This window comes from Dietzia sp. NCCP-2495 (assembly GCF_026011735.1).
In the GTDB taxonomy this organism is placed as follows: domain Bacteria; phylum Actinomycetota; class Actinomycetes; order Mycobacteriales; family Mycobacteriaceae; genus Dietzia.
The window spans coordinates 169,001-399,686 of sequence record NZ_BRVN01000002.1 but is presented as its reverse complement, the minus strand read 5'-3'; the positions used below and the strand labels follow the sequence as shown (position 1 = coordinate 399,686).

The following is a 230,686-nucleotide window of genomic DNA, read 5'->3' as shown; positions in this document are numbered from 1 at the left end:
TTGATCGGGGAGATCGACACCGCACTCGACACGGTCACGTGGGCAGACGACCACGGAGCCCGCGTCCGCGACCAGGGTCATGTCTTCCATGTCGAAGCGTTCCTCGTCCCTTCCGGCGGGCAGCAGGTATCGGTCGACATGCTCGATCAGGTACGCGAGATGCTCACGGCACTGAGTTGGAAACTCGATGACGTGGTCGTGACGGTGGTATCGACCGTCCACGACGAACACCGGCCGTCGTGAGATCCGTCAACGGCAGTGCCGGCACCGACGCTCTCTCGCGTCGATGCCGGCAGGTGAGGGCTGGCGCGTGATCGTCGGTGCGCGCTGCGTCGCCCGCGGGACGCCGGTCAGCGCAGCGTGAACCCGGCGTCCACCTTGAGCTGGGCTCCGGTGAAATACCGGGCTTCGTCGGAGGCCAGGGACATCAGCGCGTTGGTCACATCCTCGGACTCGACGCCCGCGACCGGGATCGGGCGCATCTGGACGAACAGGTCGTCGAACTGCTCGATGGTCGGGTTCTCCACGTCGGGAAGGAACAGCTTGTAGGGCGCGTCGTTGAGGATCATCTTGGTGCGCACGCTGGTGGGATGGAGCGTGTTGACGCGGATGTGGTGGCGCCCCAGCTCGAGTGCCGCCGTCTTCATCAGGCCGACGATCGCGTGCTTCGCCGAGGTGTATGCCCCGACGTTCTGGGTGCCCTTGATCCCGGCCGCCGAGCTGGTGATGATGACCGACCCACCGTTACCGGCCTCGATCATGAGCTTTCCTGCGGTCTTGACCGTGTGGAACACGCCCTTGAGATCTGTGTCGACGACCTCGTCCCATTCCGTGTCCGTGATGTCGACGAGTTCGGCGCCGAATGCGAAAATCCCGGCGTTGGCTGAGACGACGTCCAGACGACCACCGAACTTCTCGAGGCCTTCCCTGAGCGCCTTCTCTACACCTGCATAGTCGCGGACGTCGACCTTGGTGGCGACGATCTGTCCACCGGCCGGCTCGACCTGGGCGATGGCCTCCTGCAGATCCGCCTCGGTGGCGGGGCCCGGGTCTCGGACTCCAATAGTAGACACATCAATAAGCAACGTCGAGGGTTTTCTCATGAACGAGCGTCCAGCCAAAGGTCTTGGTCAGATGGCCAGCGTCGACTCCGGGTGGTCGGTCTCCTTGAGCGGCTTCATGGCACCGCCGGACAGCGCCACTCCCTCGACGCGGGCATCACGGTAGCGCTCGGCCTGAGCGTGGGTGATGGCGTCACGGGACCCGTCCTTGGCATAGCAGACCGGTAGCCACGAACCGTCGGCGTCGAGACGCGCCACGATGCGCTGACGGAGTCGGAACTGCTGGATCGAATCGGACCACGCCACGAGGAGATCGAGATTCTTCCCGCTCGCGTCGGGCAGAGAGTCGCTCTGGCAGAAGTGCTGGACACTACGCCACACCGCGAACTGCGCATCGGCCACGGCAGCCGGATCGACCGCCGCCGCCCCGGCGGTGCGGGTCGTCCGCGTGCGGGTGGTGGCGGACCGGGAGGCAGCCGGGGCCTTGGGCGGTGGCGGCGGGGTGTTCTCTCCCGCCTCGACCCTGCGACGGGCCTCCTCTATGCGGCGCTGGCGCCGCTCCGCTGCCGATCCTCCGTGCGAATCCCACATGCCCGTCATGGGCGACGATGTTACGCCGCCGGCGACCGCCGACGCCGCATCGGCGAGACCGGCTGGGGTGCACATCACACGCCCCCGTCACCCCCGTCCGGCGACTCCCCGAAGCCGGGTCTGTGGCGGCATGACGCCGGGCCGGACGGGGGCGGTTCTCACATGTCCAGGCCGAGATCGAGCACGCCGACGGAATGCGTCAACCCACCCACCGCGAGGAAGTCGACACCGCAGCGCGCGTAGTCGCCGGCCACGTCGAGCGTGAGCCCGCCGCTGGACTCCAGACGCGTCCCGGGCGAGACCTTATCGCGCCGCTGGACGGCGATCTGCGTCTGCCACACCGGGAAGTTGTCGAGCAGAACCAGGTCGACCTTTTCGTCGAGCATCTGGTCGAGCTGCTCGAGCGAATCCACCTCGACCTCGTACGGCAGCTCCGGGAACCGCTCCCGCACCGCGGCGAGCGCGGGCACGACACCGCCGGCGGCCACCACGTGGTTGTCCTTGACCAGGACGGCGTCCCCGAGTCCCAGACGGTGGTTGACCCCACCACCACACCGCACGGCGTACTTCTGCAGGAGACGCAGGCCGGGCGTGGTCTTGCGGGTGTCGCGTACCGCGCAGTCGGTCCCGGCGAGCTCGTCGGCCCACGCCCGGGTCAGCGTCGCCACGCCGGACAGGTGACACACGAGGTTGAGCAACGTGCGCTCGGCGGTGAGCAGCCCCAAGGTGGGCGCGGAGATCTCGGCCACGACCTCGCCGGCCGAGACCCGATCACCGTCGGCGGCGTGCAGCGTCACCGTGTACCCGGCCGAATCGACCGAGCCAGGGCCGACTGAGTCCGAGTTGCCTGAACCAGCGCCGCCGGAGCCAGCGCCGCCGGAGCCCAGGACCTCGGAGAGCACCAACTCGATCAGGGGTAGACCGGCCACGACGCCGTCTCCACGCGAGGCGAGCCGGGCCGTCGCCCACGCGTCCGCCGGCACCGTGGCGAGCGAGGTGGCATCCGGGCCGTATCGCAGGTCCTCCTCGAGGGCGCGCCGGATCGCGATCAGGGCGTCGGCCCGGGTGTCGGGATCGAGCACCACGTCGTCGTCGCCCATTCCCCTCTCGCCGGACACGGTGGCGACCGGTACGCCGCCGCCCACCGCGCCGCCCGTCACTCCCCCGACCCCGGGTTGCCGATAGCGATCATGCGCTCGACCGACCCGCGCGCGGCCTCGGCCGTGACGGGATCCACGTCGACCTCGTCGGCACCCTCGACCAGGGCACGCAGCAGCGCGGCCGGGGTGATCATCTTCATGTACGGGCAGCTCGCGTCCTCGTTGACCGGCAGGAAGTCGATCTCCGGCGCGGCCTTGCGCAGCTGGTGGATCATCCCGATCTCGGTGGCCACCAGCACCTCGCGCGCACCGGAGGCACGGGCGGCGTCGACCATGCCACCGGTCGACAGGATCTTGACCTGATCGGCGGGCACCGCCCCCTCGGTCGCCAGGTGCAGCGCGCTCGTGGCGCAGCCGCACTCCGGGTGGACGAACAGCTCCGCGTCCGGGTGGGCCTCGGACTTGGCGGTGAGCTGCTTGCCGTTGATCGCCGCATGGACGTGGCACTCGCCGGCCCAGACGTAGATGTTGTCGCGGCCCGTCTTGCGGCGCACGTGCGCGCCGAGGAACTGGTCCGGGAGGAAAAGGACGTCGCGGTAGGGGTCGATCGACTCCACCACGTCGACGGCGTTGGAGCTCGTGCAGCAGATGTCGGTGAGCGCCTTCACCGCCGCGGTGGTGTTGACGTAGGAGACGACGACGGCGTCGGGGTGTTCCGACTTCCACTCGGCCAACTGCTCCGCGGTGATCGAATCCGCCAGCGAGCAGCCTGCCGCCTCGTCCGGGATGAGGACCGTCTTCTCCGGAGAGAGGATTTTGGCGGTCTCGGCCATGAAGTGGACACCGCAGAACACGATGGTCGACTGCTCGGAGCTCGCGGCGATCCGCGACAGCGCCAGGGAGTCACCGACGTGGTGGGCGATCTCCTGGATGGCCGGGATCTCGTAGTTGTGCGCCAGGATCACCGCGTCCCGCTCGGCGGCCAGGCGCCTGATCTCCGACGCCCACTCCTCGTCCGCCTCGACGCCGGTGTACACCGCGCCGTCGTGGACGATCTTCGCGGCCAGAGGCGAGTCGAGGCGCCCGGCCGCGGCGGGCAGCACGGTGGCGGTGTTCAGTTCAGTGGCAGAGCTCATCCCTGCCCCCTCTCGGGTAGTCACTCCGGGCCGATACCCCATCGGTCCGTGTTTTCGTCTTACAATCGAAAACGTGGACAAGTGTAACACCGGTCACGAGGTACTCGTCGTGGTGGGTCAGGTACGTTCCGTCTCCGACGACGAGACCCAGGCCCTGCACGTCCTGCTCTGGCAGCACTCGATGGGGCCCGCCGCAGGGTGCTGGGCCCTGCCCGGCGGCGAGGTCCGGGACGACGAGGACCTCCCCACCTCCGCCGCACGGCAGCTCGACGAGAAGGTCGATGTCCGCGAACTCAGCCACCTCGAGTCGGTCTCCGACTTCTCGGATCCCGCGCGCGTGCCCGGACGACGGATGTTCGCCTCCGGGTTCCTGGGGGTCCTGCCCAGCGACGCCGACCCGGACATCCCCACCGACACCGCGTGGTTCCGAGTCGACGCCCTCCCGGAGACGGTGTTCGACCACTCGGAGATCATCGCCCGCGCCCGGCTCCGCCTCGCGGCGAAGCTCTCCTATTCCACTCTGGGATTCGCGTTGGCACCCGAGGAGTTCACGCTCTCCCACCTCGCGCAGCTCTATGCCGCCGCACTCGGTCATCCTGTCGACCCGACCAATCTGCAGCGGATCCTCACCCGCCGGGGCGAGCTCGTCCGGTGCGGGCGCAGCGCGCCCCCGGGCCCGTCGGGTGGCAGGCCCGCAGCGCTCTACCGCTTCGCCGAGCGTCGACTGCGGATCACCGATCAGTTCGCGACCCTCCGTCCGCCAGGTCCGGCGAGTCGCTGAAATTGGCCAGAGCCGCAACCGTGAACAGTGCGACCATCGCGCCCCACACCAGCCAGCCCGCCGAGGCGGGCAGCAGGTCCCACGACGGGCCGGAGGTACCGAAGAACGCCCGGTCGAAGAACAGCGCGCCCACGGCCGGGGACTGCGCCACCACAGAGCCGTACGGGGCATCTGACGCCGGAGCCACCAACAGGTCCGCGACGCCGGTCGCGACCGCGGCGGAGACGGCGCACCACGCCCCCGGCACCAGGGCCAGGACCGCCACCCCCCGGGGTCGGCGCAGTCCCGGGAGTCGTGCCCAGAGCACGAGCACGCAGCACACCGCGGCGAACCCCGACAGGATCACGAACATCAGCATCTGCCCGGTCCCTGCCGCTCCGGAGTCCGTGAGTCGGATCCCCCGCCCGTCGCCCACGGCGACGAATTCCGAGCGCGGGGCCGCGACCATCCACACCAGGACCGCGATCACGAACGGGACGAAGGATCCCAGGAGCCCGGCCACGACACGGGAGACCGGCCGGGAGCGGCGTCCCTCGTCTGCCCCGACGCCGATCGGGTCGTCGCGATGGTCACCAGGGGCGGTGGACGTGCTGGTCATCTGCCGGACTGTACCAACGGTGGAAACATGCGAGACGGGATATCCGGTCCACCTGTGGTCTAATCGGACCCGGCTCCGCTAGCGCCCGCGAGCACCGGGCAGAGGGCGGGACCACACGTCAGCAGCCAGTCGAGACGTCAGGAAGTATCCGCCAGTGGCCACCACCACCGCCCCCGCGACCTCCGGTCGGCAACGCGGGAAGATGGCCTACCGGTACGACATCGACGGTCTCCGGGGACTGGCGATCGCCCTCGTGGTGGTCTTCCACGTGTGGATGGGCCGCGTCTCCGGCGGCGTGGACGTGTTCCTCACCCTGTCCGGCTTCTTCTTCGTGGGTTCGCTCCTGCGCGGCGCGGACAATCCCCGCACGTCCCTGAACCCGATCCCCCACCTCAAGCGCCTCGTGAGGCGCCTGTATCCCGCGCTCGTGGTGACCATCGCCGCGACGCTGCTGGGCACGATCCTCATCAAGCCGCCCACCCAGTGGTCGGCCATCTTCGACCAAGCGATCGCCTCGCTGCTGTACTACCAGAACTGGGAGCTCGCGCTCACCGCCGGCGACTACGCCGCGGCCGACGCCTCTATCTCCCCGCTACAGCACCTGTGGTCCATGTCCGTCCAGGGCCAGTTCTATGTGATCGTCCTGGCCGTGATCCTCGGACTGTCCGCGCTCTGGCGGCTTGTCATCCGCCGCGGCAGTCCCAAATGGTTCCTCGTGTTGGTGGTGGCCGCGGGTACCGCCTTCTCCGTCTGGTGGTCGGTCCTCGGCCAGGAGGCCAACCCGCCCTGGAACTACTACGACACCGCGGCCCGCATGTGGGAGCTGCTGGTCGGCGGCCTCGTGGCGATCGTCCTGGCCGGCATCGTCCTGCCCTGGCCCCTGCGCCTGCTCGCCACCGCGGCGGGACTGTTCCTCATCGTCAGCACCGGGTTCTACTTCGACGGCGCCGCCTACTTCCCCGGCCCCCTGGCGTGGTATCCGATCGGCGGAGCACTGCTCATCGTGCTCGGCGGGAACCTCCCTGCCGGCCAGACGCCCACACCGCTCAAGGACCCGATCACCTGGCTGTTGTCGGCGAAGGTCTTCCGTCGCCTGGGAGACATCGCGTACTCCCTCTACCTGTGGCACTGGCCCCTGCTCATCCTGTGGCTCTCCTCTGACATCGCAAACCGGATCACGCTCGGCTCCGGTACCGCGATCATCGCGATCTCCGTCGTCCTGGCCCTGCTCACCGAGAAGTACGTCGAGCGGCCGCTGCGCATGGCCAGCCGCGCCAAGGGCGGGAAGACCCCCGCCGCGGTCGCACGCGACCTCCTCCGGGGTGGTCCGGTACGGACCCCCGCGCAGAAGCGGCAGTTCGTGGGGGCGACCAGCCTCGTCGTCGTCGTCGCCGTGGCCACGCTCGGCACCATCGGCTGGTGGACCGCCACCGCGTCGTCCCGCTCGGCGGTCCCCTACGTCGACTCCCTCTCCGACCCGGACCACCCCGGCGCCCGCGCGTTCCTCGACGACATCGACGCGCCGGACGACGTGCCCTTCCTCCCCTCGATCCTCCAGGTCAGCCACGATCTCCCCGCCAGCACCATGGACGGCTGCATCTCGGACTTCGAGACCAGCGAGGTCACCATGTGCGTCTACGGAGACGAGACCTCGCCGCGGACCATCGCCCTGGTCGGCGGCTCCCACGCCGAGCACTGGATCAGCGGACTCGACGAGGTGGGCAAGCACTACGGGTTCCGCGTGATCACCGTGCTCAAGATGGGCTGCCCGCTCACCCTCGACTCGACCGTCTCCGACAGCGGCGAGCAACTGTACGAGAGCTGCGCGGAATGGACCCCCGAGGCGCTCGCGGCGCTCGTCGGACTGCAGCCGGACTTCGTGTTCACCAACGCCAGCCGACCGGTCGGCGTGATGGGCCCCGACGTCACGCCGCGACAGTACGCCGACCTGTGGAACGCACTCGGCGAACAGGGAATCAACGTGATCGCGATCCGCGACACCCCGTGGCTCAACAAGGGCCGCGGCCCGATCCGCGCGAGCGACTGCCTCGGCGACGGCGGCACGCCCGAGGAGTGCGGGATGCCCCGCGAGAGGTCGATCTCACCGATCAATCCCGCCTCCCTCGCCGCCGCCGGCCTCGACACGGTCCAGCTCCTCGACCTGACCGACGGCTTGTGCGATCCCGAGGACTGCCCGGCCGTCGTGGGCAACGTGATCGTCTACCACGACTCCCATCACCTGTCCGGTTCGTGGGTCCGGTCCGCCTCCGGCGAACTCGCACGCCAACTGGGGCCCGCCACCGGCTGGTGGTGACCCCCGCGGTCCCGACTTGCCGGGGTCCCGGCCTACCGAGGCTCGCGACCCAAGAGCCGGTCGGTCTCGCGACGTTCGCGTTTGGTCGGACGGCCGGCACCCCGGTCGCGCCTCGGCTGCGACGCCAGGATCTCCTTGGGCGGCGGCGGGGGCGAATGATCGATGTAGCAGGTCGCGGCCACCGGCGCCCCGACGCGCTTGCTGACCGTCTCGACCACCTCGAGAATCCGGAGACGACCGAGAGCGCCGGTGACCTGTACCCGGTCACCGGGCACCACATTCTTCGACGGCTGCACCGCCTCGCCGTTGACCTTGACGTGACCGCCCCGACAGGCCGCGGCCGCCTTGGTCCGCGACGGGAACAATCGCACCGACCACGTCCACGCATCGACTCGCACACCCATACACGAAGGGTATCGATCCCCCGGAGCCGACCGACAGCGGTCCGGCAGGCGTCGCCAGCCGTCCAGCAGCTGTCCTGCAGCCGTCCGGAGAACGCCAGCCGCGACCGACGTGCGAGACTGGGATCACATCACGTGAGTGCGACCGGAGGACCCATGACCAACGTTGAACTCGGCACAGACACTGCCGCCGCCCTCGAGAAGATCCTCGACGACCGGTTCAGCTGCCGCGGGTTCACCTCCGAGCCCGTCCCCGAGGAGACGATCGACCGGATCCTGCAGATGGCCCAACGCACGGCGTCCTGGTGCAATTCGCAGGCCTGGCAGGTCGAACTGGTGACCGGCGACGCCACGCCCGCGTTCGGCAAGGCGCTCACCGACTATGTGGCGTCCAACCCCATGAAGTCGGACCTACCGGCGCCGGAGCGCTACGACGGCGTCTACGGCGACCGCCGGCGAGCCAGCGGGTACGGCCTGTACTCGGCACTGGGGATCGAACGCTCGGACCATGACGCACGCATGCGTCAGATGCTCGAGAACTACCGCTTCTTCGGTGCCCCGCACGTCGCGATCATCACCTCGGACGCAGGCCTGGGCACCTATGGCGCCGTGGACTGCGGCGCGTACGTGTCGACCTTCCTCGCCGCGGCGTCGTCGCTGGGGGTGGACACGTGCGCGCAGGCAGCGCTGGCGTTGTACTCCGACGGCGTCCGCGAGCACCTGGGCATCCCGGAGGACCGCCTCATCGTGTGCGGAATCGCGTTCGGCTACGCCGATGACGACCATCCCGCCAACGGGTTCCGCACGGAGCGTGCCGACCTGTCCGACGTGGTCCGTCGCCACGGCTGAGTCCCCACCGGCGGGCTGTGCCTGCCGGGCCGGGCCGGGCGGGGGCGTGCCAGGCAGGGCAGCGCAGGGCTGGGGTCAGTGCAGCTGGCCCTGGTTCGGCTTGCCGGAGATGGCCTTGCGGACCTTGAGTCCGTAGTAGATCGTCGCGATGCCGGCGAGGATCGAGATGACGATGACCCCGCTCGCCGCCCAGAACGCGATCGGCAGCGACACGACCGTCACGCCCAGCGCGATCGCCGTATTTCGCGAATCCTTGCGAACCTGCTGCTTCTTCAGCTCGATCGAGTTCGTCTGGTAGGGCTGCATGCTCATGTCTTCAGGATTCCATATCGCTGCGAAGCGCCGCGTTCTCGGTGGTAGTGACCCCTGCCTCTGCCCATTCAGCGCCACCTGACGTGCGCGCAGCGAGGATCGGCGACAGCACGTCGTACTCCCCCGCCACCGTCAAACGCACCCGGCGCCCGTACTCGACATTCAGCACGTGGGCCCCGGCCGCGCGAACGGCGGATTCGAGCCCGCCGGCCACAACATGGTCGACCTCGGCGACCCACGCCGGCGTCCGGATCACCTCGACCACCCGACCAGTCCGCCAGGCCTCATCGACGGCGGCCGCGACCGCCGCGGAATACGCCCTCGCCAGGCCACCGGTCCCGAGTTTGGTGCCGCCGAACCAGCGGACGACCACCGCGCTCACCCCGGTCAGTCCGCTTCCCCGCAGCACGTCGAGCATCGGGGTGCCGGCCGTGCCGGAGGGTTCGCCGTCGTCATTCGACCGCTCGATCCTGCTGGCGCCCTCGACATCCACCAGGAAAGCACTGCAATGGTGGCGCGCGGTGGGATACGTCGAGCGGAGTTCGGCGATCAAGGCGCGCGCGGCGTCCTCGTCGTCGACCCGTCTCAGTACCGCGACGAACCTGGAGCGCTTCTCCTCGTACTCCCCCGTCACGTCCTGACCGGCGGTGAGCCGGAGCACGCGAGGTCGGGGCTGGTCCATTCCACCAGTATCGCGGTGCCGCAGGGGGCGCGCCGTACCTACCCTGGTCCGTGTGACCCCCACGCGACCGCCGACCGTCTCACCCACCGACCCCCTCTCCCCGATCCCCATAGACGTGTACTCCGTCTGGGCGCCCCGCGCCCGCACCGTCGGCCTGGTCCTCGATTCGGCCGACGCTCCGCCGATTCCGATGGACTGCGCCACCGGCGGCTGGTGGACCTCCGACCTCCGCCGGGAGGAGGGCCGTGACTACGGATTCCGCCTGACCGGCGACGACGACGAGGTCAGCCCGCCGCGGCCCGACCCGCGGTCGCTGGACCGATACGTCATGGACGGGGAGGCAGCTGGCCGGGTCGGTGATCTACGAGATGCACGTGGGCACGTTCTCCCGCGAGGGCACACTAACCGGCGCGATCGAGCACCTCGACGAGCTGGTCGAGCTGGGTGTGGACATGGTCGAGGTGATGCCGCTCAATGCGTTCAACGGCGAGTACGGCTGGGGCTTCGACGGGGTGTCGTGGTTCGCGGTGCACGAGCCGTACGGCGGGCCGGACGCGTTCCAGGCGTTCGTCGACGCCTGCCATGTTCGAGGGCTCGCGGTGTGTCTGGACGTGGTCTACAACCACCTGGGGCCGTCCGGGAACTACCTGCCGGAGTTCGGGCCGTACCTGTCGGCCGCGGACGGGCCGTGGGGGTCGGGGCTCAACCTGGACGGTGAGCACTCGGGCGAGGTGCGGCGCTACATTATCGACAACGCCCTGCGCTGGTTCGACGAGTTCCACGTCGACGCCCTCCGGCTGGATGCGGTGCACGCGCTCCCGACGCCTCGGCTGTGCACCTGCTGGAGCAGTTGGTGGTGGAGGTGGAGGCGCTGTCGACGCACCTCGGGCGGCCGTTGTCGCTGATCGCCGAGTCCGACCAGAACGATCCGCGGACCGTCACCGCGCGGGAGGCCGGTGGGCTCGGCCTGGACGGGCAGTGGGACGACGACGTGCACCACGCCGTCCACGCCGCCGTCTCCGGGGAGCGGCAGGGCTACTACGTGGACTACGGGTCGCTCGAGTCGTTGCGGCAGGTGCTCACGGGCGCGTTCCTGCACGCAGGCACGTACTCGACCTTCCGAGGTCGTGTGCACGGGCGGCCGCTGGACGTTGACCGGGTGCCGGGCAGTCGGCTCGTCGCCTACACGCTGACCCACTACCAGGTGGGTAATCGCGCGGCCGGTGATCGCCCGTCGATGAATCTCACGCCGCAGCAGCAGCTGGCCAAGGCCGCGATCGTGCTGTGTTCGCCGTTCACGCCGATGCTGTTCCAGGGCGAGGAGTGGGGCGCGCGGACGCCGTTCTGCTTCTTCACCTCGCATCCCGAGCCGGAGTTGGCCGAGGCGGTGCGCGAAGGTCGGACCCGCGAGTTCGCGGCGATGGGTTGGGATCCCGACACGGTGGCGGACCCGCAGGATCCGGAGACGTTCCGGCGGTCCGTGCTCGACCGCGCCGAGCTGGCCTGCGAACCGCACGCCGGGATCCTGCGGACCTACCGCGAGCTGATCGCCCTGCGGCGGGCCGAGCCCGCACTGTCCGACCCGTGGCTCGGAACCGTCCGGATGGAGGTGGGCTCGGAATCCCCGGACGACCGGTGGCTGGTGCTGCACCGGGGCCGCTGGCGCTGGTGGTGAACCTGGGCAGCGAGCCGTGCCGGGTCCCGGTGTCCGGCGAGGCGGTGCTCACCTCCGGCGCGGAGGTCGTCGCCGGCTCACAGGACGCCACGGACTCGGTGTCCTGCCGGCCGTTCGGCTTCGCGGTGGTGCGGACTCTACAGAGGTAGCGCCGGGCCGCTAGGACGCCCCGGTGACGAACGGCGACACACTCCCGATCGAACCGGCGCCGAACTCGAGCGATCCCTCGAGGCCACCCGGGACGAAGATCTCCGAGGAGTTCCAGGGGGCGTCCACGAACTCGAGGTCCTCGGGAACCGTCGGCGAGGTCCCCGTGATGATCACGCCGGTCGCGCCTGCGGTCTGACCACCGTGCTCGAACTCCCCGACCGTCAAGGGCAGCAACTTGACCTCGTAGTAGTAGGTGCGGGCCGCTTCGGCGCGGGGGAGGCTATCGGTGAATGTCATGGTCGAGGTCGCCGGACGCGGGGCCCCCACCGGCTGACCGTCGCGGTACAGCTGCGCCTGCAGACCGGTGGCAAATGCACCGCCACCGGGCCTCGAGATGGTGGTGGTGAGCTCGACCGGGACCGAGCCGCCGCTGTCCGGAAGTCGGCGTGCCTGGGTGATGTTGACGAGGTAGGCGATCCGATTGGGGTTGATCGTCACGCCCAGGGATCCGCTGGCGCTGCTGCCGGCGATGGACTGGACACCCCCGCGGACCACCCCGTCGTAGGTCGCCGTGACCTCGAATGAGTACCCGTCCATCGTCCCGGGGAACGAGCGGGTCAGGACCGCCTCTCCCGAGTCCCGGTTCGGCGTCGCGGTGCCGAGAACCTCACCGGTGTCCGTGCGGCGGAACGTGACCCGCCCTCGACTCATCTCCCGCCCCGACGCCCCGGAGACGGCGACCCGGGCGATCAGCGAGGTATTCTCGCCACCCGCCACCGCCCGATCCTCGCCGATCATTTCCGCGGACGACTGCGCCACGAGCGGTGCGTCGGACGTGATGGCCGTTGCGGTGAGCGAGTCCGATCCCGCCGGGTAGGTCCTGCCGCAGTAGTGATACCGCTGACCGAGGGACCAGGTACCCGTGTGCAGGTACTGGAGTGCGTTGTTCGTCCCGTTTGACTGACCTCCGGTACCACCGTGGAGCCCGATCTTGATGGGGGTCGGCGTGCGGTCCACCGGGGCGCGCAGGGTCACCTCTACCTTGGGGAGCCGGAAGTTCGTGTTCTCTCGCGAGTGGAGCCCGACACCCCACTGGTACGGGAGAGTCAGGTGGCTGGCGGTGTCGCCGCCGAAATTCGGTGTCATCCCCGCGGAGATACGGACGTGCGTGCCGTCGACATGAGGATCTCCGGAGGAGTCGACCAGCTCGACCGCCAGGCTCCTGCCACTGCTGGTCAGCAGTCCGTAGTCCCCGCCCCCGTTGGCCACGTTGATCACGTCGACATTCGGGGGCAGCGCCAGCGCGTAGGTGAACCTCCCGGTCTCGCTACCCGATCTCATCTCCCCCGGCCAGATGGTGGCGGTGTAGACCTCCCCCGGCCTCACCGATTCCGGGTAGGTCACCTGGATGTCATTGGGGGAGATCGTGGCCGCGGTGCCACCGGCCCCCCTCGTTACGCAGCTGTGCGTGACCCGGACGGTGCGGTCGATCTCGGTCGACTGGGCCAAAGCCGCGGGTACCGCCACCAGGGACACCACCATGGCGCCCGTGCCGATCACCGCACCGGCGGCCGAGAACCCTCGCATATCAATCCCCTTATCTGACGTACAGCGTGCGTCGAGTCCCGACCCAGAGGTCGACCTGCCCGAAGCTGACCTAGACTGTAGGCCAGTTGTAACATTCGCTTATTGTGTCGTAGATTACAGCCAGCACACAAACCCGTGGCCAGAGGGCCATCTTTCCATCGCGCCCCCGTTATCAATATCAGGAGTCACTTAGTGCGCTCGAAAAGCAGGACAACCGTCCGGACCGCCGTGTCCGCCGCGTGCGCCGGCCTTGCGATGATTTCCCTTCCAGGAGTAGCCAATTCTCAGGTTCCTGGTGTCCACGCCCCGACGGACCGGGCGTCCTACGTGGTCACCACCGGAGACCCGCGCGTGAGCGTCGCGGTGGCGCAGCCGGATGTCGCCGCCGGCCGGGTTCTCGTCACGGTTCAGAACAACACGGGTGGGCAGCTGACCTGCGGAGGCTTCGACGGCGGCGGATCGATCGAGGTCGCACCTGCGGAGGTGATCTCCCGGTCGGTGGACCACTATTCGCGCTACCCGGTGTATCCGGAGCCCAAGATCACCACGAACAACATCCAGATCGTCGGTGTCATCACCGTCCCGCTCGGGAGCGTCACCGACATGCTTCCCGCCGCGGCGGCCCGCCACATCTGGGCGGAACAGGGCTCCCGATCCGTGATCGCCTCGAAGTTCGACGACGCGAGGATGCAGGGACAGACGGGCCGACACACCGCGAATGTGTCGATTCCGGCGAACTCCAGCACGAGCGTCTCCGTCGCCCTGGCGCCGGTATCCCAGGGGAGTCGCCAGCCCTTCGACGCCGGCGCCCTGGTCGGCTGCACGTTCGGCGGAGTCAATTACGTGTACGCGGGCTTCTCTCCCGATACCCCGGCGCAGGGCGGGACCGGCTCACTGGACCTGTCCCGGTTCGGACGATTCGGCAGCTGACGCCCCCCGCCGATCGCCGCCGCCCACCCACCGCTCCTGAAAGCAGCTCCCACATGGCACCATCCCTCTCCGGACGGCTCACCGCCGCCACCCTCTCCGCTATCGCGCTCACTGCGACGGTCACCCCACACGCCGCGCAGGCCCGCATCCCCGGCGCCGACCAGAGTGGCGTCGTGGTGATCACGGACAGCACGCTCGCCAGCGTCAGCGTCGGCCAGGAGAGCGGCGGCCGCGTCTCCGGGTCGATCAGCAATCGGGCGACGTTCTCCCTGCGGTGTTCCCAACCCACGGCCACGGGCCGTGCCCCGAACCAGGTCACCGACGCACGCATCGTGGTAGCCGCCATGGACTATTACGCGAAGAACATCTTCGCCCCCGGCGGTATCGATGCGCCGGTGGTCGGCAACATCGGAGTGGGCAGCGTGTACGACCTCATCCCCACCGGCAGTCTCTCCGCCTCCCTCGGCAGCCCCACGTCGGCACTCGTCGATCTCCGCAACGCCCAGGACGGCGCGCACACGCGTGGCCACACCGGGTCGATCGTCACCGGATCCAACTCGATCGACTTCACCGTCGGCGCCGGTCAGACCACCAGTTGGTATGCCGACCTGACCTACCCGAGCACGGGCATCCGCACCGCCTTCCAGCCGGGCGCGCTGTTCTTCTGCGAAGGAGGGGGCAACTCGTACGTGTTCGCTGGTTACCACGGCAACGTCGTGCCCACCGATCCCCCGCCCGGCGTGGGACCGCGCTGACCCGCTCCACCTCGAACCGAAGGACGACCATGATCACCCGACGCCACACTCGTGCGCTCACCGGCCTGGGGTTGGCCGCCGCCGCTCTCCTGACCACCACCGCCACCGGAAATGCCCAGACCACGATCCCCGGGGATGTTCCGGACAGTGTCGTGGTCCGCGTGGTTCCCAGTGCCGGCACCGTGACGGTGAACGGCGCCGGGGCCGCCGCCACGTCAATCTCCGGGACCTTCACCAACCGTACCGGGGCCTCGCTGGACTGTCGCGGCTACCCCTCGACCGCCGACGTCGGGGGCACCGTGGCCCCGGCGGACGTCGTGCAGTCCTCCCTCGAGTACTACAAAAACTTCCCCCTCCGTCCCCGGCCGGGAACCACGGTCACCCCGTCCATCTCCGGTTCGATCAGCATCACGGTCGACATGAACATGGAGGAGGTCACCAACCTCCTACCGGGAGGGAGCGTCGCACCACTCTTCGGCCCCGCATACGGCACCAGCAAGGCCATCTCCGAGCGTTTCGCCGCCGCCAAGGTCAAGGGACAGACCGGGCAGATGGCCTCGTTCACGCTGGCCAACAATGCCACCCGTAACTGGAGCGCGAACCTCGGCAACCCGGCATCCGGGACACGTGAGGACTTCCAGGCCGGCGCCCTCTTCCTCTGCTCCAGCGGAAGCACGGTCTGGGCATTCGGTGGATACGAAGGCGGCAGCGAGCCCGAACGAGACCCCCGCGGAATCCTCAGGTCCGGATCTCTCGGTCGGTTCTGACCGTGGTTTCGAACACTCGCATTCATATAACGGTTCAGCATCTAGGAGGGTTCCGAGGCCTTCCAACCGGGAAGCAATTCAATAGCTATCATGTTTAACTAAGCTATTTCAGGCGACACCGGCTGGCGAGCCATCGGCGCGATCGGCTATCTCCGCATGTCACAAGCACGAAAATGGATCCCTCGGAGACACTCTGCGATGTGGTTGCAATCACACTAAGTTTTATGTCACACTTAGTTGTGCGTCCAGTTACCTGGGCACCTTGTTCTGTCGTCGTTCTGTCGTCGCAGGGGCGGCGGCACATTTTCTCACCTGAAGGGGAATTCAGATGGCTTCCATCTCCACCCGCATGTTCACCAAGTCGGCGGCCGTGGCCGGCGCCCTCGGGCTCGCCGTTGCACTCGGCGCTCCGGCGGCCGGAGCGCAAGAGGACGCAAGCGGCCCGGACTTCGGCTCCCTGTTCGGCATTCTCAATCTCGGTGCCGTCGAAGGTTCGGTGACCGGATCGCTCACGGCAGAGGGGGCCGACACCGGCAGCGCTGGCTCGCTCGGGGCATTCCTCAATCCGGGCTCTCTCACCGAAGGCGCTCAGACCGCCCAGGGCTCGACCTCCGGTTCCGCGGGCTCGATCGGCGAGGTGGCGGGGCTCCTCAATCCGCAGGGATTCGGCAACGTCGTCGGGGGCTCCATAGAGTCGATGTCCGCCGAGGACCAGGGAGCTACCGGTTCGCTGGGCGAGATCCCCGAGTCGTCCATCGGCAACTTCTTCGACACCCTCGAGAACGTTGCCGACAACTGACGCTGATCCGGCCGGTCACCCCGGCCACCTAGCCAGAAGAAGAACCCCTGCCGGACTATGATCCGGCAGGGGTTCTTCTTCTGGCTCCACCAGGCTACGTCAGGTACTCGTACGCCGCGGTGCCGGGTTCGAGGCGCTCGCAGTCGATGCGGGAGGCCTCCATCCGCTCGAGCAGCGAGTGCAGGCCCGTCGCCGAGCCCAGCTCGATACCGACGAGCGCGGCCCCGTACTCGCGGTTGTTGCGCTTGAGGTACTCGAACTGGGTGATGTCGTCCTCGGGGCCCAGGATTTCGTCGAGGAAGCGGCGCAGCTGGCCCGGCTCCTGCGGGAAGTTCACGAGGAAGTAATGCTTGAGCCCGCGGTGGACGAGCGAGCGCTCGATGATCTCGCTGTAGCGGGAGACGTCGTTGTTCCCGCCCGAGATGATGCACACGACGGTGGCGCCGGGCTCGATGTCGAGCTTCTCCAGCGCCGTCACGGACAGCGCGCCCGCGGGCTCGGCGATGATCCCCTCGTTCTGGTACAGCTCGAGCATCTCGGTGCACACGGCGCCCTCGTCGACCGTGAGGACCTGGATACGCTCACTCATCGAGGAGATGACGCCGAACGGGAACTCGCCGAGTCGCGCCACCGAGGCCCCGTCGACGAAGGTGTCCACGTCATCGAGGGTCGTCGGCTCCCCCACCTCGAGCGCGGCGGTCAGAGACGCCGCACCGGCCGGCTCCACCGCGATGACCTTGCAGTCCGGGGCGTATTCCGCCAGGTAGGTGGCGATGCCGCCGAGGAGCCCGCCGCCACCAACGGGGACCACCACGGCGTCTGGCGTCTCTTCGAGCTGGGCCAGGATCTCGGCCGCGATCGTGCCCTGTCCCGCCATCGTGTCGGGATGGTCGAACGGCGGGACCATGGTCGCGCCGGTGCGCTCGGCGTCAGCCCAGGCCGCGGACTGGGCCGCGTCGAAGTTCGAGCCGGTCACCACCAGCTCGACCCAGTTCCGGCCGTGCGCGAGGATGCGGTCGCGCTTCTGCTTGGGCGTGTTGCTCGGGACGTAGATCCGGCCGTTGATCCCGAGGGACCGGCAGGCGAACGCCACGCCCTGGGCGTGGTTTCCGGCGCTCGCGGTCACCACGCCGGCGCTGCGCTCGTCGGTGGTCAGCTGCGCCATGAGGTTGAACGCGCCACGGATTTTGTACGAGCGGACATCCTGTAGGTCCTCACGCTTGAGCAGGATCCGGGCCCCGGTGTGCTCGCTGAGTCGCTCGCTCGTGTCCAGGCTCGTGTACGTGATCACGTCGCCGATACGCCGGGCGGCGGCGTCGATATCGTCCGTGGTTACTACCTGGTCGGCGGCTGAGTCAGTGGAGGTCACGGTGTCCAGTGTTCCACCGTGCCCTCGCCAGCCGCCAACCGGTCAGTCACCTGGCGACCACGGGAACAGGTCAGCCGGTGAGGCAGCCCGGCCCGAGAAGGGCCTTGAGGTCACCCATGAGCGACGACGACGTCTCGACCCGCAGGTGATCGTCCAGGCGCAGCACCGTCGACGAATCCCCGCTGACCAGTCGCAGGTGCACATCGGAGGGCCCGGGGTGCCGGGTGAGCACCTGCTTGAGCGCGGTGACCGTCTCGATGGTGCACACGCGGGTGGGCAGCGTCAGGGCCAGTGGCGCACCGTTGCCGCCCACGACCAGGTCCGGCACCTCGAGTGTGTCCCCGAACACCGAGACGCGGTCCTCGCGGATGTTGATGCGTGCCTTGACCAACACCACCGCGTCCTCGGCGATGTCCATCGCGGCGATCCGGTAGGTCTTCGGGAAGAACAGCACTTCGACACTGCCGTTGAAGTCCTCGATCGTGACGATCGCCCACGGCTCACCGTTCTTGTTGACCCGGCGGTCGACGCCCGAGATGATCCCGCCGATCGTCACCGCCGTGCCGTGCGCGAGTTCGCCCTCGTGGATGGTCGCGATCGACGTGTCCGTCTTGGCTTCCAGTGACGCCTCGAGTCCATCAAGCGGGTGACCCGAGACGTAGAGGCCGAGCATCTCGCGTTCCAGCGCGAGCTTCTGCTTGGTGTCCCACTCCTCGTCGGGGACCTTCACCGCGAACACGTCGCCGAAGCCCGAGTCCTCGCCCGGGTCGTCTCCCCCGCCGAACAGGTCGAACTGACCCACCGCCTCGGCCTTCTTGGTGGACATCACCGACTCGACGGCGTCTGCGTGGATCAGGAACAGGCCCTTGCGCGGATGCTCGAGTGCGTCGAAGGCCCCGGCCTTGATGAGCGATTCGGTGACCTTCTTGGTGCACGCGGTCTGGTCGATCTTGGACAGGTAGTCGGAGAAGTCCGTGAAGGCGCCCTTCGCCTCCCGGGCTGCTACGACGGACTCCACCACGTGGGCTCCGACGTTGCGCACCGCGCCCATGCCGAAGCGGATGTCCTTGCCCACCGACGCGAAGTTGGTGAGCGAGTCGTTGACCGAGGGCGGCAGCACCTTGATGCCCATCTGCCGACAGTTGGACAGGTACAGCGCGGCCTTGTCCTTGTCGTCACCGACGGAGGTGAGCAGGGCGGCCATGTACTCGGCCGGGTAGTTGGCCTTGAGGTAGCCGGTCCAGAATGAGACCAGGCCGTAGCCGGCGGCGTGCGACTTGTTGAACGCGTACGAGGCAAACGGCTCGATGGTGCCCCACAGTGCGTCGACGGCGTCCTTGGAGAAGCCCCGCTCGAACATGCCGCCGGAGAACTTCTCATACTCGGCGGCCAGCACCTCGGCCTTCTTCTTACCCATGGCCTTACGGAAACCGTCAGCCTCACCGGCCGTATATCCCGCGAGCTCGCGGGAGATGGCCATGATCTGCTCCTGGTACACGATCAGGCCGTGCGTCTCGCCGAGAATGTCCTTAAGCGGTTCCTCGAGCTCGGGGTGGATCGGCACCAGTTCCTGCTTGCCGTTCTTACGGTCGGCGTAGTTCCAGTGCGTACCCATGCCCATTGGCCCGGGTCGGTAGAGTGCGAGGGCGGCCACGATGTCGTTGAAGCCGGTGGGCTTCATGCGCTTGAGCAGCTCGCGCATTCCGCCGGAGTCGAGCTGGAACACGCCGAGCGTGTCGCCACGGGCGAGCAGGTCGTAGGTGGCCTGATCGTCGGTCGACAGCGTGTCGAGGTCGATCTCCTCGCCGCGGTTGAGCTTGATGTTCTCCAGGCAGTCACCGATCACGGTGAGATTCCGCAGGCCCAGGAAGTCCATCTTGAGCAGGCCGATGTCCTCGCAGGAGGGGTAGTCCCAGCCGGTGATGAGGGCGCCGTCCTGTGCGCGCTTCCACATGGGGATCACGTCGAGCAGCGGCTCGGAGGACATGATCACCGCGCACGCGTGCACGCCCGCCTGGCGGACCATGCCCTCGAAGCCCCGGGCGGTCTCGTAGATCCGCTTGACGTCCGGATCGGTCTCGATGAGCGAGCGCACCTCGGCGGCCTCGCCGTACCGCTCGTGCGACGAGTCCGTGATCCCGGACAGCGGGATGTCCTTGGCCATGATCGCCGGTGGCAGCGCCTTGGTGATCCGGTCGGCGATCGCGTAACCGGGCTGACCGAAGTTCACGCGAGCCGAGTCCTTGATCGCGGCCTTGGTCTTGATGGTGCCGAAGGTGATCACCTGGGCGATCTTGTCCGAGCCCCATTTGTCGGAGGCGTAGCGGATCATCTCGCCACGGCGGCGGTCGTCGAAGTCGATATCGATATCCGGCGCGGACGGTCGCTCCGGGTTGAGGAACCTCTCGAAGAGCAGGCCGTGCTCGATCGGGTCGATGTTGGTGATCTTGAGCGCGTACGCCACCAGCGCGCCGGCCGCGGAGCCTCGGCCCGGGCCGACCTTGATGCCGATCGACCGGGCGTGGTCGATGAGGTCGCCGACCACGAGGAAGTAGCCGGGGTAGCCCTTGCCCTTGATCACCTCGAGCTCGAACTTCGCGCGGTCGAGGTACTCCTGCGGGACACCGTTCGGGAAACGCCACTCGAGGCCGCGCTGGACCTCCTCGGCGAGCCAGGAGTCCTGCGTGTGCCCCTCGGGAACGGGGAACACGGGCATCCGGTCCTGCGGCGTCCAGATCTCGTCGTACGGCTGGACTCGTTCGGCGACCCACAGCGTGTTGTCGCACCCGCCGGGGACCTCCGAGTCCCACTGGGCGCGCATCTCCTCGGCGGATTTGAGGAAGTACCCGTCGCCGTCGAACTTGAAGCGTCCCTCATCGGCCAGGGTCTTGCCGGTCTGCACGCAGAGCATGGCCTCGTGGGCGTGTGCCTGGTCGCGGGTGACGTAGTGGCAGTCGTTGGTGACCAGCGGCGGCATGCCCAGGTCCTTACCGAGCTTGAGCAGGTCCTCGCGGACCCGACGCTCGATGTCGATCCCGTGGTCCATCAGTTCGAGGAAGAAGTTGTCCTTGCCGAAGATGGACTGCCACTTCTCCGCGGCCTCGTAGGCCTCCTTGACGTGGCCCAGGCGCAGCCGGGTCTGGATCTCCCCGGACGGGCAGCCGGAGGTGGCGATGATGCCCTCCGAGTACTCGGCGAGGATCTCGGCGTCCATGCGCGCCCACTTGCCGAGCTGCCCCTCGTACGAGGCGAGGGAGGACAACCGGAACAGGTTGCGAAGACCGGTGGCGTTCTCGGCGACCATGGTCATGTGGGTGTAGGCACCCGAGCCCGCGACATCGTCGCTCTTCTGGTGCTTCTCGCCCCACAGGATGCGCTTCTTCTCGAAGCGGGACTCGGGCGCGACGTAGGCCTCGATGCCGATGATCGGCTTGAGTCCCGCCTTCTTGGCCTGCTTGTAGAAGTCCGAGGACCCGAACATGTTGCCGTGGTCCGTCATCCCCACCGCCGGCATCCCGAGTCGGGACGCCTCCGCGAAGAGGGGATCGATCTGCGCCATCCCGTCGAGCATCGAGAACTCGGTGTGATTGTGCAGATGCACGAACTGGGAACCGGCCACGCAGCATTCCTCCTACGACTAGTCCGGCCCAGTCTAGGTCGGATCTACGACAGGCCTCGACTCCCGGGCCACACCTCTGCGGGGCGAGCGCCCTGCCAGCGTGAACGCGATGACGGCCGCCCACATGAGGGCGAATCCGACCCACTGGACGGAGTCCAGCTGCTCCCCCACCACGACCAGTCCCCACGCCATCTGGAGCACCGGGACGATGTACTGGAGCATGCCGATGGTGGCCAGCGGGATCCGCTGCGCGGCGGTGGCGAACAGCAGCAGCGGCACCACGGTCACGAGGCCGGAGGCGACGAGCAGTACGGAATGTCCGGGCCCCTCGGTGGCGAACGTCCCCGCCCCGGTGGCCCCGAGCCACACCAGGAACGCGAGGGCGATCGGCGCGGTGACCGCCACCTCGCCGGTCATGCCGACGACCGGATCGACGCGGAGTTTCTTCTTGAAGACCCCGTACAGGCCGAAGCTCACCGCGAGGATGACGGAGAGGTACGGGAAGTGTCCGTACCCGACCGTGAGGACACCGACGGCGACGACGGCGAGGGCCACGGCGAACCACTGTGGGCGCGTGAGTCGTTCGCGGAAGATCAGGACGCCGAGGAGCACGCTCACCAACGGGTTGATCGTGTAGCCGAGTGCGGCTTCGGTCACCCTCCCGGCGTTGACCGTGTACACGTAGACGCCCCAGTTGGCGGAGACGAAGAGCGCAGCGCCGAAGATCCATCCCCACGAGGCGCGGTCCACGGTCGCCAGCTCCCGCCAGCGCCGCAGCACGGTGAGCACGATCGCCATGAAGACCAGTGACCAGATGATCCGGTGGGCGAGGATCTCGACCGCTCCGGCGGGTTCGAGGAGCGGGAAGAACGCGGGGAAGAACCCCCAGAGCGTGTACGCGGCGATTCCCGCGGCCATTCCGCCGGTCGCGGGCGTACCGACGCTCTGCCGTCGGGGGCCTTCGTCCACACTCTCGCCGCCGCCCACCTACGCCTCCTCGATCGACCGTCAACGGCGCCACCCTAGTCCCGGCTGGTCGGCCGCCCAGCCCCGCGCACCGCCCCCGCGGCGTCGGGCGTCCGGCGCCGGCGGGTCGCAGGGAAGCGGCGAGTCACCAGGCAGAGGGTCCGCGGCGTCAGGCGTCGGGCACCGGCGCGTCGTCGGGTAGCGGGTCCGCGGCCTCCGTCTGCTGCGGCAGGAGCGGGCGCACGGCGAACTGACCCCACACGGCGTCGGCGGGCAGCGCCTCGACCGCACGGACGCCGGGCGCGTCCGCCATCGCCCGGAGGTCGTCCGCGGGGCCACGCACGACGAGCCCGATGATCGCCGGCGTGCCGGCCCGGATGCGGCTCGCCGTGAGCGCGGCTTTCCGGCCTTCCCTGTCCCCGGCCGGAACCGTGGCCGCTGCGGACGCGGACCCCGCAGCGGTCCTCTCCAGTGCGCGGGTGAACGTCGCGACGCGGGAGTCCTCCCCCGCCACCGGCTCGGCGACGACCGACTCGGTGACGGGCATGGCCACCCCATCGACGGGAACCCGGACGATCAGGGCTGACGCTCTCGGCAGGTCCCGCACGACCCTCGCGGCCTCGGCCGGGCTCCACTCCGTGTCCGCGGAGACGAGCGCCCAGTGGTGGCCGCCGACCGCCCGGTCGTCGTTCGCCCGGTTGTCGTCGTCGCTTCTTCCACCGACGGTGAGCGTCGCGGCGGCGCGGTCCCGGTACGCGGCGATCGTCTCGCCGGACTCGGGGCCCACGGCGTCGGTCATCACGCCCGCGGAGCGCGGCAGTTCGGTCCGCAGGGCGGTGAGGATCACCACCAGCGCGAGCACGATCACCAGGCCCACACCGGCGACCTTCGCCACCCGTGCGGCGGCTGTCATGCGGAGCGCAGGAGGTCCAGTGCGTGCTGGAGGTCGTCGGGGTAGTCGCTGCTGAACTCGACGAACGATCCGGTCCCGGGGTGTTCGAAGCCGAGGCGGACGGCGTGGAGCCACTGCCGGTCGAGCCCGAGGCGCTTGGCGAGGACGGGGTCCCCACCGTAGGTCGGGTCGCCCGCGCACGGATGGTGCAGCGCCGAGAAGTGCACGCGGATCTGGTGCGTGCGACCGGTCTCGAGCTTGACCTCGACGAGGGTCGCGGCCTGGTGGGCCTCGAGGGTGTCGTAGTGGGTGATCGACGGTTTGCCGTCCGAGGTCACGGCGAACCGCCAGTCCGACGAGTTGTGCCGCCCGATCGGCGCATCGATGGTCCCAGACAGCGGATCCGGGTGGCCCTGGACCAGCGCGTGGTAGGTCTTGTCGACGGTCCGGTCGCGGAACGCCCGCTTGAGAAGTGTGTAGGCGCGCTCCGACGCGGCGACCACCATCAGTCCCGAGGTGCCCACGTCGAGGCGGTGGACGATCCCCTTGCGCTCCGGCGGGCCGGAGGTGGAGATCCGGTACCCGGCGGCGGCGAGGCCGCCGATCACCGTGGGCCCGGTCCAGCCGACCGAGGGGTGGGCGGCGACGCCGACGGGCTTGTCGACGACGACGATGTCGTTGTCCGCGTACACGACGGCCATGCCCTCCACCGGCTCCGCGACGATCGCGGGCTCGGCGCGGGGGGCAGGCATCTCGACCTCGATCCAGCTCATCCCCGTGAGCTTGTCCGACTTGCCGACACATCGGCCGTCGAGCAGGACCTTGCCCTCGGAGGCCAGGTCCGCCACCGCGGTACGGGAGATCCCCAGCAGTCGGGAGATCCCGGCGTCGACCCGCATACCGTCGAGGCCGTCGGGGACGGGGAACGTGCGGACCTCACTCATCGGCGACCTCGTCGGTCTTCGCGCCGGCGGTCTTCGGGGCCACTGACTTCGGGACCTCGGACTTCGGAACCTCGGTCTTCGCGCCCACGGACTTCGGTTCCTCGGCCAGCTCGCCCACCTTCGTGCCGTCGTAGTCGAGATTGCGCAGGACGGCGACGGCGATGACGATCACACCGGTGACCAGGGAGGCGTCGGCGATGTTGAACACCGGCCACCAGCCCACGGCCATGTAGTCCACGACGTGACCGTGGAGCGCGCCGGGATCCCGGAAGATCCGGTCCACGAGATTGCCGGCGGCACCACCGAGGATGAGGCCCAGGCCCCACGCCCACCAGCGGGAGTGGACACGGCGGGAGAACCACACCAGTCCGAGCACCACGAGCATCGCCACGACGGACAACACCGGCGTGAGGTCGGTGCCCAGGGAGAACGCCGCACCGGGATTGCGGATGAGGACCAGGCGGACGGACTCCCCGATCAGCTCGATGGGTCGGCCCGGCTCCATCCGTGCCACGGCGAGGATCTTGGCGGCCTGGTCCGCCACGACCACGATCACCGCGATCACGAGCATCACCACGGGCCCGGCCCTGAAGTACCCGGACGCCGTGGTGCTGCGCCCGGCGTCCCCTGGTGAACGCTCCGCCGCGTCCGACCGTGTGCCGCCCGTGTCTGTCATGGTGCCCAGTATCCCTGATGTGATCGCCGGGCCGCGTGACGCGGGTGGGCGACCCTCTAGGCTCGACGCCGTGGATCCCCGATCGAAGCGTCTCCCCGCCCGTCCGCTCGTCGCCGTCCGTGGCCGCCGGCTCGTCGGCGCCGTCCTGACGGCATCCCTGTTGGCCGGTGCCGCGGCCTGCGGTGACTCCGATTCCCCGGATCCCGCCGCCGGTGCCGGCGGCGAGTCCGCCGCCGCGGGCGAGACGTCCCTCGAGGCGGAGGTCGCGGTCGATCCCGGTCCCGCCCCCGAGGTGGAGCTGGTGGAGCCGGGTGCCGGTGAACGCCGGGTCCTCACCTACGCCCCGTCCCGCGAGCCGGCGACGGTCGAGGTGACCCAGTCGGGCACCGCGCGGACCGAGGTACCGGGCGCCCAGGCCCGCGTGGACGAGACCCCCGCGCAGACCCTCACCCTCGAGGGCCGGTCCGAACCCGACGTGGACGGGGCCCAGCGCGCCTCGGCGACCGTCCGCGAGTTCACGTCCGTGGACGAGCTCCGCGCCGCCCAGTTCTCCACGGCACCCGGGTTCACGGTGACGTGGACCCGGGGGCCCGACGGGATCGTGCGCGAGCTCGGCCTGGCCGCGCCCGCCGACGCGACCGACGTCGCCCGTGCGGCGGTGGAGATCGCCGCCAACGCCATCTCGGACGCGACCGTCGTCTTCCCGACCGAGGCGATCGGCGAGGGCGCCCGCTGGACCGTGACCCGACAGGTCGACGACGCGGTGGCCCCGACGCGGGTCACCACCTACGAGCTGCTCTCACTCGACGGTGACGTGGCGACCGTCCGCCTCGACCAGAGCGCTCCGGACCCCTCCGACACCCTGACCGCTCCGGCACCCGACGGCGGACCCGATGTGTCCCTGGACGTGGAGACCTACGAGATCACCGGGTCCGGCGAGCTGACGGTGGACCTCCGTGCGGCACTGCCCGCCGACGGAACGACCGAGTCCTCGACGCGGGCCGTGTACGTCGACCCCTCCACGGGGAAGCGCACGACCTACGACGAGGACTCGGTGCTCCGGTTCGCCGGAGCGGACTGATCAGGCAGCCGCGCAGGTGGCCGGCGGCTGCAGACCGGCGTTGGTGATCAGCGCGCAGGCGAAGGACTTCTGCAGCATCCAGTCGGTGCCCTGCTTGATGAACTGGGCCTGGACGTTGATGTCCTCCTGACCGGGCTGCTGGATCACCGCGTTGGCGATGAGGGTGCCCGGGATGTCGCCCTCCGCGACACCGGTGATGACCACGGTGGCGCCCTTCTCCGCCTTGAGCGCCGCGATCTGGTCGAAGATCTCGGGCGCCTCGGCGCCACCCTCGACCAGGTTGACCTTCTGCTCCACCGGGACCGCCGGGTCGGAGGCCTGCTCGAGCAGCAGCGAGAGATCCTCGGCGGTCGGGATCGCCGCTTCCTGAGCGCTCGTGGTGGGCGGAGGCGCGGTCTCCCGCCCATTCTCCTCCTCGCCACAGGCGGCGAGCCCGGCCAGGGCGAAAGCGGACAGGGAGACAGCGGCGATAGTCCGTCGAAGACTCACTCGTGGTCCTTTCGTCGAATGTGCGGTTCCGGTGTCGCGTACCGGGACCGGTGCGGCTCTCGGGCCGCGATTGCGTCATTGTTCCATCCCTGACGGCCCCGGTGGTTGACGACGGGCCGTGCGACCACCACTGTGGACCGGGTGAACAACGCAGAGACCAGCACAGACACCCCCCATGTCGTGATCTGCACCACCGGAGGCACGATCATGGCCTCCACGACCCCGGACGGGACCGTCCACGCGGGCGACTCCGAGGCGGCCGCGACCGCCATGATCGAGGGCTTGAAGTCCGTGATCCCGGACGAGATCCGCCTCAGCGTGCGGTCGGTGCTGGACGGCGATTCCTCCGCCTTCGGGCCTCGGGAATGGGACACCCTCCTCGATGCCGTGGCGGAAGTCCTCTCCGATGAGTCGGTGACCGGTGTGGTGATCGCCCACGGCACCGACTCGCTCGAGGAGACCGCGATGGCGCTGGACCTCCACCACCGCGATCCGCGCCCGATCGCCATCACCGGAGCCCAGCTCGCCGCCGACCACCCCGAGGCCGACGGCCCCGCGAACCTGCTAGACGCCGTCCTCCTGGCCGCGGACCCCGTCTCGCGGGAGCTGGGCGTGCTCGTGGTCCTCGGTCGCGCGATCCTGCAGGCCCGCGGGGTACGCAAGTGGCACACCACCGACCCCGTCGCCTTTGCCCGCAACTCCCCCGAACACCCCGTCGAGGGGCTGCCGCCCGAGCTGGAGCGTCCGCTGCTGGGCGGACGGGCCTCGTTCGCCGACGTCCGGGTCGACGTGGTGGCCTGCCCGCCGGGGTCCGACGCTGTGGCGCTGCGTGCCTGCGTCGAGGCCGGAGCCCGCGGACTCGTCCTCGAAGGCACGGGTTCCGGGAACCTGCCGCCGCTCGTCGCCGCGGCCGTGCGGGAGCTCGCCACCGAGCACCCCGATGTCGTGGTGGTGGCCGGTACCCGTGTCCCCCGCGGCGAGGCGGAACCGACGTACGGTGGCGCGGGCGGGGGCGCCGAACTCGCCAAGCTCGGCGTGCTCAGCTGCGGTTACCTCCGTTCCGGCCAGGCGCGCGTCCTGCTGGCCGCACTCCTGGGCACCACGGACGGCTCGGCCGACGAGGTCCGCCGCCGCTGGCAGCGCTTCCACCTCTACAGCTGACGAGGGCTACCACCCGAGGGAGTCCAGGGGGTCGGCCGGCTCGAGGTCCGGGTCGTCCTCAGCGAAGGTCCGCATCCGCCCCGGGCCGGTCGCGGCCGTCTCGAAACGGACCGACACCCTGCCGTGGCCGGCGCCCTGGACCCAGCCGTGTCCGAACTCGGGATGGGACACGTCGTCGCCGGTACCGAACCGCTCGCGTACTCCCTGCCGCCACGCTCCGATCGTCGGCACCGCGCCCGGTGTCTCCGACGCCCCCGCACCCGCGGCCTCCCTACCCGCGGCATCGGGCTCCCGCGGAGTATCGAGGTCGACCTGGTGGTCCGCGTCGACCGCGACGTGGGTGACGCCCATCCCGACGATATCGGGCAGGTCCTCGTCGTCGTCGACCCCGGGGTCACCACCGTGGCCACCACGGACACCAACGCCGAGACCACCACGGTGGTCCGGCACGAACTCCTGCTCGAACAACGCGTCCTGGTGGAACTCCGTCAGCCCCGACAGACTCACACCCAACAGTCGGATCGCCCCGAAATCCACCGGGTCCGGTGCCAACGAGCGCGCCACCGCGATGATCGTCTCCAGCGACGTGGTCCCCTCGTGGAGCGTGTACGAGCGTGTGATGGAGGTGAAGTCGCTGCGCCGCACCTTCACCGTCACGGTGCGGGCCGCCCTCCCGTCCGCGAGCAGCCGCCGGTGAGAACCCTCCGCGGACCGGCGGATCGCGGCGGCGACCTGCCCCGACGTGGTGAGGTCAGAGGCGAACGTGCTCTCCGCGCTGATCTGCTTGGCCTCGGCTCGAGGCTGGACCGGTCGGTCGTCATACCCCCGCGCGATCCGGGCGATCGCCGGGCCGACGGTCTTCCCGAGCGCCTGGGCGACGTCGTCGTCGTCCATCGCCGCCAGCTCCCCGATCGTCGTGATCCCGAACTGGGCGAGCCGCTCCCCCGCCACCGGTCCCACACCCCACAGGCTCCGTACCGGCAGCGGGTCCAGCTTCTCCGCGTGGTCCCGGCGCGAGACCACCGCGACCCCGTCCGGCTTGGCCAGTTCGGAGGCGATCTTCGCGTACTGCTTCCCCGCACCGGCCCCGACCGACGCCGGCAGACCCGTGGCCTGCCGGATCGCGGCCCGCAGCGCCTGCGCCCACTCGCGCGTGCGCTCGGCGGTCGCGCCGCGCAGCTCCGGCGGCTCGAGGAACGCCTCGTCCACCGACACCGCCTCGACCACCGGGGCGTGCTCGGCGAACACCTCGAACACCCGACGGCTCAACGCGCGGTACACGGCCATGCGCGGCGGCACGAAAACCGCCGACACGCCCACCAACCTGCGCGCCTGATGCGACGGCATGGCCGAGCGGGCACCGAACGCGCGCGCCTCGTACGACGCGCCCGCCACGACACCACGGCCCCCGGTCCCGCCGACCAACACCGGCCGACCCCGCAGGGTCGGCCGGGTCAGTTGTTCACACGATGCGAAGAACGCATCCATGTCCACGTGCAGGACCCACCGGTCCTGCCCGCTCCCCACGGCCGGGGTCCGATCAGACCCGAGCCAGCGTCACGCGTACGCCCTCGGCGAAGCCCAGCGCCTCACCGTCAGCGGGATCGAGCGCGTCCACCACGGCGAAATCGGTGGCCAGCACCTCACCCGCGATGAGCTCCGCGTGACGATCGGCCCACTCGCGACGTGCCGCGGGGACCTCCATGCGGACCCGGATCCGGTCGGAAATGTCGAAGCCGGACCGGCGACGCGCCTCCTGCAGCTCACGGATGCGATCCTTGGCCCAGCCCTCGGCCTCGAGCTCCTCGGTCACGACCAGGTCCAGCACCACCAGGCCTGCACCGCCGGGCAGCGCGGCCGTCGAGTCGGGGTCCGCAGCCACGAGACGGTGCTCGTACTCGCCCTCCTCGAGCGCGATGCCACCGGCGGTCACCACACCGTCCACCTCAGACCAGTCGCCGGACTTGGAGGCCTTGATACAGACCTGCACGTCCTTGCCCAGGCGCGGGCCGGCGGCGCGGGCGTTGACCGCCAGCTCCATCCGACCGTGCGCGGCGACATCGCTGGTGAGAACGACGTTTTTGACGTTGACCTCGTCCGCGATGATCCCGACGAACGGCTGGAGACGCTCCGCGTCCGGCATGGCGACGGTGAGCGAGGCGAGCGGCAGGCGCACGCGCAGCTGCTTGGCCTTACGCACCGAGGACACGGTCGAGCAGACGGTGCGGACGGCCTCCATAGCCTCCACGAGGGCCTCGTCGGAGGGGAGCTCGCCCTCGGCCGGCCAGTCGGTCAGGTGCACGGACTCCTCACCGGTGAGGCCGGTCCAGATCACCTCGGACATCAGCGGCAGCAGCGGGGCCGCCAGCCGCATGGTGGTCTCGAGCACGGTGTACAGGGTGTCGAACGCGTCGCGCGCGTCCCGGCCCGAGGCCTCGCCCGCCCAGAAGCGCGAGCGCGAGCGGCGCACGTACCAGTTGGTCAGGGCGTCCGCGAACAGGCGCAGTTCGTCGCACGCGGCGGCGATGTCGGTCGCGTCCAGCGCCACCGACATGGCATCGCGCGTCGAGGCCAGGCGCGCCAGGATGTAGCGGTCCAGCACGTGCTGCGAATCGGTGCGCCAGGTGGCGCGCTCGGCGGCGTACAGCTGGAAGAAGCTGTACGAGTTCCACAGCGGCAGCATGGCCTGACGCACGCCCTCGCGGATTCCCTGCTCGGTCACCACGAGGTTGCCGCCGCGCAGGATCGGCGAGCTCATGAGGAACCAGCGCATGGCGTCCGAGCCGTCGCGGGCGAACACCTCGTTGACGTCCGGGTAGTTGCCCTTGGACTTGCTCATCTTGAGCCCGTCGTTGCCCAGGACGATGCCGTGGGCGGCGACGTGCGTGAACGCCGGACGGTCGAACAGGGCCGTGGCCAGGACGTGCAGCGTGTAGAACCAGCCTCGAGTCTGGCCGTTGTACTCGACGATGAAGTCGCCCGGGAAGTGGGTCTCGAACCACTCCTTGTTCTCGAACGGGTAGTGGACCTGCGCGAACGGCATGGAGCCGGACTCGAACCAGCAGTCGAAGACGTCCGCCACGCGGCGCATGGTGGACTTGCCGGTCGGGTCGTCCGGGTTCGGGCGGGTCAGCTCGTCGATGTACGGACGGTGCAGGTCGGTGGGCCGCACGCCGAAGTCCCGCTCCAGCTCGTCCAGGGAGCCGTACACGTCCACGCGCGGGTAGGCCGGGTCGTCGGACTCCCACACGGGGATCGGCGCGCCCCAGTAGCGGTTGCGGTTGATGTTCCAGTCGCGGGCGCCCTCGAGCCACTTGCCGAACTGCCCGTCGCGGACGTGCTCGGGCATCCAGGTGATCTGCTCGCGGTTGAGCTCGACCATCCGGTCCCGGAACGCGGTGACCTTGACGAACCAGGCGGGCAGCGCCATGTAGATGAGCGGCTGCCCGGAGCGCCACGAGTGCGGGTAGGAGTGCTCGATGGTCTCGTGGCGGATCAGCTTCCCGGCGGCACGCAGGTCCCGCGAGATGGGCGTGTTGGCGTCAAAGACGAGCTGACCGGCGTACGGCGGCACCTCGGAGGTGAACTTGCCGTCCGGGCCGACCGGGATGACCAGCTCGATCCCCGCGGCGTCACAGGCGTCCTTGTCCTCCTCACCGAAGGCGGGCGCGAGGTGGACGATGCCGGTTCCGGATTCGGTCGAGACGTAGTCCGCGGACAGCACCACGTGCGCGCCCGGGTGTCCGGCGAAGAATTCGAACGGCGGGGTGTAGCGCAGGCCGACCAGGTCGGTGCCCTTGAGCGTGGCCACGACCTCGGCGTCGTCGCCGAACTCGGCGGCGTAGACCCCGCGGCGCGCCTCGGCCACGACGAAGGTCCGTCCGGCGAACTCACCGGAGTTGACCCGTACCACCACGTAGTCGATCTCGGGATGGACGGCGGCGGCGAGGTTGGACGGCAGGGTCCACGGCGTGGTGGTCCACACGAGCACCTCGGCCCCGTGGAGGGGACTGTCCTGCGGAGCTTCGAGCGGCAGTCCCACGGTGACGGCCGGGTCCTGCCGCATCTTGTAGGCGTCGTCCAGGCGGGTCTCCTGGTTGGACAGCGGCGTCTGCTCGTACCAGGAGTACGGGAGCACGCGGAACCCCTTGTAGACCAGGCCCTTGTCGTACAGCTGCTTGAACGCCCACAGGACCGATTCAGTGAAGTCGATGTCGAGCGTCTTGTAGTCGTTCTCGAAATCCACCCAGCGGGCCTGACGGTGGACGTAGGCCTCCCAGTCGTCGGTGTACTGCAGCACCGACTTCTTGCAGGCGGCGTTGAACTCGGCCAGGCCCATGTCGAGGATCTGGGACTTCTCGGTGATGCCCAACTGCTTCTCGGCCTCGAGCTCCGCCGGCAGTCCGTGGCAGTCCCAGCCGAAGCGGCGTTCGACCTTGTAGCCGCGCATGGTGCGGTAGCGCGGGATCACGTCCTTGACGTACCCGGTCAGCAGGTGTCCGTAGTGCGGGAGACCGTTGGCGAAGGGGGGTCCGTCGTAGAAGACGTACTCCTCGGCGTCGGCACGGCCGCGGATGGACTCGCGGAAGGTGTCCCGGTCATCCCAGCGGGCGAGGACGGTCTCCTCGAGCGCGGGGAACGACGGCGTCTGTGCCGTGGTGCCTCCGGTGAGGTCGACCATCGGGTACGCGCTTCCGGTGACGGCGGTGCCGCGGCTCTCGGTGCCCGGGGTCGCGGATTCGGTACTCATCTGGGCGGGACTCCTCGCGTACGGGGCCCGCACGAGTTCGCGTGTCGTGGGGCCGTCAGGCCTGCGCTCGGGGACGATCCGGGTGCGAGAAGCGCACCCGGCCGCGGTACCACCCCGTTTGACGACGACGACGTCGACGCCCACTCGTGGCTCGAGCTGTGACGGGCTCTCCCGTTCGGTTCTACTGGGCCGGCCCGAGATGAGGGCCGACTGTTCTTCCGAGCGCTCCCCGGTGATGGCCGGATCGATGCGCATCCGGCTCGGGGCCGGACGTCTGCAGATTCTACCCGTCGGTGCGGGCTTCGGTCTCGTCCGCCGCCACGGGGGCGTCGGACTCGCCTCTGCCGGGCCCGCGGATCAGGTCGATCAGGAGCAGGATCAGCCCCACGGCTCCGACTCCGATGCAGGCCCAGGCCCAGGCGATCTGTCCGGTGGCGACGGCGGCGACGAGAAAGGCGAAACCGAGGATCGTCAGGCCTAGTGCGGCGACGAGCATCGTTGCCTCCTGTGCGTCGCGTATCAGTTCGCTTCTCGAATATACGTCGACCCCCGCACCCTGGGCAGGGTCGGGGGTCGACGGGACATCTGCTCGGAAGACCTACTCTGCGGTATGGCCGCCGTCCTTCTTGTCGCTCTTGGCCGACACGGAGCCGACGTCGCCCGGGGCGGCAGGCGCCGAGGGGCCGTTCTTGCCGAGCTCAGAGAGCTGGTTCTCCAGGTAGCTGGTGAGCCGGCTGCGGTAGTCCTTCTCGAAGGTGCGCAGCTGGTCGATACGACCTTCGAGCACGCCACGCTGCTGGTTGATCGTGGCCATGATCTCGGTGTGCTTGCGCTCGGCGTCGGCCTGGAGGGCGTCAGCCTTGGTCTGCGCCTCCTTGATCTGCTGCTCGGACCGCGTCTGGGCGTCCTTGACGATGCCGTCGGATTTGGTCTTGGCCTCGCCGAGGATGCGGTCGGACTCCTTGCGGGCGTCGCTGACCATCTTCTCGGACTGGGTCTTGGCTTCGCCGACCAGACGGTCGGACTCGCCGCGGGCCTTGGACATGAGCCCGTCGGACTCCTTCTTGGCCTCGCCGGTGAGACGGTCGGCCATCTCCTGCGCCATGGCGAGCACGCGGGCGGCACGCATGTGCGTCTCGGGGTTCGCGGCGCCGGAGTCCTCCGACTTGGCGAGCGACGGGGTCGCGGCCGCGGCAGCGGGAGCTGCGGCGGGTGCGGCGGCACCGGCAGCCGGTGTGGCAGCGGCGGCCTTGCTCGCGCCCGAGTCGGACTCGCTCTTGTCGCCCTTGTCCGACGACTTGCGCGCCTTCTCGAGGTCCTTGCTCAACTCGTCCACCCGATGACGGAGATCCTCGTTCTCTCCGACGAGCTCGGCGAGCTCCTTCTCGACCAGGTCGAGGAACTGGTCGACCTCGTCCTCGTTGTAGCCGCGCTTACCGATCGGCGGCTTGGAGAACGCGACGTTGTGCACATCGGCTGGCGTCAACGGCATGGGATACCCCTCGTGGTCGTCTCGGGTGCCGGCTCGGCGTTTCCACGCCGTGCCCACGACATCATTACTACCTTAACGCGTGCCAATCTAGTCACAATCGGCTCGCGCGTCACCATGACCCCGCGAACGCGGGTCAGGCGACAGTGATCATCAGGTACCGCAGGATCATCTGGATCACGATGATGATCACGAACAGTACGAGTACGGACAGATCGAGTGAGACCTGCCCCAAACGGACCGGCTTGATCACTTTCCGGAGCGCCTTGACCGGCGGGTCCGTGATGGTGAACAGCCACTCCAGGATCACCGCGACGAAGCCCCGGGGGTTCCACCCCCGGGAGAAGGACGCGATCATCTCCACGACGATCCGGGCCAGCAGCAGGTACCAGAAGATCTGGGTGGCGATATAGAGGATTACGAGGAATTCACGCACGTCCCAACCCTACTGTGCCCCGGTCCGACCGGGTCGGCCGGTGGGGGTCAGCGACGGAACGCGCCGTTGACGGCGTCACGGACCTCGGCCTCGGTGAGATCCATGCCAGCGGGCTGCAGGAGGAAGGTGCGCTCGCGGTCGGCGACCTTCTCCATCCGTCCGTCGAGTCCGAACACCAGTCCGGCGGCGAAATCCACCATGCGGCGGGCATCGGGGCCGGCCATGGTCGACAGGTCCAGCACCACGGCGCGGCCGGCGCGGAAGTGCTCTCCGAGGCTCTTGCCGTCACCGAAGCCCCGAGGGCGCTCAACAACGGTCTCGGGAACGGTGACGAGTCCGTCCTCGACGAACTCCTCCTCGGGGGCGAGCGCGACGGCTCCGCGCGTGGTGGGCACACCGCGCAGCGAGGCACGGGCCCCGGCCTCGGCGGCGTGGTAGCGGCGGGGTCGCGGGGCCGCGTCGTCGGCCATGGCGCGACGCGGCGCCTCAGGGGCGTCCATCTCGTCCAGGCGGGGGCGCCCGACGGGCTCCTCGGCGTAGCGATCGGCGGCGTAGCCGTAGTCGTCCCGACGGTCCCGGCCGACCGGTCCCGGATCATCCATCTCGTGCAGGGACCGGGCCCCACGGACGTCGTGGTGCACGGGGCGGTCGTAGTCGTCCAGGTACTCGTCCTCGTACGCCGTGACGGGCGCCATTCCGAAGTACTCCTTGAACCGGGCGATTGCGCTCATCTTCCGGGACCTTCCTGGTAACGGGGTCGTCGCGGTCTGTTGTCGCGGAAGGACTCCCCCGCGAGGTCGGATATCAAATTACTGGTCGCGGGCCGAGGATCGCCGTTCCGACACGCACACAGGTGGAACCCGCGGCGATCGCGTCCTCGATGTCCCCGGACATCCCCGCCGAGAACTCTGTGGCGCCGGGATGCGCGGCCCGCAGACCTGCGGCGACCTCGGCGGCATCGGCGAAATGCACGGCCGGATCCCCCTCGAGCGGGGGGACCACCATGAGGCCGGCAAGGGTGAGGTGCTCCAGTTCCGCCACGTGGTCGGCCAGCGCGTGCAGGTTCTCACGCGCCACCCCGCCGCGGGAGGTGTCGCCGTCGAGGCTCAGCTGCAGGAGGACGGGCAGTGGAGCCAGTTCTCTGGTCGACGCCGTCTCCTCCGCCCGCCGGGCGCGCCCACGATCGAGCCCGTTGGCGACCTTGACCGAGTGCACGGAGTGGACGCGGTCGGCCCATCGCGCGATGGAGGCGGCCTTGTTGGACTGGATGGTGCCGATCATGTTCCAGCGGAGTGTCGCGGCGAGCCCGGCGTCGGTGGTCTCGAACTCGGCGGCCTTGGCGGCCGCCTCCTGGACACGGTTCTCCCCCACGTCGCGCACCCCGAGGCGCGCGAGGCGGATCACGTCGTCGAGGGGGTGGAACTTGGTAACGACGACGAGGTCGACCTCCTCTGTCCGGCCGGCGGCCGCCCGGGCCGCGTCCAGTCGTTCGCGGGTCGCGTGAAGGCGCTCCGCCAGTTCCTCTGTCCGGGGGTCAGTTGTCCGGGGGTCAGTCACGGTGACCTGCTGATTCGCCGACAGTGTGCTGCATGAGACGTAACCTATCGGGCAGGCGCTACTCGCGCCAGATCACCGACGCCAGGCGCCCGGTCCGGCCCTCGCGCCGGTACGAGAACAGGGACTCGTCGGCGATGGTGCACCGCGGGTCCGAGTCGACCTGCGTCACGCCCAGTCCGTGGAGTTGGCGGGTCAGTCCCCGGCGCAGGTCCACCCCGGCGGTCCCGCCGACTGTGCGGGCGCGACTGCCGGGAAGGGCATCCTCGACCTCGTCGACCATCTCGTCCGGGAGCTCGTAGTGCTCTCCGGCCGCGGCCGGTCCGAGGAGGATGGTGATCTGTTCGGGTCGGGCTCCGAGCGAGGTCATGGCCCCGATGAGGTTCGGGACGATCCCGCCCACCGCGCCGACCCGTCCTGCGTGCACGGCCCCGATCACCCCGGCCTCGGAGTCCGCTGCCAGCACGGGCACGCAGTCGGCCGTGAGGACGGCCAGCGCCAGGCCGGGCCTGTCCGTCACCAGGCCGTCGGTGGCGGGGACGGGCCCGCCCGTCGCCCGGCTCACGCGGGCGATGCGGGTTCCGTGGACCTGGTCCATCCACACGATGTCGGTGGCTGGCAGCCCCAACCGCCGCGCCAGGCGCGCCCGGTTCGCGGCGACCGCCGCGGGGGCGTCGCCGACGTGGTCGCCGAGGTTGAACGAGTCGAAATCACCGGAGGACGCGCCGCCGCGGCGGTCGGTGACCACCCGGCGGACGCGTCCTGTTCCGCGTGAGGGCATCCGTCAGTGCCGCATGAACGGCGGGACGTCGATGTCGTCGTCCTCGTCGCGACGGCGGGACGAGGACGAGCCGGAGCTCGCCGGGGCGTCGGTGTACGCCGGCTCCTCGCGACGACCCCCGCCGAGGGGCGTCGAGCCGAGCTCGGACGCTCCGCCGGTCTCCCCGGAAGCGCCGGGCACGGAGTCGTCGTCGAGGTGATGACGACCGCGGCGCGGCGCGGCACCACCGGCGGTGACCGGACGCGAACCGCCCTCGAAGCCCGCGGCGATGACGGTCACGCGGACCTCGTCGCCCAGCGAGTCGTCCACGACGGTGCCGAAGATGATGTTGGCGTCGGGGTGCGCTTCCTCCTGGACCAGCGAGGCGGCCTCGTTGATCTCGAACAGGCCCAGGTCGCTCCCGCCGGCGATGGACATGAGCACGCCCTTGGCGCCCTCCATCGTGGTCTCGAGCAGCGGCGAGTTGATCGCGGCCTCGGCGGCCTTGAACGCGCGGCCCTCGCCTCGGGAGGAACCGATGCCCATGAGCGCGCTGCCGGCGCCGGACATGACGCCCTTGACGTCGGCGAAGTCCACGTTGATCACGCCGGGGGTGGTGATGAGGTCGGTGATGCCCTGGACACCGTTGAGGAGGACCTCGTCGGCGGTCTTGAAGGCCTCCATCATCGACACGCCCGCGTCGCCGAGCTGCAACAGCCGGTCATTGGGGATGACGATGAGCGTGTCGCAGGCCTCGCGGAGCTGGTCGATGCCGGAGTCCGCCTGGCCGCCGCGGCGCTTGCCCTCGAACGAGAACGGGCGGGTGACCACGCCGACGGTCAGTGCGCCGAGCTTGCGGGCGATCGCCGCAACCACGGGTGCGCCGCCGGTGCCGGTGCCGCCGCCCTCGCCGGCGGTGACGAACACCATGTCGGCACCCTTGAGGACCTCTTCGATCTCGTCCTTGTGATCTTCGGCGGCCTTGCGACCGACCTCCGGATCCGCGCCGGCGCCGAGCCCGCGTGTGAGTTCGCGCCCGACGTCGAGCTTGACGTCCGCATCGGACATGAGCAGGGCCTGCGCGTCGGTGTTCACGGCGATGAACTCGACGCCCTTGAGTCCCTCGTCGATCATCCGGTTCACGGCGTTGACGCCGCCGCCCCCGATGCCGACGACCTTGATGACTGCGAGGTAGTTGTGCGGTGAGCTCATCGAGGCCCGGCCTTCCTTGTGGGTGTCGTGCTCGGTTGCATGCTGTCGTGACGAAAGTTCCGTGGACCTAAAGTCTCACCCTCTAGTTGAGGGTTAAACTTGCAGGTCAGAGGCCGTTTCCGCCTTCGGATCACACCGTAGGGGCAGCGACCCCGTGCGTCCATGAACCGCGCGGGCGTGTCGTGTCGTGACGCTTGCGGAAAGTGTGTGCCTCGGCCTTACCGGACGACGCCCCGTCGTGGCCTTCTCTTCACCGGGACAGGCGAGACGTGTACGCCACCGTGCCTAGCGGGAGGTGGGCAGCGCCGGGTTCGAGACGTTCCAGGTCTGCCCGGGCTGGGTGAGCACCATCTCCAGGGCGACCGCCTTCTCGTGGTCGCGGCCGGCCGCGCCCCACTCCACGACCCGTCCATCGCCGAGCGTCAACTCGATCGACGCCGGGGTCTCGACGTGCACTGACGCGATCTCCTGTCGGGCGGTGCCGCGCACCTCCTCGAAGACTCCGGCGAGTTCACGCACGATCGACGGCAGACTCGACCGGGCCTCTTCCCCGACCGTCAGTGTCGGGGTTCCCGGTGGGACTTCGCCGGGACCGAAGTCGACACCCGCGGCGTCGACGAGATGGGCCGCTCCGTCAACGTCCACCACCACGAGCGCGGTGCGCTCGACCAGCTCGATCCGCAGTGCGGACGGGTAGTCACGCTTGACCGTCACCTGGTCGACACGCGGGATCCCCGCCACGCGGCGCGCGACGGAGTGCGTGTCTACCTGCAGCAGCGGCGTGCCGGGAACCACCGCGGCCCGTTCGATGACGAGATCCGACGGGATGGTCTGCGGTCCGTTGACCTTGACCTCGCGCACCGCGAACACGGGCAGGAAGTACAGCGCGATGTAGCCGACGAGCATGACGACCAGTGCCACGCCGAGCCCGACGTAGATGCGGTTGGTGCGGCGGCGTCGCCGTCGGAGCCTGGCACGCACCGCCGGATCGGAGTGTCGAACGCGTGCGTCGGACTCCCGGACCGTCACCGCGTCGAGGCGGCGGTCCGGGTCGTCGGTCACCGGAGTCGACTGCTGCTCGTCGGTCCGGTCGTCGTCGCTGGTCAACGCCCGCTCCTGTCCACGATCAGTGTCCGCTCCCGGCCGTGTCTACGCCGGCGACTATGCGGGGGCCGAGCGTGGTGATGTCACCGGCACCCAGCGTGAACACCACGTCGCCCGGCTCGATCATCCCGGTCACCACCTCGAGCGCGGTGTCCAGGTCGCTCGCCCTGTCCACGGGCGAGGTGACGTGACGGGTGATGAGCCCCGCGTCGACCCCCGGCTCGGGCTGCTCGCGGGCACCGTAGACCTCGAGCACCACGACGCGGTCCGCCAGGGACAGCGCCGCGGCGAACTCCTCGGCGAAGATCCGGGTGCGCGAGTACAGGTGCGGCTGGAACACGGCGACCAGCCGGCCACCGTCGGCCTCCACGATCTCCCGCGCCGCACCGAGAACCGCGCTGACCTCGGTGGGATGGTGAGCGTAGTCGTCGAAGACGCGGACAGATCCCCCGTCGAGCGCGATCTCGCCCTTGGGCTCGAAGCGGCGGCCGACTCCCCCGAACCCGGACAGCCCGGCCAGGAACCCGTCGAGGTCGAATGCGTCGGTGCCGGCGACCTCCCGGGCCGCGAGCAGTGCGGCCACCGAGTTGAGCACCATGTGCTCACCCGGGGTACCGACGTGCATCGTCGTGCGGGTCCGGCCGTCGAGTGTGAGCTGCGCACGCGTGCCGTCGGCGTCGACGACCACGTCGGCGAGCTCGGCCACCACCGGCAGGTCGTTCTCCGGACCGGTCACGGTGCGGTATCCCACCACCCGCACACCCCGGGCGGCGGCCCGGCGGGCGCGCTCGGCGGATCCCTCGTCGTCGAGGCAGGCCACGAGGGCGCCGGTGGCGGGGATCCGCGCGAGGAACGTGTCGAACACCTCGAAGTAGGCTTCGGCGGTGCCGAAATGGTCAAGGTGATCGGGCTCGGCGTTGGTGAGGATCACCACGTCGGGCTCGTAGTGCACCAGGGATCCGTCGGACTCGTCGGCCTCTGCCACGAACACCGGATCCGCGCCGCCGCGCGCGTTGGTCCCGAACTGCAGCACCATCCCGCCCACGGCGAAGGACGGGTCGGAACCGGCGGCCGTCATGCCGGCGATGAGCATCGAGGTGGTGGACGTCTTTCCGTGGGTGCCGCAGACCATGATCGACCGACCGGCCCGCGCCAGGTGACCCAGGACCTGCGAGCGGGTGACAACGGGGATGCCGGAGTCACGGGCCGCGACCAGCTCGGGGTTATCGGCGGGGATCGCGGCCTTGGAGACCACGACGATCTCGGGCGCGGCCCCCGCGGCGTGCAGCGCATCGGCGTGGTGCCCCACCCGGACGACCGCGCCGTGTGCCTCGAGGGACCGCAACTCGTCGGAATCACGCGCGTCGCTGCCGGAGACCGCGGCGCCGTGGTCCAGCAGGATCCGTGCGACGGCGGACATGCCCGCGCCGCCGATCCCGATCATATGGACGCGGGTCAGCGTCTCGGGGACATCGGCCTGGGGTTCAGGGCGTGCGGTCACCGGGTGTCCTTTCCTGCGGCGTCGAGCGCGGCACGCGCCACGACCTCGGCCGCGTCCCGGGAGCCGCCGCTGACGGCGGCCGCGGACATCGTCTCCAACCGTCCGCGGTCGAGCGCGAGCGGGAGCACCTGCGTGCGCAGGTAGTCGGCGTTCAGGTCGGCGTCGTCGACCATCATCGCGGCGCCCCCGGCGACGAGGTCGCGGGCGTTGAGGGCCTGCTCCCCGTTGCCGTGCGGAAGCGGCACGAACACCGCGGGGAGCCCGACCGCGGAGACCTCCGCGACGGTGATCGCGCCGGACCGGCACACGATGAGATCCGCCGCGGCATAGGCCAGGTCCATGCGGTCCAGGTAGGGCACGGTGACGTATGGTGCGCCCCCGCCGGAGACGACCGGCGCGTCGTCGACGTTCTTGGGGCCCACGGCGTGGAGCACGGCGACGCCCGCACGGGAGAACTCCTCGGCGACCCCGCCCATCGCCGAGTTGAGCGAGCGGGCCCCCTGGGATCCACCGACCACCAGGATGGTCGGCGCCGCCGGGTCCAGGCCGAAGGTGCGGCGGGCCTCCTCACGCAGTGCGGGCCGGTCGAGGGCGGCCACCGCCCGCTTGACCGGATTGCCCACGACGCGCGCGTCGAGTCCGGAACCGGTGACCGCCGCGAGGGTCGCCACCGCGAAGCGCGCGCCGAGTTTGTTGGCGATCCCCGCACGGGCGTTGGCCTCGTGGACCACGACCGGGACCTTCCGGCCACGCCCGGCCAGCGGACCGGCGGCGAGGTAGACGGGGACACAGGCGTACCCGCCGAAGCCCACCACGACGTCGGCCTCGGTCCGGGCCAGCACGGCGCGGGCCCCACGGATCGCCCGCAGCAGGCGACCGGGGAGGCGGAACAGGTCCCCGTTGATCCGTCGCGGGAGCGGGACCGGGTCGACGAGTTCGAGCGGCACACCGCGCTTGGGCACGATCTCGGTCTCGAGGCCGCGCGGGGTCCCGACGGCGGTGACCCGGGCACGCGGGTCGAGCGCGGTGACGGCCTCCCCCACGGCGAGTGCGGGTTCGATGTGACCGGCCGTTCCGCCGCCCACCACCAGGACCGACGGTCCGTGGCTCTTCTCGGTCATCTCTGTCTACCTCGGTGGATCGGACGGGGTCGCGGCGTTCCCGGGTTCTGTCTGGTGCCGGGGTCGGGCGCGGTGCGGCGTGGCTGGCGCCGTTCGGCCTCGCGGCCCCGGACCGGACGCGCGGTGCGACCTGTCATGGCGGTGGCTCCCTGCCGCCGGTCGCGAGCGACATCGGCCGGGATCGGCATGGTCTCGTACGCCGGGGTCCGCGGGTCGGTGCGGTTCGGACGCGGCACCGGTGCCGGCTGGGCCGTGCGTCGGCCGCCCTTCTGCGGGCGGGACGGGGGAACGCCCTGGGATCCGCGTGTGACGGGCTCGCCGTAGCGACGGGTCCCCTCGCTGGAGCGGCCGGGTGCCGCCGAGGCCGGCACGGGCCGCTCGGGGGTGTAGGGCTTCGGGTCCGGGAGCGAGTACCAGCGACGACGACGCTGGGGCGAGCTGAGGATCGCCGAGATCGCCTCGGGCTCGTGCCGCGCGCAGTTGGCGAGCAGTCCCAGTGAGGTCAGCGTGACCACCGCGGACGTACCGCCGTTGGAGATGAGCGGCAGCTGCAGGCCCGTGACGGGCAGCAGACCCACCACGTAGCCGATGTTGATGAACGCCTGCAGGACGATCGTGGCGGTGATGGTGCCCGCGAGCAGCCGGCGGAACGGGTCGACGGACTGTGTCGCGATGCGCATTCCCACCCAGCCGAGGACCAAGTAGAGCAGTGCCACGACGGTGGCGCCGACCCACCCGAGCTCCTCGCCGATGATCGCGAAGATGAAGTCGTTCGTCGCCTCGGGCAGGTAGAACCACTTGGCGCTCGACTGCCCCAGTCCGACGCCGAAGAGTCCGCCGTCGGCGAGCGAGAGCATGCCCTGGTACGACTGGTACGCCGCGCCCTGGGGGTTGGAGAAGTCCCCTCGCACGGTGTCGATGTACGTGAGGATCCGCTCGGAGCGGTACGCGAACATCGAGGCGAAGACGCCGAACAGCACGATGCCGAACACGATCACCAGAAGGAAGTGCCGCGCCGGGTACCCGGCGAACCACAGGATGCACAGGAACGCGATGGTCACGGCCGTGGTCATGCCCATATCGGGGGCCACGAGGATGAGCCCGGCGACCACGGCCCAGCCGACGATGGCCGGGAAGAGCAGATCCAACCAGTACCCGGTCCGCATCCGCTTGGCGACCACGGACGACGCCCAGATCATGAAGGCCAGCTTGGCGATCTCCGCCGGCTGGATCGAGAAGAAGCCGAGGTTGATCCAGCCGCGCGAGCCGTTGACCGGGGCGGTGAACAGGACCACGACCAACAGGACGGTCGACACCCCGAGCAACGGCAGTGCCATCGAGCGCAGCAGCTCGAACCGCATCCGCAGGGCCAGTGCGAAGCCGACCCAACCGATGGTCACGAACATCGCCTGACGCAGGAAGATGTCGAACGGCGTACCACCGCCGGAGAAGGCAAGCACGTTGGAGCTGGAGAGCACCATGCCCAGACCGATGACGGTGAGCAGGGCGGTGATCACCATGACGACGTGGTACGAGGTCAGGGGTGCACGGTTGATCGCCACCAGGGGTGCGGCGATCCGCCCGAGCAGGTCGGGACGGGCGGGAGCGGCGTCGGACCGTGACGCGGTCGTCGCACCGGGGTCGGACGCGGGTCGCCCCGAACGGCGGGCCCGATCTTCGGATGCCATGTTCTACCTCCCGGCCAGGCGGGCCACGGCGAGGACGAAGCTGCGCCCTCGGTGGCCGTAGTCGGTGAACATGTCCATCGACGCGGCCGCGGGGGCTAGTAGCACGGTGTCGCCGCCGGTGGCCATCCGCGCGGCCTCGGCGACCGCACGGTCCATCGTCTGCTGCGGCTCGTCGGGACCCGCAGCAACGCCATCGTCCCCCGAGGCCAGCTCGACCACGGGCACGTCGGGGGCGTGTCGGGCCAATGCCTCGGCGATCCGACCGCGATCCCGTCCGACGAGCACCACGCCGCGCAGCACGTCGGCCACCTCGGCGACCAGCGGATCCACGTCGGCGCCCTTGAGCAGGCCTCCGGCGATCCAGACACGGCCGCCGCCCGCGAGCAACGAGGTCCTCGCCGCGTGGGGGTTGGTGGCCTTGGAGTCGTCCACGAAATGCACGCCGTCGACCGTGTCGACCGGCTCGGCGCGGTGCGCTCCGACGTTGAACGCACGCAGGGCGGAGGCGACATGGTCGGGACCGGCACCGACCGACATCGCGACGGCCGAGGCCGCCAGTGCGTCGAGCACGCCCGCGGGCCCTGCGGGGCGGACGTCGGCGGCCGGCATCAGCGGGACAGGGTTGTCGTCGTCGTTGTCGCCCGTGCTGGCCGGCCGCGCGGTGAGAACGCCGTCGGTGACCCCGAACTCACCGGGGGCCGGCTCGCCCAGGCGCACACCGATCCGCGTGGCGGCCGGGGCTGCGGTGAGCAGCCGCGTCGCGATCTCGTCGTCGACCCCCGCCACCGCCACGTCGCCGGAGAGAACCTGCGCCTTGGCCGCGGCGTAGGCCTCCATCGACCCGTGCCAGTCCAGATGGTCCTCGGCGACGTTGAGCACCACGCCCACGTCCGGTCGGCAACTCGGCGCCCAGTGGAGCTGGAAGCTCGACAACTCGGCGGCGAGCACGTCCACGCGCGGCTCGGCGAGCAGGACGTCCGTCACCGGCAGGCCGATATTCCCGCACGCGCGGGCGGACATCCCCGCCTCGAGACAGATGGCCTCGAGCATGGACGTGGTGGTGGTCTTGCCGTTGGTGCCCGTCACGGCGAGCCACGTCCGGCGCGGACCGAACAGCTCTGCGGTGTCGGCGCGCCACGCCAGCTCCACATCACCCCACACCGGCACACCCCGCTCGGCGGCGGCCACCAGCAGCGCCGAATCGGGACGCCAGCCGGGGCTCGTCACCACCAGGTCGACACCCGCACCGGCAGGATCGTCCCCCTCGCCCGACCCGCTCGGGTCACCTGCCGACGCGATCAGCTCCGCCGCACGGTCCAGGTCCGCCCCGGCACACGTCACGCCCTCGGGCAGCGCGTCGCGCAGCCGACTGATCGCCTCCGGCCGCGAATCGGCCACCACCGGTTCGGCACCCAGCGCAACGAGGATCCGCACGGCACCCGGACCGGACACGCCTGCGCCCAGCACGAGTACGCGCGCGCCGGCCAGCTCCCGCACGTCGAGATCGGTCACGGCGCTCCTCACGACGACGCCGCGAGCCAGTCGCCGTAGAACAGCGCGATCGCCAGACCACAGGAGATGGCGACGAGGAGCCAGAACCGGATCGTCACCGTGGTCTCGGCCCAGCCACCGTTCTCGAAGTGGTGGTGGATCGGCGTCATACGGAACGGACGACGGCCCGTGGTCTTGAACGCGCCGACCTGGATGATGACCGAGACGAACTCGATCACGAACACCGCGCCCACCACGACCATGAGCAGCTCGGTCCGGGAGACCACCGAGACGCCGGCGACGATGCCGCCGAGGAACATCGAGCCGGTGTCCCCCATGAAGATCTTGGCCGGGGCCGCGTTCCACCACAGGAAGCCCAGGCACGCGCCCAGGGCCGCGGAGCAGACCACGGCGATATCGAGCGGGTCACGGACCTGGTAGCACCCGGACAGGTTCACGCCCTCTGCCGGCGAGAAGCACGAGTAGCGGAACTGCCAGAAGCTGAACACCACGTACGTGCCCATCACCATCGCCATGGACCCGGCCGCGAGACCGTCCAGGCCGTCGGTGAAGTTGACCGCGTTGGACCAGCCCCACACCAGGACCACGATGAAGATCAGGAAGACCACGAACGGGAACGCCACCGCGACGAAATCGCGCACGTAGCTCAGCGACCGGCTGCCCGGGGTCAGGCCGTCCGCGTTGCGGAACTGCAGGACCAGGACGGCGAACACGATCGCCGCCACGACCTGACCGAGCGTCTTGGACAGGATGCCCAGGCCCTTGTTCTGCCGCTTGAACACCTTGAGGCCGTCATCGATCATGCCCACCACGGCCAACGCGGTGGCCAGACCGAGGATGAGCAGGCCGGAGGCGGTGAACCCCCCACCGCCCACGGTCACGTGCCCGACGATGCCCGCCACGACGTAGCCGAGCCACACCGCCGCCAGGATCGCGAGGCCACCCATGTTGGGCGTCCCCCGCTTGCTCATGTGGGACTTGGGCCCCTCGAGCCGGATCTCCTGGCCGTACCCGTGGCGACGGAAGTAGATGATGAGCATCGGGGTGAGGAAGATGCTCACGACGAACGCCACGATGCCGGCGATCATGATCTGGGTCACTGCTGGTTCTCCTCACCACGCGACGCGAGCAGGTGCTCGGCGACGCTCCACAAACCGACGGCCGACGAGGCCTTCACCAGGACGATGTCGCCCGGCTCCACACTCTCGGACAGGATCGCCATGGCCTCCTCGGCGGTCGCGACGTGCTCCGCCTCCGATCCCCACGATCCCTCCTGGACCGCGCCCTGGAACAGGGCGCGTTGGGGACGTCCCAGTCCGACGACGACGAGCTGGGACACGTCCAGCCGGACGAGGAAGCGTCCCACCAGGTCGTGCTCGATCACCGACTCGTCCCCGAGTTCGGCCATCTCCCCCAGGACCGCCCAGGTCCGGCGGTGTCCGCCCGAGGACCGGGCCATCACGGCAAGTGACTTGAGCGCGGCCCGGACCGAGTCCGGGTTGGCGTTGTACGAGTCGTTGATCACGGTGACGCCGTCCGCGGTGACGCGCACGTCCATGCGGCGTTCCGAGGCGGACTCCGCGGTCCCGAGGGCCGCCGCCACCTGCTCCACACCCATCCCGCAGGCCAGCCCCACGGCCGCTGCGGACAGGGCGTTGCCGATCTGGTGCTCACCGTGGACTTTCAGGGAGACATCGGCCTCACCCTGCGGCGTGATGAGCCGGAAGGAGGCGCGCACCTCCTCGTCCAAGGAGATCTTCTCCGCGCGGATGCCCGCCGAACCCGAGAGCCCGACACGCACCACCTCGGCGGATGTGCGCGTGTCCATCGCGGCGACCCGCTCGTCGTCGTCGTTCAACACCGCGACACCACCGTCGGCGGCCGACGGCAGTGCCTCGACCAGCTCCCCTTTGGTCGCGGCGATGACCTCCCGGGACCCGAACTCGCCCAAATGCGCGGTACCCACGTTGAGGACCACACCGATGCGCGGCGGAGCGATGGCCGCGAGCTCGGTGATGTTACCGGGGGCGCGGGCGCTGAGCTCGAGGACGAGGAAATCGGTCGACTCGTCCGCCCGTAGGGCGGTCCACGGGTGGCCGATCTCGTTGTTGAACGACCCGGGCGGGGCGACGACGGTGCCCGCCGCCGACAACACGGCACCGATGAGGTCCTTGGTGCTGGTCTTGCCAGACGAGCCGGTCACGCCGACGACAGTGAGTCCGTGGTCGGCGACGAGACGCTCGATGCTGGCGCGGGCGAGCAGGCCCAGGGCCGCGAGCACCGACGCACCGGACCCGTCGGCGTCCGCGGCGAGCGCCATGGCGTTCGTCTGGCGACGATCGAGGAGAGGCACGACGATCTGGGCGCCGTCCACGCCCTCGACCTCGCGGGCGACCAGGGCTCCCGCCGCACCCGCGTCGAGGGCACGGCCGACGAAATCGTGGCCGTCGACCCGCTCGCCGGGCAACGCGAGGAACAGTCCTCCCGGGGTGAGTCGACGGGAATCGAACTCGACGGACCCCGTGACCGCGGTGGACGACTCACCTCCGATCAACCGACCGCCGACGATCTCGGCGATCTCACCGAGAGTGAGGTCGATCATGAGTTGCTGTCCTCCGTCTCGCCCGCAGGGGCGGTGTTGGCCAATCGTCTGCTGAGTTCCTCGGCGGCACGGACCCGGTCGTCGAAGGGGTGCACGACGCCGTTGATCTCCTGGCCGGTCTCGTGGCCCTTGCCGGCGATCACCACGACGTCGCCCATCTGGGCCCAGTCGATCGCGGCGCCGATAGCCTCGCCACGATCACCGATCTCCAGGACCTGTGCGCGGTCTCCGGCCGCGTCCTCGGCACCCGCGCGCACGGCGGCTCGAATCGTGGCCGGATCCTCCGACCTCGGGTTGTCGTCCGTGACCACCACCAGGTCGGCGACCTCCGCCGCGGCCGCGCCCATGAGTGCGCGCTTGCCCGGGTCCCTGTCGCCTCCCGCGCCGAGCACCACGGCGATCCGGCCCGCCGCCTGGGCGCGGACCGACCGCAGGACCGCCTCGACGGCACCGGGCTTGTGGGCGTAGTCGACGAGCACCCGGAAGTCCTGGCCCCGGACGACGGGCTCGAGGCGACCCGGGACGCGGACATGCCGCAGGCCCTCGGCGGCGGCGTGGAGGTCGACTCCGAGAGCGCCCACCACAGCCAGGGCGACGAGGGCGTTCGACACGTTGAACCGGCCGAGGATCGGCAACTCCACGTCGACGGTGAACCCGTCCGGACCGTGGGCAGTGAAGGTCTGGGTATCGCGGTCGGTGGTGACGGACTCCCCCGCCGTCCAGTCGGCGGACGCGCCGGGCACGGATGAGACTGTGACGGCATCAGGACGCAGCTCGCGGAGTCGGCGGCCCCACTCGTCGTCGACCACCACGACGGCGGCGCCGGCCGGACGCACGGCCGAACCCGGGTCCGCCGCGGCGTCGAACAGCCGACACTTGGCACGGAAGTAGTCCTCCATGTCCGGATGGAAATCCAGATGGTCCTGGGAGAGGTTGAGGAACGCACCGACCGCGAACCGCGTGCCGTCGACCCGGCCCAGTCGGAGCGCATGGCTCGAGACCTCCGCCGCGACCGCGCGGGCCCCCTCGTCGCGCATGCGACCGAGGAGCACCTGGAACTCAGGCGCCTCGGGGGTGGTGAGGCGACTGCGCAGTGGCCGCCCGGCGATCCGACTGCCCGTGGTCCCGATCAGGCCCGCGATCGCGCCGCACCCCTCGAGCGCGGCCTCGACGAGGTACGACGTGGTGGTCTTGCCAGAGGTGCCGGTGATCCCCACCACGTCCAGCTCGGCGGACGGGTCCCCCGCGACGATCGCCGAGGCGGCACCCAGGATGGACCGGGGCGAGGGGTGCACGAGGACGGGGAGCCGATCGGCGATCTGGGCCATGAGCTCGACCCCGGCCGGATCGGTGAGGACCGCCGACGCACCGGCCTCCACGGCCTCCGCGGCGAACGAGGCACCGTGGACCTTCGCACCCGGGAGCGCCGCGAACAGCACTCCGGGACCCGCGTCCTGGGCCCGGATGGTGGCACCGGTGAGCTCGACACCGGCACCAGGACCACCGTCCCGACCGGCGTCGCCCGCGTCCGAGAGCAGCGTGGCATCCACCGCTCTGGCCAACTGTGCAGCTGTGATCATCGCCTGTTCCCGCCTCGCCTTCTCCGTTCGTGCCCTCCTGTGAACCCGCTACACGCTACCCTGCCGGGCGCAGGTCACCGCGCCTGCAGGACCACATCCTCGGCCGGGGCCGACGGCGGGATGTTGTCCCTGTTGATGAGCCAGCTCGCGATGTCGTGGAACAGCGGGGCGGCCGACGCGCCGAGGACGCCCCGCGACGGTGCGTCGAGCATGATCGCGATCACGTACCTGGGGTCATCGGCGGGCAGGATCCCGGAGAACGTGATCCAGTACCTGGAGTTCGAGTAGCACGAACACCCCGGGTCGATCTGCTGCGCGGTACCGGTCTTTCCGCTGATCTGGTACCCGGCCACGGCCGCCTGGGGTCCCGTGCCGCCGGACTGCGTGACCCCCCGGAACATGTCGCGGACCGTCCGTGCAGTCTGCTCGCTCACGACCCGCTCGCCTTCCGGTCGCTCCACCTTCGTGGACTGACCGTCGGGCCCGACGGTCTCGGCGACGATCCGGGGAGGGACACGCACGCCGTCGTTCGCGATGGTCTGGTAGATCCCCGCCATCTGCAGCGTGGTCATGGACAGGCCCTGACCGATGGGGAGGTTGGCGAAGGTGCCGCCCTGCCAGTTCTGCAGGTCCGGGACGAGGCCCTCGGACTCACCGGCCAGCGCGATGCCGGTGCGCTGTCCGAGTCCGAACTTGTCCAGGTACTCGGAGAATGCGGATTTCCCGACCCGCTGCGCGAGCATCAGAGTGCCGACGTTGGACGATTTCCCGAAGATGCCGGCCGTCGTGTAGGCCTCGGGACCGTGCTGCCAGGCGTCGGAGACGGTGACACCTTCCATACTGATACTGCCGTCGACCGAGTGCACCTCTTCCGGGTCCGTGAGTCCGGCCTCGATCGCCGCGGCGGCGGTGATGATCTTCTGCACTGATCCGGGCTCGAACGGGGTCGTCACGGCCGGGTTACCGAGGTCCGCCCCGCGCTCGAGTTCCTTGCCGATCCCGACGGCCGGGTTGAAGGTGTTGTCATTGGCCATCGCGCGGACCTCACCGGTCTTCGCGTCGAGCACCACAGCCGAGGCATTCTCCGCGCCGGAGGAGTCCTTGGCGGACTGGATGGCCTTCTGGACGTACCACTGGAGGTCGGCGTCCAACGTGAGTCGTACCGTGTCGCCGTCCCGGGGCTCGGTGACATTGCGCAACGTGCCGGGGATGACCGTGTTGTCCTGCGCGCGGTCGAAGGTCTGCTTGCCGTCCTCGCCGTCGAGCGCATCGTTGAAGAAGGCCTCGATGCCCTGGAGTCCGATGAGTTTGCCCTCGTCACTCTTGGTGGTGGCACCCACGACGTTGGCGGCGAGAGCGCCGCCGGGGTACTCGCGGATGTCGACCCGTTCGGCACCGATCATCGGGAACTTCTTGGTGATGGCGTTGGCCTGGGTAACGTCGACGTTGCGGACGAGATAGGTGAAGCCGGCGTCGGAGGTGAGCTTGGCCTCGATCTCCTCGCGGTCGACCGAGTCACCGAGAACCGTCTCGAACTCGTCGACGATGTCCTCGACCAACTCGTCCCACGTCGGCTTGGTGCTGTCCAGCTCACGCCTGGCCTTCGCGTTCTCCGCCTCGACATGGGGCTGGATGGACAGGTCCCGGGCCTCCCGCGTGAACGCGATCGGCTCCCCCGCCACGTCGATGATCGAGCCACGGGTGGCCGGGAGCACCTCCTGCACCTGCCGCTGACTCTCCGCTCGTGCCGCGAGTTCGGTTCCACCGACGGTCTGGACCCACAGCAGCTTGACGAGCGCGACCACGAGGATGAGGACCAACGCCGTCCTCATGAGGGTGAACCTACGGTCGGTGGACGCCGTGGTCCGGATTCGACCCGACCGGTTCGGCAGCCGCCCGCCTCCGGGCGCCGCCGGGCGAGCGACGCCCGGAGGGACCCGTCGACCCGTTCCCGGGTGTCGTCGGTCGGTCATCGAGTGGCCTTTCGCGGTCTGTCTTCTAGAAGGACTGCCCCGGCACCGGCGCCAGGGTGGCGACGTCTCCGCCGGGAGCCACCGGAGCCGGGGCCTGCGGCTCGGGTTCAGCCGACGGTTCGGGTTCGGCCGGCGAAGCGGGTGCCGACTGTCCGGGGCTGACCATCGGGGACTGTGGCGCTGGCGGGTACGGAACGGGAGCGACCCCTCTGGGCGCGCGGTCCTGGGGGGCCTGGGCGGGCGGGGCGTCGAATCCATCGCGGTCCGACGGCTTCGACGGATCGGACGCTACCGGAGCGGGCTGCAACGGCTTGATCGGCGCGCCGAGCGTCGCCTCCGGTTCACCCACGATCTCCAGGACCCCGTCCGAGCCACGGGTCAGGATCGGCGCGCTGGCCACTCCCAGCATCCCGAGCTTCTCGGCCCGCTGGGCGAGCACCTCTGCGGACCGTGCTCGCTCGTTGGAGGCCTCGAGCGACTCCATGCGCTCCACGAGTTCCACATTGGCGTCGCGCGCGTTCTTCAGGTCATAGGTGTCCTGGGTGGTCTGGGCCGAGAGCAACAGGGTGCCGCCGACGCCGGCACCGATGACGAACAGCAGGACGACGACGAAGGGCACACGTGATGCGAGCTCCGCCGGGGTGAGGCGTTCTGCCGGGACGACGACGGTTCGCCGTCCACGCACCGACCGGGTGACCGGCCTGCGCCGAAGGCCTATCCCTCGGCCCGACCGGCCCGTCCGTTCCGGCGTCCCGACATCCGGGGCGTTTGCCGTGTCGTCGTCGACCCCGTTTCCGGCGTCGACAGTGTCGATGGTGCTCGTCATGAGTTTCTCCCGTCGATACGTCGGACACAGCGCACACGGACCGAGGCCGAGCGCGGGTTGTGGTCTATCTCGTCTTGCGAGGCCTTCTCGGCGCCGCGGGTGACTGCCGCGAACTCCGGTCCGTGGCCTGGCAGCTCCACGGGCAGTCCCGCCGGCGTTCTGGATGCGGTCCTCTCGGACAGTTCGCGCTTGACGATCTTGTCCTCGAGCGAGTGGTACGACATGAAGACCGCCCGACCGTCCGTGCGGAGCAGGTCGAGGTAGCCCGTCACGGCGTTCTCCACGGCTTCGAGCTCGGAGTTGACCTCGATTCGCAGCGCCTGGAACACCCGCTTACCGGGATGTCCCCCGGTGCGGCGGGCACCCTGCGGGATGGTGTCGTAGAGCAACTCGACGAGCTGGGAACTCGTCGTGAGCGGCTCGGCCTCCCGGCGTCGGACGATCGCAGCGGCGATCTGACGGGCGAATCGCTCCTCGCCGTAGACGCGGAAGATCCGCGCGAGGTCTCCCCGCGAGTAGCCGGCCAGAATGTCCGCGGCAGTCGGCCCCGAGGTGGGGTCCATCCGCATGTCGAGTGGTGCGTCCACTGAGTAGGCGAAGCCGCGGTCAGCCACATCGAGCTGCATCGAGGAGACACCGAAGTCCAGGAGGATTCCGTCGATCGCGGGACCGGCCGCATCCACGGATTCCGCCGGCAGCGCCGACGTGATGGCGTCGAAGTCGTCGAACCGCGCGTGCACCGGGGTGAAGCGGTCGCGGAACGCGGTGAGACGCCGCGTCGCCATCTCCAGTGCGGCGGGGTCCCGGTCCACGCCGAGGACATGGAGAGAGTCGAACTCGGCAAGCAGGTGGGAGGTGTGGCCTCCGAGCCCGAGAGTGCCGTCGACGATGACCGGGATACGGCCTTCGGCCGCGTCGACGACTGGCCTGAAGAGTTCGATGGTCCGCTCGAGGAAGACCGGGACGTGTCCGGGGCGCGCAGCTTCGCGGTCGGCATCGGGCTGTCCCGCCATCTCGCCTCCTCGCGTCCGGATTGTCGTTCGTGCTCCGGTTGTGGTGAAGCCCCCTGGTCCCCGTCCGGGACCCACCTGGCGTTGGGGAAGTACGTCAGGGTGGTACCGGGCAGGGGCCTGGGGGCTCCGTCCGTGGTGCCGTGCCGTGCTCGTCGTTTCATTCCGCTCCGGATCAGAACTCGATCCCGAGCGAGGTGCCCTCCATCTCGGAGAACACGGGCAGGTTCTCCTCGCTGTAGCGATCCCACGCGTCGGCGTCCCAGACCTCGAGGCGCTCCCCGAGACCGTTGACGACGCAGTCCTTACCGAGACCTGCGTAGTTCCGCTGACTCACCGGGATGGATATCCGCCCCTGCGAGTCCAACTGCTGGACTTCCGCGCCGCTCACCAGGAGCCGGAAGAACGCCATGTGCCTCTCACTGAGGTTGGCGGTCGGCCGGACCTTTCTGACCAGCGCATCGAACTCGTCTTCCGGGAAGACCGAGAGCGTGTTGGTGAACCACCCACACACCACGACCCCGTCCGCCAGGCCAGGCCTGAACCGGGCGGGAATCGTCAGTCGACCCTTGTCGTCGAGCTTGGGACGGTGCGTCCCGTACCCGACAAAGGCTCGTTCGCGTCCTGAGTCGACGGGGTCGGTGTCGGTCACCCGCCACCTCCTGACGGTTCAGGCCCCTTCGAGCTCCTTGCACGCCCCACTGTACCCCACAACGCCCCACACACAAGGCTTGCACCCCACTTCTCCCCACCTACGCCAATAAATACAGGTCAGAGGGCACATCGCTGACTGAGAATTTCTCCGAAGCGGGTCAGGCGCCCCGCCAGGGCGGCATCTCGAATTGATGATTCTGAGGCTGAAGTGACTGTATGGCGCTTACGAGAGACAAGGAGTGATTTCCGTGGGAGAAAGTGGGGGCATGGGGAGAGTTCTGTAAATGACCAGGTCACAGCACCCCGACTCGTCGTGAGGTGCCTGGCTCAGCCACGGGAAGCTCACCGCCGGCACCTGGTATGGGGTCGACACACCGGACGTGGGGTGACGTGGGGCTGGTGCGGTGGAGATGAGGACTGGCGAGCGCTGCGGTCCGCCGGTGACGCGATCCGCCGTTGGGGCGCGGTGGGGACAGCGGGGCCCGGCGGTGTGCGCCGGCCGTTCGTGGGGCACGGTGGGGGCCTGTGGCGAAGCCCCTCGGCCGCAAGCATCAAGGGGTGAGCCAAAAAAAGAGGTGAGCGCGTATGCGCTCACCCCTTATTCGTTGGAGTACCTGTTCAGATCACGGATCCTGCTCGAAACGGCGACGGAAGCGGTCTTCCATCCGGGTCGAGTACGAACGACCATCGCTTCCGCCGGACGTCGCAGCACGGCCACCGCCCGAGGTGCGAGGACCGCTGGACTTCTTGGGCCCGGCGAGCTTCGCGCCGGACGAGGACCGCAACGCGAGGACACCGGCCGCGAACATCACCAGGAAGCCGACGAGGCTGAGCACCGGGAAACCACCCGGCTTGAAGTCGAGAGCCAGTCCACCGATGAGGAGTGCCACTCCGAGCACAGCGAGACCGATGACGATCCCCGTGGGACGACGGACGCCAGGAGCGCTGGACTTACGAACGGTCGACGCGAACTTGGGGTCGTCAGCGTAGAGCGCGCTCTCGATTTCCTTGAGCATGCGCTGCTCGTGCTCGGACAGGGGCACCGCGACCTCCTTCTTGTGCTCGTGAAGACGAGCGTGGCCGGCTGAGTCGGCTGACGCCGATCAGTCTGGGACAGCCGGTCATGGCTCACCCCATCATACGAGGGCAACGCGAGGGAGACCACCAAAGTTCCCCAGCTCAGATCCGGAGGGCCCGTGTCGGGACGGCCGTTCGGTCACGCAGCGGGTCCGAGCACGCCGAGTCGCTGGTCGACGAGGTCGAGAAATCTGCCCACGGCCCACAGGAAATCGTCTGCCATCCGAGGCGGCACCGTGCGGGGAAGGCCGACCTCGACCGCTGCCGCGAGATCCGAATACCCCCCGAAAGCGGTCGCCCACTCCCCCAGGTCGGGAACCTCGGCCGCCAGCCGGTGCCAGACATCCGAGGGCCCCCGCCGACGGGTGCCCGGAATGAGCAACGCACCTGCGGCAGCACGCGCCGCCCGATAGGCCTCCAGGAACCTCTCCTCCGCCGACGAGGCGGAAATGGCACGCCCACGGTAGGACTCCGCCCGCTCGGCCCGACTCAGTGGTGAGTGGGCGTCGCGTGATCCGACCGCCCGGAGTCCGTTGATCCTGTCCATGTCCGCACACCACCTGTCTCGCTGTTCCACTGCCGTCATCCGGCACGCTATCCCCGGGGTACGACACAACCTGAGGTGATGACCGGGCGGTCATGGTGTGATGGTGCGGATGGACACCGTGATCACCCGGCTCGACGCGGCCGACTTCAGAGACCGACTACCCGAGGCTCTCGGGGTGTACGTCGAGGCGATGGGATACCCCCCGCAGGTGATCCGCACGCGGGCTGCCGCATGGCTGGAGCACAGCAGGCGGGTCGGCTGGTCCGGGTACGCCGCGTTCGAGGCACCCCGCCGGCGACTGTTCGGCCCGACCACCGGGCCACTCGTCGCGATCTGTTACGGCTACCACGGGTCACGCGGCCAGTGGTGGTACGGGCAGGTCGCCGAGGGACTCCGTGCACGCGGCCTCGAGCTCCCCGGCGACTATGTCGAGCTGACGGAACTCCACGTCTCCCCTGCCCACCAGGGGAACGGGATCGGACGGGAGATGCTCCGCCGCTTCCTCGCGGAGCGTCCCGAAGGCACGGTGATGCTCTCCACGCCGGAGGTCGAGGACGAGGACAACGGCGCGTGGAAGCTGTACCGCTCCCTCGGATTCGGCGATGTCCTCCGGGACCACAGGTTCGACGGAGACGCCAGGCCGTTCGCCGTACTGTCCCGTCCCCTGCCCCTGGACGACGGGGAGGCGCCGAGATGACACGGTCGCATGACGTCGTGGTGATCGGGTCCGGCCACAACGGCCTGACCTGTGCGGCCTACCTCGCACGGTCCGGACTCGACGTCCACGTCGTGGAGAAGGACACCGTCATCGGTGGGGCGACCTCGACCGTCGAGAGGTATCCGGGGCACCTGACCGACCGCGGGTCGTCGGCACATCTGATGATCCGGCACACGGGCATCCCCGAAGAGCTCGATCTCGCGGCCCACGGACTCCGGTACGTCGACTGCGACCCCTGGGGATTCGCGCCGGCACCACCGGGATCCGACGAACCACCGATCGTGTTCCACCGAGATCTGGACGCCACCTGCCGGAGCATCGCCGACGCCTGCGGCACGGCGGACGCCGACGCCTACAGGTCGTTCGTCCGCCGGTGGGAGGTACTCGCGGGTCGCATGATGAAGGGCTTCGCGGTACGACCCACCGCGGCAGGCCTCGGATCGGCGTTTCTCGGGATGGAGGACCTCCGTGATCCCTTCGGTGCGGTCCAGACGTTCCTCTCCTCGGGCGACGCACTCCTCGACGCCACATTCGATTCCGAGCGGTTGAAGGCGGCGCTCTCGTGGTTCGGTGCCCAGTCCGGCCCACCGATGTCGCATCCGGCGACCGCACCGATGATCGGGTTCGCCGCCCTGATGCACTCGATCCCACCGGGGCGTGCGATCGGCGGCTCGGGAGCCCTCGCCGACGCGTTGGTCTCGGTGGTCCGGTCGGAGGGGGGCACCATCACCTCCGGCGACGGTGCCACCGCGATCCGGCGGCGGGGACAGGGCTGGCGGGTCGAGACCGCGGGTGGGGGCACACTCGACTGCTCGGCCGTCGTGGCCGCCTGCCACGTCCACACGACGCTGGATCTTCTCGACCCGGCGCTCCCCGCCACCACTCTCGACGGCTGGCGTCGCCGGATCCGCCCGGGATTCGGACTGGGCATGGTGGTCAGGCTCGGGACCAACGACCTCCCCCGATACCCGGGAGTCCCGATCACCGACAGTTCCCACGGACTGCAGCTCCTCGTCACTGATCGACGGCAGCTGGACCGTCGGTACGGGAACGCCGCCGCAGGACGCCTGGACGAGGACCCGGCCGTGCTCGCGATGAGCTTCAGTTCGCTCGACCCCTCACTCGCACCCGAGGGACGTCACGAGCTCACCTTGTGGTCCCAGTGGCATCCGCGGCACCTCGACGGCGGTCGGTCCTGGGCGGAGGCCGGGCCGGGTGAGGCCGACCGGATCATCGCGGCCGCTGATCGATTCGCCCCGGGTCTGGCCGACTCGATCATCCACCGACACGTCCAGACCCCGGAAGACCTCGAGACCGAACTGGGGCTCATCGGAGGCAACGTCATGCACGTCGAGATGTCACTGGACCAGATGTTGCCCATGCGCCCGCATCCGGATCTCCGCGGCCACACCGTGCCCGGCGCCGACGGGGTCTTCCTCGCCGGCGCCTCGACACATCCGGGTGGCGGGGTCATCGGGACGAGCGGCCGGACCGTCGCCCGACTGGTCAGTCGTCGACTCGGCACGTCGGGACGCCGTCGGCGGGCCGCGCGGGCACAATGACAGCCGTGACCGCACCACAGACGACCGCACCAGTGACCGCAGCCCCTGGACGGTCGCCTCTGACCAGGCGGCTGGCCGGTGTCACGGCACTGGTCACCATGCTGTTCGTCCTCACCGGCTGCCTGCAGCTCAACGCGCAGATGAGTGTCCGCAAGGACGACACCGTCTCCGGTCGTATCCTCGTCGCCGCGGATCAGGCCTCCCAGGCAGCCGCGCTGGACCGGATCGGCACGCCGTCCGGGCTCGAGAACAAGGTCCGGATCACCCCGTACTCCGCTGACGGTTTCACCGGCAAGGAGATCTACTTCACCCAGTTGACGTTCGCCGAGATCGACGCGCTCGCGCTGGCCGTGGACATCGAGGGGGCCAGGCCCTACACCATGAGTTTCCGGCGGAGCGGTGACACCGTGACGTTCAGCGGCTCGGTGGACCTGTCCGGAGTTCCGGCGGATCGGTCGGAGAACTCCACCACCCAGGTCGACTTGACGTTTCCCAATCGCATCAGCGAGACGAACGGAACCGTGGGGGCGGGGAACACCGTCAGCTGGAACCCGGCGCCGGGATCGATCACCCGGATGCAGGCCTCGTCGTCCTACCCCGATCCCGCCGCCCGAGGCTTCGCGGTGTGGATGATCGTGGGGATCGGCGCCGCACTGCTGGTGTCGATCGGCACCGTGTTGGCAGCCCGGACGTCGCGAGCACGCGCCGACCGGCTGGTGCGCTGAGCCGACGCCCGGCTCAGTTCGAACCGACCGACAGTCCTGCTGACGGCACCATCGACAGATTCGCCAGGACCTCGTGGGTCGCGCGGGAGAAGTTCAGCGTGTTGAAGTGCAGACACGGGGCGCCCTCGGCGATGAGCCGCTCGCAGAGTCCGGTCGCGAACTCGATCCCGACCTCGCGCACCGCCGGCCGGTCCTCCTCGGGGCCGTCACCGGCGGCCGACCGCAGCTTGTCCGAGAGACCCCTCGGAAGCTCACAGCCGGACAGCTCCACCATCCGGCGGACGACCCGCAGACTCGTCACCGGCATCAGGCCGGGGATGATCGGCTTGGCACCCTGCTCCGGGTCGGCCGCGACGACCCTGTCACGCAGGCGCAGATAGTCGTCCACGTCCCAGAACATCTGCGTGATCGAGTACTCGGCACCGGCGCGCAGCTTGCCGACCAACACCTCCGTGTCGTGATCGAGATCGCGTGCGCGATAGTGCCCCTCGGGGAACGACGCGACGCCGACGTGGAAGTCGCCCACCCCGTGGATGAGACGGACCAGTTCCGCCGCGTAGTGGAGCCCCTCGGGATGTGCGGTCCACTCACCCAGCGGATCGCCCGGCGGATCACCTCGGAGAGCCAGGATGTTCGACACACCGGCCTCGCCGTACAGGCGGATCATCTCGCGCAGCTCGTCGACAGTGTGACCGACCGCTGTGAGGTGGGCGATCGGCAGGATGTCGGTCTCCCGCACGATGCGTTCGACCACCCGGACCGTGCGGTCCCTGGTCGATCCACCGGCACCGTAGGTGACGGACGCGAACGACGCCCCGAGCTCCGAGAACACCGAGGCGGCCCGCCAGAGCCGGTCCTCCGCGGCCTCGTCACGAGGCGGGTAGAACTCCACGGAGAACGGAACCCGGGGAGTGGTCGACGCGGCGATCCGCTCCACGATGCTCGGGTGCCGGCCACCGTCCGTCGGAACGAAATCGGGAAGCTGGGTCACACGACCAGACTAGCCCGACGCGCGGAAAGCCCCTTGTCCGCCCGCCGACTAGGATCGTCGACGACGAGGGCGTCCACACCGGATGCCCGGAAGGGAAGGTGCCCGTTGGCCCCGGAGACTCGTCCCGACGACGGAGAACGCGTCCTCGCCGCCCTCCGCCGTCACATCGACGGGCGACGCGCGGTCGTGGACGGCGTCGACGGCAGGGTGGGTCGCCTGGTCGGGTTGCTGTCGGACTTCGTGCTCGACGGCGGCAAGCGCATGCGCCCCCGGTTCGCGCTCGCCGGATGGACCGCCGCGGACCCTGATGGCGCGCCGGTTCCCGACGAGGTGGTGACCGCCTGCGCGGCCCTGGAACTGATCCAGGCCTGCGCGCTCGTCCACGACGACATCATCGACGCCTCCGACACCCGCCGGGGCCGACCGACGGTCCACCGCAGGACCGAAGCGGCGCACCGCGACGCGGACTGGGAGGGTGACGCGGGTCGGTACGGCGTCTCGCAGGCCATTCTCCTCGGAGACCTCGCCCTCACCTGGGCGGACGAGATGTTCGTGACCTCCGGCGTTAGCGGAGACGCACTGACCAGGGCGCTCGCGCCCTGGTACGCGATGAAGACCGAGGTGCTCTCCGGGCAGATGCTCGACATCCTCGCGGAGGCCTCGGGCGCCACCGACGAGGTCACCCCGGCTCGCGTGAACCGCTTCAAGACCGCCGCCTACACGGTCGATCGTCCGCTCCACATCGGTGCGGAGCTCGCGGGTGCGGGCCCCGAGACCATCTCGGCGCTACGGGACTACGGCATCGCCGTGGGCCAGGCGTTCCAGCTCCGGGACGACCTGCTCGGGGTCTTCGGCGATCCGGCGGTCACGGGCAAGCCCTCCGGCGACGACCTCCGAGAAGGCAAGCGGACGCTGCTCCTCGCCCGGGCCACGACCCTCGCCGACCCGGCCGACGTCGACTTCGTGCTCGGTGTCCTCGGCACGGAACTCGACGAGGCCGCGCTCGAGCGGGTCCGCCGCATCTTCGTGGACTCCGGCGCCGTTGCCACCGTCGAGGCGGAGATCGACACGTTGACGACCCGGGCGCTCGACGCCATCGACACCGACGCCGTCACCGCGAGCGGGCGGGACACCCTGCGGGACCTGGCCGAGGCCGCCACCCGCCGCCGGGCGTAGACCGTGCCGCCGGCCACCGAACCGACCCCGGAGACGGGAGCGTCGTTGTCGTCGTCGTCCACACCGGCGACCACGACAGCCCGGGTGACGCCGGTGGCACGGGTGACGACCTCGCTGCGCACCGCCCTCGCCGGCCCGTCGGGACCGGCCCTGCGTCGCGGGGTCCTCGGCTCGGCGCTGGTCACCATCGCCGGTTTCGGCGTCGGGGCGCTGCCCGCGGACGGCGGGCCGGCCGTGGCACTGGGTCTGCCCGGCTACACCTACGGCCACGGCGCGATCCTGGCGCTGATCCTGTGCTGGATCGGCGTCCTCCTCCTGGTCACCTCCTGGCTCGCCCTGGGACCCCGCGCCGTCGCCGGACGCCTGCCCGTCGGTGACGGCGCGTGGGCCACCGCGCTGTGGTCCGTCCCGCTGCTCCCCGCCGTCCCCCTGTTCAGTGGTGACGCCTGGTCCTACCTCGCCCAGGGCGCGATGACCGGCGCCGGGGGCGATCCCTACGAGCTCGGGCCGGACGCCAACCCCGGGCCCTTCACCGACGAGGTCAGCCCCGACTGGCGATCGACCCCGACCCCGTACGGTCCCCTGCACCTGCTGCTCATGCGCATCGTGGCCGGACTGTCCGGAGGGCACCCGACGGTCGGGATCCTCCTTCTGCGAGTGGTGGTGCTGCTCGGCGTCGCCGCGATGCTCCTGCTGATCGTGGCCGCCGCCCGGCGACTCGGGGTCGACGCCGGCCCGGCCGTCTGGATGGCCGGCGCGTCACCGCTGACCGTCATCCACCTGTCCGGCGGCCTCCACAACGAGGTGTTCCCCCTTGTGGCGTGCCTCGCCGCGGTGGTCCTCACGCTGGACCGTCGGTACGCGTGGGCCGGCGTGGCCGTGGGCCTCGCCGTGGCGTTCAAGGCCACCGCGGTGATCGTGGCGCCCTTCCTGCTGTGGATCGCCCTCGACCGACGTCGACACTCCCCCGACGCCCGGCCCGGTGGCCACCCCCTGACAGGTGCGATCAAGGACATGGTGATCTCCGCGATAACGGCGTCGATCGTGTTCGCTCTGGCGACGCTGGCCTCGGGCACGGGACTCGGCTGGATCTCCGCGATCTCCGTCTCCGACCGCGTGATCAACTACCTCAGCGTCCCCACCGCCGTGGCCCACGTGCTCGGCGCCGTGATTTCCTCGCCCGGTTTCGCCGACATCCTCGCCGTGTCCCGGGACGTGGGCCGCCTCGCGCTGGCGCTCGTGCTGGTCGTGGTGTGGTGGCTGTACCGCCGCGACACACGCACCGCGGTGCGCGGCGTCCTCGTCGCACTGATCGCGTTCATGGTGCTCAACTCGCTGGCGTGGCCCTGGTACTACGTGTGGGTCACCGCGTTCTGGATGCTGGCACGCCCCGGACCGCGGTCGACGACCGCAGCCGTGGGGGTGACCTTGTTCCTCGTGACGGCGATCGGGCCGAACGGCTCGACGAGCCTCTACAGCCCAGTGATCGTGGTGGCCTCGGTTCTCGCCTCCGTCGCCGCCGCGGCGTGGTGGTGGCGGACGACCTCCGACAGCCGGGACGGAGACGTCACGGCGTCCTGACGTCCGGGTCCCCGGTTCGGAACGTCATGGACCGCGGTCAGAAAGTGATGGCCTGTGGTCAGAACGCCATGGCCTGGGCGCGACGGACGACCTCACGCGCCCGGTGGCCGTGGAGGGCGTCTGCCGGTCGTCCCGGAAGGGACTCGTCCGCCTCGAACAGCCACCGCAGGATCTCGTCGTCCTGGTAGCCGCCGTCGCGGAGAACGGAGACGAGGCCGGGGAGGAAACGCACGACCTCGTCGTCGTCGTCGAAAAATACCTCCGGTACCACCACCACGCCGTCACGCTTGATCGCGATCAGCGCGCCGTCGCGCAGGAGATCGTGCACCCGGGTGACCGGGATGCCCAGCCTGTCCGAGACCTCCGGGAGGTTGACGGTCGGGACATCAGCGGGCAGGACGTCGTCGCAGTGCGGGAACTTACTCACGGACACCAGGCTAGTACCCCGACCCCCGACGGGCAGCACCAGCGGCGTCGGGACTCCCGGTAGCGCCATCCGGACACCTGACACCGGTTCCGGCATTCCACATCGGGGACGGGAGGGGCAGAATGGACCTCATGAGTACCCACGACGCGCAGCTTCCGAGGCCGGGCACACTGCTCGACGGGCGGTACCGGCTCGATGCCGTGATCGCGCGCGGCGGGATGTCAATCGTCCACCTCGCCACCGACGAGCGGCTGGACCGTCACGTGGCCGTCAAACTCCTCGACCCCCAACTCGCCGGGGACCGGGCGTTCGTCGACAGATTCACTCTCGAGGCACGCTCCGCCGCACGGCTCTCGGACCCCGGCATCGTCCAGGTCTTCGACCAGGGCGTCGAGGGCGAGACCGCATTCCTCGTCATGGAACTCGTCCCCGGTGGCACGCTGCGCGAGCTCCTCGACGAGCGGGGGCCCATGCCCCCGTACGCGGCGGCCGCCGTGCTGCGCCCCCTCCTCGGGGCGCTGAGCGAGGCCCACGCCGCAGGCCTCGTCCACCGCGACATCAAGCCGGAGAACGTGCTGATCTCCACGAACGGCGCCGTCAAACTCGCCGACTTCGGCCTGGTCCGCGCCGTCGCCGAATCCCGCGCCACCTCGAGCAGCGTCGTGATGGGCACGGCCGCGTACCTCTCCCCCGAACAGATCTCCGGAGCGGACACCGACGGCCGCTCCGACCTGTACTCCCTCGGGGTGCTCGCCTACGAGATGCTCACCGGCGAACCGCCGTTCAGCGGCGACAACAACATCGCGGTGGCCTACCGCCGCCTCGAGACCGACGTCCCCGCGCCGTCGGACCACTCGGACCATGTCGCCGAGGACCTCGACCACTTCGTGCTCCGCGCGACCCGACGCAGCACCGCGGACCGCTACGCGGACGCTGACGAGATGTTGCAGGACCTCGGCCGCGCCGCCCGCGACGGCCGCTTCCCCGACTACGTGGTCCCCGCGCCGCGGGAGTCCTCGTGGTCGCGGGCCCGGGCCAACGCCGCCCGCTCCGCCCCCGGCAGCGAGTCCGAGTTCGACGCCGCCGACAGGGAGAGCGGCGAGGCCGTCCGGCACGGGGCCGGTCCCGTGCCGACCCGCGTCGAGACACGGATGATCCCCGCCACGGGGGCCCCACCCGGGTCCGGTGGACCGCCGGGGACCGGCGGACATCCCGATGAGCACGCCCCTGATCCCTCCGGCCACCCGCAGCACTGGAACGGTGCCGCGGCAGGCCCTTATCCTCCGGGAGAAGTGGAGGTGGCGCCGCAGCGGGACATGATTCGTCCCCGTCGCAAACCGGGACTGCTGTGGCTGATCGTGGTGCTCGCCGCCGCGATCGCCCTGGCAGTCGCCGGATGGTGGCTCGGATCGGGCCGGTTCGTCGAGGTGCCCTCGGTGCAGGGCATGTCCGTGGGGCAGGCCACCGAGGCCGTCACCGGCATCGGACTGACGGCAACCACGCGTGACGCGTTCAGCAACGACGTTCCCCCGAGCCAGCTCATGGGAACAGATCCCGCCGCCGGATCACGGATCCCCCGGGGCGACACCGTGGACCTGTTGGTCTCGGTGGGCCGCCCGGTCGTGCCCGAGGTCGGCGCGGACCGGTCCACCGACGCGGTGTCGGCGGTGCTTCGTGAGTACTCCCTCGAGCCCGTGCGCGGCGAGACCACCCATTCCGACTCGGTCCCCGTGGGCGAGGTCGTGTCGTTGGACCCGCGTCCCGGCACGACCGTCGACGTGGGGACCCGGGTGGCGATGGTCACCAGCTCCGGTCCGGCACCGGTCGCCGTGCCCGACGTGGTGGGGCTACAGGAGGACCAGGCGCGTGCCGCGATCGAGGGTGTGGGCCTGACCGTGTCCGAGGTGGAGAGGGTCTACGACGACGAGGTCGACGGTGGGCACGCCGTGGGCACCAGCCCGGACGCCGGTTCAGACGTGTCCCGGGGCGACGCCGTGACGCTGCTGGTCTCCAACGCACTCACGGTGCCCGACATCCGCGACGTCCCGCTCGACGAGGCGACCGAGGTCCTCGAGAAGGCCGGGTTCACCATCGTCACCGAGCCAGCCGTCACCGACCGTCGGATCACCGACGGACGTGTGGTGAGCACGGAGCCGCCCGCCGGCACCCGACTCGACCCGGTCAACGCGGTCCTGCGTGTGGTCCCGTCGGATTCCGTGCGCGTGCCCGTGGTCCTGGGGGCCAAGGCCTCCGACGCCCGCAAGACCCTCCGGGAGGCCGGGCTGGAGGCCACCATCGACACCGGCACCGGCAGCGGCATCGTCTACGGACAGACTCCGCTGCCCGGTCAGCTCGTTGCCCGGGGCACCGAGGTCGAGATCGACGCCCTGGGCTGAGCCGCGGCCTGGACAGACTTGCCGCCCCGGGCTTAACCGCAGCCCTGGGCAGGACCGTCAGCTGCGGAGCATCTCCGCGACCAGGTAGGACAGCTCCAGCGACTGCTGGGTGTTGAGCCGGGGGTCGCAGGCGGTCTCGTAGCGGCCTTCGAGGTCGAGGTCCGAGATGTCCTGGGCGCCGCCCAGGCACTCGGTGACGTCCTCGCCGGTCAGCTCGATGTGAATGCCGCCGGGATGCGACCCGATCGCCCGGTGGACCTCGAAGAAGCCCTGCACCTCGTCGATGATCCGGTCGAAGTGACGGGTCTTGTAGCCGTTCGACGTGGAGTGGGTGTTGCCGTGCATCGGGTCGCACTGCCAGATCACCTTGTGACCGGTCTCCTCGACCGCCCTGACGATCGGGGGCAGCGCCTCGCGGACCTTGTCGTTGCCCATACGGGAGACAAGGGTCAGGCGGCCGGGACGGTTGTCCGGATCGAGCTTCTTCACGTACTCCACCGCGAGTTCCGGGCTCGTGGTGGGACCGATCTTGAGGCCGATCGGGTTCTGGATCATCGACGCGAACGCCACGTGGGCGTCGTCGATCCCACGGGTCCGCTCGCCGATCCACAGGAAGTGGGCCGACAGGTCGTACAGGCCCGGCTCGGCGTCGCCGCTGAGTCCCGTGCCGTCGTCGGCCAGGCGCAGCATGGCGCGCTCGTAGTCCAGGACGAGCGCCTCGTGCGAGGAGTATATGTCCGCCGAGCGGAGGTTGGCGTCCGAGACACCGCAGGCATCCATGAAGCGCAGTCCGCGATCGACCTCGGCTGCCAGCGCCTCGTACCGGGCGCCGGCCGGGGAACCGGCCACGAACTCCATGTTCCACTCGTGCACGCGGTGTAGGTCAGCGGTCCCGGACGCGGTCAGCGACCGGACCAGGTTCATCGCGGCGGCCGCGTTGGCGTAGGCGCGGACCAGCCGTGACGGGTCGTGCTGCCGGGCTTCCTCGTCCGCCTCGAGGGCGTTGACCATGTCCCCACGGTAGGACAGCAGACCGGCGCCGTCACGGTCCGCGGAGCGTGGCTTGGCGTACTGGCCGGCGATGCGGCCGACCTTGACCACGGGCATCGAGGCACCGTAGGTCAGGACGACGGACATCTGCAGGAGGGTGCGGAGCACCCCCTTGATGTGGGGCTCGGTGTTGGCCTCGAAGGTCTCCGCGCAGTCGCCGCCCTGGAGGAGGAACGCCCGCCCGTGGGCCACCTCGGCGAGACGGTCCGAGAGGTGCTCGACCTCGGAGGCGACACAGATCGGCGGCACACTCTCGAGGACCTTACGCATCGCGGCAGCGTGCTGGGGGTCCCACGACGGCTGCTGGAGGGCCGGCCGGGAGAGCGCATCCGCCAGCTTCCTGTCCAGGTCCGCGGAGAGCGGGGGCAGTTCGGGGAGCTGTGCGATGTCGACGTCGACTGTCCAGTTACTCACCTGCGCGAGAATACGCGACGTGACGCGACCCGGGGCGTCAGAGTCCCAGGTGAGGCGATTTCGCGGCGATCGCCCGGAACCGCATCATCGCGTGGCGCGCGTCAGCCAGCGCGTCATGTGATCCGCCAGGGTGCGCGGGGAGTTCGGGCCTGCCGGCCATCTCCCACAGCTGCCGCACGTCCCGGGTGAACTTGGGCATGGCGGCCGGCAGTGCGGTCATGTCACCCCAGAGTTGGCACACCGCCACGTGGTCGTACGCGCCGATCCAGGCCCACATCTCGACGCCACCGGTCGGTGGTGCGGTGACGAAGTCGAACAACTCGTCACGGATCCGCGCCCTGGACATCCAGGCGGGCGAGGACGGACTGGGGAGCTTGGGCAGCACGTTGCGACGGACCCAGGGGCCTGCGGCGGCCGCGTCGAACTCGGTGGAGACGGCGTAGAACTCGCGGCCGTCGTCGGCGACGACCCCCACTGAGATCAACTCGATCGTCGTGCCGTCCTCGATGAACTCACAGTCGTAGAAGTAGCGCACCTCGTCAGCTCTGCTCGCCGGCAGGCTGGTCGAGGAGATTTCGGCCGGACGCGCGCACCTGCTCGAAGCGCTTCTTCATGTCCGCCCCGTAGGTGTCCGGCAGGTATTCCTGACCGGTGAGCTCCTGGATCCGGAGCATCAGCTGATCGGTGATCTCGCGCTCGGCGGCGCGGTCCCCCACACGGTCCGCCCACGGGGTGATGTCGAACTGCTCCCCGACCATGACCCGGATCTCCGGTCGACGTCCGAGACGCGGCCGCGTGAGCCAGCGGATGTAGTCGCCGGTTCCGGTCACACCGATCGGGACGATCGGCACCCCGGCCCGCATCGCGACGCGGACGGGCCCGGTCTTGCCCCGGTAGAGGCGGCCGTCCGGGGACCGCGTGCCCTCGGGGTAGATGCACAGGATCTCGCCCTCACCCAGTACCTCCAGCCCGGCGTTGATCGCGGCCTGGGCGGCGTCGGCGTTGGTGCGGTCGATGGGGTGCTGACCGGAACCGGCGAAGAAGAAGCGGCTGAGTGCGCCCTTGATGCCGGTGCCGGTGAAGTAGTCGCTCTTGGCGAGGAAGGTCACGCGACGCGGCATGAGCAGCGGCATGAACAGCCAGTCAGCGACGGAGAGGTGGTTGCCCACGAGCAGGGCGGCTCCCTCGCGGGGGAAGTGCTCCCGGCCGGTCACGACCCGTCGACTGGTCAACCGCAGGAAGGGCCCGATGAGCACGAACTTGAACAGCCAGTACAGCAACCTGGTCACCGGTCCTCGGGTCGAGTGGGATCGTCGTGCGTGGATATTACCCGGCGTGCCGGGTGGAGCCCGACGGTACGAGATGACTCGGCCACAAGTCGGGGTCCGGGACGAATCGCAGCACGACGCTGCGGGTGTCACTGTCGTAGTGGGAGTCCTCCAGCGTGCACCGTGCCAGCACCGACGGCAGTCGTAGGATGGCGCGGAATCCGTCGTGGTCGAGCCGGAGCAGGTTCCCGTCGACGGTTCCGGCACCGGTCGGCATCGTCGGGGCCGGGTAGGCCACGAGGTACTCGCCCGAGTCGTCGAGCTCGATGTCGGGGGTCACCGCACCCCGGGCCAGCTCAGCCATCGCCTCGGTCCGCTCGGGGGCCTCGCCCGCCACGACCACCTCGAGGGGGCCGGAGAGGAACGCCGTGACGTCGGCGGCCAGCAGCGACAGCCGGTGCGCCTCTCGGACGCGGGGGTCGGCCATGTCACCGGCCGCCATCGACGCGAACCGGACGTGCGCGGGCCACCGACTATCGACGAAGGCCGTGAGCTCGCCGGCCGCCGCGAGGCGACGGACCGCGGCGAGGTCACCATCGAGTTCCACCACCACCACGTCCCAGTACCCCGAGGCCGCGGCCCGTCGGGTGTACTCCCAGCCGAGCACGGCGGACAGCGGAGTGTCGCTGCCCGCGGACAGCGCCGCCAGCACGTCGTCCCCGGGATCCACCGCGCCGGACAGGTAGGCCTGTGTGCGGGCGACCGGGTCGTCCGCGCGCACCTCGACGGCCCCGACGTCCGTGGTGTCGAGCCGTGGGTCCACGGCGTCGGGGTGGCCGGTCAGGACGAGGGCGGAACCCGCGGTGCGGGCGATGACGTCCGCGGTCAGTTCGGCGCGTCTGGTGGGATCTCCCCCGAGGACGACGACGACATGGGTGTCCATCACCGGGCCTCGGCCCTCCTCTTCAGTTCGCTGAGGGCGTCCCCGAGGATCCGGCGTTCGGCCCGGGTGCGCAGGCTCCCGATCACCGGGACGGCGAGCTCGATCTCGAGTTCGTAGTCCACACGCGTCCCGCCGGCGACGGGCTCGAGTCGGTAACTGCCGTGCTGTGACGACTGCAACGTCGAGGACTCCAGTTGCCATTCGACTCCGCGTCCGTCCTCGGACCACGAGTAGACCAAGACGTACTCGTCGGCGATCGCTCCGGCGAGGAGCTCGAACCGCACCCTGCTCGGATTGCCGTCGGAGCCCGTCGTCAGGACCTCGGTCACCCGGATCGAGTTGGACCACTCGGGGTACCCGGGAAAATCGGAGATCACGGCCATGACGTTGTCCGGCGTCGCCTCGACCACCGTGGAGTCCCGGGTCGGCCAGGCCTCGGGTACACCGTTGTCGTCGCTCATACCCCCAAGCTTCACATATCGGGCTCCACGATGCGTCGCCGCCGAGGGCCGAGTGCCCGGAATCCCCCGGTGGCGTGGCCGGGCTCGACGGTCGCCTCACCTGTTACGACGGGTGCCTTACCTGTTACACAGCCACGGGGATAGTGTGTTTCCAGACATACTGCGATCGTTTCCACCGGGAGGACCCTTTGCGCGAATACGTCGCCGCACCCGCCAAGTTCACCGTCGACGATGACTGGTCCTGCGTCCAGTCGGCGTATGACCGTGCGGCGCGGACCCCGAACAACGTGGCGTTCCAGCGCCCGGTCCACGGACGCTGGATCGACGTGACCAACAAGGAGTTCGCGGACACCGTCCGCTCGGTCGCACGGGGACTCGTGGCCCGCGGTATCGAGGCCGGAGACCGGGTCGCCCTCCTCTGTTCGACGCGGTACGAGTGGAACGTCATCGACTTCGCCATCTGGGCTGTCGGCGGCGTCACCGTCCCGGTGTACGACTCCTCGAGCTCCGACCAGATCCGCTGGATCATGGAGGACTCGTCGGCGCGCCTGATCATCGTGGAGAAGGACACCCACGCCGCGCTGGCCCGCGAGGGCGTCGAGGGCCTGTCCCCCGTGCCCGCCGTCGCGGTGATCGACGGCGACTCCCCCGTCATCGATGCCCTGATCGCCGAGGGCGCGGACGTCGACGAGTCCGTCCTCGACACCCGTCGCGCGTCGGTTCGGGCCGACTCCCCGGCGACACTGATCTATACCTCCGGGACGACCGGCCGCCCCAAGGGCTGCATGCTCACCCACCGGAATTTCATGTCCGAGACGCTGGCGGTGCTCGAGACGCCGTTCAAGTCCTACCTGCGCGACGACGCGACCACCGTGATGTTCCTCCCGCTGGCCCACGTGCTGGCCCGTGCCATCACGTACGCCGGCTTCCACGCCGGGGTCACCATCGCGCACTCCTCTGATATCGCCAACCTGGTGGACACGTTCGGGGAGATGCGTCCGCACTACATCCTCGCGGTGCCCCGTGTGTTCCAGAAGGTGTTCACCAAGGCACAGGCCACCGCCCAGGACGGCGGCGCGTTCAAGGCGTGGATGTTCGAGAAGGCCACGGGCACCGCGGTGGCCTACTCCAAGGCCCGTCAGGCCGGTCGGATCGGTCCGGTGCTCAAGCTCCGTCACGCACTGTTCTCCAAGCTCGTCTACGGCAAGCTCGTGGCCGCGCTGGGTGGCCGGTGCGAGATCGCGATCTCGGGAGGTGCGGCACTCGGTGAGCGCCTCACGCACTTCTTCGACGGCATCGGGGTGAACATCTTCGAGGGCTACGGCCTCACGGAGACCTGCGCGGCGATCACGGTCAACACCCCCGGCAACCTCCGCATCGGCAGTGTCGGTCAGCCGCTTCCGGGGTGCGCGGTCCGCCTCGCCACGGACGGAGAGGTCGAGGTCTCGGGTCCGGTCGTCGCCACGGGCTACTGGCAGAACGAGAAGGCGACCGCCGAGTCGTTCTCCGACGGCTGGTTCCGGACCGGTGACCTCGGATCGATCGACGAGGACGGGTACCTGAGGATCACCGGCCGCAAGAAAGAGATCATCGTCACCGCCGGCGGCAAGAACGTCGCCCCCGCGCAGCTCGAGGACGCCCTGCGGGCGGATCCGCTCATCGCCGAGGCCGTATGTGTCGGCGACGGCAAGCCGTTCGTGTCTGTTCTGCTCACGCTCGACCCAGAGGCCCTCGAGCGTTGGAAGACGCAGAACGGCAAGACCGGCTCGCTGTACGAGCTCCTCAAGGACGCCACCATGATCCAGCACCTCGACCAGGCGCTGACGGCGGCGAACAGGGCGGTCTCGCACACCGAGTCGGTCAAGAAGTACCACGTGCTCCCGGACCAGTTCACCGAGGAGACCGGAGAGCTCACGGCGTCACTCAAGGTCAAGCGGAACATCGTCCACCAGAAGTACGCCTCGCAGATCGAGGCGCTCTACGCCTGATCGACCCGGCGCCTGATCCGCCCGGCGGCGAGATGCTCGCCGCCGACCACCCCGGAACGCGTGTTCTCGGCCGTCACCGGCCCGAGAGCACGCGTTCCATGTCCCGAGCGAGATCCTCCCAGCGCCAGCGGTCGAGTACCCAGTTGCGGCCGCGCATCCCCATCGCCGCCGACCGTGGCCGGTCACCCAGGATCCCGGCGACGGCGTCGGTGATGTCGGCCAGCGACGTGCCGTCGACCACCGCACCGGTGCGACCGTCCAGGACGGTCTCGGGCGCTCCCCCGCTCCGGCCGGCCACGACGGGCACCCCACACGCGGAGGCCTCGAGGTAAACGATCCCCAGGCCCTCCACGTCGAGTCCCCCGCCGCGCGTGCGGCACGGCATGGCGAAGACATCCGCCATGCGGTGATGGTCGACGATCTCCTCGGCGGGGACACGGCCGGTGAAGATCACGCGGTCGGTAACCCTGTGTCGCCGGGCGAGTCCCTCGAGGGTGCGCCGATAGGGGCCTCCGCCGACGACGACGAGGACCGCCCCCGGCACCCGCCTGGCGATCTCGGGCAGCGCTCGGATGAGCATGTCCTGACCCTTCCGTGGCACGAGGCGGGACAGGCAGACGATCACGTCCCTGTCGGCCACCCCGTATCGCTCACGGATCGCCTTCCGCGCCGCGGGGTCCGGACGAAAACGGTCCGTGTCCACCCCACCCGGCTGGTGCACGAGTCGGGCATGTGGACCGAACGCGGACGTGAACCGGTGGCGGGTGTAGTCACTGACATAGGTGACAGCGTCGGTCGAGTCGCCGATCAGTCGCAGGATCTGCCTCGATCCGGGGAGCATAGACCAGCCGACCTCGTGACCGTGCGTGCTCGCCACGATCCGCGTGACCGGCCCCGTACGGAGAACCGGGGCCATGGCCGCCAGCGGCGCCGCCGCCCCGAACCAGATCGTCGAGGCGCCGAAGTCCTCGGCCAGACGCCGTGCCCGGGTCGCCAGGTCCGGAGTCGGGAGGAGCATCTCGGTGGGCACCCGCTCCACGACATACGGCTTGCTCTGGTCGTACATGGTGGACTCCTCGCCTCGGAAGGTCGACGCCAGTACGGCGACGTCGTCCGGGTCGAGGTACTCGAGGTAGGTCTCGAGGTACGACTGGATTCCCCCCGGGCGCGGCGGGTAGTCGTTGGTGATCAGCAGGGTCTTGGTCATCGATTCAGAGAGTGCCACATGCAGCGGTCGTCGCTCACCAGACCTGCCGCTCCACCCGCCGCTGGCACTGTCACCCGACCCGCCGCTGGCACTGTCACCCGACCCGCCGCTGGCTGCCGCAGGACCGGGCACTACTTCTGAGGAACTCCCGAGCCGGTGGGGAGCGTCAGTAGCGCCGGATCCCGCTCACCGGCATCGCGTCGACCTTCTCGAGTTTCACCGGGACCCCGTAGGTCGGTGCGTGGAGGACGAGGCCGTCGCCGGCGTACATCCCGACGTGCGTCGCCCCCGGGTAGTAGATCACCAGGTCGCCCGGCTGGATGTCCGCCATGGCGACCGGAGATCCCGCCACCGCCTGCATCTGACTCGACCGGGGCAGCGACTTCCCTTCCTGTGCGTACGACCACACCATGAGTCCGGAACAGTCGAAAGAGGAGGGCCCGGTGGCACCCCACACGTACGGCGAACCGAGTCTGGTGAGAGCAGTGCGCAGAGCGGCCGTGTTGACCCCGTCCACGGGCGGGGCAACGTATCCCTCCGGCATGATCGGCCCGCCTGCCCAGATCGCCCGCTGGGCATCCGAGAGTGCGTCGACCCGGCGGCGCACCTCGTCCATACGGACGCGCATCTCGTCGGAACGCCTGTCCAGTTCATTGGTGCGGTCCTCGGCGTCCCGCGCGGCCGACCTCGCCTCCGCGGCCGCCACCGCCGCCTCCTCGCGAAGTCTCGTGGCTTCCGCCGACGCGGCCTTGGAGGCATCCAGTGCAGACGTGGTGGCGCCGGAGAGTCGCCTCAGTGCGTCGAGTCGTTGGACGAGATCCTCAGGACTTTCCGCCAGCACGGCGGCACGCGTCGCACCCGTGTCCCCTCCGCGGTAACGCATCGTCGCGAGATGGTCGACGATCGACTGGTCACGCCGGGCATCCCCTTCGGCCGCAGCGGCGAGCGCGCCGGCGACCCCGGCGGCCCGCTCACGTCGGTCCCGTTCGGCGATCGCCCCGTCCAGATCGGCGCGGGCTTTGTGCAGCTCCTCGCCGAGTGCTCCCGCCTCCTCGGAGAGTCGGGACAACTCCGCGAGGTCCTCACCGACCGCACCGTCGACCGCACCGTCGACCGCGCCGTCGACCGCGCCGTCGGACTCAGCCGGGTCTGCGGGATCAGCAACGGGCGACCCGGATTCCGCGGGCACGGGCGGAGTCGGTTGCGCGGAGGCGGCACCTCCGAACGTGAGCACCGTGACCATCGCCGTGGAGACAGCAGCGGCGGCGACCGAGGCGGCGCGGTGAGTACGGGTCATCGTCAAGGGTCGAACTCTCGAATCATCGGACGTGATGCCGGGGGCACCCCGGGAAAGAAGGGGCCAGACAAGGGATCGGGTGTCGAGATTCGGATGTTACATGCGACGAAGCCCCGCTGGTGCCGGTACGTGACCGGCATCAGCGGGGCTTCAGGCGACTGCGATTACCCGATCAGTAGTAGCGGGTCGCGCCGTAGAAAGGCATGGAGTCCAGCGGGGCGTAGCTCACGGAGGTGCCGGAGTACGGGGCGTGGACGACCTGACCGTTGCCGGCGTAGATACCGACGTGGCTCGCGCCGCCGTAGAAGGCGACGATGTCACCCGGCTGCAGGTCGGACTTGGCGACCGGGGTGCCGCCGCCGATCTGGGCCTGGCTGGTCCGCGGAATGGAGATGCCGGCCTGCTGGTAGGCCCACGAGGTGAGGCCGGAGCAGTCGAACGAGTTCGGGCCGGTGGCGCCCCACACGTAGGGCGAGCCCACGCGGGTCGACGCGGCGTCGAGGATCTTCTGGCCGGTGGAGACCTGCGGCGCGGGAGCGGCGAACTCCTGGACCGGCGCGGCGGCGATCTGCTGCAGACCGGCAGGAAGGGCGACGCCCTCGGGCACCTCGACGGTGACCTGGGCCGGCACGCCCGGCAGCCGGAGCTCGGCAGGGACCTCAACGGTCACGGGCGCGGCGGTGGCGGCACCGGAGGTGGCGACGGCCGCTCCGGCCGCGAGCAGTCCGGCGGCGGCGAAACGACGACCGGTCGAACTGGTCTTGATGCTGTGGGCTCCCACGAGAAGCTTTCCTCTTTCTTCCTGCGACACCGACCGGGTTAGCTGACGGGTTCGGACACGGAAGTCTGTCCTACGCCTTGAGGCCGTGTGGCCTCCGGGCGATTCACCCCAATAGTTCTTGGTTCCCCGGCGCACCTCGCGGTGCTTAGGTGTTGACCCCGGCCCCCGCCGGTGGGCGGGTGATGACTTCCGAGGTCTCGAAAAGGTTACGAAACCGTCTCGCTGAAGTCCAGCCACCCACTCACGCGGCGCTGTTCATCGCCAGAATCTCCACGTCGGTGAGCATCCCGACATCCAGCAGGACTCCGATCGCTGCTCGCACATCAGGCTCGAGAACATAGCCACATGACTCCTCCGACAGCCTGTCTACCTGTGCGTCCTCCGAGAACAGGACGTCTACGATGCATCCCTCACACCCACGGGGGCCGGCGGGGCACCCCGCACAGTCGACAGAGAGCATGATCTACCTCACAATCTGTACCGGGCGTGTTGCCCATCCGTTATCGCACCGCGATCAGCGATCTGATGCGCCTGTCGGACCGGACACTAGAAGCGGGGTACGACATCGTCTCTCCCGACGAGTCCCGGCGCGGTCGTGTCGTACCCCGGCGATATCGTCTGCCCATGCTCGGCTCGCCCTCCCGGACCTCGGCCGGAACCCGCACCGCGCCGTCGGTCGGCGTTCAGGCCGCATTCGACGACATCGAACCCCTCCTGTCAGAGGTGACCTTCGTCGTCGTCGACCTCGAGACCACCGGGACCAGCGCCGACGGCGACGAGATCACGGAGATCGGCGCCGTACGGGTCCGGGGCGGTGAGGTCCAGGCGGAGCTCTCGACCTTCGTGGCGATCGACGGCACCCTGCCCCGACACATCACCTCACTCACCGGCATCACACCCTCGGACCTGATCGATGCGCCCAGACTGCCGGAGGTCATGGCCACCTTCCTCGAGTTCTCCCGCGGCGCGGTGCTCGTCGCACACAACGCGCGGTTCGACCTGTCCTTCCTCCGCGCCGCCGCGGTGTCCACGGGCCACCAGTGGCCCGATCCCCCGTCCCTGTGCACCCTCGCCCTGGCCCGCCGCGTCCTGCACCGTGGCGAGACCCGGGGGCACAAGCTCGGGACACTCGCCGCCCACCTGGGCTCCACCGTCGAGCCGAACCACCGGGCACTGCAGGACGCCCGCGCGACCGTCGACGTCCTCCACGCCCTCATCTCACGAGTCGGCGACTGCGGGGTGTCCACCCTCTCCGAACTCAAGTCCTATGACGGCAGGCTCTCCCCGGAGGTCCGTAGGCGCGCCCATCTCACCGACGCGCTCACCGACGGGCCGGGCGTCTACGTCTTCCGCGACGAGACCGGCGTGCCCCTCTACGTCGGGTCCTCAGTGAACGTCCGGCGGCGCGCCCGGTCCTACTTCTCCGGCGGCGACACCCGCGGCCGGATGCGCACCATGGTCGGACTCGCTGCCTCCGTCGACGCGGTCCCGTGCGCACACCAGCTCGAGGCGTGGACGGTCGAGGAACAACTCATCGACTCCCTCCAGCCTCCGTTCAACCGCCGCTCGCGTGGCCCCCGTCGAGGTTGGTGGCTCAGCCCTCCCCGGGGGCGAGGGACCCGAGGACACGTCGAGAGGACGCCGGGGCACGACGCCGCGCTCGGGCAGTTCCGGCGAGCGGAGGACGCGCGGGAGGCGTGGTCGGACATCGTCGACGGTCACGGGGACATCTCCACAGAGCAGACCTGGGAGTCGCTCGTCTCCGGTCACGACTCGGAACCACTCCGCGCGACGATCGCGCGGGTGGACCAGCTCGCCGCAGACGGCGCGTTCGAGAGAGCGGCCCGACTGCGGGACCGGTGCGCCGTGCTCGTCCGGGTGCTCGCGCGGCAACAGGAGCTCGCGGCGACCGCATCACTGAGCGAGCTGGTCCTGGTCCAGGCCGGGGCACGGCGGACCTGGGAGGTCGCGGTGATCCGCCACGGACGACTGGCGGGCTCGGGAACAGTTCCCGCCGGGGCGTCGCCGATGCCGGTCATCACCTCCATCCGGGCCGCGGCTGCCACCGTCCGGCCCGGCCCCGGCCCGCTGTCCGGCGCCACCCCGGACCAGGTCCGTGCGGTGCACCGTTGGATCGACTCCACCCCCACGCGGATCGTGTCGATCGAGGGGGCCTGGTCACTACCGGTGGACGGGGCGTACCGCCTGACCGGGTGGGCCGACCGCGCAGAACGTGCCGCCGCGGAACACCGCGACCGCCCCGGACGGTGATCCGGGACCGACGCGAGATCAGGAATCGGCCGGGGTGCGGCCGGGGTGCGGCCGGGGGCCGCTCAGCGCCCCTGGCTCGCCTCGACCCACTTCTCGAGAAGCCGCGCGGCAGCGCCGCTGTCGATCGCCGTGGCGGCCCGGTCAATCGCCGCCCGCAGGACGGAAACCAGGTCCGCCCCGCGCTCGACACCGTCGAACGCCACGAGAGCTGCGGCCGAATTGAGCAGGACGGCGTCGCGGACCGGTCCCTTCACACCGGAGAGCAGATCACGGGCCACGCCCGCGTTGTGCTCGCCGTCCCCGCCTCGCAACTCCTCGATGGAGCAGGTCTGCATCCCGAAATCACCGGGCTCGATCGAATCCTCGTCAACGTGCCCGTCCGCGACCCGCAGAACACGGGTGGGACCGGTCATGGTGATCTCGTCGAGTCCGTCGGACCCACGGACGACGAGTGCGGACATCCCACGCCGCGCGAAGACCTCCGCCATCACGGGCATCAGGTTCTCGAACGCGCAGCCGATGAGATTCGCACTCGGCGCGGCCGGGTTGGTCAGCGGTCCCAACACGTTGAACACAGTGGGGATGCCGATCTCCTTGCGGGCGGTCGCGACGAACCGGAACGCCGGGTGGAACACCGGGGCGAAACAGAATCCGATTCCGACCTGCTCGAGGCAGCGTGCGACGTCCTCGGGACCGAGGTCGATCTTCACCCCCAGTGCCTCGAGGACATCGGCACCGCCGCTCTTGGACGACGCCGCGCGGCTCCCGTGTTTGGCGACGGGGACACCACACGCGCTGACGACAAGCGAGGACATGGTCGAGATGTTCACGGTTCCCTGGCGGTCACCGCCGGTCCCCACGATGTCGACGCACTCCCGCTGCGTCGGGACGCGTCGCGAGTACTCGAGCATCGTCGTCGCGAGGGCATCGAGCTCCGGACCGGTGACGCCCTTCATCTTGAGAGCCACGCCGAAGGCCGCGATCTGCGCGTCGGTCGCGACGCCCTCCATGATCCGGGACATCGCCCACCCGGCGTCCGCCGGCTCCAGGTCCTGCCCCTCGGTGAGCGCGCCGAGCACTCCGGGCCACGAGCGCCCCCCGTCGAACGCCGTCGTACTGCCCACGTGCACCGACCTCCTCGCACCAACTGACCGCGCGGCGCCACACCTCGGCGCCGACCATTCGCCGTCAATGGTGCCACCGAGACGCCCGGATGGATCGCCCACCCACCCCGTATACCGTGCAGTCCGATCGCTCGGACGAACGACTGAGAGAGCCCTGATAGGCCCTGCAAGGGGACGGAAAAGTGTGGTCCTCACGGCCACTTCCCAGACCGACCTGCGGAAACGCTGAGAAGACACGCCGATTTCGGGGGTCCATGCAGACTCCTCCCACCTCAGGGGTCATACTTGGGCACGTGACGAGCGCAGTAGATAACTCAGGATCGGCCATGGCCCAGCGTGTTCATTCGCTGAATCGGCCGAACATGGTCAGTGTGGGCACCATCATCTGGTTGTCCCAGGAGCTGATGTTCTTCGCGGGGCTGTTCGCGATGTACTTCGTCTCCAAGGCTAATTCGGGAGGTGACTGGCCTTCTTACCCCGTGCACCTGAACGTGCCGTTCGCCGTGACGATCACCGTCATCCTCGTGGCGTCGTCGTTCACCTGCCAGATGGGCGTGTTCGCTGCTGAGCAGGGTGATGTCTTCGGCCTCCGACGGTGGTACACGATCTCGGCCGTGATGGGCACGGTCTTCCTGGTCGGGCAGGCGTACGAGTACGCAGTCCTGGTCATGGAGGGCGTGACGATCTCGTCGAGCGTCTACGCCTCGGTCTTCTTCATCACCACGGGCTTCCACGGTCTCCACGTGGCCGCGGGTGTCATCGCCTTCGTCGTGCTCATCATGAGGACCACGATGTCGCGGTTCACCCCGGCACAGGCGACCGCGGCGATCGTCGTGTCGTACTACTGGCACTTCGTCGACGTGGTCTGGATCGGCCTCTTCGTCACCATCTACTTCATTCAGTAGTCAGCTGGCCGCAGGACGCCGCGTCCAGCAGGTCCCAACTCCAAAGGGAACTCACAATGAACTCACCTCTCCCACCCGCTGCGGATACGCCGGCGCCCGACCAGGCGCCGGATTCCTCGCGGACCACCTCCACCAAGCGGCGCCGCAAGGCGACCGGCGCGCTCGTCATCGCCGCCGGCCTCCTCGGCGCGGGAGCCATCGCCACAGCCGTGGTCCCCGAGCCGCAGGTCGCTACCGCGCAGCAGGACCAGGCAGCCCTCATCGCCGAGGGCAAGTCGATCTACGACGTCGCCTGCATCACCTGCCACGGGCAGAACCTCCAGGGTGTCGAGGACCGCGGTCCGTCGCTCGTGGGCGTCGGTGCGGGTTCGGTCTACTTCCAGGTGCACTCCGGACGTATGCCGGCCGCGGACAACGAGGCCCAGGCCGAGCGTAAGAAGCCGCGCTACAGCGAGCACCAGGTCGTCGCACTGGCCTCCTACGTCGACCAGTACGGCGGCGGACCGGGCATCGTCACCGACCCTGACGGCAGTATCGCCATGGAGAGCCTGCGCGGCGCATCCGGTGAGAGCCGCACCGAGGAGCTGGCCCGCGGTGGCGAGCTCTTCCGCCTCAACTGCGCGTCCTGCCACAACTTCACCGGCCGTGGCGGCGCCCTCTCGGGCGGAAAGTTCGCACCGATCCTGGACCCTGCGAACGAGCAGGAGATCTACCAGGCGATGCTCACCGGCCCCCAGAACATGCCCCGCTTCTCCGACCGTCAGCTGACGCCGGACGAGAAGAAGGACATCATCGCCTACATCAAGAACTCTGACTCCGCGGTCTCGCCCGGCGGCTACGGCCTGGGTGGCCTCGGCCCCGTCACCGAAGGTGTGGCCATGTGGCTTGTCGGCATCGTCGCCCTAATCGGCGCGACCCTGTGGATCGGATCCCGTTCATGAGTGAGACCCCCAAGAACCCGTCCCCTGCGGACCTGGACCGGATGAGCGACGACGAGCTCGTCCGTCTGGGTACCGAGCTCGACGAGGTCGACGTCAAGTTCCGTGGGGCCCGCTGGCCCGAGGGCGTCGAGACGCGCTCCGAGAAGCGCGCGGCACGAACCGTCACCACCTGGTTCGCACTCTCCGCGATCCTCGCCCTCGCGTTCGCCGTGGTCTACCTTTTCTGGCCCTGGGAGCACAAGGGTGAGGGCGAGAGCGGCTACTGGCTCTACATGGCCTACACCCCGCTCCTCGGTCTGACCATCGGCCTGTCGATCCTGTTCCTCGGGTTCGGCGCCGTGCAGTTCACCAAGAAGTTCATCCCCGAGGAGATCTCGGTCCAGACGCGTCATGACGGCGCGTCGGAGGAGCTCGACCGTCGCACGATCGTCGCCGAGCTCAACGACTCGTGGAAGACCTCGACCCTCGGCCGCCGAAAGGTCATGGGCGGTTTCCTCGGTGCGAGCGTCGGACTCATCGGACTCTCGGTCATCCTCCCGCTGGGCGGCATGGTCAAGAACCCGTGGAAGCGCGGACCGATGACCATCTCCGGTGACGGAACGCTGCACACCACCGGCTGGACCCTCGCCTCCGACAACCGTCCCGACGGCCTCCCGGCCGAGAAGGTCTACCTCGGTCGCGACACCGCCAAGGTGTTCCCCGACGGCCACGTGCCGGCCGGACAGAGCCGCCTGGAGCGCATCCACATCGACGATCTCGCCGCCGGAGCCCTCGAGTCCGTGTTCCCCCTCCCCGCCCACGCACTGGGCAACTTCGAAGAGGGCATGCACTCGATCCACGGTGCGCGTAACTCGGTCATGCTCATCCGCTTCCGTCCCGAGGACGCGGCACGGGTGATCAAGCGCAAAGGCCAGGAGAACTTCAACTACGGCGACATCTACGCCTACTCGAAGATCTGCACGCACCTCGCCTGCCCCACCTCGCTGTACGAGCAGCAGACCCACCGGTTCCTCTGCCCGTGCCACCAGTCGCAGTTCGATGCGCTCGAGTACGGCAAGCCGGTGTTCGGCCCCGCCGCGCGCGCACTGCCGCAGCTGCCCATCGCCGTGGACAGTGAGGGCTACCTCGTCGCCAACGGTGACTTCATCGAGCCCGTCGGGCCGGCATTCTGGGAGCGTCGTTCATGAGTAACAACAACCACCTCGCGACCGTCGGCAACAACCTCGACTCGCGATACACCATGGCCAAGGGCATGCGCCGGCAGATCAACAAGGTCTTCCCGACGCACTGGTCCTTCCTCCTGGGCGAGATCGCCCTGTACAGCTTCATCATCCTGCTGATCTCGGGTGTCTACCTCACCCTGTTCTTCGACCCCTCCATGTCGAAGGTGATCTACCAGGGTGCGTACGCGCCACTCAACGGCGTCGAGATGTCGCGCGCCTACGACACCGCGCTGGAGATCTCATTCGAGGTCCGCGGCGGACTCTTCGTCCGGCAGATCCACCACTGGGCGGCCCTGCTGTTCGTGGCCTCGATGGTCGTCCACATGCTCCGGATCTTCTTCACCGGCGCGTTCCGGCGTCCGCGTGAGGCCAACTGGGTCATCGGCTGTGTGCTGCTGCTCCTGGGCATCGTCGAGGGCTTCCTCGGCTACGGCCTCCCGGACGACCTCCTGTCCGGCACCGGCCTTCGGATCACCTCGGGCATCATCGTCGGACTCCCGGTCGTCGGCACCTGGATGCACTGGCTGATCTTCGGCGGCGACTTCCCCGGCATGATCATGATCCCGCGCTTCTACGTGCTGCACGTGCTGCTGATCCCGGCGATCATCCTGGCTCTCATCGCCGCGCACCTCGCGCTGGTCTGGTACCAGAAGCACACCCAGTTCCCGGGCGCCGGTCGTACCGAGAACAACGTCGTCGGTGTCCGCATCCTCCCGGTGTTCGCGGTCAAGTCGATCGCCTTCGGCGCCATCACGGTCGGCATCATCATGCTGTTCTCGGGCCTGTTCACGATCAACGCGATATGGAACCTGGGACCGTACAACCCGTCTCACATCTCGGCTGGTTCGCAGCCTGACTGGTACATGCTCTGGACTGAGGGCGGCGCCCGTGTGATGCCGGCCTGGGAGCTCTACCTCGGGCCGTACACCGTGCCCGCCGTGGTCTGGGTCGCCGTGATGCTCGGCGGCATGGTCGCCCTGATGTTCGCCTACCCGTGGCTCGAGGCCAAGTTCTCGGGCGACACCGCGCACCACAACCTGCTGCAGCGTCCTCGTGACGTGCCGGTGCGCACCGCCGCCGGAATGATGGCCATCACGTTCTACGTGATCCTGGTCCTGATGGGTTCCAACGACCTCATCGCGTACCACTTCGACATCTCGCTGAACGCCACCACGTGGGCCGGCCGAATCGGGCTGATCCTGCTGCCGCCGCTGGTCTACTTCTCGGTGTACCGCATCTGCCTGGGTCTGCAGCGTGCCGACCGCGAGGTGCTGGAGCACGGGATCGAGACCGGCATCATCATGCGGATGCCGCAGGGCGAGTTCATCGAGGTCCACCAGCCGCTCGGCGAGGTCGACGAGCACGGACACGCCGTCCCGCTCGAGTATGCCGGCGCGAAGGTGCCCAGCAAGATGAACCAGCTCGGTGCCGCCGGTCGCCCGCCGCACGGCGCGCTCTCGGCCGACCCGGCCGACGAGGCGACGCTGCTCGACAAGGCGAGCCACGACAAGCACGAGCGCGAGCATCACATGCTCACCACGCTGCAGGAGGAGAACCGTTCCCGCCGGGGCGGCGAGCACTGATCCCACCAGCACGCAGGCCGCGGGCCGGATCTCCACTCGGAGGTCCGGCCCGCAGTCTTCTTCCCCGCACCTCCCCGACAGGAGCGTCATGACCCCGCATGATCCACGCGCCGGGGCCGACGACACGCAGCCGGTCATCCTCACCGACGAGCTCCGACACGCACTCGCTCTTCTCCACGGAGGGCACGACCTGTTCCTCACAGGGAAGGCCGGAACGGGCAAGTCGACTCTCATCCGGCACTTCCTCGACGAGACGCAGCACGCGACACTCGTCGCCGCACCCACGGGAATCGCCGCGCTCAACGTGGGCGGCTACACCATCCACCGCCTGTTCGGCTTCCGCCCCGGCCACACGGTCGACCATGTCCGGAGCACGGAGTACCGCCCCGGACGCTTCGCCGGAGCACTCTCACGGGTCCGGACCCTCGTTCTCGACGAGGTGTCGATGATCCGGGCCGACGTGTTCGACATGATCGTGGTCGCACTGGAGCGATTCGGCCCCGACCCGACACTGCCGTTCGGAGGCGTGCAGCTCGTCCTGGTGGGTGACCTCTACCAGCTGCCGCCGGTCGTGACCACGAGCGACAGGGCCTGGTTCGGCCGCCTGTACGACACCCCGTACTTCTTCTCCGCACACCACTTCAGCCCCGAGTACTTCCCCACCGTCGACCTCACCCACGTGTTCCGCCAATCGGGAGATCCCGAACTGACCCGAATCCTCAACTCTCTCCGCGAGGGCGTCCTCGTCGGGCACGCACGCGAGAGACTCAACGAGCGCACCGACCCCGACTTCACTCCCCCGGACGACGAGTTCTGGCTGACCCTCACCACGACCAATCGGAGGGCCACCGCGCACAACAACCGCCGCCTGGAACGCCTCCCGGGTGCGGCGCTGTCACTGGAGGCCTCGGTCACCGGTGAGTTCGCGGAGTTCGAACCGCCGGCCTCCGAGATGGTCAGCATCAAGATCGGTGCCCAGATCATGATGCTGACCAACGACCCGCACGACCGGTGGGTGAACGGGACCATCGGACAGGTATTGGACGTCACACACGGACACCGCGACGGCCTGCGCGAGCGGGGCCCTGTCGTCGTCGTCGGATTCACCGGCGGTGACGTTGTCGAGGTCGAGCCCCACACCTGGGACATCACCCGCCCTGTCGCCTCGGGCGACGGGGTCCGACACGAGGTGATCGGCACCTACACCCAGTTCCCTCTCGCCCTGGCCTGGGCCATCACGATCCACAAGAGCCAGGGACAGACCCTCGACAGGCTCGTCGTGGATCTCGGCGGCGGGACGTTCGCGGCCGGTCAGCTGTACGTGGCGCTGAGCAGGTGCCGTTCCCTCGCCGGCCTGGTGCTCACCCGCCCCGTCACCGCCCGCGACCTTGTGACCGACCGGCGGATCACCCGCTTCCTCCGCTCCGCTGACCTCGACGGCCGGAAGCGACGGTACTGCGCCATCGCCGTCCTCACCGTCGGGGACGAGAGCACACGGTCACGACCGCGCCCAGTCGAGCTGGCGGTGGCGTTCGCCGACGGAACAGCGGTCTCCACGCTCATCAACCCCCGGCGAGACCTTGCCGCGGCCCGGTCCGACTACGGGATCTCCGCCTCCGATGTCGCGCTCGCACCCACACTCCTCGAGGCGTGGGCGATCCTCGCGCCCCTTCTGGACGGCCACACGCCGGTCGGAGTGGGAGTGGAGCAGACGCTCGGGCAGATCGAACACGAGCTCAGGAGACTCGGCAGTGCCACGCCTGTGCCACACGGGGTGGATCTCTCCTCGCCGCACCTCATCCCCGGCGAGCGGGCCCGGAGCCGGTCTGCGTCCGCGCTCACCCGGGCCCGGTCGGCGCTTGCCGCTCATTCACGCCTGTGGCCCCCGGACGGAGCGGCCGGGGAGTTCGACGCCGACCTGGTCGACGACGGCGAGATCGGGTATCTCCTGAGCCGTGACCAGGGGCACAGCACTCCGTGGAACCCAGCTCTCCCCCAGCTGTCCGCCATGGTGGAGGTCAGCGCGGAGGTGGGCGCGGCTCTGCTCGGTCTGCCCCGGGGTCAGGGCAGCTCGCCGCCGGTGGAGCTCACCGCGGGGGATCGTGAGCTCCACGTGGGCGCGCGGGCGCTGGTCGCCGAGCAACTCCGGTCGGCCGCCGCGCGTGTGCCGCTCACCGATGCCGTCCTGGCCCGACTGGAGGCGGCCGGGGACCTGCTCGGCGCGGACCTGACCAGGGGACTGCGACCGACCGCCCGCACTGAGGCAAGGGCGGTCCTCACCGCAGGTACCCGCTTGTGTTTCACCGGTAGCGCCCTGGACGACCGGGGTGAGGTGCTCTCCCGTCAGGACATGGAGGCTGTCGCGGTTCGCCACGGGCTCGAGCCGGTCTCGACCGTCACGAGGTCGCGCTGCGACGTGCTGGTCGTGGCCGAGCCGGGGACCCAGTCGACCAAGGCGCGCAACGCGCTGACGTGGGGGAAGCCGATCCTGACGGTGGCCGACTTCCTGGACTGGGCCCGAGGCAGGGACAGTGACGGGGTGTGAACGCCGCGGGCGCGAACGCCGCGGGCGCGGGCGCGGACACAGGCGCGTACAGGGACGAGGAGCCGGACGCAGACCCGGACGCCGTCTAGAGCTCGACGGGCAGCGGCTCGCCCGCCATGTCGGCCACCGCACGGAATGCCATCGACATTCCTGAACCCAGCGGCGTGCCCGGCCCGGGGTAGACCTCGCCCGAGACCGAGGCGGAAGAGTTTCCGGCGGCGTACAGACCCGGGATCGGATGGCCGTTCGTGCCCACCACACGGCCGTTGACATCGATCACCGCACCGCCCTTGGTGCCCAGGTCCCCGAGTACCAGGCGGACCGCGTGGAGGCGCTCCCCGCCGATGGGCTGCAGGCACTGCTGCGCTGTGGTGGCACCCAGGAAGAAGCGCCCGTACGGGTCCTCACCGCGGTGGAAATCCGTGTCCTCGCCCTTGGCGGCGAATCCGTTGAACCGGTCCACACTGCCGCGCAGCGCTGCCGGGTCGACCCCGATGGCCTCTGCCAGTTCCTCGACACTGCCCGCCGTGTGCCACAGCCCCGCCTCGCGGTGCTCGTCGGCATCCGGGGCCGGGATACAGATCGCGGGGAATCCGCCGCCCTCGGCGTCGTCGAACACGAACCAAAAGTCGTGGCCGGCGCCCGCCTGCATGCGAGCGCGCAGCTGGCGTCCCATCTGGTCGTACGGCAGGAGTTCGTTGGCGAACCGCTCTCCCCCGCTGTCGACGATGATGCCGGAGCGGAAGCCCAACGTGAACGCCGCGTGCCCGTTCGGGAACAGGGTCGCGGGGCACCACCAGGACTGGTCGAGGAGGTCGAGTTTGGCCCCCACGGCCTCGAACATGCGAACCACGTCCGACGAGCCGGTGTCTGGGTGCGAGGACGACCAGTCGGCCGTCGGCATCTGCTGCAGCTCGTCACGGAGCTCTGCCGACCGTTCGAAGCCCCCCGCCGCGACGAGGACGCCCCGTCGCGCCCCGAGGGTGCGTCGTTGCCCACCCTCGACGACGACGACGCCGACGGCCCGCCCGTCCTCGTCGGTGACCAGGTCGCTCACACCGCTGTTCAAGCGGAGTTCTGCGTTGTCCATGGCGTCGAGGGCCAGCACCAGGCGGGCGATCCAGGCACGGCCACCCTCCAGACGGGAGTTGTCCTCCGGCGCACCGAACTGGTCCACGGGCACCGGCGGGCGGATGTCGCGGGCCCGCTCGCCGATCTCCTCCCCCTTGACCGGCTTGGGATAGATGCTGCGCCCGACGTCCTGCCGGCCCGGGGCGTCGAAATAGTCCGGGAACGCCTGGAACCGCATGGGGATCCCGAGCTCGTCTTTCAGGTAGTCCACGACGGTGGGTCCGGTGTTGAGGAACGCGTCCTGGACCAGCAGATCGGTGCGGTTCCCCACGACCGACCTGAAGTACTCCCTGCCCCGCTCGACGGAGTCCTCGAGGCCCCCGTCGGTGAGGACCGAGTTACCGGGCAGCCACACGGCGCCGCCCGAGTAGGCGGAGGTCCCGCCGAACCGGTCGGTTTTCTCCACCAGACAGGTCGACAAGCCGCGACGTGCCGCGACGGCGGCGCCGAACATCGCGGCCACTCCCGAGCCCACCACCACTACGTCGAACTCGGCGTCGAATGTCTTGTCCTGCAGCACGGTTGTATCCTCACTGGTCATCGGTCATCCACGGGCGCCTGCCGCTGTGGGTATCGGCGCCGTAACTCTGTTCGCCAGCCTAGCCACCGGCGTACCTAAGTAGAACACGTTCCACATTTCGACTGCGACAAGGACCGGCGACTCCGCGATAATGGACTGCACTCCTAGTACGATCGCAGAGGCAGACGCACGTTCAATTTCCGTCCTGTGTCACCTCGACAGTCCACAGGACGACCACCCGAAAGGCAGTCCTTTGCGCCGCACTGTGTTCGACGACGACCACGAAGCCTTCCGCCAGACCCTTCGCTCCTTCATCGAGTCCGAGGTGACACCGCACTACGAGGACTGGTACGAGGCGGGACTCGTCCCCCGCGAGTTCTACTACAAGCTCGCCGACCTGGGACTGTTCGGGATCAGCGTCGACGAGGAGTACGGCGGCGCCGGGCTCGACTCCCACAAGTTCGAGGCCATTCAGATCGAGGAACTCACCCGCGCGGGCGTGACGTTCGGTGGCTCCAACGTCCACGTCTCCCTCTGTCTCCCGTACCTGAAGATGCTCGCCACCGACGAGCAGAAGCAGCGCTACTTCCCCAAGTTCGTCTCCGGCGAGGAGATGTGGGCGATCGCCATGACCGAGCCCGGTACCGGCTCGGACCTGGCGGGAATGAAGACCACCGCCAAGCTCTCCGAGGACGGAACTCACTACGTCCTCAACGGGTCCAAGACGTTCATCACCGGCGGTGTGCACGCCGACCGCGTGATCGTCTGCGCCCGCACCGCACCGCAGCGCGAGGACGATCGGCGCTTCGGCATCTCCCTGCTCGCGGTCCAGACGTCACTGGAGGGCTACGAGGTCGGCCGCAAGCTCGACAAGGTGGGACTCAAGACCTCCGACACCGCGGAACTGTCCTTCACCGACGTCAAGGTCCCGGTCGAAGACCTGCTCGGCGACGAGAACCGGGGGTTCAGCTACCTCGGGCAGAACCTGCCGTCGGAGCGCTGGGGCATCGCCTACGGCGCATACGGACAGGCCGCCGCGGCCGTGCAGTTCGCCAAGGACTACGTCCAGCAGCGCGAGGTGTTCGGCAAGACCGTCGCCTCGTTCCAGAACACCAAGTTCGAGCTCGCGGCCTGCCAGGCCAAGGTCGACGCCGCCCAGGCCGTCGCCGACCGCTCCCTCGAGGCGCTGGACGCCGGCGAGCTCAGTCCCGCCGAGGCGGCGTCCGCCAAGCTGTTCTGCACCGAGGTCGCCGCGGAGGTCATCGACCGCTGCCTGCAGCTCCACGGTGGCTACGGCTTCATCAACGAGTACCCGATCGCCCGCCTGTACTCGGACAACCGGGTCAACCGCATCTACGGCGGCACCAACGAGGTCATGAAGTCCATCATCGCCAAGGACATGGGCCTGTAGGTCCGTCAGCCGCCGGTAGCGCACCGGCCAGCTCGGGGCCCCGCCTGCACCACTGCAGGCGGGGCCCCGTCGTTCGCCCGGGCAGTGGCGATCCCCGCATCGGACAAGAGGGTTCTCCAGCATCTCCCCCGTCCCTGGTCCGGCGATGCGATAACCCCCGCAGTCTGGTGATGCGAGAAACCCCCGGCGCGGTGGGCGGCGGGGGTTCTCGGGAAGCTGCAGGTGTCGGAGCGCGTCAGTGCTTCTCGCGACCCCAGTGGTACTCGAAGACCAGACCACAGGTGGTGATGATCAGGAACGTGGCCGCGCCGATGAGCACCCACCAGTTCCAGAACGCCGCACCGAAACCGATGAGGAAGATCGAGAATGCCATGAGCAGCGGCCAGAGGCTGTGCGGGCTGAAGAAGCCCAGCTCGCCGGCGCCGTCAGAGACCTCGGCCTCCTCGTAGTCCTCGGGAAGCGTGCTGATCCGACGATTCACGAAGCGCAGGTAGCCGCCGACCAGCAGGCAGAGGCCCGCCGAGAGGATGAAGCAGGTGGTGCCGACCCACTCGACGCCGGTCCGGGAGTTACCGGTGAGGAAAGCGTATCCGACACCCATGATGGCCAGGAAGATGACCAGTCCGTCGAACATTCTTACTGTTGCGTTCATCGCTTATGGAGTCCTTCGCGTGATACCGGGAGAGACGTCAGTTGCCCGACGCGGTCTCGATGATGTTGTTCTGGTCACGCGTATCGCTTCGACCCGTCTTGAACGGCGACGTGGACGTGGCGTACGGCGCCTGGCCGATCTCCTGCAGCGCCTCGGCGTTGCTGGCCGTCGGGTTGTCCTGACGGAACTGGATGTACCGCTCGAAGTCCTCCGGCGAGACCGCACGGAGCTCGAAGTTCATCATCGCGTGGTAGACGCCGCACATCTCGGCGCACCGGCCGACGAACGCGCCCTCGCGCTCGATCTCCTCGATCTGGAACATGCTCAGCTGCTGGTTGCGGCCGGGCTGCGGCATGACGTCCCGCTTGAAGATGAACTCGGGGATCCAGAACGAGTGGATGACGTCAGCGGAGGCGAGACGGAACTCGATACGGCTGTTAGTCGGCAGAACCAGGACCGGGACCTCTTCAGAGGTACCGACGGTCTCCATCGTGTTGTAGTGCAGGTAGGACTTGTCCTCCGCGAGACGACCGTGGATCGGACCACCGGCGGCGGGCTTGCCCTCCTGACCGCGGGCCGCGCGCTCCTCGTCGGAGAGCACGCCGGCCTCCTCGGCCTGGCGGGTCGCCTCCTCGTTGGTGCCGTCCTCGATGTACATCCGGTCGTTGACCTGGACCTTGTTGTAGCCGAACTTCCAGTTCCACTGGAACGCGGTGACGTCGACACGCACGTCGACCTCGTCCTCCGGCTTGAGGTCGAGCACCTTGTTCTGGGTGATGACCGTGAAGTAGAAGAGGACCGAGATGATCACGAACGGAACGGCCGTGTAGATCAACTCGAGCGGCACGTTGTACGCGGTCTGCCGCGGGAACTCACCATTGTCGTTCTTCTTCTTGCGATGGAACGCCATCGTCCAGAAGATGAGGCCCCACACGAAGAAGCCGACGATCAGCGACGTGATGGCGGTTCCGGTCCAGAACTCACGGATCGCCGTGCCCTCCGGGGTGATCCCGGTGGGGAAACCGAAGTTGATCGTCTGGTTCCACCACTTGTTGTCGGTCTGGAGGCTACAACCGGACAACAGCAAGCCCAATGTGGCGAGCGACATCGCCAGTGTTGCCCTGCGCGTCCGACGACGCCCTGCACGCTGTTCCACCATCACGCCTTCCTGATCAGCGGCTCCGACCACATGGCCGGGACACCTTAGAAGAGTAGACCACGGCTCTCAGATTGGAAGCCGCGGGTCCGGCAATTCACCCGATGCGCCCCCGCGCCGTCTGCCGGAACCGCGTGGAACGCACGGACCAGTAGTATTCGAACCCGTCGCGAGGCGCGCAAGTTGGTCCGTGACACCCTGACCGACCGACGATCGACGAGGTACCCGACGTATGTGTGGCCTACTAGGTCTGCTGACCCCCGACGGCTCCGCCCGCACCCACGAACAACGGGTGCTCGACGCGATGGGCTGCCAGCGCCACCGGGGCCCCGACGAGGTCGGCACCTGGGCCGACGACGACGTCGCGTTCGGGTTCAACCGCCTGTCGATCATCGACATCAGCCATTCACACCAGCCCCTGCGCTGGGGGCCGCCGGAACAGCCGGATCGCTACGCACTCGTCTTCAACGGCGAGATCTACAACTACCTCGAACTCCGGACGGAGCTCGAGAACGAGCACGGCGCGACGTTCCGCACCGAGGGCGACGGAGAACCGATCGTGGTGGCCTTCCACCACTGGGGCCCCGCCGCGGTCCGCCGGCTCCGCGGGATGTTCGCGTTCGCCATCTGGGACACCGTCGAGCGCTCCCTCTTCGTGGCGCGTGACCCGTTCGGCATCAAGCCGCTGTACATCGCGACCGGTGAGCACGGGACGGTCTTCGCCAGCGAGAAGAAGTCCGTGAGCGAACTGCTCGACCTCGTCGTCGTCGACACCTCCCTCGACACCCGCGCCCTGCAGCACTACGTCACCCTCCAGTACGTCCCGGAAGACGAGTCCCTCACGCGCGGCGTGAGGCGCCTGGAGTCGGGCTGCCACGCGACCCTCACCCCGGGCGCCGCGCCCGTCATCGAGCGGTACTTCGAACCCACCTTCCCCGTCGTGCCCGTCGCCGACGGCGACGCCGAGCGCCGCTACGACGAGGTCGCCGCCGCCCTCGAGGACTCGGTCGCCAAGCACATGCGCGCCGACGTCACCGTCGGCTCGTTCCTCTCCGGCGGCATCGACTCGACCGCCATTGCCGCACTCGCGCGCCGGCACAACGAGAACCTGCTGACCTTCACCACCGGGTTCGAGCGCGAGGGCTACTCGGAGATCGACGTGGCCGCCGAGTCCGCCGCGGCCATCGGCGTGGAACACATCGTCAAGGTGGTCTCCCCCGAAGAGTTCGCCGCCGCGATCCCCGAGATCATCTGGTATCTCGACGAGCCCGTCGCCGACCCGGCCCTGGTCCCCCTCTACTTCGTCGCCCGCGAGGCACGCAAGCACGTCAAGGTGGTCCTGTCCGGCGAGGGCGCCGACGAACTGTTCGGCGGCTACACCATCTACAAGGAACCGCTCTCCCTCGCGCCGTTCGAGAAGATCCCCGGCGGCCTGCGCCGCGCGCTCGGCCGGGCCAGCACCAAGATCCCCGAGGGCACCCGCGGCAAGGGCCTCCTGCACCGCGGCTCGATGAGCCTCGAGGACCGCTACTACGGCAACGCGCGGTCGTTCTCCGAGGACCAGGTCCGCTCCGTCCTGCGCGAGTACCGCCCCGAGTGGGGGCACCAGGACGTGACCGCCCCGATCTACGAGCGCTCGCGGGGCTGGGACCCGGTCGCGCGGATGCAGCACCTCGACCTTTTCACGTGGCTGCGCGGCGACATCCTCGTCAAGGCCGACAAGGTCACCATGGCCAACTCGCTCGAACTCCGGGTGCCGTTCCTCGACCGAGAGGTATACGAGGTGGCCTCCCGCCTGCCGCACACCGAGAAGGTCGCCCACGGCACCACCAAGTACGCGCTCCGCAAGGCACTCGAGCGGATCGTCCCTGCGCACGTCCTGCACCGGCGCAAGCTCGGCTTCCCCGTGCCGACCCGCCACTGGCTGGCCGGTCCGGAGCTGCACGACTGGGCCCGCGAGCACGTGATGGCCTCCGGGACCGACGAGTACGTCGACAAGGCCGCCGTGCTGCGGATGCTCGACGAGCACCGCGACGGCGTCTCCGACCACAGCCGCCGAATCTGGACGATGCTCTGCTTCATGATCTGGCACGGCATCTTCGTCGAGGGCCGGATCGTGCCGGACATCGAGCAGCGCGACTACCCGGTCCGGCTCTAACCGGCGTCGAGTCCCGCGCGACTCTGCCGGTCGAGCCCCACGCTAGCTGGCCGAATCCCCCGTGCGAACCGTCAGCCGTCACTCCGGTCAGCATTCCCCCAGGTCGGAATTCGCCAAACCGTACCGGAGTGACGGCTCACTACTAAAAGGCGCTCGCCGGGTGAGAGGCGGCCGCCGACGGCTCGCAGGAGGCGGCAGGCGGCCCGGCGCCTACACCTCGGACGCGACTACACCGCGAGCATCAGCCAGGCATCAGCCCGGCAGCAGCGCGGCGAGCTCCGCGGCGGCGTCCGCGCCGTAGGCGTCGACGAGTCGGCGGCGGGCGGAGACCGGATCGATCGTCCACTCCTGGGTTCCGGTGGTCTCCAGGACGTGCGTGGCGATGAGGGCGCCGAACTGGGCCGAACGCTCCAGCGAGTACCCGTCGGTCACACCGCTGAGGAAACCCGCACGGAACGCGTCACCGACACCGGTCGGGTCGAGCAGGTTGTCAGAAGGCACGATCCCGACCTCGATCGGCTCGGCGCCGGACTCCACGATCACGACGCCCTTGCCGCCGCGCGTGGTGACGCGGGTACCGACCTTGGAGTCGAGCTCCTCGGGGGTCCAGCCGGTCTTGGTGAGCAGGAGTTCGTACTCGTACTCGTTCGTGAACAGGTACCGGGCACCGTCGACCAGCGCCGCAGCAGCCTCACCGTCGAGGAACGCGAGCTGCTGGGAGGGGTCGGCCGCGAAGTCCAGGCCCAGCTCACGGCACTCCGCGGTGTGCGAGTGCATCGCGGTGGGGTCATTGGCTCCGATGAGAACCAGCTCGGGGCGGCCGATGCGCTCGACCAGGCTCGCGAGGGAGATGGTCGACGCCTCGGTCATCGCGCCCGGGTAGAAGGACGCGAGCTGCGCCATCTCCGAATCAGTGGTGCACACGAACCGGGCGGTGTGGAGCGCGGTGCTGATGTGCACGGCTGAGCAGTCCACGCCGTGGCTCTCGAGCCAGGCCTTGTAGTCGGCGAAGTCCTCGCCCGCGGCGCCGACGAGGTGCGGCTGCTGGCCCAGGACGCCGAGCGCGAACGCGATGTTGCCGCCCACGCCTCCGCGACGGATCTGCAGGGAGTCGACCAGGAAACTCAGCGAGACGTGCGCGAGCTGGTCAGGCAGGAGCTGCTCGGAGAACTTCCCCGAGAAGGTCATGAGGTGGTCGGTGGCGATGGAACCGGTAATGACGACGGACATGCCCCAGACAGTAGACGACCCGGACCGATACGCAGTCGGTCCGGGTCGTCGTGATGACCGTGAGGTCAGTTGAACGAGTCACCGCAGGCGCACGAGCCGGTCGCCTGGGGGTTGTCGATCGTGAAGCCCTGCTTCTCGATGGTGTCGACGAAGTCGATCGAGGCACCGGTGAGGTACGGGACGCTCATACGGTCAACGGCGAGCTTCACACCGCCGAAGTCGTCCACCACGTCGCCGTCGAGCGAGCGGTCGTCGAAGAAGAGCTGGTAGCGCAGGCCGGCGCAGCCACCGGGCTGGACGGCGATCCGCAGCGACAGGTCATCGCGACCCTCCTGCTCGAGCAGCGCCTTGGCCTTGGACGCGGCAGCGTCGGTGAGCAGTACGCCGGTGGCGGTGTTCTCCGCAGTGGTCATGTCGGTTCTCCTTGCGGTCCGAGAGGATTCGGGGACGTCGTGCATGGTGCAACGCCCTACCGGGAGCCTTCTATTCCCGGGCGCCCGTTCCCTCGCCCACGATACGCCTCCTATCACGCATGGGTGAATGTCCGGCCTCGCATCCGATCGCCTAGCCTTGACTGTGTGAAGTTGCGCGCATTCGGCTCCAGAGACGACGAGAACCAGCAGGGTTCTCCCACACCCGAGGCCCGGCCCGAGCCGGAGACCCCCGAGGCGGAGGTCGTCGACCCGAGAAAGCCTGCCGGCAAGGGCAAGCCCACGCCGAAGCGGCGGGACCAGGAGCGTGCCCGCGGTTTGCGCCAGGGCCCGGTCACCGCGCCGGTCACGCGCAAGGAGGCCCGGGAGCGCCGCAAGGCGGCCGAGGCCAGCATGTCCAAGGAGGAGCGCAAGGCCAACCGGGCCGCGGAGCGTGCCGCCCGCGAGGAGCGCCGTCAACTCATGATGGAGGGCGACGACCGGTACGTCCTCTCCCGCGACCGGGGCGAGGTCCGCCGTTTCGCGCGCGACTGGGTGGACACCCACCGTCGTCTCATCAACTTCTTCATGCCGCTCGCGCTGTTCGTGATCATCTTCCAGCTCATCCCGGATCCGACGCTGATGATGTACAGCCAGACCCTGTTCCTGGTGCTCATCGCGGTGGTGATCATCGACGGGATCCTCCTCGGCCGCACCGTCAACGCGGCGGTCCGGGAGCGCTTCCCCGACACCGAGGACACAGGCTTCGGTATGGGCTGGTACGCGGTCATGCGTGCCACGCAGCCCCGCATGCTCCGGACTCCCAAGCCGCGTGTCCGTCCGGGCGACGCCATCTGAGCACTGTACCTCCCCCACTGACCTGATCCACGACGCTTCTCACGAAGGGCCGATCCTCCATGCGCCACCTCGTCCTCGGCGGCACCCGCTCAGGTAAGTCCGCCCATGCCGAGTCCCTGGCCGTGGGTGCGGGCGGCGATGTGGTGTACGTCGCGACCGCCAGGGTCGATGCGAGCGACGACGAGATGTCCGCGCGCATCGCCGCGCACCGGGACCGTCGGCCCGGTTCCTGGCTGACGGAGGAGACGGACGAGGTCGCCCGGGTCCTGTCGGAGAACCCGTCGGCGACGGTGCTGGTCGATGACCTCGGTGGTTGGGTGACGCGCCGGATGGACGCGACGCTCGGGTGGACCGACGGTGGCCTCGCCATCGAGGGTGAGGTGGACGCGCTGATCGAGGCGGTCGCCGCCCACAGCGGGTCGGTCGTCCTGGTCTCGCCCGAGGTGGGGCTGGGCGTGGTGTCCGAGACGCTGGCCGGTCGGGTGTTCGCCGACGTTCTCGGCACCGTCAACCATCGTCTCGCCGAGGTGTGTGACTCGGCGGTGTTGGTCGTCGCCGGGCGCGCGCTCCCCCTCACCGCCGGCACGTCGGTGCCCTCCGGCACCGCGGCTGTGGGGGCTGCCGGAGCCTCGGAAGCCTCGGGAGCCGCCGCAGCGTCAGGTGCTGTCGCGGCGTCGGGTGCCGCGATGATGATGACGACGACAACGCCCGCCACCGCATCCACCCGGGCTCCGGCCCACGAGGCGGTCCCCGCGGTCGCGGCCAGTGACGCCGGTGACTCCGAGAGCCCAGAGGGCACTGCGCGCGCTGAGGGCTCCGACAGTTCCTCGGGCGCAGCAGCAGTCGACGCCGGGTACGCCGAATCCACTCCGCCCGGCGACTTTCCCGGGCTACGCGACGTGTCCTACTACGACGATCCGGTCGGTTTCCCGCCGATCCACTCTCCGTCGCCGACTGTTGCCGACGAGGCCCGGGAGCGGCAGGCCATCCTCACCAAGCCCGCCGGATCACTGGGTCGACTGGAGGAGCTCGGCACGTGGATCTCCTCATGCCAGGGCGTCTGCCCCCCGAAGCCGCTGGAGCGGGCCCGCGTGGTGGTGTTCGCCGGTGACCACGGGATCGCCCGGCACGGTGTTTCCGCGTTCCCCGTCGAGGTCACACTGCAGATGGCGGACAACATCGTCGCCGGAGGCGCGGCGGTGTCGGTCCTCGCCCGGCAGGCGGACGCGACCGTCCGCGTCGCCGACCTCGCCATGTCCGCCGAGCGTCCCGGTGGCCTCGCCGATCACAAGGTCCGCCGGTCCTCCGGCGCCATCGACCGCGAGGACGCCCTGTCCGAGGAGGAGGTCCGCGCCGCCATCGCGGCGGGTCGTCGGATCGCCGACGAGGAGGTCGACGCCGGCGCCGACATGCTGATCGCCGGCGACCTGGGGATCGGGAACACCACCCCGGCCACGGTACTGACCTGCCTGATCACCGGCCACGAGCCCGTCGAACTGGTGGGCCGCGGGACCGGGATCGACGACGAGGGCTGGATGCGCAAGACCGCCGCGATCCGCGACGCCATGTTCCGCGCCCGCGGCGATCTGCGCGATCCCGTGACGATGCTGCGCAAGGTCGCCGGCGCGGACCTCGCCGCGATGGCCGGGTTCCTCGCCCAGGCCGCGGTCCGCAGGACCCCGTGCATCCTCGACGGCTCGGTCGTCACCGCGGGCGCGCTGGTGGCGGAAGCGCTCGCGCCGGGAGCACGACAGTGGTGGATCGCCGGGCACCGCAGTGCCGAGCCCGCGCACAGTGCCGCACTGTCCTACCTGTCGATGACTCCGGTGCTCGAGCACTCCATGCGTCTCGGCGAGGGCAGTGGCGCCGTCGCCGCCCTCCCGACGGTGAAGGCCGCGATCGCCGTGCTCGCGGAGATGGCGACCTTCGCCGACGCCGGGGTCAGCGGCAAGGGCGACTGACCTGCCGTGGTCGACGCCGTGCGTTTCGCACTGTCCTGGATGACGGTGCTGCCGGTCGGCAGGACCGGCGTCCCCGACTCCGCCGCGGCGGGCCGGGCCATGACCGCCCTGCCGGTCGTGGGGCTGGTCTGCGGCGTCGTCGCCACCGCACTCGCCCACGGCGCCCACGCGCTCGGGGCGGGTCCGGTCCTCAGCGGGGTGATCGGGATCGCGGCGGTGCTGGCCCTGACCCGCGGGATGCACGTCGACGCCCTCGCCGACACCGCCGACGGCCTCGGGTCCTATGCCGGTCCGGATCGGGCGCTCGAGATCATGCGGTCGGGGTCCGTCGGTCCGATGGGCGCCGCGGTCCTCGCGCTGGTCCTGGTGGCCGAGGTCGCGGCGCTGGGCGCCCTGGTCGATTCGGGGACCTGGCTCGCGCCGGTCGCCGCGTTCGTGGTGTCTCGCTGCCTCCCCGTCGTTCAGCTACGCCGAGGTGTTCCGGCTGCCACGGACACCGGCTTCGGTGCGACCGTCGCGGGATCGCAGTCACGAGCTGCGGTGGTCGGCGCCGGGCTCCTGTGCGTCATCGCCGGTGCCGCAACGGCGGGCTCCGGATGGGCCCCCGGCCACTGGCTCTCCCCCGCGATCGGCGCGGCCGTAGGCCTCGCCGCCTATCTGGCGTCCGCCGGCTTCGCCCGCCATGCGGTGCGCCGACTCGGCGGCATCAACGGCGACGTGCTCGGCGCGACCATCGAAATGGGAACGGCGGCGACACTCGTCGCCGCCGTTCTCCTGCTCTGACCTCGCGTCAGGCCAGGGTCGACCTAGTTTAAGGCCAGGGTCTTCCGCGCGTCAGGCCAGGGTCGTCATCCAGCCGAAGGGGTCGGGGACGGAGCCACGCTGGATCCCGGTGAGCGTCTCGCGGAGCTTCATGGTGATCTCACCCGAACCGCCGTCGCCGATCGTGAACTCGCCACCGGCGTGCTTGACGGACCCGACGGGGGTGATCACGGCGGCGGTGCCACACGCGAAGACCTCGGAGATCGCGCCGGAGGCGACCCCGGACTCCCACTCCTCGACGGAGATCCTGCGCTCGGTGACGGGGTAGCCGAGATGCGCGGCCAGCGTCAGCAGGCTGTCGCGCGTGACGCCGGGCAGCAGTGAGCCGGAGAGCTCCGGGGTGACGATCTCCGCCGAATCACCGGTGCCGTAGACGAAGAACAGGTTCATGCCACCCATCTCCTCGACGTACTTGCGCTCGATGGCGTCCAGCCAGACCACCTGGTCGCAGCCCTGCGCCGCGGCCTGGTCCTGGGCCCGCAGCGACGCCGCGTAGTTGCCACCGAACTTGGCGGCGCCGGTGCCCCCCGGGCTGGCGCGGACGTACTCGGTGCTCAGCCACACGCTCACGGGTGCGACACCGCGCGAGAAGTAGGCGCCGGCCGGAGAGGCGATGACGGAGTACAGGTACTCGTCCGCCGGACGCACGCCGAGTCCGGTCTCGGTGGCGATCATGAACGGCCGCAGGTACAGGGCCTCCTCACCACCGGCGGCGGGGACCCAGTCGCGGTCCACCGCGACGATCTGCCGCAGAGACTCGAGGAACAGTTCCTCGGGGACCTGCGGCATCGCCAGGCGGTCGGCGGAGCGGTTGAACCGCGCGGCGTTCTGCTCGGGCCGGAAGGACGCGATCGAGTCGTCGGACTGGCGGTAGGCCTTGAGGCCCTCGAAGATCGTCTGGGCGTAGTGCAGCACGACCGCGGACGGGTCAATGCTCAACGGGGCGTACGCCTCGACGACCGGGGTGCCCCAGGCGCCGTCCGCGTACCGCATGGTGACCATGTGGTCGGTGAAATACTGTCCGAATCCCGGCGCGGCCAGGATGGCCTCGCGCTCGTCAGCGGATATCGGGGAGGACGAGGGGCGGATCTCAAACTCGGGCATGGAGTGCTCGTTCCTGGAAATGGAGAGGTGGGGCGGCGTCAGCGGGTGCGGATCTCGATGAGAGGCGGTACCTCGAGGCGGCACGGTACGTCCCGCCCGCGGACGTCGACCACGACCTCGTCTCCCTTCTTCAGTCCGGCGTCGAGTTCGATGAACGCCAGGGCGATGCCCGTCTTCAACGTCGGCGAGAACGTTCCGGAGCTGGTGACGCCCACGTCGCGACCGTCCGAACGCACGGTGAGGTCGGCGCGCAGGACGCCACGGCCGGTGACCTTGAGCGCGTACATGCGACGGGCCGGGCCCGCCTCCTTCTGCGCGAGGAGCGCGTCGCGGCCCCAGAACGCGGGCTTGTCCCAGCCGATGGCCCAGGAGCAGCGCGCCTCGAGCGGGCTAAGGTCGACCGACAGCTCGTGACCGTGGAGCGGGTACCCGGCCTCGGTGCGCAGCGAGTCGCGCGCCCCGAGTCCGCAGAGCGCGCCCTCGCGGGCGAGGACCTGTTCGGCGAGCGCGTCCCACAGGGCACCTGCCTCATCCCAGGCGGGCAGCACCTCGAAGCCGAGCTCACCGGTGTACCCGGTGCGGCACACGCGGACGGACGTGCCCTGAAAATCGGCGTCGACATAGGCCATGTAGCCCAGGTCGGTGGGCAGGCCGAGGGCGGTGAGCACCTCCGCGGACTGCGGGCCCTGGACGGCGATCACCGCGCGGGAGCGGTGCTCGTCCGTGATGGTGAGCTCCGGCGCGCGCTCGGCCGCGGCAGCCTGCAGCATCCGCACGACCTCGGCCGTGTTGGACGCATTGGGGATGAGGAAGATCTCCTCGTCCGAGACGCGGTAGGCGATCAGGTCGTCGACCACTCCCCCGTCGTCGTTGCAACACAGCGTGTACTGGGCGCTCCCCGCGCTGATCCGGTCGAGATCGTTGGTGAAGCACGAGTTGACGAACTCGGCGGCGCCGGGACCGCTCACCAGCGCCTTGCCCAGGTGGCTCACGTCGAACAGACCGACGGTGCTGCGGGTGGCATTGTGCTCGGCGACGGTGCCCGTGTACTGGACCGGCATCGACCAGCCGCCGAAGGGCGCGAACGTCGCACCGGCCTCGACGTGACGAGAGTGCAGTGGTCCCTCGTGGAGGTCTCCGGTGTCAGCCATATCGCCACTCCTCGCAATGTCCGGTACGAATGGGTTCCCACGTTAGTCGATAGACTATGGTGCCCTCGCCGTGGTGGTCCCCGCCACGATTCCGGGCATCCGGACCCGCCGTCCACGGGCGCGTGTCCGCCCTGTCCCCCACGACCCCACTCTGTCCCCCACGACCCCAGGAGCGCTCTATGCCGACCGCGGACTCGATCCTCGACCACACCCCGGACCTCGCCCCGATCGAGGCGGTCACCTCGCCAGTCGCGTCCGATGTCGTGGTGGTGGGCATCGCGGCCGCCGGAACCGCCTCCGGTGCCGACGCGGACCCGGGAGCGTCCGCGGCGCCCGTCGTCGTCGCCCCGGGGTTGGAGGGTGAGGCCACCGCCGCGCTCGCCACCCTCGCGCGTTCGGTCGGCGCCGCCACCAAGGTCGGTTCCACCACGCGCGTCCCGGCACCGGCGGGCGTGCCCGGCGGCTCCGTCGTACTGGTCGGCCTGGGTGAGGCCGGCGACGAGATCTCCGACGAGACCCTGCGCCGCGCCGCCGGCGCCGCCGCGCGCGCCTGCCGCGGACTCGGATCGGCCCTGGTGCTCCTCGACGCCGAGCGCGCCGAGGCCGTCGCCCTGGGCGCCGGACTGGGATCGTTCCGCCCCGCGAAGGTCACCGCGAAGGACGGAGGACGCGGCGACGACGACGAGGTGGGGCCCGACGCACTCCGGGTGTTCACCGGCGCGGGCGGCACCGACGCGGTCTCCCGCGGGGACACCATCGCGCAGTGCGTAGGACTGGCCCGCGATCTCGTCAACACCCCTCCCAACCTGCTGTTCCCCGGCTCGTTCGCCGACCGCGCGGCCGAGCTGGGTCGCGAGGCCGGCCTCGAGGTCGAGATCCTGGACGAGACCGCGCTCACCGCCGGCGGGTTCGGCGGCATCCTCGCCGTGGGCGGCGGCTCATCCCGCGGCCCACGCCTCGTGCGCCTGACCCACCGCGGCGGCGAGGGCCGTCCGACGGTCGCGCTCGTGGGTAAGGGCGTCACCTTCGACACCGGCGGCATCTCGATCAAGCCGGCCGCCGGCATGGAGCAGATGACCATGGACATGGGCGGCGCCGCAGCCGTGGTGGCCACCGTGATCCTGGCCGCGCGACTCGGTCTCGATGTGACCGTCGTCGCGACGGTCCCCATGGCCGAGAACATGCCGTCGGCCACCGCGTACCGGCCCGGCGACGTGCTGACCATGTACGGCGGGACCACGGTGGAGGTGCAGAACACCGACGCCGAGGGGCGACTCATCCTGGCCGACGCGATCGTCCGCGCCTGTGAGGACTCCCCCTCGCACCTCATCGACACCGCCACCCTGACCGGTGCGCAGATGGTGGCGCTGGGCAAGAAGACCCCGGGCGTCATGGGCACCGAGGACTTCCGCGACCGGGTCTCCGAGCTCAGCCGCTCCGTCGGAGAGGGCGGCTGGTCGATGCCGCTGCCCGAGGAGCTGCGGGACGGCCTGGACTCCGAGGTGGCCGACCTGACCAACGTCACCCCGCACCGCTGGGGCGGCATGCTCTCGGCCGGACTGTTCCTTCGCGAGTTCGTGGCGGACGGCGTGGACTGGGCCCACATCGACGTCGCCGGCCCGGCCTACAACGACGGCGCACCGGAGGGGTACCTGCCCAAGGGCGCGACCGGCGTGCCGGTCCGCACGATGCTGGCGGTCCTGGAGGACATCGCCGCACAGGGCTGATCCAGCGGCTCCAGGCGAGCTCGGCGGGGTGCCCCCGCCCCGTCACGAGGCCGGCGAGCGGACTACCGCTCGTCGGCCTCTCTCATCGATTCCCGCAGTCGCCGGGCGCGCTCCCGGCGCTCGCGCCTGATGCGGACCTCCTCGTAGTCCCTCATCCGCTGCGGGTAGCCGGAGACCGTCGCGTCGAACAACGGAACCTTCAGCTGGGCGGCGAGCGTTCGGGCGGTGGCCACGTCCCCGACGGGCCGCCGGGTCCACTCGCCGTCGAAGGCCACGAGGCACAGACCCGGGACCGACACCAGCGTCTCCGGCTCGAGGAAGGCCTCGATGCCCACCCGGGTCTCGGCCCACCGGCGGAAGTGCTCGAGGTCCGCGGGATCGGCGGGGATCCGGCGCCGACGCCGACCGAACATGTCGCGCAGTCCCACCGCGGTCCCCCTCCCGTCAGCCCCCGTCCGGGGTGACGCTGATCCAACTCTGACGATCGTACCGAGCATGAGCAGCGACTATCCCGAGGCCGAGAAGGTGTTCTGCCCTCCTCATGCGACTGGATCGGTGCGTCCGGCGACACCGACAAGTGGCAGGAGGCACAATGGACCACGATCATCCGAACGGAAGCGCTACCGCGCGTCCGGTCTGGTGCTCCGACTAACAGATTGTTGCCCATACAACGTCGCCGTTCGAGGCGGGTGCGGATCACACCCGGGAGCGGCACCGAGAACTCTCGAGGAGTCACGACACAATGGCCTTCTCCGTACAGATGCCGGCACTCGGTGAATCAGTCAGCGAGGGGACCGTCACCCGCTGGCTCAAGAAGGAGGGGGACACGGTCGAGGTCGACGAGCCCTTGCTCGAGGTCTCCACCGACAAGGTCGACACCGAGATCCCCTCGCCCGTCGCGGGCACGCTGACCAAGATCATCGCCGGTGAGGACGAGACCGTCGAGATCGACGGGGAGCTCGCGCTGATCGACGACGGTTCCGGTGGTGGCGATGACCCGGCAGACGACTCCGCCTCCGAGCCCGCCGACGAGTCCGAGCCCGAGCCCGAGCCCGAGGCCGAGCCCGAGGCCGAGCCCGAGGCCGAGCCCGCCGACGAGGCCTCGACCCCCGCCGCGAAGTCCTCCGGCAACTCCGGCGGCGGCAGCGGCACCGACGTGGTCATGCCCGAGCTCGGCGAGTCCGTCACCGAGGGCACCATCACCCGCTGGCTCAAGAAGGAGGGCGACACCGTCGAGGTCGACGAGCCCCTTCTCGAGGTCTCCACCGACAAGGTCGACACCGAGATCCCCTCGCCCGTCGCCGGCACCATTCAGAAGATCGTCGCAGGCGAGGACGAGACCGTCGACGTGGGCGCCACCCTTGCCGTCGTCGGCGACGGCTCCGGTAGCACCGACGACTCGGCAGACGACTCCGCCTCCGAGCCCGCCACTGAGGCCGAGTCCGCACCCGAGCCCGAGCCCGAGGCCGAGTCTGCCGAGGACGAGCCCGCCGACGAGGCCTCGACCCCCGCCGCGAAGTCCTCCGGCAACTCCGGCGGCGGCAGCGGCACCGACGTGGTCATGCCCGAGCTCGGCGAGTCCGTCACCGAGGGCACTATCACCCGCTGGCTCAAGAAGGAGGGCGACACCGTGGAGGTCGACGAGCCCCTCCTCGAGGTCTCCACCGACAAGGTCGACACCGAGATCCCCTCGCCCGTCGCCGGCACCATTCAGAAGATCGTCGCAGGCGAGGACGAGACCGTCGACGTGGGCGCCACCCTTGCCGTCGTCGGCGACGGCTCCGGTGGCGCCGACGACTCGGCAGACGACTCCGCCGCCGAGCCCGAGCCCGAGCCCGAGAAGAAGCCCGAGCCCGCCGAGGAGACCCCGGCCCCCGCCAAGGCCGAGAGTGCCCCGGCACCGAAGAAGGAGTCCGCTCCCCAGGCTGACGCCGCGGCTTCCGGGTCGGTGCCGAAGCGTGCCGAGCCGGCGGCTGCCGCGAAGGCGGGGACCACGCCGTACGTGACCCCGCTGGTGCGCAAGCTCGCGCAGGAGAACGGCGTGGACCTGGACTCGGTCAAGGGCACCGGCATCGGTGGTCGTATCCGTAAGCAGGACGTGCTGGCCGCCGCGAAGGGCGAGTCCGCAGAATCCGCCTCCGAGGCCCCGGCCTCCGCGGCGCCCACCACCGGTGGACCGTCGACGGCAGGTGTCCGACCGGAGCTGGCCGAGCTGCGTGGTACCACGCAGAAGGCCAACCGCATCCGCAAGGTCACCGCGCGCATCACCCGCGACTCCCTGCAGACGAGCGCCCAGCTCACGCAGGTCTTCGAGGTGGACATGACGCGCGTGGCGCAGCTGCGGGCCGAGGTCAAGGAGAAGTTCGCCGACAAGCACGGCGTCAAGCTGACCTACCTGCCGTTCTACGCCAAGGCCGTGGTCGAGGCCCTGGTCTCGCACCCCAACGTCAACGCCTCGTACGACGAGGACTCCAACGAGATCACCTACCACGGGTCGGTGAACCTCGGCATCGCCGTGGACACCGAGGCCGGACTGCTCTCACCGGTCATCAAGAACGCCCAGGACATGGACATCCCGGCCCTGTCCAAGGCGATCAACGACCTCGCGGAGCGGGCCCGGTCGTCCAAGCTGACCCCGGACGATCTCGCGGGCGGCACGTTCACCATCACCAACATCGGTAGCGAGGGTGCCCTCTTCGACACCCCGATCCTGGTCCCGCCGCAGGCGGCGATGTTGGGTACCGGCGCGATCGTGCGCCGTCCGGTGGTGGATGCCGACGACGACGGCGAGTCGATCGCCATCCGGTCGATGGGCTACACCCCGCTGACCTACGATCACCGGCTGATCGACGGCGCCGACGCCGGCCGCTTCCTCACCACGGTCAAGGACCGTCTCGAGAAGGCCGAGTTCGAGGGCGACCTCGGACTGTAGTCACGGCACGACCCGTCGACGGGCGCTCTCCTTCAGGGAGGGCGCCCGTTGCCGTTGCCCCTCGGGGCCTAGTCTGGAGGGCATGTCCCTCCTTGGTCAGTCCCTCCGCAGCGATCCCACCCCTCCGGAGATCCGCAGACTCGGCACGGTCGAGTACTCACCGACCTGGGATCTCCAGCGCGCCCTCGCCACCGAGCGGGCCGAGGGAACCCGCGGCGACACCGTGCTCCTCCTGGAACATCCGGCGACGTACACGGCCGGCAAGCGCACCGAGCCCTCGGATCGCCCGATGGACGGCACCCCTGTCATTGATGTGGACCGTGGGGGTCGTATCACCTGGCACGGCCCCGGGCAGCTCGTGGGCTACCCGATCATCGGACTGACCGATCCGATCGATGTCGTGGAGTACGTTCGTCGCATAGAGCAGGCGCTGATCATCACATGCACCCGACTGGGGGTCGAGGTCGGTCGGGTCGAGGGCCGCTCCGGAGTGTGGTGCGCGGCGTCCGGGGGACGGCCCGAGCGCAAGATCGCGGCGATCGGCATCAGGGTCCAGCGTGGGGTCACCATGCACGGTTTCTCGCTCAACTGTGACTGTGACCTCGGGGCCTTCTCCCGGATCGTGCCGTGCGGCATCGCCGATGCAGGTGTCACGTCACTCACTGCCGAACTCGGACGCACGGTCACCGTTGCGGACGTCATCGACCAGGCCACCTCCGACGTGGTGGAGGCCCTCGACGGTCGGCTGCCTGTCCTCTGATTCGCGCGTAGGGTTGTCGACGTGACTGTTACTCCTGAGGGCCGCAAGCTTCTTCGTATCGAGGCCCGTAATGCCGAGACCCCGATCGAACGCAAGCCCTCCTGGATCCGCACCCGCGCCACCATGGGGCCGGAGTACAAGGAGCTCAAGGGCCTCGTCCGTACCGGCGGTCTGCACACCGTATGCGAGGAGGCAGGCTGCCCCAACATCTACGAGTGCTGGGAAGACCGGGAGGCGACCTTCCTCATCGGCGGCGAGCAGTGCACGCGCCGGTGTGACTTCTGCCAGATCGACACCGGCAAGCCCACGGCTTTGGATCGCGACGAGCCGCGTCGTGTGGCCGAATCCGTCCGTGAGATGGGCCTGCGCTACTCGACGATCACCGGCGTCGCGCGTGACGATCTGCCCGACGGCGGAGCCTGGCTGTACGCCGAGACGGTCCGCAAGATCCACGAGCTCAACCCGAACACGGGTGTCGAGAACTTGGTCCCTGATTTCAACGGGAACCCCGACCAGCTGGCGGAGGTGTTCGAGTCCCGTCCCGAGGTGCTCGCTCACAATCTGGAGACCGTCCCTCGCATCTTCAAGCGCATCCGCCCGGCGTTCCGGTTCGATCGCTCGCTCGAGGTCATCCGCGCGGCCCGTGATTTCGGCCTGGTCACCAAGTCCAACCTGATCCTGGGCATGGGCGAGACCACCGACGAGATCGTCGACGCGATGCGCGACCTGCATTCGGCGGGGTGCGACATCCTCACCATCACGCAGTACCTGCGCCCGAGCCCGCTCCACCACCCGATCGACCGGTGGGTCAAGCCGGAGGAGTTCGTCGACCTGTCCGACCAGGCCCGGGAGATCGGCTTCGCCGGCGTCATGGCAGGCCCCCTGGTCCGGTCGTCGTACCGCGCCGGTCGGCTCTACGTCCAGGCCCTCGAGCACCGCGGTCAAGACGTTCCCGCGCATCTGCAGCATCTGACCGCGGAAGGGTCCGCGTCGCAGGAGGCCTCGCGTGTCCTCGCGCGTGAGGAGAGTCGCCTCCGGGCACGGGCCTGACAGCAACGTCGACCCGTGGCCGGTAGTCCGGCGGGCTCCCCGCCAACCACCCCACGGGCACCCCACCGAACAGCCTGCGGCGCCCCGCCGAGCACTCTGCGGGCACGCGCCGAGGAGGCTGCTACAGCACTCCACCCCCAGCTCGTACCGCGGTTCTCTGACCGTGGCGTGAGCCACGTATCCTGATGGGCATGGCGAAGAGCGAGCTCACCAAGGCGCAGAAGAAGGAGGCCCGGGCCGCTCGGCGGCAGGCGGGCAAGGAACAGCGTGGCCAGATGTGGGAGGCGCTGAAGATCCAGTCCAAGCAGGACAAGCTCCTGTGGCCGCTGATGATCGGTGCGGTCGTCCTTGCCGCCGTGGTGTTCTTCCTCATCGGAAAGCTCTGGGGTGGCGAGTGGTGGATGCTGCCTCTGGGCGTCCTGGTCGGCGTCATGGCCGCCATGGCGATCTTCTCGCAGCGAATCCAGAAGACCGTCTACGCCAAGGCCGAGGGACAGCCGGGCGCGGCGGCGTGGGCACTCGATCAACTCCGCTCGGGCTGGCGCGTCACGCAGGCGGTATCCGCGACCACCAGCTTCGACGCAGTCCACCGGGTCGTGGGACGCTGCGGCATCGTTCTCGTCGGTGAGGGCCAGCCCCATCGCGTCGCGCCGCTCCTGGCTCAGGAGAAGAAGAAGGCCGCCCGGGTCGTCGGCGATACCCCGATCTACGAGCTGATCGTGGGCGACGAGGAGGGCACCACCCCTGAGCAGGTCCCGCTGAAGAAGCTCAACCGTCGACTCTCCAAGTACCCGATGAACATCAGCCGCCAGAAGGTCGACGCCCTGGACACGCGGCTTCGTGCACTGAGCACCAAGACCAGCGTCCAGTCGCAGATGCCCAAGGGCCCGGTTCCCAAGGGCGCCAAGGTACGCAACGTCCAGCGCAGCGCCCGTCGCCGCGGCTGACGCGAGGCAGCTCGGGCTCGACCCGACTCACGAGGTATCGCCGAGAGCGTTCCGATCGTCCCCGCGGGGCCTGGTCGGAACGCTCTCGGCGTCTTTGTCCCGACAGGTGCCATTGGGTGGCTGCCACCGTGCGACTCCGGTGCCACCGCGTGGCTCCGGCTCAGCGGAAACCACGTCCGACCGAGGGACCCGGATCAGGTCATCGGGTGCGGATCAGTGCGGTTCCGGTGGCCCTGTCGTGCATCCCGCGGCCGTCCTCGTCCTGGATCAGCGGTGGGATCAGGAAGAAGATGAAGACGACGCGTACCAGCGCCCGCACGAATCCCACGCGCTCGTCCGCGTCGATCCGCGCCGTGCCGATACCGAGGAGTGCCTGACCGGGGGTCTGGGCGAACAGCCAGACACACACCACGCCAATCACGCCCCAGGTGAGGGGAACTGCCCAGCTGATGGCCTGCGTGAACTCGTCACCACCGAACCCGCCCGGACTGGTGAACGACACGATGATCCCGACGAGTGCGTACGCCAGCAGCCAGTCCACGGCGAGAGCGCCCATGCGGACACCGAGTGAGGCCATGGAACCCTCGCCGTCCCGGGGCATCCCCATACGCTCACCCTTGAACTCCTGTCCGGGTCCCACCCCGGAGGAGGACGGTCCTGACAGCCACGAACCCGCAATGTCACGCATGGTCCCAGGGTAGCCGGGCCCCCGCGAATCCCCATCTCCGAGATTGACGCCGCGACCGGACTAGGCTGGGTGCGTTGGGTACGAGTGGAACCCGGTCCATCGTGTAACACGAGCGAAACATTCGGTTGACTGCCGGGCAACACCGCGCCCATATCGTGAGGTCACCGCACGACGGGAGACACCGGTTTTCCGTCGCACTTCAGAGACGAGGAGCGAATCGTGGCATTCTCCACGCCGGACGAGGTCATCAAGTACGTCAAGGACGAAGGCGTCGAATACGTCGACATCCGGTTCACCGACCTGCCGGGTAACGAGCAGCACTTCACGATCGCCGCAGCGGCGTTCGACGAGGACATGTTCGAGGACGGCCTGGCCTTCGACGGCTCCTCCATCCGGGGGTTCCAGTCGATCCACGAGTCCGACATGATGCTCCTGCCGGATGTCGCGACGGCCCGTCTCGACCCCTTCCGCAAGGCCAAGACGCTCAACATCAGCTGCTTCGTCCACGACCCGTTCACCCGCGAGGCCTACAGCCGCGACCCGCGCAACGTCGCCCGCAAGGCCGAGGAGTACCTGCTCTCCACCGGCATCGCCGACACGTGCTTCTTCGGGGCCGAGGCCGAGTTCTTCGTGTTCGACTCCGTCCGCTACGGCTCCGGGACGAATCACGGTTTCTATGAGGTCGATTCGATCGCCGGCAACTGGAACACGGGCGCCGGCCAGGAGGCCGACGGCTCGCCCAACCTGGGCTACAAGGTCCGCGAGAAGGGCGGGTACTTCCCCGTCGCCCCGTACGATCACTTCGTCGACCTGCGCGACGAGATGTCCACCAACCTCACCAACGCAGGCTTCGAACTCGAGCGGTTCCACCACGAGGTGGCCGGCGCCCAGCAGGAGATCAACTACAAGTTCAACACCCTGCTGCACGCTGCCGACGACGTCCAGCTGTTCAAGTACATCGTCAAGAACACCGCCCGAAAGAACGGCAAGTCGGCCACGTTCATGCCCAAGCCACTCTTCGGCGACAACGGCTCGGGCATGCACGCCCACCAGTCGCTGTGGAAGGACGGCAAGCCGCTGTTCCACGACGAGTCCGGCTACGCGGGGCTGTCCGACATCGCCCGCTACTACATCGGCGGCATTCTGCACCACGCGCCATCGCTGCTGGCGTTCACCAACCCCACGATCAACTCGTACCACCGGCTCGTCCCGGGCTACGAGGCCCCGATCAACCTCGTGTACTCACAGCGCAACCGCTCGGCGTGTGTCCGGATCCCGATCACGGGCAACAACCCCAAGGCCAAGCGCATCGAGTTCCGCTGCCCCGACTCCTCAGGCAACCCGTACTTCGCGTTTGCCGCGATGATGATGGCCGGCCTGGACGGCGTGAAGAACAAGATCGAGCCGATGGCGCCGGTCGACAAGGACCTCTACGAGCTCCCGCCGGAGGAGGCCGCCGATATCCCGCAGGCGCCCACCTCGCTGCCCGCAGTGATCGACCGCCTCGAGGCCGACCACGAGTACCTGACCGAGGGTGGCGTGTTCACCGAGGACCTCGTCGAGAACTGGATCTCGTACAAGCGCGAGAAGGAGATCGCCCCGGTCAACCTCCGCCCGCACCCGCACGAGTTCGAGCTCTACTACGACTGCTGATCTCCTGCTCTCGGCACGACCCTGAGACCCGCGTTCACCTCGCCTGGCGAGAGGGACGCGGGTTTCGTCGTCAGGGAATCTCCTAAACCGTCCAGACGGCACGCCGAATGCCTACGGTGGGACGGGAAGGCCCCTCGTGCTGTGGGCCGGCAGGGACTCCGACGTCTGACGGGCAGCGCTGGAAGGAGCGGACACACGATGGACGCCGACGAGATCGACTTCCGGAGCACCTCTCCGCGGGCCCGGCCGCTCAAGGTCGTGGCCGCCGCACTGGATCCGGAACACGGACCCGAGGTGGGAGTTAACGGACAGGGCTACCCCGTGTGGCTCAAACTGTCCCGGGTCCTCGATCCCGAGGAGGCCCACATGATCGTCGAACGGAATCCGTTCCTCCACGCGACTGCGGGCTCCAGGAAACTCGTCGCACTCGACACCACGGTGGAGACCGTCCGCGAGGAGAAGGACCGACTCCAGGCGCTCCTGGCGGACGTCGAGGCCGACGCCATGGCCGAGCGAGTCAGGCAACGGGCAGAGGAGACCAGAGCGGCCGAGGAACGGGAGACGGAGATCCTCCGCCGCAAGGGCGTCCTCGGCGAGATCGACTGGTAGCCGGCACAGGCCGGCGGAGATCAGCCCAGTTTGGCGATGTTCCCCGGGCAGTAGGTCGTGACGGCCGCGCCGAGGAAGTACCCCTGGCCATCCGGATCCAGGCGTCCGGCCTCGCCGAGCCAGCCCGACACCTCGTCCATCTGCTGCCCACCGTCGAACCGGCCACATGCCTCGTGTGCGGTGGCGACCGGATCCATACCCTCGGGCAGGACGACACCACTCGACTCCATCAGGGCGAGGAAGTCCCCGTCCCCGGGCGCCGCAGGCGGAGGCTGCGGGACGTCGAGATCAGGCGCCGGGGCGGGCCCGGTCTCCGGCTCAGGAGCCGGAAGCGGTTCCGGCTCCCCGGGAAGCGGCTCAGGTGCCGGGGACTGCACCGGCGGCGGTGGGACCGGTTCCGTCGGCTTCTCCGGCCGCTCCTCCGCGAAGGGGGTGGACGACGAGGTGGACATGGTCGATCCCTCGTTCGAGACCTCGGGGGCCTCACCGTCCACCGTGGCGCCCCCGCATCCCGCGAGGACCGCGGCGAGAGCGACGGCGACCGATCCGGAGGCGAGAAGACGCGCGCGTGAACTCATGGTGCGCATGGTAGGTCACCCGACGGGGTCGGTGTGAAGTCGTGCTGGTTCCTGCAGTCCCAGAAGATCCCTCCTGTGCACGCGAACGGTACGGGCTGGGAGGCTCCTCACGTCACCGCAGGAACTTGCGCAGGTCCCCCAGCGCCGCGATCACGCGGTCCAGGTCATCACCGTTTCGGACCATCGATCGGACCGTCTCGGCGACCGACGCGACCGTCGGGGTGGTGGTGGCCTGGGGCGGGGTGGGGTCGGCCGTGGTGTCGGCGAGGGCCTTCGACGCGGCGCGCGCGGAGCCTGAGCGGCGACGGTCCGGCCCCAGGTCGATCTCGAAGCGGTCCCCCCGCTCGTCGGAACCGAGGCATCGGACGCGCTCGTCCGCGGGGACGCCGGCGGCGCGGACGGCGTCGACGAACTCGTACAGATCGCCGTAGGTGACTCCGTCGAGGGTGAGGGTGAGGTTCATGGTGACAGGCATGTGGCCAGGTTATCGCCGGGTGCGACGCGCGCGCATCGGTGATGACCCTGGTCTCTCCCCTGACCCGCTGCCGCTCAGCTCTCTCCCCAGAACACACGGTCCACGGCCTTGCGACCGTGGCGGGTGACGCGGAGGTACTCGTTGAGGAACTCGTGTCCGTCGGAGGATCCGGTGCAGATCGACGCCACCGCGTCCAGGATCTTCCCCTGGGCCGGGAGCTGGTCGACGGACTTGCCGCGGGCCAACACGAGCGCGTTGCGGGCGTGTCCGGCCATGAGCCACGACTGGACCAGTGCCTCGTGGTCCTCCTCGAGCAGGTACCCCGCCGCGACCGCGTTGTCGAGGGCCTCCACCGTGGACGTGGTGTGCAGCCCGGGCTCGTGTGCGGCGTGCTGCATCGTGAGCAGCTGGGCGCACCATTCCACGTCTCCCAGGCCACCGCGGCCGAGTTTGGTGTGAGTCGACGGATCTGCGCCGCGTGGGAGTCTCTCCGAGTCGATCCGCGCCTTCATCCGTCGGATCTCCTGCACGGTCCTGGGTGGCACCCCGTCCGCCGGATAGCGGAACTCGTCGATCATGTGGAGAAAATCCAGGCCCAGGTCCGCGTCGCCCGCGGCGAAGGACGCGCGGAGCAACGCCTGGAGTTCCCAGGTCTCGGCCCACGTGGAGTAGTACGCGCGGAACGACGCGAGGGTACGCACGAGGGCACCGTTGCGGCCCTCGGGCCGCAGGTCGGTGTCGAGGTCAAGTGGAGGATCCGACGACGGCGAGGACAACAGTTTCCCGACCCGTTCGGCCACCTGCGTCGCCCACTTGAGAGCGTCCTCCTCCGGGACGCCGTCGGTCGGGTCGCACACGATCAGCACGTCCGCGTCCGACCCGTAGGACAGCTCGTTGCCACCGAGTCGGCCCAGGCCGATATAGGCGAGACCGGCCGGCTGGACGCCGTCATCCGGCATCATGTCACGCACGACGGAGGCGAGTGCGGCCTCGAGCACCGCCTTCCACACCGCGGTCAGGCGACGTCCGACGTCGGGCACGGAGATCATCCTCAGCACGTCGGCGACGCCGATCCGGGCCAGTTCCGCACGGCGCAGCGACCGCGCCGCCGCGATCACCTTCTCCGGGGTGCGGTGGCGGGCCGCCGAGGCGGTGAGCGCGGAGGCGATGTCGGAGACCTGCGCGGCCATGAGCAGCGGCCCCTCGGCGCCGTCGGTGAGGTCCGGGATCACCTCGGGATTGCGCATGAGCAACTCCGCCACGAACGCGGAGGTGCCCAGGACCTGGACGAGGCGTCGCGCCACGATGCTGTCGTCCCGCAGGGTGCGCAGGAACCAGGTGACCTCCTCGTGTTCCTCGCACAGGCGCCGGTAGGCCAACAGTCCGGCGTCCGGGTCCGGGGTGTCGGCGAGCCATTCCATGAAGGTCGGCAGGAGCAGTGCCTGGATGCGGCCGCGTCGGTTGTTCTGTCCCGCCAGCGCCCGCAGGTGACCGAGCGCGTTGCGGGGCGAGCCGAAGCCCAGCGCGCCGAGCTGCCGCTCCATCGCCTCCGGACTGAGCGAGAGCGCCTCGGCATCGTAGGAGGCTATCGAGTCCAGCAGGGGCCGGTAGAACAGCTTCGAGTGCAGTCGCCGCACCCTCTTGCGGACATCCACGAGGTTCCGGAGCAGGACCTCGGTCGCGTTGCGGGGCATCTCGGGGCGGATGTCGGCGGCGCGGGCCAACCAGCGGTAGGCCTCGTCGTCGCCGTCCTCGGGCAGGAGGTGGGTGCGCTTGTAACGCTGGAGCTGGAGGCGGTGCTCTAGCAGGCGCAGGAACTCGTACGCGGAGACGAGCTCGGCCCCGTCCTCGCGGGCGATGTAGCCTCCGGCGCGCAGCGCGCCGAGTGCCTCGACAGTGCTGGTGACGCGCAGTGTCTCGTCGGTGCGGCCGTGCACCATCTGCAGGAGTTGGACGGCGAACTCCACGTCACGCAGTCCACCGCGGCCGAGCTTGAGCTCACGTTCACGGAGGACCTCGGGCACGTTCTCCTCGACGCGTCGCCGCATGGCCCGGACGTCGTGGACGAAGTCGTCCCGCTCCGAGGCGGTCCACACCATGGGGTTGACCGCGTCGTGGTACGCCTGAGCCAGGGCGAGGTCGCCGGTCATCGGGCGGGCCTTGAGCAGGGCCTGGAACTCCCAGGTCTTGGCCCACCTCTTGTAGTAGGCCACATGGGACTCGAGGGTCCGGATCAGTTCGCCGGCCTTGCCCTCGGGACGCAGTGCGGCGTCCACCTCGAAGAAGGCCATCGAGCCGATGCGCATCATCTCGCCTGCGACCCGCGTGGTGCGGGCGTCCGCGGGTTCGGCGACGAAGATCACGTCGACGTCCGAGATGTAGTTGAGCTCGCGGGCACCGCCCTTGCCCATCGCCACCACGGCCAGACGCGCCGGCATCGGTGAATCGGGATAGACGGTCGTCACGGCCACGGCGAGTGCTGCGGTGAGCGCGGCGTCAGCCAGGTCGGCGAGTCGACGGCCGACCTCCCCGAACTCCAGCGCGGGCTCGTCGGCCTCGACCGTCGAGGCGAGGTCGTGCGCGGCGAGGAGCGCGATGTGGTCCCGGTAGGCCGAGCGCAGGACGTTGACGGCGGCGCCGCCGGTGATCCCGGCCCGGTAGGTCCCGGCGGTGCGCAGGTCCTCGGTCTGGGACGGCTCGGGCGCGTCGTCGACCGGGGTCTCAGGAGTGGCGTCCACCGCGCCGAGCATGTCCGCCAGCACGTCCTCGCGAGTGGGCAGGGACTCCCGGAGCAGTGTCCAGCGCCAGGGCTTGGCCACGAGGTGGTCCCCCAGCGCGCTGGAGGAGCCAAGCAGGGCGAGAAGTCGTGCCCGCACCTGCGGGTCGTCACGCAGTGTCGCGTCCAGGGCCGCGACGCCGCTGTCCGGCCCGCCCGGTCTTGTAGCGCTGCGCGCGTGGGACACCTCGGCGAGCGACTCACGCAGCCGGACCATCGCACCCAACGCGAGATCCGGGTCCGGCGCGCGGGACAGTGCCCACAGGACCGGCACCTCGTCGTCACCGGTCAATCCGAGGTAGTCGAGCCATTCACGGGCCCGGTCGTCGAGGAGTCCGAGTCTCCCTGGGCTGGGGATCCTGCGGCGGGAGGAGTCTGCGCTCACGCTCCGGGTCCCGTCAGAGGCTGAGGTAGTTGCGCAGCTCGAACGGCGTCACGTCGCTGCGGTAGTCACGCCATTCCCGCCGCTTGTTGCGGAGGAAGAACTCGAAGACGTGCTCGCCCAGCGCCTCGGCGACGAGTTCGGACTCCTCCATCGCGTCCAGTGCCTGCTCGAGGCTACCCGGCAGGTCGGTGTAGCCCATCGCGCGACGCTCGCGGCGGCTCATGGTCCACACGTCGTCCTCGGACTCCGGCGGGAGCTCGTAGCCCTCCTCGACGCCCTTGATGCCCGCGGCGAACATCACCGCGAACGCGAGGTACGGGTTGCAGGCCGAGTCCGGGCTGCGGACCTCGATCCGGCGCGACGAGGCCTTGTTGGGCGTGTACATGGGCACGCGGACGAGTGCCGAGCGGTTGGCCCGGCCCCAGGTGGCCGCCGTCGGTGCCTCACCGCCGCCGATGAGTCGCTTGTAGGAGTTGACCCACTGGTTGGTCACCGCGGAGAACTCCGGCGCGTGCGTGAGAATGCCCGCCACGAATGACTTGGCGGTGGCCGACATCTGATACTCGTCGTCCTGGTCGTGGAACGCGTTGGTGTCGCCCTCGAACAAGCTCATGTGGGTGTGCATCGCGGAACCCGGGTGGTCGCGCAGCGGCTTGGGCATGAACGACGCCCGCACACGGTTGTTCATCGCGACCTCCTTGACGATGTACCGGAAGGTCATGATGTTGTCCGCCATGCTCAACGCGTCGGCGTACCGCAGGTCGATCTCCTGCTGGCCGGGTGCGCCCTCGTGGTGGGAGAACTCCACCGAGATCCCCATCGCCTCCAGCGCCTCGATCGCGTGGCGTCGGAAGTGGGGTGCGGTGTCGTGCACGGCCTGGTCGAAGTACCCGCCGTTGTCGGTGGGCACCGGCTCGGCGCCATCGGTGTCGAGGCTGTGGAAGAGGAAGAACTCGATCTCGGGGTGCACGTAGCAGGAGAAGCCGAGGTCGGCCGCCTTGTTGAGCTGGCGACGGAGGACGTGGCGCGGGTCGGCCCAGCTGGGGCTGCCGTCCGGGTTGAAGATGTCGCAGAAGATGCGGGCGGAATGCTGGCCGCCGTCGTCATGCGCCCAAGGAAGTACCTGGAAGGTCGACGGGTCCGGTTTGGCGACCGTGTCCGCCTCGGAGACCCGGGAGAATCCTTCGATGGCGGACCCGTCGAAGCCAATGCCCTCGCCGAAGGCGCCTTCGAGCTCGGCCGGGGCGACGGCGACTGATTTGAGCGTGCCGAGCACGTCCGTGAACCAGAGCCGGACGAACCGGATATCGCGTTCTTCGAGGGTCCTGAGAACGTACTCCTGCTGGCGGTTCATGCCGTCCAACCTAGTGCCTGCCATATGACGTCCGTGTGACATCCCACCCCGCGCCGCCCGACGCGACGTCTCACGAAGGCTCCCGGCGTACCGCCGGAGTCCGCACGGGTGTGGCTGAGGAGTGGCGTCCGCCACTCTCATCGAACCGCGCGCAGGTGCGTGGCAGACTCGTCCACGGTGTCGAGGGGACTCCTCCCCCGCACGTCATCGCCCCCTGGTCCACCCGGGGACCGGCGCACCGCCGGCCTCGAGGTCAAGAAAAGGAAGGCCACACCACCATGACCGAATCCGCTGACACCCCGGTCTACGGGTCGAGCCCGGAGTCGGGTTCCACCTCGCAGGGCCTGACGCGGGTCACGCGCATCCACCATCTCGCCGAGCTCAAGGCCAAGGGCGAGCCCTGGCCTATGCTCACCGCCTACGACTTCGTCTCGGCCCGCCTGTTCCAGGACGCCGGTATCCCCGTGCTCCTGGTGGGCGACTCGGCCGCGAACGTCGTGTACGGCTACGACACCACGGTGCCGGTGACCGAGGCGGAGATGATCCCGCTGGTGCGGGCCGTCACCCGGGGCGCCCCCAAGGCGCTCGTCGTGGCCGATCTGGTCTTCGGCAGCTACGAGGCTTCGCCGACGCAGGCGGTCGAGGCCGCCATCCGCATGATGAAGGAGGGTGGTGCGCAGGCGGTCAAGCTCGAGGGCGGTGTGCGCATAGCCCCGCAGATCCGCGCGATCGTGGACGCCGGTATCCCCGTGATGGCCCACATCGGTTTCACGCCGCAGTCCGTCAACGGCCTCGGCGGCTTCCGCGTCCAGGGCCGTGGCGACGCCGCCGAGCAGCTCCGCGCCGACGCACGCGCGGTCCAGGAGGCCGGCGCGTTCTCCGTCGTGATGGAGATGGTGCCCGCCGACCTGGCCACCGAGGTCACTGCCGAGCTGGAGATCGCCACCGTCGGTATCGGCGCCGGCAACGGCTGCGATGCACAGGTGCTGGTGTGGCAGGACATGGCGGGCCACGGCACCGGCGGCCGCACTGCGAAGTTCGTCAAGCAGTACACCCAGCTGGCCGACAGTCTCCGCGAGGCTGCGCGTGAGTACGGCACCGAGGTCCGATCGCGCGCCTTCCCCGGCCCGGAGCACTCGTTCTGATGACCGGTTCCGGCGACGTCCGTCCGGGCGGCGACCAGCCAGAAGGCGACCAGCCCGGAGTCGACCGGCCCGGCCCCCTCGTCCCGAAGGGCATGGATGCCCCGGGCCGGGCGCCGTATCCGGCGCTCGAACCGTACGAGACCGGGATGCTCGACGTGGGCGACGGCCAGCGGCTGTACTGGGAATGCTCCGGCAACCCGGACGGCACGCCCGTGGTCTTCGTCCACGGCGGGCCCGGCGGCGGGACCAGTCCCGCGCACCGGCGGATGTACGACCCGTCGGTCTACCGGATCATCTTGTTCGATCAGCGGGGCTGCGGCCGCAGCACCCCGCACATCGCCGACGGCGCCGATCTCTCGGTCAACACCACGTGGCACCTCGTCGCTGACCTGGAGCGGCTACGCCAGCACCTGGGAATCGAGCAGTGGCTCGTCTTCGGCGGGTCCTGGGGGTCGACGCTCGCGCTGGTATACGCGCAGGAGCACCCCGACCGCGTCCGCGGACTGGTGCTGCGGGGGATCTTCCTGTGCCGGCCTCAGGAGATCGACTGGTTCTACCGCGGCGGCGCGGCGCACCTGTTCCCGGACGTGTGGGAGGGCTACCGCGCCCCGCTGATCGCCGCCGACGGCGCTGACGCCGTGCGTGCTCCGGAATACGACCACGTGGCCGCCTATCACCGGTTACTGCACTGCGGTGACGCGGCGATCGAACTCGAGGCGGCCCGCGCGTGGACCACGTGGGAGACGTCCACGTCGCAGCTGCTCCCCCGCGCGGCCTCCGATGGCTCGGGCGACTCCGACGGTGTCGGCGACCGCTTCGCAGTGGCGTTCGCCCGGATCGAGAACCACTACTTCGCCCACGACTCGTTCCTCACCGGTCGGGCGATCCTCGATCGGATGGACCGCATCGCCCGCATCCCGGCGGTGATCGTGCACGGCCGGTACGACGTGGTGTGCCCGGTGACCAACGCGTGGGAGCTGCACGCTGCGTGGCCGGGGTCGGAGCTACACATCGTCCCCGACGCCGGGCACGCGATGGCCGAGCCGGGAATCACCCATCTCCTGCTCCAGGCCACGGACCGGTTCCGCCCCTGACCGTCGGGCGTCAGACCACGCCGAACCGCCGGGTCATGGCCACGGTCCCCCGCTGGTAGGCGGTCGGGAAGAGACGGACGAGGGCGTCGATCGCGTAGGCGTCCGGTCCGACGAGGATCCGGGCGCGACGCCGCTCGACGCCGTCGAGGATCACCCGTGCCGCGGTGGAGGCCTCGGTGCGGGCGAACTTCTCGTCGAAGACCGCCGCGAAGTCCTTGCTGTCCAGCCCCTCGGCCGCTCCGGCATTGCGGGCGACGGCCGTCTTGATGCCTCCGGGGTGGACGCAGCTCACGTCGACGGGGTGGCCGGCGGCGAGCATCTCCATCCGTAGAGACTCGGTGAACTGCTGCACCGCGGCCTTGGCGGCGTTGTACGCGTTCTGCGTGGGCACGGACAGGATCGCGAAGATGCTGGAGATGTTGACGAGGTGTCCGTCGCCCGAGGCGATGAGGTGCGGGAGGAATTCCTTGGTGCCGTGGACGACGCCCCAGTAGTCCACGTCCATGACGCGCGCGATGTCCTTGTACCCCGATTCCTCGACGCGGCCGGTGAACGCGATGCCCGCGTTGTTGATCACCAGGTTCACCTCGCCGAAGTGCTCGGCGACCACGCCGGCGTACTCGGCGACCATGGCCTGTTCGGTCACGTCGAGCCGCTGGGAGTACACGTCGGTGGCGCCGTCGCCGCGGGCGAGCTCGACGGTCCGGGCGAGCCCGTCCACATCGACGTCCGACAGGGCCAACCGGGCGCCGCGCCGGGCGGCCTCGCGGGCGAGCTCGCGGCCGATCCCGGATCCGGCACCGGTGACGACGACGACGCGGCCGTCCATCCGCCAGCGGGGTCGGCGGCCCAGGAGCCCGCCGAGCGTGTCGGTCGTGGACGCGATGAGACGGTTCACTGCTGGTTCACCTGCCCGGACTTCTCCGCTGCCGCGGCAGCGGGGACCACGTCGACCTCCGGGGTGTCCGGATCGTCTGTTGAGACGGTGGCGACCGCGTCAGCGGCCGCGGTGCGGCGGTAGGCACTCAGGTCGAACTCCCGGGTCTGCCCCCGATAGGCGAACGTGAAGTCGGGCCAGACGGCCGGTGCGTTGCCCTTGGCGTCGAGGTACCAGCTCGCGCAGCCGGAGGTCCACACGGTCTCATTGGTGTCCGCGCGCAGGGCCGCGTTGTAGGCGCCCTGCACGGCCTCGCGGACATCGACGGTCTGCAGCCCACGCTCGCGCATGGTCTCCATGGCGCTCGCCAAGTAGTTCAACTGCGATTCGATCATGTAGATCATCGACGAGTGCCCCAGACCTGTGGCCGGTCCCACCAGCACGAAGAGGTTCGGGTATCCCGAGACCGTGGTGCCCTTGTAGGCCTCCATGCCGTCGGTGGCCCACTTGTCCGCCAGGGTCCGTCCCGCCGCGTCGCGGACACGCTCGAAGAACGGTGAGTCGGTGACGTGGAAGCCGGTGGCCACCACCAGGACGTCGGCGGGGTGATCGACACCGTCGGCCGTGACGATCCCGTCCGCGGTGACCCGCTCGATCGGCGACGTGACCAGGTCGACGTTGTCCCGCGACAGCGTCGGGTACCACGTGTTGGACAGCAGGATCCGCTTGCAGCCGATCTCGAATGTGGGAGTCACCGCCTCGCGCAGCCGTCGGTCCCGTACCTGCATCGCCAGGTGAGCGCGGCCGATGAGGCGGATGGGCGTCAGCGCCGCGCGACTGCGGGTCAGCCCGACCACCTGGAATTCGCGGCTCGCGTACTGCAGTGCCCGCACCGCGCGCTGGAGGCAGGGAATCTTCCGATAGGCGGCGCGTTCGGTCTCCGAGTAGGTCCGGTCGATACGCGGCAGGATCCATGGCGCGGTGCGCTGGTAGACGTCCAGATGCTCGACCTGTCCGGCGATGGAGGGCACCACCTGGATGGCCGAGGCGCCGGTGCCGATCACCGCGACCCTCTTGCCCGCCAGCACCGTCCGGTGATCCCAGCGAGCGGTGTGGAAGACCTGCCCTGAGAACTCGTCGATCCCGTCGATCTCCGGCAGCTTGGGCTCACACAGCGCCCCGACCCCCAGCACCACGACGCGGGCGTCGTAGGTATCCGCGTCGGTCTCGACGGTCCAGCGTTCGCGTTCGGCGTCGAACTCGACTGCGGTGACCTCCACGCCGAAACGGATCTTGTCGAGCACCCCGGACTCGTGGGCGACCGAACGGATGTAGTCGTAGATCTCGCCCTGCGGCGAGAAGGCCCGTGACCACCCGGGGTTGAGGGCGAACGAGTACGAGTAAAGGTGCGAGGGCACGTCGCACGCGGCACCGGGGTAGGTGTTGTCCCGCCAGGTACCGCCCACGTCGGACCCGCGTTCGAGGACCACCAGGTCGTCGAACCCCTCCTGTGTGAGCCGGATGGCAGCGCCCAGGCCGGAGAAACCGGCACCCACCACCAGTGTGTCGACGGTTCTGTTCTGTCGCATGTCTTCTCCCCCGGATGTCACTGTGCCTTCTCCCGCGGATACCACGGTGTCTTCGCCCACGGATGTCACGGTCTGCGTACGCCGATCGTCTCGCCCGGCGAGGGCGTCGTGTGATCGGAACCACCTAGACGTTACCCGCAGGTAAGGAGATACAGGGGTGAGGTGCCGCGCCGCGTTCACCAGAGCCTGGTAGAACCAGGTCATGTCGATCAGTGAGAGCCTCGAGGTGGAGAGCAAGTTCGAGGTCGGAGCAGATACCCTGCCCCCTTCCGCCGAGTCCTTCGCCCCACTCGTCGCGGATCCCCCGGTCGAGCACGACCTGTCGGCGGTCTACTACGACACCGCCGACCTCTCGCTCACCCGGCACAAGATCACGCTGCGCCGTCGCACCGGCGGGACCGACGAGGGCTGGCACCTCAAACTCCCCGGCAAGGACGGTCGCACCGAACTCCGGGCCCCGCTCGGCGACGAGATCCCCGAGTCGCTGGTCGCCGCCGTGGCCGGGGTGGTCCGTCGCCGCGACCTGACCCCCATCGCCCGCATCGACAACCGCCGACAGGTGACCCTGCTGCGCGATGCCGACGGGACGGCCGTCGTCGAGTTCTGCGACGACCGGGTGACCACGTGCTCGCACGTGCACGACACCGAGTCGGGATGGCGGGAATGGGAGACCGAAATCGTCGACCCGACACTGCCGCACGCGGGTGAGGCCCTGGCCGCGGCGTCCGCGGCATGCGTCGCCGCAGGGGCCGAGGTCTCGTCGTCGTCGTCCAAACTCGCCCGCGCCGTGGGCCCGGTCCCCGACCTGTGGGACCGGGGGGTCTCGCCGGTCCGCGACGCACTCGGCGAGGACCTGCGCCAGCTGCTCGATCACGATCCGGCCGCGCGGCGCGTGACCATGACCGGTGTCCACCAGGTGCGCGTCGCCGTACGAGGCCTGCGCAGCACCATCGGCACGTACGCCGCCGAGCTCGAGGCCGAGACCGCGGACACGGACATCGACCTGCCGTCACTGTTGGACGAGCTCAAGGTGCTCGCCGCGGTACTGGGCAAGGTCCGCGACATCCAGGTGGTCGCCGAGCGACTCGAGACGATCGCGGCCGAGTACCCCGAGGATGTGGTGAGCGCGCAGACGCGGGCCCGACTGCGGACCGAGCTCGACTTCGAGGAGAAGCGGGCCGGCGAGCGCGTGACCGCCGCCCTGGGTTCAGACCGGTACCTCGACCTGATCGACGGTCTCCACGACCTGCTGAGCGTGGCCGGCACCGCGCCCGGGGCAGGCCGCCTCGCCGGGGACGCCGGGTCAGGCGCCCCGTCCGGGACTGTGAAGCAGACCAAGAAGCAGCAGCGAGAGGCCACAGACCTGGTGCTCCGGGGCATCGACCGGCAGTTCGCGAAGTTCACCAAGGTCCGCACGCGCACCGAACGGGACCTGGCCTCGCTCGACCTCACCCTGGCCCAGCGTGAGGAACTCACCCACGTCGTGCGCAAACGCGCCAAGTCCCTCCGCCGGAACGTCGGTTCGCTCCCCGACCGTGGCGACCTCAGTGTGGCGCCGCTGCGCACCGCCTGCCAGCGCCTGCACACCGTGCTGGGCGAGGTGCAGGACAGCGTGACCGCCCGGCAGTGGATCCGTCGGATCGTCCGGCGTGCCGAGGCGGCCGGTGAATCGACGTTCGGTTTCGGCGTGCTGTTCGAGCACGAGCGGGGATTCTCCGAGCGCGCGCTGGCCGGGTTCGAGGCCGATGCCGCGACGGTCACCGCCGCCTACCGCGAACTCTCGGAATCCCGTCGGGCGACTCGCCGCCGCAGCAGTAAGGGCGGCAAGGGCGGTAAGAAGCGCGGTCACTGACGCCTCGCCCGCCTCGCCCGAGCAGGACGGCGCTCGCACTGAACGGCGCTCGCCCACGCGGGATGGCGGTCAGTCGTCGTCCTGGGCGTCCCACGCCTCGTTACGCGCCTTGGCCTTCTCCAGCGCCGCCAACGCCTCGCCGCGAGTCGCGTACGGCCCCATCCGGTTCTCCCACCCGGTGACCTTGCCCTGGGTGGCCTCGCCCGTGGCGACGTCGTAGTACCACTGGCCGTCTGACATGTCCGGTCTCCTTCGCTGCGGGGCACGCGAGATCGCGCTCGCGTGCGGGCATGACAAGCCTAGCCAGCTGACGCGTCGCGCGACGGGGCGAAGCGGGAGTCTGTGAGTGAACGAGCCGGCCTGTAAGCCGGATCCTGTACCCGCCCGTGACGGGCGGGCGACGACCATCCATCTGGACACACCGTCACCGGGTGCCTCGAGCGGTCCACCCGCGGACTCGGGCGAGCAGCCCTCGTGTGCATCACTGCACGTCATCCGCGCAGTCGCACCGCTGGCGATGCGACCTTCGACCTTGCTCCGGGTGGGGTTTACCCAGCCACCCCGGTCACCCGGGGTGCTGGTGCGCTCTTACCGCACCGTTTCACCCTTACCGCGCCCGAGGGCGTGGCGGTTTATTTTCTGTGGCACTGATCCCGCGGGTTACCCCGGGTTGCCGTTAGCAACCACCCTGCTCTGTGGAGTCCGGACTTTCCTCGGGAGGCGGGCCTGTCGCCACCGGGCGATGGTCCCCGTCCCGCAGCCGTCCGACCGGCTCGTTCGCCGGCCAGTCTAATCCCCTCGGTCCGGCGATCCCCCATTCCCGCCGCGACGCAGGGTCTCAGGCGAGATGCGAGGTGTCGTTGACCAGGTGGACCGAGGTCGGGCCGTCGGAGTAGAAGCGCACGTCGGAGACCGAGGCGAGGTCCAGGTGGAGGCGGAACAACAGTTCGTCGCCGGCGCCCAGGCCGGCGCGGATCGCGAGCTTGATCGGCGTGACGTGGGAGACCACGGCGACGACACCGCCCGGTCGTTCCTCGACGATACGGCCGAGCCCACGCTCGACGCGCTCGCGGACCGTCGCGAAACTCTCCCCGCCGGGAGGGGCGACGCTCGTGTCGGACATCCAGCGCGAGTGCATGTCGGGGTCGCGGTCGGCGGCCTCGCGGAACGTCAGGCCCTCCCACGTGCCGAAGTCCGTCTCGATGAGGTCGTCCTCGACGATCAGGGGCACGCCGGCGGCCGCTGCGGTGCGCTCGGCCGTGGCCAGACACCGGCGCAGCGGGGACGAGACCACCGCGGCCAGGTGCGGCACCGACGCGAGTCGCTGCGCGGTCCGCTCCGCCTGCTCGCGGCCCAGCGCGGTCAACTCGGGATCGCCCTGGCCGGAGTAGCGGCGGTCCACCGAGAGCGGGGTCTGGCCGTGGCGGGCGAGCACGATCCGGGTCGGGCGTCCGGTGGCACCGGTCCAGCCCGGCGCTCCGCTCGGTGCCCCGCCGGTTGCCGAACCGCCGGACGGCGCTCCGCCGGTCGCCGAGTTGCCGGTCACGACGTGGCGGTGCGGACCACGATGACTCCGCACTCGGGACAGGTGACGACCTCGTCGGCCGCGGCGGCGCGGAGCGAGGACACGCTGCTGCGGTCCAGGTCCATGGCGCACGCCGTGCACCGGTTGCCGTTGAGGGTCGCCGCACCCACGCCGGCCGACTCGGCGCTACGCGTGTAGAGCGCCAGGAGATCCTCGGGCAACTCCCCTGCCTCGCGGGCACGCTCGGCCAGCGCGGCGGTGACGGCGTCCTCGAGATCGGCCAGCGCCACGTCCCGCTCGGATACCGCGGTCGCGATCCGTGCGTCCAGGTCCGACACCATGTCCCCGGAGTGCTGCACGTCCGCCGAGAGTGCACTGTGGCGCTCGTCCAGCTCGGCCAGCTCCGCCTCGAGGTTCTCCTCCCGGCGGGCGAGCGAGCCGAGCTCGTACTCGAGCTCGGTGCTCTGCCGCTCGGACAGCCCACCGGCGCCGAGCATCGACGAGTCGGAGGCGCGGCGCTTGCGCACGGCCTGCAGGTCCGACTTCAGCTTGGCGATGGCCCGGTCGAGGTCCTCCACCTGGATGGAGGCACGCGCGGCCGACTCGGCGGCGGAGCGGCGCTCGGCCTCGAGCTCGTCGAGCGCCGCCTGCTCCGGGAGCTCCTGCCGCCGGTGCGCGAGCCCGCTCAGGCGGATGTCGAGGTCGGCGAGGTCGACGAGTCGACGCTGGAGCTGGGGATCGGCCTTCATGGACGTCAAGACTACCGCCGCGGCCGGCGCTCTCCCCCCGCGGCGACCGTCCACGGGTCCGTCCTGAGGTCGCAGACCATCGCCTCGACGCCCGCCCGCTCGGCGAGCAGGCCCGCGACCTGCGCACACCATGGGAACTCGAGTGCCCAGTGCGCGGCGTCCACGACCATCGGCCCGCCCTCCCGGAGGTGCTCGTCCACCACGTGGTGGCGCAGGTCACCGGTGATATAGACGTCGGCCCCCGCCGCCCGGGCGGCGCCCAGCAGCGAGTCCCCCGAGCCCCCACACAGGGCCACCCGCCGGACGAGCGCCTCCGGATCCCCCGCCGCTCGCACCCCCCACGTCGTGGCGGGCAGCCGCTCGGCGACGAGCTCGGTGAACTCCGCCAGGGTCAGTGGCTCCTCGAGCTCGCACACCCGGCCGAGCCCGGTGTCCCCGGCACCGGGTCCGGGGCCGGGGCCGGGGCCGGCGTGGTTGACGAGAACGTCCATGGCGGGCACCTCGTACGGGTGCCCCTCGATCACCGCCCGCCGCACCGCCGATCGCAGCTCGGGCGGGGCGACGAACTCCACGCGGAGCTCCTCGACGGACTCCGGCTCGCCGACCGAGCCGATCGTGGGGTTCGTGCCGCTCCCCGGCCGGAACCGTCCGGTGCCGGCCACCGAGAAGGAGCACTCGGTGTAGCCGCTCATGCGCCCCGCCCCTGCCGCGAACACGGACGACAGGAGTGCGTCCACGTCGTCGTCGTTGTGGGGCACCGTCACCACCCACCGGTCCACGGTGCCGTCACCGCTGGGAACCAGCGGACGGCCCGGGGCCAGGCCGAGTGCCTCGGCGAGCGCGTCGTTGACGCCGGGCCGCGCGGAATCGGCGTTGGTGTGCGCGGCGTACAGGGCGCAGCCGCCGGCGATGAGACGGTGCAGCAGCCGCCCCTTGGGGGTGTCCGTGGCGACGGAGTGGACGCCCTTCATCAGCGGCGGGTGGTGCACCAGGAGCAGATCGGCGCCGGCCGACAGTGCGTGCTCGACCACCGCGTCGGTGGCGTCGACGGCCACCACGACCGTCCGCACGGGCGCGGACCGGTCTCCCGCGACCAGACCGACGCGGTCCCACGACTCGGCCAGCCGCGGCGGGTAGGCCTCCTCGAGCAGCGCGATGATCTCGCCGAGGGTGGTGGCCCCGGTGGCGGCACCGTCCCCGGTGGTGCTGCCGGTCCCGCTGGTCCCGCTCGTCACTGTCACTCCCCTTCCGCCTGTGCCCGCCACGCGCGGACGAGTTCGTCCACCATCGTGCCCGGCCGCACCGCGAGCCGCAGGTAGGTGGCGTCCAGCCCGGGGAAGGTGTCGCAGCGCCGCGGCACGACCCCGCGACGGAGCAGCCCGCGCCGGAACTCCTCCGGGTCCACGCCGGCCGGCGTGCGGACCAGCACGAACGGCGCCTCGGGTTCCACCGCCACGGTGATCCCGGCGGACCTCAGCCGCGTCACCATCTCCCCGCGCTCTGCACGGACCTGCGCGGTGATCGCCGCCAGGTGCCCGTCGGCCTCGGGCCCGACGCAGGCGCGGATCGCCTCGAGCTGGAGCGTGCCCAGCGGCCAGTGCGGCCGGTGCGCGGCGAGGTCGGCCAGGACCTCCGGATCCCCCACCGCGTAGCCGACGCGCAGCCCGGCCACCGCCCAGGTCTTGGTGAGCGAGCGCAGGACCACCAGGCCCGGCAGGTCCCTCCCGGCGAGGGTGTGCCCGGCCTCGTCGTCCACGACGTCGCAGAACGCCTCGTCGACGACCGTCACCCTGCCCTCGCGGCACAACGCCGCGAGGGTGTCGCGCGGATGGAGAACCGAGGTGGGGTTGGTGGGGTTGCCGACGACGACGAGACCGGCCGACACCGGCACGAGAGCAGGGTCCAGACGGAACGGCTCGGGCAGCAGCACCCTGTCCACGGCCACGCCCGCGCGCCGGAGTTCGAGTTCCGGTTCCGTGAACGACGGATGCACCACGGCGGCCCGCAGGGAGTTCCTGGCGGCGTGGCCGGCGAGGAGGTGGAACCCCTCCGAGGCGCCGCCGAGCAGCAGGACGCGATCACCGCCGACCCCGTGACGGGCGGCGACGGCGGCGACCGCAGCCTCGTCGTCGTCACCACCGGGGTAACCACCCAGGTCGGCGACGCGCGCGGCGATCCTGTCCCGCAACCACGCCGGCGGCTGTGACCCGCGCACGTTGACGGCGAAGTCCAGCGCCCCGGGCACCAGGTCGGCGTCGCCGTGGTGACGCAGGTCTTCCCATTCCGCGGCGGCCGTACCAGCGCGGCAGTCCAGTTCACTCACCCCCGAAGCCTAGGACGGCCATCACCAGCGCCACACTTCAGCCACACCACTCTCCACCCCACGCCACATTCCACCCACGCCCAGCTCCACCCCTCGGATGTGTCCACCGCAGTTCTGGGAGGATGGCGGCATGGCCGACCGACCTGTTCTCCTCGTCGATCTCGACGGCACCATCACCGACTCCCTCACCGGGATCTCCCGCTCCCTCCACCACGCCCTCGAGGCGGTGGGTGGCAGCTGGGACGACACCCGTGACATCCGGTCGATCGCCGGTCCACCCATGACCGAGACGCTCGCGTCGCTCGGCCTCGCCGGTGGGGACCTGGACCGCGCGCTGGCCGCCTACCGCGAGCGCTACGACGAAGTGGGGTGGCTCGAGAACGCCGTGTTCACCGGCATGGATTCGCTCCTGGACCGACTCGCCACCGACGGCTACCGGATGGCCGTGGCCACCAGCAAGGACCAGGATGCCGCACGGAGGATCCTCGCCCACTTCGACCTCACCGCGCCGTTCGAGTTAATCGGCGGCGCCGACCTGTCCGTGGGTCGGCTCGCCAAGGCGGACGTGATCGCGCACTCGCTCTCCGCGCTCGGCATCCCCGCCGTCCCGGCCACAGAGGGCGGCACCGGAGGGGCACTGATGATCGGTGACCGCGAGCACGACGTCGAGGGCGCGGCGCGGTACGGGATCGACACCGCACTCGTGAAGTGGGGCTACGGCCGGCCCGAGGAATGGGGCGACGCACGCTGGGCCGTGGTCGACACCACCGAGCTGGAGGAGATCATCCGTGGCGCATGACCAGGGCGGGGCCCCGCACCCGGATGAGAACCGCGTGCGGGTGGTGTTCGTGTGCACGGGCAACATCTGCCGCTCCCCCATGGCCGACTCCATGGCGCGACGGGCCTTCGCCGACGCGGGCCTCGGCGAGCGGGTGACCGTCTCCAGCGTGGGCACCGGCGGCTGGCATGTCGGCGACGGGATGGATCACCGGGCCGCGGCCGAGCTCGAGGCCCACGGTTTCGACAGCACACACACCGCCGCCCAACTGTCCGAGGCCGACCACGACGCCGATCTCCTCGTGGCACTCGACAGCGGCCACCGGACCCACCTGCTGGACGAGGGCGTGGACCCCGACCGGGTCCGGCTCCTGCGGAGCTTCGACCCGGACGCCGACGGACTCGACGTGGCCGACCCCTACTACGGCGACCGGTCCGGCTTCACCCGCACCCGGGAGCAGGTCGACGCCGCCCTGCCCGGACTGGTCGCCGAGGTGCGCGACCTGCTGGGATAGCCGCGACACGGCGACGGATACTCTGGTGACATGCGTAATCTGAGGCGATTCCTGACCCCGGGATGGATCCTGGGCGTGATCACCGTGATCCTCTTCGCCTGGGCCTGCTTCGCCCTGCTCGCCCCGTGGCAGCTCGACAAGAGCGACGATCTCCAGGCCCGTAATGACCGGATCGCCACGGCCATCGAGGCCGCCCCCGCCCCGGTCGACCAGCTCGTGAACAGCCCGCTGGATTTCACCGACCACGAATGGCGGCTCGTCACCGTCTCGGGGCAGTGGCGTCCGGAATCCGAAGCGCTGCTGCGCCTGCGATCGGTCGACGGCACACCCGTCTACCAGGTCCTCACCCCCTTCGCCACCGACTCCGGCACCGAATACCTGGTCAACCGTGGTCATGTCCCCGTCGGCGAGGCCGGCTCGGTCCCCGACTACGCCGCGGCGCCCAGCGGGGAGGTCGAGATCACCGCTCGCCTCCGCAAGGCCGAGACGGGCGAGTCCGAACCCGTCACCGTCGACGGCCAGCCGACCGTCCGGGTGATCGACCCCGCGGTACTCGGCCGGACTCTCGATCAGCCCCTCGAGGACGCCGGTTACCTGCAGCTGATCAGCGATCAGCCCGGTTCCCTGGCGCCCGTCCCGATCCCCGGGATCGAGGCCGGTCCGTACCTCTCGTACGGACTCCAGTGGCTCCTGTTCGGCATCCTCGCCCCGGCGGGTCTGGGGTACTTCGCCTGGGCCGAGATCAAGGCCCGTCGCCGCGACGCGGAAAACGCCGCCGCTGACGGGACGGCTGACGGTGCTGCGGACGCCGCCGCTGACGGGACGGCCGACGGTGCTGCGGACGGCGCGGCTCAGGGTGCGGCTGACGGCGTGGCTCACGGCGCAGTCGGGTCCGACAGCGTGGACCCCGATCCGGCGGACGATCGCCCCGCCTCGACCCCGGAGGAGGACGCCACGGCCGCCCGCGAACGGGCTATGCGTGCCCGCTACGGCAGCCGCGACGACGCCGAGAGGCGCCGCGCCCACCGGCGCGCGGACCGCCTCCGCAGCTGATCACGCGCTCCCGGGACGCCGACGACTCCGACCACGACGACCGTCGCCGCTCCCAGGTGGACGCACCGCATGAGGCGCACCGCCCGGCCGATGTCCTCGGGTCCGGGAGCAGACCCCTCACCCATCACGGGCCGCTCGTCCACACCATAGGAGTAGCGGGTCGTGCCACCGAGTCGCACGCCGAGCGCTCCCGCGGCCGTGGACTCCACCACGCCGGCGTTCGGGCTGGGATGTGCGCGGGAGTCCCGGCGCCACGCCCGCACGGCAGCCGACGGACGTCCACCCACCACCGGCGCCAGCAGGACCGTGAGAGCGCCGGTCAGCCGGGCGGCGGGCCAGCCCAGCACGTCGTCGAGGCGAGCGGAGGCCCAGCCGAACTCCGCATAGCGCTCCGATCGGTGCCCGACCATCGCGTCGAGGGTGTTGGCCGCCCGGTGGGCGGCAGCGCCGGCCGGACCGGCCACAGCGCCCCAGAACAACGTCGCCACCACGGCGTCCGACGTGTTCTCCGCGACCGACTCGACCACCGCCCGGGCCAACTGGGCCTCGTCCAACACGGACGGATCGCGTCCGCACAGCCACGGCAACAGTGCACGCGAGGCCTCGATGTCCGACACGGCGAGCAGGTCGCCGTGCCGTGCGGCAACCCGCAGCAGCGACGTCCCACCGAGGCACGACCACACGGTGAGACCTGTGACGGCGATTCGCCCGACCGAGCCACCGGGGGCCAGGCGGTGCGCGGCGGCCACGCCTCCGGCCGCACCTCCGACCACCATCGCCGTCAACAGGGCACCCCGCGAGCGGTTGCTGAACCCGCCCACACGAGCGCCGCCCTCCGGCGACACCGCCGGTAGCGGACCCCCACGACCTCGTGTCGGACCCTTACGTGCCGGATCCCCAGGTGGAGGATCCCCAGGTGGCGGACCCGCCGGATGGAGTGCGTTATCGAGCAGCCCGGCGACCGTGCCGAGCCCGGCGACCGGGTGGAAACGGGCGGGATCGGCACAGACCGCATCCGCGATCACGCCCACCACGATGCCCACCGCCCGGTCTCGCAGATCTACGCGGAAGCGGCGGGTGGAACGAGGTGTGGTCGTGGTCGTGGTCGTCGTCGTCATCGCTCGACACCACTCCCCTCGCGGCCGGGTCGTCGACGATCGGTACCCATCGGACAACCCCCGGATCACCTGCCGCGGCGTCGCACGATTCGCCGGCGACGATGAGTGCGCGCGGAGGGACTCGAACCCCCGACCGCTGGTGTGTAAAACCAGAGCTCTAACCACTGAGCTACGCGCGCAGAGTCCGGCGGACGGTAGCCGCCGGTGCAGGTGAGAGTAGCGCACCCACCAATCGGACCGACGGCGACCCCACCGCTGCCGGTGGGCGACCGGGAGCGATCACCGCTACCGGTCGCCCGTCCCGGGACGGGACTACTTGCGGGGTGTGCTGTTCTTGCGGAGCGTCAGACGGCTGCCCGCCCAGTCGCCGAGGGCGGCGGTCCGGGTCTGGAGCATGCCCGCCGTCTGCGCCGACTCGGCGATGGTGGCCGGCTCGACGTGCCCGTCCAGCCCCGTCTTGGGGGTGATAACCCACACGGATCCGTCGTCGGTCAGAGGCGACATCACGTCCATGAGTCGGTCGACCAGGTCGCCGTCACCTTCCCGCCACCAGAGGAGAACTGTGTCGACCACCTCATCGGTGTCCTCCTCCAGCAACTCTGATCCGATGGCATCCTCGATCGCCTCGCTGATCGACTCGTCACAGTCGGAATCCCATCCGACCTCCTGAACGAGCATGCCCTCCGTCAGTTCGAGCTGACCAGAAACCTGATCCGCTCCGCTCTGCTGGTTCGCCGCGGCGACCACCGTGGTGTTCCTCCCTCATATCCGGGTAAATGTGTTCGGTTCTTCGCTGACCAGGAACACTACCCGCGACGGGTCTGCGAGGAAACGACTACCACCTATTTCGCCCGTCCGCCCTCACCCGCGTGTCGCGCATCACGCTTTGGGGCACAATCGGGATCACGGGTCGACACGCGGCCCGATCCGGGTCGAACGCACCCCGCCCCACACCCGCGGAGCGAGCTGCCGACCCGGCCCCTGCACCACGACGGGCATGGGGGTCCCACCGGGTTCCCAGCGTCCAGTCCGTAGAAGTGAGGACGACAAGCATGACCAGCAATTCCGGCCCCCGGGACACGTCCGTGCCGAGCAACGTGCCGATCCTCCGGGAGGGAGTCGCCTCCTATCTCACCGACACGGACCCGGAGGAGACCCAGGAGTGGATGGACTCGCTGGACGGTCTGCTCGCCGAGGCCGGCCCGGAGCGTGCCCGCTACCTCATGCTCCAACTCCTCGAGCGGGCGTCCAAGCAGCGTGTTCCCCTTCCCGCGCTTACGTCCTCTGACTACGTCAACACCATCCCGACCCAACTCGAGCCCGAGTTCCCCGGCGACGAGGCCGTGGAGCGGACCTACCGCCGGTGGATCCGCTGGAACGCGGCGATCATGGTGCACCGTGCGCAGCGCCCCGGCATCGGCGTGGGCGGTCACATCTCGACCTACGCGGGCGCCGCCCCGCTGTACGAGGTGGGCTACAACCACTTCTTCCGGGGCAAGGACCACCCCGGTGGCGGCGACCACGTCTTCTTCCAGGGCCACGCCTCCCCCGGCATGTACGCACGCGCCTACCTCGAGGGCCGCCTCCGCGAGCACGACCTGGACGGCTTCCGCCAGGAGAAGAGCCACCCCGGTCGCTCCCTACCCTCCTACCCCCACCCCCGGTGCCTGCCGGAGTTCTGGGAGTTCCCCACCGTGTCGATGGGCCTGGGCCCGCTGAACGCGATCTTCCAGGCCCGGTTCAACCGGTACCTCCACAACCGCGGTATAACCGACACCTCTCAGCAGCACGTGTGGGCGTTCCTCGGCGACGGCGAGATGGACGAGGTTGATTCGCGTGGCGCCCTCCAGGTCGCCGCGAACGACGCGCTCGACAACCTCACCTTCGTCATCAACTGCAACCTCCAGCGCCTCGACGGTCCGGTCCGCGGTAACGGTCAGATCGTCCAGGAGCTGGAGTCCTACTTCCGCGGCGCCGGCTGGAACGTCATCAAGGTCGTGTGGGGCCGGGAGTGGGACAAGCTGTTCGCGAAGGACACCGAGGGGGCGCTCGTCTCCCTGATGAACTCCGTCACCGACGGCGACTACCAGACCTTCCGCGCCAACGACGGTGCCTGGATCCGCGAGCACTTCTTCGGACGTGACCCGCGTACCGCGAAGCTCGTCGAGGACATGACCGACGAGGAGATCTGGGCACTGCGCCGCGGTGGCCACGACTACCGGAAGATCCACGCCGCCTACAAGGCCGCCCTGGAGCACAAGGGCCAGCCCACGGTGATCCTCGCGCACACGATCAAGGGCTTCGGGCTCGGACAGAACTTCGAGGGCCGCAACGCGACGCACCAGATGAAGAAGCTGACGCTGGACGACCTCAAGTTGTTCCGCGACAACCAGCAGATCCCCATCACCGACGAGGAGCTCGAGGCGGACCCGACGCAACCGCCCTACTACAACCCCGGCCCCAACTCGCCGGAGATCCGCTACATGCTCGACAGGCGTAGCGAACTCGGCGGACACGTTCCGGAGCGGCGGCAGACGTTCACGCCGCTGAATGTGCCCTCCATCGACGACCTCGGTTCACTCCGCAAGGGTTCGGGCAAGCAGGCGGTCGCCACAACCATGGCCCTGGTGCGGACGGTGCGCGAGCTCATGCGTGACGAGAACCTCAAGGATCGGTTCGTGCCGATCATCCCGGACGAGGCCCGCACGTTCGGTATGGACTCCTGGTTCCCGACACTGAAGATCTACAACCCGCATGGGCAGAACTACACGTCCGTGGACCACGACCTCATGCTGAGCTACAAAGAGGCCAAGGACGGCCAGATCATGCACGAGGGCATCAGTGAGGCTGGTTCCGTCGCCGAGTTCACCGCCGCCGGAACCGCGTACGCCACGCACGGCGAGCCCATGATCCCGCTCTACATCTTCTATTCAATGTTCGGGTTCCAGCGCACCGGTGACGGGATCTGGGCCGCGTCGGACCAGTTGGCCCGCGGCTTCCTGCTGGGCGCCACCGCCGGCCGCACCACCCTCACCGGCGAAGGCCTCCAGCACATGGACGGTCACTCGCCGCTGCTCGCCGCCACCAACCCGGGGATACTCTCCTACGACCCGGCGTTCGGGTACGAGGTCGCACACATCGTCCGTGCCGGTATCGAGCGCATGTACGGTCCGGGGGCCGCGCACGAGACGGACACGGACGGCATCGACCGCAACGTCTCGTACTACATCACCCTGTACAACGAGCCCGTCCCGCAGCCGGCGGAGCCCGAGGACCTGGACGCCGACGCGCTGCTGCGTGGCCTCTACCGCTTCCGCAAGGCCGACAAGGGCACCCACACGGCGTCGATCCTCGCCTCCGGTGTGTCCATGTACGCGGCCGTACAGGCCCAGGAGATCCTCGCCGAGAAGTGGGATGTGGCCGCCGATCTGTGGTCGGCGACGTCGTGGACCGAGCTCGCCCGTGACGGTTTCGCCTGCGAGCGTCACGCGCTGCGCCACCCGGACCAGCAGCCGAGGACCCCGTTCGTCGCGGCCGCGCTGGCTGATTCCCCCGGCCCGAAGGTCGCGGTGAGCGACTTCCAGAAGGCCGTGCCGGATCAGATCCGCGCCTGGGTTCCGGGCGACTTCACGGTCCTGGGCTGTGACGGGTTCGGCTTCTCCGACACCCGCCCCGCCGCCCGCAGGTTCTTCAACACCGACACCGAGTCGATTATCGTTGCTGTTCTCGCGGGCCTCGCTCGTGAGGGCTCCATCGAGAAGCGAACCCTGCTCGAGGCCGCGCGCCTCTACAAGATCGACGACGTGATGGCGGCTCCCGAACCGACGACGGACCCCGGAGTGGCGTGACCGAACCGACCGACCCCGAGACCGGGACACAGGCGCACCAGACGATCCGGCGGCGGGCCGCCACGCCGCCGGATCAGCGCCCCGTGTCGGACGCCCTGCTCAAGCGCATCACCCGGTACTCGGGGACCCTGTCGACGGAGGCTGTCCGCGCACTGGAGCAGGAGCTACCGTTCTTCGCCGAGCTGTCGGCGGACCAGCGGGCGGAGATCCAACTCATCATCCAGAGCGCGGTGCGGGACTTCGTCACGTGGATGCGCAATCCGGAGGCCCAGCACACGGACACGATCGCCGGGTTCAAACTCCTCCCCAAGGGGCTGGGGCAGGGCCTGACACTGCAACAGACGGTCCAACTCGTGCGTTCGACCCTCGAGTACTTCGAGTTGGTGATGCCGCGGATCACCCACAACGAGCGGCAGCGGGGCCTGATGATCGCCGCGGTGCTCAAGTTCGGCCGGGAACTCGGGTTCACCGCCGCCTCCGTCTACGCGGCGGCCGCCGAGAACCGCGGCGCGTGGGACACCCGCATGGAGGCCATGATCGTCGACGCCGTGGTCCGCGGTGACCGGCACGCCGATCTCACCTCGGGCGCCTCGGCGCTCAACTGGGACCCCACCACGGCGGCGACCGTCATCATCGGGACACCCTGCGACGAGATCGGCCTGGAGTCCGTCGCGGCGGTCCATAACGCCGCGATCAACTCCGGCCGGCACGCCCTTGCCGTGGTGCAGGGCTCCCGTCTGGTGGTGATCCTCTCCGGCGAACTCGAGTCGTCGGTGACGATCCCCGCCGCCGTACTCGAAGCCTTCTCCCCCGGATCACCGATCGTCCACGGTCACACTGTCAGCTCGCTCGTCGACGCACCGGACAGCGCGGCCGAAGCGCTCTCCGGTGCGGCGGCGGTCGGCGGCTGGCCCGGAGCTCCGCGGCCGGTGGCAGCGATGGACCTCCTGCCGGAACGCGTCCTGGGTGGCGACCGCGGAGCGGCGGCCACCCTCGTCGAACGCGTCGTCACCCCCCTCCGCGGAGCGGATTCGTCCGTCGAGGACACCCTGCGGGCCTATCTCGACTCCGGCGGACACGTCGAGAAATGCGCTCGCGAGTTGTACGTCCATCCCAATACCGTGCGCTACCGCTTGAAAAGAGTGAGCCAGATCACTGCCTACGATCCACTCAACGCGAGGGACGCTTTTGTCCTCCGAATCGCCCTCGTTCTCGGGAAGTTCGACGAGCGTCGCTCTCAGGAGAATCAAATAGTCACTTGAGTCACACCGTGTAACGAAATCGACGCCAGCACAGATGGAGCGCCAGTCAGCTCGGATTTTGTGGGAACACTACAAAATGTCGATACTGTTTCTGGCTTCCAGAACATCATCCGAACGGGGCTGGGGGGTGTTGTCTGATAACCGTGCTTTGCCTTACTGCTCCCGGACAAGGGTCCCAGAAAGCCGGAATGCTCGCCCCGTGGCTCGAACTGCCCGGCGCTCAGTCCCGTCTCGATGAGTGGTCCGCCGCCAGCGGACTCGACCTCGAGCGACTGGGTACCACCGCGACCCTGCAGGACATCACCGACACCGCGGTGACCCAGCCACTCGTGGTGGCCGCCGCACTTCTCGGTGCCGCAGAGCTCCGTCGACGCGGCCAGGTACCCGCTGACACCATCGTCGCCGGCCACTCCATCGGCGAGGTGGCCGCTCTCGCGATCGCCGGGGTCATCTCCGAGTCCGACGCCCTCCGTCTGGCCTCCGTGCGTGGGGCCGCCATGTCTCGCGCGTGCGCCGACCGGCCCACCGGGATGATCGCCGTCCTCGGCGGCGTCGAGGCGGACGTCCTGATGGCTCTCGAGACCGCCGGACTGACCCCCGCCAACCGCAACGGCGCGGGACAGATCGTCGCGGCCGGCCCGCTGGAGGCCTGCGACGCCCTGGAGAAGAACCCGCCGAGCCGTGCCCGGCTTCGCCGCCTCGACGTGGCGGGCGCGTTCCACACCAGCTTCATGGCGTCCGCCGTGGACGAGGTGCGCGAGCTCGCGGCTGGCATCGAGGTCCGGGATCCGAAGTTGACCCTGCTGTCCAACGCCGACGGGATCGCCGTCACCTCCGGCCACGACGCGCTCGACCGGATCGTCTCGCAGATCACCAGCCCCGTCCGCTGGGACCTGTGCACGCAGACGATGCTCAAGCGTGGGGTCGACACCTTCGTCGAGCTCCCCCCGTCCGGGGCGCTCGTCGGACTGGCCAAGCGCATGATGCGTGAGGTACCCAGGTACGGGCTGACCGCCCCCGAGGATCTCGAGCAGGCGCTCGACGCCGTTCCCGCCCTCACCGGCTCCTAGACCACCACATCACCACGAGAGCCAGCACCCGCTGGCGATCGCCCCATGTCGTTTGCCCCGCCCGCCGGGTGTGGCACAACCCATCTGAAAGGACACCACATGGCACGCACCGAGGCCGAGATCATCGCAGGACTCGCCGAGATCGTCGAAGAGGTCACCGGCATCGAGCCTTCTGAGGTCACGCTCGAGAAGTCTTTCGTCGACGATCTCGACATCGATTCGCTCTCCATGGTGGAGATCGCCGTCCAGACCGAGGACCGCTACGGGGTCGAGATCCCCGACGAGGACCTCGCGAAGTTGCGTACCGTGCAGGATGCGGTCGACTACATCCAGAAGATCGACCAGAACTGACAACCCACTCCGCTGGCGAGAGCGGGGACGCGTCAAGGACCGAAGGTGCGGTCGGTGCACCATGTCGAGTCCGCGTCCCCACTCCCGCAGTGCGGGGTGAACCACCACATCGACCCGCTTCAAGCGGGACGCCGGGTATGAATCCCGGATCGGGAGGGGTCCCGATTCGGGAGATCGCCCACCAGCCAGTCCGGGGGTCCGTTTACGGCGCGCTCTCCCTCAGCGGGACGTGCGCCAAGGAAAGGACTGCACTCATGACCATCACCAGCACCGTGGACCACAACACCGAGATCGATCCGCGCGACCCCGTCGTCCGGCTCGAGAACCTCTTCGATCCCGCTTCTCTCGAATTCATCACCGAGCCCGACGCCTCGGGTGCACTCGCCGCGCGCGGGCTCATCGACGGCGTCGCCACCATCGCCTACGCCACGGACGCCACCGTCATGGGCGGCGCGATGGGACTCGACGGTTGCCGCCACATCGTCAAGGCGATCGACATCGCCATCGACGAGCAGCTCCCTGTCGTGGGTGTGTGGCACTCGGGCGGCGCCCGCCTCGCCGAGGGCGTCGAAGCCCTGCACGCGGTGGGACTCGTCTTCGAGGCCATGGTCCGCGCGTCGGGCCTCGTCCCGCAGATCTCCGTCGTCCTGGGCCCGGCCGCCGGCGGTGCCGCCTACGGCCCCGCCCTCACTGACGTCGTCATCATGGCCCCGGCCGGAAAGGTCTTCGTGACCGGACCCGCCGTGGTCCGCGACGTCACGGGTGAGCAGGTCGACATGGACGGCCTCGGTGGCCAGGACGTCCACCACCGCAAGTCAGGCGTGTGCCACATCGCCGCCGACGACGAGCGGGACGCCCTGCACCGGGCACGTCGCCTCGTGTCCCTGATGTCTGATCAGGGCGAGTTCGACGACCACGCCCTCGAGTCCGATCACACGGACCTCGCCGGCCTGCTGCCCGAGTCCCCCAAGCGCGCCTACGACGTGCGCCCGCTCGTGCACGGGATCCTGGACTCGTCGGAGCTCGACGGCAGCACGACGTTCGAGGAGCTCCAGGCCAAGTGGGCCCCCAGCATCGTCGTGGGCTTCGGCCGCATCGCCGGTCGATCCGTGGGCGTGATCGCCAACAACCCGCTCCGCCTGGGTGGCTGCCTCAACTCTGAGTCGGCGGAGAAGGCCTCTCGCTTCGTCCGCCTCTGCAATGCCTTCGGCATCCCCCTTTTGGTGATCGTCGACGTCCCGGGGTACCTGCCGGGCGTCTCGCAGGAGTGGGAGGGCGTGGTCCGTCGCGGCGCCAAGCTCCTCCACGCGTTCGCCGAGGCGTCGGTCGCGCGCGTCACCCTGGTGACCCGCAAGATCTACGGTGGCGCCTACATCGCCATGAACTCGCGTGCCCTCGGCGCCTCGGCCGTGTTCGCGTGGCCTGACGCCGAGGTCGCCGTGATGGGCGCCAAGGCCGCTGTGGGCATCCTGCACAAGCGCACCCTCGCCGCCGCGCCGGAGTCCGAGCGCGAGGAGCTCCACGAGCGCCTGGCCGAGGAGCACGCGGCGATCGCGGGTGGCGTGGGCCGCGCCATGTCGATCGGCGTGGTGGACGAGGTCATCGAGCCGACCGACACCCGTCGTCGTCTCGCCGAGGCCCTCAGTGCCGCCGCGCACACCCGCGGTCATCACAAGAACATCCCGCTGTGATCTGACCCGACCGGAGGTCGGATTGCCCGTACGGACGACAACGCCCGCCCCGCCTGATGGCGGGGCGGGCGTTGTCGTCGGAGCGGGAGCCGGAAAGGGAGTGGACACCGACGCCGGTACCCGGCGGGAGCGGAGGCCCGAGTTCAGCGCCTGGACGCGGCGCGCGGTATCAGCCGACGCGCGAGAGCCAGGTGACCTCCGCGGAGGTCGGATGCCCACGGAGCGGCTCGAGGGCTCGGTCCCAGGCCGTCCCGAGCTCGGTCTCGACTGCTGCGTAGAAGGCGGCGGGGCCGTCGGCCATGAGGTGCCGGAGGCGGTTCTCGCCCAGCACCACGTCGCCGCTGGCGCCGGTCTGCCCGCGCCACATCCCCAACTCGGGAGTGTGCGAGAAACGTTCGCCGTCGACGAGATCGCTCGGGTCCTCGGTGACCTCGAAGGCCAACATGGACCACTTCGCCAATGCGTCAGCGAGCCGTGCGCCGGTCCCGACCGGACCGATCCAGTCCACGATGGCCTTTCGGGCTCCGGGTTGGGCCGGCTGGTCTTCCCAGCGCATGGCTGATGACGCGTCGAGGATGCTCGCGAGAGCCCATTCGACGTGTGGGCACAACGCGGTAGGCGCCGCGTGGATGAACACCACGCCGGTCGTCGTATCCGCGAAATGGTTAAGGTCAGACATCACTTCACTCCCGACTCACTGAGGGACGTCTTCCCCAACGACCTCGTGACATCGCGTGAATGATGTTGCTTATGTTGTTGTTGATTACCACTGTGCCCCAAGTGATCGACTTACACCAGTGACACTTCTGGATTCTCAGCAAAGCTACAGCACCGGGATTGCCCGGAAATGCTCACGCCGCGGCGTGTCGCCCGGTCAGTCGCCGGTCAGTTAACGAGACAGCAGCGGGGCCGGACGCCCGGTCGGTCGCCGAGCCAGTAGCTGGGCAAGTCGCCGAGCCGGTAACCGAAGAGGTCGCCCGGTCAGCCGCCGAGCGCGTCCTCGCTCCGTGTCCGTCCGGTGGCGGCGTGGATGACCCGATCGGACAGCTCCGGCCACAAAGGCTTGGCCCAGTCGCCGAAATCGCGGTCGGTGAGCACCACGAGCGCGGTGCGGATCTCCGGTCCGACCCACAACAGGGTCCCCGACTGTCCGAAGTGACCGAACGTGGCCGGCGAGTTGTGCTGCCCGGTCCAGTGCGGGTGCTTGGCCCCGCGCAACTCGAACCCCAGACCCCACGGGCACGGCTTCTGCATCCCGTATCCGGGCACGATCCCGTCCAGCCCGACGAACTGCTCGGCGACGGCCTCGGTGAGGGTCTCGGGTGCGAGCAGCCGGGGCGCGACGAGCTCGCGCGCGAACGCCACGAGATCGGCGAGGCTGCCCGACGCGCCGTGCCCGGCGGACCCCTCGAGCGTGGTGGAGCTCATGCCGAGCGGCTGGCACACTGCCTCGCCGAGGTAGTCGGGGAACGCGATCCCGGTGGCGTCGGCGATGTGGTCGGCGAGCACCTCGAAGCCGGCCGAGGAGTAGATGCGCCGCTCCCCCGGCCCGCTACGGACCTTGTCCCGGTCGGCGAAGTCGAGCCCCGAGGCGTGGGCGAGCAGGTGCCGCACGGTCGATCCGTCGGGCCCGGCCGGATCGTCGAGTGAGATGGCCTCCTCCTCGACCGCGAGCAGTGCGGCGAGGGCGACGATCGGCTTGGTGACCGAGGCCAGCCGGTAGACGCGGTCCTCGTCGCCGTGGACGGCCAGTGCGCCGTCGGGTCCGACGACCGCCGCCGACACGGAGTCGACGGGCCAGTCCTCGACGGTGGCGAGCGCCTTCTCCAGCTGGTCCTGCGACATCGTGTCCTCCCTGACGGTGTGGGTGTGCCGGTGGGGCCAGTCTGTCAGGTCTTCGGTACGTCCCGGCGCCGGAATCCGAGGAGCCCCACCGTGACGAGGGCGGTGCTCACCGCGAGCAGGACCACGACGCCGGTCACATCGACGGGGCCGGTGGGTGCGGTGCCCACCGCACCGAAGGGCGACAGTCGCATCTGGTCTGCGGTGAGGCGCAGCGACGGCCCCGTGAAGGTGACGACGACGGCGACGGCGAACACCACCCACGCGAGCGCCTGCAACCGCGGGATCATCCCGAACAGCCCGATCGACAGGGCGGCGACGCTGACCGCGGCGACGGCCTGCCACGCACCCGCACCGAGGATCCGCCCGACGAGTGCGGGGTCGCCGAGGACAGCCGCCGAGGACACGGCGAACGCTGCCGATCCGGCGATGACCACGACGACGGTGCCGGTCAGCACCACCGCGGTGTGCGCGGCAAGCCAGGCGCTCCGGCTCCGTCCGGGGGCGAGCAGCACTTCCAACCGTCCGGTGGTCTCCTCCCCGCGCAGCCCGCCGAGGGCCTGCAGTGCGTAGGCGGCCCCGAGGAATCCGACAAAGACGAGCAGCATCTGCACGATCGAGTCGACGATCGACCCGGCGTCACCGAGGAACACCGCGAGTGCCGGGTTGGACCGGATCGCCTCCACCACGATGTTCATCAGCCCGCCGTACAGCCCCATCAGCGCCACCACGCCGATCGTCCAGGCGACGGTCGCGCCGAGGTGCTGATGGACGGCCGTACCCGCCGCGGAGGCGCGCCAGCGCGTGGCCGCGGCGGGTCCGGTGCGGGGTGGTACGAGTCCGGCGCCGACGTCCCGTCTACCGGCGAGCCACAATGCGAGTGCGGCGAGTCCCACGGTCGCCACCACGGCCACGACGAGTCCGGCGGGCGACGGGTCGCCGAAGGGGCGGACCTGTCCCTGCCAGCCCAGTGGTGAGGTCCAGCTCAGCCAGCTGCGCCGGAGATCCCCGACCCCGCGGGTGGCGAGCGTGACGCCGAACAGCGTCAGGGCGCCGAGCCACACGGTGCGGGCGTGCGCGAACACCTGCGCCAGGACAGCGGTCGCCGCGGTGTAGACCCAGCCCGTGGTCACCAGCGACGCGGCGTACAGGGCCGCGCCGCGCCGGTCCACCTCGAAGCCGAGGGTCACCGCCCAGATCGCCGCGCCCAGCACGACGAAGATCCCGGTGACGACGACGAGTCCTGCCGCCGTCGGGGCGAGCCGCCCGACCCTGCCGGCCGTGAGGAGTTCAGTCCGGCCGGACTCCTCCTCTTTCCGGGTGAACCCCACGGTGAGCGCGATCGCCATGATCGGGATCGCGAAGCTCGCCACCGAGGCGAACTCGTTGGCCAGGAGCCCACCGAGGGTGTCGAGTCCCGCGATGCGACCGGTGAGCATGATCATCGAGTCGCCGATCGACGCCCCGTAGGTGGCCACTTTCTCTGGGGTGTCGTACAGCGCGGCGATCGAGGCCGCGGTGACGAGGTAGAGCAGGGTCGGACCGAGCACCCAGAGCACGCAGCGCAGCCCGCCGGTGGTCAGCGCGATCCGGGCCATCAGCCCGTTGCCCGCGAACGGCGACGTCCCTGTGCGTGTGCCGGGGGCGGACATTACGCTGTCCCGGCGTAGGCGCTGAGGAAGAGATCGTCAAGGCTCGGCGGCGTGGCGGTGAGGGTGTGGATGCCCGCGGTGTGCAGGATCCCGGTGACCTCGCCGAGCCCGGACGCGGCCACGTGGCAGCGGATCTCGCTCCGCCCGTCGCCGGCGGGGTCGATCCGCAGGCCGTCGATCCCGTCGACCCGCTCGATCCCCCGGGGCTCCGTGTCGGTCACCGCGTGGACCTCGGTGGTCGTGTGACGGCGGAGCTCGGCGAGCGTGCCGGAACTAACCGTCCGCCCCTCACGGATGATGCTCACCCGGTCCGCGAGTGCCTCGACCTCGCCCATGATGTGGCTGGACAGCAACACCGTCGCCCCCCAGTCGACGGCCTCGCGGACGCAGTGTTGGAACTCCTGCTCCATGAGCGGATCCAGTCCCGACGTGGGCTCGTCCAAGACAAGCAGGTCGGCATCCGACGCGAGGGCGGCGACGAGGGAGACCTTCTGCCTGTTGCCCTTGGAGTAGTCGCGCGTCCTTGTGGTGGGATCCAGCCGGAACCGACGGATCAGTTCGTCGCGGCGGGCCCTGTCCACGCCACCGAGGGCCCGACCGAGGACGTCGATGCACTGTCCTCCGGTCAGCCGTGGCCACAGGGTCACGTCGCCGGGAACATAGGCGATGCGCGAGTGCAGCGACACCGCCTCCGACCACGGATCGGCGCCGAAGACGCGTGCCTCACCTGCATCGGCCCGGATCAGGCCCAACAAGACTCGAATGGTCGTGGACTTGCCCGCCCCGTTGGGACCGAGGAACCCGTGCACCTCGCCCGGTCGGACCTCGAGTTCCAGTCCGTCCAGTGCCCGGGTCTTGCCGAAGGACTTGACCAGGCCCCGGACGTTCACGACGGGCTCTGCATCTGAACGCATGACCAGCTCCTTGAACGATGTGCCCCCATTGTCCACGTGTTCCACTGCACAATGTGGCTATGAGCACATCGATGTCCGGCCATCGCACCTACATCCCGAGCACCGCTGACCGCCTCACCAGGTCCGCCATGGCGGCAGCGGGAAATCTGCCCGCCTCGGTGATCCGTCTGGTTGCGGGAGCTCCGAAGAAGGTGGACGGCCAGACACTGGATACGCACTTCCAGGCCGGACTCAAGGTGATCGCCCTGCGGGCCGAGGCCGAGTACGAGGAGCTGCCCGTCCCCGAGGCGCGCGAGACCGTCGAGCGGTCGGCGTTCACCGCCGCGGGCACCGAGATCGACCTCGCCGTCGTCACCGACATCGTCCTGCCCCTCGCGGGTGACGATCCCGCCCGCGCCGACCTCCCCGCGCGCGTCTACTCCGCCGTGGCCACCGACGAGCCGCAACCCACGCTGATCTACTTCCACGGTGGCGGATGGACGCTGGGCAGTATCGACTCGCACGACTCCACCTGCCGCTTCCTCGCGCGCGAGGGCGGTCTCAAGGTCATCAGCGTGGACTACCGCCTCGCCCCCGAGTTCACGTTCCCCACGCCCGTAGAGGACTGCGTGGCCGCGTTCCGGTACGTCCGCGACTACGCCGCCACCCTCGGCGTGGACCCGGCCCGCATCGCGGTGGGCGGCGACAGCGCCGGCGGTAATCTCGCCACGGTCGTCTGCCAGGTGACGCGGGACGCCGGCGAGACGATGCCGGACTTCCAGCTGCTGTTCGTCCCCGCCACCGACATGTCCAAGCGCACACGCTCCTACGAGATCTTCCGCGAGGGTTTCTTCCTCACCAAGGCGAACATGGACTGGTACGAGAAGAACTACATCCGGTCTGAGGACGACCGTCTCGACCCGCGGGCCTCCCCACTGCTCACCCCGGATCTGACTGGGCTTCCTCCGGCCTATGTGGCCACGGGCGGATTCGATCCGCTCCGGGACGAGGGCGAGGCGTACGCCCGGAAGATGTCCGATGCGGGTGTCCCGGTGTCGATGCGACGCCACCCGACCCTGGTGCATCCGTTCGTCAACGCCGTGGGGGCCTCGCCGGTCGCCCGGGCCGCGCTACTCGAGGCCGTGGGGGCCCTGCGTATGGGTCTGGCGTACTGATCAGCGCGAGGAGTTGTGGCACGAGCGATCGATGCCCCCTGGGAAGACCCAGGGGGCATCGTCACCTGCTCCCGGCAGGTGGCACACGGTGGGGCCAGCGGGGCTCGAACCCGCGACCAGCGGATTATGAGTCCGCGGCTCTAACCAACTGAGCTATAGCCCCTTGACGAGCGCACACGAGGATCTCTCGGTGCGCGCGGGCAAAGCCTAGCAAGGCCTCACCCGGTTCCTTCCGGCCACCAGACCTCGCGGACCGCGGCGAGTCCGTCCCCGATGACGGCTGGCGGGTCATTCCACTGTCTCACCTGCCGGTTGTCCGGTTCGTACGCCGGGAAGCCCGGGTCACCGGTGGTCACGAAGTCGACCCAGGATCGGTGCATCGCCTCCACGAGTGAGCTCGGGGCGGGCTCGCCGAGGAACCGTTCCACGTTCTCCGCATCCGGGACCGCCCAGAAGAACGGGAGGTCCGAGCAGTGACGGGGCCCGTTCCCCTCCGCCCAGGTGAAGTCGTAGACCCAGGTGGGATCGCCCTCGGCGGCTCGGGTCTCGGCGGCCCGGGCCACGGTGGAATGGATCGCGGCGGCGTCGATCACCGCGCCGACACTGCGCCGGAGTGATCTGCCGCCTGACTGCCGGGCCAACGCCCGGAGCCCCTCTCGGGGGATCTTCTGCGACATCGCCACGAGGGCTGCGCCGGGGACCAGCGCCGGCCACGGAAGCGCGTCGGCGATGATCTCGAACTCGGTGGCGGTGAAACCGATCATCAGCGGGATGCGTCCCGCGTGGCCTCCGGCGACCGCCTCGAGCGGCGGCTCCGGCACGAGGTCCCCACCGACCACCGGACGGAACGGGAGCGTGAACGGGTTGTCCTTGCGGAGCCGGCGGTGGAACTCGTCCACGGCACCCGCCCCACCGGCGGCGAGCGAGGCGGCGGAGACGTCCTTTCCCGGCTGAACCGCCGGGGCCCGCAGCACCGCTGGTGAGGACGCGATCGCCCGGTGGAACAGCCCGGCTGCGGCCGGCGACCCGAGCAGGCACAGCACGGCGCCACCTCCGGCGGACTGTCCGGCGACGGTGACCTGACCGGGGTCCCCACCGAACACCGAGATCTCCCGCTGCACCCACTCCAGGGCGGCGATCCAGTCGAGCATCCCGCGATTGTCCGGCGCGTCCGGGAACGGGGTGAACCCCTCGACCCCGAGTCGGTACCCGACCGACACCACGACGATCCCGCGGCGGGCGAAGGTCGCCCCGTCAAACCACGGCTGGCTGGAGCTGCCCGATTCCCACCCGCCGCCGTGGATCCACACCAGCACCGGGCATCCGGCCCCGTCCGGCCCGGACGCACCGGGCGCGGGAGCCCAGACGTCGACGTGCAGGATGTCGGTGCCGGCGACGATCGGCTCGGGGATGGCGGGATCGGTGTCGAAGCGCAGCCGCTGGGCGGTGGCCGCGGGCCTGGTCGCGTCGCGGACCCCGGGCCACGGCGAACGCGGCCGGGGCGCCGCGAACCGCAGCTCGCCGACGGGATCCTCGGCGTACGGGATGCCCAGGAAGCGGTTCACCTCGTCCAGCGCGCGGCCCGCGACCCGCCCCGTGGACAGCGTCACCTCGACACCGGTCACGATTACAGGTCCTCGGCGCGCAGTTGCTCGGGGGTCTTGGGCGAGAGCAGGCCGGGGGCGATGTCGAACACGGTGACCGCGCCCGACTGTCCGCTTGTGTTGAGCCGGTGCACGGCGCGCGCGTAGGCCACCAGGACCCCGGCCGTGAACTCCGGGTTGCTGCCGAGGGTGAGGTTGTACTCGACGCTCTGCGTGTTGCCCGCACCGGTGACGCCGGACCGGATCACGAACCCGCCGTGCGGCATCGCCCGGTGGTCGCGGGCGAGCTCCTCGGCGGAGATGAACGTGACGGTCGTGTCGTACGGCTCGAAGTAGTTCGGCATCGTGACGATCGCCTCGCGGACCGCCTCGGGGTCGGCCCCCTCCTCGAGAACGACGAAGCACTCGCGGACGTGCTTCTCGCGGGTGGTCAGCGTGGGCCGGTCACCGGCCCGGACCGCGGAGATGGCCGTCTCGCTCGGGACCGTGTACTGGACCCCGGCAGCCACGCCGGGCACGCGCCGCACGGCGTCGGAGTGCCCCTGGCTCAGGCCGCGGCCCCAGAACGTGTAGGTGTCACCCTCGGGCAGCAGCGCCTCGCCCACCACGCGGTTGATCGAGTACATGCCGGGGTCCCATCCGGCGGAGATCAGCGCGGTGGTGCCGGCGGCCCTGGCCGGGGCGTCCACGGCGGCGAAGTGCTCGGGGATGCGGGCGTGGGTGTCGAAGCTGTCGACGATGTTGAACCGGGAGGCCAGCTCCGGCGACTGCACCGGCAGGTCGTCCTTGGAGCCACCGCAGAGGATGAGGACGTCGATCGAACCGTCGTTCGTCGCCAGCGCGTCGGTGGGGTACACGGGCGTGTCCGGGTTCACCGTCTCCACGTCCGCGGGGGCGCGACGGGTGTACACGCCCACCAACGTCATATCGGGGTTCTGTGCGAGCGCGGCCTCCACGCCGCGGCCGAGGTTGCCGTATCCGGCGATTCCGATACGAATCGTGGCGGTCATGCGATGAATCTCCTTGTGGCGGTCTGGTCCGTGTCAGCGTAGCCATTCCGGCGACACCGGGTCGGGCGATGACCACCCGGGCCACTCCCGGTGTTAACGGAACTGGCGGCGATCGCCGATATACGGTTCACCTACACCTCGACACCCGGGAGCCGTCATGGATCCGAGCACGTCACCGCACCGACGAGATCACCGCCGGCTCCGTCCGGGCACCCCGGTCCTCCGCGCCACAGGGATCGTCTTCTCCGCCGCTCTGGTCCTCGCAGGGTGTTCCGCCGGTGGCGACGACGCGACCGCCGCGCAGGACGGCGCGGGTTCCGCCGCGGCGGCGCCGTCGACGGTCACCGTCACAGCCAGCAGTGAGTCCCCTACCGCACCGGATACGGCGAGCGCGACGTCGGAGTCCCGGACGACGTTGACGACGACAACCGCGCCGACCACTCCCCCGTGCGATCCCGCGACCGTCCCGGTGGCCGAGAACGCCGCGAGCATCGCGCAGCCCTTCCCGGACCGTGGATGGACCGTCTACTCCTCGTCGAACCTGTGCGGGACTCTCGGCTACGCCGAACTCGCCACGCAGGGCGGAACCGGGTCCTCCCCGACCCAGTTGCTCCTCTACAACTACGGAGAGTTCCTCGGCACGGGGATCTCGTGCAACGCCCTGGGGCAGGTCATCGGCTCCACCGACCAGTCGGTGTCGGTGGAGTACCGCTGGCCCGAACCGGGAGACAGCAACGCCGACATGTCCGGGCGCGCGAACGTCATGTTCCAGTGGAACGGGTCCTCGGTCGACATGGAGGGCGCGCTCCCGAACGAGGTCACCGGCGGCGCCTGCTGATCGCGCCGGCGCCGAGCGTTTGTGTTGCGTTTACGTGAGACGACTCCCGGAAATGAGAAACAGGCCAGAGTCGTAATGTCTCTGACCTGCTGTTCTCTGCTCCCCCAATTGGACTCGAACCAATAACCCTTCGATTAACAGTCGAATGCTCTGCCAATTGAGCTATGGGGGATTATCACCGGCTTCCGGCGCGCTGGCCGGTTACCGAGAACTTACCTTAGTGCGTCCCCGTCGCCTGGACCAAATCGCCACGTCAGAGCCATTTCTGACCGCACCGGCAGTCCCGATCACGCGAAGTCCGGGGTCGCCCCCACGGCCTGCTCGAGCAGCCCACGGCGGTACTCCTCCAGCGCCACCAGGTCGCCGAACAGTGCCGAGTAGCCGTCGGGGTCCTCGGAGGGACTCATCCGCTGGACACGGGACTTGAGATCCGCGATCTGGCCCGACACCCACACCTCCTGCAGACGCGCGATCACGCCCGAGATGTACCGGGGCATCGCCTCCTCGGAGGCGCGCAGCGTCTCCACGGCGAGGGCACCGACGAGTCGGCGGACGCCCTCGTCCTTCAGCGCCGCGGACACATCGCTCACCCAGTTGACGCCGCTCTTGCCGGCAGAACATCCTCCTGCCTCGGCAAGGGCCGCGGCGACCGCCGAATAGGCCGGGTGCGTGTAGCACTCCTGGGGCAGCGAATCGAAGAGCGGACCGGCCAGGCCCGGGAACTGCAGGGCCGCCTTGATCGCCTCACGCTGCGGCCACAGCACCGGATCGCCGGGGGCGGGCAACGGGATCCCCGGAACCGCCTCCGGTCCGGGCCGGGGGTCGACGGCGGTGTCGTCGTCATACCCCCGTCCGGCACCGACCCCACGATCCCGGTCGTACCGTGGCCCTCCGCCGGGACCACCGGCGGCGCGGCGCCGCGGTGCCGGACCCGAGGACGGGCGCGAGCGCGCGGCCTTCCGCGACTCCTCACGGACGCGCCGCACCACCGTGGCCGGGTCGTCCCACCCGACCCAACCGGCGAGCTGACGGGCGTACTCGTCCCGCAGCGCCGAATCACGGATGCCCGCCACCACGGGAACCGTGCGGCGCAGCGCCTCGACCCGCCCCTCCGCGTGGTCCAGGTCGTGCTCGGTGAGCATCGACCGGATGGCGAACTCGAACATCGGTACCCGCGACGAGACGAGGTCACGTACGGCGGCGTCGCCCCTGTTCTGGCGCAGATCGCACGGGTCCTGGCCCGCGGGTGCCACAGCGGCGAACGTCTTGCCGGAGAATTGCTGATCGCCGGCGAACGCACGCATGGCAGCCTTCTTGCCGGCCTCGTCGCCGTCGAAGGTGTAAATGATCTCGCCGCGGAAATAATTGTCGTCCAACATCAACCTGCGAAGCACCGACACGTGCTCGTCGCCGAACGCCGTGCCACACGCGGCCACCGCGGTGGTGACGCCGGCGGCGTGCATCGCCATGACGTCCGTGTACCCCTCCACCACCACGGCGCGACGCTGCGACGCGATGTCCCGCTTGGCCAGGTCCAGCCCGAACAGCACCTGCGACTTCTTGTAGAGCAGCGTCTCGGGCGTGTTCATGTACTTGCCCAGGTTGTCGTCCTCGAACAGCTTGCGCGCGCCGAAGCCGATCACCTCACCGGCCAGGTTGCGGATGGGCCACAGCAGACGACGGTGGAAGCGGTCGATGAGGGTGCCGCGCGAGGAGGTCTTGGACAGCCCCGCAGCCTCGAGCTCCTTTGCCTCGAAGCCCTGACGCATGAGGTGCTTGCTCATGGTGTCCCAGCCGCTCGGCGCGTACCCGCAGCCGAAGTGGGCCGCCTGGGCCATGTCGAACCCCCGCTCGGTGAGGAAGTCCCGCGCGATCTGCGCCTCCGCGTCCTCCCGGAAGCGCTCGGCGTAGAACTTCTGGGCCGCCGCGTTGGCCTGCGCCAGCCGGGTGCGAGTCCCCCGGTCCCGCTGCACAACCTGACCGCCGCCCTCGTACGAGATGCGATAGCCGATCCGGTCGGCGAGCTGCTCCACCGCCTCGACGAAGCTGATGTGCTCCATCTTCATGAGGAACGAGAAGACGTCCCCGCCCTCACCCGTCGAGAAGCAGTGGAAGTAGCCGGCGTTCGGACGCACGTGGAATGACGGGGTCCGCTCGTCCTTGAACGGCGAGAGCCCCTTCATCGAATCCGCACCGCCCGGCTTGAGCGCCACGTACTCGCCGACGATCTCCTCGATACGGGTCCGTTCGCGGATCGCGGCGATGTCCTGCTCCGGAATCCGCCCTGCCATGACGCCCAGAGTAGCCGCCCACACGAGACCGTGCGTGCCGCCCGTGCCCTGCCGATACGCTGGCCACATGACGGTCACCTCACCTCGTCCGCGTGCCGCTGGGCACCACCGGTCCGGACTCAGCCCGGCGCGCACGCCGCTCCTGGCGCTGGTCCTCGCGTTTCTGACCTCGGCGACGATCTGGGCGGCCCCAGGCGCCGGCGCCGAGCCACCGTCCCGACTCGCGACGCAGATCACCGATTCCGCCGGCGTCCTGGGCCCGGATCGCGGCAGCGTCGAGGACCGATTGGCCGAGCTGCGGTCCACGGACTCCATCCAGCTGTGGGTGACCTACGTGGACACCCTCGACGGGATCCCGGTGCAGCAGTGGGCCGAGCAGACAGGGCGCATGTCCGATCTGGGGATGAACGACGCGCTGCTGGTCGTGGCGGTACGGGACGGGGCGTACTGGTTCGAATTCGCCGACGAGAGCGGCTCCACCACCGCCAACCAGAGCGAGGCACAGAAGATCTCCGCCGGCGACATCGAGCCCCGGCTGGCCGAGGACGACTGGGCCGGTGCCGCGATCGGCGCCGCGGACGGCCTCGAGGCACAGGGCTCGGGATCGGAGATCTCCCCAGTCGCCATGCTCGCGGCGATCGCCGTGATCATCGCCCTCGTCGTGGGAGTGGTCCTGGTCAGCCGCCGTCGCCGCGCCAAGCGCACCGCCGCGCAGAGCGAGGACGCCCTCACCATCCCCGGGGACGACACCGCCCGGCTGGCGGCCCTGCCGGCCGAGGTCCTCGACTCCCGCGCCCGCGCCGGGCTGGCCGCGGCGGACCAGACCGTCGAGGCCTCCGGTACCGCTCTGGCCACCGCCACCGCCGAGTTCGGCGAGCTGCGGACGCGTCCGTTCGCCGAGGCCCTGGACGCCGCCCGTGGTGAGGTCGCCGCCGCGCACGGGGTGGTCCAACGTCTCGACGACGACATCCCGGAGACCCCCGACCAGCGCAAGGCGATGTTGCTCGAGGTGGCAGCCCGTGCCGACCGCGCCGAGAAGGGCCTCGCGGGACAGGCCGAGGCCTTCTCGAACATGCGGGACCTGCTGATCAACGGTGCCGCCGCGGTCGACGCCCTCACCCGGCGGGCCGTGAGCCTACGCGCCCGCCTGCCCGAGGCCGAGCAGACCATGGAGAGCCTGCGCGGGCAGTTCCCGGCGGCGGTCCTGGCCTCGATCACCGACAACGTGTCGCTGGCCGGCGACCTGCTCGAGGCCGCCGAGGACTCGACCGCAGATGCCCGGGAGGCGCTCGCCCGCCCCGTCGGTGAGCAGGGCGCGGCCGTGGACGCCATCACCACCGCCGAGGGCGAGCTCGCCCAGGCGGAGAAGCTCCTCGACGCGGTGGACCACGCCTCCGACGACATCGCGACCGCCCGGCGTGACCTGCCGGACCTGATCGCCGAGGTCGACGAGGAATTGGCCGTGGCCGGCCGACTCCTGTCCTCCACCGACATCAGCAGCGCCACGAGCCACTCGCTCGCCACCGCCGCCACCGCCGCGCGCGGTGTGGTGGAATCCGCGCGGTCCGGTGGCCAGTCCGATCCGCTCGGCGCCTTCTCCCGACTCATCGACGTGGACCGGGACCTGGACGAGGCCCTGGCCGCCGCCGGGCACGAGGCAGAGGCGGCGAGCCGTGCCCGCGCGGCCAGGCAGGCCGCCCTCACCCGGGCAGCCGGTGCGGTCCGGGAGGCGGACGACTTCATCTCCAGCCGCTCGCAGGTGATCGGCCAGGGCGCCCGCACCCGGCTCGCCAGTGCCAAGGACTCGCTGAGGACAGCCGAGGCCACCGTCGGTCCCGCGGCGTTCCCCGCCGCCGAGCGTGCACTCACCCTCGCCCGTGAGGCCCTCCGCCGCGCCCAGGACGACGCATCCCGCCCGCAGTACCACGGGGGTTACGGCGGCGGTCGCCACGGCGGGTACAGGCGCGGCGGGTCCAATACCGGCGCGATGATCGGCGGCATGGTGGCCAGCGCCCTCATCCAGGGCATGCTGCGCGGCGGGTCCGGATACGGCCGCGGCGGCTTCGGCGGTGGAGGCGGCTTCAGCGGCGGTGGCTTCGGCGGTGGCGGTGGCGGCTTCAGTGGTGGCGGCAGCTGGGGTGGCGGCGGCGCGGGCGGGCGGTTCTGACCATGCCCCGTGGACGGAAGGCACTCCTGGCCATCGTGCTGGTCCTGGTGGTGGTCGTGGCCGCCGTCGTGGTGGCAAGCATCGTCTACCGCCCGATGCTCCGCACCGGCACCGGCTACGCCGCCCACAATGAGTGCGCACTGCGGTACCTCGTGGGACGCTCCGACCCGGAAACCGACCTCCCGCCCAATCCACTGGTCCCCTATCTCCGCACCTCGGTGGACGAGTCCGCGGGCACCGTGACCGCGTCCGTGCTCGGCGTGGCATTCACGCAACGCGCCCACGTCTCCGAGTACGGCTGCGCACTCGGCGCCCGCGCGGAGGGCTCCAGCCAGAGCTCCCCTCCGCCGGAGCGCCTCGACCTCGGCACCGAGGGCATACGCCTCCCGGTCGCCGACGCCACCACTCCAGCTGTAGAGGACGCGCTCGACGAGGCCGCGACGCAGGACGGGACGCGGTCCCTCGTCGTCGTCCACAACGGCCAGATCATCGGCGAGAGATACACACCCGGCTTCGGCCCCGACACCCGCCAACTCGGCTGGTCCATCGGCAAGAGCGTCGCCTCGACGCTCGTCGGCCGTGCACAACTCGAGTTCCCGGACGCCGACCTCGACCCCTCCACCACCGGACTCCGCCCCGAATGGACCGACGCGCGCGCCGACATCTCCCTCGACGACCTCCTGCGCATGGCTTCAGGTCTGGAGTGGGACGAGGAGTACGACCTCGGCACCCCCATCACGGCGATGCTGTTCGACGAACCGGACATGGCCCGCTTCGCCGCGTCGCAGAGGCTCGCGCACGATCCCGGAACCTACCGCCAGTACTCCTCCGGCACGACCAACATCATCTGCGACCTCCTCCACGAGCGCACGGGCCTGGGCCCCGAGATGGCCTCCGAGCTGCTCTTCCGTCCGCTGGGGATGGCCAGTGCGGTCCTCGAGGCCGACGCCTCCGGCCGGTCGGTGTGCAGCTCGTACCTGTGGGCCACCCCGCGGGACCTCGCGCGCTTCGGCCAGTTCGCGCTCGATGACGGCCGCGTGAACGGGCGGGCGCTGCTGCCGGAGGGGTGGATGGATTACTCCACGACCGCCGTGCCGGCCGCCGGCGAGCCCGAGCCGTACGGCGCCCAGTGGTGGCTCAACACCGGTGCCGACGGATCCGGTGGGGCTGGCGGGGCCGACGACGACAACGACACCACGGTCCCCCGGCGGATGGCCATGCCCGCGGACGCGTTCTGGGCATCCGGGCACGACGGCCAGTACATCGTCGTGGTCCCGTCGGCCGACCTCGTGGTGGTGCGGACCGGGTTCTCCCCCAGCGCGACCATGGACTCACTCGAGGTGGACCGGCTGGTCGACACGATCGCGAGCGCCGTGCGATGACGCGCAGTCGTGCGGTGACCCGCCTCCACGCGGATCAGCCCCAGGCCGCCTGGATCCCCGCGCTAGACCGATCGATGCGTTCCAGCCGGCTCTCCGTGTAGAGCGCCACCTGGTCGACGATCACCCGCATGCGGGCCGAGTCGTCGGCGGCCGCGTCCCACAGCGGACGCAGCACCGGATCGAGTCCGGCGGGCGCGGAGTGGGCGAGGTACTCGGCGACCCGGTGGATCCGGTCGCGCTGGCGGTCCTGCCGGACCCGGTGCCCGGGGTCACTCATGACATAGCGCACGGCCATCGTCTTGAGCATCACCACCTCCGCCTCGACCTCGGCCGGGATCACCAGGCGGGCGCTGTACCTACCGTGCGGCACGGCCCCGTGCACCTCGCGGGTGGTGTGGATGGCGGGCATGACGAAACGCCCCACCAGCTCACTGGTCAGCGCCTTGAGCGCGACCAGCCCGCCGAACGAGGAGTCGAACGGCTGCACCGCGCGGACCACCGCGAGCGAGGCGAGTCGCTCGGCGGCCTGTTCCAGCTGATCTGCGTCGGGGCCGCGGAACTCCCGCGCGCCGAGCTCCGCCAACGCCGCGACCTCCGACCGGTCGGCCAGTGAGCGCAGGTCGAGGCGGCCCGCGACGATCGCGTCCTCCACGTCGTGCACCGAGTAGGCCACATCGTCGGAGAAATCCATGATCTGCGCCTCGAGGGACCGCGTGTCACCGGGCGCGCCCCGGCGGATCCACTCGAGGATCTCCGCATCCTCGGCATAGGCGCCGAACTTGCTGGTCCCCTCCCGCGGCAGCCACGGGTACTTGGTGGCGGCGTCGAGGGCGGCACGAGTGAGATTGAGACCCACTCCCCTGCCCTCGGAGTCCACGACCTTGGGCTCGAGCCGGGACAGGATGCGGACGGTCTGGGCATTGCCCTCGTACCCCCCGAACCCACGAGCCACCTCGTCCAGGGCCCGCTCGCCGTTATGTCCGTACGGCGGGTGGCCGATGTCGTGGCTGAGCCCGGCGAGGTCCGCCAGGTCGGGATCGCATCCCAGCCCGGCCGCGATACTGCGGGAGATCTGCGCGACCTCCAGGGAGTGGGTGAGCCTGGTGCGCGGGGTGTCCCCGTCCCCGGGGCCGACGACCTGGGTCTTGTCCGCCAGACGGCGCAGCGCGGCCGAGTGCAGCACGCGTGCACGGTCCCGCTCGAACGGGCTGCGCTCGCTGGCCGAGGTCCGCGGGCGCCCCGACCCCTCGTCGACGCGACGTTCCGCGTCACTGTCGGTGTAGGCGTATCCGGTCATGGGCGTCTCTCCTAGCCGGGGAAGTCCACGTTGGAGCCGGCGATCCGGTGATACTGGTACCAGAGCACCGCGCCGGTCTCGCGGATGATGCTCGAGATCTGGTTCTCCCGTGTCCACACCGCCGGTCCGTGCCGGGTCGGCGAGGTCTGGGCCTCGAGTCCGACGTCCCGGGCCATCATCCGGGAGCGGTACGAATGCGTGGGATCGCTGACCAGCACCACGGACTCCCCGCCCTGGTCCTCGACCGTCTGGGCGACGGCCTGGAGGCTGCCGACGGTGTTGGTCCCGGTCTCGACCGCGAGGATCACCTCGGGCGGGATTCCCAACTGGGTGAGGTACGCGCGCCCCGATCCTGCCTCGGTGTAGAGGTCTCCGGGCTGGTTCCCGCCCACCGTGATGATCTGTGGCGCCACGCCCTCCTCGAAGAGCATGGCCGCGTGCTCGAGCCTCGACTGGAACACCGGGGTCGGCACACCGTTGTACTGGGCGGCACCCAGGACGACGATGGCGTCCGCGGGTTCCCGGTCATCGATCCGCGCCACGGACCAGACGCGGAAAGCGATGAAACCGGGGATGACCACACACGACAGCAGCGCGATGACCAGGAGCCATCTGATGGCCCTGCCCACTGCGCTGCGCGGAGACCGGGTTCTACTCACCCGACCAGTGTGCCAGGTTCGTCGGTCAGCACCCGAGGAGCCGCTGGGCGAGGTAGCCCTCGACCTGATCGATCGCGACACGCTCCTGCTGCATGGTGTCGCGCTCGCGGATCGTCACCGCCTGGTCCTCGAGCGTGTCGAAGTCGACGGTGATGCAGAACGGCGTTCCGATCTCGTCGTGGCGGCGGTAGCGACGGCCGATGGCCTGCGCGTCGTCGAAGTCCACGTTCCAGTTCTTGCGAAGCTGCGCCGCCAGGTCCCGTGCCTTGGGCGACAGGTCGGCGTTACGCGACAGCGGCAGCACCGCGGCCTTGAACGGCGACAGGCGACGGTCGAGCTTGAGCACCGTGCGAGTGTCGACACCGCCCTTGGAATTGGGGGCCTCGTCCTCGGTGTAGGCATCGACCAGGAACGCCATGAGCGAGCGGGTCAGGCCGAAGCTGGGCTCGATGACGTACGGGACGTACTTCTCGCCGGAAGCCTGGTCGAAGTACTGCAGGTCCTCGCCGGAGTGCTCCTGGTGCTGCGAGAGGTCGTAGTCGGTGCGGTTGGCGATGCCCATGAGCTCGCCCCACTCGCTACCGGCGAAGCCGAACTTGTACTCGAAGTCGATCGTGCGGTCCGAGTAGTGGGCACGGTCGCCGTCCGGTACGTCGAAACGGCGCAGGTTGGCCGGGTCGATGCCCAGGTCGACGAACCACTCCCAGCACGCCTCGACCCACTCGTCGAACCACTTACCCGCGTCCTCGGGCTTGGTGAAGAACTCGATCTCCATCTGCTCGAACTCGCGGGTGCGAAAGATGAAGTTGCCCGGGGTGATCTCGTTGCGGAACGCCTTGCCGATCTGACCGATGCCGAACGGCGGCTTACGACGCGCCGTGGTCATGACGTTCTTGTAGTTGACGAAGATACCCTGGGCGGTCTCGGGACGCAGGTAGTGCAGGCCGGTCTCGTTGTCCACGGGACCCAGGTACGTCTTCATGAGGCCCGAGAACAGCTGCGGATCGGTCCACTTACCCTTCGTTCCGCAGTTGGGGCAGGCGATCTCGGCCATCGGCGCATCCGCCGGGTTGTCCAGCTTCTTCTTGGCCGCGTACGCCTCCTGGATGTGGTCCTGGCGCAGGCGCGTGTGACAGTTGAGGCACTCGATCAGCGGATCGGTGAAGGTGTCGACGTGACCGGAAGCCTGCCACACCGCACGCGGCAGGATGATGGAGGAGTCCAGACCCACCACGTCCTCGCGGCTGGTCACGAAGGTCCGCCACCACTGCTTCTTGATGTTGTCCTTGAGCTCCACACCCAGGGGTCCGTAGTCCCAGGCTGAGCGGGTGCCGCCGTAGATCTCGCCACACTGGTACACCAGTCCTCGGCGCTTGCAGAGGTTGACGACGGCGTCGATGACGGAAGCTGAGGCTGCCACGTCGGGGGTTCTCCCTTGGTGAGTCGGTTGGCGGAGGTGTCGGGGTGGATCACCTCGGCGCGGGCCGTGGCCCGGGCGCGTGTCCCCAGGGTATCCGGTCACGTACCGGCGTCTGGGATACTGGGGTCGGATGCCGGAGACGACACCGGCGGTGGCGCCCTCGTCACGGAAGTCCTGAAGGTGGAGATGATGGCCTCCGGAACACAGCCGACGGTCGGGGAACTGCCGGTCACGGACGTTCACGACCCCGGACCTCAGCCCGCCCCCGTGCCTCTGCCCGCCGAGAGGGTGATCGCCTCCGCGGGGGATCTCCTGCGCGCCCTGTCCGCTCCCCTGCGGATCGCGATCGTTCTCCAGCTCCGAGACGGACCCCGGTGCGTCCACGAACTGGTCGACTCCCTGGACGCGACCCAGCCACTGGTGAGCCAGCACCTGAAGGTGCTCAAGTCCAGTGGAGTGGTCTCGGCGCACCGCCAGGGACGGGAGATGCGCTATGAATTATTGGACGAGCACCTGTTGAGCATCGTCGAAGCGGCCGTGGACCACGCCGGGGAGGGATCTGTCCGATGACATCAGGCAAGCCCATCGGTGTCCGCTCAACCCGGCAGCGCAGTGCCATCTCGGCGCTGCTGGACGAGTCCAAGGGCTTCCGCTCAGCGCAGGACCTCCACGCCGAACTCCGCGACAAGGGCGACACGATCGGGCTGACGACCGTGTACCGCACCCTGCAGTCCATGGCGGACGCCGGCGCGGTGGACGTCCTCCGGACCGATTCCGGTGAGCTCATCTTCCGCAAGTGCTCCGACTCTCACCATCACCACCTGGTGTGCCGGTCGTGCGGATTCACGGTCGAGGTGGAAGAGCCCCAGGTCGAGGCCTGGGCGAGACGCGCCGGGAGCGCCCACGGTTTCACCGAGGTCACGCACTCGGTCGAACTCTTCGGCCTGTGCGCCGAATGCGCCGCACGCGAAGACTGAGCCCCGCCGGCACCACGCACCCGGCCCCACGCACCCGGCGCCGCGGGCTCAGCTCTCGGCCACGCCGCCGAACCGCCGGTCGCGCTCGGCGAACTCCAGGCACGCGGCCCACAGGTCCCGCCGGTCGAAATCGGGGAACAGGGTGGCCTGGAAGACGAACTCGGCGTAGGCGCTCTGCCACAGGAGGAAGTTCGACGTGCGCAGTTCGCCGGAGGGCCGCAGAAACAGGTCCACGTCGGGCATGTCCGGCTCGTCGAGGTACCGGCCGAAGTTGCTCTCGGTCAGGTCGTCGACACTGACCTCGCCGGCGGCGACGCGACGGGCGAAGTCTTTCGCCGCGTCGACGATCTCGGCCCGGCCTCCGTAGTTGACGCACATCGCGAGCGTCATGACCGTGTTGTCCTTGGTCAACTCCTCCGCCTCTTCGAGCTCCTTGATGACCGAGCCCCACAGTCGCGGGCGCTGACCGGCCCACCGGACCCGCACACCCAGCGCGTGCATCTCGTCGCGGCGGCGACGCAGCACGTCACGGTTGAAGCCCATGAGGAACCGCACCTCCTCGGGGCTGCGCTTCCAGTTCTCGGTGGAGAACGCGTACGCCGACAGGTACGGCACACCCAGTTCGATGCAGCCGTGCACAACATCCATGAGGACGGCCTCACCGCGCTTGTGTCCCTCGGTGCGCGGCAGCCCGCGCTCCTGTGCCCAGCGTCCGTTGCCGTCCATTACCAGCGCGACGTGCCCGGGCACGAACTCGGCGGGAATCGCCGGGGCCGTGGCTCCCGAGGGATGGGGCGTCGGCGGGCGGACGCCAGCACCGTCTCCGGCCGCCGGTGCCGTCCCGTCCGGGGAGCGCTTAAGAAATCTGGGCAGTCCGGGCATGGGACTCCTCCCTGAGGTCACGGGTGGTCTGACGGCCACTAGTTGGCTGACGGTCACCGATGGTCTGACGGTCGCCGGTGGTCGCGCCCGGTGCGGGACGCCCCGCGCCGCGGTCGACCAGCGGAAGGCTGCGCAGGTCGCGCTCGAGGTGCCACTGCAGGTGGGCGCCGGCGATCCCTGACGCCTGGCGGATCACCGCCGGAGAGGACAGTGCCACCGCGTCCCACCGGCCTGCCAGCAACGCGATGAGGTGTTCCGCGACGCCGGGTGAGAGCGTGGCGCAGCCCTGGGGGCGGCACTGCACACAGACGGTGCCGCCGGAGGCGACGTGGAAGCCGCGGTGCGGGCCCACGACCCCGCAGCGCACGCAACAGTCGAGGACCGGCTCCCAGCCGGATGCGGCCATGGCCCGGAGGAGGAACGCGTCGGCGACCAGTCCGGGTTCACGACGCTGCTCGGCGAGCGATCGGAGTGCGCCGACGGCGAGGCCGAGCAATCGCGGGGCCGACGCCCCCTCCTCGCCGGCGAGTCGCTCGGCGGTCTCCAGGACCACGCACCCGGCGGTGTACGCGGGATAGTCGGCGACTATCTGCCGGGCGAGGGATTCCCGGCTGGTGACCTGCCGGATGGTGCCGAGTCCGCTGCGGCCGCGGCCCGGGGCGATCTGCACCTCCACCACGGCGAACGGCTCGAGGCTCGCGCCCATCCGGGACCGTGTGCGGCGCACCGCCCTGGCCACCGCGCGGACGAGGCCGTGCTCCTGCGTCAACAGGGTCACGATCCGGTCGGCCTCACCGAGGTCGTAGGTGCGCACGACGAGGCCGGTGTCGGTGAAGGGATGCATCCCGGCCTCCTGTCGGTGAGCGCGGATCGTCGACGGTCGTGAGAGGGTCCATCATCCCACCGGCGGGCGACAGCCGCGAGGTCGGCGCGCGGCGTCCGTGACTAGAACCCGAGCCTGCCCAGCATCTTCGGGTCGCGCTGCCACTCCTTGAGCACCTTGACGTGCAGGTCCAGGTAGACCCTGGTGCCCAGCAGTTCCTCGATCCCCTTGCGGGCCTGCGTGCCGACCTCGCGCATGCGCGAGCCCTTGGGCCCCAGGACGATCGCCTTCTGACTCTGGCGTTCCACGTACACGGTCGCGTGCACGTCCACCATGTCGTCGCGGCCCTCGTGCGGCAGGACCTCCTCGATCGTCACCGCGATCGAGTGGGGCAGTTCGTCGCGCACGCCCTCCAGGGCGGCCTCGCGGACGAGTTCGGCCATCCGGGACTCGTCCGACTCCTCGGTGATGATGTCGTCCGGGTAGAACTGTGGTCCCTCCGGCAGGAGCGACGCGATCACCTCGGCCACCACGTCCACCTGTTCGCCCGAGACCGCCGAGACGGGAACCACCTCGGAATCCGGCCCGAGGAGCTTCGAGACCGCGACGAGCTGTTCCATGACGCGGTTCTTGGAGACCGAGTCGATCTTGGTCACCACGCCCAGGATCGGGGTCGTGGGGCACAGCTTCCGGACCTGCTCGAGAATCCACCGGTCGCCGGGCCCGATGCGGTCCCCCGCAGGGAAGCACATGCCGATGAGGTCGACATCCGAGTACGTGTCCTCCACCAGCGCGTTGAGGCGCTCGCCGAGGAGCGTGCGCGGCCGGTGCAGGCCAGGGGTGTCCACAAGGATGATCTGCGCGTCATCGCGGTGCACGATGCCGCGGATCGCGTGCCTCGTGGTCTGCGGACGCGACGAGGTGATCGCGATCTTCTCCCCCACCAGCGCGTTGGTCAGCGTGGACTTGCCGGTGTTGGGTCGGCCAACGAAACTGACGAATCCACTGCGGAAGCTCTTCTGGGTGCTCATCTGTCGTCCTCGCCGTCGTCGTCCGAACCGTCCTCGTCCACTATCACCGGCGTCGCGACGACGGTGACGACCTTCACCCGTCCCCGCCGGTCGCGTCCACCCTCGGCCTTCAGGTCCAGCCCGTGGGCCACGATGTGCGCGCCGGGCAGCGGGACGCGTCCGAGTTCGAGCGCGAGCAACCCGCCGAGCGTCTCCACCTCCTCGGTGACCTCGTCTGGGAACTCGGTTCCGAACAGGTCTGCGACCTCGTCCAGTCCCAACCGTGCCGAGAGCCGGAACCGGCTCTCGTCGAGCTGCTCGACGGGCGGGACCTCAGTCGTGTCGTACTCGTCGACGATCTCGCCGACGATCTCCTCGAGAATGTCCTCGATCGAGACCAGTCCGGCCGTCCCCCCGTACTCGTCGACGAGGATCGCCAGGTGATTGTGGTCGCGCTGCATCTCCGCCAGCAGGTCGTCGATCCGCTTGGCATCGGGAACGAACACCGCGGGTCGCATGACGTCGGCCACCGACTCCGCACGACCGTCCGGGTGGTCCAGTCGCGCGACGATGTCGCGCAGGTAGACCACGCCCACCACCTCGTCGGAGTCCTCGGAATCGACCACCGGGATGCGCGAGTACCCGGACTTGACGGTCAGTCGCGCGGCCTGGCCGACCGTCTTGTCGGACTCGATCCACACGATCTCGGTCCGGGGGGTCATGACCTCGCGTGCCGTGGTGTCGCCGAGCTCGAACACGGACTGGATCATGCGTGACTCGTCGTCCGCCACGACGCCGCGCTCGCGCGCCATGTCGACGATCTCGCGCAGCTCGATCTCCGAGGCGAACGGGCCGTTGCGGAAACCGCCGCCGGGGGTGACCGCGTTACCGATCCCGACCAGCATCGCGGCGACCGGCCCCAGGACGAAACCGGAGGCCCACAGCGACGAGGCCGAGCCGAGCGCGATCGTGTAGGCGTGCTGCCGGCCAAGCGTGCGCGGACCGACCCCGGCCACGACGTACGCCACGACGGTGGTCACCAGCGCCGCCGTGGCCAGGGCCCAGGCCGCCGAGTCGATGAGATCGTTGAACACCACCGTGAACAACACGGCGGTGGCCACCAGGCACGCGTGGTGCAGCAGCACCGTGATGTTGATGTAGCGGGGCCGGTTGGTCAGCATCCGCGACAGGCGCGCGGCACCGTACCGGCCCTCTTTGTCCATCTCCTCCACACGCGCCACGGAGACGGTGCTCAGCGCGGCGTCCAGCGCGGAGAAGAGCCCGGCGACGAGGATGAGGAGAACGGCCCCGACGGACGCATAGATGGTCTCGTCCACGACTCAGGCATCCCCCGCCGGCGGCGCGTCCCGGTGGTCATACCATTCGGCCAGCAGCTCGTTCTGCAGTCCGAACATCTCACGTTCCTCCTCCGGCTCGGCATGGTCGTAGCCGAGCAGGTGCAGGCACCCGTGGACCGTCAGCAGCGCGAGCTCGTGCGCGAGCGGGTGCCCGGAGCTGGCGGCCTGATCGGCGGCGAACGCGGGGCACAGGACGATGTCACCGAGCATGGCGGGACCGGGCTCCGGCATATCCGGGCGACCGCCGGGCGTGAGCTCGTCCATGGGGAAGCTCATCACGTCGGTCGGTCCGGGCAGGTTCATCCACGTGACGTGGAGATCGGCCATGCTCTCCTTGTCGACGAGCGTGATGGACAGCTCGGCGGCCGGATGGACGTCCATGCGGGCGATCACGAACGCGGCCACGTCGATGAGTTCTGCCTCGTCGACCTCCACACCCGACTCGTTGGCGACCTCGATGCTCATCGGTGGCGCTGCTCCCTGTTCCTGTGTGATCCGGTCCGCTTGTGTGACTCGGAGTGCTTGTGTGACTCAGCGTTCTTGTGTGAATCGGAGTACTTGTCTGACTCACGGCGCGTGTGTGAGCCGCTCGTGCGGGCCGCCTTCTCCAGGCGTGCCTCGTGCTGCGCGTAGGCGTCCACGATTCGTCCGACCAGCGCGTGCCGCACCACGTCCTTCGACGTGAGTTCCGAGAAGTGGATGCCGTCGACCCCGGTGAGTATCTCCCGCACAACCTTCAACCCGGAACGCTGCCCACCAGGCAGGTCGACCTGCGTGATGTCGCCGGTGACCACGATCTTGGAGCCGAAGCCCAACCGAGTGAGGAACATCTTCATCTGCTCGGGCGTCGTGTTCTGTGCCTCGTCGAGCACGATGAACGAGTCGTTGAGCGTGCGCCCGCGCATGTACGCCAGCGGTGCCACCTCGATCACCCCGGCCGCCATGAGCTTGGGGATGGTCTCGGGGTCCATCATGTCGCGCAGCGAGTCGTACAGCGGCCGCAGGTACGGGTCGATCTTCTCGTGGAGGGTGCCCGGCAGGTAGCCGAGCCGTTCGCCGGCCTCGACCGCGGGGCGGGTGAGGATGATCCGGCTGACCTCCTTGGCCCGCAGCGCGGAGACGGCCTTGGCCATGGCGAGGTAGGTCTTGCCGGTACCGGCGGGGCCGAGGCCGAACACGATCGTGTGATCGTCGATCGCGTCGACGTACTGCTTCTGGCCGAGCGTCTTGGGCCGGATCATGCCGCCGCGGCGCGAGAGCACGTCGGTGCCCAGCACCTCCTCGGGCGTGAGCGGCCCGGAGCCGGCGAGGATCTCCACCGAGCGACGTACCGACGTGGGGGTGATCTCCACGCCCTTGCGGGCCTGCCGGAGCAGGTCGGACACGACGCGGCTGGCCGAGTCCACGGCCACGGGGTCGCCGGAGATGGTCATGGTGCCGCCCCGCACGTGCAGGTCGGCGGCGAGCAGTTCCTCGAGGGCGCGCAGGTTGGTGTCCGCGGCGCCGAGGACCGCCATCGCGAGGTCGGGGTCGAGCTGGACCGCCGTGCGGGCGGACTCGCTTTCTGGGGTGCTTACGTGGATCACTTCCCGGTGTGTGGTTCGGTTGGCACGAGTGTAGTACCCGGGTCCGACCATCTCGGTGTGAGAACGCCGAGCGCCGCCAGCGCGACGGCCGCGGCGGTGGACGTACGGAGCACCTCCGGCCCCAGGACCACCGCGCGTGCCCCGGCGTCGGTGAGTGAATCCACCTCGGCGTCGGAGACGCCGCCCTCGGGTCCGACGACGACGACGATGTGCCGCGGCGGCCCGTCGGGTCCGGCGGTCACCGCCGTTGCGGACTCCGCCGCATCCGACACCGCCGTTGCGGGCTGCGCTGTCGCACTTACCGCCGTACCGGTCACCGCCCCGGCGAACGGGACCGCACCCTCCTCGTGGAGGATCAGCACGCGCGCGCCCCCGGCGACCTGCTCCGACACGTACCGGGCGAGCGCGGCGGAGTCGACGAGCTCACCGATCTCCGGCTCGTGCGCCCGACGCGACTGCTTGGCCGCGGCCCGCGCCGCATTGGCCCACTTGGTGAGCCCCTTGGCCACCTTGGGCCCGGACCAGCGGCTGACACACCGTTCGGACTGCCACGGGATGATCCGGTCTGCGCCGGCCTCCGTGGCGAGCTCGACCGCGAGCTCGGAGCGTTCCGATTTGGGCAGCGCCTGGACGACCGTGACCTCCGGGACGGGGCGCGGGACGTCGGTCCGGGTGACGACCTCCGCCTCGACGACGCCCGGGCTCGTCGTCGTCACCACACAGTCGGCGACAACTCCACGACCGTCCCCGACCCGGATCGACTCACCCGGACGCACCCGGAGAGCGTTACCCGCGTGGCGCCCCTCGGCGCCGTCGAGCACCACGACGCCCCCCTCGGCGGGGACCTCGGCCACCCGGAACAACGACGGGGTCACGGCGCGTCAGTGACCGGCGACGGCGTCGCGCAGGCGGGAGAACAGACCACCACGGCGGGCGGTGTCCTCGTTGACCACCTCGGGCGCGTCATGGGACATCCCGCGCAGCTTCTCCACGAGGTCCCGACGCTTTCGGTCGAGCTTCTCGGGGATCACGACCTCCATGTGGACCGTCAGGTCACCGGCTCCCCCGCCCCGCACACGCGGCATACCGCGACCGGAGAGCGTGACGGTGTGCCCCGGCTGGGTACCGGCAGGGATCTCGATGTCGAGCGCCTCGCCGATCACCGTCTCGACCTGGACCTGACCACCGAGCATCGCGTCCGCCACCGGGACCCGGATGGTGCAGTGCAGGTCGTCGCCGTCGCGCACGAACACCGGGTGGGTGCGCTCGTTGACCTCGATGTACAGGTCGCCGGCAGGCCCGCCGCCGGGTCCGACCTCGCCCTGACCCGACAACCTGATCCGCATTCCGCCACCCACGCCGGCGGGGATCTTGGCCGAGACGGTGCGACGCTTGCGGACACGACCCTGGCCGGTGCACTCGCCACACGGGTCGGTGATGATTTCGCCGGTCCCCGCGCAGGTCGGGCACGGGCGGCTGGTCATGATGTTGCCCAGCAGCGAGCGCTGCACGGACTGGATCTCACCCTGGCCCTGACACATGCCACACGCGGCCGGCGGCGCGTCGGAGGCCGAGCCCTTGCCGTGGCAGACCTCGCACAACACGGCCGTGTCGACGGTGATCTCCTTGGTGACGCCGGTGGCGCACTCGTCCAGGGTCAGGTTGACGCGGATGAGGGCGTCCGAGCCCGGCTGGACGCGGCTGCGCGGGCCACGCCCGCCGCCTCCGCCGCCACCGCCGAAGAAGGCCTCGAACACGTCGCCGAGGCCGCCGCTCCCGAATCCACCGCCGAAGCCTCCGCCGCCGCCACCACCGCGGGACGAGTCGAGCGGGTCGCCTCCCATGTCAACGATGCGACGCTTCTCCGGATCGGTGAGCACCTCGTACATCGCCGTGATCTCGCTGAAACGCTCACGCGCCTCTTCGGACGGGTTGACGTCGGGGTGGAGCTCGCGGGCGAGCTTGCGGTAGGCGCGCTTGATCTCGGACTCCGAGGCACCCCTGTCGACCCCGAGGGTCCCGTAGTAGTCGCGTGACACGTCTCACCTTTCGTTCTGTGGTCTTGGCTGGAGCGGTACCGCACCGCGTTCCGCCTGGGCCCGGTCCGGGTCGGCGGGGCTCGGTCAGTGCCCGCTGAGGATCTCGCCCACGTAGTGGGCAACAGCGGCGACCGACGCGATTGTTCCCCGATAGTCCATCCGGGTGGGACCGAGCACCCCCATCCCGCCGACGGCGTACCCGTCGGAGCCATACGGTGACGACACCACGGAGGCACCGCGGATCTCCGCCTGCTGGGTCTCGGCGCCGATCTGCACCGTGACCCCGCCCAGCCCGCCCTGCCCGACGGACCGCGCCGCGCTGAGCAGACGCAGAATAACGACCTGCTCCTCCAACGCCTCGAGCACGGTCTGCAGTGAACCCTCGAAATCGGCGGCGCTGAGGGTCAGGTTGGCCGTTCCCCCCAGGACGATCCTGTCGTCTGGCTGCTCCACCAACGTGCCCACCAGGACCGTGACACACCGCTCGACCGCGTCCCGGCACTCGGGCCGGGCCTTGTCCTGAGTGGCGGACAGCGCCTCGGAAGCATCTGACAAGCGCTTGCCGGCAACCGCCTCACCCAACAGTGTCCGCAGTTCGCCGACGTGCTCGTCGAGGAGCGGGGTGGCCAGCTCGACCTGGCGCTGGTCGACCCGCCCGGTGTCGGTGATGAGCACGAGCAGCAGCCGCGTCGGGGTGAGGCTGACGATCTCGAGATGGCGGACCGTGGAGCGGTCGAGACTCGGGTACTGGACCACCGCGACCTGGCGGGTGAGCTGGGAGAGCATCCGAACAGCCCGTCGCAGGACGTCGTCCAGGTCGACCGCGCCCTCGAGGAACGTGCGGATCGCGCGCCGTTCAGCCCGCGACAGGGGCGTGATCTCCTCGATCGAGTCCACGAAGTGCCGGTAGCCCTTCTCCGTGGGCACGCGTCCGGAACTCGTGTGCGGTTGAACGATGAAGCCCTCGGCCTCGAGCACCGCCATGTCGTTGCGGATCGTCGCACTTGAGACCCCGAGCGAGTGCCTGTCGACCAGAGCCTTGGAACCGACCGGTTCCTGGGAGGCGATGTAGTCGGAGACGATGGCCCGCAGGACGTCGGTCCGGCGGTCTGATGCGCTCGACATGAACCGTCTCCTCCTCGTCTTCTCGTGCTAGTACTTCTCGTGGTGGATCTTCTCGTGGTGGCTCTTCTTGTACTGGATCGTCTCGCACTTCGGCGCCCGCCGCATGAGGCGGCCGGCGTCAGCAGGTAGCCCCATCCGATTCTATGCCAGAACCCTTAAAGCCCTCGTCGACGATCAGGTCACGTCAGACGAGCAGGTCACGGACCACTCCGTCGGCGAGGAGTCGTCCGGCCTCCGTCAGCGCGTAGCCCGGTCCGCGGGGATGGTCGGCGGCGCGGCGGACCAGCAGTCCGGCCTCGATCTGGGTGTCGGCACGCTCGCGTTCGATGTCGGTGAACGCGGAGTCCTCGAGCCCCTCGGCCAGACGGAGACCGGTCATGATCCGTTCGATGTGTCGGTCCTCGTCGGTCAGGCGTTCTCCGCCGTCGACCGGGAGGTCACCGGCGTCGCAGGCGGCCGCGTAGCGGGCAGGATGCTTGAGGTTCCACCATCGGGCACCGGCCACGTGGGAGTGGGCTCCGGGGCCCACTCCCCACCAGTCGCCTCCGCGCCAGTACCCGAGATTGTGCCGGCAGTAACCTGATTCGTCGGTCGCGAAGTTCGACACCTCGTACCAGTGGAATCCGGCGCGGGACAGGCGTTCACTCACCTGCTCGTAGCGGTCCGCCAGGACGTCGTCGACGGTGTTCGGCAGCTCGCCACGGCGGATGCGGCGGGCGAGTGCCGTGCCGTCCTCGACGATCAGCGAGTAGGCGGACACGTGGTCGACTCCGGCGTCCACCACTGCGTCGAGAGTGCGCGACAGGTCGTCCTCCCGCTCCCCGGGGGTTCCGTAGATGACGTCGAGGTTGACGTGCTCGAATCCGGCACTGATCGCCTCGGCGACCGCTTCCTGCGGGCGGCCTGGGGTGTGCGTTCGGTCGAGGATCGTCAGGACCCGAGCCGACGTGGACTGCATTCCCAGCGAGATCCGCGTGTAGCCGCCTTCCCGAAGCCTCGAGAAGAACTCCGGTGACGTGGACTCGGGGTTGCTCTCCGTGGTGACCTCGGCGTCGGACGCGAGCCCGAACGCCGACCGGATGCGGTCGAGCATCTCGACCAGGACGTCCGCGCCGACGAGGGAGGGTGTCCCGCCGCCGACAAAGACGGTGTCGACGAGCGGCGGCGTGCCCGAGCGCGCGAGTGCCTCTGCAGCGCGGTCGATCTCGATCGCCGCCGCCCGCTCCCAGTCGACCGGTGACGTGGCAGAGCCCAGCTCACCGGCCGTGTAGGTGTTGAAATCGCAGTACCCGCAGCGCGTGGAGCAGAACGGGACGTGCAGGTAGATGCCGAACGGCGACGCCGGATCGCGCTCGGGTGGCGTGAGCGCCAGTCCGGCCGGGTTCTCTGAAATCTCGGTCACGCCTGACCGGCGGTGGGGTTCGAGCCGGTCTCACCTCCCGGTCCGGACCGGTCGGGAACCGCGGTAGGCGCGGTAGGCGCGGTGGGCGCGGTGGGCGTGGTGGACTGCGCGGTGGTCGCGGTGGACGGCCCGCTAGTGGTCGCGCTGGGCTTCGCGGCTGTGGGCGCCGAGCTGGTGGGCTTGGTGCTGGTGGGCTTGGTGCCGGTCGGCTTCTCCCCCGCCGGCTTGGCCGTGGAGTTCGTCGCCGCGGGCTGCGGGTTCACGGCGGGCTTGTCACCGCTGACGGGCTTCGGGGCAGTCGCCGACGCGACGGGCTTGCTCGCCGCCGGCTTGCTTGCCGCCGGCTTGCTCGCCGCGGATTTCGTTGCGGCAGCCGACTTCTTTGCCGGGGCCTTCTTCGCGGGAGCCTTCACGGCCGGCGCTTTCTTCGCCGTGGCCTTCTTCGCGGGAGCCTTCGCGGCGGGCGACTTCTTTACCGGAGCCTTCTTCGCGGGCGCCTTCGCGGTCGGCACCGTCTCGGCCGCGGTGGGCTTCGTGGCTGAAGCCGCTTGTGCAGGAGCCTTCTTCGCCGGTGCCTTCTTGGCCGGAGCCTTCTTTGCGGGCGCCTTCTTGGCCGGAGCCTTCTTTGCGGGCGCCTTCTTGGCCGGAGCCTTCTTCGCGGGAGCTTTTTTTGCAGGAGCCTTCTTGTCCGACGTGGCTCCCGCCGACTCCTTGGCTGACTGCTTCGCCGCCTTGCGCTGGGCCCGACGTACATTCCCCAGTTCGGCAGCCGACTTCCGCTCCGTTGTCGGAGCACCACTGGACTCACGCTCGGCAGCTGCCGCGACGTATTCGGCCAGCGCCTCCGTAACCGCCTCGGCCAGTGGCCACGGATCGGGCACGGACTGCTTGCATGCGATGAAGCCGAAGTGGAGCTTGCCGTCCATCGACATCACTGTCGCGTTGAGACCTGCACCGTGGAACACCGGCCCGAGGGGCAGCATCTGCTCGATCCGGGCGCCGAGGAAGTAGAGCGGAAAGTTGGGGCCCGGCACGTTCGAGATGACCAGGTTGTGCACGACCGGGTGCCGCTCCGACAGGCGGAGGCGCGAGTACATGCGCACCGCCGAACCGAACACAGACGGCGCGGTGAACTGCGCCCAGTCGGTCAGCAGGTTCGCGTCCAGTGCCTTGGTGTGGTCCTTGGCGACGATGTTGGCATCGCGGATCGCCTCGAGGCGTTCGACCGGATCGTCGATATCCGTGGCCAGCGACATGAACATTCCCGAGACGCGGTTGGTGCCGGGGCGGGACTCCGCCGCGTGCACGGACATCGGGACCATCGAGATGAGCGGCTTGCTCGGAAGGGCGTCGAGTTCCTCGAGGTAGGAACGGAGCGCGGTCGAGCAGACGGCCAACACGACGTCGTTTACCGTGGTACCGAAGGCGTTCTTGACCCGCTTGATGTCGTCCAGCTCCACGGTGGCGAACGACAGCGTGCGGTGACCGGTGATGGTCCGGTTGAACGGCGTCCGGGGTGCGGTGAACGGAGCCGGCATCGCCATGCCCTTGCGTGCACGGTTGATCCAGGACGGCAGGACCCCGAGCGTGCCGGGCAGCAGAGAGGCGAGCCGCCAGGGCGTGGCCAGTCGCGACAGCGCGCCGCCGACAGCGAGCTCCAGCGCGCCCGAGCCACCGGCGGTCTCCTTGACCAACTCGTCATCGAGGGCCGGATCATCCGGGGTGAGCGTGCACAGCTGCGACATCATGTTGGCGCCCGTGACGCCGTCCACCGTCGAATGGTGCATCTTGGCGAACACCGCGACTCGACCGTTCGGCAGCCCCTCGATGACGTACATCTGCCACAGCGGCATGGACCGGTCGATGGGCTGACCGGCCAGATGGGCGCACAGTTCCGAGAGTTCACGGTCCCCGCCCGGAGCGGGGATTCCGAGCCGGTTGAGATGGTGATCGATGTCGAAACTCTCGTCCTCGACCCACACCGGGTGGTCGACGTTGAGCATCGAGTCGTGGAGCTTGCGCCGGAACGTCGGCATTCCCGTGATCCGGCGGTCGAGCTCGGCGCGGAGCGCGTCGAAGGAGTACCCACCGGGCATCCCCGAGACGTCGAGCACGATCAGCCCGCACACGTGAAGGAGCTGGGACCGAGTCTCGAAATAGAGGAAACTGGCGTCAAGTCCGCTCAAGCGCTGCATTGGCCGATTGTACGTCCGGAGACTTCTCCGCGGCGGTCCTCCGACCGAGCGGGTGAACGCTCACAGGACCTCGATGACGAACCAGGCGACGACGACGAACACGATCAGCAGGACAAGGGCGAGAGTGACGCGTGACCGGGGCATCAGCGGACCTCCTTCCCGGTCTCTGCGGGCCGCGACGAGACGAGTAACCGGAACCTGCTCACGACAACGTCCGCGAGTTTCTCGACCAGCACGGCGCACGCGAGGAAGAGCGGCAGCCCCATCGCGAGCATGATCACCACCTGCAGCGGGAAGGGCAGTGTGACGAGCCAGAGCTCGAGCCCGTCCCAGAACTGCAGAAAAGTCGACACGTGCGGAGTCTACGACCGACCGGCGGTGGCGGCCTCACGGCCACCGACGGCCGAGGACTGCAGGCCCCGGCGCCGCAGGAGCGCCGCCGGATCGGGATCGGTACCGCGCAGTCTTCGGTAGGCGTCGAGGAAGTCGATGGAACCGCCGCGCGACAGGACCTCGCGACGCATCGCGTCACCGGAGGACCGCTCGAGCCCACCGCGCTCGATGAACCACTCGGCCGCATCCGCGTCGAGTACCTCGGCCCAGAAGTACGAGTAGTACGCCGCCGAGTAGCCGCCGGCGAAGATGTGCTGGAAGTAGCGGGACCGGTATCGGGGCTCGATGCCGGGGACGTCGAGGCCCGCGTCGGCGAGGACCTTCGCCTCGAACGCGTCGACGTCGGTCACCGCGCGCGCCTCGTCCAGGGTCAGCGAATGCCACGCCAGGTCGAGCAGGGCGGCCGCGAGGTACTCGACGGTTGCCTGCCCCTCGCCGAACCGCTCCGCCTCACGCATCCGCTCCACCAGGTCGGTGCCGATGGGCTCCCTCGTCTCCCGGTGCCGGGCGTAGTGGGCGAGCATCTCCGGGCGACGGGCCCACATCTCGTTGACCTGGGATGGGAACTCCACGAAATCCCGGGGTACGGACGTGCCCGAGAAGACCGGGTACTCCACGTCCGAGAGCAGCCCGTGGAGGGCGTGCCCGAACTCGTGGAACATCGTGGTGACCTCGTCCATCGTCAGCAGGGTCGGCTCGCCTTCGGCGGGACGACTGAGGTTCATCACGTTGACGATCACGGGTCGGGAGTCGAGCAGACGCGACTGATCGCGCAGCGAGGTCATCCACGCACCACCCCGCTTGGTCGGGCGGGCGTAGTAGTCCAGCAGCAACAGGCCGATGCCGGCGTCAGGCTGCGAGCGCTCGTCGTCGAACACCTCCACCACGCGGACGTCGGGCAGGTACCCGGCCAGGTCGGGACGCTCGGCGAACCGCAGTCCGTAGAGCTGCTCCGCCGAGTACATGACCCCGTCCCGCAGGACGCTCTCCAGCTCGAAGTACGGGCGCACCGTCGCGTCGTCGACGCTGAACCTCTCGGCACGGAGGCGCTCGGACTCCCAGGCCCAGTCGGCCGGACGTAGCTCGCGGTCCTCGCCGCCGAGCAGGTCCTTGGCCTCGCCGACGGCGTTGGTCACGGCGGCGTCGACCACGTCGAGCAGGAGACCACGCGCGGCCTCGGGCGTCTGTGCGGTCTCCACGGCGAGGACGTGCTCGGCATGGCAGCGCAGTCCCAGCAGCTCCGCCCGCTCGGCGCGCAGGCGCACGATCTCCAGGACGATCCCCGAGTTGTCGTGCCCCGGGGTCGAACCGCGCTTGAGAGAGGCCTCCATGACGCGGCCACGCAGGCCGGGATCGTCGAGCCAGGCGCTGATCGGCTGGACCGTCGGGAGTCCGAGCGGGATGAGCCAGCCGTCCCGGCCCGCCTGCCGGGCGGTGGCGGCGAGCGTGGACCGCATCGAGTCGGGCAGCCCCGCGAGCTCGGCCTCCTCCGTCACCGGGACCGCGAGTTCGGTGGTCGAGGCCAGGAGGTTCTCACCGAACTCGGTGGTCAGTTCGGCCAGCCGCGTGTCGATCGCGGTCAGGCGCGCCCGGCCGGCCTCGTCCAGTGCTGCGCCCGCACGCAACAGGTCCCGGTGGTGACGGCGGATCAGGCGGTCCGTCTCGTCGTCGACCTCGAACTCTCCCGCCTCGAGGGTCGTATACACCTCGGCCACACGGGCGTAGAGGACCGGATCGGTCATCACCGCCGAGTGGTGCGCCGCCAACAGTGGCGAGACCACCCGCTCCACGTCGAGGCGGGTGGGCGTCGCGTCCGGTCCGAGCAGTCCGTAGAAGACCGAGAGCACCCGGTGCAGCGCCTGACCCGAGCGTTCCAGCGCGATCACAGTGTTCTCCACCGTGGGCGCATCCGTTGTGGCGGTGATCGCGGCGACCTCGGCCGCGTGATCGTCGATCGCCGTGCGGATCGCCGGCTCCAGGTCCTCGTCACCGAACGCGGAGAAATCCGGCAGTCCGTACGGCAGTGCGGACTCGTCGAGCAGTGGGTGGCGGGTGGGCTCAGGGCTCGTGGAGGACGGACTCGGCGTGGTCATGGCCGCAGTCTACGTGGGTGAACGGGGCCACTTCAGACCCACATGGCGACCGTGTCCCACGCGAGCCTGGCCCCCAGGATCGTGACGACGACGAGGAACACCTTGCGGATGAAGTCGTTGCCGAATCGCATCGCCATCCGCGCACCGAGGAAGCCCCCGGCGAGATTTGCGGCGGCCATCGCCCCACCGATCAGCCAGAGCAGTTCGCCGTGGAGGCCGAACACTCCGATGGAGGCGATGTTGGTCATGAGGTTCGCGAGCTTGGCCGCGACCGTGCCCTGAAGGAACCCGAAACCGAGGAACGCCACGATCGCGATGACGAAGAACGATCCGGTCCCCGGCCCGAGGATCCCGTCGTAGAAGCCGACGACGAGCCCGATCAACGCCGCGCGCCAGGTCCGCGCCCAGCCCGTGAACCGTTCTTCGTGCGTCCGCCCCATGTTCGGTCGCAACCACGTGTACGTCCCCACCACGACCACGGCGACCAGCACGATCGGCGTGAGCAGTTCCTTGGGTATGTACACCGCCACCGAGGAACCGGCCGCCGACCCGGCGAACGCCGCCGCGACCAACGGGGCCACCATCGCCACCGGCACCCGGATCTTCCGCAGGTACGTCGCTGTGGCGACGAAGGTCCCCGCGACCGAGGACAGCTTGTTCGTGCCCAGAACCTCGGGCGTCGAGGCGTCGGCGGGCAGGGTGATCACGAGTGCGGGCAGCTGGATCAGCCCGCCGCCACCGACCACCGAGTCGATCCAGCCCGCGACGAACGCCGCCACCACGAGCGCCGCGAGCACCCACACCGAGATGCCGAGCGCCGGTGCGGCCGCGAGCTGCGCGAGGTCAGGTGACATGGCGACCACTGTGCTGTAATAGGTTTGTGTATATCAACCCTTACGGCGCCGACCCGGTCACCCTGGTCGCCGACCTGGCCAACAGCCGACCCCGCACCACCCGGGAACTGGTGGACCGCTGCCGCGAGGCCGGAGTGACCATCGATCGGGACGCGGATGAGAACGACCTGGCGGAGGTGCACGATTTCCTCGACGGCTGGCTCGTCGTCGTCGACACCACCGACCCCCGCGCCCGCGCCGAGGCCCTCAACTCCCTACTCGCCGAGCACGCCGGGCCGCCACGCCTCACCGACCACGACGGGCACTGGCACGTCCACTACCGCGCCGACGACGTGACCTTCGCCCGCCTGCTCACGGCGATGTTCTCCGTGGGCACGGCGCTCCACCTCACCGAACGCGGCATCGACCGGCTCGCGCGGTGCGCCGCCCACAACTGCACCCAGATCTTCGCGGACACCACCCGCAACGGTCGCAAGACCTACTGCTCACCGCGGTGCAACAACAGATCGGCCGTGCGGCGACACCGCGCCCGGGCCTGACGAGACACCGCGCCCGGACCTGAGGGGTCGCTACTTCTTGTCCGACCCGCCGTCGGCCGACAGGGCCGCAACGAAGGCCTCCTGCGGCACGTCCACCCGACCGATGGACTTCATGCGCTTCTTGCCCTCCTTCTGCTTCTCGAGCAGCTTGCGCTTACGGCTGATGTCGCCGCCGTAGCACTTGGAGAGCACGTCCTTGCGGATCGCGCGGATGTTCTCGCGGGCGATGATCTTCGAGCCGATCGCGGCCTGCACCGGCACCTCGTACTGCTGGCGCGGGATGAGCTCCTTGAGCTTGACGGTCATCTTGTTGCCGTAGCCCTGCGCGTAGTCGCGGTGCACGATGGCGCTGAACGCGTCCACCGCCTCGCCCTGCAGCAGGATGTCGACCTTGACCAGGTCCGCCTGCTGCTCGCCGGCCTCCTCGTAGTCCATCGACGCGTAGCCCTTGGTGCGGGACTTGAGCGAGTCGAAGAAGTCGAAGATGATCTCGCCCATCGGCAGGACGTACCGCAGCTCGACGCGCGTCTCGGACAGGTAGTCCATGCCCTTCATCTCGCCGCGCTTGGACTGGCACAGCTCCATGGTGGTGCCCACGAACTCGCTCGGCACGATGATCGTGCACTTGACGATCGGCTCGTAGATCTCGCGGTGCTTGCCCTCGGGCCAGTACGACGGGTTGGTCACGTGGTGCTCGGTGCCGTCCTCCGCGATCACGCGGTACACGACGTTGGGCGCGGTGGAGATGAGGTCGAGATTGAACTCGCGCTCGAGCCGGTCTCGCGTGATCTCCATGTGCAATAGGCCCAGGAAGCCGCAGCGGAACCCGAAGCCCAGGGCCACCGAGGTCTCCGGCTCGTAGTCCAGGGAGGCGTCGTTGAGCCGCAGCTTGTCCAGCGCGTCGCGCAGCACCGGGTAGTCCGACCCGTCGATCGGGTAGAGCCCCGAGAACACCATCGGGTTGGGCTCGGCATATCCGGGCAGCGGCTCGGTGGCACCGCCACGGGCGAGGGTCACCGTGTCGCCGACCTTGGACTGACGTACGTCCTTCACCCCGGTGATGAGGTACCCCACCTCGCCGGGCCCCAGCCCCTCGGTGGCCTTGGGCTCGGGCGAGATGACGCCGATCTCCAGCAGCTCGTGGTTAGTCCCGGTCGACATCATGGTCAGCTTCTCGCGCGGCTTCAGCGAGCCGTCCACAACGCGCACGTAGGTGACCACGCCGCGGTAGGTGTCGTAGACCGAGTCGAAGATCATCGCGCGCGCCGGGGCATCCGGGTCGCCCACCGGCGCCGGGATGGTGTCGACGAGCTTGTCCAGCAGTGCTTCGACGCCCTCGCCGGTCTTCCCGGAGACCCGCAGCACGTCCTCGGGCTCGCAGCCGATGATCCCGGCGATCTCGCCGGCGAACTTGTCCGGGTCCGCGGCCGGGAGGTCGATTTTGTTGAGGACGGGGATGATCTCGAGGTCGTTCTCCATGGCCAGGTACAGGTTGGCCAGCGTCTGCGCCTCGATGCCCTGCGCCGCGTCCACCAGCAGGATGGCGCCCTCGCACGCCTCGAGCGCGCGGGAGACCTCGTAGGTGAAGTCCACATGGCCGGGGGTGTCGATCATGTGCAGCACGATCTCCTCGCCCGCGTGGTCGCCGGTGCGCGGCACCCACGGCAGGCGGACGTTCTGCGCCTTGATGGTGATGCCGCGTTCGCGCTCGATGTCCATGCGGTCGAGGTACTGGGCGCGCATGAGGCGCTCCTCGACCACACCGGTGAGCTGCAGCATGCGGTCGGCCAACGTCGATTTGCCGTGGTCGATGTGCGCGATGATGCAGAAGTTCCTGATCCTGGCCGGATCGGTGAACGTCTTCTCGGCGAAGTTGGGAATCTCGATCACTCCTGGAGGCGGGCCCGGGTGCGGCTGGATTGCGGAATCACCGGGCGATCACCCCATTGTCACACGGTCGGGCCCGGAACACGCATCACGTATCGGCCAGTGGGGATCGCATCCACGGTTCCCTCGTCGAGGAACCGGGCGGTCGAGGCGGTCATCGCCGTGACGTTCGCCGCCATCTGATCGTCACTTCCGCGGGAATCGAAAAACACCCCGAGGTCGCGGGCCGCATCGAGAGGGAAGATCTCCTCGACGATCCCGTCGATCACCGGCGCGTCGTCGGTGAGTGCCCGGACCACCACGTGCTGCGTGTAGCCGGTCGTGGACTGGGTGTCGATCGCGACCTGGGTGTGCTCCTCAAGCCAGGTGCGCAGCCACGTCTCGCGGTCGATGCGGTCCGGCCTCCGCAGGAACGCCAGGTTGGCCATGCCCTCGCAGCGGCAGGTCCCCGACTGCGCGTCGGCGGGTGCCGCGACGGGGAGGGGCTCCGACGCCGTCACCGACCATGCCGAGACCGGTCCTAAGCCACTGAGGGCGTCGATGACCCCGGAGCACGCGGTCGCCGACGCGACCGGAACCCGGGCACGCACCGCGGCCAGGACCGGACGCGGGGTGACCTGAACGTCGATGAGCGCCCCGGCCACCTGCTCGTCACGCACGTTGACCAGGTAGTCCTCGACTCCCAGCGCCGCCAGGGGCTCGTCGACCGCGACCGCGACCGACCGCAGGAGTTCCCCTGGATCGGTCTTCACCGACGCGTCCGGCTCCCGCCCTCCGGATTCGTCACGAGAGTTCTCCGACCACACGACCGCCATAAGTACGTCCACAGGTGACGACTTTACGGCCGTTACGCTTGTCGTCATGGCTATCGACTGGGCCCGCGTGGGCCGCACTGCTGTTCAGCTCGGCCGCCGTTACGGACCGACGGTCGCCCGTGAGGTCCGGAAGCGAATGGACAACGGCGCCTCCCCTGCACTGAGCCGGAACTCCGGGGGCGACGGCCGCCCGGCCACCACCTCTACGGCGCCCACTTCGAGCCGCGCACGCGGCATCGCCTACGCGCCCGACATGGACGGGCAGGCCGATCCGGGCGAGATCGTGTGGACGTGGGTGGAGTTCGAGGAGAACGACGGTCGGGGCAAGGACCGTCCGGTCCTCGTGGTGGGTCGGGACGGAGACCGTCTGCTCGGCCTCCAGATGTCTTCGCAGTCCAAGCGTGACGACGACGAGGGGTGGCTCTCGATGGGCAGCGGGCCGTGGGACTCCGAGGGGCGTCCCAGCTGGGTGCGGCTCGATCGCGTGCTCGATGTTCCCGAACAGGGCATCCGCCGTGAGGGCGCCATCTGCCCGCGGGAGAAGTTCGACCGCGTCGCCGACGAGCTCCGCCGGGGGTATGGCTGGAAGTAGTGGTGTGCCGGCTGCGGCATCGCCGATCACTGCCGGCAGGGTCCGCCGTTGTCTCGCATTTTGGCCGGTGACAAGCCCGCTGGTAAGCTAGGCCGTCGGTGTTCACCACATGCCGTTATGCGCGTGTGTGCGGACAAAGACGACACAACATCAGTTCGGCGGGATCCGTACATGGAGCCGTCGACACACGACACAAAGGTGTGACGAGTGGCCAACATCAAGTCCCAGAAGAAGCGGAACATCACCAACGAGCGCAACCGCCTCCGCAACCAGTCGATCAAGTCGGCTCTGCGTACCTCGATCCGCAACCTCCGCGCCGCCGCGGATGCCGGCGACAAGGAGCGCGCCGGCGCACTGCTGGTCGCCACCACGCGTCAGCTCGACAAGGCTGCCACCAAGGGTGTCATCCACAAGAACCAGGCCGCCAACAAGAAGTCGGCGCTCGCCAAGGCTGTCAACCAGCTCTGAGGCGACCCGGCGCCTCCCCGCGAGACGCCATAGCCCCGCGTAACTCCTGCTGACGCGACGAGGCTCCGAGGGCCCACCCTGCATCCCAGCGATGTGCGGTGGGTCCTCGTCGTATCCGGAGAGTTTCCGGAGAACTGTCACCCGGCCGCAGCGATGACCCCTGACGCCCGGTAGCCGCCGGGCGTCGGGTGCCGGGTGCCTATTTCAAGACGACGCCAGCACACCCACCTGCCGAACCGCACGTTCGAGGGCGTAGTACGGGTCCTCGGCCATCCCCTTGACCTCACCGTTGAGTCGCGCGACGACCTGGAGTGCCGTACCCAAGGTGTCGATGGACCAGTACCGTGTCTGGGCCTGGACCTTCTTGACCTTCCACGGCGGCATCCCCTGCCGCGCCAGATCACCCGGGTTCGCGCCCCGCTGGGTGCCGACCATCGCGATCGAGTTCACCGCATCCGCCAACGCATCCGCCAGCACGACCTCCGGCACCCCGGTGTGCAGTGCCCACTCGAGCGCCTCGATAGCTCCCGCCACATCGCCGCCAACGGCGCGCTCCGCGATCGTGAAGCCGCTGACGCCCACGACGCCCGAGTGGTACTTGCGCACCGCCTCCACATCGACCTTTCCGCCGGTGTCCGAGACCAACTGGTCGCAGGCCGCGGCGAGCGACCGGAGGTCCGTGCCGACCGCCTCCACGAGCGTCTCGCAGGCCTCCGGCGCCACCCGGACGTTGAGTCCCTTGAACTCGGAGCGGACGAACCCGACCACCTCGGTGTGCCGGGTGATCTTGCCCGCCGCGTGCTCCTGGGCTCCCGCCTTGCGGAGCTCGGCGACCAGCGACTTGGCCCGCCCACCGCCGGTGTGCTGCACGATCAGGACGGTCTCCTCCGGGAGGTCCTTGGCGGAATCCAGGACCGCCGCCACCGCGTCCTTGCCCAACTCCGCTGCACCCGTGATCACCACGATCCGCGCCTCGCCGAACAACGAGGGAGAGAGCAGTTCGAACAGCTGCGGCGCAGTGACCTCGGGCCCACCCAGACGAGAGACCACCGGCGGTTCCTCTCCCGCAGGGGTCGCGGCCCGCGCCCTGGCGACGACACCCGACGTGGCGCGTTCGGTGAGGAACTCGTCCTCACCCAGCACCAGGTGCAGCGGTGCGGGCGCGGAGCCTGTCGCCATGGCTGATCTCCTCATCGTGGTGCCTCGGACGTCCGAGCGGGCCCGTCGGCAGATCCGAGTCGTCTCTCCCGACATCGTGCCACGCGCCTACGACACCGGCCTCTCCCCCTCACTCACGCTCCGGCATCACGCTCCGGCAGGCTCGAACCGTGGCGATCCCGGCAGCGACGCCACGACCCCGGCAACCGCGTCCAACCACCACAGAGCAGGCGCGCACGCCGCGGCGAGAAGCACCGCCCCCTCCTCCCACACCGGTCCGACCGCCGCGGCGAGCGTGCCCAACACCGTCACCATCGGCACTGCCGGGGCCACCGCGATATTCGCCGGCAACGCCCACGGCCCCGACTCGAGGCCGGAGACGATCAGCACGGGCAGCGTCGCAAGATGGGCGACGATGCATACTGCCACGACATCAGCCACGCGTCCGGGGAACCACTCCCGTCCGAGTCGCGGCTGACGAAGCCACTGGGCCACCGGGCGCGCAGCCAGGACCAACGCCGCGGTCGCCGCGACCGACAGCGTGAACCCCGCCCCTGTCGCCGTAGCCGGGTCGAGCACCGACACCAGCATCACGATCGCGGCGAGCGCCGCCAGCGGCCGCCCCGTCCGGTGTGCCGCCAGGGCCGCCAGCCCGATGGCACCGGTCCCCGCAGCACGCAGGACCGCGGGTTCCGGTCCGACCACCGTCACGAACGCCGCCAACGCCACCGCCGCGGTCACGATGCGCCCACGTCGTCCCACGCCGAGTGCAGCAGCACTGAGCAGGACCGCACCCACGACATAGGTGGTGTTGGCACCGGACACGGCCGCAAGGTGCGAGAGCCCCGCCGCCCGGAACTCGTCCCGGGTCCGGGTGGACACCCCTCCCTCGTCCCCGAGGACGAACGACGGCAACAACCCCACCGACTCGCCCCTCAGCGCCCGGGCCGAGACCTCCCTGAACCGCTCTCGTACACCAGCCGGGAGCCTGCCACTCAGACCCGGTTCACCGATCACCTTCGGCGGCGTGAGCGCCCGGAGTACCGGCAGGTCCCCGGCGGTCATCGGCTCCAGAACCGACACCGACGCCCGCACCCGGGTTCCGGGCGGCAGCCCTCGCCACCCGTCGCTGGCGAGGAGCACCATGTCGAGCTCGGCCTCCGTTGCGTTCCGGCCGGACCCGGCGACCTCGACCCGGATCGGCACCATCACCCCGCCCGAACGCACGGGCCTGTCGAACCCCGTCACCACGCCCTCCACCCCCGTCCGTTGACCGACCATCGCGGGCAGTGGATGTGCGGCCACCGCGTGGACCCGCGCCGCCTGGCTGCCGGCCGCCACCGCTCCCGTCACGAGGATGACCGTCAGCATCCCGAGCGCCGTGCGGTCCACGCCGATCCGCGTCCCGCCGACGAGGGCCCACACCGTTGCCACCACCGCGGCGCCGACCAGTACCACGGCCACCGCGACCGACAGCGCCGGCCGGAGCCCGAAGGTCGCCGTGGTCGCGACCAGGACCGCGAGAGTCGGCAGAACCAGGCGGAGGTCCCGCGTCGCCGGGACACGAGGCGGGACGTCGGGGTCTTCGACAGTCATGCGGGGTCACACCGTGACGAGTGGCCGGAGGCGGGCCAGCGTTGCCGGACCGATGCCGTCGACCTCGGCGAGTTGGTCCACGCTCCCGAACGGTCCGTTCGCAGCGCGCCAGGCCAGGATCGACGCCGCGGTCACCGGCCCCACCCCGGGCAGACCGTCCAGCGCCGTGGCGTCAGCGGTGTTGATGTTCACCAGATCCGGCGATGCCGCGGCATCGGCACCGCCGGACTGTGCCGGCGGCGCCTGCGGTGCACCGGGGGCCGAGGGCGGGGAATCCGTGCCCGGTCCCACGATGCCGCTGCGCGGACCGAGAGGCCCTTCCGGTCCCGGTGCAACACCGACGAGTATCTGCTCGCCGTCGGCCACCCGGCGCGCCAGGTTGAGGCCGTCGCTGTCCCCTCCGTCGAGGACCCCGCCCGCCCGGTCGAGCGCGTCGGCGACGCGCGCTCCGGGCGCGAGGGTGACCAGGCCACTGCGAGCCACCATGCCGACGACGGCGACGACGACGGGCTCCCCCGCCGCCTCCGCCTCCGCACCGGCCGAGGTCGGCGGCTCCTGCTCACCCGTGATCGACGGAGTACGAGCGGCATCCGCCGCGGGCGTCTCGCCCGGTGTGGCCAGCGGTAACTCGGGCACGGGTGCGCCGGCCGGAACGGTGGACAGCAGCCGATGGACGGAGAACGCACCCAGACCGACCACCAGCACCACGAGGGCGATCCCCGCCAGTCGATCGGGAGCCCATCGGATCCGGCGCCACCACGGTGGGTCCGCCCACGCAGCGAGGTCGACCTCCTCGGGGGCGATGCGCTCGGGCCGCTCACCGTCCGGGTCGTCGACCATCCACGGCACGGTCGCTCGGGCCGGGGCGGATGGTGGTACCGCGGACGGCGGTGCGGCCTCGACAGTGGACGTGGGTGTTGCCTGGACGGCAGGCGACGGTGCCGCCGGTTTCGCCGTCGAGGAGCCCGTAGCACCAGTGGCGACAGTGGCCACCGTGGCGAGACGGTCCAACGCCGTGGACCTCGTCGAGTCCCGCACGGCGTCGGCCGGTGCGGCGGGTCTGGCCCGGGTGTCGGTTCGCATGGCGCCGACGCTAGACCCGGCGTCGTCGCACTCCCGCCCGGAAGGCGGCGCTCAGTCGACGGACTGTGGAGAAGGAGAGGGGATGGGGAATTCAGGATCGTCGAGTGCCGTGACCGACACCCCCACCGTTCCCGGACCCAGGTGCCAGGCCAGAACCTCGTCGAACTCGACGAGCATCACCCGTTCGGGGAACTGCGTCTCCTTGCGGATCTCGGTGGCCATCTCCTCGGCGCGCTCGGCCGCCTCGTGGTGGTGGACCACCACCAGGACGTCGGTTCGCTCGATCTCGTCGCGCAGCAGCGCCCGGAGTCGCTGATGCGCCTTGGTGGTGGTGCGGGCCTTCGCGGACAGATCGACGGTGCCGCCCCGCAGCACGATCACCGGGCGCATCGCCAGCACGCCACCGAAGATGGCGGCGACGGCACTGATCCGGCCACCGCGACGGAGACTCTCCAGAGACTCCAACGCGGCGAAGGTCGACGCCCCACGACAGAGCCGTTCCGCGAGGTCATAGACGCCCGACAGGCCCAGCCCGTTCGTCGCCGCCCACGCACACTGCGCGACCGCCGCACCGTAAGCCATGCCGGCCCCGCGCGAGTCGGACACGAGCACGCGCCCGCCGAACCGGGTGGCGGCGTCGGCCGCGGACTCCCACGTCCGGGACAGTCCGCGGGACAGGTGCACCGAGACGATGCCCGTGCAGTCCGGGTCCGACAGCAGACGCTCGTAGATCTCGGCAAGCTGGTCGGGTGTGACCGCCGCGGTGGAGACGGTCTTGTCGTTCTCCTCGACCACGTGCAGCGGCACGACCGTGATGCCGAAATCGCGGATCCACTCCGCGGGGAGATCTGAGGTCGAGTCGGTGACGAGGCGGACGGTCACGGTGTCTCCAGCGGGGTGGTGATGCCGGCGTTCCACTGGTCCAGGCGCCACACGACGTCCCGTGCGGCGTCGGTGACCGGGGCGACCTCGGGGTCGACGACCGAATGGTCTGCACCGCCGGGGCGGGGATGCGCGGACAGTTGCACCCAACAAGTGTTACCCAGTCCGTTGAACACCGGGTACTGCTCCACCGGAAGTTCCAGGAGTGCGGCGGTCAGAGCCGCGATCGCGCCGCCGTGGGCGACGATGACCGCGGGATGTTCACTCCACTGCGGCGACTGGTGCACCAACTCGTCGACAACCGCCCGGGTCCGCCGTGCGACGTCGATCCGGCTCTCCCCTTCGGGCGGTGACCACCGCGGGCGGCCCCGCCACTGCTGCCGGGCATCGGGCCACTGCGCGTCGACCTCGGAGTGGGTCATCCCCTGCCACAGGCCGAGATTGGTCTCCCGCAGCCGGGTGTCCGTGAGAACGTCCAGTCCCACCTCCGTCGCCAGCGCCGCGGCCGTGTCCCGGGCACGACGGAGGTCCGAGGACAGGATCATCCAGGGACGTCGTGGTGCGAGGAACCGGCCCACGGCGTGCGCCTGCCGGACGCCGAGCTCACTGAGGTCGGTGTCCAGCTGACCCTGCATGCGGAAAGACGCGTTGTAGTTGGTCTGTCCGTGCCGGAGGAGGAGGAGACGACGGGTCACCGTGGGTCAGAGCTCCGGCTCCCGCTGCGGCTCCTCGGGCGCCAGAGAGTCGTCGACGGTGTGCTCGGCCACGGGGCGGTTCCCGGTCTCGACGCCCTCGATCTCGACGACCGGGCAGTCCTTCCAGAGGCGGTCGAGCGCGTAGTAGTCACGCTCGTCGACGTGCTGGACGTGGACCACGAGCTCGTTGTAGTCGAGGAGCGCCCAGCGGCCCTCGCGGGTGCCCTCTCGACGCAGCGGCTTGTGACCCGCCTCGCGGAGCTTGTCCTCGATCTCCTCGACCACGGCGTTGACCTGGCGCTCGGTGTCGGCGGAGGCCACGACGAAGGCGTCGGTGATGACGAGTTGGCCGGACACGTCGAGCACGATGATGTTCGTCGCGAGTTTGTCGTCGGCGGCGCGGGCCGCGATGGCGGCCATTTCCAGGGCCTCGGGGCTAGCTGTCACTGTGGGATCTCCTCGTGATGGGGGTCGGTGGGCTCGGCTTCCCGGTGTACCGGGGCCGTCACTGCGGGGGTGCCGTCGAGTCTGGTGGACCCTTCCGGCCGGTAGAGGTTGCGTTTGGCGATGTACTGCACCACGCCGTCGGGTACGAGGTACCAGACGGGAGCGTTCTCGGCGGCTCGGCGGCGGCATTCGGTCGACGAGATCGCCAGTGCCGGGATCTCCAGCAGGTGGACCCGCCCGTCGTCGATCTGGGCGAGATGGGTGTCGGACAACTCGAAGCCGGGGCGCGAGACCCCGACGAAACTCGCCAGGCCGAACATCTCTTCCCAGCCGCGCCAGGTGAGGATCTTCTCGAGCGCGTCGGCGCCGGTGATGAAGTACAGGTCCACGTCGGGCTGCTGGCGCAGCAGGTCCTTGAGCGTGTCCACCGTGTAGGTGGGTCCGCCACGGTCGATGTCGACACGACTGACCGAGAACCGCGGGTTGGAGGCGGTCGCGATGACCGTCATCAGGTAGCGGTCCTCGGCCGGCGAGACCTTGCGCGAGTCCTTCTGCCAGGGCTCACCGGTGGGGACGAACACCACGTCGTCGAGGCCGAACCTGTGCGCCACCTCGCTGGCCGCGACAAGGTGTCCGTGGTGGATGGGGTCGAACGTCCCGCCCATCACTCCGATGCGGCGCCGACTATTCGCGGCGGGTCCTGTCGTGGTCATGATGGTGGAGTCTATCGGCAGGGGCTCGGGTCCCCTCGTCACCGGCACCGCTGGTCGCCCGGTCACACCGGGAGCAGACCGGAGACGACGGAGGTGAGCTGTTCCACGTTCCGGCACTCGTGCATGGGGACGTACTGCGAGTAGAGCTTGGCGGCGGAGTCGCCTGTTCCCCATTGCGTCTTCGGCTCGGGGTTGAGCCAGTGGGTGTGGCCCACGCGCTCGCTGACGAACTCCAGTGCCTCGACGGACGGGTCCCGGTAGTTGTTCCGGGCGTCGCCGAGGATCAGCAGCGAGCCGGTGCGGGTGAGGGTGTGTGCGTACCTGTCGGCGAAGCCGGACAGGGCGTGCCCGTAGTCCGAGTGACCGTCGTAGGTGACGATCTCCGCCTCGCGCACCATGCGGCTCATGGCCGAGCCTAGGTCGGCCCCCGCCTCGAAGAACGAGGTGACCTCGTCGGTGGTGTCGACGAACGCGAACACCCGCACGCGGGAGAACTGCTCACGTAGTGAGTGCACGAGTTGCAGCGTGAAGTGGCTGAACCCGGCCACCGATCCCGAGACGTCGCAGAGCACCACCAGTTCCGGGCGGGCCGGCCGGGGCTTGCGGAGGACGAGCTCGACCGGCACACCGCCGGTCGACATGGATTTGCGCATCGTCTTGCGCATGTCGATCGCACCGTGACGATGTCGACGACGACGAGCGGCCAGCCGGCTGCCCAGCTGCCGGGCCAGTGGCCCCACCCGGCGGCGCAGTGCCTGGAGGTCCTGATCGTTGGCGCGGAGGAAGTCGACCTGTTCGGCGGCCTGCCCCACCGCGTACTGGGCGACCCTGTCCCGTCCGACGGTCTCGGCGGTCCGGCGGCGGGTCTCGTCGGCGACCTCACGGAGGAAGCCCCGCACCATGTCCGCGGCGGAGTTGGCGGCGGCCGCCTTCTCCGCGTGATGCTTGGATCCGTCCGGGTCGAACGGATCCGCGCCGAGGAGTCCATCGAGGATCTTCTGCATGATCTTACTGGTGTCCAGCGGGCTCAGCGCCTGGTAGGCGGAGAAGCGCTGGCCGCCCGCGGAGTCATACGAGCCCAGCTGTTCCACGAGCATCTCCGCCAGGACGCGCGCCTTCTCCCGCGACTCGTCGGTGCCCTCGAGCAGCAGGGAGGCGATGAGCTCGTTGAGCGCCTCGGGGTCCACCCGCCCGTTCTCGTCGGTCGGGATCTCCACCTCTACTGCCAGCACGTCGTCCCTGGTGGCCGCGCCGATACCGACGGGGAACCACAGGTCGAAGAGCTGGTCGAAGACGCCCCGGTGGGTGGGCTTGTGCAGAATCGTCGCCGCGAGTGCCTCGCGGAGTGCATCCCGGTCCAGCAGGTCGATGTGCACCATCGCCGCGGCCGCGTCGACGGCCTCGCTCGGGCCGACCGGGATGCCCTTGCGGCGCAGGGCGTCGACGAAGTCCACCAGGTGCCCGGACAGTCCGCCCGGTGCTTTCTCGGTCATCGTCTCCCCCTCACTTCTCGGCTCCGCTTCACTGCTCGGCTCCGCTTCACTGCTCGGCTCCGCTTCGCTGCCCGGCTCGCCTTCACTGCTCAGCTCCCCTTCACCGCTCAGCGGGTCCTAGTTGAGCCGCAACTCGGCGGCGGCGCGAAGCTGGTCGGACTGGTGCTTGAGCACCACGCCGAGGGTCTGCAACACCGCCTCGTCGTCGATCGTGTCCAGACCCAGCGCGACCAGGGTGCGCCCCCAGTCGATGGTCTCGGAGACGCTCGGGACCTTCTTGAGCGCCATCGCCCGCAGCACGCCCACCACGCGGATGAGCTGTTCGGCGAGCCTGTCGTCGAGTTCCGGGACCCGCGAGGCGAGGATCTTGCGCTCGAGCTCGGGCGTCGGGAAATCGAGGTGGAGGTAGAGGCAGCGTCGCTTGAGCGCTTCGGACAGCTCGCGGGCCGCGTTCGAGGTGAGCACCGCGAACGGCCGCCGCGTGGCCTCGATCGTGCCGAGCTCCGGGATCGTCACCGCGAAGTCGCTGAGCACCTCGAGGAGGAGTCCCTCGATCTCGATGTCCGCCTTGTCCACCTCGTCGACGAGCAGGACGGTGGGCTCGTCCCGCCGGATGGCGGTGAGCAGCGGACGCGACAGCAGGAACTCCTCGGAGAACACGTCGTCGCGCGTCGAGTCCCAGCCCTCGCCCTGGCCTGCCTGGATCCGGAGGATCTGCTTGGCGTGGTTCCACTCGTAGAGCGCCCGCGCCTCGTCGACGCCCTCATAGCACTGCAGTCGGATGAGCTCCGCCTCGGTGGCCGACGCGACGGCCTTTGCCAGCTCGGTCTTGCCGACACCCGCAGGTCCCTCGATGAGCAGCGGCTTGCCCAGGCGATCGGCGAGGAACACAACCGTCGCGGTCGACCTGTCGGCCAGGTATCCCTGCTCCCCCAGCGCCTCGATCACGTGGTCGATGCTCGTGAACGCCGGTCGTTGAGCGGTGCGGGCGCGGTCCATGTGGTGGATCCTTCCGGTCGGTGTCTCGCCTGTGGCGAATCTGAGGTGAGGTCTGGGCTGGGCTCGGGCTGTTCCTGGGCTCGGGCTCGGCTCGGTCTGGGCTGGGCTGGGCCAGGGCTGCGTGACCCGTTACGGCCGCACGTGTCCCTTACCGTTGGCGATCCACTTGGTGCTGGTCAGCTCCTCGAGCCCCATGGGTCCGCGGGCGTGGAGCTTCTGGGTGGAGATGCCGATCTCGGCTCCGAAGCCGAACATTTCGCCGTCGGTCCACGCGGTAGACGCGTTGACCATGACCGCCGCCGCGTCGACGCGGGCGCAGAACCTGTCCGCCACGTCGAGGCTGCGGGTCGAGATGGCCTCGGTATGACCCGACGACCACCGGGCGATGTGCTCGATCGCCTCGTCCACACCGTCGACCACCTTGAGCGCGATGTCCAGGCTGAGGTACTCCTCTCCCCAGTCCACGTCGTCCGCGGGGACGAGCCCCTCCCGGTCGCCGTGGATGGTCACGCCGGCCTCCCGCAGCGCCGAGATGACCCGCTCGACCGCGGCCTCTCCCAGCGCCGAATCGATCAGGACGGTCTCGGTGGCGTTGCAGACGCTGCAGCGGCGGGTCTTGCCATTGAGCAACAGCTCGATCGCCTCGTCGAGATCCGCGTCTCCATGGATGTAGAGGTGACAGTTACCCGTGCCGGTCTCGATGGCAGGGACCTTGGCGTTCTCGACGACTGCCTGGATGAGGCCGGCGCCGCCGCGAGGGATCACCACGTCCACGAGTCCGCGCGCCTGGATGAGGTGCGTGACCGACGAGCGGTCCTCCGAGGGCAGCAACTGGGCCGCATCGACGGTCAGACCGTGCTCGGCAAGGACGCCCCGGAGGACGGCGACGAGCGCCTCGTTGGAGTGCCGGGCCGATCGGGAGCCCCGCAGCAGTGCGGCGTTGCCGGATTTGAACGCGAGGCCGAACGCGTCGACCGTGACGTTGGGTCGCCCCTCGTAGATCATGCCGACCACACCGAGCGGGACCCGGACCTGGCGCAGCTGCAGCCCGTTGGGTCGGACACCGCCACGTGTGACGGTGCCGACCGGGTCAGGCAACGCGGCGACCTGGCGGAGACCACCGGCGATTCCGTCGATCCGCTCGACCGTCAGCCGAAGTCGGTCGAGCATGGCCTCGCCGGTTCCCTCGGCGGACTGCTCGGCGATGTCCCGCGCGTTGGCCTCGAGGATCTGTGGCGCGGCTGCGACCAACGCATCGGCGGCGGCGACCAGGAGCGCGTCCTTGGCGTCGGTCGTCAGCAATGCCAGCTCGCGCGAGGCGGCGCGAGCCCGCCCTGCGGCCTCACGAACCGCCTCACGGACCGGGTCCGCGGCGGCCGGTTCGGCACTGGCGAGGTCGGTGCGTTCGGTGACGTCGAGAGAGCTGGAGGTCATGCTGGCCAGCTTACCTGGGCACGGGCGGGCGGAGAGCGGGGCGGCCGGGGCGTTCATGCCGCCCTCGCCGGGGTGCCGGGCGGTATCCATCGGGGCTTGCCGGGCCTGACCGGATCCGGCTCGGTTCGCCACGAGTTCGGGCCGCTGCCGACCCAGCCGTGATGGATGGGACACGCCAACGCCAGATTGGGCACTGTCGTGGGTCCGCCCGCGGCCCAGTCCGTCACATGATGTGCCTGGCACGAGGCCGCCGGTCTCTCACATGCCGGGTGGGTGCATCCCCCGTGGGCGGTGTAGAGGACGAGTCGTTGGATGGCGCTGGCCAGCCGCCGATTGCGCACACGGTCAATGTCGATGCGACGAAGTTCCTCACGACCGTCACGCAGCGCGGACACGAACCAGGAGCGCCGACCTGCGAGCGACACGGCCTGGGCCGCGGTGAGCTGGGTACCGGCGTCGGTCTCCGACAAGTCACCCTGCTCGCCGGATTCCACGGCGTCGAGCTGCTCGGGTGTCAGCCGGACGACGATCGCGGCCACGCCGCGGGTGGCGGCGGGCTCCACGGACAGCCCGAGTGCGAGCACATGGCACAGCGCGTCATAGGCGCGCTGGCCTGCGGTACGGGTGTCGTCCGCGGCGGAGACGTCGGGAGTGTCCGGCTCGCCGGCAGCGGAGTCAGCGGTATCGCCGGTCGCGGCGTCGGCAGCGGGATCGTTCACGGCGGCGGCAGTGGGATTAGCCGTGGGGTCGGCGGTGAATCCGATGCACTGGCCGGGCGCGCCGAAGCGCGCGATGACCGCCGCCAGGAGCGCCTGCAGTCGGGGCTCGCACGTGATGCCAACGCTCGCCAGCCCGTCGAGACCGGCACGGTGGGCCCGCAGTTCACGTCGGCGCTGCTGCTCCTCCTCGAGTCGCTCGAGGCGACCCGGATCAGCCTCGGCGAGCTCGCGCGCGGCGGCCATGGTGAGGGCACGCACACTCGCGCCGAACTCGGCGAGCTCGGTCAGATGGTGGGAGAAGTCGCGCCGGGCATCCTCGGATGTGCCCTCGGGCAACTCCGCCACGGCCTCCCCGATGGCCCGCTCCTGCGCCGCGGTGATCCTGCCCTGCCGGTGCGCCTCCATGGCGGGCGTGCCCTCGCGGCGTCCGGCATCGATCCGGGACCGGCACTGTCCGGCGGTCAGCCCGAGGTCGTTGCCCAGTCTGGTGGCCGCGGACGTGACCGACCTCCCTGCACTCTCCGCCCTCGTCGCAGCCTCTGCGGCCCCGGAAGCGTTGATGGCATCGAGCCGGCGCGAGAGCTCCTCGAGCTGCCGCAACACCCCGGGGAGCTCGGAATCGGACACCTCGGACCAGCGCACGTCAGAGAGCTCGGTGACCCTCGTCGTCACCCTCACCAGGTCCTCGATCATGACTCCACAATACAGGGAATCTAGAACTCTCGTTCGAACACTGGGTGTCAATCGGATAACCTACTTAGGTCACCTACCTGCACTTATCCGCGACGCACGTCCTCACGTCTCGTCGGCACGAACCAGAACGGCCACCTGGAACCCGTCGGCGTCGGTGAACGGCCGCAGGTCCCACGTCGACCACCGCTGCTCGACGCGTAACCCGGCGTGGTCAGCGGCGGCGTCAAACTCCTCGCGGGTCCACCCTCGATCCAGGCCGAACCCCACGACCAGCCGCCCTGCCGCACCGTCGGTTCCCTCCCCCGCGGGCGCGATCCGCGTGGCGAGGTTGGCCAGCACTCTCCCCCGGTCCGCCGGATCGACGAACGCGAGCACGTTCCCCGCCGACACCAGCAGGTCGAACGGCCCGGTTGCCCAGCCGTCGTCGGCGAGGTCCGCGACCTCCCACGTCGCCTCGGGACAGGCCTCGCGCGCCCGCTCGATGAGGTAGGGATCCAGGTCCACCCCCGTCACCTGATGTCCACGTTCGTGCAGATAGATCCCCATCCGCCCCTGCCCGCACCCCACGTCGAGGATCCGGGCACCGCGCGGCGCCATGGCGTCGACCAGGCGGGCCTCGCCGTCGATGTCGACGCCCTCGTCGACCATGTCATCCCAGCGCTGCGCGTAATTGCGCGAGTGGTCCGGGTTGGCGGCGACGATGCTTTTCCAGGTCATAGTCATGTCGCCAGTATGGACCCGTCCGATGGTTCGCCGCGCCCGCTGTCGGAGGTCTGGTGCACCATGGGCGCCATGACCACCAGTACCGGTTCCAGTACCGCCGCCCTCGACCGCGCTGCCCTGCGATCCCGGGCCGACGAGTTACTGTCGGCACTCGCCGGACCGGGCGCGAGGCTGCGCGAGGACCAGCGGACGGCGATCGAGGCACTGGTCGTGGATCAGCGGCGGGCCCTGGTCGTCCAGCGCACCGGATGGGGCAAATCGGCCGTGTACTTCATCGCGGCCCGACTCCTCCGCGAACTCGGCTCCGGGCCGACAGTGATCGTCTCCCCACTCCTCGCTCTGATGCGCAATCAGGTCGAGTCCGCCGCGCGGGCCGGCGTGCGCGCGGCCACCATCAACTCGGCCAACATGACCGAATGGGACGAGGTGCGGGCGTCGGTCCGTGAGGGTGACGTGGACGTCCTGCTGGTCAGTCCCGAGCGGCTCAACAACCCCGACTTCCGCGACACCGTCCTGCCTGCGTTGGCCGCGGACGCCGGCCTCGTGGTGGTGGACGAGGCGCACTGCGTCTCGGATTGGGGGCACGACTTCCGCCCCGACTACCGGCGCATCCGCACGCTCCTGGCCGACCTGCCCGACGGCGTACCGGTCCTCGCCACCACCGCCACCGCCAACGACCGGGTCGTCAAGGACGTCGCCGAGCAGTTGGGCGTGGGATTGAAGGCCTCAGACCCGGATTCAGGCTCGGACATTGGCTCGGGCTCGGACCAGGGCGACACCCTCGTGCTCCGGGGCGGCCTCGACCGGGAATCTCTCCACCTGTCAGTGGTGTCGATCGACGATTCCGAGAAGCGGGCCGCCTGGCTGGTGGAGAATCTCGAGTCCCTGCCCGGGAGTGGGATCGTCTACTGCCTCACCGTGGCCGCCGCGGAGGACATGGCCGGGCTCCTCACCTCAGCGGGGCACCGCGTCAGTGCCTACACCGGTCGGACCGACGCGAGCGAACGCGAGGAACTGGAACGTGCGTTGCTCGACAACGAGGTCAAAGCACTGGTTGCCACCTCGGCTCTCGGGATGGGTTTCGACAAGCCGGACCTGGGATTCGTGGTGCACCTGGGCGCGCCGTCCTCACCGATCTCCTACTACCAGCAGATCGGCCGTGCAGGCCGTGCCGCCAAGCGTGCCGACGTGGTCCTGATCCCCGGCCCCGAAGACCGCGCGATCTGGAACTACTTCGCCTCACTCGCGTTTCCTCCCGAGGACGTGGTGCGTCGCGTTCTCGACGCACTTCAGACAGACCGGGCCCTGTCGACACAAGCCCTCGAGCCGGCCGTAGACCTGGGACGCACGAGGTTGGAGATGGTGCTCAAGGTGCTCGATGTGGACGGCGCGGTCCAGCGGGTGCGCGGTGGCTGGGTGTCCACCGGGCAGGCCTGGGACTACGACGCCGAGCGCTACGCGGGCCTCGCACAGGCGCGGCAGTCCGAGCAACAGACGATGCTGGAGTACATCCGCACCGACGGCTGCCGGATGGACTTCCTGCGTGCCGAACTCGACGATCCCACCCTCGACCCGGACGCCGGCGGGTGCGGCCGCTGCGACAACTGCACCGGGCAACGGCGCTCTACCGAGGTGGACCACAGCGCGCTGACGCGGGCGAAGGAGGCACTGGAGCGACCCGGCGTGGTGATCGCTCCGCGCAAGCAGTGGCCGACCGGGTTGGCGAAACTCGACATCCCACTCAAGGGCAAGATCGCCGACGGCCCGGCCGAGGGCCGGGCACTCGCCCGGTTGACCGATCTCGGCCTGGGGCAGAAGCTTCGTGCTCTCCTGGACGAGCCGGACCAAGAGGCACCCGAGTGGCTTGCACGTGCATGCGTTCCGGTACTCCGTGAATGGGGATGGGATGAGCGACCGACCTGCGTCGCCACTCTCCTCACCGGTGACCATCCTCAACTTTTGTCAAGCCTCGCGCAGGCACTCGCCCAGATGGGGCGGATGACCTACCTCGGCGAACTCACCCGCGACCAGGCGCTACCACCGGTGACAGCGCAGAACTCCGCCTACCGCGTGGCGCAGCTCTGGGGCACGTTCGTTGGCCCGGGTGCCTCACCAGACGGTCCGGTCCTCCTCGTCACCGACCTCCTGAGCACGGGCTGGACCGTCACCGAGGCGGCCCGGCACCTGCGAGACACTGGCGCGCCTTCCGTTCTGCCGCTCGCGGTGGCCTCGACAGGCTGAGTGGCACGGAGGCCGGGCAAGTCACGGCCGGACCGGGCCGGCCACATCGCGACCGGAACCAACGTCAGAAGAAAATCCTGCGTCGAGTGTCGATTTGGCGCGATCTGGATCGTCATCACCCGAATCGGCCGACCGTCGGCCGACCACGAGGAAGGATCACACCATGCGATACGCACTGGTTTTTCACGCACCCGAACTCGATGACGCAGGTCCTCGCCCCACTGATGAGCAGATCGCCGAGATGCAGCATCTCATGAACGACTACACCGCCGCGCTCGCCGATGCGGGAGTCCTGGTGACCGCCGAGATGCTCGAGCCGTCCTCCGCCACCACCACCGTGACCCGGCGAACCGGGTCGACGGTCATCGAGGACGGTCCGTTCGTCGAGGCCAAGGAGTCCCTGGCCGGAGTCTTCGTCCTCGAAGTCAACGACCACGACGCGGCGCTGGCCTGGGCGGAGAAGTTCCCCGGCGGATCGTACGGAGTCGTCGAAGTGCGCCGAGTGGCCGTCTACGCCGATGAGACCGGATGGAAGACTCCCTGCACTCCGGAGTGATCGACCGGGTCGTCCGCGATGCCCGCCCCAGGCTCATCGCGCTACTGGCGGCCCCGGACGGCGACCTCGCGGCGTCAGAGGATGCGTTCTCCGACGCCGTGGAGAGGGCGCTACGGACGTGGCCCGACAGCGGAGTTCCCCGTGACCCCGAGGCGTGGTTGTTCACCGTGGCCCGTAACCGGCGACGTGATCGCTGGCGCGGAGAACGGCACACCACAGCCATCGACGAGGACCACCCCGACAGCACGGCAGGGGAACGATCCGGCGGGTTCTCAACGCCGGTAGAGGATTCGGCACTGACCATTCCCGATCACCGACTCGCACTGCTCGCGGTGGCGGCGCACCCCGAAGTGGAACCCGCAGCTCGCACCCCACTCATGCTCAACGCGATCCTGGGACTCAGTGCCGAGAAGATCGGGGCCTTGCTCCTCGTACCGACCGCGATCATGGCTGCCCGCCTGACCAGGGCGCGTAAGCGGATTGCGGCGGCCGACATCCCCTTCGAAACGCCCGGGATCGACGAGCTACCGAGCCGGCTCGAGTCAATCCGGGCCGCGATCTACGGTGCCTACGCCGTGGACTGGACCTTTTCGGCACAGTCTGCGCGAGACGGGCTGGCCGGAGAAGCGCTGTACCTGGCGGAACTGCTGTGCGAGTTGGTCGAGAACGATCCCGAATCCCACGGCCTCGCGGCGTTGCTGTGCCTGGCGTCCGCCCGCGCTGGCGCACGGGTGGACGCGCACGGTGATTTTGTGCCGCTCGAACGCCAGGACACCCGGCTGTGGGACGCTGCCCTGCTCGAACGGGGAGAAGAACACCTGCGGTCGGCGGGGACAGCCACCGTCCCGGGCCCGTACCGACTGCAGGCGGCCATCCAGGCACTGCACTGCGCACGGCGCCACACGGGAGTGACGGACTGGGAGTCGATTCGCAGACTCCACGCCGGACTCCAGTCTCTATCCCCCACCGCGGGCGGAGCGGTGGCGCTGGCGGTTGCCACCGCCCGGTGCGATGGCCCGGAAGCCGGGCTCGAGCTACTCGACGGGCTGAGACAACGAGCCGACCGGTTCCAGCCCGCGCTCGCCGCCCGCGCAGCGATGCTGGAGGAGGCTAGCCGTACCGGCGAGGCCGCGAGTGCGTACGACCGGGCAATCTCCTTGACCACCGATCCCGCAGCACGGCGTTACCTCGAGCAAGCACGAAGCCGTTGCCACCCCGCTACTGCTGAGCCTGCCCCAGGGTCAGATTCGTGACGAGCAGCCCTCGGGGGGCATGGACCCGTATCAGAGCACCGCCGGATCACACCTCCCGGGCCACCGCGGCCCCAGCCCTCCCCTGACCATCGCCAGCTCAGACCTCCCGTGCCATCGCGCGGCCGGCCTTCATCCCCGAGAAAATGCAGCCGCCGAGGAAGGTGCCCTCGAGAGCGTTGTAGCCGTGGACACCACCGCCGCCGAATCCGGCGACCTCGCCCGCGGCGTACAGGCCCGGGAAGGGCTCACCGTCCGGGGTGAGGCACTGGGAGTCGAGGGTGGTCTGGATGCCGCCGAGGGTCTTGCGGGTCATCAGGTGCACCTTCACCCCGATGAGCGGCCCGCCCGAGCCGGCGTCGGAACCCTTGCCCGGACCGGAATCGGCGAGCAGCTTGTGCGGCTTGGCCAACCGGGTGAGCTTGTCGGTGAGCACACGGCGCGCGTTGTGGATGGCCTGGACCTGCGCGTCCTTGGCGAACGAATTGTCCATCTGGCCGTCCATCGCCAACACGAACTCGCGGACCTTCTCCAGCTCCAGCGCCGGCTCACCCTCACGGAGCAGCCCGTTGAGCCCGTCGACGAGCTCCTCGAGGGTGTCGGCCACCACCCAGTCGACGCCCTGCTCGGTGAAGTCGGTGATCGACGGCGGCAGCCCGCTTCCAGCCTTGGACGCGAACTTCTTCAGACTCTTGTCGGTCAGCTCCGGGTTCTGCTCGGACCCCGACAGGATGAACTCCTTGCCGGCGATCGCCGAGTCGAGGATGAACCACGAGTGGTCGTGCCCGGCGGCGCGGATCGCCTCGACGGACGCCGTGGTGTGGAAGCCGGGGAACAACGGCACGGGCATGCGGTCGCCGTTGCCGTCCAGCCACAGCGTCGACGGTCCGGGGATGATACGGATGGCGTGTGAGGGCCAGACGGGCGCGAAGTTGGACACGCCCTCGGTGTAGTGCCACATGCGGTCGCGGTTGATCAGGTTCGCGCCGGCGGACTCGGAGATCGCCAGCATGCGTCCGTCGACGTGCTCGGGAACGCCCACGATGAGGTGCTCGGGTGCCGCGCCCAGCCGGTCGGTGGGCCAGTACTGCCGGACCAGGTCGGGGTTGCCGCCGATGCCGCCGGACGACACGAGCACTGCCTTGGCACGGAACTCGAATGTCCCGGTCTCGTCGCGGGGCGAGGCCACACCGCGGTCGAGGTCGCACGGCACGAGGGTGGCGCCCCGGACACCCACGGCGCGGCCGTCGGACACCACGATCTCGTCGACCCGGTGGCGCACGGCGAAGCGCACCAACCCCGCGCGGGCGGCGTCGAGGACGGGCTCCTCGAAGACGCGCACGACCTCGGGTCCGGTTCCCCACGTCACGTGGAAGCGGGGCACCGAGTTGCCGTGGCCGGACACGTCACCGCCGCCCCGCTCGGCCCAGCCGACGGTCGGGACGATCCGCAGGCCGAGGTCGTGGAGGTATTGCCGCTTCTCCCCTGCCGCGAACTCGACGTAGGCCCGCGCCCACTGTCGCGGCAACTCGTCCTCGGCACGATCGAAGCCGGCCGAGCCGAGCCAGTCACGCCAGGCCAGGTCGAGCGAGTCCTTGATGCCGATCCGCCGCTGCTCGGGGGTGTCCACCAGGAAGAGCCCGCCCAGCGACCAGAAGGCCTGTCCGCCGAGGTTCTTCTCGTTCTCCTGGTCCACCACGAGGACCTTCTTGCCGGCCTTGGTCGCCTCGTACGTGGCGACCAGTCCGGCGAGTCCGTGCCCCACCACGATCACGTCCGGCTCGAAGCCCGGCTCGGGTGCGGGAAGCGGACCCGTGTTCGCCGCGTGCGAGGTCGACGGCGGCTGCCACGAGGGGTAGACGGGATGCACGGGCCTGGCCTCGCCCGTGGTCCGGCCGGGGCGGGATGCGGAATTGGTCATGGGTCCAGTGTGCCCTGTCACTCCATGAGATGTCGGAGGTATCTCTCGGGCGCCTCGAGGAATCGACGATGCTGGTCGACCATCGTCAGCTCCTCCCACCGCGCCCGTGCCATCCCGCTACCGGAGAGCTCGTAGAGATCGGCTCCGGGCACCGAGGCGAGGATCGGCGAGTGGGTGGCCATCAGTACCTGCGTGCCCGGGCGCCGGGCCAGGTCGAGCAGGAGCGCGACGAGCCTGAGCTGGGCCTCGAACGACAGTCCCGCCTCGGGCTCGTCCAGGACGAACAGTCCGTCGCCGTCGAACCGCGAGGTCCCGAGGATGTCCCAGAACGCCTCACCGTGGCTCAGGGCGTGGAAATTCCGTTCGGGACCACTGGACTGCAGGTAGGTGAACATCCCGTGCATCGTCTCGGCGCGCAGGAAGTATCCCCATCTCGACGCGGCCGCGCCCCGGACCAGGTGCAGGGACTCGTGCAGGGGCGATCCCGAGACCCAGGTCGTGTCCCGTCCGTTTACCGATCCGCCCTCGGCGCCGAGTCCGTAGGCCATCGCGATCGCCTCGATGATGGTCGACTTGCCGGTCCCGTTCTCCCCGACGAGCACGGTGAGATCGCCCAACTCGAGTCCGTCCCGGAGCAGCTGCGCCACGGCGGGGATCGAGTAGGGCCACCGGTCCGCCGGGACCTCGTGGTGGTGCGCGCGACGGACGGCGACGACAGGTCGCGGGTCCAGGACGGGATCATGACGCACTCTGGTCACGGTACCTTCGACGGCATGCGGATCCACCAGCTCAACTGCGGCACGATGACCGGCGGCATCCCGTCGCGGGTTCTGCTCGTGGAGGCCCCGGACCATCTCGTGCTGGTCGACACCGGCATCGGCCTCGCCGACATCGCGGATCCGGCCGGCCGGTTGGGTCCGCTGCGCCACGTGCTCCGGCCGGCTCTGGACCCGGCCGAGACCGCAGTGCGACGCGTCGAGGCCCTGGGACTTGACCCGCGCGACGTCCGGCACATCGTGCTGACGCATTTCGATCTGGACCATGTCGGCGGGCTCGCGGACTTCCCCGAGGCGACCGTGCACGTCACGTCGGAGGGCCTGACCTGGGCGGTGCGCACCCCGCGGTTCATGGAGCGCCGTCGGTATCGCCGGCCGCAGGTGGCGCACCGTCCGTTGTATGCCGAGTACGAGTTCGCCTCCGACCGGTGGGAGGGGTTCCGCGTGGTGCCGCTGGACCACGTCGCGCCGGGGATGATGATGGTCGACCTCCCGGGCCATACCGTGGGTCACGCTGGCGTGTTTGTGCCGGGCGGCGCCGGAAGAAACTTCGATGACGACGACACCGGCCGCGACATCCTCCACGCGGGCGATGCCTTCTACCACCGCGGGCAGATCGATCCGACGATCCGGGTCCCCGCGTCGATCGGGGTGCAGGAGCGGGCCCTCGCGCTCCAACCGGACGCCATCGCGTTGACGCACTCCGGGTTGGCCGCGCTCGCCGCACGACGGGCCGGGTCCCTCGACGTGGTGTGCGCGCACGATCCCTCGGGCCCCGGCGGAACCTCGTCAGATAGCCCCGCCAGCACCGGCGGACGCATGTCGGATCCGAAGCCTCCCGCACGGGGGTCGCACTGATGGTCCGCATCCGGGAGACCGCCTGGACGCCCGCCGAGCGCACCGCACCGGACGATGATCTGCCGGGCCGCGCCGCCGCGCTGGCGGATCTCCTGCGGGGCAGGCGCGCGGTCGTCCTCACCGGCGCCGGCATCTCCACCCCGTCCGGGATCCCCGACTACCGCGGACCGGACTCCCCTTCTCGCACGCCGATGACCTACCAACAGTTCGTCGGCGACCCCGGCTTCCGGCAGCACTACTGGGCCCGCAACCACCTGGGGTGGCGCCACATGGAGGCCGCCCGCCCAACGCCGCACACCTGCAACTGGCCGACTGGGAGCGTCGCGGACTCGTGTCGGGCGTCATCACCCAGAACGTGGACATGCTCCACCTCAAGGCGGGGAGTCGACGGATCGTCGATCTCCACGGCACCTACGGCGTGGTCACTTGCCTGGGTTGCGGGCATCGACGCAGCAGGTGGGCACTGCACGACGACCTCGACGCGCTCAATCCCGGTTTCGCCGAACGCGTGGCCTCGCGCGGCGCGATCGAGGTCGCCCCCGACGCGGACGCCGTCCTCGCCGACACCGCCGACTTCCGGATGGTCGACTGCCCCGAGTGTGGCGGCGTGCTCAAGCCCGACATCGTCTACTTCGGGGAGAACGTCCCGGCCGCCCGGGTCGCGGCCGCCCACGAGTTGGTGGACGCCTCCGATGTCGTCGTCGTCATCGGGTCGTCCCTGACAGTACGGTCCGGATACCGATTCGTGCGCAGGGCGGTGTCCACCGGCAAGCAGGTCGCGGTGATCAACCGCGGCAGGACCCGCGCCCACGACGAGGCTGACCTGGCGATCGACGGCGACTGCGTGGACGTGCTCCGCCTCACCGACGCCGCGCTGTAGACCCCACGCCGGGATTCCGGACACCCGCCCGCGCGCACCGATCGCCCGGGGAGCATAGTGAACTCATGGGCAAAACTCCTGAGACCGCATTGACCCGACTACTGGAGGGCAATGCCCGCTACGTCGCAGGCGAGAGCCGCAACGAGCACCAAGACCCCTCCCGTCGAGCCTCACTGACCGGCAAGCAGGAGCCGTTCGCGCAGGTCTTCGGGTGTTCCGACTCGCGCGTGCCCGCCGAGGTCGTCTTTGACCAGGGCCTCGGCGACCTGTTCGTCATCCGCAACGCCGGCCACATCCTCGACCCGTCGATTCTCGGATCGCTCGAGTTCGGCGTGGAGGTGTTGGGCATCCGGCTCACCATGGTCCTGGGCCACACCTCGTGCGGCGCAGTGGGCGCGACGATCAACGCGATCGACACCCACACCACCCCGAACGGATTCCTCCGCGACGTCGTGGAGCGCATCTCGCCGTCGGTGTTCGAGGCGCGTCGGGACCCGAACGCGCAGTACGAGGACATCATCGTGGAGAACGTGCGCCACACCGCCGCGGTGATCCGCGAGAAGTCCTCGGTGATCGACCGGGCCATTACCGAGGGACGCACGGCGATCGTCGGCGCGCTCTACAACCTAGAGGAGGGCACGGTCACGCCTGTCCACACCGAGGGTGCGGTCACGCTCGAGGGCTGAGCCTGAGCCACGGCCCCGGCAGGTTGGGGTGGGCCGGGGCCGGATGCGCCTCTAGACGGCGACGAGGTCATCGGCGTGCACCAGTGGGCGCCCCTGGCCAGCAGCCGTCCCGGCGGCCCGTCGGGCCTCCCGCTCGGCCAGGCGTTCCCGGACCTCGATCGAGTCGTACTGCGCGATGCCCTTGCCCACTGTCCGGCCGGACCGGTCGTGCATCTCGATCACGTCGCCGAAGTGGAACAGTCCCTCGACCCCGGTCACGCCGGCCAGCAGCAGCGAGCGCCGCGAGCCCGTGATCGCGCGGACCGCCCCGTCGTCCAGAACCACGGAGCCGCTGGTATCCGCAGCGTGGCGCACCCAGAACCGGCGGGCCGACATCCGCCCGGACCGCGGCGCGAACACCGTCCCCACCTCCGGCTCGGCGGCGAGTGCCTCGGCGGCCCGCTCGGCGGCGGTGAGGAGGACCGGCACCCCTGCGTCGGCGGCGAGGCGGGCCGCGGCGAGCTTCGAGGCCATCCCCCCGGTCCCGAGTGCTCCGCCGGGTCCGGCGGTCACCCCGTCGAGGTCACCGTCCCCACCCACCATCGTCACGGCGGTGGCACCGCCCTTGCGCGGATCGGAGTCATACAGGGCGTCCACGTCCGACAGGAGGATGAGGGCGTCCGCACTGATCAGGTGCGCCACCAGCGCCGCGAGGCGGTCGTTGTCGCCGAACCGGATCTCGTTGGTCGCCACCGTGTCGTTCTCGTTGATCACCGGCACCGCGTGCATCGCCCGCAGACGGTCGAGGGTGGCCTGGGCGTTGGCGGCACTGTCGCGGCGGCCGATGTCAGCGGCGGTGAGGAGCACCTGCCCCACCACCCGGTCGTAGCGGGCGAACGAGTCCCCCCATGCCCGCGCGAGCTCGAGCTGGCCGACGCTGGCGGCCGCCTGCTTGGCGGCCAGGGTCGTGGGTCGGGCGGTCATCCCCAGCGGCGCCATGCCGGCACCGATCGCGCCGGAGGACACTACGAAGACATCCGACCCGGCGACCATGCGGGACTGGCAGACGTCGGCGAGCGCGTCGAGCTCGGCCCGTCGGATCCCGCCGTGGAAACTCGTGATGGCCGAGGAACCGATCTTGACGACCACCCGGCGAGCGGACCCGATGCGGCGGCGCAGCTCCGCCTCGACGGTCACTCCAGGGTCTCCGAGTCGGGGTCGATGAGACCGCGACGGACGTACTTCTGGTACTTGCGCTCGGCGGCACCGGCCCGCTCGGAGGACTCGAACCGGAGGTCGGTGCCGCGGCCGGTGCGCATCAGGTCGACACCTGCCGGGGTCTGCGGCTCCCAGTCGAACGACACGTCACCGATGGTGACCGAGCAGCCCTCCCCGGCGCCGGCCTTGATGAGCGCCTCCTCCACACCGAGTCGCGCCAGGCGGTCGGCGAGGAATCCCACGGCCTCGTCGTTGGTGAAGTCGGTCTGCCGGATCCACCGCTCGGGCTTGGGTCCCAGCACGATGAAGCCGCCCGGCTCGTCCGGGTCCTTGCGCAGCTCGAACTGGTCGGCGTCGACGGCCTTGGGGCGCAACACGATGCGCTCGGGAGCCGCGGGCGGGTTGGCCTTCCGATGCGCCTTGACCAGCTCGAAGAGTCCGTACTTCAATTCTTCGAGCCCCTTGTGTGCCACTGCGGAGATTGCGTAGACGGGCCAGCCCTTGTCCTCGAAGTGGCCGCGCACCATCTCGGCCATGTCCGCGGCGTCGGGCACGTCGATCTTGTTGAGCACCACGACCCTCGGACGGTCCGCGAGATCGCCCATTCCGGCGTCGGAGAACTCGGACTGGTAGGCGGCGAGCTCGGCCTCGAGGGCCTCGACGTCCGAGATCGGGTCGCGGCCGGCCTCCAGGTTGGCGCAGTCCACGACGTGCGCGAGCACCGCGGTGCGCTCGATGTGACGCAGGAAGTCCAGGCCGAGTCCGCGTCCCTCGCTCGCGCCGGGGATGAGGCCGGGGACGTCGGCGATGGTGAACGTGTCGCCTCCCACCGACACCACGCCGAGGTTCGGGGCGAGGGTGGTGAACGGGTAGTCGGCGATCTTGGGCTTGGCAGCCGAGACCACGGAGATCAGTGAGGACTTGCCCGCGGACGGGAAGCCCACCAGACCGACGTCGGCCATCGACTTGAGTTCGAGCGTCACGTCCAGGACGTCGCCCGGTTCGCCCAGCAGGGCGAAGCCCGGGGCCTTGCGTGCGCGGGAGGCGAGAGAGGCATTGCCGAGTCCGCCCTTGCCGCCCTCGGCGGCGACGTAGCGGGTCCCCGTTCCGGTGAGGTCGGCGAGCACCTCGCCCCGGTCGTCGAGCACGACGGTCCCGGGTGGAACCGCCAGCACTAGGTCCTCGCCGTTGGCGCCGGCACGGTGGCCGCCCATGCCGGGCTGTCCCTTGGTGGCCTTGGCGTGCGGCCGGAAATGGAAGTCGAGCAGCGTGTGGACCTGGGGGTCCACCACGAGGACGACGTCGCCCCCGCGGCCGCCGTTCCCGCCGTCCGGTCCCCCGAGCGGCTTGAACTTCTCGCGGTGCACGGACGTACAGCCGTTGCCCCCGTCCCCCGCCGCCAGGTGGAGAACTACGCGGTCGACGAATCTCGACATGGTGTGGGCTCCTCCTGGTGACGACCCAGTGGGTCAGGGCAGCGGGCGTGTTCCCGATTCTGCCCGGAAATGCTCTCGGGGGCCGGACGTGGGTCATGTGACCCCGCCCGGCCCCCGAGGGCGAATGTGACTGTGGTGGCTACCGGGCTCAGGCCTCGGCGCCGGCAGGCACGATGTTCACAGTCTTGCGACCACGCTTGGTGCTGAACTCCACCGCACCGGCGGAGAGGGCGAACAGGGTGTCGTCGCCGCCGCGACCGACGCCGACGCCCGGGTGGAACTTGGTGCCGCGCTGGCGGACCAGGATCTCGCCGGCGTTGACTTCCTGACCACCAAAGCGCTTGACGCCGAGGCGCTGCGCGTTGGAGTCACGACCGTTACGGGTGCTGGATGCGCCCTTCTTACTTGCCATGTCAGTCCCTCCTTAGGGGCCACGCCACGAGGGCGTGTGCTGGTGGCCTGTGGGCGGCCGAGACGGAATTACTTGATACCGGTGATCTTGACGACCGTCAGCTTCTGACGGTGGCCCTGACGCTTGTGGTAGCCGGTCTTGTTCTTGTACTTGTGGATCCGGATCTTGGGACCCTTGGTCTGCTCGACGATCTCGGCGGAGACGGTGACCTTGGCCAGGGCGTCAGCGTCGGAGGTGACCGACGCGCCGTCGACGACGAGGATCGGGGACAGCGACACGGAGGTACCGGCCTCGCCCTCGATCTTCTCGACCTTGACGTGGTCCCCTTCGGCGACCTTGTACTGCTTGCCGCCGGTCTTGACGATCGCGTACATGGAGGGCTTCCCCTTGCTTCTCGGGTGTGTGACCGCATGGCGATCACACCGTGTGTGCGGTGTTCTTACTTGCTCTCCGGCTCTCGCCGGTCAGGATCGCGGGCCCCGATTCGGTTGACGAACCGGCTCGCGACTCTTTGCGCAGCGGAATAGCGCTGCGACGAGCGACTTGTCAAGGTTACGGTCCGGTGGCACAGCAGGTCAAACCGACCGTGCCACCGGCGCCGAGACCTCGCGCTTAGTCGCCCTCGGGCGCAGTCGTGGACCGCGTCGCACGGCGCCGTGCGGGCCGCTGTCGCGGCTCCGCGACCACGGCCTTCGGCGCCTGAGCCAGCGTCGCCGCGGCGACCTTGGCCGTCGGGGCCTCGTCCGTGCTGCCGGTCGGCGTCCCAGCGGTCGTGGCCGCCGCTCCGGCTTCCCGTCTGCTGGACCGTCGCCGTGGGCGGCGCCCGGACTGCGCGGCGCCGGCCGAGTCGGCAGCTGGCGCAGCAACCACCACGGCCGCTAGCGCGGGCTCAGCTGCGGGCGCGGGGGCGGGTGCGGGCTCGACACGTACGGGTGAGACCGTGGTCGCCGGATCCGAGCCGGCCTCGGCCGCGGTCGTCGCGGCCTCCGACGGCGCCGCGGGTGCACGTCGGGTCGCGCGACGCCGCGTCGGGCGCCGGTTCCCCGACGAGCCCGTGGACCCGGCGGCCGGTGCGTCCGTGGCGGGGCTCGAAGACTCAGCAGCCTTCTCCGCCTCAGCCGACTGCTCCGCTGCGGCAGGCTTCTCGCCTGCGGTGGTCATCGCCTCTGCAGCAGACGACCCTGCAGCGGGCTCGCCCTTCGCCTCGACCGCTCCCGTCGACCCGACCTCGGCCGGCGCGTCGTGGCTGCTGTACTGGTCGCCGTGATTGTCGCGGTGGTCGTCGTGTCGCATGGCCAGCGCGGCCGGGTGCGCACCGGGCGCCGGGCCGTCCCGGCGCGGCGCCGGCTTGTTCGTGCCGCCGTCCGACGAGGACGACGAGGACGAAGAGGAGTCACTCCCCTTGCCGCCCCGTCGGCGACCCCGGCGTGAACCGGGCTCGTCGGCGTTGTGCGACTCGGTGTGGATCGGGTCGGCGTGAACGATCAGCCCACGGCCGTGGCAGTGCTCACACGGCGTGGAGAACGCCTCGACGAGCCCGGTCCCGAGCTTCTTGCGGGTGAGCTGGACCAGTCCGAGCGAGGTGACCTCAGAGACCTGGTGACGCGTGCGGTCGCGACCGAGGGCCTCGGTGAGGCGCCGCAGCACGAGGTCGCGGTTGGCCTCGAGCACCATGTCGATGAAGTCGATCACCACCATGCCGCCGACGTCGCGCAGCCGAAGCTGGCGCACGATCTCCTCTGCCGCCTCGAGGTTGTTCTTGGTGACGGTCTCCTCGAGGTTGCCACCGGAGCCGGTGTACTTGCCGGTGTTGACGTCGATGACCGTCATGGCCTCGGTGCGGTCGATCACCAGCGAGCCGCCGGACGGGAGCCACACCTTGCGCTCGAGCGCCTTGGCAAGCTGCTCGTCCACGCGATGCGTCGTGAACACGTCCACGTCGGGATTGTCGTACCGCTCGAGCCGCGAGGCCATCTCCGGCGCGACGCGGGAGACGTAGGAGTGCACGGTGTCCCACGACTTCCCGCCCTGGATGACGAGCTTGGTGAAGTCCTCGTTGAACAGGTCGCGCACGACCTTGACGAGCAGGTCGGGCTCCTCGTACAGGGCGACGGGGTTGCCGGAGCCGGACCCCTTTCGCTTGTCGGCGGCCTCGGAGATCTCGGTCCACTGCCCGGCGAGACGATCGACGTCGCGCTTGATCTCCTCCTCGGACACGCCTTCCGCAGCGGTGCGGATGATCACGCCGGAGCCCTCGGGCACGACGTCTTTGAGGATCGCCTTGAGTCGACGCCGCTCGGTGTCGGGGAGCTTGCGGGAGATGCCGGCGGAGTTGCCGTCCGGCACGTATACGAGGAAGCGACCGGCGAGCGAGATCTGCGTGGACAGGCGGGCGCCCTTCTGCCCGACCGGGTCCTTGGTCACCTGGACCAGCACCATGTCGCCGGGCTTGAGCGCCTGCTCGATGCGGCGGGCCTTGCCTCCGAGTCCGGCAGCCTCCCAATTGACCTCGCCGGCGTACAGCACGCCGTTGCGGCCACGTCCGATGTCGACGAACGCCGCCTCCATGCTGGGCAGGACGTTCTGCACGCGACCGAGGTAGACGTTGCCGACCATCGAGCGGGCAGATTCGGTGGTGACGAAGTGCTCGACCAGCACCTTGTCCTCGAGCACGCCGACCTGGGTCATGATGCCCTTGCCGTCGTCACGCGGCTTCTCGCGCACCACCATGACGCGGTCCACGGACTCGCGCCGGGCGAGGAACTCGGACTCGGACAGGATCGGCTGCCGACGCCGCCCGGCCTCGCGGCCGTCCCGGCGACGCTGACGCTTGGCCTCGAGACGGGTGGAGCCGGTGATGCCCTGCACCTCGTCCTCGGACGTGCCGGACGTGGATCCGGAGCGTCCGGAGCGACGGCGTCCGTCACGCTCGTGGATCTCCGTATTGGGCGGGTCGTCGCTGCTGCCCTGGGTGTCGTCGGTGCCGGAGCCCCCACCGCGACGACGACGACGCCGACGCCGACGCGAGCCCGAGGGCGTCGACTCCGAGGCGTCCGAATCGTCCTCGGAGGAGTTCTCCCCCTTCTCGGAACCGTCTGCGCCGTCCCCGCCATCGGCGGAGTCGGCCGCGCCGGGCCCGGTATCCGAGCCGGAATCGTTCGCGGAGTCGGCGTTCCGGCTCCCGTTCGACGAATTCTCGTCGTCGTCGTTGTTCTCGGTGTTCTGGTCGTCGGCCCCCTCGCCACGTCCGCGGCCGCGACCACGGCGACCACGGCGCCGGCGACGGCCCTCGCCCTGGCCCGACTGGTCGTCGCCCTCGCCCGCGTCCTGACCGGACTCGTCCGACGAGGCCGCTGTCGCTGAAGTGCCTGTCGCCGAGGACCCCGTCGTCGCGGAGTCGGAGCCCGCGGACCCGGTCTGCGCGGAGTCGTCGGCCGACAGGAACAGCGGGGAGAACGACGGGGTCGCGGTGGAGCGGCGCCGGCGGTTACCGGTGTCGGCGGTGCCGACCTCGCCGGTGACGATCGCGATCGAAGGCAGAACGGGGCGCTCCTGCGACGAGGTGCGCGTCGACGACTCCCCCGTGCCGGAGGCCTTCGCGTCGGCGGTGTCGCCGGCGGCCTCGGCCTCGGCGGCCTTCTGCGCGGCCGTCTTCCGCGGCGCACGCTTACGTGGGGCCTTGGTGGCCGGTGCCGAGTCGCCGGCCCCGGGTGCGCTCTCGTCGGCCTGCACAGCGACGGCCTCGGACTCGGCCTCAGACTCGCCCTCGGCGGCGGTGGACTTCTTCGCCGGAGCCTTCTTCGCGGCGGCCTTTTTCGCCGGGGCCTTCTTCGCGGGGGCGGCCTCGGGTGCCGCGGCGTCCGGATCAGCAGCGCCCGGCTCAGCAGCGCCCGGCTCAGCAGCGTCCGGCTCGGCGGGGGCGCCCGCGGCCGTGTCCCGGCCCTCGAACCAGGTGAGCAGGGTCTCGCGGGTCACCGCGGACTGGGCGCTCTTGATCTCGACGCCGATCCCGGACATGGCGGCGAGGAATTCCTTGCTCGTCATGCCCACGGCCTTGGCGGCCGCGTGCGCGCGCATCTTCTCGGGCAGCGCGGTGAGATCGTCGATGGTCAGGGTTGGATCCGACACGTGTCTCCTCTGGCCGGACTCCGGGCGCGATCACGTCACCCTCACTGGGTGACCCACGCCGCCGCACGGGGTCGGGCTTTTCTTCTTGGGTCCCGCTTGGGCGGGACTATGTCTAGTTGTCCGCGATACCGACCGGGGTCGGCCACGGGTGGCGGGCGCTCGCTCCCGGGCGGACGGTGGACCACTCGCCAGGATGAGCTCCGGCCATTCTCCCATACCGGAGTGGGAAACGTCGTCGGCGCGGCAAAGGATGTCGAGGAGACCGCCGAAAATGCGACCGCGCCCGCCGGTGTGGCTACACAGGCGGGCGCGTGCGGGGCCGGACGGTCACGCCGCCGGCGGTGAGGGCTGTTCTCAGGCGAGTCCGGGGAACCAGAGGGCGATCTCGCGGGCGGCGGACTCGGTGGAGTCCGAGCCGTGCACGAGGTTGAACTGGGTCTCGAGCCCGAAGTCTCCGCGGATCGAGCCGGGAGCCGCCTTCTCGACGGGATCGGTGCCGCCGGCGAGCTGGCGCCAGGCGGCGATGGCCCGGGGGCCCTCGAGGACACCGGCCACAACGGGACCAGAGGTGATGAACTCGAGCAGGTCACCGTAGAAGGGACGCTCGGCGTGCTCGGCGTAGTGCTCGGCTGCGGTCTCCTGCGGGACGGTCCGCAGGTCCATGGCGGCGATCTTGAGGCCCTTGGCCTCGATCCGCGCGAGGATGGTCCCGGTCAGGCCGCGCTCGACGCCGTCGGGCTTGATGAGGAAGAAAGTTCTCTCGGTCACGGCGACCATGCTACAAGTACCTCCTCCACCCCGCCCGGACGGTGCGGCAGTCAGTCGTGCTGACTCGGCAGGTACCCTCCGGCGATCCGTTTCATCAGGTCGAGACGCAGGTACAGGATGTACGCCCACACGGCGAGGAACATCAGCCCCGCCACGCCCATCGACCAGTGGACGATCCACCCGGGGAACACCGCGAGGACGGCCAGGACGACGTTCATGGGGATCGCCCAGGGCCGACGCTGCAGTCCGGCCGCCACGATCATCGCCACGGCGAGCAAGCTGACGAACAGCACCTTCCAGGTCTGGAAGTGCGCGCCGCCGTCGAGCCGGGCGATCACCGTGAGGACCAGCCCGATCACGATCGCCTCGAGGACGTGAGTGCCGGCCATGATGCCGCGCAGTCCCTTCCACGGGTCGGTCGACGGGGCGTGCGCCGCCCCCGTGTCGACCGGGAAGCGCGCGGCTCCTGTGCCGCCCGGCTGGCCGGTCGGGTGGCCGGTCTCGGGATTGCTCACTGTGCGTCCTTTCCGAACAGGCTGCGTGCGGCCCCGGCGGTCACCACGGAACCCGTGACGAGCACGCCGACGCCCGAGACGTCGTCGTCGGCGGTCGGGTCGGGGACCCCCACCAGGTCGAGCGCGGCGCTCACCGCGTCCGGGAGGGACTCCACCACGTGGACCCGCTGCGCGGTGAACCGCTCCTCGGCGATGCGGGCGAGCTCGTCGAGCGACATCGCCCGTGGCGAGGTGGTGCGCGTGACGACGACCTCCTCCACCACCGGTTCGAGCGCGGCGAGGAACTCGTCGGCGTCCTTGCCGTCGAGCATCGCCACCACCGCGACGAGGCGCTTGAAGTCGAACTCCGAGGTCACGGCGGCCGCCAGGGCTCGTCCGCCGTGCCCGTTGTGCGCGGCGTCGACCAGCACCGTGGGGCTCGAGCTGAGCCGCTCGAGACGGCCCGGGTTGTCGACCGCGGCGAACCCCGCGCGGATGAGTTCGGGATCCAGCGCGCGCTCGGGCCCGGCGCCGAAGAACGCCTCGACCGCGGCCAGTGCGGTGGCGGCGTTCTCGGCCTGGTGCTCGCCGAACAGCGGCAGGAAGATGTCGGTGTACTCGCCGCCGAGACCGCGGAGCGTGAGCTGCTGGCCCCCCACGGCGAGCTTGCGGTCGGTCACGTCGAACTCGGAGCCCAGGCGCGCGACCACCGCACCGACCTCGACGGCGCGGCGCAGCAGCACCTCCATCGCCTCGGGTTCCTGGCGTCCGATCACCGCGACGGGGTCGCGGGGCATCAGATCGTCGGTGGGACCGGCCTGGATGATCCCGGCCTTCTCCCCCGCGATGGTCGCGAGGTCCTCGCCGAGGTACTCGGTGTGGTCGAGTCCGACGGGGGTGACGACGGCGACGGCCGGCCGCACCACGGTGGTGGCGTCCCACGTGCCGCCCATCCCGGTCTCGATCACGGCCACGTCCACCGGCGCGTCGGCGAAGGCCGCGAACGCCATCGCCGTGAGCACCTCGAAGTAGCTCATACGCGGTCCGCCGGCCGCCTCGGACCGCTGGTCGACCAGCTCGAGGTAGGGCTGCAGCTCGCGATAGGTGTCGACGAACGTGCGGGCGGTGATCGGCTCGCCGTCCAGCGCGATGCGTTCGGTGACGGACTGCAGATGCGGGCTCGAATTACGTCCGGTCCGCTGGTGCAGGGCGCGCATCAGGGCGTCGACCATCCGGGTGACCGAGGTCTTGCCGTTGGTCCCGGCCACGTGCACGACCGGGTACGCGTGCTGGGGATCGCCCAGGACGGAGACCAGCTCGGAGATCCGGTCCAGGCTCGGTTCGAGCTTCGACTCGGGCCACCGGGTGGTGAGCTCCTCCTCGACCGCCGCGAGGTCGGCTGCGTCGGCCTGCCACTCGGGGCTGCCGACCTCGGGGATCGGACGCGGCGGCAGGTGGTCGTCGCCGTCCGAGTCCTCGTCACCGGGCAGCGGCCCGCCGAGGGAGACCCCGGCCACGAGGCCGTCCTCGCCGAGCATGTCGGCGACGTCCTCCTCGGTCGGGGTGTCCCAGCCCTCCTCCGGGTCGTGCGGCGGGAGCCACTTCCGATCACTCACACCGATCAGCTCCCGGCCGGCATGGCCTCGAGGCGGCCGCTGATCCGCTCGACCTCGGCCGCGGCCAGGTCGCGGCGCGCACGGATCTTGTCCACCACGTGCTCCGGGGCCTTACCGAGGAACGCCTCGTTGCCGAGCTTGGCCCCGGTGGTCTCCAGCTCCTTACGCGCGGACGCCAGGTCCTTCTCGAGCCGGCGGCGCTCGGCCGCGAGGTCGATGGTCCCGGAGGTGTCGATCTCCACGCCGACCGTCGACAGTCCGAGGCGCACCTCGAGGGAGGCGGTCGCGGTGAAGTCGTCGCCCGCCGGGGTGAGACGGGCGAGCGAGGTGATCTGCTCGAGCAGGTCGGCGGGCAGGTCCGCCTCGGCGGTGCGGGACAGGCGTGCGGGCACGCGCTGGCCCGGCTTGAGTCCCTGGTCGGACCGGAAGCGACGGATCTCGGTGACGAGATCCTGGGCGTCGTTCACGCGTCGGACCGACTCGGCCGCGTCCGCGGCGGGGCCCACCGCGCTCGGCCACTCGGCCACCACGAGGGAGTCCCGGCCCGTCAGCGCGGTCCACAGGGTGTCGGTGACGAACGGGATCACCGGATGCAGCATGCGCAGCACCACGTCCAGGACGTGGCCGAGCACCAGCCGCGTGTATCCGGCCCGCTCGGAGGCGCGCACCTCGTCGTCGTTTCCGAACTGGACCTTGGCCAGCTCCAGGTACCAGTCACAGACCTCGTCCCACGCGAAGTGGTACAGGGTCTCGCACGCCTTGGAGAACTCGTAGCGCTCCAGCGCGTCGTCGACGGTCACGCGCACCTCGCCGAGACGGTGCAGGATCCACCGGTCCGCGTCGGTGAGCGCGGACGCCTCCGGCAGGGTCCCGATGGTGGCGCCGTTCATCAGGGCGAAGCGGGTCGCGTTGAAGAGCTTCGTGGCGAAGTTGCGCGAGGCCTGCGCCGAGTCGTCGCCGACCGAGAGGTCGCCGCCGGGGTTCGCGCCGCGGGCCAGGGTGAAGCGCAGGGCGTCGGCGCCGAAGCGGTCGACCCAGTCCAGCGGGTCGATGCCGTTGCCCTTGGACTTGGACATCTTCTGGCCGTGCTCGTCGCGCACCAGGCCGTGGAGGAAGACGTCGGTGAACGGGACCTTGCCCGGCGCCGCCTTGCCCCCGTCAAGCCTCTGCCCCACGAAGGTGCCGAACATCATCATGCGGGCGACCCAGAAGAACAGGATGTCGTAGCCGGTGACCAGCACAGACGTGGGATAGAAGCGCGCCAGGTCCTCAGTCTGCTCGGGCCAGCCCATCGTGGAGAACGGCCACAGTGCCGAGGAGAACCACGTGTCGAGGACATCGGTCTCCTGCGTATAGCCGGCCGGCGCCTCCTCGTCCGGTCCGACGCACACGACCTCGCCCTCGGGGCCGTACCAGATCGGGATCCGGTGGCCCCACCACAGCTGGCGGGAGATGCACCAGTCGTGCATGTCGTCGACCCAGTCGAACCAGCGCGGCTCCTGGCTCGTCGGGTGGATCACGGTGTCGCCGTCGCGGACGGCGTCGCCGGCCATCGTGGCCAGCTCCTCGACCCGGACCCACCACTGCAGCGACAGGCGCGGCTCGATCGGTTCGCCGGAACGCTCGGAGTGGCCGACCGAGTGCAGGTACGGGCGCACCTCCTTGACGATGCGGCCCTCGGCGGCCAGGTCCTCGCGGATCGCCTTACGTGCCTCGAAGCGGTCCATGCCGTCGTACCGGGTGCCGGTGTCGGCGATGTGTCCCGTGGCGTCCATGATCGTGGGCATCTCGAGGCCGTGACGCTGGCCGATCGCGAAGTCGTTCGGGTCGTGCGCCGGCGTGACCTTGACCGCGCCGGTGCCGAACTCCGGGTCGACGTGCTCGTCGGCCACGACGCGCATGGTCCAGCCCTCGCGGAACGGGTGCGGCAGCTCGGTGCCCACCAGGTGGGCGTAGCGCTCGTCGTCTGGGTGCACGGCGATCGCGGTGTCGCCGAGCATCGTCTCGAGACGGGTGGTGGCCACGACCAGGTGTGGCTCGGAGTCGTCCATCGAGCCGTAGCGGAAGCTCACGAGCTCGCCCTCGACGTCCGCGTACTTGACCTCGATGTCCGAGATCGCGGTCTGGAGGGTCGGCGACCAGTTGACCAGCCGCTCGGCGCGGTAGATCAGGCCCTTGTCGTAGAGCTCCTTGAAGATCGTCTGCACGGCCTTGGACAGGCCGTCGTCCAGGGTGAACCGCTCGCGCGACCAGTCGACGCCGTCGCCGAGGCGTCGCATCTGCTCGCCGATCGTGCCGCCGGACTCACGCTTCCACTCCCAGACCTTGTCGATGAAGGCCTCGCGGCCGATCTCGTGGCGGTCGATGCCCTGCTCGCGGAGCTTGCGGTCCACGAGAGTCTGAGTGGCGATGCCGGCGTGGTCCATGCCCGGCAGCCACAGGACCTCGAAGCCCTGCATGCGCTTGCGGCGCGTGAGCACGTCCATCAGCGTGTGGTCGAGCGCGTGCCCCATGTGGAGGCTGCCGGTGACGTTCGGCGGGGGCAGCACGACGGAGTAGGCGGGCTTGTCGCTCGATGCGTCGGCCTCGAAGTAGCCGGCGTCCACCCAGCGCCTGTACAACTCCCCCTCTACCTCACCTGGGTTCCAGGAGGCGGGCAGGGCGTCCGCGCGGTCGGTGTTCGGGGCGGGAGATGCTGGAGTCGTCACCCGCCCATCGTAGGCCGTTCGCGTGCGCGGTCGACACACGCCGTCGGCCTCGGCCCACCCCCGCCGTCAGTCGACGGCACACCCCCGACGTCAGTCGACGAGGCCCAACCCGTGGACCTGATCACGCTCGGCGACGAGTTCGGCCACCGAGGCGTCGATGCGCGAGCGCTGGAAGTCGTCGATCCCGAGCCCCTCGACCACCTCCCACTCGCCGCCGTCGCTGCGACAGGGCAGGCCGGTGACCACGCCCGGCATCGTCCCGTACTCGCCCCCGGACGGCAGCGCGACCGTGGTCCAGCTCCCCTCGGGTGTCCCGCGGACCCAATCACGCATGTGGACGATCGAGGCTCCGGCCGCCGATGCCGCTGACGAGGACCCGCGCACCTCGATGATCTCCGAGCCGCGTCGCGCCACGCGCGGGATGAACTCGTCGGTGAGCCACCGTCGGTCGAGCTGGTCGGCGACGGGGCGCCCGCCACGGGTGAGGTAACTGACGTCCGGGAACTGGGTGGCCGAGTGATTGCCCCACACCACCACCCGGTCGAGTTCCCCCACAGGCGCGTCGAGGCGGGCGGCGAGCTGACTGAGGGCCCGGTTGTGGTCCAGGCGCATGAGTGCCGTGAACCTCTCGGCGGGGACGTCCGGCGCATGGCGATGGGCGATGTAGGCGTTGGTGTTGGCGGGGTTGCCCACCACCAGGACCCGGATGTCGTCGGCCGCGTGATCGTTGATCGCACGCCCCTGGCCACGGAAGATCGCGCCGTTGGCGGTGAGCAGGTCCGCGCGCTCCATCCCGGCGCCGCGGGGACGGGCACCCACGAGGATCGCCGCGCTGGCGCCCTCGAATCCCACGGCCGGGTCGTCGGTGATGTCGATCGAGGCCAGGGCGGGGAACGCGCAGTCCTCGAGCTCCATGGCGACGCCTTCCGCCGCCCCGGTGGCGGCGGTGACCTCGAGCAGCTTCAGCCGGATCGGCACGTCCTTGCCGTAGACCCCGCCCGCGGCGAGCCTGAAGAGGAGGGCATAAGCGATCTGACCGGCGGCGCCGGTGACGGTGACGGTGACCGGTGCGGTAGTACTCATACGGAACGGACCTCCAGCTGGGGACGATGACGGGGCCGGCTCCCACACTAGTGAGGAACCGGCCCCGTCAGGCTGGCGTCAGGCGTGGACCGTCGCGTCCGTCTTCTCGCGGACCTTGTCGATCGTCACGTCCGGCGCCAGCTCGACCAGCTGGAAGCCCGAGTCGGTGATGTCGAGAACGCAGAGGTCGGTGACGACCCGCTGGACGCAGCCGCGGCCGGTGTAGGGAAGCGTGTTCTCCGCCATCAGCTTGATGTCGCCCTTGCGGGTGACGTGGTCCATCATCACGATGACCCTGCCGGCGCCGTGGACCAGGTCCATCGCGCCACCCATGCCCTTGACCATCGCGCCCGGGATCATCCAGTTGGAGAGATCGCCGGACTGCGACACCTGCATCGCACCGAGCACGGCGACGTCCACGTTCCCGCCGCGGATCATCGCGAACGAGTCCGAGGAACCGAAGAACGCGGCTCCGGGGGCGGCCGTGCTGGTCTCCTTGCCGGCGTTGATCATCTCCGGGCCTGATCGTCTCCTCTGGTGATCGCGAGCGGCACTACGCCGCGGCCATCGCCAACGGCGCCCTGGCCCTGGTGGTGGGCGTGTTCTCCCCCGCGTTCGTCGGACTGACCCTGGCACTCCCGCCGCGTTCATCGCCGCGCTCGGGGGGCTGGCGATGCTCGCCCCGCTGCAGGGTGCGTTCGTCACCGCGTTCCGGACCGACCGCGCCCTGGGGCCACTGATCTGCTTCCTCGTGACCGTCGCCGACGTCTCCCTGATGGGGATCTCCGCGCCGTTCTGGGGCATCGTCCTGGGAATGGCGGTCACCGCTCTGCTCGAGCGCCGCTCGATGTCCTGACCCGGAAACGACACGCCGCAGGCCGCCCCCGTGGACTCGGGGACGGCCTGCGGTTTGTGGTTTCTGTGGGAGCGTCCTACGCGGACTTCTCGCGGGGCTCCTCGTCGGAGAGCGGCACGATCGTCGGCAGCACGTTGTTCCGGACCGTGTCGCCGGACACGACCACGCGTGCCACGTCCTCACGACCCGGGATGTCGTACATCACCGGGAGGAGGACCTCCTCCATGATGGCGCGCAGCCCTCGGGCACCGGTGCCGCGCAGGATCGCCTGGTCGGCGACGGCCTCGAGGGCGTCCTGGGTGAACTCGAGCTCGACCCCGTCCATCTCGAACAGCCGCGCGTACTGCTTGACCAGGGCGTTCTTCGGCTCGGCCAGGATGTTGACGAGCGCCTCCTGGTCCAGATTCGTCACCGTGGCCACCACCGGCAGTCGGCCGATGAACTCGGGGATCAGGCCGAACTTGACCAGGTCCTCGGGCATGACCTCAGTGAAGTTGTCCGTGGTGTCCAGTTCGTTCTTGCTGGCCACCTCGGCACCGAAGCCGAGTCCCTTGCGACCCACCCGGTCTCCGACGATCTTTTCGAGACCCTGGAAAGCACCGGCGACGATGAACAACACGTTGGACGTGTCGATCTGGATGAACTCCTGGTGCGGGTGCTTACGGCCGCCCTGTGGCGGGACCGAGGCCTGCGTGCCCTCGAGAATCTTCAGCAGCGCCTGCTGGACTCCCTCGCCGGAGACGTCGCGCGTGATCGACGGGTTCTCGGCCTTGCGGGCGATCTTGTCGACCTCGTCGATGTAGATGATGCCCATCTCGGCGCGCTTGGTGTCGAAGTCCGCGGCCTGGATGAGCTTGAGGAGGATGTTCTCCACGTCCTCACCCACGTAACCGGCCTCCGTCAGGGCGGTGGCGTCGGCGATCGCGAAGGGGACGTTGAGCATCTTCGCCAGCGTCTGCGCGAGATAGGTCTTGCCACAGCCGGTGGGGCCCAGCATGAGGATGTTGGACTTGGCCAGCTCGACCCCGTCGCCACGGCCGAGGCTGGCGCCCACGCGGATGCGCTTGTAGTGGTTGTAGACGGCGACGGCCAGCGTGCGCTTGGCATCGTCCTGTCCCACCACGTACTGGTCGAGGAACGAGTGGATCTCCGCCGGTTTGGGCAGTTCCTCGAGACCCGATTCCGACGCGTCCTCGACCTCGGACTCGATGATCTCGTTGCACAGCTCGATGCACTCGTCGCAGATGTAGACTCCGGGACCGGCGATCAGCTTCTTGACCTGCTTTTGGCTCTTCCCACAGAAGGAGCACTTCAACAGGTCGCCGCTCTCACCAACACGTGCCATGAGTTCTACGTCCTCGCAATCCAGGGGCGTCGATCTCCGCCCCCACGTCGACGGTACGCCGAGTGGGTCGGAAATCCGACCCCGGCGCGATCAGTACATTGCACCCGACGGCGCGCCCCTGCCCGGAGCGGCGCGCCGCCGTGGCCTCAGTTGCTCGCCGACAGCTTGCGGTAGTCGAAGACCGTGTCGATGATCCCGTACTCCTTGGCCTCCTCGGCCGTGAGGATCTTGTCGCGATCGGTGTCCTTGCGGATCTGGTCCGCGTCACGACCGGTGTGGCGGGACAGGGTGGTCTCCATGAGGCGACGCATGCGCTCGATCTCGGCCGCCTGGATCTCGAGGTCCGAGACCTGGCCCTGCATGCCGCCGGTGGCCGGCTGGTGGATGAGGATGCGGGCGTTGGGCAGCGCGGCACGCTTGCCGGGGGTCCCGGCGGCCAGCAGCACGGCCGCGGCGGAGGCCGCCTGGCCGAGGCACACCGTCACGACGTCCGGACGCACGTACTGCATCGTGTCGTAGATCGCCATGAGCGAGGTGAACGAGCCACCCGGCGAGTTGATGTACATCGTGATGTCACGGTCCGGGTCCAGGCCCTCCAGGACCAGGAGCTGGGCCATGATGTCGTTCGCCGAGGCATCGTCCACCTGGGTACCCAGGAAGATGATGCGCTCCTCGAAGAGCTTGTTGTACGGATTCGACTCCTTAACGCCGTAGCTGGAGTGCTCGACGAAGGAGGGGAGGATGTACCGGGAGGTCGGGAGTGAGGTCATCGGGGACTCCGTTGCGGTGGTCGGGACGGGGAGGGCGGCGGGGGCGATCCCGCGCGGCGCGGGATCGATCACGACGGCGAGGTCCCGCCGGACTGCGACGCACGCGCGATCACGTGGTCGACGAAGCCGTACTCCTTGGCCTCCTGTGCGCTGAACCAGCGGTCGCGGTCCGAGTCCTCGGTGACCTGCTCGAACGTCTGGCCCGTGTGCTGCGCGATGAGCTCCGCCATCTCACGCTTGGTGGCGGCGAACTGCTCGGCCTGGATTGCGATGTCGGCGGCGGAGCCACCGACGCCGGCCGAGGGCTGGTGCATCATGATCTTGGCGTGCGGCAGCGCGAAGCGCTTACCGGGGGCGCCGGCGGCCAGCAGGAACTGGCCCATCGACGCGGCCAGGCCCATGCCGTACGTGGCCACGTCGCACTCCACGAACTGCATCGTGTCGTAGATGGCCATGCCGGCGGTCACCGAACCACCCGGCGAGTTGATGTACATCGCGATGTCGCGGGAGGGGTCCTCGGCGGCCAGCAGCAGAATCTGGGCGCACAGGCGGTTGGCGATGTCGTCGTCCACCTGGGAGCCGAGGAAGATGATCCGCTCCTGGAGAAGGCGCTCGTACACCGAGTCGCCGAGGCTGAGCCCGTGCGATCCCGGCGAACTGAGGGCGGGCTGCGTCGAACTGGGCTGAGCCACTGAACCGTTCTGTGCCACGGGGAACCTACCTTCGCTCTACGTCATCACCGCGGGTGCGGTGCCCGGCCGACCGGCGGCCGGGAATCCGTTACGTCAAACACTAACCAACTCGTGCGACGGAACCGTCCCGCCGGGGCGGGTGTTCGCTGTCAGCGTCGGGGATCATCCGATCCCCGCAGTTCGCGCTGAGTTCACCGGGCTTCACCCGAACGCCGACGGGTACGCCACCGGCCGGCGCTTCCGGCGGCTGCCGACACGTACGCCGACAGTCCGCACAGACGCCGATGGTCGGCCACCGCCAGTGCGGTGACCGACCATCGTCGACGGTACGGGCGCGGGGCACCCGCCCCTGGGAGGATCAGTCCTCGGAGTTCTTCTCGTCGGTGGCCTCGGTGGCCTCGGCGGACTCGTCCTCGGCGTCCTCGCCGGTGCCGAAGAACTCGCTCGTGTCGACGGTGCCGCCCTGCGCGTCCTTGACGGTGACCTTCTCGATCACGTCGGCCAGGGCCTTGGAGCGACGCACGTCGGCGAACAGCGAGCCGAGCTGGCCGGCCTGCTGGATCTGCTGCACGAACTGGTTCGGGTCCATGCCGTAGCGCTGGGCCTGGAACAGGATGTGCTGGGTGAGCTCCTCCTGCGAGACCTCGGTCGAGGCGTCCTCGGCCACGACGTCCAGGAGCAGCTGGGTGCGGATGGCGCGCGCAGCGGCGTCCTTGGTCTCGGCCTCGAACTCCTCGCGGGTGGTCCCCTCGGCCTCGAGCATGGAGTTGATCATCTCGTCGTTGTGCGCGGCGTCGCCGAAGATCTGGTGCAGCTGCTGGTGCGCCTCGTTCTCGACGAGTCCCTCGGGGGTCGGGACGTCCGCGGCCTCGAGGAGGGCCTCGAGCACCTTGTCGCGGATCTCACCGGCGAGGCCGGCCTTGGCCTGCTGGGCGACCTTCTCGGTCAGGTCGGCGCGCAGCTCGTCGAGGGTGTCGAACTCGCTCGCCATCTGCGCGAACTCGTCGTCGGCCTCGGGGAGCTCGCGCTCCTTGACGGTCTGCACGGTGACGGTGACGACCGCCTCCTTGTCGGCGTACTCGCCGGCGACCAGCTTGGAGGTGAACTCCTTCGACTCGCCTGCCTTGAGGCCTTCGGCGGCCTCGTCGAGCCCCTCGACGAGGGTGCCCGAGCCGAGCTCGTAGGACAGGCCCTCGGTGGAGGCCTCCTCGACCGCCTCGCCGTCGACGGTCGCGGCGAGATCCACGGAGAGGAAGTCGCCCTTGGTGGCGCCACGCTCGACGCCCTTGAGGGTGCCGAAACGGGCACGGAGGTTGTCGAGCTCGGCGTCGACCGCGGCATCGTCGGCCTCGGGCACCTCGACAGTGACCTCGAGAGAGGAGAAGTCGGGAAGGGTGATCTCCGGACGAACGTCGACCTCGGCCGTGAACTCCACGACGTCGTTGTCCTCGAGCTTGGTGACCTCGATCTCCGGCTGCGCCAGAACCTTGAGATCGTGCTCCTCGACGGCCTCCGAGTAGCGGGCCGGGATCATGTCGTTGATGACCTGCTCGAGGACGGCCGGGCGGCCGATCCGCGACTCCAGGAGCTTGGCCGGGGCCTTGCCCTTACGGAAGCCCGGGATGTTGACCTGGGCGGCGAGAGCCTTGTAGGCCTTGTCGAAATCCGGCTCGAGCTCCGCGAACGGCACCTCGACGGTGACCTTGACCCGGGTCGGGTTCAGCTGCTCGACAGTGCTCTTCACGGTGATGATCTCCTAGAAAGTCTTCGGGGGTTTACTTCAGTCGTTCTCCGCTGGTCGGGATGACAGGATTCGAACCTGCGACCCTCCGCTCCCAAAGCGGATGCGCTACCAAGCTGCGCCACATCCCGGTGAGTCGCGCGGCCGACCATCCCGCGTCGCACACGGGTGACCTGACCGGCCGCCAAACCAACTCGCCCAGTGTACGACAGGGTGCATCCGGCGCCGATTCCGCGTTCACGACCCGGGAGTTGGGACCCGCAGCACCGTCCGGTAGTGTTGTCGGAGCACGGACGAGATCAGGTGTAAAAAACCAGGTCACGCCAGCGATGCGGGTGTAGCTTAATGGTAAAGCCTCTGCCTTCCAAGCAGAATACGCGGGTTCGATTCCCGTCACCCGCTCCACCCGAGATGCCCCGCCTCCGCCGACCACCGGCGCGGGCGGGGCATCTCGCATATGTCAGGAGTTGGGCGCGCGCCGGGCCGGACTCACATCGGGCCGGACGTGCTGCGCGCAGCGCGTCAGCCGCACACCGTTCTGGTTGCGCACCGCGCCGGGCGTCAGCCCCGCCCGCGGCGCCCCGGCTGACAGGTCGGGCACCAGAACAGCGTTCGGGCCTCCATCGTCTCCAGCGCGACCTCGTCACCGCACACCCGACAGGCCCACCCGTCGCGTTGATAGACGTAGTTCCGCGGCCGGTCTGCACCGCGCCGCGGCAGGTCTCCGTGGTCGTGCTCGGGTCGGATGGTGTGGATGTGCCCGGTGTCGACGCCGACGACCATCATCGCCGCCAGGTCGTCCCAGATCGCGCGGAAATCGACCTCCCGCAATGCGGTGCCGGGCCGGAACGGGTCCAGGCCGGCGCGGAAGAGCACTTCGGCGCGGTAGACGTTTCCGACGCCGGCGAGGATTTTCTGGTCCATGAGCAGTGCACCGATCGGCCGGGCGCTGCGCCGGATCCTGGTCCACGCGCGCTCGGGGTCCGCGTGGGGGTCGAGCGGGTCGGGGCCGAGCCGCGTGCGGACGGCCGCGACGTCGTCGTCGTCCAGCACCTCACACCTGGTGGGGCCGCGCAGGTCCACCACGTGGGCCGGGCCTGTGGCGCCCGACTCCCCTGGCGCTCCGCCGCGCTCCCCTGCCCCGTCGCCGCGCTCGCCAGACCCGTCGACGCGCATCCGGACCTGGCCGACCGGGGCGGGTGCCTCGGCGCCGTCGCCGACGACGTAGGTGTTGAAGAAGCCGTAGAGGCCGAGGTGGATGTGGACCGTCAGGCCACCCTCGTAGTGGTGGAAGAGGTGCTTGCCCGTCGCCGTGGCGCGGTCGAAGTATCGTCCGTCGACGACGACACTGTCGACGAATCTGCCCTGCGGGCTGGAGACACGAACGGGCCCGCCTGCGAAATAGTCGGTGTGCAGGCGGGCCAGTCGATGAAGGGTGTGCCCCTCCGGCATGCTCGTTTACTCCGGGCTCAGGCCCCGGGGACGGCGGGCGCCTCGCCGGTGCGCTCGTACTCGGCGAGGATGTCGATGCGACGCTGGTGACGCTCGGCCTCGGACCAGTTCTGGTCGAGGAACGCGTCGACAATCGCGAGAGCCTCCTCGCGGGAGTGCATGCGGCCGCCGATGCCGATCAGCTGGGCGTTGTTGTGCTCGCGGGCCAGCCGGGCGGTCTCGACGCTCCAGGCGAGGGCGCAGCGGGCGCCGGGGACCTTGTTGGCGGCGATCTGCTCGCCGTTGCCGGAGCCGCCCAGGACGATGCCGAGGCTGCCGGGGTCGGCGACGACCTTGCGGGCCGCGTCGATGCAGAAGGCCGGGTAGTCGTCCTCCGCGTCGTAGGTGTGGGCGCCACAGTCGATCACCTCGTGCCCGGAGGCCTTCAGATGCTCGGCGATGGCGTTCTTGGTCTCGAAGCCGGCGTGGTCCGCTCCCAGGTAGATGCGCATGCGGACGATTCTGCCACGTGCTGCTGAGGCCCAACCGCGCGGTGGCGCCGAACTGACGGCCTGCGGCGGGCCGGGCCGTGAGCCGGCGGCAGTGCCGGCCGAGCACGCTCAGGGACGAAGGTCGACGACCATCGTTCCCGGCGCGGCTCCGGTCGCGTCGTGGAATCCGGAGTTCACGTAGATCCTGCGTGCCGGGTTCCCGTCCTCCACGCTGAGGCTGATCTGCCGGATCCCGCGGCTCCGGGCGGCGCGGAATGCCTCGTCGAGGAGCAGCCGACCAATTCCCACCCCGCGGTACCCGGGCCACACGCACACACTGAGTTCGGGAACGCCGTCCGCGACATATCCGTAGCCGGGGTCTCCCGAGTCCAGGAACAGGAGCCAGACCACGCCAACGCAGCGGCCACCAACCTCCGCCACCAGACCGAATTTCCGCGTTCCGGCCGGAGCCGTGTGTAGTGCGCCAGTGCCGGATCAGCGGCGATATCCGAATCACCGAAGCGGTTTGTCCCCGTCCAGTTGAGGTTGAGCCGGGTCGCCTCTGTCAGCAACACCTCCACGCCCCGTCGACCTCCGCAGACCGGGTCCGATGCCATTGTTCGACGACATCGGTGTAGGCAAGCCGATCCGGACGCAGCCAGCAGGTGTGCTCCGGTCCCCATCCGGCGAGCACCGTCGCACCGTCCGCGGCGGGGACCGCCCAGCCCGCCGTGGCGAGATAGCCGGTCACGGTGACGTGGACGGCGTCGTAGTCCTCGGCGACCGCCGACCAATCCGGGATCCACCAGCGGCCGTCGCGCCCGGTGGTCCTCCACCAGTCACCACGCTTGCCGTACGTGACCTCGAGCGGGTACGCCTCCACCAGCCGGGCCCAGGCCCCGGGGCCGTGCACCTCGAAAATCCGGGCCCTCTCGTCGACCACGACGGGATGCACCCGCGCGCGATCCCAACCCATCGAGTCCTCGGTGCAGTACAGACGCACCGGGCCCAGGCGCGGAAGGCTCGGCGTGGTCCACGCGACGCCAGAGAACGCCGGGTCCGACCACCACTGCCCGCCCGTGGACCGCCACTGTGGGTTGCCGGCGTCCAGACGTTCGGCCTCGACGCGCTGCTCTCGCCAGCGCCGCAGCGCAGGGCGGACGTCAACCGGGTCGAGCGACGGCTCCCATTCCCCGGACCAGTAGCGCACGTGGGCCTGAGCAGACCTGTCGAGTGGCGCGTCCCACCAGGCCGCCGCCGGATGCGCGGCCACGGCGTCCGCGATCGGCCGCAGCGCCTCCAGGATCTCGGGCCGAGCGAGCCGTTCCCTGTCGTCGTCGGGCTCCTGCCAGTAGACGGCGGTGTCAACGACCGTCGCGAGTGCGGCCAGGAACCGGCCGTGATCCAGCGCGGCGACCTGATCTGGCCGCACGGCGCCGAGTGCGTCGAGGTACTCAGCGTCCGTCGGTCGGACCCACACGTCCCCCGGGGCGGCTTCCTGCGCGATGGCGGCGCACAATTCGCGCCCGTACGGCCCGGCGAGAAGGTCGTCCCCCGAGGTCACCGTGGATCCGCTCAGTCGAACTGCGGCGCTTCGGTGCGCGAACGCTTGATCTCGAAGAAATACGGGTAGTCGGCCAGCGTCACGGCGCCGTCGAAGACCTTCCCGGCCTCCTCGCCGCGCGGGATGCGGGTCAGCACCGGGCCGAAGAAGGCGGTGCCGTTGACGTGCAGGACCGGGGTCCCCACCTCGTCGCCGACCGGGTCCATACCCTTGTGATGAGAGACCTTCAGCGCCTCGTCGTACTCGGTCGACGTAGCGGCTTCGGCGAGGTCGGCGTCCAGTCCCGCGGCGGCGAGCGCCTCGGTGATCACGGCCGGGTCCCCGATGCCGCGACCCTCGTCGTGGATGCGGGTGCCGAGCTCCGTGTAGAGCTTTCCGAGCACCTCCTGGCCGTGGCGCTCGGCGGCGGCGATCGCCACGCGCACCGGCCCCCACCCGAGCTTCATATTCTCCATGTACTCCTCGGGCAGGTCGCGGCCGTCGTTGAGCACGGACAGGCTCATGACGTTCCAGGTCAGGGTGATGTCGCGGACCTTCTCGACCTCGAGGATCCATCGGCTGGTCACCCAGGCGAACGGGCACAGGGGGTCGAACCAGAAGTCGACGGTGGCGGGAGCGGACGAGCTGCTAGTTGTCATGACTCCATCATCCTCATGGCGGGCAATCACCGCCACTGGCCGCCCGCACGTGGGGCGCTACCGCTCCTCACCGTCCCCCGCAGGGACCGCTACCGCCCGGCCCGGCACCGGCGCGACTGGTAGACCTGAAGCCAGAGCCGGTGACGGCGCGGTGCGCCGCGTCGCCGATCGGTGCCATCACCCGTCCCGCCCCAGGAACCGAGGATCCCGTCATGCGTTCGCTCAATCTCACCCGCGCCGATGCCGCCCAGCGGGCCGATCTGATCAGCGTCGACTCGTACGAGGTGGAGATCGACCTCACGGACGGTGCCGGCGGCCCGGGAGTGGACAGGTTCCGGTCGCGCACCGTCGTGCGGTTCACGGCCCGCCCCGGCGAGGAGACGTTCATCGACCTCCGTGACGCGGCCATCCGGTCCGCGTCGCTTAACGGCGTCGATATCACGCCGGACGACTACGACGACGAGGTCGGGCTGACACTGCCGGGGCTGCAGGCGACGAACGAGCTCGTCGTGGACGCCGATCTGGCGTACACGACCACCGGCGAGGGCCTGCACCGGATGGTTGACCCGGCCGATGGAGAGGTCTACCTCTATTCACAGTTCGAGACCGCCGATGCCAAGCGGGTCTTCGCCTGCTTCGACCAGCCGGACCTCAAGGCCACCTACACGCTGACCGTGACCGCGCCGGCGTCGTGGGTCGTGGTGGCCAACACGCTGGCCTCCGAATCGCCGGCCGAGCACGGCGCGGTGGTGCACCGCTTCGCGACCACCGAGATCATGTCGACGTACCTCGTCGCGCTCATCGCCGGGCCGTATCACGTGGTCTCCGACGCCTACACCGACGAGCACGGAACCATTCCTCTACGGCTGTTGTGCCGCACGTCGCTCGCCGACCACCTCGACGCCGAGCGACTGTTCGCCGAGACCAAGGAGGGTTTCCGCTTCTACCACCGCGAGTTCGGGCTCCCCTACGCGTTCGGCAAGTACGACCAGATCTTCGTCCCGGAGTTCAATGCCGGGGCGATGGAGAACGCCGGCGCGGTGACCTTCCTCGAGGACTACGTCTTCCGCTCCCGCGTCACCGGCTACCGCTATGAGCGACGCAACGAGACGATCCTCCACGAGATGGCCCACATGTGGTTCGGCGACCTGGTGACCATGCAGTGGTGGGACGATCTGTGGCTCAACGAGTCGTTCGCGACGTTCGCCTCGGTACTCGCCCAGGTCGACGCCACGCAGTACACGGATGCCTGGACCACCTTCGCCAATGTCGAGAAGTCGTGGGCCTACCGCCAGGACCAGCTGCCCTCGACCCACCCGGTGGCGGCGGACATGACGGACCTCGAGACCGTCGAGGCGAACTTCGACGGCATCACCTACGCCAAGGGCGCCTCCGTTCTCAAGCAGCTCGTGGCCTACGTCGGCCGGGAGCCGTTCCTCGCCGGCCTGCGCGCGTACTTCGCCGAGCACGCCTTCGGCAACGCCCGGTTCGATGACCTGTTGGGGGCGCTCGAGAAGTCCTCGGGCCGCGACCTGTCCGGGTGGGCCGACCAGTGGCTGCGGACCACCGGGATCAACCCGATCTCCGTCGAGGTCGCCACCTCCGGGGCCGAGGACGACGACGCCGACACGACCATCTCCGAACTAACCCTGGTCCAGGGCCCCGCGTCACCCGGCGCCGGCGAACTGCGCACCCACCGGATCGGCGTGGGCCTGTACAGCCGCGACGACTCGGGCGCCCTCGTCCGCACCGCCCGCGCGGAGCTCGACATCTCCGGTGAGCGGACCATCGTGCCCGACCTCGCCGGACAGCCGGTGCCGGACCTGATCCTGCCCAACGACGACGACCTGACGTACTGCTCGGTCCGACTCGACGACAGGTCGGCGGCCACCGCTCTGGACTCCCTCGAGAACGTCACCGATCCCCTGGCCAGGACGCTGTGTTGGTCGGCCCTGTGGGAGATGACCCGCGAGGCCCGTCTCCCGGCACGTCGGTTCGTCGAGGTGGTGGCCCGGGCGACCCCGCACGAGCCGCACATCGGGGTGGTCCAGCGCGTCCTCACGCAGGCGCAGATGGCGCTCGCCCGCTACGCCGACCCCGCATGGGCCGCCTCGACGGGGTGGAAGACGTTCTCACGCGCGATGCTCGACGCCGCGCGGGGGGCGGAGCCCGGCTCCGATCATCAGCTCGCGTTCCTCACAGCGCTGTGTGCCTGCCCGGTCGGCCCCGACCAGGCTCGGGTGCTCAAGACGCTGCTCGACGCCGGCGCCGACGAGGCGGGCCTGCCCGGCCTCACCGTCGACACCGATCTCCGCTGGACGGTGCTCACCGCGCTCGTCGCCGCGGGCGCCGAGGACACCGAGCGGATCGACGCCGAGCTCGCGGCCGACGCCACCGCCGGCGGTGAACGACGTGCCGCCACCGCACGGGCCGCCCGTCCGACCGTCGAGGCGAAGGAGGCGGCCGAGAAGCTGCTCCTGACGACGGGCGCCGAGGCCCCGAGCAACGCGATCGTCCGGGCCACCCTTCTGGGTGTCGACCTACCCGGCCACGAGCACCTGCTCGCAGGACTGGCGGACCGCTACCTCGACGACATCACCGGCCTGTGGTCGGCCCGTCCCGGCGATCTCGCCCAAACCGTCGCCGAAGGGCTCTTCCCGTCCTGGGAGGTGGACGCCGCGACCGTGTCGCGGTTCGAGACCGCGATCGCCGACGACTCGCTGCCGTCCTCGCTGCGCCGCATCCTCGCGGAGCACACCGCTGACTTGACCCGCGCTCTCGCGGCCCGAAAGGTCGACACGGCCGCCGGCGACTGATCGCGGGGCCGGGCCGCCAGCGACTGATCGCGGGCGCCGCCTTCAGCATGCGAGTGTCACCGTCAGCAGCGGCGAGGCGGTCGCGCGGGTCCGGTCAGGCGGCGTCGAGATAGAGGTAGTCGTCCCAGTGCGGGCCGATCTCACGGAGCTGCGACACCAGCCGCCAGGTGCGACCCCGCGGCGCGACAAGCGGCACCCGCAGCTCCCACCCCAGCTCCGACAGCAGCTTGTCGGCTTTGCGGTGGTTGCACGGCGCGCACGAGGCCACGCAGTTCTCCCAGCCGTGCGCTCCCCCGCGACTGCGCGGGATGACATGGTCGATCGTCGTGGCCTTGGCGTTGCAGTAGCCGCAGCGGTGCGAGTCGCGATGCATCAGCGCGGACCGTGTCATCGGGATCTGCGAGTGGTACGGGATCCGGACGTATTCGCGGAGTCGGATGACCGACGGCACGCGTACCGCGGTGTCCACGGAGCGCACCAGGACCTCACGAGGGTGCTCGTGGACGACGTCGGCCTTGCCACCGATCAGCATGACCACCGCCCGGCGTGCGGGCAAAGCGGTGAGCGCCTCGTAGCTGGCGTTGAGCAGAAGCACACGCGGGGCGGCGGAAAGGGCGACCGGTGGAGTTGCAGTATCAGGGTCGGGCACGCCCTCGAGGCGGCCGCGGCTTCGCGAACCGGGTTGTCGGTACTCCGTGTTCTCGCGCACTGCTGTGCCCATGTGTGGTCTCCGCTCGTGTCTCCCGAGTCCAGTGCACCATCGGCGACCGGGCCCGCAATGAACCTCGCCTGCCACGATGATGCACCTTCGGTGAACTCTTCGTACGGCTAACGCGAGGCTGCACCTCGAGAAAGAGTCACCCCCGGCCGATGTCCGATCCCCTGCCGGCCACCGATCTGGACAATGGGGGCATGAGCACCAGTACGTTCTATGACGAGGTCGGCGGCGCGGAGACGTTCCGCAAGTTGGTCCACGAGTTCTACAGCCGGGTGGCCGAGGACGCCGAGTTCCGGAAGATGTACCCGGAAGAAGACTTGGGACCAGCGGAGGATCGGCTGCGGATGTTCCTCGAGCAGTACTGGGGCGGACCCACGACCTACTCCGAGCAGCGTGGCCACCCGCGACTGCGGATGCGCCACCACCCGTACGTGATCGACCAGGCCGCGCACGACACCTGGTTGAAGCACATGTTGGCCGCGGTGGACACCATCGACAGCGAGACCATGGACGACCGTCACCGCGCGGAACTGGTCGACTATCTCCGCCGCGCGGCCGCGATGCTGATCAACTCCCCGGGCGCTCTGTAAGACGTCCGGCCACTGGCTTCTGGTGCCCGCGCACTGTGAGGCGACCGATCACTGGCTACTAGTGCCGGCGCACTGTCCGCGACTGCACTGTCCGCGACCCGCCCCGGACATCACAGCCGCCCGCACCAGACATGCCCCGACCAGTGAACTTGACGGGTGTCTGGCATTCTGGCCCGGAATGGTCCCGTCCTGTACATGATCAATGCATCCCCTCGATCGGTACCGCGACCACCCGGTGACGGAGTCCGGGCAGTCGTGCCGCTCGACGAGGACCACCCGCCGCCGGCCACCGCCGTTCGGCTCCGGCGCTGACATGTGAAGGAACCTCAGACAGATGCGACTCTCGGGCAAGGCAGCCATCGTCACCGGCGGCGCCGGAGGTATCGGACGCGGGATCACCCGGGCGTTCGTCAAGGAGGGCGCATCAGTCCTCGCCGTGGACATCAATGACGAGGCCGGGGCCGCCCTGGTCGAGGAGCTCGGAGAGAGCGTGCGCTATCTGGGTGCCGACATCTCGGTCGAGGAGAATGCCGAGAAGATCGTCGCGGCAGCCGTCGAGGCGTTCGGCGGCGTCGACGTCCTGGTCAACAACGCCCACGCCTCGCGGCAGGCACCCCTGCTGGAGACGACCGGCGAGATGCTCGACCTGTCGTTCAACACCGGCTTCTACCCGACCTTCTGGCTGATGAAGGCCGCCCATGCCCAACTGGCCGAGCGTGGTGGGTCGGTGATCAACTTCGCCTCCGGCGCGGGGATCAACGGTCACCCCACCCAGGGCTCGTACGCCGCGGCCAAGGAGGCGATCCGTGCCATCAGCCGCGTCGCCGCGAACGAGTGGGCGCGCGACGGCATCAACGTCAACATCATCTCGCCTCTGGCGCTCACCGAAGGCGTGGAGAACTACATCGAGGCGAACCCGGGCATCGAGAAGAAGCTGCTCGCCGGTACACCGATGCGCCGCTTCGGCGACCCGGAGGGCGACATCGGACGCGTGGCCGTGTTCCTGGCCTCCGAGGACGCCTCATACATGACCGGTCAGACGCTCATGGTCGACGGCGGCAGTGTCATGCTGCGCTGACCTCTCGGCACTGTCGAGCGTCCGGTCCCCGGTCAGGCGCTGCTGGCACCGAGCCTGGGGAGCAGCACGTCCCGGACAGTGTCGGGGTTGCGTTCCACCACGACCCACCGTCGGCCGAGGTCCCGCGCCGCGACCGCCGTGGACCCGGACCCGGCGAACAGGTCCACCACCAGGTCTCCGGGAGAGGAGGCCAGTTCGATGATGCGCCGCATCAGGGCCAGCGGCTTGGGTGTCCGGAACCCGTCGACACCGGCCGCGCGCAGGTCGGCGCGTGCGGTGTCGGTCGAGCCCACCTCCTCCGACAGCCAGATCGTCTTGAGCTTTTTGACCCGCCCGGCCTCGTGCCTGTCCCGCTGATAGACGTCGACCCGCCGACCCGAGCGTCCGTTCACCGTCCGACACACCAGGTCGCCCACGCGCTCTCGGGCGGTGTCCCTGGACCAGCGCCAGACCGCCGGCGTGAGGTCGCCGAACACGGGTGACACCTCGACCAGGCCCGGCGCCGGGTCCACCGCGACGACTCCTGTCTCGGGATCGCCGTACAACGGGTAGGTCATGGTGGGAGTTGTCCGCGGGTTGAACCGCTTGTTGGTGTTGCGCAGGGGCAACAGCCGGTAGTTGACCCCGTCGGCATCGACGTGGGGGAAGTCCGAGGGATTGACGGCTGCCGCGATGCCGCCCTCGAGCACGACCTGTTCGGGGTCCCGCGCATAGACCATCAACCTGTCATGCGACCCGGCGAAATACCTGTCGAGCTGGCGCCCCTTCGGGTTGCTCTCGACGGTCAGGTCGGCGATGAACGACTCGACGCCGAACACCTCGTCGAGGAGGCATCGCACACGGTGTGCCTCGGCGTCATCGAGGTGCACCCAGACCGATCCGGTGTCGGCGAGAAGATCGTGGGCGACGCGGAGCCGAGCCTCGATGTAGGTGAGCCAGTCGTGCCGCGGCATGTTGTCGTGATACCCGTCGAAACTGCCGCCCCGGTTGTAGGGCGGATCGAGGTACACCAGCTGCGCAGACCTGACCGGATCCAGACCGAGCCCGGTCAGGGTGGGGGCGGCCTCGCTGATCCGGCCGCCGTCGCCGATGAGTACAGCCCCTGAGACACCGAATCGTCCAGAGTTCGTCCCGCCCTCCGCGGAGGCCGGGCTCTGAGCACCGAACGGGAACACCGCACCGAGGGTCGGTGCGGGACCGTCCGCACCCGGCGCGACCGGCTCGCCCCGCCCCGGCCACCCGACCGCGAACCCCTCGGCCGTCACTTCAGTGGTTCGAGTGTCAGAGAATCGGTGTGTCGGTAGGCGGTGCCGTACCGCGCGTCGATGCGGAGCCACGCGCCACGCTCGCTGACCCGGACCGGCTCGCCCTCGGGGGCTCGACCCGCCCGCTCAGGTACGAAGCCACACATCACGAGCGAGAACACCGTGCGCATGTCGATGCCGAGCGGTGAGTCCGTGTCGGTCCGGACCGTCAGCGCCTCCTGGTCGAGGAGCGACGGTGGGAGTCCGGCCGGGCCGGCGTTCTCCTGCGCGACGGTCCGACCGGACTGCGTGAGGTCCAGGAGTACCTGCGCCGGAACGTCCTCTACCGGGGTGAACCCGTCGGACGGCGGCAGCAGTCCCTGCCACGCCGACAGCAGTGGCATCCCGGGATCGATCAGCCCCTGAATATCTCCGCGTGGGAGGAGGTCGAGTTCGGTGAGCAGGTGGTCGGCGCCGCACGCCACGTCCCCTCCGGGGCATGAGCCGCCGACGACACGGACGACCAGTGCACCGAACGGCGTGCGCGACCAGACGCGCATCCGACTCTCCCCGGCGGCGGTGAGGCGGACCACCGCGGCCTCGTCGAGCCGCAGGATCCGGCGCAGGAGGGTGCGCAGGTCGTCGCGATCTGCGGGATCAGGGACGCGGATCATGCCTGATGCCGCGTCCGGTGAACTCATGACTCCGCCTCGTGCCTGAACTCCAGCAGATAGTCGCGTTCCGCCGTGGTGAATCGCCGCGGACGCTGGGTCTGCAGGTCGAACGCGGCGATCCGCGCTGTGCAGTCCACAGCCGGGGGCTCCGAGTCCGGAGTATGGCGCCCGCGCACCTCGTGCCGGGCGATCATGAGTGCGCCGCCGACTTTCTCGCACCACATCCGCACCCGGATCGGACCGTCGGCGTGCTTGACCTGACCCCGGTACTTGACGTTGAGGTCGGTCATCACCGCGCCCGCCGCCAGCGTCGCCGTGGGGAGGCCCTCGGCGAAAAGCCAAGGGATGCGGGCTTCCTCGATGAGCGTGATCATCCGCGCGTGGTTGACGTGATGGTAGAGATCCTGGTCAGACCACCGCACCGGCATCGCCGCGGTGTACACCCGCCGCCCCGATTCTCCCGAGATGCCGAGCGGACCACCGGCGTCGAGAACCAGCTGCTCGGTCACGTCCCCGACCCCTGCTCGGTGATCGCGGCACGCTGCTTGGCGGCCTCGAGCACATTCCTGACCCCGGAGGGGATCTCGACCGAGGACGAGGTCGAGGGATCGAAGGCGACCATCACCACGCGCAGCGTGCAGCAGATATCGCCGGCGGAGTCGTAGATCGTCTGCCGGATCTCGTAGGAGGTGGTGCCGACGTGGACCACCTCGATCTCCACGTCGACTGTGGTCGAGTCGCGCATGACCGGACGCAGGTGATCGATCTCGGTCCGACGGACGACCTGCGGGAGATTGCCCAGCCCGAACGAGCTGAATCGATTCCTGATGAACAGGATCCGGGCTTCCTGCGCGTACTCGATGTACTTGACGTTGTTGACGTGACCGAACTGGTCGAAGTCCGCCCACCGCACCTGCAGGGTGCACCGGAACGGCTCGACCGCAGGATCCTGCGCGCCCCCACTCATGCCTGCTCCTCTCCTAGCCCGAGGAGCGCCGCGCGCTCCTGCGGGGTGATCTCCAGCGTCGTCTTCTCGTCAGCAGCGGCCACCACGAGCACCGTGTCCACCACGGCGCAGGGCTCGTCCCCCATCGACTCGGTGCCGATCGAGGTCCGCATGGTGAACGAGG

General features: G+C 69.7%; 200 protein-coding genes, 5 tRNA genes, 1 other RNA gene, 5 pseudogenes and 1 riboswitch (2 of these 212 cut by a window edge). Of the genes and pseudogenes, 67 read left to right on the top strand and 144 right to left on the bottom strand.

Features of this window, described 5'->3' with window-relative positions:
* Window positions 1-243 carry the final stretch of a cation transporter gene (locus tag OPF83_RS04065; RefSeq protein WP_264885921.1) on the top strand. 765 nt of this gene lie to the left of the window's left edge, so the window shows 243 of its 1,008 coding nt (coding positions 766-1,008); its start codon lies beyond the left edge, outside the window; the stop codon is at window positions 241-243.
* A gap of 107 nt (window positions 244-350) precedes the next feature.
* Here the strand turns inward: OPF83_RS04065 and OPF83_RS04060 are convergent, their stop codons facing one another.
* The 4 genes from OPF83_RS04060 to nadA all read right to left on the bottom strand — a co-directional run bounded on the left by OPF83_RS04060 (window position 351) and on the right by nadA (window position 3,888).
* Entirely contained in the window at window positions 351-1,103 is a 753-nt protein-coding gene (locus OPF83_RS04060) for an SDR family oxidoreductase (protein WP_264885920.1), read from the bottom strand.
* Between the two features lie 27 nt (window positions 1,104-1,130).
* Window positions 1,131-1,661: a hypothetical protein gene (locus OPF83_RS04055; protein ID WP_264885919.1), complete on the bottom strand. Its 531-nt coding sequence runs from the start codon at window positions 1,659-1,661 to the stop codon at window positions 1,131-1,133.
* 149 nt (window positions 1,662-1,810) lie between these two features.
* Complete coding sequence (nadC, locus tag OPF83_RS04050; protein WP_264885988.1) at window positions 1,811-2,752, bottom strand: carboxylating nicotinate-nucleotide diphosphorylase; 942 nt, start codon at window positions 2,750-2,752, stop codon at window positions 1,811-1,813.
* A gap of 56 nt (window positions 2,753-2,808) precedes the next feature.
* Complete coding sequence (gene nadA, locus OPF83_RS04045) at window positions 2,809-3,888, bottom strand: quinolinate synthase NadA (protein ID WP_264885918.1); 1,080 nt, start codon at window positions 3,886-3,888, stop codon at window positions 2,809-2,811.
* Between the two features lie 73 nt (window positions 3,889-3,961).
* On the opposite strand from nadA, the gene OPF83_RS04040 reads away from it, so the two are divergent.
* Window positions 3,962-4,669 (top strand): NUDIX domain-containing protein, encoded by a 708-nt coding sequence (locus OPF83_RS04040; protein ID WP_264885917.1) that lies wholly within the window; start codon window positions 3,962-3,964, stop codon window positions 4,667-4,669.
* Here OPF83_RS04040 and OPF83_RS04035 read toward each other — a convergent pair.
* Window positions 4,620-5,267, bottom strand: coding sequence for a hypothetical protein (locus OPF83_RS04035; protein ID WP_264885916.1), 648 nt, complete (start codon window positions 5,265-5,267; stop codon window positions 4,620-4,622). The genes OPF83_RS04040 and OPF83_RS04035 overlap by 50 nt on opposite strands.
* A 154-nt stretch (window positions 5,268-5,421) precedes the next feature.
* Between OPF83_RS04035 and OPF83_RS04030 the strand changes: the two genes are divergently transcribed.
* Window positions 5,422-7,581, top strand: a complete 2,160-nt coding sequence (locus OPF83_RS04030; protein WP_264885915.1) for an acyltransferase family protein — start codon at window positions 5,422-5,424, stop codon at window positions 7,579-7,581.
* Between the two features lie 32 nt (window positions 7,582-7,613).
* Here OPF83_RS04030 and OPF83_RS04025 read toward each other — a convergent pair whose 3' ends face one another.
* Window positions 7,614-7,985 (bottom strand): RNA-binding S4 domain-containing protein, encoded by a 372-nt coding sequence (locus OPF83_RS04025; RefSeq protein ID WP_264885914.1) that lies wholly within the window; start codon window positions 7,983-7,985, stop codon window positions 7,614-7,616.
* Window positions 7,986-8,138: 153 nt separating this feature from the next.
* Between OPF83_RS04025 and OPF83_RS04020 the strand changes: the two genes are divergently transcribed.
* Window positions 8,139-8,831 carry a nitroreductase gene (locus OPF83_RS04020; RefSeq protein WP_264885913.1) on the top strand — a complete coding sequence of 231 codons (693 nt, stop codon included), beginning with the start codon at window positions 8,139-8,141 and terminating at the stop codon, window positions 8,829-8,831.
* A gap of 75 nt (window positions 8,832-8,906) precedes the next feature.
* Here OPF83_RS04020 and OPF83_RS04015 read toward each other — a convergent pair whose 3' ends face one another.
* Both OPF83_RS04015 and OPF83_RS04010 read right to left on the bottom strand, forming a co-directional pair.
* Complete coding sequence (locus tag OPF83_RS04015; protein ID WP_264885912.1) at window positions 8,907-9,143, bottom strand: hypothetical protein; 237 nt, start codon at window positions 9,141-9,143, stop codon at window positions 8,907-8,909.
* A gap of 4 nt (window positions 9,144-9,147) precedes the next feature.
* On the bottom strand, window positions 9,148-9,825 hold the full coding sequence (locus OPF83_RS04010) for a YigZ family protein (protein ID WP_264885911.1): 678 nt from the start codon (window positions 9,823-9,825) through the stop codon (window positions 9,148-9,150).
* A 109-nt stretch (window positions 9,826-9,934) separates the two neighbouring features.
* Here OPF83_RS04010 and treZ point away from each other — a divergent pair.
* Window positions 9,935-11,649: pseudogene (gene treZ, locus OPF83_RS04005) on the top strand (malto-oligosyltrehalose trehalohydrolase).
* Window positions 11,650-11,659: 10 nt separating this feature from the next.
* Here treZ and OPF83_RS04000 read toward each other — a convergent pair.
* Window positions 11,660-13,237 carry a hypothetical protein gene (locus OPF83_RS04000; RefSeq protein WP_264885910.1) on the bottom strand — a complete coding sequence of 526 codons (1,578 nt, stop codon included), beginning with the start codon at window positions 13,235-13,237 and terminating at the stop codon, window positions 11,660-11,662.
* Window positions 13,238-13,588: 351 nt separating this feature from the next.
* Here OPF83_RS04000 and OPF83_RS03995 point away from each other — a divergent pair, with 351 nt between their 5' ends.
* From OPF83_RS03995 to OPF83_RS03980, 4 genes are all read left to right on the top strand, one after another.
* A complete protein-coding gene (locus OPF83_RS03995) occupies window positions 13,589-14,167 on the top strand; it encodes a hypothetical protein (RefSeq protein ID WP_264885909.1) in 579 nt (192 codons plus the stop codon).
* 53 nt (window positions 14,168-14,220) lie between these two features.
* The gene (locus OPF83_RS03990) at window positions 14,221-14,922 is read left to right on the top strand and encodes a hypothetical protein (RefSeq protein WP_264885908.1); all 702 of its coding nucleotides are present in this window, start codon (window positions 14,221-14,223) and stop codon (window positions 14,920-14,922) included.
* A gap of 29 nt (window positions 14,923-14,951) precedes the next feature.
* Entirely contained in the window at window positions 14,952-15,689 is a 738-nt protein-coding gene (locus tag OPF83_RS03985) for a hypothetical protein (RefSeq protein ID WP_264885907.1), read from the top strand.
* 328 nt (window positions 15,690-16,017) lie between these two features.
* Entirely contained in the window at window positions 16,018-16,488 is a 471-nt protein-coding gene (locus tag OPF83_RS03980) for a hypothetical protein (RefSeq protein ID WP_264885906.1), read from the top strand.
* Between the two features lie 94 nt (window positions 16,489-16,582).
* Here OPF83_RS03980 and ilvA read toward each other — a convergent pair whose 3' ends face one another.
* The 6 genes from ilvA to lspA form a co-directional block, all read right to left on the bottom strand.
* A complete protein-coding gene (gene ilvA, locus OPF83_RS03975; RefSeq protein WP_264885905.1) occupies window positions 16,583-17,857 on the bottom strand; it encodes a threonine ammonia-lyase IlvA in 1,275 nt (424 codons plus the stop codon).
* A gap of 70 nt (window positions 17,858-17,927) precedes the next feature.
* Window positions 17,928-21,476: a DNA polymerase III subunit alpha gene (gene dnaE, locus OPF83_RS03970; protein WP_264885904.1), complete on the bottom strand. Its 3,549-nt coding sequence runs from the start codon at window positions 21,474-21,476 to the stop codon at window positions 17,928-17,930.
* 33 nt (window positions 21,477-21,509) lie between these two features.
* Window positions 21,510-22,394 carry an EamA family transporter RarD gene (gene rarD / locus OPF83_RS03965; RefSeq protein ID WP_264885987.1) on the bottom strand — a complete coding sequence of 295 codons (885 nt, stop codon included), beginning with the start codon at window positions 22,392-22,394 and terminating at the stop codon, window positions 21,510-21,512.
* Between the two features lie 217 nt (window positions 22,395-22,611).
* Window positions 22,612-23,355, bottom strand: coding sequence for a hypothetical protein (locus OPF83_RS03960; RefSeq protein WP_264885903.1), 744 nt, complete (start codon window positions 23,353-23,355; stop codon window positions 22,612-22,614).
* Window positions 23,352-24,278: an RluA family pseudouridine synthase gene (locus tag OPF83_RS03955; protein WP_264885902.1), complete on the bottom strand. Its 927-nt coding sequence runs from the start codon at window positions 24,276-24,278 to the stop codon at window positions 23,352-23,354. Before OPF83_RS03955 ends, OPF83_RS03960 begins: the two co-directional genes overlap by 4 nt.
* Window positions 24,271-24,954: a signal peptidase II gene (gene lspA / locus OPF83_RS03950; protein ID WP_264885901.1), complete on the bottom strand. Its 684-nt coding sequence runs from the start codon at window positions 24,952-24,954 to the stop codon at window positions 24,271-24,273. The genes OPF83_RS03955 and lspA overlap by 8 nt, the downstream gene beginning before the upstream one ends.
* A 70-nt stretch (window positions 24,955-25,024) precedes the next feature.
* Here lspA and OPF83_RS03945 point away from each other — a divergent pair, with 70 nt between their 5' ends.
* Window positions 25,025-26,035: a hypothetical protein gene (locus OPF83_RS03945; protein WP_264885900.1), complete on the top strand. Its 1,011-nt coding sequence runs from the start codon at window positions 25,025-25,027 to the stop codon at window positions 26,033-26,035.
* Here OPF83_RS03945 and OPF83_RS03940 read toward each other — a convergent pair whose 3' ends face one another.
* A complete protein-coding gene (locus OPF83_RS03940; RefSeq protein ID WP_264885899.1) occupies window positions 26,036-26,524 on the bottom strand; it encodes a hypothetical protein in 489 nt (162 codons plus the stop codon). It abuts the gene before it with no gap.
* 141 nt (window positions 26,525-26,665) lie between these two features.
* Here OPF83_RS03940 and OPF83_RS03935 point away from each other — a divergent pair, with 141 nt between their 5' ends.
* A complete protein-coding gene (locus OPF83_RS03935) occupies window positions 26,666-27,685 on the top strand; it encodes an asparaginase (protein WP_264885898.1) in 1,020 nt (339 codons plus the stop codon).
* 6 nt (window positions 27,686-27,691) lie between these two features.
* Here the strand turns inward: OPF83_RS03935 and OPF83_RS03930 are convergent, their stop codons facing one another.
* The 23 genes and pseudogenes from OPF83_RS03930 to OPF83_RS03820 form a co-directional block, all read right to left on the bottom strand.
* Entirely contained in the window at window positions 27,692-29,212 is a 1,521-nt protein-coding gene (locus OPF83_RS03930; protein WP_264885897.1) for a DNA polymerase IV, read from the bottom strand.
* Between the two features lie 142 nt (window positions 29,213-29,354).
* Window positions 29,355-32,366 (bottom strand): annotated as a pseudogene (gene ileS / locus OPF83_RS03925) (isoleucine--tRNA ligase); the annotation flags it as partial.
* A 352-nt stretch (window positions 32,367-32,718) separates the two neighbouring features.
* Window positions 32,719-32,931, bottom strand: a complete 213-nt coding sequence (locus tag OPF83_RS03920; protein WP_264885896.1) for a hypothetical protein — start codon at window positions 32,929-32,931, stop codon at window positions 32,719-32,721.
* A gap of 102 nt (window positions 32,932-33,033) precedes the next feature.
* Entirely contained in the window at window positions 33,034-33,927 is an 894-nt protein-coding gene (locus tag OPF83_RS03915; protein ID WP_264885895.1) for a DivIVA domain-containing protein, read from the bottom strand.
* A gap of 133 nt (window positions 33,928-34,060) precedes the next feature.
* Window positions 34,061-34,360 (bottom strand): YggT family protein, encoded by a 300-nt coding sequence (locus tag OPF83_RS03910; protein WP_264885894.1) that lies wholly within the window; start codon window positions 34,358-34,360, stop codon window positions 34,061-34,063.
* Between the two features lie 47 nt (window positions 34,361-34,407).
* The gene (locus OPF83_RS03905; RefSeq protein WP_264885893.1) at window positions 34,408-35,091 is read right to left on the bottom strand and encodes a cell division protein SepF; all 684 of its coding nucleotides are present in this window, start codon (window positions 35,089-35,091) and stop codon (window positions 34,408-34,410) included.
* Between the two features lie 73 nt (window positions 35,092-35,164).
* Window positions 35,165-35,917 (bottom strand): YggS family pyridoxal phosphate-dependent enzyme, encoded by a 753-nt coding sequence (locus tag OPF83_RS03900; RefSeq protein ID WP_264885892.1) that lies wholly within the window; start codon window positions 35,915-35,917, stop codon window positions 35,165-35,167.
* A 58-nt stretch (window positions 35,918-35,975) separates the two neighbouring features.
* The gene (pgeF, locus tag OPF83_RS03895) at window positions 35,976-36,695 is read right to left on the bottom strand and encodes a peptidoglycan editing factor PgeF (RefSeq protein WP_264885891.1); all 720 of its coding nucleotides are present in this window, start codon (window positions 36,693-36,695) and stop codon (window positions 35,976-35,978) included.
* A 3-nt stretch (window positions 36,696-36,698) separates the two neighbouring features.
* Entirely contained in the window at window positions 36,699-37,886 is a 1,188-nt protein-coding gene (ftsZ, locus tag OPF83_RS03890; protein WP_264885890.1) for a cell division protein FtsZ, read from the bottom strand.
* 285 nt (window positions 37,887-38,171) lie between these two features.
* Window positions 38,172-38,993: a cell division protein FtsQ/DivIB gene (locus OPF83_RS03885; RefSeq protein ID WP_264885889.1), complete on the bottom strand. Its 822-nt coding sequence runs from the start codon at window positions 38,991-38,993 to the stop codon at window positions 38,172-38,174.
* 19 nt (window positions 38,994-39,012) lie between these two features.
* Window positions 39,013-40,434, bottom strand: coding sequence for a UDP-N-acetylmuramate--L-alanine ligase (murC, locus tag OPF83_RS03880; RefSeq protein ID WP_264885985.1), 1,422 nt, complete (start codon window positions 40,432-40,434; stop codon window positions 39,013-39,015).
* 53 nt (window positions 40,435-40,487) lie between these two features.
* Window positions 40,488-41,612: an undecaprenyldiphospho-muramoylpentapeptide beta-N-acetylglucosaminyltransferase gene (murG, locus tag OPF83_RS03875; RefSeq protein ID WP_264885888.1), complete on the bottom strand. Its 1,125-nt coding sequence runs from the start codon at window positions 41,610-41,612 to the stop codon at window positions 40,488-40,490.
* The gene (locus OPF83_RS03870) at window positions 41,609-43,300 is read right to left on the bottom strand and encodes an FtsW/RodA/SpoVE family cell cycle protein (RefSeq protein WP_264885887.1); all 1,692 of its coding nucleotides are present in this window, start codon (window positions 43,298-43,300) and stop codon (window positions 41,609-41,611) included. The genes murG and OPF83_RS03870 overlap by 4 nt, the downstream gene beginning before the upstream one ends.
* Before the next feature lie 3 nt (window positions 43,301-43,303).
* On the bottom strand, window positions 43,304-44,812 hold the full coding sequence (gene murD / locus OPF83_RS03865; protein ID WP_264885886.1) for a UDP-N-acetylmuramoyl-L-alanine--D-glutamate ligase: 1,509 nt from the start codon (window positions 44,810-44,812) through the stop codon (window positions 43,304-43,306).
* An 8-nt stretch (window positions 44,813-44,820) separates the two neighbouring features.
* Window positions 44,821-45,912, bottom strand: a complete 1,092-nt coding sequence (gene mraY, locus OPF83_RS03860; protein WP_264885885.1) for a phospho-N-acetylmuramoyl-pentapeptide-transferase — start codon at window positions 45,910-45,912, stop codon at window positions 44,821-44,823.
* Window positions 45,909-47,414, bottom strand: a complete 1,506-nt coding sequence (gene murF, locus OPF83_RS03855; RefSeq protein ID WP_264885884.1) for a UDP-N-acetylmuramoyl-tripeptide--D-alanyl-D-alanine ligase — start codon at window positions 47,412-47,414, stop codon at window positions 45,909-45,911. Before murF ends, mraY begins: the two co-directional genes overlap by 4 nt.
* On the bottom strand, window positions 47,411-48,994 hold the full coding sequence (locus tag OPF83_RS03850; RefSeq protein WP_264885883.1) for a UDP-N-acetylmuramoyl-L-alanyl-D-glutamate--2,6-diaminopimelate ligase: 1,584 nt from the start codon (window positions 48,992-48,994) through the stop codon (window positions 47,411-47,413). Before OPF83_RS03850 ends, murF begins: the two co-directional genes overlap by 4 nt.
* Before the next feature lie 74 nt (window positions 48,995-49,068).
* A complete protein-coding gene (locus tag OPF83_RS03845) occupies window positions 49,069-50,967 on the bottom strand; it encodes a peptidoglycan D,D-transpeptidase FtsI family protein (protein ID WP_375546199.1) in 1,899 nt (632 codons plus the stop codon).
* 25 nt (window positions 50,968-50,992) lie between these two features.
* Window positions 50,993-51,793 carry a hypothetical protein gene (locus OPF83_RS03840; protein WP_264885881.1) on the bottom strand — a complete coding sequence of 267 codons (801 nt, stop codon included), beginning with the start codon at window positions 51,791-51,793 and terminating at the stop codon, window positions 50,993-50,995.
* Window positions 51,790-52,806 carry a 16S rRNA (cytosine(1402)-N(4))-methyltransferase RsmH gene (rsmH, locus tag OPF83_RS03835; RefSeq protein ID WP_264885880.1) on the bottom strand — a complete coding sequence of 339 codons (1,017 nt, stop codon included), beginning with the start codon at window positions 52,804-52,806 and terminating at the stop codon, window positions 51,790-51,792. The genes OPF83_RS03840 and rsmH overlap by 4 nt, the downstream gene beginning before the upstream one ends.
* Window positions 52,807-52,978: 172 nt before the next feature.
* Window positions 52,979-53,455, bottom strand: a complete 477-nt coding sequence (locus OPF83_RS03830; protein ID WP_264885879.1) for a division/cell wall cluster transcriptional repressor MraZ — start codon at window positions 53,453-53,455, stop codon at window positions 52,979-52,981.
* 625 nt (window positions 53,456-54,080) lie between these two features.
* On the bottom strand, window positions 54,081-54,500 hold the full coding sequence (locus OPF83_RS03825) for a DUF3040 domain-containing protein (protein WP_264885878.1): 420 nt from the start codon (window positions 54,498-54,500) through the stop codon (window positions 54,081-54,083).
* A gap of 173 nt (window positions 54,501-54,673) precedes the next feature.
* Complete coding sequence (locus tag OPF83_RS03820; protein WP_264885877.1) at window positions 54,674-55,081, bottom strand: SAV_6107 family HEPN domain-containing protein; 408 nt, start codon at window positions 55,079-55,081, stop codon at window positions 54,674-54,676.
* 109 nt (window positions 55,082-55,190) lie between these two features.
* On the opposite strand from OPF83_RS03820, the gene OPF83_RS03815 reads away from it, so the two are divergent.
* From OPF83_RS03815 to OPF83_RS03805, 3 genes are read left to right on the top strand one after another with little or no spacing between them, the layout of a single operon-like run.
* Window positions 55,191-55,778 carry an N-acetyltransferase gene (locus tag OPF83_RS03815; RefSeq protein ID WP_264885876.1) on the top strand — a complete coding sequence of 196 codons (588 nt, stop codon included), beginning with the start codon at window positions 55,191-55,193 and terminating at the stop codon, window positions 55,776-55,778.
* The gene (locus OPF83_RS03810) at window positions 55,775-57,361 is read left to right on the top strand and encodes an NAD(P)/FAD-dependent oxidoreductase (RefSeq protein ID WP_264885875.1); all 1,587 of its coding nucleotides are present in this window, start codon (window positions 55,775-55,777) and stop codon (window positions 57,359-57,361) included. Before OPF83_RS03815 ends, OPF83_RS03810 begins: the two co-directional genes overlap by 4 nt.
* Window positions 57,358-58,086, top strand: a complete 729-nt coding sequence (locus OPF83_RS03805; RefSeq protein WP_264885874.1) for a DUF3153 domain-containing protein — start codon at window positions 57,358-57,360, stop codon at window positions 58,084-58,086. The genes OPF83_RS03810 and OPF83_RS03805 overlap by 4 nt, the downstream gene beginning before the upstream one ends.
* Window positions 58,087-58,099: 13 nt before the next feature.
* On the opposite strand, the gene metF is transcribed toward OPF83_RS03805, so the two are convergent.
* On the bottom strand, window positions 58,100-59,077 hold the full coding sequence (metF, locus tag OPF83_RS03800; protein WP_264885873.1) for a methylenetetrahydrofolate reductase [NAD(P)H]: 978 nt from the start codon (window positions 59,075-59,077) through the stop codon (window positions 58,100-58,102).
* A 105-nt stretch (window positions 59,078-59,182) separates the two neighbouring features.
* Here metF and OPF83_RS03795 point away from each other — a divergent pair, with 105 nt between their 5' ends.
* Both OPF83_RS03795 and mptB read left to right on the top strand, forming a co-directional pair.
* Window positions 59,183-60,253, top strand: a complete 1,071-nt coding sequence (locus OPF83_RS03795) for a polyprenyl synthetase family protein (protein ID WP_264885872.1) — start codon at window positions 59,183-59,185, stop codon at window positions 60,251-60,253.
* A 93-nt stretch (window positions 60,254-60,346) separates the two neighbouring features.
* The gene (mptB, locus tag OPF83_RS03790; protein WP_264885871.1) at window positions 60,347-61,834 is read left to right on the top strand and encodes a polyprenol phosphomannose-dependent alpha 1,6 mannosyltransferase MptB; all 1,488 of its coding nucleotides are present in this window, start codon (window positions 60,347-60,349) and stop codon (window positions 61,832-61,834) included.
* 58 nt (window positions 61,835-61,892) lie between these two features.
* Here mptB and OPF83_RS03785 read toward each other — a convergent pair whose 3' ends face one another.
* Window positions 61,893-62,261, bottom strand: coding sequence for an Rv2175c family DNA-binding protein (locus OPF83_RS03785; protein WP_264885870.1), 369 nt, complete (start codon window positions 62,259-62,261; stop codon window positions 61,893-61,895).
* A gap of 131 nt (window positions 62,262-62,392) precedes the next feature.
* Here OPF83_RS03785 and pknB point away from each other — a divergent pair, with 131 nt between their 5' ends.
* Window positions 62,393-64,657: a Stk1 family PASTA domain-containing Ser/Thr kinase gene (gene pknB / locus OPF83_RS03780; RefSeq protein ID WP_264885869.1), complete on the top strand. Its 2,265-nt coding sequence runs from the start codon at window positions 62,393-62,395 to the stop codon at window positions 64,655-64,657.
* Between the two features lie 57 nt (window positions 64,658-64,714).
* Here pknB and OPF83_RS03775 read toward each other — a convergent pair whose 3' ends face one another.
* Genes OPF83_RS03775 through OPF83_RS03755 form a run of 5 tightly spaced genes read right to left on the bottom strand, consistent with a single transcriptional unit; the run spans window position 64,715 to window position 68,793 of the window.
* Window positions 64,715-66,121: a class II 3-deoxy-7-phosphoheptulonate synthase gene (locus OPF83_RS03775; protein ID WP_264885868.1), complete on the bottom strand. Its 1,407-nt coding sequence runs from the start codon at window positions 66,119-66,121 to the stop codon at window positions 64,715-64,717.
* Window positions 66,122-66,158: 37 nt separating this feature from the next.
* A complete protein-coding gene (locus tag OPF83_RS03770) occupies window positions 66,159-66,656 on the bottom strand; it encodes a polyadenylate-specific 3'-exoribonuclease AS (protein WP_264885867.1) in 498 nt (165 codons plus the stop codon).
* A 4-nt stretch (window positions 66,657-66,660) separates the two neighbouring features.
* Window positions 66,661-67,410, bottom strand: coding sequence for a 1-acyl-sn-glycerol-3-phosphate acyltransferase (locus OPF83_RS03765; RefSeq protein ID WP_264885866.1), 750 nt, complete (start codon window positions 67,408-67,410; stop codon window positions 66,661-66,663).
* A gap of 37 nt (window positions 67,411-67,447) precedes the next feature.
* Window positions 67,448-68,332 (bottom strand): hypothetical protein, encoded by an 885-nt coding sequence (locus tag OPF83_RS03760; protein WP_264885984.1) that lies wholly within the window; start codon window positions 68,330-68,332, stop codon window positions 67,448-67,450.
* Complete coding sequence (locus OPF83_RS03755; protein WP_264885865.1) at window positions 68,332-68,793, bottom strand: SRPBCC family protein; 462 nt, start codon at window positions 68,791-68,793, stop codon at window positions 68,332-68,334. The genes OPF83_RS03760 and OPF83_RS03755 overlap by 1 nt, the downstream gene beginning before the upstream one ends.
* Before the next feature lie 188 nt (window positions 68,794-68,981).
* Between OPF83_RS03755 and OPF83_RS03750 the strand changes: the two genes are divergently transcribed.
* Complete coding sequence (locus tag OPF83_RS03750) at window positions 68,982-70,781, top strand: long-chain fatty acid--CoA ligase (protein WP_264885864.1); 1,800 nt, start codon at window positions 68,982-68,984, stop codon at window positions 70,779-70,781.
* A 73-nt stretch (window positions 70,782-70,854) separates the two neighbouring features.
* Here OPF83_RS03750 and OPF83_RS03745 read toward each other — a convergent pair whose 3' ends face one another.
* From OPF83_RS03745 to OPF83_RS03730, 4 genes are all read right to left on the bottom strand, one after another.
* Window positions 70,855-71,988, bottom strand: a complete 1,134-nt coding sequence (locus tag OPF83_RS03745; RefSeq protein ID WP_264885863.1) for a glycosyltransferase family 4 protein — start codon at window positions 71,986-71,988, stop codon at window positions 70,855-70,857.
* A gap of 166 nt (window positions 71,989-72,154) precedes the next feature.
* Window positions 72,155-73,285, bottom strand: coding sequence for an NlpC/P60 family protein (locus tag OPF83_RS03740; RefSeq protein WP_264885862.1), 1,131 nt, complete (start codon window positions 73,283-73,285; stop codon window positions 72,155-72,157).
* Between the two features lie 172 nt (window positions 73,286-73,457).
* Entirely contained in the window at window positions 73,458-74,066 is a 609-nt protein-coding gene (locus tag OPF83_RS03735) for a C40 family peptidase (RefSeq protein ID WP_264885861.1), read from the bottom strand.
* Window positions 74,067-74,078: 12 nt separating this feature from the next.
* Window positions 74,079-74,228: riboswitch (cyclic di-AMP (ydaO/yuaA leader) on the bottom strand.
* Window positions 74,229-74,307: 79 nt separating this feature from the next.
* The gene (locus OPF83_RS03730; protein WP_264885860.1) at window positions 74,308-74,526 is read right to left on the bottom strand and encodes a hypothetical protein; all 219 of its coding nucleotides are present in this window, start codon (window positions 74,524-74,526) and stop codon (window positions 74,308-74,310) included.
* 164 nt (window positions 74,527-74,690) lie between these two features.
* Here OPF83_RS03730 and OPF83_RS03725 point away from each other — a divergent pair, with 164 nt between their 5' ends.
* Window positions 74,691-76,337 (top strand): DEDD exonuclease domain-containing protein, encoded by a 1,647-nt coding sequence (locus OPF83_RS03725; protein ID WP_264885859.1) that lies wholly within the window; start codon window positions 74,691-74,693, stop codon window positions 76,335-76,337.
* A gap of 62 nt (window positions 76,338-76,399) precedes the next feature.
* Here the strand turns inward: OPF83_RS03725 and trpD are convergent, their stop codons facing one another.
* Window positions 76,400-77,461 carry an anthranilate phosphoribosyltransferase gene (gene trpD / locus OPF83_RS03720; protein ID WP_264885858.1) on the bottom strand — a complete coding sequence of 354 codons (1,062 nt, stop codon included), beginning with the start codon at window positions 77,459-77,461 and terminating at the stop codon, window positions 76,400-76,402.
* Between the two features lie 293 nt (window positions 77,462-77,754).
* Between trpD and OPF83_RS03715 the strand changes: the two genes are divergently transcribed.
* From OPF83_RS03715 to OPF83_RS03695, 5 genes are all read left to right on the top strand, one after another.
* Window positions 77,755-78,366: a heme-copper oxidase subunit III gene (locus tag OPF83_RS03715; RefSeq protein ID WP_264885857.1), complete on the top strand. Its 612-nt coding sequence runs from the start codon at window positions 77,755-77,757 to the stop codon at window positions 78,364-78,366.
* A gap of 56 nt (window positions 78,367-78,422) precedes the next feature.
* Entirely contained in the window at window positions 78,423-79,307 is an 885-nt protein-coding gene (locus OPF83_RS03710; RefSeq protein WP_264885856.1) for a c-type cytochrome, read from the top strand.
* The gene (locus tag OPF83_RS03705; RefSeq protein ID WP_264885855.1) at window positions 79,304-80,494 is read left to right on the top strand and encodes a ubiquinol-cytochrome c reductase iron-sulfur subunit; all 1,191 of its coding nucleotides are present in this window, start codon (window positions 79,304-79,306) and stop codon (window positions 80,492-80,494) included. Before OPF83_RS03710 ends, OPF83_RS03705 begins: the two co-directional genes overlap by 4 nt.
* Window positions 80,491-82,113: a cytochrome bc complex cytochrome b subunit gene (locus OPF83_RS03700; RefSeq protein WP_264885854.1), complete on the top strand. Its 1,623-nt coding sequence runs from the start codon at window positions 80,491-80,493 to the stop codon at window positions 82,111-82,113. Before OPF83_RS03705 ends, OPF83_RS03700 begins: the two co-directional genes overlap by 4 nt.
* A gap of 88 nt (window positions 82,114-82,201) precedes the next feature.
* Window positions 82,202-84,658, top strand: a complete 2,457-nt coding sequence (locus tag OPF83_RS03695) for an AAA family ATPase (protein ID WP_264885853.1) — start codon at window positions 82,202-82,204, stop codon at window positions 84,656-84,658.
* Window positions 84,659-84,743: 85 nt separating this feature from the next.
* On the opposite strand, the gene OPF83_RS03690 is transcribed toward OPF83_RS03695, so the two are convergent.
* A complete protein-coding gene (locus tag OPF83_RS03690; RefSeq protein ID WP_264885852.1) occupies window positions 84,744-86,330 on the bottom strand; it encodes an FAD-binding protein in 1,587 nt (528 codons plus the stop codon).
* A gap of 232 nt (window positions 86,331-86,562) precedes the next feature.
* Between OPF83_RS03690 and OPF83_RS03685 the strand changes: the two genes are divergently transcribed.
* Window positions 86,563-87,720 (top strand): acyl-CoA dehydrogenase family protein, encoded by a 1,158-nt coding sequence (locus tag OPF83_RS03685; RefSeq protein ID WP_264885851.1) that lies wholly within the window; start codon window positions 86,563-86,565, stop codon window positions 87,718-87,720.
* Window positions 87,721-87,955: 235 nt separating this feature from the next.
* Here the strand turns inward: OPF83_RS03685 and OPF83_RS03680 are convergent, their stop codons facing one another.
* Both OPF83_RS03680 and OPF83_RS03675 read right to left on the bottom strand, forming a co-directional pair.
* Complete coding sequence (locus OPF83_RS03680) at window positions 87,956-88,372, bottom strand: cytochrome c oxidase subunit 4 (protein ID WP_264885850.1); 417 nt, start codon at window positions 88,370-88,372, stop codon at window positions 87,956-87,958.
* Window positions 88,373-88,409: 37 nt separating this feature from the next.
* On the bottom strand, window positions 88,410-89,531 hold the full coding sequence (locus tag OPF83_RS03675; RefSeq protein ID WP_264885849.1) for a cytochrome c oxidase subunit II: 1,122 nt from the start codon (window positions 89,529-89,531) through the stop codon (window positions 88,410-88,412).
* A 229-nt stretch (window positions 89,532-89,760) separates the two neighbouring features.
* Between OPF83_RS03675 and asnB the strand changes: the two genes are divergently transcribed.
* Complete coding sequence (gene asnB / locus OPF83_RS03670) at window positions 89,761-91,686, top strand: asparagine synthase (glutamine-hydrolyzing) (RefSeq protein WP_264885848.1); 1,926 nt, start codon at window positions 89,761-89,763, stop codon at window positions 91,684-91,686.
* 252 nt (window positions 91,687-91,938) lie between these two features.
* Here the strand turns inward: asnB and OPF83_RS03665 are convergent, their stop codons facing one another.
* Complete coding sequence (locus OPF83_RS03665) at window positions 91,939-92,916, bottom strand: carbohydrate kinase family protein (RefSeq protein WP_264885847.1); 978 nt, start codon at window positions 92,914-92,916, stop codon at window positions 91,939-91,941.
* 65 nt (window positions 92,917-92,981) lie between these two features.
* Window positions 92,982-93,329: an iron-sulfur cluster assembly accessory protein gene (locus OPF83_RS03660; RefSeq protein WP_264885846.1), complete on the bottom strand. Its 348-nt coding sequence runs from the start codon at window positions 93,327-93,329 to the stop codon at window positions 92,982-92,984.
* A gap of 165 nt (window positions 93,330-93,494) precedes the next feature.
* On the opposite strand from OPF83_RS03660, the gene OPF83_RS03655 reads away from it, so the two are divergent.
* The 3 genes from OPF83_RS03655 to OPF83_RS03645 are packed head-to-tail and all read left to right on the top strand — an operon-like array spanning window position 93,495 to window position 96,928.
* Window positions 93,495-94,184 carry a DUF3043 domain-containing protein gene (locus tag OPF83_RS03655; protein ID WP_264885845.1) on the top strand — a complete coding sequence of 230 codons (690 nt, stop codon included), beginning with the start codon at window positions 93,495-93,497 and terminating at the stop codon, window positions 94,182-94,184.
* Between the two features lie 59 nt (window positions 94,185-94,243).
* Window positions 94,244-96,145: a nicotinate-nucleotide--dimethylbenzimidazole phosphoribosyltransferase gene (gene cobT / locus OPF83_RS03650; RefSeq protein ID WP_264885844.1), complete on the top strand. Its 1,902-nt coding sequence runs from the start codon at window positions 94,244-94,246 to the stop codon at window positions 96,143-96,145.
* Window positions 96,146-96,163: 18 nt separating this feature from the next.
* Complete coding sequence (locus OPF83_RS03645) at window positions 96,164-96,928, top strand: adenosylcobinamide-GDP ribazoletransferase (RefSeq protein ID WP_264885843.1); 765 nt, start codon at window positions 96,164-96,166, stop codon at window positions 96,926-96,928.
* Window positions 96,929-96,979: 51 nt separating this feature from the next.
* Here OPF83_RS03645 and OPF83_RS03640 read toward each other — a convergent pair whose 3' ends face one another.
* Complete coding sequence (locus tag OPF83_RS03640; RefSeq protein WP_264885842.1) at window positions 96,980-98,071, bottom strand: branched-chain amino acid aminotransferase; 1,092 nt, start codon at window positions 98,069-98,071, stop codon at window positions 96,980-96,982.
* Window positions 98,072-98,109: 38 nt separating this feature from the next.
* Complete coding sequence (gcvT, locus tag OPF83_RS03635; RefSeq protein ID WP_264885841.1) at window positions 98,110-99,222, bottom strand: glycine cleavage system aminomethyltransferase GcvT; 1,113 nt, start codon at window positions 99,220-99,222, stop codon at window positions 98,110-98,112.
* A gap of 179 nt (window positions 99,223-99,401) precedes the next feature.
* Between gcvT and OPF83_RS03630 the strand changes: the two genes are divergently transcribed.
* Entirely contained in the window at window positions 99,402-100,949 is a 1,548-nt protein-coding gene (locus OPF83_RS03630; RefSeq protein WP_264885840.1) for a leucyl aminopeptidase, read from the top strand.
* 62 nt (window positions 100,950-101,011) lie between these two features.
* Here OPF83_RS03630 and OPF83_RS03625 read toward each other — a convergent pair whose 3' ends face one another.
* On the bottom strand, window positions 101,012-101,377 hold the full coding sequence (locus OPF83_RS03625; RefSeq protein WP_264885839.1) for an oxidoreductase: 366 nt from the start codon (window positions 101,375-101,377) through the stop codon (window positions 101,012-101,014).
* Between the two features lie 314 nt (window positions 101,378-101,691).
* Here OPF83_RS03625 and sucB point away from each other — a divergent pair, with 314 nt between their 5' ends.
* The 4 genes from sucB (at window position 101,692) to OPF83_RS03605 (ending at window position 106,638) form a co-directional block, all read left to right on the top strand.
* Complete coding sequence (gene sucB / locus OPF83_RS03620; RefSeq protein WP_264885838.1) at window positions 101,692-103,881, top strand: 2-oxoglutarate dehydrogenase, E2 component, dihydrolipoamide succinyltransferase; 2,190 nt, start codon at window positions 101,692-101,694, stop codon at window positions 103,879-103,881.
* Between the two features lie 82 nt (window positions 103,882-103,963).
* Window positions 103,964-104,641 carry a lipoyl(octanoyl) transferase LipB gene (gene lipB / locus OPF83_RS03615; RefSeq protein ID WP_264885837.1) on the top strand — a complete coding sequence of 226 codons (678 nt, stop codon included), beginning with the start codon at window positions 103,964-103,966 and terminating at the stop codon, window positions 104,639-104,641.
* 21 nt (window positions 104,642-104,662) lie between these two features.
* Window positions 104,663-105,691, top strand: coding sequence for a lipoyl synthase (lipA, locus tag OPF83_RS03610; protein ID WP_264885836.1), 1,029 nt, complete (start codon window positions 104,663-104,665; stop codon window positions 105,689-105,691).
* A 191-nt stretch (window positions 105,692-105,882) separates the two neighbouring features.
* A complete protein-coding gene (locus OPF83_RS03605; RefSeq protein ID WP_264885835.1) occupies window positions 105,883-106,638 on the top strand; it encodes a DUF4191 domain-containing protein in 756 nt (251 codons plus the stop codon).
* A 199-nt stretch (window positions 106,639-106,837) separates the two neighbouring features.
* Here the strand turns inward: OPF83_RS03605 and OPF83_RS03600 are convergent, their stop codons facing one another.
* A complete protein-coding gene (locus OPF83_RS03600) occupies window positions 106,838-107,326 on the bottom strand; it encodes an RDD family protein (RefSeq protein WP_264885834.1) in 489 nt (162 codons plus the stop codon).
* A gap of 219 nt (window positions 107,327-107,545) precedes the next feature.
* On the opposite strand from OPF83_RS03600, the gene glnA (OPF83_RS03595) reads away from it, so the two are divergent.
* Together glnA (OPF83_RS03595) and OPF83_RS03590 are read left to right on the top strand one after the other, a co-directional pair.
* Window positions 107,546-108,979 carry a type I glutamate--ammonia ligase gene (gene glnA, locus OPF83_RS03595; RefSeq protein ID WP_264885833.1) on the top strand — a complete coding sequence of 478 codons (1,434 nt, stop codon included), beginning with the start codon at window positions 107,546-107,548 and terminating at the stop codon, window positions 108,977-108,979.
* A gap of 198 nt (window positions 108,980-109,177) precedes the next feature.
* Entirely contained in the window at window positions 109,178-109,588 is a 411-nt protein-coding gene (locus OPF83_RS03590) for a hypothetical protein (protein WP_264885832.1), read from the top strand.
* A 20-nt stretch (window positions 109,589-109,608) separates the two neighbouring features.
* Here the strand turns inward: OPF83_RS03590 and OPF83_RS03585 are convergent, their stop codons facing one another.
* From OPF83_RS03585 to glnA (OPF83_RS03570), 4 genes are all read right to left on the bottom strand, one after another.
* Window positions 109,609-110,166, bottom strand: coding sequence for a DUF732 domain-containing protein (locus OPF83_RS03585; protein WP_264885831.1), 558 nt, complete (start codon window positions 110,164-110,166; stop codon window positions 109,609-109,611).
* 112 nt (window positions 110,167-110,278) lie between these two features.
* Window positions 110,279-110,641 (bottom strand): hypothetical protein, encoded by a 363-nt coding sequence (locus tag OPF83_RS03580; protein ID WP_264885830.1) that lies wholly within the window; start codon window positions 110,639-110,641, stop codon window positions 110,279-110,281.
* 74 nt (window positions 110,642-110,715) lie between these two features.
* A complete protein-coding gene (locus OPF83_RS03575; protein ID WP_264885829.1) occupies window positions 110,716-113,802 on the bottom strand; it encodes a bifunctional [glutamine synthetase] adenylyltransferase/[glutamine synthetase]-adenylyl-L-tyrosine phosphorylase in 3,087 nt (1,028 codons plus the stop codon).
* 13 nt (window positions 113,803-113,815) lie between these two features.
* Window positions 113,816-115,156 (bottom strand): type I glutamate--ammonia ligase, encoded by a 1,341-nt coding sequence (gene glnA, locus OPF83_RS03570; protein ID WP_264885828.1) that lies wholly within the window; start codon window positions 115,154-115,156, stop codon window positions 113,816-113,818.
* Between the two features lie 278 nt (window positions 115,157-115,434).
* On the opposite strand from glnA (OPF83_RS03570), the gene panB reads away from it, so the two are divergent.
* Window positions 115,435-116,301 carry a 3-methyl-2-oxobutanoate hydroxymethyltransferase gene (panB, locus tag OPF83_RS03565; RefSeq protein WP_264885827.1) on the top strand — a complete coding sequence of 289 codons (867 nt, stop codon included), beginning with the start codon at window positions 115,435-115,437 and terminating at the stop codon, window positions 116,299-116,301.
* 146 nt (window positions 116,302-116,447) lie between these two features.
* Complete coding sequence (gene pip, locus OPF83_RS03560; RefSeq protein WP_264885983.1) at window positions 116,448-117,395, top strand: prolyl aminopeptidase; 948 nt, start codon at window positions 116,448-116,450, stop codon at window positions 117,393-117,395.
* Window positions 117,396-117,405: 10 nt separating this feature from the next.
* On the opposite strand, the gene OPF83_RS03555 is transcribed toward pip, so the two are convergent.
* Both OPF83_RS03555 and OPF83_RS03550 read right to left on the bottom strand, forming a co-directional pair.
* Complete coding sequence (locus OPF83_RS03555; RefSeq protein ID WP_264885982.1) at window positions 117,406-118,224, bottom strand: SDR family oxidoreductase; 819 nt, start codon at window positions 118,222-118,224, stop codon at window positions 117,406-117,408.
* A gap of 65 nt (window positions 118,225-118,289) precedes the next feature.
* Window positions 118,290-119,861, bottom strand: coding sequence for an NAD(P)/FAD-dependent oxidoreductase (locus OPF83_RS03550; protein WP_264885826.1), 1,572 nt, complete (start codon window positions 119,859-119,861; stop codon window positions 118,290-118,292).
* Between the two features lie 202 nt (window positions 119,862-120,063).
* On the opposite strand from OPF83_RS03550, the gene OPF83_RS03545 reads away from it, so the two are divergent.
* Window positions 120,064-121,713, top strand: coding sequence for a CYTH and CHAD domain-containing protein (locus tag OPF83_RS03545; RefSeq protein WP_264885825.1), 1,650 nt, complete (start codon window positions 120,064-120,066; stop codon window positions 121,711-121,713).
* Between the two features lie 69 nt (window positions 121,714-121,782).
* Here the strand turns inward: OPF83_RS03545 and OPF83_RS03540 are convergent, their stop codons facing one another.
* The 6 genes from OPF83_RS03540 to cobC all read right to left on the bottom strand — a co-directional run bounded on the left by OPF83_RS03540 (window position 121,783) and on the right by cobC (window position 126,301).
* Window positions 121,783-121,953 (bottom strand): SPOR domain-containing protein, encoded by a 171-nt coding sequence (locus tag OPF83_RS03540; RefSeq protein ID WP_264885824.1) that lies wholly within the window; start codon window positions 121,951-121,953, stop codon window positions 121,783-121,785.
* Window positions 121,954-122,060: 107 nt separating this feature from the next.
* Window positions 122,061-122,489, bottom strand: an RNA gene (gene rnpB, locus OPF83_RS03535) — RNase P RNA component class A.
* Window positions 122,490-122,551: 62 nt separating this feature from the next.
* Complete coding sequence (locus OPF83_RS03530; RefSeq protein WP_264885823.1) at window positions 122,552-123,259, bottom strand: histidine phosphatase family protein; 708 nt, start codon at window positions 123,257-123,259, stop codon at window positions 122,552-122,554.
* Window positions 123,256-123,987: a zinc ribbon domain-containing protein gene (locus OPF83_RS03525; RefSeq protein ID WP_264885822.1), complete on the bottom strand. Its 732-nt coding sequence runs from the start codon at window positions 123,985-123,987 to the stop codon at window positions 123,256-123,258. Before OPF83_RS03525 ends, OPF83_RS03530 begins: the two co-directional genes overlap by 4 nt.
* Before the next feature lie 11 nt (window positions 123,988-123,998).
* On the bottom strand, window positions 123,999-125,222 hold the full coding sequence (locus OPF83_RS03520; protein WP_264885821.1) for a Nif3-like dinuclear metal center hexameric protein: 1,224 nt from the start codon (window positions 125,220-125,222) through the stop codon (window positions 123,999-124,001).
* A gap of 2 nt (window positions 125,223-125,224) precedes the next feature.
* A complete protein-coding gene (gene cobC / locus OPF83_RS03515; RefSeq protein WP_375546202.1) occupies window positions 125,225-126,301 on the bottom strand; it encodes an Rv2231c family pyridoxal phosphate-dependent protein CobC in 1,077 nt (358 codons plus the stop codon).
* Window positions 126,302-126,440: 139 nt separating this feature from the next.
* Here cobC and OPF83_RS03510 point away from each other — a divergent pair, with 139 nt between their 5' ends.
* Genes OPF83_RS03510 through OPF83_RS03500 form a run of 3 tightly spaced genes read left to right on the top strand, consistent with a single transcriptional unit; the run spans window position 126,441 to window position 128,655 of the window.
* Window positions 126,441-127,109, top strand: a complete 669-nt coding sequence (locus tag OPF83_RS03510) for an HAD hydrolase-like protein (RefSeq protein WP_264885819.1) — start codon at window positions 126,441-126,443, stop codon at window positions 127,107-127,109.
* Entirely contained in the window at window positions 127,099-127,602 is a 504-nt protein-coding gene (locus tag OPF83_RS03505; RefSeq protein ID WP_264885818.1) for a low molecular weight protein-tyrosine-phosphatase, read from the top strand. The genes OPF83_RS03510 and OPF83_RS03505 overlap by 11 nt, the downstream gene beginning before the upstream one ends.
* 30 nt (window positions 127,603-127,632) lie before the next feature.
* Window positions 127,633-128,655, top strand: a complete 1,023-nt coding sequence (locus OPF83_RS03500; protein WP_264885817.1) for an SURF1 family protein — start codon at window positions 127,633-127,635, stop codon at window positions 128,653-128,655.
* Here OPF83_RS03500 and OPF83_RS03495 read toward each other — a convergent pair.
* The 3 genes from OPF83_RS03495 to OPF83_RS03485 form a co-directional block, all read right to left on the bottom strand.
* Window positions 128,589-129,773 carry a CobD/CbiB family cobalamin biosynthesis protein gene (locus OPF83_RS03495; RefSeq protein WP_264885816.1) on the bottom strand — a complete coding sequence of 395 codons (1,185 nt, stop codon included), beginning with the start codon at window positions 129,771-129,773 and terminating at the stop codon, window positions 128,589-128,591. The two genes, OPF83_RS03500 and OPF83_RS03495, sit on opposite strands and share 67 nt — an antisense overlap.
* A gap of 106 nt (window positions 129,774-129,879) precedes the next feature.
* Window positions 129,880-129,952: transfer RNA gene (locus OPF83_RS03490), tRNA-Val, on the bottom strand.
* Between the two features lie 133 nt (window positions 129,953-130,085).
* On the bottom strand, window positions 130,086-130,520 hold the full coding sequence (locus OPF83_RS03485) for a DUF3052 domain-containing protein (RefSeq protein WP_264885815.1): 435 nt from the start codon (window positions 130,518-130,520) through the stop codon (window positions 130,086-130,088).
* A gap of 305 nt (window positions 130,521-130,825) precedes the next feature.
* On the opposite strand from OPF83_RS03485, the gene aceE reads away from it, so the two are divergent.
* From aceE to OPF83_RS03460, 5 genes are all read left to right on the top strand, one after another.
* A complete protein-coding gene (gene aceE / locus OPF83_RS03480; RefSeq protein ID WP_264885814.1) occupies window positions 130,826-133,621 on the top strand; it encodes a pyruvate dehydrogenase (acetyl-transferring), homodimeric type in 2,796 nt (931 codons plus the stop codon).
* Window positions 133,618-134,883 (top strand): CdaR family transcriptional regulator, encoded by a 1,266-nt coding sequence (locus tag OPF83_RS03475; RefSeq protein ID WP_264885813.1) that lies wholly within the window; start codon window positions 133,618-133,620, stop codon window positions 134,881-134,883. Before aceE ends, OPF83_RS03475 begins: the two co-directional genes overlap by 4 nt.
* A gap of 143 nt (window positions 134,884-135,026) precedes the next feature.
* The gene (locus OPF83_RS03470) at window positions 135,027-135,953 is read left to right on the top strand and encodes an ACP S-malonyltransferase (protein ID WP_264885812.1); all 927 of its coding nucleotides are present in this window, start codon (window positions 135,027-135,029) and stop codon (window positions 135,951-135,953) included.
* 99 nt (window positions 135,954-136,052) lie between these two features.
* Window positions 136,053-136,304, top strand: a complete 252-nt coding sequence (gene acpM / locus OPF83_RS03465; RefSeq protein WP_264885811.1) for a meromycolate extension acyl carrier protein AcpM — start codon at window positions 136,053-136,055, stop codon at window positions 136,302-136,304.
* A 254-nt stretch (window positions 136,305-136,558) separates the two neighbouring features.
* Entirely contained in the window at window positions 136,559-137,995 is a 1,437-nt protein-coding gene (locus OPF83_RS03460) for an acyl-CoA carboxylase subunit beta (RefSeq protein ID WP_264885810.1), read from the top strand.
* A gap of 169 nt (window positions 137,996-138,164) precedes the next feature.
* Here the strand turns inward: OPF83_RS03460 and OPF83_RS03455 are convergent, their stop codons facing one another.
* The 4 genes from OPF83_RS03455 to OPF83_RS03440 form a co-directional block, all read right to left on the bottom strand.
* Entirely contained in the window at window positions 138,165-138,674 is a 510-nt protein-coding gene (locus tag OPF83_RS03455) for a DUF3145 domain-containing protein (RefSeq protein WP_264885809.1), read from the bottom strand.
* Between the two features lie 302 nt (window positions 138,675-138,976).
* Window positions 138,977-139,840, bottom strand: coding sequence for a serine hydrolase (locus OPF83_RS03450; RefSeq protein ID WP_264885808.1), 864 nt, complete (start codon window positions 139,838-139,840; stop codon window positions 138,977-138,979).
* Window positions 139,841-139,884: 44 nt separating this feature from the next.
* Window positions 139,885-141,489, bottom strand: coding sequence for an ABC transporter permease (locus tag OPF83_RS03445; RefSeq protein WP_264885807.1), 1,605 nt, complete (start codon window positions 141,487-141,489; stop codon window positions 139,885-139,887).
* Complete coding sequence (locus OPF83_RS03440) at window positions 141,489-142,403, bottom strand: ABC transporter ATP-binding protein (protein WP_264885806.1); 915 nt, start codon at window positions 142,401-142,403, stop codon at window positions 141,489-141,491. The genes OPF83_RS03445 and OPF83_RS03440 overlap by 1 nt, the downstream gene beginning before the upstream one ends.
* A 59-nt stretch (window positions 142,404-142,462) precedes the next feature.
* Between OPF83_RS03440 and OPF83_RS03435 the strand changes: the two genes are divergently transcribed.
* Window positions 142,463-143,557 carry an alpha/beta hydrolase gene (locus OPF83_RS03435; protein ID WP_264885805.1) on the top strand — a complete coding sequence of 365 codons (1,095 nt, stop codon included), beginning with the start codon at window positions 142,463-142,465 and terminating at the stop codon, window positions 143,555-143,557.
* A gap of 89 nt (window positions 143,558-143,646) precedes the next feature.
* Here OPF83_RS03435 and OPF83_RS03430 read toward each other — a convergent pair.
* From OPF83_RS03430 to OPF83_RS03420, 3 genes are all read right to left on the bottom strand, one after another.
* Window positions 143,647-143,720: transfer RNA gene (locus tag OPF83_RS03430), tRNA-Ile, on the bottom strand.
* A gap of 55 nt (window positions 143,721-143,775) precedes the next feature.
* Complete coding sequence (locus OPF83_RS03425) at window positions 143,776-145,182, bottom strand: carboxylesterase/lipase family protein (protein WP_264885804.1); 1,407 nt, start codon at window positions 145,180-145,182, stop codon at window positions 143,776-143,778.
* 2 nt (window positions 145,183-145,184) lie between these two features.
* Window positions 145,185-146,171, bottom strand: a complete 987-nt coding sequence (locus OPF83_RS03420; protein ID WP_264885803.1) for a diaminopimelate dehydrogenase — start codon at window positions 146,169-146,171, stop codon at window positions 145,185-145,187.
* A 157-nt stretch (window positions 146,172-146,328) separates the two neighbouring features.
* On the opposite strand from OPF83_RS03420, the gene OPF83_RS03415 reads away from it, so the two are divergent.
* Entirely contained in the window at window positions 146,329-147,009 is a 681-nt protein-coding gene (locus tag OPF83_RS03415) for an LppP/LprE family lipoprotein (protein WP_264885802.1), read from the top strand.
* Window positions 147,010-147,108: 99 nt separating this feature from the next.
* Here OPF83_RS03415 and OPF83_RS03410 read toward each other — a convergent pair.
* Both OPF83_RS03410 and dnaG read right to left on the bottom strand, forming a co-directional pair.
* Window positions 147,109-147,181: transfer RNA gene (locus tag OPF83_RS03410), tRNA-Asn, on the bottom strand.
* A gap of 115 nt (window positions 147,182-147,296) precedes the next feature.
* Window positions 147,297-149,300 carry a DNA primase gene (dnaG, locus tag OPF83_RS03405; RefSeq protein ID WP_264885801.1) on the bottom strand — a complete coding sequence of 668 codons (2,004 nt, stop codon included), beginning with the start codon at window positions 149,298-149,300 and terminating at the stop codon, window positions 147,297-147,299.
* Window positions 149,301-149,367: 67 nt separating this feature from the next.
* On the opposite strand from dnaG, the gene OPF83_RS03400 reads away from it, so the two are divergent.
* Both OPF83_RS03400 and OPF83_RS03395 read left to right on the top strand, forming a co-directional pair.
* A complete protein-coding gene (locus tag OPF83_RS03400; protein WP_264885800.1) occupies window positions 149,368-151,467 on the top strand; it encodes a YgcG family protein in 2,100 nt (699 codons plus the stop codon).
* Between the two features lie 2 nt (window positions 151,468-151,469).
* A complete protein-coding gene (locus OPF83_RS03395) occupies window positions 151,470-152,849 on the top strand; it encodes a serine hydrolase (protein ID WP_264885799.1) in 1,380 nt (459 codons plus the stop codon).
* A gap of 34 nt (window positions 152,850-152,883) precedes the next feature.
* On the opposite strand, the gene OPF83_RS03390 is transcribed toward OPF83_RS03395, so the two are convergent.
* From OPF83_RS03390 to OPF83_RS03380, 3 genes are read right to left on the bottom strand one after another with little or no spacing between them, the layout of a single operon-like run.
* Window positions 152,884-154,146, bottom strand: a complete 1,263-nt coding sequence (locus OPF83_RS03390) for a deoxyguanosinetriphosphate triphosphohydrolase (RefSeq protein WP_264885798.1) — start codon at window positions 154,144-154,146, stop codon at window positions 152,884-152,886.
* Between the two features lie 11 nt (window positions 154,147-154,157).
* On the bottom strand, window positions 154,158-154,775 hold the full coding sequence (locus OPF83_RS03385; RefSeq protein WP_264885981.1) for a YdcF family protein: 618 nt from the start codon (window positions 154,773-154,775) through the stop codon (window positions 154,158-154,160).
* A 55-nt stretch (window positions 154,776-154,830) separates the two neighbouring features.
* Window positions 154,831-156,225, bottom strand: a complete 1,395-nt coding sequence (locus OPF83_RS03380) for a glycine--tRNA ligase (protein WP_264885797.1) — start codon at window positions 156,223-156,225, stop codon at window positions 154,831-154,833.
* A 189-nt stretch (window positions 156,226-156,414) separates the two neighbouring features.
* Between OPF83_RS03380 and OPF83_RS03375 the strand changes: the two genes are divergently transcribed.
* Both OPF83_RS03375 and OPF83_RS03370 read left to right on the top strand, forming a co-directional pair.
* Complete coding sequence (locus tag OPF83_RS03375) at window positions 156,415-156,795, top strand: helix-turn-helix transcriptional regulator (RefSeq protein ID WP_264885980.1); 381 nt, start codon at window positions 156,415-156,417, stop codon at window positions 156,793-156,795.
* Entirely contained in the window at window positions 156,792-157,202 is a 411-nt protein-coding gene (locus tag OPF83_RS03370) for a Fur family transcriptional regulator (RefSeq protein WP_264885796.1), read from the top strand. Before OPF83_RS03375 ends, OPF83_RS03370 begins: the two co-directional genes overlap by 4 nt.
* A 48-nt stretch (window positions 157,203-157,250) precedes the next feature.
* On the opposite strand, the gene OPF83_RS03365 is transcribed toward OPF83_RS03370, so the two are convergent.
* From OPF83_RS03365 to OPF83_RS03300, 14 genes and pseudogenes are all read right to left on the bottom strand, one after another.
* A complete protein-coding gene (locus tag OPF83_RS03365; RefSeq protein ID WP_264885795.1) occupies window positions 157,251-158,084 on the bottom strand; it encodes an isoprenyl transferase in 834 nt (277 codons plus the stop codon).
* On the bottom strand, window positions 158,059-158,928 hold the full coding sequence (recO, locus tag OPF83_RS03360) for a DNA repair protein RecO (RefSeq protein ID WP_264885794.1): 870 nt from the start codon (window positions 158,926-158,928) through the stop codon (window positions 158,059-158,061). Before recO ends, OPF83_RS03365 begins: the two co-directional genes overlap by 26 nt.
* 101 nt (window positions 158,929-159,029) lie before the next feature.
* Window positions 159,030-159,938, bottom strand: coding sequence for a GTPase Era (gene era / locus OPF83_RS03355; protein ID WP_264885793.1), 909 nt, complete (start codon window positions 159,936-159,938; stop codon window positions 159,030-159,032).
* Window positions 159,935-161,254, bottom strand: coding sequence for a hemolysin family protein (locus OPF83_RS03350; protein ID WP_264885792.1), 1,320 nt, complete (start codon window positions 161,252-161,254; stop codon window positions 159,935-159,937). The genes era and OPF83_RS03350 overlap by 4 nt, the downstream gene beginning before the upstream one ends.
* Window positions 161,255-161,257: 3 nt before the next feature.
* Window positions 161,258-161,740, bottom strand: coding sequence for an rRNA maturation RNase YbeY (ybeY, locus tag OPF83_RS03345; protein ID WP_264885791.1), 483 nt, complete (start codon window positions 161,738-161,740; stop codon window positions 161,258-161,260).
* Entirely contained in the window at window positions 161,737-162,861 is a 1,125-nt protein-coding gene (locus OPF83_RS03340; RefSeq protein ID WP_264885790.1) for a PhoH family protein, read from the bottom strand. The genes ybeY and OPF83_RS03340 overlap by 4 nt, the downstream gene beginning before the upstream one ends.
* Complete coding sequence (locus tag OPF83_RS03335; RefSeq protein ID WP_264885789.1) at window positions 162,858-163,736, bottom strand: 16S rRNA (uracil(1498)-N(3))-methyltransferase; 879 nt, start codon at window positions 163,734-163,736, stop codon at window positions 162,858-162,860. The genes OPF83_RS03340 and OPF83_RS03335 overlap by 4 nt, the downstream gene beginning before the upstream one ends.
* Before the next feature lie 6 nt (window positions 163,737-163,742).
* On the bottom strand, window positions 163,743-164,900 hold the full coding sequence (gene dnaJ / locus OPF83_RS03330) for a molecular chaperone DnaJ (RefSeq protein ID WP_264885788.1): 1,158 nt from the start codon (window positions 164,898-164,900) through the stop codon (window positions 163,743-163,745).
* 84 nt (window positions 164,901-164,984) lie between these two features.
* On the bottom strand, window positions 164,985-166,025 hold the full coding sequence (gene hrcA, locus OPF83_RS03325) for a heat-inducible transcriptional repressor HrcA (protein WP_264885787.1): 1,041 nt from the start codon (window positions 166,023-166,025) through the stop codon (window positions 164,985-164,987).
* A gap of 184 nt (window positions 166,026-166,209) precedes the next feature.
* Complete coding sequence (hemW, locus tag OPF83_RS03320) at window positions 166,210-167,418, bottom strand: radical SAM family heme chaperone HemW (RefSeq protein WP_264885979.1); 1,209 nt, start codon at window positions 167,416-167,418, stop codon at window positions 166,210-166,212.
* Window positions 167,419-168,233: 815 nt separating this feature from the next.
* A pseudogene (locus tag OPF83_RS17455) lies at window positions 168,234-169,622 on the bottom strand (wax ester/triacylglycerol synthase family O-acyltransferase); the annotation flags it as partial.
* Between the two features lie 143 nt (window positions 169,623-169,765).
* Window positions 169,766-169,975 carry a hypothetical protein gene (locus tag OPF83_RS03310; protein ID WP_264885785.1) on the bottom strand — a complete coding sequence of 70 codons (210 nt, stop codon included), beginning with the start codon at window positions 169,973-169,975 and terminating at the stop codon, window positions 169,766-169,768.
* A gap of 9 nt (window positions 169,976-169,984) precedes the next feature.
* Entirely contained in the window at window positions 169,985-172,108 is a 2,124-nt protein-coding gene (locus tag OPF83_RS03305) for a M3 family metallopeptidase (protein WP_264885784.1), read from the bottom strand.
* Window positions 172,109-172,140: 32 nt separating this feature from the next.
* Window positions 172,141-172,962 carry a TSUP family transporter gene (locus OPF83_RS03300; RefSeq protein WP_264885783.1) on the bottom strand — a complete coding sequence of 274 codons (822 nt, stop codon included), beginning with the start codon at window positions 172,960-172,962 and terminating at the stop codon, window positions 172,141-172,143.
* Between the two features lie 26 nt (window positions 172,963-172,988).
* Here OPF83_RS03300 and OPF83_RS03295 point away from each other — a divergent pair, with 26 nt between their 5' ends.
* Window positions 172,989-173,501: a CGNR zinc finger domain-containing protein gene (locus OPF83_RS03295; RefSeq protein ID WP_264885782.1), complete on the top strand. Its 513-nt coding sequence runs from the start codon at window positions 172,989-172,991 to the stop codon at window positions 173,499-173,501.
* Window positions 173,502-173,531: 30 nt separating this feature from the next.
* Here the strand turns inward: OPF83_RS03295 and lepA are convergent, their stop codons facing one another.
* Window positions 173,532-175,391 (bottom strand): translation elongation factor 4, encoded by a 1,860-nt coding sequence (lepA, locus tag OPF83_RS03290; protein ID WP_264885781.1) that lies wholly within the window; start codon window positions 175,389-175,391, stop codon window positions 173,532-173,534.
* 59 nt (window positions 175,392-175,450) lie between these two features.
* Complete coding sequence (locus OPF83_RS03285; protein ID WP_264885780.1) at window positions 175,451-176,215, bottom strand: EthD domain-containing protein; 765 nt, start codon at window positions 176,213-176,215, stop codon at window positions 175,451-175,453.
* Between the two features lie 34 nt (window positions 176,216-176,249).
* Here OPF83_RS03285 and OPF83_RS03280 point away from each other — a divergent pair, with 34 nt between their 5' ends.
* A complete protein-coding gene (locus OPF83_RS03280) occupies window positions 176,250-176,795 on the top strand; it encodes a type II toxin-antitoxin system PemK/MazF family toxin (protein WP_264885779.1) in 546 nt (181 codons plus the stop codon).
* Between the two features lie 207 nt (window positions 176,796-177,002).
* Complete coding sequence (gene rpsT / locus OPF83_RS03275) at window positions 177,003-177,263, top strand: 30S ribosomal protein S20 (protein ID WP_264885778.1); 261 nt, start codon at window positions 177,003-177,005, stop codon at window positions 177,261-177,263.
* Between the two features lie 204 nt (window positions 177,264-177,467).
* Here rpsT and holA read toward each other — a convergent pair whose 3' ends face one another.
* The 12 genes from holA to OPF83_RS03215 form a co-directional block, all read right to left on the bottom strand.
* Window positions 177,468-178,442, bottom strand: a complete 975-nt coding sequence (gene holA, locus OPF83_RS03270; RefSeq protein WP_264885777.1) for a DNA polymerase III subunit delta — start codon at window positions 178,440-178,442, stop codon at window positions 177,468-177,470.
* Between the two features lie 126 nt (window positions 178,443-178,568).
* Window positions 178,569-180,017 (bottom strand): ComEC/Rec2 family competence protein, encoded by a 1,449-nt coding sequence (locus OPF83_RS03265; RefSeq protein ID WP_264885776.1) that lies wholly within the window; start codon window positions 180,015-180,017, stop codon window positions 178,569-178,571.
* 6 nt (window positions 180,018-180,023) lie between these two features.
* The gene (locus OPF83_RS03260; protein WP_264885775.1) at window positions 180,024-181,100 is read right to left on the bottom strand and encodes a ComEA family DNA-binding protein; all 1,077 of its coding nucleotides are present in this window, start codon (window positions 181,098-181,100) and stop codon (window positions 180,024-180,026) included.
* A 51-nt stretch (window positions 181,101-181,151) separates the two neighbouring features.
* Entirely contained in the window at window positions 181,152-181,982 is an 831-nt protein-coding gene (locus OPF83_RS03255) for a DegV family protein (RefSeq protein ID WP_264885774.1), read from the bottom strand.
* Window positions 181,979-182,617 carry a histidine phosphatase family protein gene (locus OPF83_RS03250; protein ID WP_375546201.1) on the bottom strand — a complete coding sequence of 213 codons (639 nt, stop codon included), beginning with the start codon at window positions 182,615-182,617 and terminating at the stop codon, window positions 181,979-181,981. The genes OPF83_RS03255 and OPF83_RS03250 overlap by 4 nt, the downstream gene beginning before the upstream one ends.
* 66 nt (window positions 182,618-182,683) lie before the next feature.
* Window positions 182,684-183,124 carry a ribosome silencing factor gene (gene rsfS, locus OPF83_RS03245; protein ID WP_264885772.1) on the bottom strand — a complete coding sequence of 147 codons (441 nt, stop codon included), beginning with the start codon at window positions 183,122-183,124 and terminating at the stop codon, window positions 182,684-182,686.
* Window positions 183,121-183,837 (bottom strand): nicotinate-nucleotide adenylyltransferase, encoded by a 717-nt coding sequence (nadD, locus tag OPF83_RS03240; RefSeq protein WP_264885771.1) that lies wholly within the window; start codon window positions 183,835-183,837, stop codon window positions 183,121-183,123. The genes rsfS and nadD overlap by 4 nt, the downstream gene beginning before the upstream one ends.
* 62 nt (window positions 183,838-183,899) lie before the next feature.
* Complete coding sequence (locus OPF83_RS03235; RefSeq protein WP_264885770.1) at window positions 183,900-185,330, bottom strand: VWA domain-containing protein; 1,431 nt, start codon at window positions 185,328-185,330, stop codon at window positions 183,900-183,902.
* A 117-nt stretch (window positions 185,331-185,447) separates the two neighbouring features.
* Window positions 185,448-186,329 carry a MoxR family ATPase gene (locus tag OPF83_RS03230; protein WP_264885769.1) on the bottom strand — a complete coding sequence of 294 codons (882 nt, stop codon included), beginning with the start codon at window positions 186,327-186,329 and terminating at the stop codon, window positions 185,448-185,450.
* A gap of 129 nt (window positions 186,330-186,458) precedes the next feature.
* On the bottom strand, window positions 186,459-187,763 hold the full coding sequence (locus tag OPF83_RS03225) for a glutamate-5-semialdehyde dehydrogenase (RefSeq protein ID WP_264885768.1): 1,305 nt from the start codon (window positions 187,761-187,763) through the stop codon (window positions 186,459-186,461).
* Window positions 187,764-187,816: 53 nt separating this feature from the next.
* A complete protein-coding gene (locus OPF83_RS03220) occupies window positions 187,817-189,175 on the bottom strand; it encodes an HNH endonuclease signature motif containing protein (RefSeq protein WP_264885767.1) in 1,359 nt (452 codons plus the stop codon).
* 102 nt (window positions 189,176-189,277) lie between these two features.
* Complete coding sequence (locus tag OPF83_RS03215) at window positions 189,278-189,898, bottom strand: class I SAM-dependent methyltransferase (RefSeq protein WP_264885766.1); 621 nt, start codon at window positions 189,896-189,898, stop codon at window positions 189,278-189,280.
* A gap of 60 nt (window positions 189,899-189,958) precedes the next feature.
* Here OPF83_RS03215 and OPF83_RS03210 point away from each other — a divergent pair, with 60 nt between their 5' ends.
* The 3 genes from OPF83_RS03210 to OPF83_RS03200 all read left to right on the top strand — a co-directional run bounded on the left by OPF83_RS03210 (window position 189,959) and on the right by OPF83_RS03200 (window position 193,948).
* A complete protein-coding gene (locus OPF83_RS03210) occupies window positions 189,959-192,139 on the top strand; it encodes a RecQ family ATP-dependent DNA helicase (protein ID WP_264885978.1) in 2,181 nt (726 codons plus the stop codon).
* A gap of 163 nt (window positions 192,140-192,302) precedes the next feature.
* Complete coding sequence (locus OPF83_RS03205; RefSeq protein WP_264885765.1) at window positions 192,303-192,695, top strand: YciI family protein; 393 nt, start codon at window positions 192,303-192,305, stop codon at window positions 192,693-192,695.
* Window positions 192,668-193,948 (top strand): RNA polymerase sigma factor, encoded by a 1,281-nt coding sequence (locus tag OPF83_RS03200; protein WP_264885764.1) that lies wholly within the window; start codon window positions 192,668-192,670, stop codon window positions 193,946-193,948. Before OPF83_RS03205 ends, OPF83_RS03200 begins: the two co-directional genes overlap by 28 nt.
* A 97-nt stretch (window positions 193,949-194,045) precedes the next feature.
* On the opposite strand, the gene OPF83_RS03195 is transcribed toward OPF83_RS03200, so the two are convergent.
* A complete protein-coding gene (locus tag OPF83_RS03195) occupies window positions 194,046-195,866 on the bottom strand; it encodes an FAD-binding dehydrogenase (RefSeq protein ID WP_264885763.1) in 1,821 nt (606 codons plus the stop codon).
* A 17-nt stretch (window positions 195,867-195,883) separates the two neighbouring features.
* Window positions 195,884-196,615, bottom strand: coding sequence for an AAA family ATPase (locus tag OPF83_RS03190; RefSeq protein ID WP_264885762.1), 732 nt, complete (start codon window positions 196,613-196,615; stop codon window positions 195,884-195,886).
* Here OPF83_RS03190 and OPF83_RS03185 point away from each other — a divergent pair.
* From OPF83_RS03185 to OPF83_RS03175, 3 genes and pseudogenes are all read left to right on the top strand, one after another.
* Window positions 196,607-197,500, top strand: coding sequence for an MBL fold metallo-hydrolase (locus OPF83_RS03185; protein WP_264885761.1), 894 nt, complete (start codon window positions 196,607-196,609; stop codon window positions 197,498-197,500). The genes OPF83_RS03190 and OPF83_RS03185 overlap by 9 nt on opposite strands.
* Window positions 197,500-198,380, top strand: a pseudogene (locus OPF83_RS03180) (Sir2 family NAD-dependent protein deacetylase). Before OPF83_RS03185 ends, OPF83_RS03180 begins: the two are co-directional and overlap by 1 nt.
* 65 nt (window positions 198,381-198,445) lie before the next feature.
* The gene (locus tag OPF83_RS03175; protein WP_264885760.1) at window positions 198,446-199,066 is read left to right on the top strand and encodes a carbonic anhydrase; all 621 of its coding nucleotides are present in this window, start codon (window positions 198,446-198,448) and stop codon (window positions 199,064-199,066) included.
* Between the two features lie 51 nt (window positions 199,067-199,117).
* Here the strand turns inward: OPF83_RS03175 and proB are convergent, their stop codons facing one another.
* From proB to OPF83_RS03120, 11 genes and pseudogenes are all read right to left on the bottom strand, one after another.
* On the bottom strand, window positions 199,118-200,242 hold the full coding sequence (proB, locus tag OPF83_RS03170; RefSeq protein ID WP_264885759.1) for a glutamate 5-kinase: 1,125 nt from the start codon (window positions 200,240-200,242) through the stop codon (window positions 199,118-199,120).
* Window positions 200,239-201,699, bottom strand: a complete 1,461-nt coding sequence (gene obgE, locus OPF83_RS03165; RefSeq protein WP_264885758.1) for a GTPase ObgE — start codon at window positions 201,697-201,699, stop codon at window positions 200,239-200,241. The genes proB and obgE overlap by 4 nt, the downstream gene beginning before the upstream one ends.
* Window positions 201,700-201,847: 148 nt before the next feature.
* Window positions 201,848-202,111 (bottom strand): 50S ribosomal protein L27, encoded by a 264-nt coding sequence (gene rpmA / locus OPF83_RS03160; RefSeq protein WP_264885757.1) that lies wholly within the window; start codon window positions 202,109-202,111, stop codon window positions 201,848-201,850.
* Window positions 202,112-202,179: 68 nt separating this feature from the next.
* Complete coding sequence (rplU, locus tag OPF83_RS03155) at window positions 202,180-202,485, bottom strand: 50S ribosomal protein L21 (RefSeq protein ID WP_264885756.1); 306 nt, start codon at window positions 202,483-202,485, stop codon at window positions 202,180-202,182.
* A gap of 238 nt (window positions 202,486-202,723) precedes the next feature.
* A complete protein-coding gene (locus OPF83_RS03150) occupies window positions 202,724-206,239 on the bottom strand; it encodes a ribonuclease E/G (protein ID WP_264885755.1) in 3,516 nt (1,171 codons plus the stop codon).
* A gap of 354 nt (window positions 206,240-206,593) precedes the next feature.
* Window positions 206,594-207,007 (bottom strand): nucleoside-diphosphate kinase, encoded by a 414-nt coding sequence (gene ndk, locus OPF83_RS03145; protein ID WP_264885754.1) that lies wholly within the window; start codon window positions 207,005-207,007, stop codon window positions 206,594-206,596.
* 50 nt (window positions 207,008-207,057) lie between these two features.
* Window positions 207,058-207,522, bottom strand: a complete 465-nt coding sequence (locus tag OPF83_RS03140) for a DUF4233 domain-containing protein (protein ID WP_264885753.1) — start codon at window positions 207,520-207,522, stop codon at window positions 207,058-207,060.
* Window positions 207,519-209,117 carry a folylpolyglutamate synthase/dihydrofolate synthase family protein gene (locus tag OPF83_RS03135; protein WP_264885752.1) on the bottom strand — a complete coding sequence of 533 codons (1,599 nt, stop codon included), beginning with the start codon at window positions 209,115-209,117 and terminating at the stop codon, window positions 207,519-207,521. Before OPF83_RS03135 ends, OPF83_RS03140 begins: the two co-directional genes overlap by 4 nt.
* A gap of 5 nt (window positions 209,118-209,122) precedes the next feature.
* Window positions 209,123-211,825, bottom strand: coding sequence for a valine--tRNA ligase (locus OPF83_RS03130; protein ID WP_264885751.1), 2,703 nt, complete (start codon window positions 211,823-211,825; stop codon window positions 209,123-209,125).
* Between the two features lie 90 nt (window positions 211,826-211,915).
* Window positions 211,916-212,908 (bottom strand): malate dehydrogenase, encoded by a 993-nt coding sequence (locus tag OPF83_RS03125; RefSeq protein ID WP_264885750.1) that lies wholly within the window; start codon window positions 212,906-212,908, stop codon window positions 211,916-211,918.
* Window positions 212,909-212,986: 78 nt separating this feature from the next.
* Window positions 212,987-213,427, bottom strand: a pseudogene (locus OPF83_RS03120) (CoA-transferase); the annotation flags it as partial.
* Between the two features lie 154 nt (window positions 213,428-213,581).
* On the opposite strand from OPF83_RS03120, the gene OPF83_RS03115 reads away from it, so the two are divergent.
* Window positions 213,582-213,764, top strand: a complete 183-nt coding sequence (locus OPF83_RS03115) for a benzoate/H(+) symporter BenE family transporter (RefSeq protein WP_264885749.1) — start codon at window positions 213,582-213,584, stop codon at window positions 213,762-213,764.
* Between the two features lie 76 nt (window positions 213,765-213,840).
* On the opposite strand, the gene clpX is transcribed toward OPF83_RS03115, so the two are convergent.
* The 5 genes from clpX to OPF83_RS03090 all read right to left on the bottom strand — a co-directional run bounded on the left by clpX (window position 213,841) and on the right by OPF83_RS03090 (window position 218,443).
* The gene (gene clpX, locus OPF83_RS03110; RefSeq protein WP_264885748.1) at window positions 213,841-215,109 is read right to left on the bottom strand and encodes an ATP-dependent Clp protease ATP-binding subunit ClpX; all 1,269 of its coding nucleotides are present in this window, start codon (window positions 215,107-215,109) and stop codon (window positions 213,841-213,843) included.
* Window positions 215,110-215,255: 146 nt separating this feature from the next.
* Window positions 215,256-215,879 carry an ATP-dependent Clp protease proteolytic subunit gene (locus OPF83_RS03105; protein WP_264885747.1) on the bottom strand — a complete coding sequence of 208 codons (624 nt, stop codon included), beginning with the start codon at window positions 215,877-215,879 and terminating at the stop codon, window positions 215,256-215,258.
* A gap of 68 nt (window positions 215,880-215,947) precedes the next feature.
* Window positions 215,948-216,571 (bottom strand): ATP-dependent Clp protease proteolytic subunit, encoded by a 624-nt coding sequence (locus OPF83_RS03100; protein WP_264885746.1) that lies wholly within the window; start codon window positions 216,569-216,571, stop codon window positions 215,948-215,950.
* 358 nt (window positions 216,572-216,929) lie between these two features.
* Entirely contained in the window at window positions 216,930-218,315 is a 1,386-nt protein-coding gene (tig, locus tag OPF83_RS03095) for a trigger factor (protein ID WP_264885745.1), read from the bottom strand.
* 51 nt (window positions 218,316-218,366) lie between these two features.
* Window positions 218,367-218,443: transfer RNA gene (locus OPF83_RS03090), tRNA-Pro, on the bottom strand.
* Between the two features lie 200 nt (window positions 218,444-218,643).
* Between OPF83_RS03090 and OPF83_RS03085 the strand changes: the two genes are divergently transcribed.
* Window positions 218,644-218,717 (top strand) — tRNA-Gly (locus tag OPF83_RS03085).
* A gap of 156 nt (window positions 218,718-218,873) precedes the next feature.
* On the opposite strand, the gene OPF83_RS03080 is transcribed toward OPF83_RS03085, so the two are convergent.
* From OPF83_RS03080 to OPF83_RS03060, 5 genes are all read right to left on the bottom strand, one after another.
* Entirely contained in the window at window positions 218,874-219,764 is an 891-nt protein-coding gene (locus OPF83_RS03080; RefSeq protein WP_264885744.1) for an Fpg/Nei family DNA glycosylase, read from the bottom strand.
* Window positions 219,765-219,781: 17 nt separating this feature from the next.
* Window positions 219,782-220,255, bottom strand: coding sequence for a ribose-5-phosphate isomerase (locus OPF83_RS03075; protein ID WP_264885743.1), 474 nt, complete (start codon window positions 220,253-220,255; stop codon window positions 219,782-219,784).
* 108 nt (window positions 220,256-220,363) lie between these two features.
* Window positions 220,364-220,675: a GNAT family N-acetyltransferase gene (locus OPF83_RS03070; RefSeq protein ID WP_264885742.1), complete on the bottom strand. Its 312-nt coding sequence runs from the start codon at window positions 220,673-220,675 to the stop codon at window positions 220,364-220,366.
* A gap of 124 nt (window positions 220,676-220,799) precedes the next feature.
* On the bottom strand, window positions 220,800-221,798 hold the full coding sequence (locus tag OPF83_RS03065; protein ID WP_264885741.1) for a hypothetical protein: 999 nt from the start codon (window positions 221,796-221,798) through the stop codon (window positions 220,800-220,802).
* Between the two features lie 11 nt (window positions 221,799-221,809).
* A complete protein-coding gene (locus OPF83_RS03060) occupies window positions 221,810-222,436 on the bottom strand; it encodes a DsbA family protein (RefSeq protein WP_264885740.1) in 627 nt (208 codons plus the stop codon).
* A 212-nt stretch (window positions 222,437-222,648) separates the two neighbouring features.
* Between OPF83_RS03060 and pepN the strand changes: the two genes are divergently transcribed.
* Window positions 222,649-225,252: an aminopeptidase N gene (pepN, locus tag OPF83_RS03055; RefSeq protein WP_264885739.1), complete on the top strand. Its 2,604-nt coding sequence runs from the start codon at window positions 222,649-222,651 to the stop codon at window positions 225,250-225,252.
* A 94-nt stretch (window positions 225,253-225,346) separates the two neighbouring features.
* Here pepN and OPF83_RS03050 read toward each other — a convergent pair whose 3' ends face one another.
* Window positions 225,347-225,973: an HNH endonuclease gene (locus OPF83_RS03050; RefSeq protein WP_264885738.1), complete on the bottom strand. Its 627-nt coding sequence runs from the start codon at window positions 225,971-225,973 to the stop codon at window positions 225,347-225,349.
* A gap of 191 nt (window positions 225,974-226,164) precedes the next feature.
* Here OPF83_RS03050 and OPF83_RS03045 point away from each other — a divergent pair, with 191 nt between their 5' ends.
* Together OPF83_RS03045 and OPF83_RS03040 are read left to right on the top strand one after the other, a co-directional pair.
* Entirely contained in the window at window positions 226,165-226,560 is a 396-nt protein-coding gene (locus tag OPF83_RS03045) for a globin (protein ID WP_264885737.1), read from the top strand.
* Window positions 226,561-226,894: 334 nt separating this feature from the next.
* Window positions 226,895-227,638 (top strand): SDR family NAD(P)-dependent oxidoreductase, encoded by a 744-nt coding sequence (locus tag OPF83_RS03040; RefSeq protein ID WP_264885736.1) that lies wholly within the window; start codon window positions 226,895-226,897, stop codon window positions 227,636-227,638.
* Between the two features lie 32 nt (window positions 227,639-227,670).
* Here OPF83_RS03040 and OPF83_RS03035 read toward each other — a convergent pair whose 3' ends face one another.
* The 5 genes in view from OPF83_RS03035 to OPF83_RS03015 are tightly spaced (each overlapping or abutting the next) and all read right to left on the bottom strand, a layout consistent with a single transcriptional unit that may run on beyond the window.
* On the bottom strand, window positions 227,671-228,903 hold the full coding sequence (locus OPF83_RS03035) for a site-specific DNA-methyltransferase (RefSeq protein WP_264885735.1): 1,233 nt from the start codon (window positions 228,901-228,903) through the stop codon (window positions 227,671-227,673).
* A complete protein-coding gene (locus tag OPF83_RS03030) occupies window positions 228,900-229,583 on the bottom strand; it encodes a hypothetical protein (RefSeq protein ID WP_264885734.1) in 684 nt (227 codons plus the stop codon). The genes OPF83_RS03035 and OPF83_RS03030 overlap by 4 nt, the downstream gene beginning before the upstream one ends.
* Window positions 229,580-230,065, bottom strand: coding sequence for a thioesterase family protein (locus tag OPF83_RS03025; RefSeq protein WP_264885733.1), 486 nt, complete (start codon window positions 230,063-230,065; stop codon window positions 229,580-229,582). The genes OPF83_RS03030 and OPF83_RS03025 overlap by 4 nt, the downstream gene beginning before the upstream one ends.
* Window positions 230,062-230,523: a thioesterase family protein gene (locus OPF83_RS03020; RefSeq protein ID WP_264885732.1), complete on the bottom strand. Its 462-nt coding sequence runs from the start codon at window positions 230,521-230,523 to the stop codon at window positions 230,062-230,064. Before OPF83_RS03020 ends, OPF83_RS03025 begins: the two co-directional genes overlap by 4 nt.
* Window positions 230,520-230,686: the final stretch of a thioesterase family protein gene (locus tag OPF83_RS03015; RefSeq protein ID WP_264885731.1), read on the bottom strand. Its footprint extends 283 nt past the window's final position; the window shows 167 of its 450 coding nt (coding positions 284-450); the start codon falls outside the window, past its right edge; it ends in the stop codon at window positions 230,520-230,522. The genes OPF83_RS03020 and OPF83_RS03015 overlap by 4 nt, the downstream gene beginning before the upstream one ends.

Coding starts and splice junctions, on each gene's coding strand:
- OPF83_RS03210 (WP_264885978.1), top strand. CDS start 189,959: ATGGGCGCCATGACCACCAGTACCGGTTCCAGTACCGCCGCCCTCGAC.
- lipB (WP_264885837.1), top strand. CDS start 103,964: ATGTCCCTCCTTGGTCAGTCCCTCCGCAGCGATCCCACCCCTCCGGAG.
- OPF83_RS03500 (WP_264885817.1), top strand. CDS start 127,633: ATGCGTAATCTGAGGCGATTCCTGACCCCGGGATGGATCCTGGGCGTG.
- nadC (WP_264885988.1), bottom strand. CDS start 2,752: ATGGGCGACGACGACGTGGTGCTCGATCCCGACACCCGGGCCGACGCC.
- rsmH (WP_264885880.1), bottom strand. CDS start 52,806: ATGGCGGGACAGCCCGATGCCGACCGCGAAGCTGCGCGCCCCGGACAC.
- OPF83_RS03920 (WP_264885896.1), bottom strand. CDS start 32,931: ATGCTCGTCGCCGCACTAGGCCTGACGATCCTCGGTTTCGCCTTTCTC.
- OPF83_RS03075 (WP_264885743.1), bottom strand. CDS start 220,255: ATGCGCATCTACCTGGGAGCGGACCACGCCGGCTTCGAGACCAAGAAC.
- OPF83_RS03185 (WP_264885761.1), top strand. CDS start 196,607: ATGACGCACTCTGGTCACGGTACCTTCGACGGCATGCGGATCCACCAG.
- pepN (WP_264885739.1), top strand. CDS start 222,649: ATGCGTTCGCTCAATCTCACCCGCGCCGATGCCGCCCAGCGGGCCGAT.
- lspA (WP_264885901.1), bottom strand. CDS start 24,954: ATGACAGACACGGGCGGCACACGGTCGGACGCGGCGGAGCGTTCACCA.
- OPF83_RS03020 (WP_264885732.1), bottom strand. CDS start 230,523: ATGAGTGGGGGCGCGCAGGATCCTGCGGTCGAGCCGTTCCGGTGCACC.
- OPF83_RS03960 (WP_264885903.1), bottom strand. CDS start 23,355: ATGACAGCCGCCGCACGGGTGGCGAAGGTCGCCGGTGTGGGCCTGGTG.
- OPF83_RS03805 (WP_264885874.1), top strand. CDS start 57,358: ATGACAGCCGTGACCGCACCACAGACGACCGCACCAGTGACCGCAGCC.
- OPF83_RS03640 (WP_264885842.1), bottom strand. CDS start 98,071: ATGCCCGAGTTTGAGATCCGCCCCTCGTCCTCCCCGATATCCGCTGAC.
- OPF83_RS04035 (WP_264885916.1), bottom strand. CDS start 5,267: ATGACCAGCACGTCCACCGCCCCTGGTGACCATCGCGACGACCCGATC.
- OPF83_RS03395 (WP_264885799.1), top strand. CDS start 151,470: ATGCCCCGTGGACGGAAGGCACTCCTGGCCATCGTGCTGGTCCTGGTG.
- aceE (WP_264885814.1), top strand. CDS start 130,826: ATGACCAGCAATTCCGGCCCCCGGGACACGTCCGTGCCGAGCAACGTG.
- OPF83_RS03415 (WP_264885802.1), top strand. CDS start 146,329: ATGGATCCGAGCACGTCACCGCACCGACGAGATCACCGCCGGCTCCGT.
- OPF83_RS03300 (WP_264885783.1), bottom strand. CDS start 172,962: ATGTCACCTGACCTCGCGCAGCTCGCGGCCGCACCGGCGCTCGGCATC.
- OPF83_RS03760 (WP_264885984.1), bottom strand. CDS start 68,332: ATGGACACCCATGTCGTCGTCGTCCTCGGGGGAGATCCCACCAGACGC.
- OPF83_RS03370 (WP_264885796.1), top strand. CDS start 156,792: ATGACATCAGGCAAGCCCATCGGTGTCCGCTCAACCCGGCAGCGCAGT.
- pgeF (WP_264885891.1), bottom strand. CDS start 36,695: ATGCCCTCACGCGGAACAGGACGCGTCCGCCGGGTGGTCACCGACCGC.
- OPF83_RS03495 (WP_264885816.1), bottom strand. CDS start 129,773: ATGACGACGACGACCACGACCACGACCACACCTCGTTCCACCCGCCGC.
- nadD (WP_264885771.1), bottom strand. CDS start 183,837: ATGACCACGACAGGACCCGCCGCGAATAGTCGGCGCCGCATCGGAGTG.
- cobT (WP_264885844.1), top strand. CDS start 94,244: ATGCGCCACCTCGTCCTCGGCGGCACCCGCTCAGGTAAGTCCGCCCAT.
- OPF83_RS03215 (WP_264885766.1), bottom strand. CDS start 189,898: ATGACTATGACCTGGAAAAGCATCGTCGCCGCCAACCCGGACCACTCG.
- OPF83_RS03840 (WP_264885881.1), bottom strand. CDS start 51,793: ATGACGAGCACCATCGACACTGTCGACGCCGGAAACGGGGTCGACGAC.
- rpmA (WP_264885757.1), bottom strand. CDS start 202,111: ATGGCAAGTAAGAAGGGCGCATCCAGCACCCGTAACGGTCGTGACTCC.
- OPF83_RS03220 (WP_264885767.1), bottom strand. CDS start 189,175: ATGATCGAGGACCTGGTGAGGGTGACGACGAGGGTCACCGAGCTCTCT.
- asnB (WP_264885848.1), top strand. CDS start 89,761: ATGTGTGGCCTACTAGGTCTGCTGACCCCCGACGGCTCCGCCCGCACC.
- OPF83_RS03365 (WP_264885795.1), bottom strand. CDS start 158,084: ATGCCCGGACTGCCCAGATTTCTTAAGCGCTCCCCGGACGGGACGGCA.
- acpM (WP_264885811.1), top strand. CDS start 136,053: ATGGCACGCACCGAGGCCGAGATCATCGCAGGACTCGCCGAGATCGTC.
- OPF83_RS03105 (WP_264885747.1), bottom strand. CDS start 215,879: ATGACCTCACTCCCGACCTCCCGGTACATCCTCCCCTCCTTCGTCGAG.
- OPF83_RS04025 (WP_264885914.1), bottom strand. CDS start 7,985: ATGGGTGTGCGAGTCGATGCGTGGACGTGGTCGGTGCGATTGTTCCCG.
- OPF83_RS03550 (WP_264885826.1), bottom strand. CDS start 119,861: ATGCGACAGAACAGAACCGTCGACACACTGGTGGTGGGTGCCGGTTTC.
- recO (WP_264885794.1), bottom strand. CDS start 158,928: ATGCATCCCTTCACCGACACCGGCCTCGTCGTGCGCACCTACGACCTC.
- OPF83_RS03815 (WP_264885876.1), top strand. CDS start 55,191: ATGGACACCGTGATCACCCGGCTCGACGCGGCCGACTTCAGAGACCGA.
- OPF83_RS03660 (WP_264885846.1), bottom strand. CDS start 93,329: ATGACCACTGCGGAGAACACCGCCACCGGCGTACTGCTCACCGACGCT.
- OPF83_RS03745 (WP_264885863.1), bottom strand. CDS start 71,988: ATGACCAAGACCCTGCTGATCACCAACGACTACCCGCCGCGCCCGGGG.
- OPF83_RS03125 (WP_264885750.1), bottom strand. CDS start 212,908: ATGAGTACTACCGCACCGGTCACCGTCACCGTCACCGGCGCCGCCGGT.
- OPF83_RS03700 (WP_264885854.1), top strand. CDS start 80,491: ATGAGTAACAACAACCACCTCGCGACCGTCGGCAACAACCTCGACTCG.
- OPF83_RS03695 (WP_264885853.1), top strand. CDS start 82,202: ATGACCCCGCATGATCCACGCGCCGGGGCCGACGACACGCAGCCGGTC.
- panB (WP_264885827.1), top strand. CDS start 115,435: ATGACCGAATCCGCTGACACCCCGGTCTACGGGTCGAGCCCGGAGTCG.
- OPF83_RS03525 (WP_264885822.1), bottom strand. CDS start 123,987: ATGAAGGCCGATCCCCAGCTCCAGCGTCGACTCGTCGACCTCGCCGAC.
- OPF83_RS03080 (WP_264885744.1), bottom strand. CDS start 219,764: ATGCCGGAGGGGCACACCCTTCATCGACTGGCCCGCCTGCACACCGAC.
- murG (WP_264885888.1), bottom strand. CDS start 41,612: ATGACCGAGAAGAGCCACGGACCGTCGGTCCTGGTGGTGGGCGGCGGA.
- hrcA (WP_264885787.1), bottom strand. CDS start 166,025: ATGTCGAGCGCATCAGACCGCCGGACCGACGTCCTGCGGGCCATCGTC.
- OPF83_RS03730 (WP_264885860.1), bottom strand. CDS start 74,526: ATGCTCTCTGTCGACTGTGCGGGGTGCCCCGCCGGCCCCCGTGGGTGT.
- OPF83_RS04055 (WP_264885919.1), bottom strand. CDS start 1,661: ATGACGGGCATGTGGGATTCGCACGGAGGATCGGCAGCGGAGCGGCGC.
- OPF83_RS03990 (WP_264885908.1), top strand. CDS start 14,221: ATGGCACCATCCCTCTCCGGACGGCTCACCGCCGCCACCCTCTCCGCT.
- holA (WP_264885777.1), bottom strand. CDS start 178,442: ATGGCGACAGGCTCCGCGCCCGCACCGCTGCACCTGGTGCTGGGTGAG.
- OPF83_RS03755 (WP_264885865.1), bottom strand. CDS start 68,793: ATGAGCGACGACAACGGTGTACCCGAGGCCTGGCCGACCCGGGACTCC.
- OPF83_RS03175 (WP_264885760.1), top strand. CDS start 198,446: ATGGGCAAAACTCCTGAGACCGCATTGACCCGACTACTGGAGGGCAAT.
- era (WP_264885793.1), bottom strand. CDS start 159,938: ATGAGCACCCAGAAGAGCTTCCGCAGTGGATTCGTCAGTTTCGTTGGC.
- OPF83_RS03600 (WP_264885834.1), bottom strand. CDS start 107,326: ATGCGTGACATTGCGGGTTCGTGGCTGTCAGGACCGTCCTCCTCCGGG.
- OPF83_RS03665 (WP_264885847.1), bottom strand. CDS start 92,916: ATGTCCGTCGTCATTACCGGTTCCATCGCCACCGACCACCTCATGACC.
- OPF83_RS03905 (WP_264885893.1), bottom strand. CDS start 35,091: ATGAGCGCAATCGCCCGGTTCAAGGAGTACTTCGGAATGGCGCCCGTC.
- OPF83_RS03460 (WP_264885810.1), top strand. CDS start 136,559: ATGACCATCACCAGCACCGTGGACCACAACACCGAGATCGATCCGCGC.
- OPF83_RS03445 (WP_264885807.1), bottom strand. CDS start 141,489: ATGTCCGCCCCCGGCACACGCACAGGGACGTCGCCGTTCGCGGGCAAC.
- OPF83_RS03440 (WP_264885806.1), bottom strand. CDS start 142,403: ATGCGTTCAGATGCAGAGCCCGTCGTGAACGTCCGGGGCCTGGTCAAG.
- OPF83_RS03225 (WP_264885768.1), bottom strand. CDS start 187,763: ATGACCTCCAGCTCTCTCGACGTCACCGAACGCACCGACCTCGCCAGT.
- OPF83_RS03705 (WP_264885855.1), top strand. CDS start 79,304: ATGAGTGAGACCCCCAAGAACCCGTCCCCTGCGGACCTGGACCGGATG.
- OPF83_RS03205 (WP_264885765.1), top strand. CDS start 192,303: ATGCGATACGCACTGGTTTTTCACGCACCCGAACTCGATGACGCAGGT.
- OPF83_RS03250 (WP_375546201.1), bottom strand. CDS start 182,617: ATGCAGGGTCAGCTGGACACCGACCTCAGTGAGCTCGGCGTCCGGCAG.
- OPF83_RS03280 (WP_264885779.1), top strand. CDS start 176,250: ATGGCTATCGACTGGGCCCGCGTGGGCCGCACTGCTGTTCAGCTCGGC.
- gcvT (WP_264885841.1), bottom strand. CDS start 99,222: ATGGCTGACACCGGAGACCTCCACGAGGGACCACTGCACTCTCGTCAC.
- OPF83_RS03555 (WP_264885982.1), bottom strand. CDS start 118,224: ATGGACGGCCGCGTCGTCGTCGTCACCGGTGCCGGATCCGGGATCGGC.
- OPF83_RS03235 (WP_264885770.1), bottom strand. CDS start 185,330: ATGACCGAGAAAGCACCGGGCGGACTGTCCGGGCACCTGGTGGACTTC.
- OPF83_RS03030 (WP_264885734.1), bottom strand. CDS start 229,583: ATGAGTTCACCGGACGCGGCATCAGGCATGATCCGCGTCCCTGATCCC.
- OPF83_RS03305 (WP_264885784.1), bottom strand. CDS start 172,108: ATGACCACGCCGAGTCCGTCCTCCACGAGCCCTGAGCCCACCCGCCAC.
- OPF83_RS04060 (WP_264885920.1), bottom strand. CDS start 1,103: ATGAGAAAACCCTCGACGTTGCTTATTGATGTGTCTACTATTGGAGTC.
- OPF83_RS03230 (WP_264885769.1), bottom strand. CDS start 186,329: ATGGACCGCGCCCGCACCGCTCAACGACCGGCGTTCACGAGCATCGAC.
- OPF83_RS03605 (WP_264885835.1), top strand. CDS start 105,883: ATGGCGAAGAGCGAGCTCACCAAGGCGCAGAAGAAGGAGGCCCGGGCC.
- OPF83_RS03435 (WP_264885805.1), top strand. CDS start 142,463: ATGAGCACATCGATGTCCGGCCATCGCACCTACATCCCGAGCACCGCT.
- OPF83_RS03740 (WP_264885862.1), bottom strand. CDS start 73,285: ATGACCCGTACTCACCGCGCCGCCTCGGTCGCCGCCGCTGCTGTCTCC.
- OPF83_RS03420 (WP_264885803.1), bottom strand. CDS start 146,171: ATGACCGCCACGATTCGTATCGGAATCGCCGGATACGGCAACCTCGGC.
- OPF83_RS03955 (WP_264885902.1), bottom strand. CDS start 24,278: ATGAGTGAGGTCCGCACGTTCCCCGTCCCCGACGGCCTCGACGGTATG.
- OPF83_RS03060 (WP_264885740.1), bottom strand. CDS start 222,436: ATGACAACTAGCAGCTCGTCCGCTCCCGCCACCGTCGACTTCTGGTTC.
- OPF83_RS03585 (WP_264885831.1), bottom strand. CDS start 110,166: ATGAGTTCACGCGCGCGTCTTCTCGCCTCCGGATCGGTCGCCGTCGCT.
- glnA (WP_264885828.1), bottom strand. CDS start 115,156: ATGAACCGCCAGCAGGAGTACGTTCTCAGGACCCTCGAAGAACGCGAT.
- OPF83_RS03710 (WP_264885856.1), top strand. CDS start 78,423: ATGAACTCACCTCTCCCACCCGCTGCGGATACGCCGGCGCCCGACCAG.
- OPF83_RS04020 (WP_264885913.1), top strand. CDS start 8,139: ATGACCAACGTTGAACTCGGCACAGACACTGCCGCCGCCCTCGAGAAG.
- OPF83_RS03045 (WP_264885737.1), top strand. CDS start 226,165: ATGAGCACCAGTACGTTCTATGACGAGGTCGGCGGCGCGGAGACGTTC.
- OPF83_RS03630 (WP_264885840.1), top strand. CDS start 99,402: ATGCCGACCGCGGACTCGATCCTCGACCACACCCCGGACCTCGCCCCG.
- OPF83_RS03845 (WP_375546199.1), bottom strand. CDS start 50,967: ATGACCGACCGACGACACCCGGGAACGGGTCGACGGGTCCCTCCGGGC.
- OPF83_RS03455 (WP_264885809.1), bottom strand. CDS start 138,674: ATGTCTGACCTTAACCATTTCGCGGATACGACGACCGGCGTGGTGTTC.
- rarD (WP_264885987.1), bottom strand. CDS start 22,394: ATGGCCGCGGGAATCGCCGCGTACACGCTCTGGGGGTTCTTCCCCGCG.
- OPF83_RS04015 (WP_264885912.1), bottom strand. CDS start 9,143: ATGAGCATGCAGCCCTACCAGACGAACTCGATCGAGCTGAAGAAGCAG.
- OPF83_RS03195 (WP_264885763.1), bottom strand. CDS start 195,866: ATGACCAATTCCGCATCCCGCCCCGGCCGGACCACGGGCGAGGCCAGG.
- OPF83_RS03450 (WP_264885808.1), bottom strand. CDS start 139,840: ATGTCGCAGGACCAGCTGGAGAAGGCGCTCGCCACCGTCGAGGACTGG.
- clpX (WP_264885748.1), bottom strand. CDS start 215,109: ATGGCACGTGTTGGTGAGAGCGGCGACCTGTTGAAGTGCTCCTTCTGT.
- OPF83_RS03725 (WP_264885859.1), top strand. CDS start 74,691: ATGCTCGGCTCGCCCTCCCGGACCTCGGCCGGAACCCGCACCGCGCCG.
- OPF83_RS03820 (WP_264885877.1), bottom strand. CDS start 55,081: ATGGACAGGATCAACGGACTCCGGGCGGTCGGATCACGCGACGCCCAC.
- OPF83_RS03400 (WP_264885800.1), top strand. CDS start 149,368: ATGACGGTCACCTCACCTCGTCCGCGTGCCGCTGGGCACCACCGGTCC.
- OPF83_RS03040 (WP_264885736.1), top strand. CDS start 226,895: ATGCGACTCTCGGGCAAGGCAGCCATCGTCACCGGCGGCGCCGGAGGT.
- OPF83_RS04000 (WP_264885910.1), bottom strand. CDS start 13,237: ATGCGAGGGTTCTCGGCCGCCGGTGCGGTGATCGGCACGGGCGCCATG.
- OPF83_RS03590 (WP_264885832.1), top strand. CDS start 109,178: ATGGACGCCGACGAGATCGACTTCCGGAGCACCTCTCCGCGGGCCCGG.
- pknB (WP_264885869.1), top strand. CDS start 62,393: ATGAGTACCCACGACGCGCAGCTTCCGAGGCCGGGCACACTGCTCGAC.
- obgE (WP_264885758.1), bottom strand. CDS start 201,699: ATGTCGAGATTCGTCGACCGCGTAGTTCTCCACCTGGCGGCGGGGGAC.
- nadA (WP_264885918.1), bottom strand. CDS start 3,888: ATGAGCTCTGCCACTGAACTGAACACCGCCACCGTGCTGCCCGCCGCG.
- OPF83_RS03050 (WP_264885738.1), bottom strand. CDS start 225,973: ATGGGCACAGCAGTGCGCGAGAACACGGAGTACCGACAACCCGGTTCG.
- OPF83_RS03690 (WP_264885852.1), bottom strand. CDS start 86,330: ATGACCAGTGAGGATACAACCGTGCTGCAGGACAAGACATTCGACGCC.
- OPF83_RS03540 (WP_264885824.1), bottom strand. CDS start 121,953: ATGTCAGACGGCCAGTGGTACTACGACGTCGCCACGGGCGAGGCCACC.
- OPF83_RS03580 (WP_264885830.1), bottom strand. CDS start 110,641: ATGCCTGTCACCATGAACCTCACCCTCACCCTCGACGGAGTCACCTAC.
- pip (WP_264885983.1), top strand. CDS start 116,448: ATGCTCGACGTGGGCGACGGCCAGCGGCTGTACTGGGAATGCTCCGGC.
- OPF83_RS03915 (WP_264885895.1), bottom strand. CDS start 33,927: ATGCCGTTGACGCCAGCCGATGTGCACAACGTCGCGTTCTCCAAGCCG.
- dnaG (WP_264885801.1), bottom strand. CDS start 149,300: ATGGCAGGGCGGATTCCGGAGCAGGACATCGCCGCGATCCGCGAACGG.
- rplU (WP_264885756.1), bottom strand. CDS start 202,485: ATGTACGCGATCGTCAAGACCGGCGGCAAGCAGTACAAGGTCGCCGAA.
- murC (WP_264885985.1), bottom strand. CDS start 40,434: ATGATCGGGATCGGCGGCGCGGGCATGTCCGCCGTCGCACGGATCCTG.
- OPF83_RS03810 (WP_264885875.1), top strand. CDS start 55,775: ATGACACGGTCGCATGACGTCGTGGTGATCGGGTCCGGCCACAACGGC.
- OPF83_RS03545 (WP_264885825.1), top strand. CDS start 120,064: ATGTCGATCAGTGAGAGCCTCGAGGTGGAGAGCAAGTTCGAGGTCGGA.
- OPF83_RS03115 (WP_264885749.1), top strand. CDS start 213,582: ATGCTCGCCCCGCTGCAGGGTGCGTTCGTCACCGCGTTCCGGACCGAC.
- OPF83_RS03980 (WP_264885906.1), top strand. CDS start 16,018: ATGGCTTCCATCTCCACCCGCATGTTCACCAAGTCGGCGGCCGTGGCC.
- murF (WP_264885884.1), bottom strand. CDS start 47,414: ATGATCGACCTCACTCTCGGTGAGATCGCCGAGATCGTCGGCGGTCGG.
- sucB (WP_264885838.1), top strand. CDS start 101,692: ATGGCCTTCTCCGTACAGATGCCGGCACTCGGTGAATCAGTCAGCGAG.
- ybeY (WP_264885791.1), bottom strand. CDS start 161,740: ATGAGCATCGAGGTCGCCAACGAGTCGGGTGTGGAGGTCGACGAGGCA.
- OPF83_RS04010 (WP_264885911.1), bottom strand. CDS start 9,825: ATGGACCAGCCCCGACCTCGCGTGCTCCGGCTCACCGCCGGTCAGGAC.
- OPF83_RS03510 (WP_264885819.1), top strand. CDS start 126,441: ATGGCCGACCGACCTGTTCTCCTCGTCGATCTCGACGGCACCATCACC.
- ftsZ (WP_264885890.1), bottom strand. CDS start 37,886: ATGAGCTCACCGCACAACTACCTCGCAGTCATCAAGGTCGTCGGCATC.
- OPF83_RS03680 (WP_264885850.1), bottom strand. CDS start 88,372: ATGAACGCAACAGTAAGAATGTTCGACGGACTGGTCATCTTCCTGGCC.
- OPF83_RS03260 (WP_264885775.1), bottom strand. CDS start 181,100: ATGCGAACCGACACCCGGGCCAGACCCGCCGCACCGGCCGACGCCGTG.
- OPF83_RS03850 (WP_264885883.1), bottom strand. CDS start 48,994: ATGATCACAGCTGCACAGTTGGCCAGAGCGGTGGATGCCACGCTGCTC.
- OPF83_RS03675 (WP_264885849.1), bottom strand. CDS start 89,531: ATGGTGGAACAGCGTGCAGGGCGTCGTCGGACGCGCAGGGCAACACTG.
- OPF83_RS03870 (WP_264885887.1), bottom strand. CDS start 43,300: ATGGCATCCGAAGATCGGGCCCGCCGTTCGGGGCGACCCGCGTCCGAC.
- OPF83_RS03200 (WP_264885764.1), top strand. CDS start 192,668: ATGGAAGACTCCCTGCACTCCGGAGTGATCGACCGGGTCGTCCGCGAT.
- OPF83_RS03390 (WP_264885798.1), bottom strand. CDS start 154,146: ATGACCGGATACGCCTACACCGACAGTGACGCGGAACGTCGCGTCGAC.
- OPF83_RS03375 (WP_264885980.1), top strand. CDS start 156,415: ATGGCCTCCGGAACACAGCCGACGGTCGGGGAACTGCCGGTCACGGAC.
- OPF83_RS03265 (WP_264885776.1), bottom strand. CDS start 180,017: ATGACTGTCGAAGACCCCGACGTCCCGCCTCGTGTCCCGGCGACGCGG.
- OPF83_RS03985 (WP_264885907.1), top strand. CDS start 14,952: ATGATCACCCGACGCCACACTCGTGCGCTCACCGGCCTGGGGTTGGCC.